This window comes from Rhodococcus sp. Leaf278 (assembly GCF_001426085.1).
In the GTDB taxonomy this organism is placed as follows: Bacteria; Actinomycetota; Actinomycetes; order Mycobacteriales; family Mycobacteriaceae; genus Rhodococcoides.
The window spans coordinates 171,797-389,346 of record NZ_LMRR01000002.1 but is presented as its reverse complement, the minus strand read 5'-3'; the positions used below and the strand labels follow the sequence as shown (position 1 = coordinate 389,346).

General features: G+C 64.5%; 159 protein-coding genes and 2 pseudogenes (1 of these 161 cut by a window edge). 106 read left to right on the top strand and 55 right to left on the bottom strand.

What is annotated here, in order from left to right; genetic code table 11:
* From ASG84_RS04380 to katG, 8 genes and pseudogenes are all read left to right on the top strand, one after another.
* Positions 1–667: pseudogene (locus ASG84_RS04380) on the top strand (biotin/lipoyl-containing protein); the annotation flags it as partial.
* Between the two features lie 7 nt (positions 668–674).
* Positions 675–803, top strand: a complete 129-nt coding sequence (locus tag ASG84_RS28705) for an acetyl-CoA carboxylase biotin carboxyl carrier protein subunit (RefSeq protein ID WP_442970904.1) — start codon at positions 675–677, stop codon at positions 801–803.
* A 10-nt stretch (positions 804–813) separates the two neighbouring features.
* Positions 814–1,278 carry a MarR family winged helix-turn-helix transcriptional regulator gene (locus tag ASG84_RS04375; protein ID WP_057475774.1) on the top strand — a complete coding sequence of 155 codons (465 nt, stop codon included), beginning with the start codon at positions 814–816 and terminating at the stop codon, positions 1,276–1,278.
* Positions 1,279–1,444: 166 nt separating this feature from the next.
* Complete coding sequence (locus ASG84_RS04370; protein ID WP_057475773.1) at positions 1,445–3,598, top strand: MMPL family transporter; 2,154 nt, start codon at positions 1,445–1,447, stop codon at positions 3,596–3,598.
* A 36-nt stretch (positions 3,599–3,634) separates the two neighbouring features.
* Complete coding sequence (locus tag ASG84_RS04365; protein ID WP_057475772.1) at positions 3,635–4,054, top strand: DUF302 domain-containing protein; 420 nt, start codon at positions 3,635–3,637, stop codon at positions 4,052–4,054.
* Between the two features lie 52 nt (positions 4,055–4,106).
* Positions 4,107–4,376, top strand: coding sequence for a metal-sensitive transcriptional regulator (locus ASG84_RS04360; protein WP_057475771.1), 270 nt, complete (start codon positions 4,107–4,109; stop codon positions 4,374–4,376).
* Positions 4,377–4,469: 93 nt separating this feature from the next.
* Entirely contained in the window at positions 4,470–4,949 is a 480-nt protein-coding gene (locus ASG84_RS04355) for a Fur family transcriptional regulator (RefSeq protein WP_057475817.1), read from the top strand.
* Positions 4,950–4,991: 42 nt separating this feature from the next.
* On the top strand, positions 4,992–7,223 hold the full coding sequence (gene katG / locus ASG84_RS04350) for a catalase/peroxidase HPI (RefSeq protein ID WP_082520768.1): 2,232 nt from the start codon (positions 4,992–4,994) through the stop codon (positions 7,221–7,223).
* A gap of 72 nt (positions 7,224–7,295) precedes the next feature.
* Here the strand turns inward: katG and ASG84_RS04345 are convergent, their stop codons facing one another.
* Together ASG84_RS04345 and ASG84_RS04340 are read right to left on the bottom strand one after the other, a co-directional pair.
* Complete coding sequence (locus ASG84_RS04345; RefSeq protein ID WP_082520767.1) at positions 7,296–7,760, bottom strand: (2Fe-2S)-binding protein; 465 nt, start codon at positions 7,758–7,760, stop codon at positions 7,296–7,298.
* 6 nt (positions 7,761–7,766) lie between these two features.
* The gene (locus ASG84_RS04340; RefSeq protein WP_057475769.1) at positions 7,767–9,953 is read right to left on the bottom strand and encodes a molybdopterin cofactor-binding domain-containing protein; all 2,187 of its coding nucleotides are present in this window, start codon (positions 9,951–9,953) and stop codon (positions 7,767–7,769) included.
* A gap of 215 nt (positions 9,954–10,168) precedes the next feature.
* Here ASG84_RS04340 and ASG84_RS28505 point away from each other — a divergent pair, with 215 nt between their 5' ends.
* Together ASG84_RS28505 and glsA are read left to right on the top strand one after the other, a co-directional pair.
* Entirely contained in the window at positions 10,169–10,300 is a 132-nt protein-coding gene (locus ASG84_RS28505) for a hypothetical protein (protein ID WP_268793482.1), read from the top strand.
* 46 nt (positions 10,301–10,346) lie between these two features.
* Positions 10,347–11,552: a glutaminase A gene (gene glsA / locus ASG84_RS04330; RefSeq protein WP_057475767.1), complete on the top strand. Its 1,206-nt coding sequence runs from the start codon at positions 10,347–10,349 to the stop codon at positions 11,550–11,552.
* Between the two features lie 16 nt (positions 11,553–11,568).
* On the opposite strand, the gene ASG84_RS04325 is transcribed toward glsA, so the two are convergent.
* Positions 11,569–12,798, bottom strand: a complete 1,230-nt coding sequence (locus tag ASG84_RS04325) for an NAD(P)/FAD-dependent oxidoreductase (RefSeq protein WP_057475766.1) — start codon at positions 12,796–12,798, stop codon at positions 11,569–11,571.
* The gene (locus tag ASG84_RS04320; RefSeq protein WP_156399376.1) at positions 12,795–13,214 is read right to left on the bottom strand and encodes a hypothetical protein; all 420 of its coding nucleotides are present in this window, start codon (positions 13,212–13,214) and stop codon (positions 12,795–12,797) included. Before ASG84_RS04320 ends, ASG84_RS04325 begins: the two co-directional genes overlap by 4 nt.
* A gap of 246 nt (positions 13,215–13,460) precedes the next feature.
* Between ASG84_RS04320 and ASG84_RS04315 the strand changes: the two genes are divergently transcribed.
* Positions 13,461–14,144, top strand: a complete 684-nt coding sequence (locus tag ASG84_RS04315) for a HemK2/MTQ2 family protein methyltransferase (RefSeq protein WP_057475764.1) — start codon at positions 13,461–13,463, stop codon at positions 14,142–14,144.
* On the top strand, positions 14,131–14,421 hold the full coding sequence (locus ASG84_RS04310; RefSeq protein WP_327213060.1) for a CDGSH iron-sulfur domain-containing protein: 291 nt from the start codon (positions 14,131–14,133) through the stop codon (positions 14,419–14,421). The genes ASG84_RS04315 and ASG84_RS04310 overlap by 14 nt, the downstream gene beginning before the upstream one ends.
* On the opposite strand, the gene ASG84_RS04305 is transcribed toward ASG84_RS04310, so the two are convergent.
* On the bottom strand, positions 14,376–15,383 hold the full coding sequence (locus ASG84_RS04305) for an iron-containing redox enzyme family protein (protein WP_057475763.1): 1,008 nt from the start codon (positions 15,381–15,383) through the stop codon (positions 14,376–14,378). The genes ASG84_RS04310 and ASG84_RS04305 overlap by 46 nt on opposite strands.
* 125 nt (positions 15,384–15,508) lie before the next feature.
* Between ASG84_RS04305 and ASG84_RS04300 the strand changes: the two genes are divergently transcribed.
* Positions 15,509–16,690: a zinc-dependent alcohol dehydrogenase gene (locus ASG84_RS04300; RefSeq protein ID WP_057475762.1), complete on the top strand. Its 1,182-nt coding sequence runs from the start codon at positions 15,509–15,511 to the stop codon at positions 16,688–16,690.
* A 75-nt stretch (positions 16,691–16,765) separates the two neighbouring features.
* On the opposite strand, the gene ASG84_RS04295 is transcribed toward ASG84_RS04300, so the two are convergent.
* Positions 16,766–17,719, bottom strand: a complete 954-nt coding sequence (locus tag ASG84_RS04295) for a hypothetical protein (RefSeq protein WP_057475814.1) — start codon at positions 17,717–17,719, stop codon at positions 16,766–16,768.
* 212 nt (positions 17,720–17,931) lie between these two features.
* Between ASG84_RS04295 and ASG84_RS04290 the strand changes: the two genes are divergently transcribed.
* On the top strand, positions 17,932–18,324 hold the full coding sequence (locus ASG84_RS04290; protein WP_057475761.1) for an OsmC family protein: 393 nt from the start codon (positions 17,932–17,934) through the stop codon (positions 18,322–18,324).
* A gap of 34 nt (positions 18,325–18,358) precedes the next feature.
* Positions 18,359–19,195, top strand: coding sequence for a YihY/virulence factor BrkB family protein (locus ASG84_RS04285; protein WP_162248311.1), 837 nt, complete (start codon positions 18,359–18,361; stop codon positions 19,193–19,195).
* Here the strand turns inward: ASG84_RS04285 and ASG84_RS04280 are convergent.
* The 4 genes from ASG84_RS04280 to ASG84_RS04265 all read right to left on the bottom strand — a co-directional run bounded on the left by ASG84_RS04280 (position 19,143) and on the right by ASG84_RS04265 (position 23,610).
* Complete coding sequence (locus ASG84_RS04280; protein WP_057475759.1) at positions 19,143–19,856, bottom strand: CDP-alcohol phosphatidyltransferase family protein; 714 nt, start codon at positions 19,854–19,856, stop codon at positions 19,143–19,145. The genes ASG84_RS04285 and ASG84_RS04280 overlap by 53 nt on opposite strands.
* A 97-nt stretch (positions 19,857–19,953) precedes the next feature.
* Positions 19,954–20,184 carry a hypothetical protein gene (locus tag ASG84_RS04275; protein ID WP_156399375.1) on the bottom strand — a complete coding sequence of 77 codons (231 nt, stop codon included), beginning with the start codon at positions 20,182–20,184 and terminating at the stop codon, positions 19,954–19,956.
* Between the two features lie 97 nt (positions 20,185–20,281).
* A complete protein-coding gene (locus ASG84_RS28055; protein ID WP_235581524.1) occupies positions 20,282–22,576 on the bottom strand; it encodes a glycosyltransferase in 2,295 nt (764 codons plus the stop codon).
* 23 nt (positions 22,577–22,599) lie between these two features.
* Positions 22,600–23,610 (bottom strand): WcbI family polysaccharide biosynthesis putative acetyltransferase, encoded by a 1,011-nt coding sequence (locus ASG84_RS04265; protein WP_235581523.1) that lies wholly within the window; start codon positions 23,608–23,610, stop codon positions 22,600–22,602.
* A 105-nt stretch (positions 23,611–23,715) separates the two neighbouring features.
* Here ASG84_RS04265 and ASG84_RS04260 point away from each other — a divergent pair, with 105 nt between their 5' ends.
* Genes ASG84_RS04260 through ASG84_RS04240 form a run of 5 tightly spaced genes read left to right on the top strand, consistent with a single transcriptional unit; the run spans position 23,716 to position 28,785 of the window.
* The gene (locus ASG84_RS04260) at positions 23,716–24,795 is read left to right on the top strand and encodes a glycosyltransferase (RefSeq protein WP_057475758.1); all 1,080 of its coding nucleotides are present in this window, start codon (positions 23,716–23,718) and stop codon (positions 24,793–24,795) included.
* On the top strand, positions 24,792–25,901 hold the full coding sequence (locus ASG84_RS04255) for a glycosyltransferase (protein WP_057475757.1): 1,110 nt from the start codon (positions 24,792–24,794) through the stop codon (positions 25,899–25,901). The genes ASG84_RS04260 and ASG84_RS04255 overlap by 4 nt, the downstream gene beginning before the upstream one ends.
* Positions 25,898–26,902 (top strand): glycosyltransferase, encoded by a 1,005-nt coding sequence (locus ASG84_RS04250; RefSeq protein ID WP_057475756.1) that lies wholly within the window; start codon positions 25,898–25,900, stop codon positions 26,900–26,902. The genes ASG84_RS04255 and ASG84_RS04250 overlap by 4 nt, the downstream gene beginning before the upstream one ends.
* Positions 26,899–27,729 (top strand): glycosyltransferase family 2 protein, encoded by an 831-nt coding sequence (locus ASG84_RS04245; protein ID WP_057475755.1) that lies wholly within the window; start codon positions 26,899–26,901, stop codon positions 27,727–27,729. Before ASG84_RS04250 ends, ASG84_RS04245 begins: the two co-directional genes overlap by 4 nt.
* Positions 27,730–27,762: 33 nt before the next feature.
* A complete protein-coding gene (locus ASG84_RS04240) occupies positions 27,763–28,785 on the top strand; it encodes an LLM class flavin-dependent oxidoreductase (protein WP_057475754.1) in 1,023 nt (340 codons plus the stop codon).
* Positions 28,786–28,839: 54 nt separating this feature from the next.
* Here ASG84_RS04240 and ASG84_RS04235 read toward each other — a convergent pair whose 3' ends face one another.
* Positions 28,840–30,027: an esterase/lipase family protein gene (locus ASG84_RS04235; protein WP_057475753.1), complete on the bottom strand. Its 1,188-nt coding sequence runs from the start codon at positions 30,025–30,027 to the stop codon at positions 28,840–28,842.
* A 357-nt stretch (positions 30,028–30,384) separates the two neighbouring features.
* Here ASG84_RS04235 and ASG84_RS04230 point away from each other — a divergent pair, with 357 nt between their 5' ends.
* Positions 30,385–31,641, top strand: a complete 1,257-nt coding sequence (locus ASG84_RS04230) for a PucR family transcriptional regulator (protein WP_057475752.1) — start codon at positions 30,385–30,387, stop codon at positions 31,639–31,641.
* Entirely contained in the window at positions 31,638–32,366 is a 729-nt protein-coding gene (locus ASG84_RS04225) for an EAL domain-containing protein (RefSeq protein ID WP_235581522.1), read from the top strand. The genes ASG84_RS04230 and ASG84_RS04225 overlap by 4 nt, the downstream gene beginning before the upstream one ends.
* Positions 32,367–32,443: 77 nt before the next feature.
* Here the strand turns inward: ASG84_RS04225 and ASG84_RS04220 are convergent, their stop codons facing one another.
* On the bottom strand, positions 32,444–32,641 hold the full coding sequence (locus ASG84_RS04220) for a CsbD family protein (RefSeq protein WP_057475751.1): 198 nt from the start codon (positions 32,639–32,641) through the stop codon (positions 32,444–32,446).
* 117 nt (positions 32,642–32,758) lie between these two features.
* Between ASG84_RS04220 and ASG84_RS04215 the strand changes: the two genes are divergently transcribed.
* Positions 32,759–33,220, top strand: coding sequence for a hypothetical protein (locus tag ASG84_RS04215; protein WP_057475750.1), 462 nt, complete (start codon positions 32,759–32,761; stop codon positions 33,218–33,220).
* Positions 33,221–33,286: 66 nt separating this feature from the next.
* Here the strand turns inward: ASG84_RS04215 and ASG84_RS04210 are convergent, their stop codons facing one another.
* The 4 genes from ASG84_RS04210 to ASG84_RS04200 form a co-directional block, all read right to left on the bottom strand.
* On the bottom strand, positions 33,287–33,835 hold the full coding sequence (locus tag ASG84_RS04210) for a Dps family protein (protein WP_057475809.1): 549 nt from the start codon (positions 33,833–33,835) through the stop codon (positions 33,287–33,289).
* A 77-nt stretch (positions 33,836–33,912) separates the two neighbouring features.
* Positions 33,913–34,983, bottom strand: coding sequence for a TerC family protein (locus ASG84_RS04205; protein ID WP_057475749.1), 1,071 nt, complete (start codon positions 34,981–34,983; stop codon positions 33,913–33,915).
* The gene (locus tag ASG84_RS27880; protein ID WP_200936494.1) at positions 34,980–35,135 is read right to left on the bottom strand and encodes a hypothetical protein; all 156 of its coding nucleotides are present in this window, start codon (positions 35,133–35,135) and stop codon (positions 34,980–34,982) included. Before ASG84_RS27880 ends, ASG84_RS04205 begins: the two co-directional genes overlap by 4 nt.
* A gap of 225 nt (positions 35,136–35,360) precedes the next feature.
* Positions 35,361–36,575, bottom strand: coding sequence for a PucR family transcriptional regulator (locus ASG84_RS04200; RefSeq protein ID WP_057475748.1), 1,215 nt, complete (start codon positions 36,573–36,575; stop codon positions 35,361–35,363).
* Positions 36,576–36,750: 175 nt separating this feature from the next.
* On the opposite strand from ASG84_RS04200, the gene ASG84_RS04195 reads away from it, so the two are divergent.
* Positions 36,751–38,193 (top strand): amino acid permease, encoded by a 1,443-nt coding sequence (locus tag ASG84_RS04195; RefSeq protein ID WP_057475747.1) that lies wholly within the window; start codon positions 36,751–36,753, stop codon positions 38,191–38,193.
* Positions 38,190–39,089, top strand: a complete 900-nt coding sequence (locus ASG84_RS04190; protein ID WP_057475746.1) for a universal stress protein — start codon at positions 38,190–38,192, stop codon at positions 39,087–39,089. The genes ASG84_RS04195 and ASG84_RS04190 overlap by 4 nt, the downstream gene beginning before the upstream one ends.
* Before the next feature lie 4 nt (positions 39,090–39,093).
* On the opposite strand, the gene speB is transcribed toward ASG84_RS04190, so the two are convergent.
* Positions 39,094–40,053: an agmatinase gene (gene speB, locus ASG84_RS04185; protein ID WP_057475745.1), complete on the bottom strand. Its 960-nt coding sequence runs from the start codon at positions 40,051–40,053 to the stop codon at positions 39,094–39,096.
* 115 nt (positions 40,054–40,168) lie between these two features.
* Here speB and ASG84_RS04180 point away from each other — a divergent pair, with 115 nt between their 5' ends.
* Genes ASG84_RS04180 through ASG84_RS04170 form a run of 3 tightly spaced genes read left to right on the top strand, consistent with a single transcriptional unit; the run spans position 40,169 to position 43,289 of the window.
* Entirely contained in the window at positions 40,169–40,789 is a 621-nt protein-coding gene (locus ASG84_RS04180; RefSeq protein ID WP_057475744.1) for a helix-turn-helix domain-containing protein, read from the top strand.
* Positions 40,786–41,607 carry a carbon-nitrogen hydrolase family protein gene (locus ASG84_RS04175; protein ID WP_057475743.1) on the top strand — a complete coding sequence of 274 codons (822 nt, stop codon included), beginning with the start codon at positions 40,786–40,788 and terminating at the stop codon, positions 41,605–41,607. The genes ASG84_RS04180 and ASG84_RS04175 overlap by 4 nt, the downstream gene beginning before the upstream one ends.
* On the top strand, positions 41,604–43,289 hold the full coding sequence (locus ASG84_RS04170; RefSeq protein WP_057475742.1) for a flavin monoamine oxidase family protein: 1,686 nt from the start codon (positions 41,604–41,606) through the stop codon (positions 43,287–43,289). The genes ASG84_RS04175 and ASG84_RS04170 overlap by 4 nt, the downstream gene beginning before the upstream one ends.
* Here the strand turns inward: ASG84_RS04170 and ASG84_RS04165 are convergent.
* Together ASG84_RS04165 and ASG84_RS04160 are read right to left on the bottom strand one after the other, a co-directional pair.
* Entirely contained in the window at positions 43,286–43,996 is a 711-nt protein-coding gene (locus ASG84_RS04165) for a YoaK family protein (RefSeq protein ID WP_057475741.1), read from the bottom strand. The two genes, ASG84_RS04170 and ASG84_RS04165, sit on opposite strands and share 4 nt — an antisense overlap.
* 28 nt (positions 43,997–44,024) lie before the next feature.
* Complete coding sequence (locus ASG84_RS04160; protein ID WP_057475740.1) at positions 44,025–45,509, bottom strand: PucR family transcriptional regulator; 1,485 nt, start codon at positions 45,507–45,509, stop codon at positions 44,025–44,027.
* Between the two features lie 129 nt (positions 45,510–45,638).
* Between ASG84_RS04160 and gabT the strand changes: the two genes are divergently transcribed.
* Positions 45,639–47,003: a 4-aminobutyrate--2-oxoglutarate transaminase gene (gene gabT, locus ASG84_RS04155; protein WP_057475808.1), complete on the top strand. Its 1,365-nt coding sequence runs from the start codon at positions 45,639–45,641 to the stop codon at positions 47,001–47,003.
* A 1-nt stretch (position 47,004) separates the two neighbouring features.
* A complete protein-coding gene (locus ASG84_RS04150) occupies positions 47,005–48,456 on the top strand; it encodes an NAD-dependent succinate-semialdehyde dehydrogenase (protein WP_057475739.1) in 1,452 nt (483 codons plus the stop codon).
* An 89-nt stretch (positions 48,457–48,545) separates the two neighbouring features.
* On the opposite strand, the gene ASG84_RS04145 is transcribed toward ASG84_RS04150, so the two are convergent.
* Both ASG84_RS04145 and ASG84_RS04140 read right to left on the bottom strand, forming a co-directional pair.
* Positions 48,546–49,655 carry a Glu/Leu/Phe/Val family dehydrogenase gene (locus ASG84_RS04145; RefSeq protein ID WP_057475738.1) on the bottom strand — a complete coding sequence of 370 codons (1,110 nt, stop codon included), beginning with the start codon at positions 49,653–49,655 and terminating at the stop codon, positions 48,546–48,548.
* Between the two features lie 166 nt (positions 49,656–49,821).
* Complete coding sequence (locus ASG84_RS04140; RefSeq protein ID WP_032376573.1) at positions 49,822–50,301, bottom strand: Lrp/AsnC family transcriptional regulator; 480 nt, start codon at positions 50,299–50,301, stop codon at positions 49,822–49,824.
* Between the two features lie 134 nt (positions 50,302–50,435).
* Here ASG84_RS04140 and pdhA point away from each other — a divergent pair, with 134 nt between their 5' ends.
* The 4 genes from pdhA to ASG84_RS04120 are packed head-to-tail and all read left to right on the top strand — an operon-like array spanning position 50,436 to position 56,044.
* Complete coding sequence (gene pdhA / locus ASG84_RS04135; protein ID WP_057475737.1) at positions 50,436–51,518, top strand: pyruvate dehydrogenase (acetyl-transferring) E1 component subunit alpha; 1,083 nt, start codon at positions 50,436–50,438, stop codon at positions 51,516–51,518.
* Entirely contained in the window at positions 51,515–52,519 is a 1,005-nt protein-coding gene (locus ASG84_RS04130; RefSeq protein WP_057475736.1) for an alpha-ketoacid dehydrogenase subunit beta, read from the top strand. The genes pdhA and ASG84_RS04130 overlap by 4 nt, the downstream gene beginning before the upstream one ends.
* Positions 52,520–52,563: 44 nt before the next feature.
* On the top strand, positions 52,564–53,844 hold the full coding sequence (locus ASG84_RS04125) for a dihydrolipoamide acetyltransferase family protein (protein WP_057475735.1): 1,281 nt from the start codon (positions 52,564–52,566) through the stop codon (positions 53,842–53,844).
* A gap of 52 nt (positions 53,845–53,896) precedes the next feature.
* Positions 53,897–56,044 carry a thiamine pyrophosphate-dependent enzyme gene (locus tag ASG84_RS04120; RefSeq protein WP_057475734.1) on the top strand — a complete coding sequence of 716 codons (2,148 nt, stop codon included), beginning with the start codon at positions 53,897–53,899 and terminating at the stop codon, positions 56,042–56,044.
* A 1-nt stretch (position 56,045) separates the two neighbouring features.
* On the opposite strand, the gene ASG84_RS04115 is transcribed toward ASG84_RS04120, so the two are convergent.
* Entirely contained in the window at positions 56,046–57,515 is a 1,470-nt protein-coding gene (locus ASG84_RS04115; RefSeq protein WP_057475733.1) for an MDR family MFS transporter, read from the bottom strand.
* A gap of 145 nt (positions 57,516–57,660) precedes the next feature.
* Here ASG84_RS04115 and ASG84_RS04110 point away from each other — a divergent pair, with 145 nt between their 5' ends.
* Complete coding sequence (locus tag ASG84_RS04110; RefSeq protein WP_057475732.1) at positions 57,661–58,278, top strand: TetR/AcrR family transcriptional regulator; 618 nt, start codon at positions 57,661–57,663, stop codon at positions 58,276–58,278.
* Between the two features lie 67 nt (positions 58,279–58,345).
* On the opposite strand, the gene ASG84_RS04105 is transcribed toward ASG84_RS04110, so the two are convergent.
* Both ASG84_RS04105 and ASG84_RS04100 read right to left on the bottom strand, forming a co-directional pair.
* Positions 58,346–59,491, bottom strand: a complete 1,146-nt coding sequence (locus ASG84_RS04105; protein WP_057475731.1) for an NAD(P)/FAD-dependent oxidoreductase — start codon at positions 59,489–59,491, stop codon at positions 58,346–58,348.
* Positions 59,488–59,994, bottom strand: coding sequence for an Lrp/AsnC family transcriptional regulator (locus tag ASG84_RS04100; RefSeq protein WP_057475730.1), 507 nt, complete (start codon positions 59,992–59,994; stop codon positions 59,488–59,490). The genes ASG84_RS04105 and ASG84_RS04100 overlap by 4 nt, the downstream gene beginning before the upstream one ends.
* Before the next feature lie 170 nt (positions 59,995–60,164).
* Between ASG84_RS04100 and ASG84_RS04095 the strand changes: the two genes are divergently transcribed.
* Genes ASG84_RS04095 through ASG84_RS04085 form a run of 3 tightly spaced genes read left to right on the top strand, consistent with a single transcriptional unit; the run spans position 60,165 to position 62,093 of the window.
* On the top strand, positions 60,165–60,737 hold the full coding sequence (locus tag ASG84_RS04095; protein WP_057475729.1) for an antibiotic biosynthesis monooxygenase: 573 nt from the start codon (positions 60,165–60,167) through the stop codon (positions 60,735–60,737).
* Between the two features lie 46 nt (positions 60,738–60,783).
* Positions 60,784–61,551: a tyrosine-protein phosphatase gene (locus ASG84_RS04090; RefSeq protein WP_057475728.1), complete on the top strand. Its 768-nt coding sequence runs from the start codon at positions 60,784–60,786 to the stop codon at positions 61,549–61,551.
* Positions 61,552–61,568: 17 nt separating this feature from the next.
* Complete coding sequence (locus ASG84_RS04085; protein WP_057475727.1) at positions 61,569–62,093, top strand: peroxiredoxin; 525 nt, start codon at positions 61,569–61,571, stop codon at positions 62,091–62,093.
* A 15-nt stretch (positions 62,094–62,108) separates the two neighbouring features.
* On the opposite strand, the gene ASG84_RS28500 is transcribed toward ASG84_RS04085, so the two are convergent.
* Positions 62,109–62,231, bottom strand: coding sequence for a hypothetical protein (locus tag ASG84_RS28500; protein WP_268793478.1), 123 nt, complete (start codon positions 62,229–62,231; stop codon positions 62,109–62,111).
* Between the two features lie 140 nt (positions 62,232–62,371).
* Between ASG84_RS28500 and ASG84_RS04080 the strand changes: the two genes are divergently transcribed.
* Positions 62,372–63,499 carry a class I SAM-dependent methyltransferase gene (locus ASG84_RS04080; RefSeq protein ID WP_057475726.1) on the top strand — a complete coding sequence of 376 codons (1,128 nt, stop codon included), beginning with the start codon at positions 62,372–62,374 and terminating at the stop codon, positions 63,497–63,499.
* A 3-nt stretch (positions 63,500–63,502) separates the two neighbouring features.
* Here ASG84_RS04080 and ASG84_RS04075 read toward each other — a convergent pair whose 3' ends face one another.
* The gene (locus ASG84_RS04075) at positions 63,503–63,928 is read right to left on the bottom strand and encodes a hypothetical protein (protein WP_057475725.1); all 426 of its coding nucleotides are present in this window, start codon (positions 63,926–63,928) and stop codon (positions 63,503–63,505) included.
* A 198-nt stretch (positions 63,929–64,126) separates the two neighbouring features.
* On the opposite strand from ASG84_RS04075, the gene ASG84_RS04070 reads away from it, so the two are divergent.
* Positions 64,127–64,975: a Bax inhibitor-1/YccA family protein gene (locus tag ASG84_RS04070; RefSeq protein ID WP_032404782.1), complete on the top strand. Its 849-nt coding sequence runs from the start codon at positions 64,127–64,129 to the stop codon at positions 64,973–64,975.
* 61 nt (positions 64,976–65,036) lie between these two features.
* On the opposite strand, the gene ASG84_RS04065 is transcribed toward ASG84_RS04070, so the two are convergent.
* Together ASG84_RS04065 and ASG84_RS04060 are read right to left on the bottom strand one after the other, a co-directional pair.
* Entirely contained in the window at positions 65,037–66,257 is a 1,221-nt protein-coding gene (locus ASG84_RS04065) for an acetyl-CoA C-acetyltransferase (protein WP_057475724.1), read from the bottom strand.
* Positions 66,258–66,320: 63 nt separating this feature from the next.
* Positions 66,321–67,334 (bottom strand): SGNH/GDSL hydrolase family protein, encoded by a 1,014-nt coding sequence (locus ASG84_RS04060; protein WP_057475723.1) that lies wholly within the window; start codon positions 67,332–67,334, stop codon positions 66,321–66,323.
* A 95-nt stretch (positions 67,335–67,429) separates the two neighbouring features.
* On the opposite strand from ASG84_RS04060, the gene ASG84_RS04055 reads away from it, so the two are divergent.
* Complete coding sequence (locus ASG84_RS04055) at positions 67,430–68,815, top strand: cystathionine beta-synthase (protein ID WP_057475722.1); 1,386 nt, start codon at positions 67,430–67,432, stop codon at positions 68,813–68,815.
* A gap of 57 nt (positions 68,816–68,872) precedes the next feature.
* Here ASG84_RS04055 and ASG84_RS04050 read toward each other — a convergent pair whose 3' ends face one another.
* Positions 68,873–70,045, bottom strand: coding sequence for an acyl-CoA dehydrogenase family protein (locus ASG84_RS04050; protein ID WP_057475721.1), 1,173 nt, complete (start codon positions 70,043–70,045; stop codon positions 68,873–68,875).
* Between the two features lie 81 nt (positions 70,046–70,126).
* Between ASG84_RS04050 and ASG84_RS04045 the strand changes: the two genes are divergently transcribed.
* The 10 genes and pseudogenes from ASG84_RS04045 to ASG84_RS28700 all read left to right on the top strand — a co-directional run.
* Positions 70,127–71,299, top strand: coding sequence for a cystathionine gamma-synthase (locus ASG84_RS04045; protein ID WP_057475720.1), 1,173 nt, complete (start codon positions 70,127–70,129; stop codon positions 71,297–71,299).
* Positions 71,296–72,072, top strand: coding sequence for a glutamate racemase (locus ASG84_RS04040; protein WP_057475719.1), 777 nt, complete (start codon positions 71,296–71,298; stop codon positions 72,070–72,072). The genes ASG84_RS04045 and ASG84_RS04040 overlap by 4 nt, the downstream gene beginning before the upstream one ends.
* 75 nt (positions 72,073–72,147) lie before the next feature.
* Entirely contained in the window at positions 72,148–73,380 is a 1,233-nt protein-coding gene (locus tag ASG84_RS04035; RefSeq protein WP_057475718.1) for an MFS transporter, read from the top strand.
* 197 nt (positions 73,381–73,577) lie between these two features.
* The gene (mdo, locus tag ASG84_RS04030; protein WP_032376592.1) at positions 73,578–74,849 is read left to right on the top strand and encodes an NDMA-dependent methanol dehydrogenase; all 1,272 of its coding nucleotides are present in this window, start codon (positions 73,578–73,580) and stop codon (positions 74,847–74,849) included.
* An 83-nt stretch (positions 74,850–74,932) separates the two neighbouring features.
* Positions 74,933–75,970, top strand: a complete 1,038-nt coding sequence (locus ASG84_RS04025; protein WP_057475717.1) for a MadB family AAA-type ATPase — start codon at positions 74,933–74,935, stop codon at positions 75,968–75,970.
* Positions 75,967–77,484, top strand: coding sequence for a MadC family VWA domain-containing protein (gene madC / locus ASG84_RS04020; protein WP_057475716.1), 1,518 nt, complete (start codon positions 75,967–75,969; stop codon positions 77,482–77,484). The genes ASG84_RS04025 and madC overlap by 4 nt, the downstream gene beginning before the upstream one ends.
* A 179-nt stretch (positions 77,485–77,663) precedes the next feature.
* Positions 77,664–78,851: an iron-containing alcohol dehydrogenase gene (locus ASG84_RS04015; RefSeq protein ID WP_057475806.1), complete on the top strand. Its 1,188-nt coding sequence runs from the start codon at positions 77,664–77,666 to the stop codon at positions 78,849–78,851.
* Positions 78,848–80,203, top strand: a complete 1,356-nt coding sequence (locus ASG84_RS04010; protein ID WP_057475715.1) for a MadS family sensor histidine kinase — start codon at positions 78,848–78,850, stop codon at positions 80,201–80,203. The genes ASG84_RS04015 and ASG84_RS04010 overlap by 4 nt, the downstream gene beginning before the upstream one ends.
* Positions 80,200–80,880 (top strand): MadR family response regulator transcription factor, encoded by a 681-nt coding sequence (locus tag ASG84_RS04005; RefSeq protein ID WP_057475714.1) that lies wholly within the window; start codon positions 80,200–80,202, stop codon positions 80,878–80,880. Before ASG84_RS04010 ends, ASG84_RS04005 begins: the two co-directional genes overlap by 4 nt.
* Before the next feature lie 735 nt (positions 80,881–81,615).
* Positions 81,616–82,259: pseudogene (locus ASG84_RS28700) on the top strand (DUF222 domain-containing protein); the annotation flags it as partial.
* Positions 82,260–84,207: 1,948 nt separating this feature from the next.
* On the opposite strand, the gene mftM reads toward ASG84_RS28700, so the two are convergent.
* Positions 84,208–85,035 carry a mycofactocin oligosaccharide methyltransferase MftM gene (gene mftM, locus ASG84_RS03990; protein ID WP_057475805.1) on the bottom strand — a complete coding sequence of 276 codons (828 nt, stop codon included), beginning with the start codon at positions 85,033–85,035 and terminating at the stop codon, positions 84,208–84,210.
* Positions 85,036–85,329: 294 nt separating this feature from the next.
* Here mftM and mftA point away from each other — a divergent pair, with 294 nt between their 5' ends.
* From mftA to mftD (ASG84_RS03970), 5 genes are read left to right on the top strand one after another with little or no spacing between them, the layout of a single operon-like run.
* Positions 85,330–85,443 carry a mycofactocin precursor MftA gene (gene mftA, locus ASG84_RS26825; RefSeq protein ID WP_082520764.1) on the top strand — a complete coding sequence of 38 codons (114 nt, stop codon included), beginning with the start codon at positions 85,330–85,332 and terminating at the stop codon, positions 85,441–85,443.
* 2 nt (positions 85,444–85,445) lie between these two features.
* Positions 85,446–85,730 (top strand): mycofactocin biosynthesis chaperone MftB, encoded by a 285-nt coding sequence (gene mftB, locus ASG84_RS03985; protein ID WP_057475711.1) that lies wholly within the window; start codon positions 85,446–85,448, stop codon positions 85,728–85,730.
* Between the two features lie 34 nt (positions 85,731–85,764).
* Positions 85,765–86,997 carry a mycofactocin radical SAM maturase gene (mftC, locus tag ASG84_RS03980; RefSeq protein WP_057475710.1) on the top strand — a complete coding sequence of 411 codons (1,233 nt, stop codon included), beginning with the start codon at positions 85,765–85,767 and terminating at the stop codon, positions 86,995–86,997.
* Positions 86,997–88,178, top strand: coding sequence for a pre-mycofactocin synthase MftD (mftD, locus tag ASG84_RS03975; RefSeq protein WP_057475709.1), 1,182 nt, complete (start codon positions 86,997–86,999; stop codon positions 88,176–88,178). The genes mftC and mftD (ASG84_RS03975) overlap by 1 nt, the downstream gene beginning before the upstream one ends.
* Positions 88,179–88,208: 30 nt before the next feature.
* Positions 88,209–89,399 carry a pre-mycofactocin synthase MftD gene (mftD, locus tag ASG84_RS03970; RefSeq protein ID WP_057475708.1) on the top strand — a complete coding sequence of 397 codons (1,191 nt, stop codon included), beginning with the start codon at positions 88,209–88,211 and terminating at the stop codon, positions 89,397–89,399.
* A 13-nt stretch (positions 89,400–89,412) separates the two neighbouring features.
* Here the strand turns inward: mftD (ASG84_RS03970) and ASG84_RS28050 are convergent, their stop codons facing one another.
* Positions 89,413–89,739: a LuxR C-terminal-related transcriptional regulator gene (locus ASG84_RS28050; RefSeq protein ID WP_156399372.1), complete on the bottom strand. Its 327-nt coding sequence runs from the start codon at positions 89,737–89,739 to the stop codon at positions 89,413–89,415.
* Positions 89,740–89,959: 220 nt separating this feature from the next.
* Here ASG84_RS28050 and ASG84_RS03960 point away from each other — a divergent pair, with 220 nt between their 5' ends.
* Both ASG84_RS03960 and ASG84_RS03955 read left to right on the top strand, forming a co-directional pair.
* Positions 89,960–93,733 carry an AAA family ATPase gene (locus ASG84_RS03960; RefSeq protein WP_057475707.1) on the top strand — a complete coding sequence of 1,258 codons (3,774 nt, stop codon included), beginning with the start codon at positions 89,960–89,962 and terminating at the stop codon, positions 93,731–93,733.
* A gap of 26 nt (positions 93,734–93,759) precedes the next feature.
* Complete coding sequence (locus ASG84_RS03955) at positions 93,760–93,954, top strand: hypothetical protein (RefSeq protein ID WP_057475706.1); 195 nt, start codon at positions 93,760–93,762, stop codon at positions 93,952–93,954.
* 3 nt (positions 93,955–93,957) lie between these two features.
* Here the strand turns inward: ASG84_RS03955 and ASG84_RS03950 are convergent, their stop codons facing one another.
* The 3 genes from ASG84_RS03950 to ASG84_RS03940 all read right to left on the bottom strand — a co-directional run bounded on the left by ASG84_RS03950 (position 93,958) and on the right by ASG84_RS03940 (position 97,082).
* Positions 93,958–94,689, bottom strand: coding sequence for an aspartate/glutamate racemase family protein (locus ASG84_RS03950; protein ID WP_057475705.1), 732 nt, complete (start codon positions 94,687–94,689; stop codon positions 93,958–93,960).
* Positions 94,690–94,699: 10 nt separating this feature from the next.
* Positions 94,700–96,253 carry an NCS1 family nucleobase:cation symporter-1 gene (locus tag ASG84_RS03945; RefSeq protein ID WP_094608118.1) on the bottom strand — a complete coding sequence of 518 codons (1,554 nt, stop codon included), beginning with the start codon at positions 96,251–96,253 and terminating at the stop codon, positions 94,700–94,702.
* A 103-nt stretch (positions 96,254–96,356) separates the two neighbouring features.
* Entirely contained in the window at positions 96,357–97,082 is a 726-nt protein-coding gene (locus ASG84_RS03940) for a GntR family transcriptional regulator (protein WP_057475704.1), read from the bottom strand.
* 71 nt (positions 97,083–97,153) lie between these two features.
* On the opposite strand from ASG84_RS03940, the gene mftE reads away from it, so the two are divergent.
* From mftE to ASG84_RS03880, 12 genes are all read left to right on the top strand, one after another.
* Positions 97,154–97,840: a mycofactocin biosynthesis peptidyl-dipeptidase MftE gene (mftE, locus tag ASG84_RS03935; protein WP_057475703.1), complete on the top strand. Its 687-nt coding sequence runs from the start codon at positions 97,154–97,156 to the stop codon at positions 97,838–97,840.
* Between the two features lie 125 nt (positions 97,841–97,965).
* Complete coding sequence (gene mftF / locus ASG84_RS03930) at positions 97,966–99,363, top strand: mycofactocin biosynthesis glycosyltransferase MftF (RefSeq protein ID WP_057475803.1); 1,398 nt, start codon at positions 97,966–97,968, stop codon at positions 99,361–99,363.
* A 32-nt stretch (positions 99,364–99,395) separates the two neighbouring features.
* Positions 99,396–100,889 carry a mycofactocin dehydrogenase MftG gene (mftG, locus tag ASG84_RS03925; protein ID WP_156399371.1) on the top strand — a complete coding sequence of 498 codons (1,494 nt, stop codon included), beginning with the start codon at positions 99,396–99,398 and terminating at the stop codon, positions 100,887–100,889.
* Positions 100,890–101,185: 296 nt separating this feature from the next.
* A complete protein-coding gene (locus tag ASG84_RS03920; RefSeq protein ID WP_032376613.1) occupies positions 101,186–102,481 on the top strand; it encodes a transcriptional regulator in 1,296 nt (431 codons plus the stop codon).
* Between the two features lie 122 nt (positions 102,482–102,603).
* Positions 102,604–104,127, top strand: a complete 1,524-nt coding sequence (gene exaC / locus ASG84_RS03915; RefSeq protein WP_057475701.1) for an acetaldehyde dehydrogenase ExaC — start codon at positions 102,604–102,606, stop codon at positions 104,125–104,127.
* Entirely contained in the window at positions 104,127–104,666 is a 540-nt protein-coding gene (locus tag ASG84_RS03910) for a DUF779 domain-containing protein (RefSeq protein ID WP_057475700.1), read from the top strand. Before exaC ends, ASG84_RS03910 begins: the two co-directional genes overlap by 1 nt.
* 33 nt (positions 104,667–104,699) lie before the next feature.
* Positions 104,700–105,683, top strand: a complete 984-nt coding sequence (locus tag ASG84_RS03905) for a cation diffusion facilitator family transporter (RefSeq protein WP_057475802.1) — start codon at positions 104,700–104,702, stop codon at positions 105,681–105,683.
* A gap of 119 nt (positions 105,684–105,802) precedes the next feature.
* Complete coding sequence (gene eat / locus ASG84_RS03900; protein ID WP_057475699.1) at positions 105,803–107,257, top strand: ethanolamine permease; 1,455 nt, start codon at positions 105,803–105,805, stop codon at positions 107,255–107,257.
* Entirely contained in the window at positions 107,254–108,666 is a 1,413-nt protein-coding gene (locus ASG84_RS03895) for an ethanolamine ammonia-lyase subunit EutB (protein WP_057475698.1), read from the top strand. The genes eat and ASG84_RS03895 overlap by 4 nt, the downstream gene beginning before the upstream one ends.
* On the top strand, positions 108,663–109,445 hold the full coding sequence (gene eutC / locus ASG84_RS03890; RefSeq protein WP_057475697.1) for an ethanolamine ammonia-lyase subunit EutC: 783 nt from the start codon (positions 108,663–108,665) through the stop codon (positions 109,443–109,445). Before ASG84_RS03895 ends, eutC begins: the two co-directional genes overlap by 4 nt.
* A gap of 55 nt (positions 109,446–109,500) precedes the next feature.
* Entirely contained in the window at positions 109,501–111,117 is a 1,617-nt protein-coding gene (locus ASG84_RS03885; RefSeq protein ID WP_057475696.1) for an AMP-binding protein, read from the top strand.
* A 31-nt stretch (positions 111,118–111,148) separates the two neighbouring features.
* On the top strand, positions 111,149–113,095 hold the full coding sequence (locus ASG84_RS03880; protein ID WP_057475695.1) for an acetoacetate--CoA ligase: 1,947 nt from the start codon (positions 111,149–111,151) through the stop codon (positions 113,093–113,095).
* Here the strand turns inward: ASG84_RS03880 and ASG84_RS03875 are convergent.
* Complete coding sequence (locus ASG84_RS03875; RefSeq protein WP_057475694.1) at positions 113,071–113,505, bottom strand: acyl-CoA thioesterase; 435 nt, start codon at positions 113,503–113,505, stop codon at positions 113,071–113,073. The two genes, ASG84_RS03880 and ASG84_RS03875, sit on opposite strands and share 25 nt — an antisense overlap.
* Positions 113,506–113,557: 52 nt before the next feature.
* Between ASG84_RS03875 and ASG84_RS03870 the strand changes: the two genes are divergently transcribed.
* The 11 genes from ASG84_RS03870 (at position 113,558) to ASG84_RS03820 (ending at position 183,978) form a co-directional block, all read left to right on the top strand.
* Positions 113,558–115,012: an amidohydrolase gene (locus tag ASG84_RS03870; RefSeq protein WP_057475693.1), complete on the top strand. Its 1,455-nt coding sequence runs from the start codon at positions 113,558–113,560 to the stop codon at positions 115,010–115,012.
* A 103-nt stretch (positions 115,013–115,115) separates the two neighbouring features.
* Positions 115,116–115,562 (top strand): hypothetical protein, encoded by a 447-nt coding sequence (locus tag ASG84_RS03865; protein ID WP_057475692.1) that lies wholly within the window; start codon positions 115,116–115,118, stop codon positions 115,560–115,562.
* Positions 115,559–117,049, top strand: a complete 1,491-nt coding sequence (locus ASG84_RS03860; RefSeq protein ID WP_235581521.1) for a sensor histidine kinase — start codon at positions 115,559–115,561, stop codon at positions 117,047–117,049. The genes ASG84_RS03865 and ASG84_RS03860 overlap by 4 nt, the downstream gene beginning before the upstream one ends.
* Before the next feature lie 10 nt (positions 117,050–117,059).
* Positions 117,060–117,719, top strand: a complete 660-nt coding sequence (locus tag ASG84_RS03855; RefSeq protein ID WP_057475691.1) for a response regulator transcription factor — start codon at positions 117,060–117,062, stop codon at positions 117,717–117,719.
* Between the two features lie 175 nt (positions 117,720–117,894).
* The gene (locus tag ASG84_RS03850; protein ID WP_235581520.1) at positions 117,895–119,292 is read left to right on the top strand and encodes an SLC13 family permease; all 1,398 of its coding nucleotides are present in this window, start codon (positions 117,895–117,897) and stop codon (positions 119,290–119,292) included.
* 30 nt (positions 119,293–119,322) lie between these two features.
* The gene (locus tag ASG84_RS03845) at positions 119,323–120,516 is read left to right on the top strand and encodes a glycerate kinase family protein (RefSeq protein ID WP_057475690.1); all 1,194 of its coding nucleotides are present in this window, start codon (positions 119,323–119,325) and stop codon (positions 120,514–120,516) included.
* A gap of 73 nt (positions 120,517–120,589) precedes the next feature.
* Positions 120,590–121,015: a PPOX class F420-dependent oxidoreductase gene (locus ASG84_RS03840; RefSeq protein ID WP_057475689.1), complete on the top strand. Its 426-nt coding sequence runs from the start codon at positions 120,590–120,592 to the stop codon at positions 121,013–121,015.
* A gap of 283 nt (positions 121,016–121,298) precedes the next feature.
* Entirely contained in the window at positions 121,299–142,208 is a 20,910-nt protein-coding gene (locus tag ASG84_RS03835; protein WP_235581519.1) for a non-ribosomal peptide synthase/polyketide synthase, read from the top strand.
* Positions 142,209–142,300: 92 nt separating this feature from the next.
* On the top strand, positions 142,301–164,065 hold the full coding sequence (locus ASG84_RS03830) for a non-ribosomal peptide synthetase (RefSeq protein WP_057475687.1): 21,765 nt from the start codon (positions 142,301–142,303) through the stop codon (positions 164,063–164,065).
* Between the two features lie 235 nt (positions 164,066–164,300).
* Positions 164,301–170,045 (top strand): amino acid adenylation domain-containing protein, encoded by a 5,745-nt coding sequence (locus ASG84_RS03825; protein WP_057475686.1) that lies wholly within the window; start codon positions 164,301–164,303, stop codon positions 170,043–170,045.
* Positions 170,046–170,259: 214 nt separating this feature from the next.
* A complete protein-coding gene (locus ASG84_RS03820) occupies positions 170,260–183,978 on the top strand; it encodes a non-ribosomal peptide synthetase (RefSeq protein ID WP_057475685.1) in 13,719 nt (4,572 codons plus the stop codon).
* 87 nt (positions 183,979–184,065) lie between these two features.
* On the opposite strand, the gene ASG84_RS03815 is transcribed toward ASG84_RS03820, so the two are convergent.
* From ASG84_RS03815 to ASG84_RS03780, 8 genes are all read right to left on the bottom strand, one after another.
* A complete protein-coding gene (locus ASG84_RS03815) occupies positions 184,066–184,989 on the bottom strand; it encodes an esterase/lipase family protein (RefSeq protein ID WP_057475684.1) in 924 nt (307 codons plus the stop codon).
* Positions 184,990–185,160: 171 nt separating this feature from the next.
* Positions 185,161–186,045, bottom strand: a complete 885-nt coding sequence (locus ASG84_RS03810) for a glycosyltransferase (RefSeq protein ID WP_162248310.1) — start codon at positions 186,043–186,045, stop codon at positions 185,161–185,163.
* A gap of 72 nt (positions 186,046–186,117) precedes the next feature.
* Positions 186,118–186,972 carry an ABC transporter permease gene (locus tag ASG84_RS03805; RefSeq protein ID WP_082520762.1) on the bottom strand — a complete coding sequence of 285 codons (855 nt, stop codon included), beginning with the start codon at positions 186,970–186,972 and terminating at the stop codon, positions 186,118–186,120.
* A gap of 10 nt (positions 186,973–186,982) precedes the next feature.
* Entirely contained in the window at positions 186,983–187,840 is an 858-nt protein-coding gene (locus ASG84_RS03800) for an ABC transporter permease (RefSeq protein ID WP_057475682.1), read from the bottom strand.
* Positions 187,840–188,808 (bottom strand): daunorubicin/doxorubicin resistance ABC transporter ATP-binding protein DrrA, encoded by a 969-nt coding sequence (locus ASG84_RS03795; protein ID WP_057475681.1) that lies wholly within the window; start codon positions 188,806–188,808, stop codon positions 187,840–187,842. Before ASG84_RS03795 ends, ASG84_RS03800 begins: the two co-directional genes overlap by 1 nt.
* A gap of 121 nt (positions 188,809–188,929) precedes the next feature.
* On the bottom strand, positions 188,930–189,883 hold the full coding sequence (locus ASG84_RS03790; protein ID WP_057475680.1) for an AurF N-oxygenase family protein: 954 nt from the start codon (positions 189,881–189,883) through the stop codon (positions 188,930–188,932).
* A 32-nt stretch (positions 189,884–189,915) separates the two neighbouring features.
* Positions 189,916–190,821: a prephenate dehydrogenase dimerization domain-containing protein gene (locus ASG84_RS03785; RefSeq protein WP_057475679.1), complete on the bottom strand. Its 906-nt coding sequence runs from the start codon at positions 190,819–190,821 to the stop codon at positions 189,916–189,918.
* A gap of 12 nt (positions 190,822–190,833) precedes the next feature.
* Positions 190,834–191,328: a hotdog fold domain-containing protein gene (locus ASG84_RS03780; RefSeq protein WP_057475678.1), complete on the bottom strand. Its 495-nt coding sequence runs from the start codon at positions 191,326–191,328 to the stop codon at positions 190,834–190,836.
* 490 nt (positions 191,329–191,818) lie between these two features.
* On the opposite strand from ASG84_RS03780, the gene rpsJ reads away from it, so the two are divergent.
* From rpsJ to ASG84_RS03715, 12 genes are all read left to right on the top strand, one after another.
* Positions 191,819–192,124, top strand: coding sequence for a 30S ribosomal protein S10 (gene rpsJ, locus ASG84_RS03770; RefSeq protein WP_003938093.1), 306 nt, complete (start codon positions 191,819–191,821; stop codon positions 192,122–192,124).
* 14 nt (positions 192,125–192,138) lie between these two features.
* Positions 192,139–192,804 (top strand): 50S ribosomal protein L3, encoded by a 666-nt coding sequence (gene rplC / locus ASG84_RS03765; protein ID WP_027496309.1) that lies wholly within the window; start codon positions 192,139–192,141, stop codon positions 192,802–192,804.
* Entirely contained in the window at positions 192,801–193,478 is a 678-nt protein-coding gene (gene rplD, locus ASG84_RS03760; protein WP_032404662.1) for a 50S ribosomal protein L4, read from the top strand. Before rplC ends, rplD begins: the two co-directional genes overlap by 4 nt.
* Entirely contained in the window at positions 193,475–193,780 is a 306-nt protein-coding gene (rplW, locus tag ASG84_RS03755) for a 50S ribosomal protein L23 (RefSeq protein WP_027496310.1), read from the top strand. Before rplD ends, rplW begins: the two co-directional genes overlap by 4 nt.
* A 39-nt stretch (positions 193,781–193,819) precedes the next feature.
* The gene (gene rplB / locus ASG84_RS03750; RefSeq protein WP_008718311.1) at positions 193,820–194,656 is read left to right on the top strand and encodes a 50S ribosomal protein L2; all 837 of its coding nucleotides are present in this window, start codon (positions 193,820–193,822) and stop codon (positions 194,654–194,656) included.
* Positions 194,657–194,669: 13 nt separating this feature from the next.
* Positions 194,670–194,951 (top strand): 30S ribosomal protein S19, encoded by a 282-nt coding sequence (rpsS, locus tag ASG84_RS03745; RefSeq protein WP_008718309.1) that lies wholly within the window; start codon positions 194,670–194,672, stop codon positions 194,949–194,951.
* Entirely contained in the window at positions 194,948–195,370 is a 423-nt protein-coding gene (gene rplV / locus ASG84_RS03740; RefSeq protein ID WP_027496311.1) for a 50S ribosomal protein L22, read from the top strand. The genes rpsS and rplV overlap by 4 nt, the downstream gene beginning before the upstream one ends.
* Positions 195,370–196,179, top strand: a complete 810-nt coding sequence (gene rpsC, locus ASG84_RS03735; protein ID WP_027496312.1) for a 30S ribosomal protein S3 — start codon at positions 195,370–195,372, stop codon at positions 196,177–196,179. The genes rplV and rpsC overlap by 1 nt, the downstream gene beginning before the upstream one ends.
* 3 nt (positions 196,180–196,182) lie before the next feature.
* Entirely contained in the window at positions 196,183–196,599 is a 417-nt protein-coding gene (gene rplP / locus ASG84_RS03730; protein WP_027496313.1) for a 50S ribosomal protein L16, read from the top strand.
* Positions 196,599–196,844: a 50S ribosomal protein L29 gene (rpmC, locus tag ASG84_RS03725; protein ID WP_032376634.1), complete on the top strand. Its 246-nt coding sequence runs from the start codon at positions 196,599–196,601 to the stop codon at positions 196,842–196,844. The genes rplP and rpmC overlap by 1 nt, the downstream gene beginning before the upstream one ends.
* Positions 196,841–197,119, top strand: coding sequence for a 30S ribosomal protein S17 (gene rpsQ, locus ASG84_RS03720; RefSeq protein ID WP_032397542.1), 279 nt, complete (start codon positions 196,841–196,843; stop codon positions 197,117–197,119). The genes rpmC and rpsQ overlap by 4 nt, the downstream gene beginning before the upstream one ends.
* 85 nt (positions 197,120–197,204) lie before the next feature.
* Entirely contained in the window at positions 197,205–198,092 is an 888-nt protein-coding gene (locus tag ASG84_RS03715) for a glycosyltransferase (RefSeq protein ID WP_057475676.1), read from the top strand.
* Positions 198,093–198,099: 7 nt separating this feature from the next.
* Here the strand turns inward: ASG84_RS03715 and ASG84_RS03710 are convergent, their stop codons facing one another.
* Genes ASG84_RS03710 through ASG84_RS03695 form a run of 4 tightly spaced genes read right to left on the bottom strand, consistent with a single transcriptional unit; the run spans position 198,100 to position 204,286 of the window.
* Complete coding sequence (locus ASG84_RS03710) at positions 198,100–199,425, bottom strand: AIM24 family protein (RefSeq protein WP_057475675.1); 1,326 nt, start codon at positions 199,423–199,425, stop codon at positions 198,100–198,102.
* A 33-nt stretch (positions 199,426–199,458) separates the two neighbouring features.
* Positions 199,459–202,581 (bottom strand): ATP-binding protein, encoded by a 3,123-nt coding sequence (locus tag ASG84_RS03705; protein WP_057475798.1) that lies wholly within the window; start codon positions 202,579–202,581, stop codon positions 199,459–199,461.
* Positions 202,582–202,598: 17 nt separating this feature from the next.
* Positions 202,599–203,252, bottom strand: a complete 654-nt coding sequence (locus ASG84_RS03700; RefSeq protein ID WP_057475674.1) for a hypothetical protein — start codon at positions 203,250–203,252, stop codon at positions 202,599–202,601.
* Positions 203,249–204,286: an endonuclease domain-containing protein gene (locus ASG84_RS03695; RefSeq protein WP_057475673.1), complete on the bottom strand. Its 1,038-nt coding sequence runs from the start codon at positions 204,284–204,286 to the stop codon at positions 203,249–203,251. Before ASG84_RS03695 ends, ASG84_RS03700 begins: the two co-directional genes overlap by 4 nt.
* 237 nt (positions 204,287–204,523) lie before the next feature.
* Here ASG84_RS03695 and rplN point away from each other — a divergent pair, with 237 nt between their 5' ends.
* The 4 genes from rplN to ASG84_RS03675 are packed head-to-tail and all read left to right on the top strand — an operon-like array spanning position 204,524 to position 205,974.
* The gene (gene rplN / locus ASG84_RS03690) at positions 204,524–204,892 is read left to right on the top strand and encodes a 50S ribosomal protein L14 (RefSeq protein WP_008718280.1); all 369 of its coding nucleotides are present in this window, start codon (positions 204,524–204,526) and stop codon (positions 204,890–204,892) included.
* Complete coding sequence (rplX, locus tag ASG84_RS03685; RefSeq protein ID WP_008718278.1) at positions 204,893–205,210, top strand: 50S ribosomal protein L24; 318 nt, start codon at positions 204,893–204,895, stop codon at positions 205,208–205,210.
* Between the two features lies 1 nt (position 205,211).
* Complete coding sequence (rplE, locus tag ASG84_RS03680) at positions 205,212–205,784, top strand: 50S ribosomal protein L5 (protein WP_008718275.1); 573 nt, start codon at positions 205,212–205,214, stop codon at positions 205,782–205,784.
* A 4-nt stretch (positions 205,785–205,788) separates the two neighbouring features.
* On the top strand, positions 205,789–205,974 hold the full coding sequence (locus tag ASG84_RS03675) for a type Z 30S ribosomal protein S14 (RefSeq protein WP_008718273.1): 186 nt from the start codon (positions 205,789–205,791) through the stop codon (positions 205,972–205,974).
* A 91-nt stretch (positions 205,975–206,065) separates the two neighbouring features.
* On the opposite strand, the gene ASG84_RS03670 is transcribed toward ASG84_RS03675, so the two are convergent.
* The 8 genes from ASG84_RS03670 to ASG84_RS03635 form a co-directional block, all read right to left on the bottom strand.
* Positions 206,066–206,764, bottom strand: coding sequence for a DUF6885 family protein (locus tag ASG84_RS03670; RefSeq protein WP_057475672.1), 699 nt, complete (start codon positions 206,762–206,764; stop codon positions 206,066–206,068).
* Position 206,765: 1 nt separating this feature from the next.
* Entirely contained in the window at positions 206,766–208,133 is a 1,368-nt protein-coding gene (locus tag ASG84_RS03665) for a glutamine synthetase family protein (RefSeq protein WP_057475671.1), read from the bottom strand.
* A 355-nt stretch (positions 208,134–208,488) separates the two neighbouring features.
* Positions 208,489–208,728, bottom strand: coding sequence for a DUF7683 domain-containing protein (locus ASG84_RS03660; RefSeq protein WP_057475670.1), 240 nt, complete (start codon positions 208,726–208,728; stop codon positions 208,489–208,491).
* 143 nt (positions 208,729–208,871) lie between these two features.
* Positions 208,872–209,117, bottom strand: coding sequence for a DUF7683 domain-containing protein (locus ASG84_RS28695; protein WP_057475669.1), 246 nt, complete (start codon positions 209,115–209,117; stop codon positions 208,872–208,874).
* Between the two features lie 249 nt (positions 209,118–209,366).
* Entirely contained in the window at positions 209,367–209,618 is a 252-nt protein-coding gene (locus ASG84_RS03650; RefSeq protein WP_156399370.1) for a DUF7683 domain-containing protein, read from the bottom strand.
* Between the two features lie 109 nt (positions 209,619–209,727).
* The gene (locus ASG84_RS03645) at positions 209,728–210,930 is read right to left on the bottom strand and encodes a colicin E3/pyocin S6 family cytotoxin (RefSeq protein ID WP_082520776.1); all 1,203 of its coding nucleotides are present in this window, start codon (positions 210,928–210,930) and stop codon (positions 209,728–209,730) included.
* The gene (locus tag ASG84_RS03640; protein ID WP_057475666.1) at positions 210,930–211,217 is read right to left on the bottom strand and encodes a WXG100 family type VII secretion target; all 288 of its coding nucleotides are present in this window, start codon (positions 211,215–211,217) and stop codon (positions 210,930–210,932) included. Before ASG84_RS03640 ends, ASG84_RS03645 begins: the two co-directional genes overlap by 1 nt.
* Complete coding sequence (locus ASG84_RS03635; RefSeq protein WP_156399369.1) at positions 211,217–211,522, bottom strand: WXG100 family type VII secretion target; 306 nt, start codon at positions 211,520–211,522, stop codon at positions 211,217–211,219. The genes ASG84_RS03640 and ASG84_RS03635 overlap by 1 nt, the downstream gene beginning before the upstream one ends.
* A 497-nt stretch (positions 211,523–212,019) precedes the next feature.
* Between ASG84_RS03635 and rpsH the strand changes: the two genes are divergently transcribed.
* The 9 genes from rpsH to map all read left to right on the top strand — a co-directional run.
* Positions 212,020–212,418, top strand: coding sequence for a 30S ribosomal protein S8 (gene rpsH / locus ASG84_RS03630; RefSeq protein WP_008718266.1), 399 nt, complete (start codon positions 212,020–212,022; stop codon positions 212,416–212,418).
* A gap of 14 nt (positions 212,419–212,432) precedes the next feature.
* On the top strand, positions 212,433–212,972 hold the full coding sequence (gene rplF, locus ASG84_RS03625) for a 50S ribosomal protein L6 (RefSeq protein WP_032376650.1): 540 nt from the start codon (positions 212,433–212,435) through the stop codon (positions 212,970–212,972).
* Between the two features lies 1 nt (position 212,973).
* Entirely contained in the window at positions 212,974–213,390 is a 417-nt protein-coding gene (gene rplR / locus ASG84_RS03620) for a 50S ribosomal protein L18 (protein ID WP_032365631.1), read from the top strand.
* A gap of 34 nt (positions 213,391–213,424) precedes the next feature.
* Positions 213,425–214,099 carry a 30S ribosomal protein S5 gene (rpsE, locus tag ASG84_RS03615; protein WP_032365630.1) on the top strand — a complete coding sequence of 225 codons (675 nt, stop codon included), beginning with the start codon at positions 213,425–213,427 and terminating at the stop codon, positions 214,097–214,099.
* Entirely contained in the window at positions 214,099–214,278 is a 180-nt protein-coding gene (gene rpmD, locus ASG84_RS03610; RefSeq protein WP_008718256.1) for a 50S ribosomal protein L30, read from the top strand. Before rpsE ends, rpmD begins: the two co-directional genes overlap by 1 nt.
* 2 nt (positions 214,279–214,280) lie before the next feature.
* Entirely contained in the window at positions 214,281–214,724 is a 444-nt protein-coding gene (rplO, locus tag ASG84_RS03605; protein WP_027496326.1) for a 50S ribosomal protein L15, read from the top strand.
* 313 nt (positions 214,725–215,037) lie between these two features.
* A complete protein-coding gene (secY, locus tag ASG84_RS03600; protein WP_057475664.1) occupies positions 215,038–216,357 on the top strand; it encodes a preprotein translocase subunit SecY in 1,320 nt (439 codons plus the stop codon).
* Positions 216,354–216,908, top strand: coding sequence for an adenylate kinase (locus ASG84_RS03595; protein ID WP_057475663.1), 555 nt, complete (start codon positions 216,354–216,356; stop codon positions 216,906–216,908). The genes secY and ASG84_RS03595 overlap by 4 nt, the downstream gene beginning before the upstream one ends.
* Positions 216,908–217,550, top strand: the 5' portion of a protein-coding gene (gene map, locus ASG84_RS03590) for a type I methionyl aminopeptidase (RefSeq protein WP_057475662.1). The gene runs 155 nt beyond the window's last position; the window shows 643 of its 798 coding nt (coding positions 1–643); it begins with the start codon at positions 216,908–216,910; the stop codon falls past the right edge of the window. The genes ASG84_RS03595 and map overlap by 1 nt, the downstream gene beginning before the upstream one ends.

Genomic DNA, 217,550 nt, shown 5'->3' with positions numbered 1-217,550 from the left:
CGGTCCGGGAGTGCGCGTGGATTCCGGTGTCGAATCCGGCAGTGTGATCGGGGGCCAGTTCGATTCGATGCTCGCCAAGCTCATCGTCACCGGAGCCACTCGCGAGGAGGCCCTCGCCCGCTCGCGTCGGGCGCTGGCGGAATTCGATGTTCAGGGCCTGGCGACGGTGATCCCGTTCCACGCTGCGGTGGTCTCCGATCCGGCATTCATCGGCGACGGCGACTCGTTCGATGTGCACACTCGGTGGATCGAAACCGAATGGGACAACCAGGTTCCCCCGTTCACCGCCGGACAACCGCTCGACGACGAGGAGATGCTGCCGCGCCAATCGGTGGTCGTCGAGGTCGGAGGCCGCCGCGTCGAGGTCTCCCTGCCCGGGGAACTGTCCCTCGGCGGCAACGGAGGCGGCGGCAACGGTGGACCTGCCGGTGCGGTGCGGCGCAAGCCGAAAGCCCGCACCCGTGGCGGTGCCGGAGCAGGGGCGGCGTCCGGTGACGCGGTCACCGCACCGATGCAAGGCACCGTGGTCAAAGTCGCCGTCGACGAAGGACAAACCGTCGAAGCCGGAGACCTCATCGCCGTCCTCGAAGCGATGAAGATGGAAAACCCCGTCACCGCCCACAAAGCCGGCACCGTCACCGGCCTGTCCGTCACCGCAGGCGACGCCNGACCTCATCGCCGTCCTCGAAGCGATGAAGATGGAAAACCCCGTCACCGCCCACAAAGCCGGCACCGTCACCGGCCTGTCCGTCACCGCAGGCGACGCCATCACCCAAGGCACCGTCCTCACCGAAATCAAATAGGGAGTATCCGATGACTGCCCTCGCCGAATCCTTCGACGGTGATACGTCTCCGGCACATTCGACCGAGCTCGAAATCGTGTCGACGGTGCTGCGCATGGCGTCGGCCGCGCGGGTCCGTTTAGCGGAGGCACTGGACGCGCATGGGCTGAGCTGGGCGAGGTACGAGGTTCTGGAACTGGTGTGCAGGCGAGGGCCGACGTCGTACAGCATGCTGTCGCGAGAGTTGGTGCGGCACAGAACAAGCATCACCGCGACCACCGCGACCCTGGTGGCCGCCGGACTGCTGGTGCGAAGCGTCAATCCGCGGAATCGGCAGCAGTACTTGGTCGAGGCCACCGACTCGGGCCACCGTGCCGTGACGCGCGCCGAGCGTGCGCTCGAGCGCGCTCGGTCGCGGATGGCCGTCGATGCAGACTCGGCCCAGACGCTCGAGGTTCTGCGGGGGATAGAGAAGCAGTGGAACGGCCGCCGCTGATCGACGACTGACGTCAGCGGCGCGCCCGCTGCGAATTCGAGTACCCCTGGGGCCGGTACCCCCAGGGGTACTTGCATACCCCCTTGGGTATATGCGATGGTGGTCTCGTTCGATCGTTCGGGGTTTCCACTACTCCGATCGATACCCCCACCCGTATAGGAGCACCATGTCGCTGCGCGATGCCGAACTTCTTCGCCCACCGGATGACAGGCCGGTAGCCGGGCCTGGCGTGCTCGGCCGCGCCGGCGGCTCGATGGTGACTCATCGGCGGTGGGTGTTCGGCGTATGGCTCATCGCGCTCGTGGGCCTGGGTTCTTTTGCGCCCTCGGTGTTCTCGTCGCTGGCCGGAGCGGGATGGCAGGCGAACGGATCCGAATCCGTCCAGGTTCGAGAATTGGCCCAGCAGCACTTCGGCGGTAATTCCTCCGCCGCGGTGCAGGTGGTCGTCCACTCCAACGCGGCACCCGTCACCGATCCCGCCGTTCAGGCAGTGATCGGTGACGTGTCCGATGTGTTCTCGGGAGACACAAGATTCGGTGACGTCGTCCTGCCGCAACCGGGGATGACGATCAGCCCGGACGGACGAACCGGCATCGTCATGGCCGGAGCGAACGGCACGACCGACGAGATGGTCAAGGCCGTCGACGATGTGAAGGAGCGGTTGACCGCGCTCTCGACCGACGGAATCGAGGTGTATCCCACCGGCTCGTCGGCCCTGTGGTCGGACTTCAACAAGGCGAACCACGATGCCATGATTCAGGCCGAATTGTTCTCGTGGCCGGTCACATTGGCGATCATGGTGCTTGCGTTCGGATCACTCGTCGCCGCCGGCTTGCCGCTGCTGCTCACCGTCGCCGGACTCGTCGCGTCCGCTGGTGGTCTCGTTCTGCTCAACGGTGTCACTCCGATCTCGGTGTGGGCCATGAACTTCGCGATGATGTTCGCGCTCGCGCTCGGGATCGATTACGCCCTGTTCATCGTCGCTCGATTCCGCGACGCGTTGCGCACCGCCGACACTCGGGCCGCGGTGGCCGAAACCATGGATACGGCAGGTAAAGCCGTCGTGTTGTCCGGGCTGACGGTGCTGGTGAGTCTGTCCGCCGTGCTGCTCGTTCCCGCGCCCGCGGTACGCACGATGGCTGTCGGCATCATGCTGGCCGTCGCTTTCGTGTTGCTGGCGACCATGACGCTGCTGCCTGCGGCATTGGGGGCGCTCGGACCGAAGGTCAACGCCGCCTCCTTGCCGTATGCCAAGCGGCAGGAGCATCGATCCCCGAAGTTCGCGGCATGGGGCGAATTGTTGCACAAGCATCCGTGGCCGTTCGCGGTCGTCTCCGTGGGAATTCTGATCGCCTTGGCACTTCCGGTACTCGGCTTGAAGGTGGCGATGCCGTCGATCGCGGTGGTGCCGGAGGATGCACCGGTGCGCCAGGGGTACGACCTCGTGCAGGCCCAGTTCGGACCGGGTGCGCCGGGAGCGCTACAGATCATCGTGCCCGACGCGGCAGCAGTCGAGACCGCGACCGTCGCTGCCGCGGTCGACGGGATCTCGATGGTGACGCCGCCGCAGAGTGCCGCAGACGGCTCGGGATATGCACTGCTGCAGGTAATTCCGTCAGTGGATCCGTCCGACGAAGCGATGGGCTCGATTCTCGCGGATCTGCGCGCCACGCTGCCCGATTCGGCACTCGTCGGTGGCGCACCTGCAGAGAACTTGGATCTTCAGCAGGCTTTGAACGACTACCTGCCGATCGTCGTCGGGATCATCCTGGTCCTCGGTTTCGTGCTGCTTCTGGTGGCGCTGCAGGCCCCGCTGATCGCGCTGCTCGGCACTCTGGTGAGCCTGCTGTCCACGGCAGCAGCCTTCGGAGTCGCCAAGTCGATCTTCCAGGACGGCCACGGCGCATCATTGCTCGGTTTCACCCCACAAGGATTCTTGGACGGCTGGGGACCGGTGTTCTTCTTTGCGATGATCTTCGCCATCGCCATGGACTACACGGTGTTCCTGCTGGCCACCGCGAAGGAACACTACGAGCGCTCGGGCGACGCCAAGGTTGCTCAGGTCGACGGATTGGCCCATTCCGGACGAGTGATCTTTGCCGCTGCGGCGGTGATGGTGGCAGTGTTCTTCACATTCGCACTGTCGGATCCGTTGCCTCCGAAAGAGATGGGCATCATCCTCGGCGTTGCGGTACTGCTCGACGCGTTCCTGGTTCGACTCGTGCTGCTTCCGGTCCTGCTACGGCTGACCGGGCACGGCGCGTGGTGGTCGCCGGCATGGCTACGTGCCGCGTTGCCCGCCATCCGCTTTTCTCACTGACGTCTCATCACACACGACAACTTTTCAGGAGTCACCATGAACATCGCATTGTCCACCACGTTGACCGACACCGATTTCGACACTGCGATCGACAGCACGAGAAAGGCGTTGTCGGAGCAAGGATTCGGGGTTCTCACCGAGATCGACATGCAGGCCACCCTGAAGGCGAAACTCGGTGAGGACATGGAGCGCTACATGATCCTCGGTGCCTGCAACCCCGGACTTGCCCATCGCGCTGTCGGAGTGATGAAGCAGATCGGTCTGCTCCTGCCGTGCAACGTGATCGTGCGCGAGGACACGACGGCACCGGGGTCCGTGATCGTCGAGGCGATGAACCCGGCCATCATGGTCGAGGTCACCGGTGAGCCCGAGTTGGGTGCGGTCGCCTCCGAGGCCACCGCGAAACTTCAGGCAGCGATCGCGGCACTGGGCGGTACCGGATCCGATCACGCTTGATGCCCCCGGGGGTACCATCGGGTTCAATACCACAACCACCGAGGGGATCGACATGATCGGCGACGAAGACAGCATCGCATTGGTACTCAACCGACTCAAGCGCGCGCACGGCCAGCTCGCCGGCGTCATCGGAATGATCGAGAACGGTCGGGACTGCAAGGACGTCGTCACCCAACTCGCCGCCGTCTCGCGTGCACTCGACAAGGCCGGATTCAAGATCGTGGCCACCGGTCTACGTGAGTGCATGACGGGAGAAAGCGCAGGCGACAAGGAGCCGATGACCGAGGCGGAACTCGAGAAACTGTTTCTGGCGCTGGCCTGACGGGTTGCTCGGATGGGCTGCGTGAAGAACGGCCGGTAAATTCCAACCGAATACTTGACTTGGTCCAGAAAGCGGGTGGATACTGATCCCGTGATGCCGATCTCGCCGCATGCGGAGCAATTGCGCGCCGCCGATATGCGCGTGACCCGTCCCCGGGTCGCGGTACTGGAGGTTGTCGAAACCAACCCGCACGCAGATACCGACACCATTCTCGGTCTCGTGCGATCCATGCTGCCCGAGGTGTCGCGGCAGACGGTCTACGACGTCCTCAATGCCTTGACGCTGGCGCGCTTGGTTCGGCGGATCGAGCCGGCGGGTTCGCCCGCACGCTACGAATCGCGCGTCGGAGACAACCATCATCACGCCGTGTGTCGTTCGTGCGGCGTCATCGCCGATGTCGATTGCGCCGTCGGCGAGACGCCGTGTCTCACGGCATCGGACTCCGTCGGTTTCACGATCGACGAGGCGGAGGTCATCTACTGGGGCCTCTGCGCACAGTGTTCGGCCGCTCGTGAGCAGCCGGCGGTTCCCGTTCAGTTCCCTCCCCGGTCTCGAACACAGCAGAGTTCGTGACCACCGATCACAGCCCGATCGTCATAACTTGGAAGGAAGCACGTGTCTGAAGACCACGTAACACGCGAAAAAGAGATGAACGAGGATCAGCCGCAGGATGGTGGCGGCGGCAAGTGTCCGGTCATGCACGACTCGATGCCGATGCCCGTCGAAGGCGGTAGCAATCGTGAGTGGTGGCCGAAGTCGCTGAATCTGAAGATCCTCAAGAAGAACCCGGCAGTCGGCGACCCCATGGGGCCGGACTTCGACTACGCAGCCGAGTTCAACTCTCTCGATCTCGCTGAGGTCAAGCGCGACATCGAAGCCCTGATGACGAACTCGCAGCCCTGGTGGCCCGCGGACTTCGGCCACTACGGCCCCTTCTTCATTCGCATGGCGTGGCACGCAGCGGGCACCTACCGCAAGCAGGACGGACGCGGCGGTGCCGGAGCAGGTATGCAGCGCTTCGCGCCGCTGAACAGCTGGCCCGACAATGCCTCGCTCGACAAGGCACGCCGCCTCGTCTGGCCGGTCAAGCAGAAGTACGGACGCAAGCTCTCCTGGGCCGACCTGATCGTGCTCACCGGCAACGTCGCCATCGAGTCGATGGGTCTGCCGACCTACGGCTTCGCCGGCGGACGCGTCGACGCCTGGGAGCCGGACGAGGACGTCTACTGGGGCCCGGAGCAGACCTGGTTGGGCGACGAGCGCTACCACGGTGATCGCACGACCCTCGACAACCCGTTGGCCGCAGTGCAGATGGGCCTGATCTACGTCAACCCCGAAGGCCCGAACGGTAACCCGGATCCCGTGCAGTCCGCACTGGACATCCGCGAGACGTTCGGCCGCATGGCCATGAACGACATCGAGACCGCCGCATTGGCTGTCGGTGGACACACGTTCGGCAAGACACACGGCGCTGCTGATCCCGACGCGCACATCGGGGCAGAGCCCGAAGGCGCTCCCATCGAACAGATGGGTCTCGGCTGGAAGAACAGCTTCCAGAGCGGCGTCGGCGCAGACGCGATCACCAGTGGTCTCGAGGTCATCTGGACCCCGACGCCCACGCAGTGGGACAACAGCTTCCTCGAGACGCTGTACGGATTCGAGTGGGAGCTCTACAAGAGCCCGGGCGGTGCCCACCAGTGGCGCCCGAAGAACGGCGAAGGTGCGGACCTCGTTCCCGACCCCGCCGATCCCTCCAAGCGTCGTCACCCGTCGATGCTCACCTCCGACATCGCGATGCGCGTCGACCCGATCTACGAGCAGATCACCCGGCGGTGGCTCGACCATCCAGAGGAGCTCGCAGAGGAATTCCAGAAGGCCTGGTTCAAGCTCACCCACCGCGACATGGGACCGGTCACGCGTTACCTCGGCCCCGAGGTTCCCGCGGAGCCCCTGCTCTGGCAGGACCCGATCCCGGCCGTCGATCACGAGCTGATCGGTGACGCACAGATCGCCGAACTGAAGCAGGCCATCCTCGGATCCGAATTGACTCAGGATCAGCTGATCTCGGCTGCGTGGGCGGCGGCGTCGTCGTTCCGCGTCAGTGACAAGCGCGGCGGTGCCAACGGTGGCCGTCTGCGTCTGCAGCCGCAGGCCGGCTGGGAGGTCAACGAGCCCGACGAGCTCGCACAGGTCATCCGCGTTCTCGAAGGAATCCAGCAGTCGTTCTCCGGAACTGTGTCCTTCGCCGACCTCGTGGTACTCGGTGGCGTCGCAGCCGTCGAGCAGGCCGCCAAGAACGCCGGCGTCGACATCACGGTCCCGTTCACCCCGGGCCGCATGGATGCCACGCAGGAGAAGACGGACGTCGACTCGTTCTCCGATCTGGAGCCCAAGGTCGACGGTTTCCGTAACTTCCTGGGCAAGGGTCAGAAGCTGCCGGCCGAGTTCAACCTGGTCGATCGGGCAAACCTGCTCTCGCTCAGTGCACCCGAGATGACCGTGCTCGTCGGTGGTCTGCGCGTGCTCGGAGCAAACTTCAAGCAGTCGACCCACGGCGTTCTGACCGACAAGGTCGGCACGCTCACCAACGACTTCTTCGTCAACCTCCTCGACATGGGCACCGAGTGGGTTCCCGCCGCCGAGGAGGGCATCTACGAGGCCAAGGATGCCGCTACCGGTGAGAAGAAGTGGACCGGAACTCGTAACGACCTGGTCTTCGGCTCGAACTCCGAGTTGCGCGCCATCGCAGAGGTGTACGCCTGCGACGACGCCAAGGAAAAGTTCGTCCGCGACTTCGTTGCTGCGTGGGACAAGGTGATGATGCTCGATCGCTTCGAACTGAGCTGAATCGGGTAGTAAACACAACACCCCGCGAACCTGTGGTTCGCGGGGTGTTGTGCTGTGGCAGAAACCGTTCGATCAGCCCTGCGACATCGCTTTCGCGGCTGCCTTGATGGCCCGTCGAATTCGGGGGTAGGTACCACACCGGCAGACGTTTTCGATGGTGTCGATGTCCTCGTCGGTCGGATCGGGGATGCGCTTCAGGAGAGCAACGGCAGCCATGATCTGGCCCGGCTGACAGTAACCGCATTGAGAGACGTCCTCGTCGATCCACGCCTGCTGCACCGGATGGAGAACATCGCCGTCGGCGAGTCCCTCGATGGTCGTGACCTCTTTGTCGACGGCATCGGAGACGGGTGTGACACAGGGGAGTACCTCCTTGCCGTCGAGGTGACTGGTGCAGGCGTGACACACGCCGATGCCGCACCCGTACTTGGGGCCGCGGACGCCGAGCTCGTCTCGCAGGGCCCAGAGCAACGGCATGTCGTCGGGTAGGTCGACCGACACTTCGACCCCGTTGACGACGAACTTCTGTTCAGCCACGGATCCTCATTTCGGGAACGGTTCGAAGTCGACGTCGAACAATATCGGGAAGCTGGTGGGGGTGGTGCCGGTGGCGCGTGCGTACGCGTTGGCCACCGCAGCGGCGGCAGCGGGCACCCCCAGTTCTCCTGCGCCACCGGGGGTCTCGGTGGTGGGAGGCATGATGACCACCCGCACATCCGGTGGTGAATCGCGTTGGCGGGCATAGTGGAATTGCGAGTAACTACCTTCGAGAGGCAGCCCCTGCTCGTAGTGCAGCCCGGCCCTGAGGGTGGTCGAGATGCCGTCCATCAGGCAGCCGATCATTTGAGCCTCGAGGCTGCGAGGGTTGACCACGCGGCCGACGTCCACGACGATGACGGCCTTCCTCACGCGGGGCACCCGCGGGTCCTGTGCGTCGATCTCGACGAGATATCCCGCACTGGAACCGAATTCGGCATGGAACCCGATGCCCTGCGCGCGGCCGGGGCCGAGATCTGCACCCCAGTTGCCCTCTGCGGCGAGCGTGCGCAGGACGTCACGGTGGCGGTCGCTCGCCACCGCACCGATGCGGAGCTCCAATGGATCGGTGTCGAGGGCGTCGGCGATGCGATCCACCATGATCTCGGCTGCGGTACGTACGGTCCCGGAGAACACCGATCGCCAACTGCCGGTGGGCATCTGGACCGGTACCTCGACGAGGGTTCTGATACTGCTCTCGGTGAACGAGTACGGGTCGCGGGTGCTGTGGAACAGCGTCTGGGAGATCAGCGGGGACGGTGCCAGTGCGTCGGTGACGAGGTCACCGAAACCGCCGTCGAAATCGGTGCAGACTGCGGCCACGCGTTGCTCCCACGAGATCACCGAGCCGCGTGCGAGCACTGCGTCGAACTTGGTGTGTACCGCGGGCCTGGCGCGGCCGTGCCGCATGTCGTCCACCCGCGACCACATCAAGCGCACCGGTCTGCCCATTGCGCGGGAGATGACGGCTGCCTCGAGCGGGCCGTCGAGGTAGAGCCTTCGCCCGAACGAGCCCCCGCCGTTCATCACGTGGGTGGTGACCCGATTCAGCGGAAGGCCCAGTGTCAGAGCAATTTTCTGCCCGGCGTAGTTGGGTAGTTGCATCGACGCCCAGACATCTGCACGATCGGATCGCACGTCGGCGACCGCCGAATTGGTTTCCATCGCGGCATGCGAGACGGGAGCGAAGTCGAAGTCGACGTTCAGCTTCGTCTCGCCCGGCAGCTCGGGCCTGCCCACTCCGCCGAAGCCGGTGAACGCCGGAGTACTGCGGCGGAGCCGGTCCTGAATGGACCGGGTGGACTCGTCGTCGATAGTTCCGGCGTTCCACGTGACCACCGCAGCATCCTTCGCGGCGAGTGCGAATCCGAAGGTTCGCGCCATGATGGCGACCCCGGTGGACACGACCGCGACATCGATCACCCCTGGCATCGCTCGCAACCCCGCCTCGTCCACCGAAGCGACGGTTCCGTTGATCGTCGGTGGGCGCCGGACGACGACCGGCATGGCGTCGGGCACGTCGAGATCGAGCGTGTAGGTGAGCCGGCCGGTGACGATCGCGCGAGCATCCTGGCGCGTGGTCGGTGTGCCGACCACGCGCAGGCCTGCCTCCGACTTCGGGTCCATCGCCTCGAAGCGCAGTTCCGGAGCCGCAGCCGCGGCCACCAGCTCGCCGAAGTGTGCGGCCCGTCCGTCCGGTGCACTGACGACGCCGTCGACGATCCTCAGCGTGCCGACGTCGACACCCCATCGATCGGCGCCCGCGCGTAACAGTCGCGCCCGCGCGGTCGCAGCGGTGAACCGAGCGGGCTCCCACAGAGATTGGATGGAGTTGGAGCCGCCTGTGTAGTGGTTGCCGATGAGTTCTTGCCGGCCGCGGGAGAGTGACACGACCGTCTTGTCGAGTGGGATGTCCAGCTCTTCTGCGATCAGCATCGCCACCGAGGTGGTGAGCCCCTGTCCGATCTCGGCACGGGGTAATGCGCAGTGCACGGATCCGTCACCACGCACCTCGAGGATCACCAGATTCGAGTCGGCCGGAAGCGTGGTGAGGACCTGTTCGGGTTCATCGATGCGGGCCGGATCTGCCGAGGCCCTGGCCCGCGTCACGAGCATCAGCGTCGAGCCCGCCACCACTGCGGTGAAGAACGAGCGGCGCGATACGGTGCGCCGTCCGGGTATCGCGTCCGTCACATCGTCCCTTCGGTCGGGCCCGACTCTACCGTCGCACTTCCGACAAACCGCGTACGTCAATGGGCGGCCGTGCGCGAACCCGAGAACACCGTCGGCCAGTTGTCACTGGTCACGACGGGTATCTTGGCGGCCGTTATCGATTCGTTATACTTTGTGGCCCTATCGTGATACTTCGCCTGGATTTTCCGACATGTCCGAACGGCAGCATCGGAGGCATGGAATCAGACAATGCGGCGGTCGGACCCGCACAGGACACACGAGACAAAGCAGCGGGTGGCGAGAGCTTCGGATCCTTCTTGGAAATGTTCCAGAGCGCGTCGACGACGGACTCGGAGCGCGAGCACTGAATCACTTGATGCGGGAATGACTTCCTCGTCGAGTTAGCGTGAAACGATGCAGTCACCGATTACCCGTTACCTCGAATCCGTCCTCGACGATTGCCGTCGACTCGACGGCGGGGCAATCGCGAAGGGGAACGCCGAACTCGAGCGAGCAGACCCCGATACTTTCGCGGTGGCCCTGGCGACCGTCGGCGGATCGGTGTATGCCGCAGGTGATTGCGATACCGAGTTCTCCATCCAGTCCATCTCCAAGGCGCTCGCCTATGCATTGGCTGTCGAAGACAACGGACTCGCACGCATGCTGGAGGCCACCGACGTCGAACCTTCGGGCGATTCGTTCAACGAGATCTCGCTCGAACGCGCCACGGGCAGGCCGCGCAATCCGCTGATCAATGCAGGCGCACTCGCTGTGCACTCCATGATTCGCGGGAGCTCGGCCCAGGAGCGTGCCGAACGCGTCAGGGACTTGCACAGCCGCTGCGCCGGAAGACAGTTGAGCACCAATACGTCCGTCTACGAAGCCGAGATCGAATCGGACGATCGCAACACCGCGATCGCACATCTTCTCAAATCCGTAGGAATTCTCGCAGCCGATCCGGCCGAGGTGGTCGACGGCTACGCCCGTCAATGTTCGGTCGACGTCAACTGCGTGGATTTGGCCACCATTGCGTCGGTAATGGCCAACGGGGGAGTCGATCCCGTGAGCGAAGAACGGTTGATCGACGGCGCAGTCAACCGCCACGTACTGTCTGTGATGTCCACCTGCGGGATGTACGACGGGTCGGGCAGTTGGGTTGCGACAGTGGGGATTCCGGCCAAGAGCGGAGTGGCCGGTGCGATCGTGGGTGTGCTGCCGGGCCAGGTCGGGTTGGCCGTGCTGTCGCCCAAGTTGAACGAACACGGAAACAGTGTGCGGGGCGTCGCGGTGTTCGAGCGTCTCTCTCGGGATCTGGAATTACACATGATGCACGTGGCGCCGAGCGGTACGTCGGCCATTCGTGAGGTAACGGGCGAGGACGCAACGACCGTGCACCTGCAAGGTGACCTACGTTTCGCCGGAGCCGAATCGGTGCTGACCACGCTGGCCGAGGTTATCGGTGCCGATCGCCGTATCACCCTCGATCTGAATCACGTGCGGGCAATGGACGACGTCGCCCGTCGACTGCTCGACGACGCGGCCGCCGGTTTGCGTGAGGACGGCCACGAGGTCGACATCCATGATCCCCATGGCCTGATGGCAGCAGTCGACGTCGATTGATCGCTGGGCGGTGTTGTCAGAGCCGTCCGCGGAGAATCATGTTCCAGTAACTCAGTGGCAGGCCGTAGCGGTCGAACAGCCAGGCCGATCGTCGTGCTTTCAGCGGATCGAGAAACGACGGTAGCGATGGTGTGAGTGACCCGGTCCGGTCGAACTCGGCCGCAACGAGACGGTGGGCGTCCATCGTCACCGGTGCCACGGTGTACCCGTCGTACGAGGACAGTTCTCGTCCGGCTCTGGCGGCCAGCAGATTGTCGATCAGAACGGCGATCTGCTTTCTCAGCCCACCGCCGGAAGAATCGGTGTCGATTGCGGCACCGTCACCGGCGGCCCAGATCTCGCTGTGTCGGCGGTGGCGCAGAGTGTGGGGGTCGATGTCGACGAGACCGTGTTGTCCGTCTGCAGCCAGGTTCGACGCCTCGACCCACGGCTGTCCGCGGAACGGGGGCACCAGGTGCAGCATCCGGTAGTCGATGATCTGCTGGGTGCCGAGGTGATCGGTGACGGTGATCTGACGAGTGTCGGGGGAAAGTGCGGTCACCGCGGTGCGGTGCAGTATCCGTACGTCGAGGTCGCGAAGGTGATCGAGCAACATCGAATCCAGCCGTGGCACATCGAGTAGCACCTCGCGGTCGATCACCAGGGTGATGTCGATGTCTGCGAGTTGCCCGGTCGCTCGCCAGTGGGCGGCGGCCAGGAACAACGGTTTCAGTGTGGTTCCGGTGCAGCCCACCGGTGGCCGCGGCACTGTGAATACTGCCGTCCCGCGCGCGGATGAGTCGCCGACCTCGGGTGACGGGAAGTGGGAGATCAGCTGCCAGGTCTTTTCTGCCAGCCCCAGGTAGTTGCTCGTCACCGCGGCAGAGTCGGCGGCATCGGCAATTCCTGGCAGCGCGTCGTGATCGGGCACCAGACCGGTCCCGATGATCAGGTCCCGATAGCCGTAGCTCCGACCGGATGCGGTCGTGACCACCTTCTCGTAGGGGTCGACCCGGGCTACCGTGTCCTGAATCCAGGTGCTGCTCTTCGGCATCACCGAGCGCTGGGTTCGCTCGGCGTCGCGGAGTCGGGCTTGGCCTCCTCCGACATACGACAACAGTGGCTGGTAGGTGTGCACGGACTGGGGTTCGATGACTCCCACGTCGTCGATACCGAGTCGAAGTGCGCGTGCTGCCGCGCTGATGCCCGCGTTGCCCCCGCCGAGGACGAGAACGTCGTGGTGGCCGTCGACGCCAACCGAGGTCAAGCCGACATCTCTCTGAATGCGAGTGCAGCGTCGGCTGTGGTGTGAAATACGGTGCGGCCGAGTGTGTCCGCGGCCAGCGCTCGGGTCGACTCGACAGCGGCGACCACAGCCAGTCGAGCGCCCCACCGGCTCAGGTGCATCGACGTGGCATCAAGGATTGCTGCCGTGCCCGCCGGCACCACGTCGACTGCGGTCAGATCGAGCACCAACCTGGAGCCTTCGACCGATGCTTCACCGAGTGTCTCGGCCAGCACGCCGAGATCCTGACGACCGAAGTCTCCGGCAACGCGAACGACGGTGGCACCCACGAGTTCGGTGACGGTGATGCCGGCACCGGCAGTCGGTGCCGGAACCACCTGCCGAAGCGACGGCACGACGACGGCAGGAACAGGGTCGATGGACGGTAGAACCGACAAGAGAATCTCCTCGAAGAACGACGCGGCAGTGCTGCCGACGCAGACGGTATGGGCCCGACTCGGGCGAACGGCGGCATTTTCTTCACCGCAAGGTGTCGATGGACTACCCGATTCGTGCGGTTTCAAGCGGCTTGTTTGCGGCCGATGCAATCGGGCATACGATACCCACCTTCGAGTGGAGTCCACGCTCGGCACACAGCCCGAGAGGGCACGTCTTGCGATGACGAACTCCGAGAGGACACCTCGATGACGACGGCCGATTTCGATACGTTCAGATCCACCCGCGCGGTTCACGCAGATCCCGGAGTGTATGAGCCGCAGGACGATTCGTGGCTGCTGTGCGAGATGGCGTCGCGGGCCGGGGTGGTGCAGGGTGCCCGTGTGCTCGATATGTGTACCGGCAGCGGTGCCGTCGCGCTCGCTGCGGCGTCGCTGGGCGCACGTGAAGTGCTGGCGTTCGACATCTCGCCGCTCGCGGTGGCGTGCGCTCGTCGCAACGCAGCTGCCCTCGATGCGAACGTCGATGTCCGCCTCGGGTCGTTCGCGGACGCGTCGGTGCTCGAGCCGTTCGACGTGGTTCTGTGCAATCCGCCCTACGTGCCCTCCGAGTCGGTGCCCGCCGGCGTAGGTCCGCACCGAGCGTGGGACGGCGGCCACGACGGCCGAGTGGTGTTGGATCCGCTGTGCGACGCCGCGTACGACCTGCTCGTTCCCGGCGGCACCCTTCTAGTGGTGCAGTCGGAGTATTCCGACCCTGCACGAACCGAGGCAATGCTGCGTCGTACGGGCCTGACCGTGTCCGTTCCGGCACGTCGATCGATCTCGTTCGGTCCGGTCATGACCGAGAGGGCTGCCTGGCTCGAGCAGGTCGGACTTCTCGAAGCATCTCGCGACATCGAGGATTTGGTGGTCATTCGTGCCGACCGATGACGACGACAGCGCCGTCGAGAACAACGCCGGTCCAACGGCGTCCGCAACGAAGCGCACGACGGTCCGCATCGTCAAGGGCGGGCCCATGGTCATCGACGGCCCCGTCGACATCGTGTTGGACGACGGCACGCGAGTGTGTTCCGACAGGTTCGCGGTGGCGGTGTGCACATGTCGGCGGAGTAGGAACTATCCGTTGTGCGACACCAGTCATCGCGCCAAGAAGCGTCCGGCTCAGTCGAGCGAGGACCGACCGGTGGACCAGCGCGACATGACGTGATCGGCGAGTTCGTTCTCGACGAAGTCCAGTGCGCGCATTCCGAACACCACATCGGCCTCGAGTTCGGGCTCGTCACGGAGCAGATTCCCGACGACATCGTGCCTGAGCACCTGCTCGTGCATCGCATCCGCCTCGACATGCTCTGCGTAGAACGCGATGCAGGCCTGGGGTGCCTTCAACCTTTTCAGACCGAGTACGTATCGCTGTGAGCCCGGCGACGACGTGATCTCGGTGGCGGCAAGATGTCCGACAGTGGCACCACGGAGCCCTCGATGTAGACCGAGGAGCGACATCAGGTTCACCCACGCCAGAGTCTGAGCGGGCACACGGTCGATGTAGCCGAGGTACGACGCATCGAGTTCCGCGGCCACCATCGAGTCGGCCCACAGCTTCTGGTGGACACGGTCACCTTTCCCACCGCCGTATTCGTCGAATTCGACTGCTACATACGACGCTTTGGCCTGACCGGTCAAACGGGGGATGGCCCAGGCATGCGGATCGGCCTCCTTGAGATGGTAGATCGACCGATGCACGAAATACTCGCGCATCTGCTCCCACGATCCCTCGTCGCGCAGATACCACGACGGTCCGGTTCCCGATGTCGCCTCGACGGACAGTGCGTCCATCTCCGCGGCTGCATCGTTCCCGGGTTCGACGTGAGCCCGAACATACTCGAGAAAAGCGGATTCGAGGGATGCGCGCAGGCGCAGGAGATCGGGGTCCCACTCCCATTCGTCGGCAACGCCGACGAAGCCGCGATAGTGCAATTCGTAGCAGATCAACAAGGCGAGTTGTACGTCTCGTGACGTCGAATCGACATCCGTGAGAGTCGGCAAATTCGAGGTCTTGCCCGGCTCACCTGTGGTCAGGCACCGTACGACGGCTTCGGAAATCGGCCCACACGGTACCGGCAGGACTGGAGAGAGTGCGACGGTCGGGCGGGCGTGGAGAAGCTCGGTCATACCTGAGGCTACCCACCGCCGGACAGTACCAATCGCAGTCCTCGCAGGTGTTTGTGAGTCGTCACAACAGGCAATGCGTTCTGCACGACATCGAACTCCGGTGTCGATTCCACCGGAAGGACCTCATGCGCGCAGTCACGTGGCAGGGCAAGAGAAAAGTCAGCGTGGACACCGTTCCAGATCCGCGGATAGAGCAGCCGACGGACGCGATCGTCAAGATCACGACCACCAACATCTGCGGCTCCGATCTGCATCTGTACGAAACTCTCGGAGCCTTCATGGACGAGGGCGACATTTTGGGTCACGAGCCCATGGGCATCGTCGAGGAAGTCGGTTCGGACGCCGGTGATCTGGCCGTCGGAGACCGTGTGGTCATCCCGTTCCAGATCTCGTGTGGGCATTGCTACATGTGCAATTCGAGTCTGTACACCCAGTGCGAGACCACACAGGTTCGCGAACAGGGAATGGGTGCAGCACTGTTCGGCTTTTCCAAGCTCTACGGACAGGTGCCCGGCGGACAGGCCGAGTACCTCCGTGTCCCGCAGGCGCAGTTCACGCACATCAAGGTCCCCGAGGGGCCGCCGGACTCGCGATTCGTGTACTTGTCGGACGTATTGCCTACCGCGTGGCAGTCCGTGGAATACGCAGCGATTCCCCAAGGCGGATCGGTGACCGTGCTCGGTCTCGGGCCCATCGGTGACATGGCCGCTCGCATCGCGCAGCACAAGGGTGCCCGAGTGATCGCGGTCGACCTCGTTCCCGAACGGCTTGCCCGGGCAGCTGCGCGGGGGATCGAAACGGTGAACCTCGCCGAACACAGCGGTGGCGTCGGCGACGTTATTCGGGACATGACCGACGGCAGGGGAACCGACTCCGTCATCGATGCAGTGGGCATGGAAGCTCACGGATCACCGGTCGGCAAGATGGCGCAGCAGATAGTCGGGATGCTCCCGGACGCCGTTGCGGCTCCGATGATGCAGAAAGCCGGTGTGGATCGCCTCGGTGCGCTGTACTCGGCCATCGACATCGTTCGCCGCGGAGGAACCATCTCGATCATCGGCGTGTACGGCGGCATGGCCGATCCGCTACCGCTGATGACCATGTTCGACAAGCAGATTCAGCTTCGCATGGGGCAGGCGAACATCAAGAAGTGGGTCGACGACATCATGCCGTTGCTCGGTGACGACGACCCTCTCGGCGTCGATTCGTTCGCCACACACGAACTACCTCTCGACGAGGCTCCGCACGCGTACGACATCTTCCAGAAGAAGCAGGACGGTGCCATCAAGGTTCTGCTGAAGCCATAGGTCTTCGAATACAGCGATGCGGCCCGGAAACTCACGGGCCGCATCGGTATTCGCAAAAGGGTGAATCGATCTACATCAGTCGACGGAGATGACGTCCTTAGCGATTGCTGCCACGCGCGTCTGTCCTGCGGACACGACACCGTGGCGGTTCTTGTGTGCCTCCTCGTACGTCACGACGGTGCGAACGTCGGTCGGGTCGGTGAGGTCCTTGATCGCGGCGACCGCGTCCGAGACGTTGAGATCGTCGTAATCTGCGATCGGTAGCTCATCGGCATCGAGGGTCCCGCTGGCCGTACGGGCAGTGTGGATCGCGTCGGCGACGGCGTCGACTCCTTCGCTGCGGGTGACGTCCTCGGCAGCTTCGAGTGCTGCATCGCGGCTCGCGGTCAGTGTCTTGACTGCGACGTCACCGGCATGTGCGCCGCGGCCGAGCAGTGCGCTGAGGCGGTCCGGGGTGGCGCGAGCTGCATCCAGCGCGCGGTCGATGCCTCGTGCCGACCACGTTGCCGGCGCGTTGACGATCTTGACCGCGGTACCTGCGGCGGCCTGGAACGGAGTGCGACGCAGTGCCGCGGGTCCGCCCAGTGCGTCTTCTGCGAGGACCGTTTCGATCCACTCGACTGTGGCCGTGTGGGCAGTGGCCAGTCGAGTCGCCAGAGCAACCACGGACGGCTCGTGCGCAGCGGTTGCCAGCGCCTTGATGTACTTGGCGCGGCCGAGCAGCTGCTGCTCGAGGGCGAGATCGCCCAGCAGGGCCTCGTCGAACGGCTGAGCCTGCTCGGCGACGGCCTTGACAGCAGCGAGTGTGCGTCCCAGGAACGGCGATACGAGATCGGGTAGGCCGCCGAGACCGCGGAGGGCCTCTTCGATGGCTGCGGCGCGATCGCGACCGTTCGCGGCGTTCTGTGCAAGTTCTCGACGAACCGCCTCGGTGCGCGCCTGAACGACGCGAGTTTCCGCGATCTGGATTTCCGTGTTCGTCAGCTGCAGCGCGACGCGCAACTGGGCGATCAAAGTGGATGTGCTCATGGTGCTCCCCTTTCGGTTGATGGTCGATATCGTGCGGCCGATGCCTGTGCGTGACAGCGAGATGCCCGGCCCTGTCTGGGTCATTACCCGTGAGTAGGTTCGGTCAAACAGGAGTCGCGGATGTGTGAAGAGCGACACGTGCCGGTGGGACGGACGGGTCGTTCGCGACATGCCCCGGTTTCGATCGCAGATGGAGTGGACATTCTTCGTGGATGAACACCGAGCTATACACCGCAACCGTTTCCGCCAGCGCGACCGGCGTCACGTCCGACGACGGCGTCCTGTCACTCGGTGTGCGAGAGCCCAAACAACTCGGTGGCCCCGGCGAAGCAACCAATCCTGAGCAGCTCATGGCCGCAGCGTTGTCGAGCTGCCTGGTCGAATCGCTGCGCATCGCTCTGGGAACAGTCGGCGGCAGCGTCGACGAACTGGCGGTTACGGGCACAGTGGTTCTCACCGACTCCGACGCATCCGGATACGACGCGAAGTTCGCGCTCTCGGTATCCCTGCCCGGCACGGACGATCCGGAAGCGGTGTTGGCTCAGGCGACATCGATCTGCCCGTTCCTCAAGGCCATCGACGGAGTGGATGTCACCCTCGAATGACGTTGCACCGGCATTCTGTGACACATTTCCAGCCGTGACAACAATTCGTAGGCGAGCGAGTCGAAGCCTGGGTGCCATCAAAGCGGGGTTCGCTCGCGAGGACACCACGCTGATCGCAGGTGGACTCACGTTCTACGCCGTCATCGCTGTCGTTCCGTTGCTGCTACTCACCATTCGCGCGACTGCTCTACTGGTATCGGCGGAGTGGGTCAGGTCCGGGTTCGATGCGGTGGCGGCGCTGCTGCCCGACGCGCTGGATGCGCGCGCCGCAGTGGACGGGCTGGCTACCGCCGGGATCGAGCTGAGCCCGATCGGGGTTCTGATATCGATCTTTCCGGCCACCTTCTACGGAGAGGGGCTGCGCAGAGCGATCGTGCGGTTCTCGCCGACCCGCGAGTCGTTCACCGGATGGCGTGGCCGACTGGCGATGGTCCCGTTCTTCGCGGCCGCCCCGGTCCTGCTGGCCGGCGTGTTGTGTGTTGCGCGGCTACTGGGGGCGACAACTGGCGACGGCGGGATCGGTGCGATGACGTTGCGCGTGTTCCTCGGGTTCAACTGTCTATGGCTGATTCTGTCGGTTCCTCTCGCGTGGACCTACCGAGTGATTGCTCCACGGGCGGTGGGTTGGCGAGCGTTGATCGTCGGATCGCTGGTCACCTCGTCCATCGTCACCGGGTTCGTACACGGCTTCATTCTGTTTCTGGCCATTCCGGTGGATCTCGGCGCGCCGTTCGGCGGTCTCACCGCGATCGGCGGGGGCGTGGCAATCATGCTGTGGATGTTCGTGTTCCACATCTTGGCGCTCGCAGGTTGGCTGGTCACCGCGGAGTTCGATCGGCCCGACGATGCAGCCCGAACATCAACTGAGTGAAGCCGACAACGGCCAGTGTGCACGTCACGGAAATACCGATGGTCGCCGATGAACCGGCACTCGCCGGAGCGGCACCGGCAACGGTGGCAGTGACTGCAGCAGCGATAACTCGGGAAGGGCGCTCCCATACCGTCAGAAATCCGACGTCGGGTATGCCGGCACCGACGGCCCGGGCTCGCGCCATCTCGTGCAGGAGAGTCGTCACCCCGACCGCGACGACCAGAGGCATCGGGGCTCCCAACGCGAAGCCGCTCGCGAGCAACAGCAGATCGCTGCAGCGATCTGCCACCGTATCCAGGAGATAACCCCATTGTGACTGGGATCTGCCGATCATCGCGACGCCGCCGTCGATGCTGTCGAGCAGGCCCGAAAGAGCGATGAGCACTGCCGCGAGCAGAGGTGCCGAGGTGCCGGGCCGAGACAGAGCGACTGCCGCGCCGGCCACGACAACAGCGGTGAAGGTGACGGCATGGGCGGACACGGATGCGCGAACCAGCGGCGCACTCAGTGCGTAGACCACCCGGAGCCACCATTTGACCAACACCGACGACGACGGATCGATGCTGTTGTGCAGCGTCGACCAGGTCGCCAGGTATTCGTCGCGAGTCGCCGGGTGACTCGCGGAATTCCGCTGACCGGACACACTGTGCTGACTGACCATCGACGATCCTTGCTCGGTGTTGCTGGGAACTCGGCCGAGCGCCGAGCAGGACGGTGCGCGTCGAGACTTCGGAACCGAATACCCGTCGCCGACGTTCTCAATCGCTGTCGGAGTTGCTCTCTCGTCTGCGGGCCTTCAACCGAGAGATCTTGACGCCTGCGGCAACGAGCACGATCAGCCATCCCGAGACCAGCACTCCGCCACCGACGAACGCCGCGCGGCGTAACGGGTGGGAATCTGCATAGACGTAACCGACTGTGCCCCATAGCAATGCGACAAAAGCGATGATTGCCATCATGCAGATCATCGAATACAGCGTTCTGTTCATCTTCATCCGACCTTGCTCTTCACTTCGTCCCGACGAGCCTCGACACGTATACGTCCCAGGCCTTCGTTGAATCGTTTGCTCGACACGGTATTGCTCGTCACCAGGCCAGATTCGGCTGCTGCTCGCCGATCGAGAGCCCGAATTCGACACCGGTGCGGTGCATACGGCCGAACATATCGTCGGCGACGTCCTCCGGTGTGCGCCCCAGAGCCGCTGCCCACCGCGCCGCACGTGCATTGGCCCGAGATGTGCTCAATTCGACGACTCCCGTACCCCCGACGTCCACGATCATCCGATCGGCCCCGGTGGCGAGCATTCGGCGCAGGGCGTACTTGCCGAAGAGCACCGGGCCGTGCACCTGCACAACAGCGTGGCTGCGGCCGGTGTCGTTCGGCTGCCCGTGCTTCACCCGCGGATCGACGTCCCCCCACGGCCGTCGCAACTCGGCTGCGTCGGGACCCTGAAGCCATAACTCGCAATCGCTTCCGCGAAGAACGGATCCGACGGTGCGAAGCAGAGACGCCGAGCTGTGCCCCGCGGAATTCACGACCACGACGATCTCGGGCACGGCGTAGATCAGACCGTGGGTACGCGCCGCCGGGTCGGTGATCCGTGACGCCAGCGTCATCGCCTCGAGGTTCTTTCGTTCGCGGTCTCCGCCCGTCCGCTCGGCCCATTCCGGCCCGTCGTGCCAAGCGACCGCGCGCGGAAGGTGTGCCAGGACGGCTCCGGAGTCGTAGGCGCGGTGCGCGAAATCCCAGTCCTCTCCGCCGTATCCGACGATGCTCTCGTCGAACCCGCCGATCTCCGTGAAGAGCTGCCGAGTACAGGACATGACCGCGCTGATGATGTACCGGTACGAGCGTCGATCGGCGTCGAGCAAGTCGCGCGAGCCTGCGTATCCGTCTCGGAGCCACCGCGGTTCCTTCAACTCAGGCGGTCCGGCCGATCGTCCGCCGAGCCACTCCGCCACATCGCTCGAGGTCCAGCCCGCCATATCGGCATGGCGTCGACGTCCGACGGCGAGGGCGTCGGGCAGGGCCGCGAGCAGCCGGGCCGATTCCGCGATGTACCCGGGCTCGGGAACGGTATCCGCGTCGAGAAAAAACAGGATCTCACCGTGGGCGGCCGACGCGCCGAGATTGCGGGCAGCTGCTGCACGAAACCCCAGGTCGGACTGTCGTACGACGGTGACGTCGAGCGTGGAACGAAAGGCATCCACGTCGGGCGCGATGGCGGAACCGTCGTCGGCCACGATCACCTGAATGCGGGAGCCCGGATACGACTGTACGGTCAGCGCGGTCAGAACCAACTCCAACTGGCGTTGTTGCTCGAAGTACGGGATCACCACCGACACCGACGGGTTCCGGTCGACAGGTGGCACCAGGTCCCACCGATTGCCCGGTATCACCCAGCGTCCATCGGGCAGCTCCTGAATTGTCCGCTCGCACCGTTCTCGAAACAGTGCGGAATACAGTGCCGCTGCCTGGTGAAGTGTCGGGTAGGGAACGACGCCGGGTTGTTGCCAGGTCCTGTCGGGATGATCGAGCGCTTCGGTCATGGCCGCAGCGAGGCCGTCGACGGAGTTCTCGTGGATCCACAGTGTGCCTGGAGAATTGGCCTCGATCTCCTCCACGTACCGACCACGGGGGACCAACGGTCGACGGCCTGCCGCGATCCAGGAGTTGATCGAACCGGATGCCGACAGGTGCCGGTGAAAGGCGACGGGTATTGAGATCGATCGAAGAAGTTCGTCGAGGTCGGCGTCGGGAACGAAGCCGGTGGAGTCGAATGATCGGCCGAGTTTTTCGGCAGCACCGGTGAGTTCGTCGATCATGGTCTCGTGGCCCGGCGATGCGGATCCGATCGACAGTAGGTCGACGGCATTGTCGAGAGGTCTCATGGCCTCCAGTACTTCTTCGTGGCCTTTGCCCGGGTACACGAACCCCAGTACACCGACAACGTTGCGCATGGCAGCGCGCTGTCCGGGTCGCGGCGTCGCACTGTGGATAGGGAGCGGAACGACGCGAACATCGATGGGGCGGTTCGCTATGTCGTCGAGCAGTAGTCGTTCGTGCATGCTCGAGACGACGACTGCGGATACACAGCCCATCACCCGCCGATAGCATGTCGTTCGCGCTTCGAAGGCGGTTCCGTCCGATGCCTGAGGGATGTCGTGCAGCGTGACGGTCACCGGGGCTCGGTGCCGCTCCACAATGGAGACGAAGGCATCCGCGGCCTCGGTGGCGGTTCGGCCGAACAGCCGGTCGGTGAAGTGGACGTGTATCGGAATGTCGATGGGCAGATCTTCGAAGTCCGAGATAACCGGACTGGCTGTCGCAAAGGCGAGTTCGCGTGCGCAGCGAATCACTCCATGCTCAGGAGGGCCCACGACGAGATGGTGCACAGCCTGCGTCACGGCACGAGCCCCAGGATGCGAATCAGTTCCGCATGCCGCTCCAGTGCCGCATCGACGAATTCTGGATGAGCTGCGTACCATCGCAGATGGGCGCGGTGCACCGAACTCGGTGAATGCGGCGTGCCGTCCACCGACCACTCGGGCCGTGAATCGCCGTCGAGATCGAGTGCGTCGAGGACTCGTTGCTCGACCGGTGCCCGAACACCACCGAGCAATTCGCGGCCCGGATCCGCGGCGGTGCAGCCGGTTCCGAGCTGGTCGAGTACTCGCTGGGCCAGCGCAGTCAGCACCACATTGGTTGCATGATTGATCGTGTGGGTGGCAGCGCGCCCGGCATCGGCGAACAGGTCGGATGCTGCAATGTCGGTATCTCGGCTCTCGCGTCGACGTAATTCGCCGAGGCTCGCCTCGGCGGCGTGCCGCAGACCGTCGCCGGAGACAGAGCGGTCCCAGTCGTCGTTTTCGCCGAGTCCGCTGTCGGCGGCAAGTATTGTGCGCAGGTCGTGGTACGGAACCAGGCTCGGAACGGCGGCAGGATCGCTCGGATGTCGAACGATGACCTGAAAGGGATGCAGCCCTGCATATCTGAGCACCGGCCATCGCACGACGGTGGCGCCGCGTGGCAAGGTCTCGGTCAGATCGGGTACCCCGAGCGGTAACGAACGATAGCCAGCTCGAACCGGTTGGGTGAGAAGGACCGACGCTCGGCCCACGAGCCGGTCGACGTAGGGCAAGTCCGAGGACTCGAGCTCGTGGACGGGCGGTATCCGCACCGTCCGCAGCGGCATGGCCGGATCGGAATCGAGGAGAATGCGCAGTGCCTCGGCCTGACAATTTCCCCAGACCAGAAGGAGCGGCCGGTCGTCCTGTTCCAGGGCGTGACTGCCCTGTGCTCGTTCGGCCAGTTCGTAGAATTCGCCGTAGTGGCGGGTGCGCCCGTCCATGCTTGCCCCGACGTCGTGTGCTCGTTCGTAGTGGACCATTTCCTCGTCAAGGTAACCCCGCACGACCTGCTGCGCCAACCCCGATTGAACCCGGGCAAAAGTGGGTACAGGACTCGTATCGCGTGTCGGGACCAGGCACGATTGCCCTGCCTGTACCCGAAGGAAGTCATGATTCGTGTTGCCTCGGTTCCGTCCTCGCACGTCTACGTTCAGCATCTGCAGCCAGTGCTCGGCGACGGTACGGCGTCAACCTCGGAGCCCGTCGTGTTGCTGCCTGACCCTCCTCCCGTCCGCGTGGATGTCCCAGGGCAGTGGTGGCCGCCGCGGCTTCTCGACGCTCGGTGGCTCGCCGAGCAGACCGACGTCCAGTTCGACGTTCTGCACGTACATTTCGGGTTCGAGACGTTCGGCCCCGAGGAGCTCGCTCGCACCGTCGAACATCTACGCGCCAACCGGCAGGCGTTCGTTCTGACCGTTCACGATCTGCACAATCCCCACGTCGCCGACAACGCCGATCATCTTCGGCAACTGGACGTTCTGGTTCCAGGAGCCGATGCGGTGATCACCCTGACCGAGGGCGCAGCCGCGTGGATCCACGATCGATGGGGGGTACGCGCGACGGTAGTGGAGCATCCGCACGTGGTGCCGCTCGAGCGAATGAAACGCGCCCGACTCCGGTCGAACTCGTTCGTCATCGGTGTTCACGCCAAGAATCTCCGATCCAACATGGACCCGCTGACGGTGATGGACGCGGTGGTCGAGGCAGCGAGATCGCTGCCGGATGCGACGGTTCGGTTGGACATCGACCAGGATGTCTTCGAGAGCTCGAGCCACTGGTACAGCCCCACTATCGGCGCAAAACTGTTGGATTACAATACGTTTCCCGACGTCGATGTGCGGGTCCATCAGCGGTTCGACGACGGCGAGCTCTGGGACTATCTCACCGAGATCGACGTGTCGTTGTTGCCGTACAGATTCGGCACCCACTCGGGCTGGCTGGAAGCATGCCGCGATCTGGGGACGACCGTGGTCGCGTCGGATTGCGGCTTCTATTCGGATCAGGCCCCGGTGCACAGTTTCCGAATGGGAATCGACTCTTTCGACGCGGTCGGCCTCGTTGCGGCCGTGCAGGCAGCACACGACGATCGAACGCCCGCACTCGATCCCGACTGCCGAGCGAAGCAGAGACGAACGATCGCAGAAACCCATGCAGCAATCTATTCAGCAGTGACAAAGGAGATGCGTTGAACGAGAACCCACTTCGCATCGCGGTGCTGGCGTCATCGAGTTTTCCGGTGGCTCAGCCTTTCGCGGGCGGTCTGGAGGCACACGTCTACAACCTGGTGCGTGCACTCACCGAGCGCGGGCACCGAGTGAGTTTGTTCGCAGCGGACGGCTCGAGCGTCGATCTGGACGCGACGCTGCTGCCGGTCCGAACATTGGATCTGACGCCGATATCGATTGCCGACGTCGCGATCACGCCGACCGCCATTCGCGAGCACCACGCGTATCTCGCGGTCATGATGGAACTGGCCGGGACGTTGTGCGAGTCCTTCGACATCGTGCACAACCACAGTCTGCATTACCTGCCGCTGGCCATGTCTTCGACGTTGTCGGTGCCGATGGTGACGACCCTGCACACACCGCCGTTCGCATGGTTGGAGTCGGCTGTGGCGCTGGCCCCTGCCGGAGCGAATACTTTCGCCGCGGTCAGTGAGTTCGCGGCCTCGCAATGGGCCGATGTCACTACCGGCACCGTCGTCATTCGTAATGGAATCTCGTTGGAGGAGTGGCCCTTCGGCAGCGGTGGTGACTACGTGGTGTGGTCCGGCAGGGTCGTTCCCGAGAAGGGACTGCACCTGGCCATCGCCGCCGCGAGGTTGGCAGGACGCTCACTTCGCATCGCGGGTCCACTGAGTAATCTCGACTATTTTCACGACGTCGTCGAACCGCTGCTCGACGACGACATTCGTTACGTCGGTCACCTCGATCAGCCGGCGTTGGCGGCCTTGGTGGCCGGTGCCGAGGTCGCGCTGGTGTCGCCGGTGTGGTCCGAGCCGTACGGACTCGTGGTGGCGGAGGCTCTGGCCTGCGGCACTCCCGTCGCCGCGTTCGCGCGTGGCGGCATTCCGGAGATCGTCGATGCATCGTCGGGCGTTCTCGTACCGGCCGATGATGTGCAGGGCCTCGCCGCTGCGATCCCACGAGCAGCGGCCCTGAAGAGAAGCGACGTCAGGGCGCGCGCAGAAGCGGTGTGCTCGATGGATCGGATGGTGGACGAGTACGAGGCGCTGTACCGCTCGACGCTCCGTGCAGTCGAGGACTCGGTCGACGATCGGCTCGCGATCGCATGATCGGCTACTACGCGCACCATCACGGGGTCGGTCACGTCACCCGCGCCGACGCCATTGCACGCTCGATGTCGGAACCGATGACCGTCTTGTCCTCGAGAACTCGACCTCCCGCGCACGCGGCGGCGGAATGGATCTCGCTGCCGCTCGATGTGGACGACTCCACAGATTCAGTGGCGCAGGACAGTTCGGCGGGAGGAGTGCTGCATTGGGCACCGCACGACGTGGACGGGCTGACCGAGCGGATGGCGATCATCGCGCAGTGGGTGGCGCGTGAGAAGCCGTCGGCGGTAGTGGTGGACGTGTCGGTGGAAGTGGCGACGTTCCTGCGTCTCATGGGAGTTCGGGTGATCGTGATGGCGATTCCGGGGGAGCGCACGGATCCGATCCACGGTCTGGCCTACCGGGCCGCGACACACATCGTCGCGCCATGGTCACGCGAGGTCTACGACCCGATCTGGCTGTTGCCCTTCGCGGACAAGACGACGTTCTCGGGCTCGATCAGCCGATTCGCCGGACGTGAGCGAACCTCGCCTTCTGCTGTTCCGACGGTGGTGGTGCTGGGTGCGGCAGGCGGTACGTCGCTCACCCGCGATCTGGTGGACTCGTGGTCCGCGGTAGATGCCCGCTTCGAGTTTCGCACCCTTGGCGTCGCCGGCGGCGAATGGATCGACGATGTCTGGCCGGTGCTGTGTTCGGCTGCTCTTGTCGTCACGCACGCCGGTCAGAACGCCGTCGCGGACGTCGCCGCCTCGGGCGCGCCGGCCATCGTCGTCCCACAGGCCCGGCCTTTCGGCGAACAGTCGGCCACCGCCCGGGCCCTGGCCGACGGGTCGATCGCCGAGGTGCTCGATACGTGGCCGTCCGTAGCCCGGTGGCATGGCACGGCGGATCGCGCGCTCGATCTCGGGGGTGCCCGGTGGTCGGCACTGCACACCGACGGTGCGCCCGCGCGAGCCGCCCGGGCCATCGAACAATCCGTAGCTCGACGGAGTCGGCAGTGAACATCGCGGTCGTCACCGTGGTGGCCGGTCGACACGAGCACCTGGGCGCTCAGGTGCGCGGTCTGCGGCGGACCACAGTGGGACCGGTCGACCACATCGTCGTGTCCATGGGCGACGACGCAATTGCCGACGTGCTGACCCGGACCGGTTCCGCCGCCAGGTGTATCGAGATGCCCGCCGACGCGGCGCTGCCGCTCGCACGTGCTCGTAATCTCGGCGCGGCGGCTGCAGTCGAGCGCGGCGCGGAGTTGTTGGTGTTCCTCGACGTCGACTGCATCCCGGGGCCGGACTTGCTGGAGCGATACCGTTGTGCGGCAACAACTCCCGGCAACGAGCGATCCCTGCTGTGCGGTCCGGTGACCTATCTGAAGGAACGCGACGTCGGTACCGAGGGTCCGGCGTTGGCGGCACTGACTGCGCCGCATCCGGCCCGCCCGAATCCGCCGGTCGGAACCGTCGAGCACGGGGACAACTTCGATCTCTTCTGGTCACTGTCCTTCGCCGTCACCACGCAGACCTGGACCGAACTGGGTGGTTTCTGCGAGGACTACACCGGCTACGGCGGCGAGGACACCGATTTTGCTGCCACGGCGGTGGCGTCGGGCATCGGGTTGCGGTGGGTGGGTGGAGCGCATGCGTATCACCAGTGGCATCCGGTCTCCGATCCACCGGTGGAGCATCTCGACGACATCGTTGCCAACGCGCGCCGATTTTTCGATCGGTGGGGTCGGTGGCCGATGGTCGGTTGGCTCGATGCGTTCGCGGCCCGCGGTCTCATCGAGTTCGGCAACTCCGGGATTCGGCGCACCTCCGGTCACGTCGCTTAGGCTGGTCGAACATTCGCACCGAGGAGTAAGCCAGTGCCCCAGCCTTCTCAGCCGCTGCGTTCGCTCGGCTTCCTCACGATCGGGTTGTTCGACGAAGCCGATCCCGCGCGAGGGCACGAATCGACGTTGAGCATCATCGAACTCGGCGAACGGCTTGGCTTCGACAGCGCGTGGCTTCGACACCGACATTTGCAGTACGGAATTTCGTCGCCGGTTGCGGTGATGGCTGCGGCGTCGCAGCGGACCCATCGGATAGCGCTCGGCACGGCGGTCACCCCGCTGGGTTGGGAGAACCCACTGCGCTTGGCCGAGGATCTCGCGACGGTCGATGTGCTCTCGGGTGGACGGATCAATCCCGGCGTCAGTGTCGGTCCACCGATGCAGTTCGAGCGCGTCAAGGACTCGCTGTATCCGGACACCGCGAACGACGAGGATTTCGGGTACGGACGCGTATCGAGGTTGCTCGGTTTCGTTGCCGGTGAGCCGGCGTCGACGTGGGCGGGAACCGAAGGAATCGAATCGTATTCCGATCGTGTGCAACCGCATTCGCCCGGCTTGCGCCATCGCATGTGGTACGGCGGCGCAAGCCTTCGCTCGGCGCAGTGGGCCGGTGAAAACGAGATGAATCTCCTGGTGAGCAGCGTGGTACGTGCCGAGGAGTCGATCGATTTCGATGAGATTCAGCTCTCGCACATCGACAGGTTCCGGCAGTTCCACCCGGCAGGGCCCAATGCGAGGGTGTCGCAGGGACTGGTCGTGATTCCGACCGACAGCGCCAGTGCCACTCAGATCGCCAAGTACGAGGAGTATGCGCGGGGTCGATCGGTACGTACGCACGAGCCGCAGGGCCCGGCGCGCATGACGTTCGCACCCGACCTCGTCGGTACCTCGGATCGGATTGCCGAGCAGTTGTATGCCAACAAGTCGTTCTGCGCGGTGGACGAGGTGGCGTTCGCATTGCCGTTCAGCTTCGACCACGAGGACTACGTGCAGATCCTCACCGACATGGCGCTCGAGCTGGGTCCGGCCCTGGGGTGGAGCCCTGCAGCGCAATGAGGACGACCGACCGTACGGTCGATCGTCCTCATCGACGTAGTGCCGAGCGGGTGACTATCCGCCGGTGATGGGGGAGTTGTACGCACACGGGATCGACTTCGTGGGGAAGCCCTTCGGATCCAGTGCGTTCTTCACGATTCCGATCGCGCGCTGCGAGACCGAGATCGACAGGTGGTCGGACAGGTCGATTCCGCAGCCGTCCTGCAGGGTGACGTTGTTGACCGTGGCGCCGGGGCCTGCGGTGAGGAACGTCGTCTTGTAGGGGGTGACCACCTCGTCGTACTTGGTGCCGATCACGGTGTACTTGATTCCGGGGTCGGTGTCACCGCCCACGGCCAGTGCCTTGACCAGTGGGGAGTCGATGACCTGGTCGGAGGCCGCGGGACCGGCAATTGCACCCACGACGCCGAGCACGTTCAGGCCGATGTTGTTGATGGTGCGACCGAGCGTGCCGATTCCGACCAGCGTGGTGCCGTGGTTCGAGCCGGCGACGCTGACAACGGTGTTCACCTTGTTCTTGGTGGGATCGGCCGGGTTCGCGCCACCTTCGAAGCGGAGGTACTGGCGGGTGACGAGACCACCCTGGGAGTGACCGACGATGTCGACCTGCGCGGAGCCGGTGGCGGTGCGTACAGCGTCGATGTAGGTAGCGATTTCCTTGGCGCTCGAGGCGACGGAGTCGGTGCCGCGCAGCGACTTGAGGTGACCGGCGATGCTGGCGTCCGTGTCACCGTAGTTCAGCGCGAAGACACAGTAGCCTTCCTTCTTCAGCGCAGGTGACATCCGAGCGAAGTTGTTGAATGCGTTCTCCCAGGTGCCGTGCAGCAGGACAACCGGTCGTGGATGCGCTGCAGATGGCTTGCAGTTCCAGTCGTTGGCACCCTGCGGCGCGATGTCCGGGTTGACGACGCTGTACAGGAAGCCGGCGATGAAGTTGGTGAATACCGGGCCGGTTCCCTTCGTCTCGGTCTTCGGATCGTAGGTGCTGGTCGCGGGGAGAGCAGAATCAAGACTCGGGGGAACGATGCCCTGGTCGGAGGCCTTGGGAGACGCCTCGGTCGGTGCGGGCGGGATGACGTCGTCGCCCTGCACGGTGGCGGGCGGAGCGGGAGCGGTAGTGGGCTGCGCATGTGCTGCAACACCGGTACCGAGGGCAAGCGAGCACGCCATTGCCGCGATCATCGCAGCGCGCACCGTGGTGGCTTTCCGCGTTGCGCGGAAAGTGGACCGAGAAGTGGTCATGGAGCCTGACTTTCGACGAGGGTTGATGGACAAGCCGGAACAGTAGGCGCGGATTTCGGTCGAATACGGCCTCCGGCATGGCGTTTGGAATCTGCCCGTAACCACTGCGTCATTTGTGAGATGGCGTCACAAGTGAGTTGGGCCACCTCTATTCAAGATGGGTTGCCGGATATATTGACCAAAACAATCCGTAGGTTTGATTTTTGTTCTACGGTTCGTGTGTTCGCTTCGCCGCTCGGTATACCTGCGCGGGCTCAGTAGAGAGCGACGCACGAGGTCGATGCCGCAGCAGTGGGGTGCCGAGCCGATACGACAGACAAACCTGTTACAGGTTTCGAGTGCGAGGGGTGGAGTCGGGTGACCACGACAGAGAGCGTGCACGTGTCACAGGAGGAATACGTGGGCGGGCGACGTGCATCCGATCGCCTGCGGACGCCGCGGGAGACGGTAGCCCGGATGTTGGATCAGGACATCGGGGAACCGGAAGACACTCCACCGCCCCGGGACTGTGCTCGCGGTGAGCTCGACGACATGACGACCACCTGTTGCGAACTGGCAACGGGGGTCCTGGAATCCGGCCGACTGCCTATAGCTGGTGCCATGGACATCTTTCGTGACGCCGCAACCAGGTGGGCCCGCGACGGTGTCCCGCTCGGTCGGATTCAGCACGCGATAAACGAGGGCTGCGCACTGGGACTGCGCACTGCCCCACGCGTGGCCGACGACAATGCCGATGCTCCGATGGTCGACGGCACCGTGTTGATCATGGAGCTACTCGACGCCGTCACCGAATCCGTCTCCGATGCGTACCTCACAGAATTTCGCACGCTGACGCAGAACGGTCCCCGGCACGACGCGGAACTGCTCGACGCACTGCTGACCGGCGACGGCACGGCTCGCAAGATCGCGGACCGAATGGGCGCACTGCTCGCCGAGGATTATCACGTGGTGGCCCTGCACTTTCCGAACCACGCCGACGAAGGTGCCCGCAGGGGCGACGCCGGCATGATGGCGGCCCGAAAGCTGCGAAGAATCCACGCTGCCCTGGCCACGCTGGACGCGGATTGTGCGCCGATCGCATCCGTCAGCGCTACCGGCGGCACCATTCTGTTGCCCGACATACCCGGCGTCGACGTCGACGAACTGGTCGGGCGTTTCGCAGACGGCGGGCAGATAGCCGTGACCGCAACCACTGCATCGGCAGCGATCGACGACATCGCTGCTACTGCGCCGCATCTGTACGAGCTGCTGAGTCTCGTTCGTCGGCTGCGATACTCGCCGGGAACGTATCGGATCGCGGATCTCGTGTTCGAGTATCAGGTGAGCAGGCCAGGTCTGGGACGCAAGCATCTCGTGACGTTGATCGATCCACTGCGTGATTCGGTCGATCTGTTGCCGACGCTGCAGGCCTTCGTCGAATCGGACTCCAACCGAAAGAAGACGGCTACCTGGCTGACGGTGCACCCCAACACGGTCGACTACCGACTCAAGCGCGTCGAGCAGCTCACCGGACTGGATCCGATGAAGCCGTCGGGACTGCGTCGACTGCACGCGGCACTGATTGCCGACCGCCTCGAGGCCCGGCGCGCTCCGGTCGACGAGCGAATATCGTGACCGTGTCGGACGGCGCGGTACTAGCAGCATCGGCGGCCCTCGACTCGGTCGAGTCGGTGGCCGCGATGTTCCAACCCGTCGTCGAGCTGTCGACCGGGGCGGTCGTCGGCTACGAGGCGCTAGCCAGGTGGCCCTCGCCCAGCCTGGCTGTACCCGAGGCCGTGTTCGCACTGGCCCGCGAGCGCGGCATGGTGGGCCGTGTCGACGTCGCATGCCGGGCGGCTGCGCTGCGGGCGGCTCGCGAGCGCGCGTACTCGCGCAGAGTGCGATTCTTCTTGAACATCGAGCCGGGCTGCTTCGTCGACGAACGTGACGTCGACACCCACCTCGATGCAATCGGCAACGACCTCGATGTGGTTCTCGAAATCACCGAGCGAGATCTCGATCGAAACGTACCGATGCTGATGGCGCTGGTTCGGGGTGCTCGCGCTCGCGGAATGTCGGTGGCGATGGACGACGTCGGTGCCACCCCGGCGACGCTCGGTCTGCTCGCGTCGGTGAGGCCGGACATCGTCAAACTCGACGCGTCGATCGTCCGGTCGCCGTACCGATCACGTACCGCGATGCGGCAGGTGCAAAATTACTTGGCCACGAGCGACGCTACTTTGCTGGCGGAAGGAATCGAGACTCGTCGGCATCTTCGACGTGCCAGGGCATTGGGCGCGACCCTGGGGCAGGGCTGGCTGTTCGGCCGTCCGATGCCGCTCCCGAATCCGCCGATGTGACGCGGACATCGTGCACCGACGACAAAACCCCGCACCTCGAACAGTTCGAGGTGCGGGGTCGAGTGCGATCGTAAGGATCAGTTCTTGAACTTGTCCTTGATGTTGCCTGCAGCGTCGGAGACATCGTCGCCGACCTGCTTGGTCTTGCCCGAGGCCTGATCCTTTGCGCCTTCGGCGGCAAGATCGTCGTTGTCGGTCTTCTGACCGATCTTCTCCTTGGCTTCGCCCACCAGCTCTTCGGCCTTGTGCTTTGCCTTGTCGATGAAATCAGCCATGTGAACTCCTCGAAATAGATTGTCCTACTCGTTCTCGAAGAGCTATACCCACGATCGGACGCGGTAATCCCCGTTCTGGGTGCGGTTGTACGGATGCGATCCGGGTAACCGTCGACCATGAACTCAGACAGCGACGCCCTCCCCGCCCACGAAACGCCGTCTCCGGAGCATCGGCGTCCGAGCGGTGTGAACGACGCAACTGTGGCCGCAGTAGGCAAGTTGTCCGAGGCGCTCGAATGCGTCGAGCGGGCCCGCGGGCACCTCTATTCGTTCCACCAATTGATGGGGCATTCCGATCTCCTTCTCGGAGAAGCGGTCGAGGAACTCGCCGACGCAGACCACGATGCGCTCGCGGAGAGAATCGGCGACGACATGATCGGCAGGAACATCGCGCCGGGCCGCTGGACGTTCCAGCTCGTCGAGGAATTCGACGACGGCTACTGGAGTCCTTTACGCGAACATGAACGGGCGGTGCGAGACGAACTGCTCGACGGTCGCCGTCACGTCTTCGAGGCAGAAATGAAGGAGCAGCGTCGTACGCACGGCCGCCGCGGGCACGAGGCAAGACCGACCGACTGACGACGTCCGGACGAACAACACCGCCCCCGCCGGTATCGGCGGGGGCGGTGTTGTGGTGGAGAGGGTCTAGCCTGCTTGAATTGCTGCGTCGACCTCGGTGGTTGCGCTCGCGGTGGACAGCTGCCCGCCGGAGTTCTCCAGGTGCGCGCGGACGAACCAGTGGAACAGTTCGAGCTGGGCGCTCTGGCCGATGAGCATGTCTTCGGTGATGGGGTCGATGTCGCCGACCTCTTCGATGTTCTTGCGCGTGGTCTCGATGACGCCGGTGTAGACGAGATCGAGAGCGCCGAGGTGCTCGATGGCCGTCGCGCGTCCGATCGAGTAGTCGTCCCAGCTACGTTCGGAGACGATGGTGCCGGGCGTGCCCTTGGCCGATGCGCCGAGGGTTGCGATGCGCTCCGCAACGTCGTCGGCGAAACCGCGAACCGCCTCGACCTGCGGGTCGAGCATCTCGTGCACCGAGATGAAGTTGGGTCCGACGACATTCCAGTGGATGTGCTTGAGCGTCAGATGTAGGTCGTTGTACGCGTTCAGTCGATCTTGCAAGATTTCGGCGACGCGCGCGCCCTTTTCCGAGGTGAGTCCGGGAACGGTGTACGAGTTCTTTTCAGCCATGATCAGTGTTTGCCCCAACGCCCCGGAACACAAACATGCCCCGCCGAACTGATCGGCGGGGCATGTGCGGTGCGGTGCTAGGACTTGTCGAGTCTCGGTGAATCCGTACCCGACGTTGTCGTCGTAGAGCTGCCGGCGGCGGATGTTCCATCCGTCGGATCGACGATCGGACTGTCGGCCGCGACCTTGTCGACGGCGTCTGCGCTGTCGTCTTCGGGCGGGGGATTCTTCAGGCTCAGGATGATCGAGCCTGTCAGGACCACGATGATGACCACCAGGCTGACCAGGGAGGGAATCTCGGGGATCGACGTGCTGATCACCTTGTGTCCGGCCTGCAGCATCAGTTTGACGCCGATGAAGGCCAGGATGATCGCCAAACCCTTGGACAGGTAGTGGAATTTCTCGAGCAACCCTGCGAGCAAGAAGTACAGGGCACGCAGTCCGAGGATGGCGAACGCGTTCGAGGAGTACACGATGAACGGGTCGTCGGTCACGGCCAGAACAGCAGGAACGCTGTCGACTGCGAACACCAGGTCGGCGGCCTCGATCGCCACTACGACGGCGAGCAGCGGCGTGGCCACCCGCTTACCCGCTTCCTTGACGAAGAACTTGGTACCGGCGTACTCGTCCTGAACGGGGACGATCTTCTTGAGCAAGCGGACTGCGATGGAGGTACCGGGGTCGTACGAGTCGTCCTCGTCCTTCATCAGCTTCCATGCGCTGTACAGCAGGATGGCTGCGAATACGAACAGAACGGCAGCGAACTTGCTGACGATGGCCACACCGGCGGCCAGGAAGATGCCACGGAAGACCAGGGCACCGATGACACCGAAGAACAACACGCGGTGCTGATACTCACGGGGAACCTTGAAGTAACCGAAGATCAGCGCGAAAACGAAGAGGTTGTCGACGGACAGACTCTTCTCCAACAACCATGCCGTGGTGTATTCGACGCCGGCCGTCGTGCCGAGCGTGAAGAACACGACGATGCCGAAGATGATGGCCACGCCGACCCACAGGGCACTCCACCATGCGGCCTCCTTGAAGCCGATGATGTGGGCACCGCGGTGCGCCAGCAGGTCGATTGCCAGCAGGATGAGGACGACGGCACCGAAAGCCGCCCACGCCCACCATGGAACGACGTTCATGAACGACCACCCTTACCGGTGAACTTGCTGCCGAGCTGCTTCAACTTCGCCTGATTCTCCGGCTTGGTTGCGTATCTACGTGCCTGATCGACCATCTTCTTGCCCTGTGGGCTGCGAGCGAATGAGGTCAACTTCTGTACCAATGACGACATCTGTCACATGCTCCTTCACGTTCTCGTTCTGCTGATCCGGTGGCGTTCCGGCCGAGCGTTCTGCTCGACGGGAATCGTGGGTCCTTCCGCAGGGCCCCACGCTTGGTGGGTGCGACCGCGACTACTCCAGTGTGACTGTTCAGTTTCAAGCAGGCAGGGTTGTTTTGCGGACATGTTTCGTCGGGTTTGATTGCCGGAACCCGGCAATTTGTTCGACTCAACCCGTCATGACGGCACGCGACCGCCGGGCCAATCGAGCAACCTGGCACCGAGCACGGCTGTATGCAGCGCAAATGCCTCGACGGGGTTGCCCACATCCTGGCCGGTCAAATCATGTATTCGTGACAATCTGTACGTGACCGCTCTCACCGACAAGTGCATGCGCCGCGCGGTGGATGCGGAGTTCGCGCCGGTGTCGAAGTACACCTGCAACGTTTCCAGCAACGGACCCGCACCACCGCGGGCGACCAGAAGCGGCGTCAGCAACGTGTCGACCAGATCGGCGATGGCGGCTCGGTCACTGATGAGAACTCGGTAGACGAGTAGATCTCGGGCGTCGACCACCGGCGTATCGAGCCCGAGCGCGGCGGCGAGTTCGAGAGCGTCGAGCGCCTCCCGGTACGACGCGGCGACGCCCGCTGCTCCTCCGCGTGGGCGACCGACTCCGATCTGCGTCCTTCCGTACTCGCCGTCGCGACGGAGGTCGACGGAGTCGGTCGGGGTCCGTGCAGACGTACCGAGCACACGTCCCGCTCTGGTGAGCACGTACTCGACGGCCTCGCGGTCAGGTGCCGGGAATACCAGAATCAACCGGCCCTGTTTGGTTGCGACGAGCAACTCGGCGTCACCCTTGCTGCCCTGCACGCTGCGCTCGACGAGCCCGATCGCCGAACTCGCGTCGGTGAACGGCTTGCTCGACGTGACCACCGCTACCGCGTGCGGACTCGACAGATCCAGTCCGAACGTCTGGGCGCGTCCGAGTACCCCGGCGACGTCGGATGTTCCGGACAGCAGATCGTCGACGAACTCGCGGCGGGCGAGTACCTCGGCACGAACGAGCGTGCGACGGGCGAGTTGAAAGCCCTCGGCGAGTTCGGCCACTGCGTCGTCGACGGCCCGCAGCATCACCTCGCCTGCCGTCACGACGCCGGCGGGATTGTCGGCGGCTGCCGTCACTGCGGGCAGTTCTCGCCACAACCGCCATGCCGAGGACAGATACAGGTCGAGCAGTGCGCGCAATGCGACTCCGGCACGCGCAGCAGCATCACCCTGTGCCCGGAACGCTCTGAGCTGCTGTCGTCTGAGCGGAACACCCGCGTTCACCGCATCGGTGAGGACGTCGAGAAAGTTGCCGAGGAACACGACGTCGAGGCCGCCGGCGTCCGACGCGGCCAGCCCTGCGACCGTATCGAGCCGTGCCCCGCCATCCTGTGTGGCCATGTGTTCGCCCGTCCTCCATCCGATCGAAGCTCAATCGTAGGCATCGCGGTGGCAGTCCCGAAACGAGTCGCTGCGTGAATCGAGCCTTTCGCGGCGTGTTCGATATGCGACAGGCACCATCCGGGAGCACAATCAGCCGATCCGCACGTTCGCCTCCACGGTGGGAGAGCCGACCATGACTTCGTCGAAGAGACCCGCATCGGGGCTGCGATCACAGTTGCTCCGCAAGAAGCCGATCGTGGACCCCGATCAGCAGGGCAGCGGGGGGCTCGAACGCACCATCGGCACGTTCCAACTGACGATGTTCGGAGTCGGGGCCACCATCGGCACCGGTATTTTCTTCGTGCTCTCGCTCGCCGTCCCGGAAGCCGGTCCGGCGGTGGTGCTCTCGTTCCTGGCGGCCGGTATCGCGGCCGGTCTCGCCGCTATCTGTTACGCCGAAATGGCGTCGGCAGTGCCGGTTTCCGGCTCTACCTACTCGTACGCGTACGTGACGATGGGCGAGGTGGTCGCGATGGGGGTCGCTGCCTGTCTGCTGCTCGAGTACGGGGTGTCGAGTGCCGCCGTAGCGGTGGGGTGGAGCGGGTATCTCAACGAACTGCTCAACAATCTCTTCGGTTTCACCATCCCGCATGCGTTGTCCGCTGCACCGGGTGACGCCGATCCGGGAGTGATGAACCTGCCTGCTGTGGTGCTGATCGTGTTGTGCGCAGTGCTCCTCATTCGCGGTGCCAGTGAATCCGCTGCAGTCAATGCGGTCATGGTCGTCATCAAACTCGGTGTGCTCGCACTGTTCGCGGTCGTCGGATTCTCCGCCTTCGATTCGGGGAACTTCTCCGATTTCATGCCCTTGGGTACTGCCGGTGTCACGGCAGCCGCAGGCACCATCTTCTTCTCGTTCATCGGACTCGACGCGGTGTCCACCGCGGGCGACGAGGTGAAGAATCCGCAGAAGACCATGCCGCGGGCCATCATTGCGGCGCTCATCGTCGTCATCGTCTTCTACCTCGTGGTCGCGGTGTCGGCTCTGGGGACTCAGCCGTGGACCGCCTTCGCCGGTCAGGAGGAAGCGGGCTTGGCCGAGATTCTCCGCAACGTCACCGGGCAGGCCTGGCCGGCAACGATTCTGGCGGCCGGCGCAGTCATCTCGATCTTCTCGGTGACCCTGGTGACGATGTACGGGCAGACACGCATTCTGTTTGCCATGGGCCGAGACGGCATGTTGCCGAAGGCGTTTGCCAAAGTCAGTCCGCGCACGCACACCCCGGTCAACAACACGATCGTGGTCGCAGTGATCATCTCGATACTCGCTGCGTTCATTCCGCTGGACAAGCTGGCCGATCTGGTCTCGATAGGAACGCTCGTCGCGTTCATCGTCGTGGCGATCGGGGTTGTCGTGCTTCGTCGGACGATGCCGGAGCTGGAGCGCCCGTTCAAGGTGCCGGGCTACCCGGTGACGCCGGTGTTGTCGGTTGCTGCATGCGTGTACATCCTCTCGGGTCTGCGGTGGACCACCTGGTTCTGGTTCGGGCTCTGGCTCGCCGTGGTTCTCGCGTTCTACTTCCTGTGGGGTCGACATCATTCGGCGCTTCGATCGGTTGGAAAGGACGCGGAATGAGCGTTCTGATCGCCTTCGCGCCGGGAAAGGGCAGTGTCGGTGCCCTCGACCTCGGTGCCCAACTCGCGCGGTCTTCGGGTACCGATATCGACGTTGCGACGGTGGTGCCCAAGCCGTGGTCCACGCCGTCCATGGCTCGCGTCGATGCCGAGTTCGCGGATTGGGCGGCGGTGACGGCCGCCGAGTCCGAGGCGAAGGCCCGGCACTACCTCGAAGACCGGGCCCCGGACATCACGGCATCGTTCCATCGTCTGGCGCATCGCTCGGTGTCGACCGCGTTGACCGAAGCATCACTGAACCTCTCCGCTTCGGTTCTGGTTCTCGGTTCCTCGGGCGACGGGGCGCTCGGGCAGGTGGTCGTCGGGTCGACCGCAGACAAGTTGCTGCACTCCTCGCCGGTGACGGTGGCGCTCGCTCCGCGCGGATATCGCATGCGTGAACGTGCGACGTTGACACGGATCACCTGTGCGTTCTCCGGTGACAGCGAGGCCTCGCGCGTGGTGGGACCGACCGCGGAACTGGCCAGGGATGCGGGCATTGCACTGCGATTGGCGTCGTTCGTCGTGCGCGGGGCGACGATGTACCCACCCGAGATCGGACTGCGTGCCGAGGACGATGTTGCCGCCGAACTCGCCCGGGGGCTGAGCGAGGCACTCACCGCGGCGGTGGACGACGCTGTTGCGGTGGGACTTCCGGCCGAACAGGTGACAACGGAGCTGGCCTCGGCCGGCAGCTGGCGCGAAGCCCTCGACGAAGTGCACTGGCAGGACGGCGAAGTACTGACCATCGGATCGTCCGGACCGTTGGGGCCCATCGCTCGGGTGTTCCTCGGTTCGCGGGCGACCAAGATCATCCGCCATTCGCCGGTGCCGATCCTGGTGTTGCCCCGGCGATGACGTTCTATCGGTTGAGGGCCAGCACCGAAAGCAGTTCGTACGCAACGTGGGCCGCCGCTATTCCGGTGATCTCGGCGTGGTCGTACGCGGGAGCGACCTCGACGATGTCGGCACCGACCACATTCAGTCCGACGAGTCCACGCAGTGTGTTCAGCAGTTCGCGAGAGGTCATTCCTCCGGCTTCGGGAGTACCGGTGCCCGGAGCGTGTGCCGGGTCGAGTACGTCGATGTCGACCGAGACATACACCGGGCCACCGTCGAGGCGGCGACGCATCCGCTCCACGATGCTCGCCACGCCGTCGACCTCGTAGTCGTCGGAGCGGATCACCTGGAAGCCGAGCACCCGGTCGTCCTCGAGGTCCTGCTCACTGTAGAGAGGGCCGCGAATGCCGATGTGCTGCGAGCGTTCGAGGTCGATGAGCCCTTCCTCGCTGGCTCGCCGGAACGGCGTCCCGTGTGTGTAGGGCGCGCCGAAGTACGTGTCCCACGTGTCGAGGTGAGCATCGAAGTGCAGCACCGCTATCGGCCCGTGATCGCGTGCGAGCGATCGCAGGATCGGCAGAGCGATGGTGTGGTCGCCGCCGAGGGTGAGAACCGACGAGCCGTCCGCGCGCAAGTCCGTCACCGCGTCGTGCACCGTGGTCAGGGCCTCGCTGATGTCGAACGGATTGACCCCGATGTCGCCGAAGTCCGCCACCTGTTGACGGGCGAAGGGTGACACTTTCAGCGCAGGGTTGTAGGGCCGCAACAGTTTGGAGGCCGCTCGGATGTGACCCGGGCCGAAACGCGCTCCCGGGCGGTAACTCACGCCGGAATCGAACGGGACGCCGAGGATGGTCACGTCGGCCCTGGACACCTCGTCGAGACGGGGCAGACGCGCGAAGGTGGTCGGCTCGGCGTAGCGGGGGACCTTGGTGGCGTCGACCGGACCGATCGGTGGGTGCTCGGGATTGCTCAGGTTCATCGAGAATTCCTTTCGAATTTCGAGGGCTCCGGTGACGAAGGTCGACCAGTTCGCCCGGCAAGCGTTACTCTGATACTCGATCTTGTCAACACGAGTTTCCTGAGAGGCGATAACGGTGTCGGTTGCTGCTTCGGTCGAGAACGACGCACCGCGTATCGGCGCGCGGCTCAAGGAGGCACGGCAGAAGAAACGGTTGACCCTGGACGCGCTCGCCGATACGTGCGGGGTGACCAAGGGGTACCTCTCCAAGCTCGAGCGTGATCAGGTGAATGCGTCGGTCGCGTCGTTGGTGCGGGTCTGTGCTGCGCTCGACGTACCGGTCGGCTCGCTGTTCGACGATGCCCCGGCGGGTGACGTCGTTCGAGCACAGTCGTTGCCGCGCATCGTGTTCGGTGGTGAGGCGATGACGGAATATCTGTTGACTCCGGCGGGGGAGCGGCGTGTGCAGGTACTGCTGGGCGATATCGAGGAGGGCGGCGGCAGCGGCGCGGAGGCATACACCCTGCCGTTGGACGTCACCTTCGTGCACGTCTTGTCCGGCCAGGTGCGGGTGACCTTCGAGGCGGACCCCGACGGCACCTTCGGCGGTGACGATGTTCTGCTCGGTGCGGGCGACGCGTTCACCTTCTCGCCCAGGCGACCGCACAGTTTTCGCAGCGAGGGCGGCGGTGGCGCACAGGTGTTGTGGGTTCTGGCCCCGGCGTTACCCGAGACGACACAGGGTCCTTCCTCGTGAGCGTCACCGCAGCGCTGTTCCAGGGTCCGGAGTTCTCCGGCGATGTCGAGAGCAACCTCTCGGCGATCGACGCTGCCGCGGCGAGCGCGTCCGCAGCAGGGGCATCCATTCTGGTCACGCCGGAGATGTCGGCCAGTGGCTACGACATCGGGGATCTCGTGAGCGAGCGCGCCGAACCGTTCGACGGTCCGATCTTCGAGCGCATCGCCGCGATCGCGCGATCGAGAACTGTTGCGATCGTGTACGGGTATCCCGAGAGCAGCGGTGATTCCGTGTTCAATTCGGTGCAGGTGGTGGATTCTTCCGGGCGCTCGATCGCGCGGTACCGCAAGACCCATTTGTTCGGTGATCTCGATCGCACGCATTTCACTCCCGGGCCGGAACTGTTGGTGCAGTTCGACTTCGGAGGTCTGCGCTGCGGCCTGCTCACCTGCTACGACGTCGAATTCCCGGAGACGGTGCGTGCCCACGCCGATGCCGGAACGCACTGGTTGATCGTCCCGACCGGTTTGATGACGCCGTTCGAGATCATCGCAACCCACGTGGTCCCGACGCGGGCGTACGAGAGTCAACTGTTCATCACCTACGTGAACCGCTGCGGATTCGAGGCGAGTCTGACGTACTGCGGACTCACGTGCGCCGTTGCACCGGACGGCACCGACATCGCGCGTGCAGGCGTGCACGAACAGCTGTTGACGGTGGATCTGGATCCGTCCGAACTCCAACGATCACGCGCCGTCAATACCCACCTGGCCGATCGCCGTAGCGACCTCTACCCGACAGGACCCTCGCGGGCCGAGCAGGAGACCGACCGATGACCACACCCGTCACCCCGGACAGTTCGATCGAAGTCGAGAACGATCAGCCGCTCACCATGTTCGGCCCGGATTTCCCGTTCGCGTACGACGACTACCTCGCGCATCCGGCCGGTCTCGGGAGCATTCCGGAGTCGGCCCTCGGTACCCAGGTCGCGGTGATCGGCGGCGGACTCGCGGGGATGGTCGTCGCGCGCGAGTTGCTCGCGCTCGGTCTCGAACCGGTGGTGTACGAGTCGGATCGGATCGGTGGGCGCATGCGCTCGGTACCGTTCGAGGGGCACCCCGGTGTGGTGGCCGAGATGGGTGCGATGCGGTTTCCGCCGTCGTCGACCACGCTGTTCCACTATCTCGACGCCGTCGGGCTCGAGACGACACCGTTTCCGAACCCGCTGGCCGAGGTGACTCCCAGTACGGTGATCGACCTCAAGGGGGAGAGCCATTATGCCCGCAAGCTCGACGACCTTCCGCCGATGTTCGCCGAGGTTGCCGACGCGTGGAACCGGACGCTCGAGGACCATGCCGAACTGATTCCGCTCCAGCGTGCCATTCGCAAGCGGGACGTCGCCGAGATCAAGCGAATATGGAACGAGCTGATCGTGAAGTTCGACGATCAGACCTTCTACGGCTTCCTCGCTGCGTCCGAGCACTTTTCGTCGTTCCGGATGCGAGAGTTGTTCGGGCAGGTGGGTTTCGGAACGGGTGGTTGGGACACCGATTATCCCAACTCGATTCTCGAGATCCTTCGCGTCGTCATCACGGCAGCGGACGATCACCATCGCGGAATCGTCGGCGGTTCACAGCAACTGCCGATGCGGTTGTGGACCGACTCGCCCACGAACATGGCGCACTGGCCCGCGGGTACGTCGGTGTCCTCCCTGAACGGCGGCACCACGATGTCGCGGGTCACCGAGATCAGGCGCACCGACGGCGGCACCACGATCCACGACGACCGCGGCAACATCCGAACCTATGCCGCTGCCGTTGTGACTGCGCAGAGCTGGATGTTGCTCAGCAACATCAGATGTGACGACGATCTGTTCCCCATCGATCACTGGACCGCCATCGAACGCACCCACTACATGGGGTCGACCAAAGTGTTCGCACTCGTCGATCGGCCGTTCTGGAAGGACAAGGATCCGGTCACCGGGCGAGACCTGGTCAGCATGACGCTGACCGACCGAATGAGCCGCGGCACCTACCTGCTCGAACAAGGCGAGGGCAAGCCCGGGCTGATCTGCCTGTCCTACACCTGGTCCGACGATTCGCTCAAGCTCCTCGCCCTCGACCCGACCGAGCGGATGAACATCATGCTGCGCTCGCTCGAGGAGATCTATCCCGGCGTCGATTTCCGCAGCCACATCATCTCGACGCCGGTGACGCTGTCCTGGGAAACCGAACGCGATTTCATGGGGGCCTTCAAGGCGAACTTGCCGGGTCACTACCGCTATCAGGAGAGACTGTTCACCCACTTCGTGCAGGACGAGCTCGACCCCCGACACCGAGGGATATTCCTGGCCGGCGACGACATCTCGTGGACCGCGGGCTGGGCGGAAGGTGCAATTCATACGGCCCTGAACGCGGTGTGGGGCGTCGTGCATCATCTGGGCGGTTCTTCGGCCGAGGGTAATCCGGGACCGGGCGACGTATTCGAGGCCATTGCGCCACTTCGATTGGGCGACTAGCCCTTCGGCGGCAGCGACCGCGGTGCTCGCTCGTCGAACACGAACAGTGCCAACGCGATCGTCAACATCAGGGCTACGACCCAGATCGCTCGTAGCCCGAACAGTTCTACCGCAGCTGCGCCCACCATCGCCCCGCCGAGAAACCCGGAGATCACCGCGCCGAACCGTCGTGCCCGCGTGCCGGCCTCGCGATCGTGGTCGACGACCCGATGGAATGCCGCCATCGCCATGCTGCGGAGGTTTCCGGTAGTCATCGTGGTGTTGAACGGCGAATCCACCAACACACGGAAGGTGGTCACCTGCACGCCCGCCACGTGCGCGAGGATGACCGCGACCACGGCGTCGGGCACGGTGGCCTGGAGAAAGCCGACGATCAGGACCACCAGGATCTCGAACACCAGCACCGCGCGCACCGGCCGTCGCACGATCTTTGCCACCGCGGGTAAGGCGATGAACTCCGCGGTCGCAACGCCGAGTACGAATGCCGTCAACGGGGGTAGGAACGCCAGCGCTTCGACCCACCGACCGCCGGCGACGTCGACGCCGAGAAGGACCACGTTTCCGGTCTGCGCACCTGCGAACACACCGCCGCGAGTGACGTAGGTGTAGGCGTCGAGAAACCCCCCGACTGCGGCCAGGAGTACCCCGAGTCGAACCGACTTCGCGGTAGCGACAGCGATGTGGGGTTCAGGACGAGGCGTGGTCATCGACAGATCCTGACACGATTGCCGACGGTCACGCCGTCGTGGCAAGCAGTGAGAGCAACAACTCCGCGCGCACCCGCGCGGATGTCAGATCCACCGCGAGTAGTTCCTCGCAGCGCGTGATGCGGTTACGGAGCGTGTGCCGGTGAACGGACAATTGCGCGGCCGCGGTCTCCCAGTGCCCGTTGGCCTCGAGGAAGGCCCGAAGTGACGCCACCAGATCGGCGGTGTGGACGCGGTCGTACTCGGCCAGCACGGCGATGGTCACCGCGGCCATGGCACGCAACGACTCCTGCACCGGTTCGGAGGCCAACAACATCGATCCGGTGAATTCGACGACGCGATCGTGGGATCCGGCAGCCGCGCAGGCGAGCGAGGCTTGTCGGAGCGCTGCGGGGGACTCGGTGATGTGCAGGCGGGCGCTGAGGCCGGCGCACGTCGATCGGGGTAACGAATCCAGTAGGCGCGCAACGAATGTGATGTCGTCGGAGCCGCGGAGCAGAAGCGCGCAGCCGGTGTCGGTGGTTCGGGCGAAGGTGGGCCGCCCCCGGAGCCGACACTCGGCATCGATCGCGTCGACGATGCGTTCGGATGGTCCGCGAACCACTGCCACCCTGATGAGAGAGTCCTCGTCGGCGGCATCGGTGAGGTAGCTGGGAACGTCCGTGGTCAGGTGTCCGTCGAGGAGCAGTCCGAGCGCCAGGGTGTTGAGCCTGGACTGTTCGGCGCGCAGGCGCGCCGGCTTCTCGAGTTCGAGCGTCACCAGTGACACGGCATGCCCGAGCAGGATTTGCTCGACGCCGGTCATCGGTCCAGTGGTGCGGATGGCCAGGAAAGTCGAAGCGCTGCCGGTGATCGGGACAGAATGCAGACTCACCGTTCGACCCGGTTCGCTCACCGAGACCGTGGCGGGCGACGCCGACGGACGGATGCTGCGAGCGATGTCACGAGCCTGGTCGACGAGGTTCGACGCGTCTGTCGGATGAAACGATTCGGTGCGCCGGCCGATCAATGCCACCGATGTCGATGTCGCAACGGCGAGTTCCCGGACGATCGCGTCGACGCCGCCGTGCAGAGCTGCCCGGGTGATGCGGTTCTGCACCGACGCAGCGCGAACGACCTGCTCGTACTCCTGCTCGGAGATTCGCTTCATGACCGCCCGTATGACGGCAGCGAACGGAGTGTCGTACGGAACTTCCACGACCGGCAGGCCCACGTCGTCTGCGGCGTCGAGAATATGTTGGGGAATAGTGCTGTGGGACAGACCGGTTCCGAATCCGAGGCACGCGACACCCGCGGTCGACAGGGTGCGAACGTAGGTGTCGAGCGCGGGACCGTCGGAGTCGAAGCCCAGCCCGGTCGTCAGAATCAGCTCGCCACCCGATAGCCAGGGGCTGGGGTCGATCAGTTCGGTTGCTTGCGCGAAGGTGATGGACTCAGAACTGCGCTCGGGCCCGCCGCGATGACTCAGTCGAAGGTGTCGCTGCCTCAGCAGCCAGGACATCTGCACGCTCACATCTCGCACTGTAATCCCAGGGTCGACGAAACGGAGTGTGATCCGCCTATGAGATGGACGAAATGGCAGCCGACCGGGCGATCGAACAGCCGCATACTTGCTGGACCAGCCCAGATGAAAGGTGCGACCATGGCCTCGATCGAGTACCGACTTCCGCAAGAGCGCAACATTGTCACCGCGTTCCCCGGACCCAAGTCGTCGGCATTGGCGGAGCGCCGCAAGGCCGTCGTCGGTGCAGGCGTTGCGTCGACGCTGCCGGTTTATGTGGCGGACGCGGACGGCGGCGTCGTCGTCGATGTGGACGGAAACTCGCTGATCGATCTCGGTGCCGGAATCGCCGTGACGACCGTCGGTGCCTCGAACCCGGCTGTCGTTGCCGCCGTGCAGGATCAGGTCGCGCACTTCACTCACACCTGCTTCATGATCGCGCCGTACGAGGGCTACATCGCCGTTGCCGAGAAGTTGGCCGAGCTCACCCCCGGAGATCACGACAAGCGCACGGTCCTGTTCAACAGCGGTGCCGAGGCAGTCGAGAATGCGGTCAAGATCGCCCGGCACGCCACCGGACGCACAGCGGTCGCCGTGTTCGACCACGCCTACCACGGCCGCACCAACCTGACGATGGCACTGACCTCGAAGTCGATGCCGTACAAGAGCGGTTTCGGGCCGTTCGCTCCCGAGGTCTATCGGGCCCCGATGTCCTACCCCTTCCGGGAAGGACTCAACGCCGACGGTTCTACGGTCACCGGCGCGCAGGCTGCCGCACGAGCGATCTCGGTCATCGAGAAGCAGGTGGGCGCAGCCAATCTCGCGGCCATCCTCATCGAGCCGATTCAGGGTGAGGGCGGCTTCGTCGTACCGGCCGAGGGTTTCCTGCCTGCACTGGTGAACTGGGCGCGCGAGAACGACGTCGTCTTCATCGCCGACGAGGTGCAATCCGGATTCACCCGAACCGGTGCCTGGTTCGCCAGTGAGCACGAGGGCGTCGTGCCGGACCTGATCACCATGGCGAAGGGCATCGCGGGCGGAATGCCGCTGGCTGCGGTCACGGGCCGCGCCGACCTGATCGACGCCGTGCACCCCGGCGGACTCGGCGGGACGTACGGCGGCAATCCTGTCGCGTGCGCTGCCGCACTGGCGTCCATCGAGCAGATGGAGACGCTCGACCTCAATGCCCGCGCCCGCGAGATCGAACGCATCGTGCTCGACCGACTGCATGCGTTGACTCCGGACGTCTCCATCATCGGTGACATTCGCGGACGCGGCGCCATGCTGGCCGTCGAGCTGGTTGTGCCCGGTGGACGCGAGCCCAACCCCGAGGCCACCAAAGCCGTTGCGGCTGCGGCACTCGAGGCCGGGGTGATCGTGTTGACGTGCGGTACCTACGGCAACGTCATCCGCTTGCTGCCGCCCCTGGTGATGTCCGACGAGCTGTTGGACGACGCGCTCACCGTCCTCGAAGGTGCGCTTCGCTCTGTGGCACAGGGGAACTGACATGTCGGCTCAGGATTTGATCGCCTCGCTGCCCACCGATCTCTGGCTCGGCGGAGCCCAGTCTCCGTCGGCGTCGGGTGCCCGATTCTCGGTACTGAACCCGGCGACCGGCGAGGAGTTGACCACCGTCGCCGACGCCACGGCGGCCGACGGGATCACCGCGCTCGATCTGGCGGCTGCGGCACAGGGAGCGTGGGCGGCAACTCCGGCCCGGGAGCGGGCGGAGATTCTGCGGCGTGCCTTCGACCTGCTGCAGGCGCGCGCCGCCGATTTCGCTTTGTTGATGACCCTCGAAATGGGGAAGTCGTTGGCGGAGAGCCGCGGTGAAGTGAACTACGGCGGCGAATTCCTACGCTGGTTCAGCGAGGAAGCCGTTCGGATCGGCGGACGGTACACCCCTGCGCCGGCAGGCAACGGCCGAATTCTGGTGACCAAGATGCCCGTCGGCCCGGTGCTGGCCATCACCCCGTGGAACTTTCCGTTGGCCATGGGAACGCGCAAGATCGGGCCCGCCCTGGCTGCCGGATGCACCGTCATCGTCAAGCCGGCCGAGGACACTCCGCTCACGATGCTCCTTCTCGGGCAGGTGTTCGCCGATGCGGGGTTGCCCAGCGGGGTGCTCTCGATACTTCCGGCCTCCGACGCTGCGGCGGTCACCGGACCGCTGATGGACGACCCGAGACTGAGGAAGGTCACGTTCACCGGATCGACCGGAGTCGGAAAGCTGTTGGTACGCAGCGCAGCCGACCGTTTGCTGCGGACGTCGATGGAGCTCGGTGGCAATGCCCCCTTCATCGTGTTCGACGACGCGGATATCGACGCGGCCGTGGACGGGGCAATGCTCGCGAAGATGCGCAACGGCGGCGAGGCCTGCACGGCAGCCAACCGCCTGTATGTCGCGAACTCGGTGCGGGAGGAATTCACCACGAAATTGACGGCGCGAATCGAGGCCTTGACGGTCGGTGCGGGTGACCGAGAGGGCACCGACATCGGGCCGCTCATCAACGACAAACAGCGTAGAACGGTCGCAGCCTTGGTCGACGATGCCGTCGCGAAGGGTGCTCGGGTGCGCACGGGCGGCACGGTGCCGGACGGACCTGGATTCTTCTACACGCCGACGGTTCTCGACAGTATCCCGGCGGATGCGAATCTGTTGCAGGACGAGATCTTCGGACCCGTCGCGGCCGTGATCGGATTCGACACCGAGGACGAGGCGGTGGGGGCCGCCAACGACACCCGTTACGGGTTGGTGGCGTACTTCTACACCGAGAACCTCGACCGCGCCCTCCGGGTGTCGGAGGCTCTGGACACCGGCATGGTCGGGGTCAATCGCGGTGCGATCTCGGACGCGGCTGCCCCGTTCGGTGGCGTCAAGGAATCGGGCTTCGGGCGCGAAGGCGGGTCGGAGGGCATCGAGGAATACCTCGAGACCAAGTACATCGCGCTGCAGTAGCCGGTGCACGTAGCGCTCCACTCTGCGACCGTCCGTGCGGAAAACCCCGATCGACGGCCCAGAGTGGAGCGACACGTGCCGGCCCGCTCTCAGCCCTGCGCGGCGGCGATCCGGTCTTCGGCCAGACGATCGGCTGCGGCTCCCAGCAGAATGCCCTCGGCACGCGCGATGGCGAAGATGCCGGAGACGGTGTCGCGGATCTTCCCGATCGTGGCCATCACCTGGGCCGAATCCTTGCCGCGCAGTTCGCCTTCCACCTGGATCAGGCCGCCGGCGTTGGCGACGTAGTCCGGTACCCACACGATTCCGCGCGCCGCCAGCATCGCTTCGACGTCGGGTGTGAGCAGCTGGTTGTTGGCCGCGCCGCAGACGATGGACGCCGTCAATCGGGCTACCGAGGAGGCGTCGAGGGTGGCGCCCATGGCGCACGGTGCGTAGACGTCGACATCCGCACCGATGATGTCGGAACCGATGGTGACCCCGGGGAAATCCAGGGCGATGCGATCGAGGGCGGGTGGGTAGGAGTCACTGACGATCACCTCGGCATCGGCGTCACGAAGCAGGGCCACGAGGTTGTACCCCACCTTGCCTGCCCCCTCGACGCCGACGCGCTTGCCGGTCAGATCGTCGGAGCCCCAGACCGATTCGGCTGCCGCCCGGAGTGACAGGAAGACTCCGAGTGCGGTCTGCGGACCGCTGTCTCCGGTGCCGCCCGCGGTGGTGTTCTTGCCGACGACGTGCGCCGTCTCTTCGGCGATGATGTCGAGATCGTTGCTGTTGGTGCCCACATCGCCTGCGGTGACGTAGGTTCCGCCGAGGGACTCGACGAATCGACCGTATGCGTTCAACAGCGTCGGGGTCTTGATGGCGTTGGGATCACCGAGGATCACGGCTTTTCCGCCGCCGAGATCGACGCCCGCGACGGCTGCCTTGTACGTCATTCCGCGGGAGAGCCGCAGTACATCGGTCAGCGCATCCTGCTCGGATGCGTAGGGGTAGAAGCGCGTTCCACCGAGCGCCGGTCCCAGGGTCGTGGAATGCACCGCGATGATCGCGCGCAGCCCGGTGTCGCGATCCTGGCAGAACACGACACGCTCGTGCGCGGAGTCGCGCGGCATGTCGGAACGATCGAAGACACCTGACTGCAGGTGGTCGGGCGGGGTGGTCACGGCGGCGGGGCGGTCGGCAACGACGGACACAGGCGTCTCTTTCGGTGGTGAGGCGGCGGTACCGGAAATGGGTGGTATCCGGGATCATGTCCGTCGTAGGCTGCCGTGAACGTGCACGCTGGTCAACCGCCGTTGCCGAGATCATGCATCTTGCACGGTGGCGAGCGAATCGGTCTGGCAGAGCTGGTCTGCCTGCTCAGCGTCGGCCGTCTTCGGCGAGCTGTTCGAGCAACGGCTTGGTGCGGTATTGGATCAATTCCGACATGGCGATGGACATGTTGGTGCGCTCGACTCCGGGTATCTCGAGAATCAAGCCGGCTATGCGATACAGGTCGTCGGCGTCGACGGCGGCGATGCGGATGTGCATATCTGCAGCTCCGGACAGTCCGAACACCTCGAGTACCTCGGGGATGGTGCGGAGATTCTCGGTGACCGCGGCCAGCATGTGCTGATTGACCCGTGCGGTGACGAACGCCTGCAGGGGTCGCCCCAGCGACTTCGGTGGGATGCGGTGATCGATCGGGGTGAGTGAGCCCTTGTCGTCCCATCGACCGAGACGCGCCTGGACGGTGTTGCGCGACAAGCCCAGTGTCGTGGCGAGTTCGACCCCGGTGGCGCGAGGCTTCGAGCAGAGGGCGAGGAGAAGCTTGGCGTCGGTCTTGTCCAAATCGGTCATTGCGCACTTCCTGTAGCTCCGTCGACTCGCAATATTGTGCACGCTGCTCAGTCTCGAAGTCATCACTTGTGCACTCTGGATGTCGGTGGTGTCCTTGTGAAGGACATCACATCAGGACGGAGAGTGCCAGGACCATGAACACCAACTCGCTGGTTCAGCTGATCAAAGAATCGGGAACAGTGGTGCGGAACGAGACCTACTCGCCTCTCGTCGCCGATATCGACACGGCCGCGATGATGGAGATGTACCGCGATCTCGTCGTCGTCCGGCGCATCGATGCCGAGGCCACCGCGCTGCAGCGGCAGGGCGAACTGGGTCTGTGGGCGCCGTTGCTCGGTCAGGAAGCGGCGCAGGTGGGATCCGCTCGTGCGCTCGACTCCGAGGACTTCGTGTTCGCGAGCTACCGCGAGCACGGCGTCGCCTACTGCCGCGGAGTGGACCCCACCCAGATGCTCCGGTTCTGGCGCGGATCGACGCTGTCCGGCTGGGACCCGTACGAATACCGCATGACCACGCCGGCGATCATCGTCGGATCTCAGGGCTTGCACGCAACCGGATACGCCATCGGCATGCAACTCGAAGGAGCCGAAGGCGCGGCCATCACCTACTTCGGTGACGGTGCAACCAGCCAGGGCGACATCTCCGAGGCACTCGGTTTCGCCGCCAGTTTCCATGCGCCGGTGGTGTTCTTCTGTCAGAACAACCAGTGGGCGATCTCCGAACCGGTGACGGTACAGACCAAGACGACGATCGCCGCCCGCGGCGAGGGATACGGAATCCCGTCGGTACGTGTCGACGGCAACGACGTTCTCGCCGTCCTGGCCGTGACCAGAGCCGCCCTCGCTCGAGCCCGAGAGGGCAGCGGCCCGACGCTCATCGAGGCCGTCACCTACCGAATGGGCCCGCACACCACGTCCGACGATCCGACGCGATACCGCTCCGGTGCCACCGACGACGAATGGCGCGCCAAGGATCCGATCGACCGAATCGAGAAGCTGCTCAAGCGAATCGGCGTGTTCGACGACGCGTTCGCCGCGTCGGTGAAGCGCACCGCCGACGACGTCGCTGCGGAACTTCGCCGTGGGTGCCTCGAGACCGTCGAGCCGGAAGCGATGTCGGTGTTCGACAACGTCTACGCCGATCCACACCCCCTCCTTGACGATGAGCGGGCCCAATTCGCCTCGTACCAAGCCGGATTCGAAGGAGCTACGTCATGACCACCCTGGAACGGCCCACCAGTCTTCCGTTGGGCAAGGCCATCAATGCAGGTCTGCGACGAGCGATGGAGAACGACCCGAAAGTCCTGCTGATGGGTGAGGACATCGGCAAGCTCGGCGGCGTCTTCCGCGTCACCGACGGACTGCAGAAGGACTTCGGACCCGGTCGAGTACTCGACATGCCGCTGGCGGAATCGGGAATCGTCGGCACCGCAGTCGGACTCGCGATGCGGGGATTTCGGCCGGTGTGCGAGATCCAGTTCGACGGCTTCATCTACCCGGCCTTCGACCAGATCGTCTCGCAGGTCGCCAAACTGCACTACCGAACGAGTGGCAACGTCAAGATTCCGATGACGATTCGCGTGCCCTACGGCGGCGGAATCGGTGCGGTCGAACATCACTCGGAGTCTCCCGAGGGCTACTTCGCGCAGACCGCGGGCCTTCGCGTCGTCACCTGCAGCAATTCCGCGGATGGTTACTCGATGATCCAGCAGGCCATTGCCAGCGACGACCCCGTGTTGTTCTTCGAGCCGAAGCGGCGATACTGGGAGAAGAGCGCGATCGACCTGGACTCCACCGACCTCGACGCGTCGTACCCGCTGCACCAGGCCCGGGTGGTCACCGAGGGCACGGACGTAACCCTCATCGCTTACGGCCCGCTTGTCGCCACCGCCCGCAAGGCCGCCGAAGTTGCTGCCCACGAGGGAATCTCCATCGAGGTCGTCGATCTGCGCTCGCTCTCCCCGATCGACTTCGAAACCATCGAAGCCTCGGTGCGCAAGACCGGACGTCTGGTCGTCACACACGAGGCACCGGTCTTCATGGGTATCGGCTCCGAGATCGCCGCACGGATCTCCGAACGCTGCTTCTACAACCTGGAGGCACCGGTACTGCGCGTCGGCGGCTTCGGGACCCCGTACCCCGCGTCGAAGCTCGAGAAGTTCTATCTGCCCGACGTCGACCGGATTCTCGACGCGGTCGACCGCTGCCGCTCCCACTGACCTTCCGCTCGCTGCCGCCGACAGACACCGAACAGGATTCGACGATGCCCACCATCCAGAGTTTTCCGTTGCCCGACCTCGGGGAGGGCCTCACCGAGGCCGACCTGTTGACCTGGCTCGTCGCCGTCGGTGACACGATCGAGTTGAACCAGAACATCGCCGAGGTCGAAACGGCCAAAGCCGCCGTCGAACTTCCCTCACCGTTCGCGGGGGTGGTTGTCGCGCTGCATGTCTCGGAGGGCGACACCGTCGAGGTCGGGGTACCGATCATCGACATCCGAGTCGGCGGCGACAGTGAAGATGACACAGCTGTACCAGGTGTGGAGGAAGCAAGCCCGGCCGAAGACAGTGACGAACGCGTCCCGGTTCTCGTCGGCTACGGCGTGGCGAAGGAAGGCTCGAGTCGACGCGGAGGCCGGGGAACACCACCGGTCACTGCGTCACCGAACGGGCAGAACGGAAAGCCGCTCGCCGCACCGCCGGTCCGAAAGATGGCCAAGGACAACGCCGTCGACCTTGCCGAGGTACCCGCGACCGGAGCTCGCGGCGACGTCACCCGCGAGGACGTCGAGTCGTACCTGCAGGGCGAACCCACAGCCGCCGAGCAGGTCCCTCAGAGGCGCGGCCGCGAAGAGCGCACCCCGATCAAGGGCGTGCGCAAGCACACGGCGGATGCGATGGTGCGCAGTGCGTTCACGGCCCCGCACGTCACCGAGTTCGTCACGGTGGACGTCACCGAGACTCTGGAACTGCTGGATTCGCTGCGAGCGTCCGACCACTTCACGGATGTGCGCCTGACACCGCTGGCGCTGGTGTCCAAGGCAGTTCTCGTTGCCCTGAAATCGAATCCGTCCCTCAACTCGTCCTGGGACGAGGCGGCTCAGGAGATCGTCACCAAGCACTACGTCAACCTGGGCATCGCCGCGGCGACTCCACGCGGCCTGATGGTGCCGAACATCAAGGACGCACACGAGCTCTCGTTGGTGGACATCGCGCGTGCACTGGCAGATCTGACGCGTACCGCGAAGGAAGGTAAGAGCAGTCCGGCCGACCTCGCCGACGGCACGATCACGATCACCAACGTCGGCGTGTTCGGAGTCGACGCCGGGACGCCCATTCTCAATCCCGGCGAAGCGGCCATCCTGTGCTTCGGTTCGATTCGCCGAATGCCGTGGGAACATGAGGGTGCCATCGCTCTGCGTTCGGTGACGACGCTGTCCCTGTCGTTCGATCACCGTCTCGTCGACGGTCAGCAGGGATCGCAGTTCCTTGCGCTCGTCGGTCGGTTGCTCAGTAGTCCGATGGATATGATCGCCCTGAGCTGATGCAGGCAGCTCGGCTCGCTGGAGACAGCTCGACAGAGACAAGGGTGCGAGAGTGGCCGAGGCGATCGACGAGTACTTCCTGAAGCAGGTTCGGTCCGCCCGGTCCGGTGGGTCCGTCGTCGCCGACCCGGATCGTCTGCTCCGGTACTTCGATGCGCAGCTCGCCAGCCGGCATCTCGACTTCGCGGCCCGGTGGTTGCAATCCGAGGGCTTCGGTTACTACACCATCGGATCGTCCGGCCACGAAGCCAACGCAGCCGTCGGGGCAGCAACCGAGGTCACCGACCCGGCGTTACTGCACTACCGCTCCGGTGGCTTCTATGCCGCACGTGCACAACAGTACTCGGATTCGACCCCCATTCGGGACGTGCTGGCGAGTCTGGTCGCCTCGACTCGCGACCCCATGTCCGGCGGTCGCCACAAGGTGTTCGGACATCCGGCTCTGGGCATCGTCCCGCAGACGTCGACGATCGGGTCCCAGGTGCCGCGCGCGGTCGGCCTGGCGTTCGCGCTCGGTCGGGCGAAGGCGCTGCGTCACCGAACTCCATGGCCCGAGAACGCCGTTGTGGTGTGCAGCTTCGGTGACGCTTCGGCCAACCATTCGACGACGGTGGGTGCGCTCAATTCGGCTGCCTACTGTGCGCATCAGTCCGTTCCGATGCCGATCCTGTTCGTCTGCGAGGACAACGGGATCGGCATCAGTACCCGATCGCCGCGGGGATGGATCGCTCAGTCGCTCAGCCGATTTGCGTCCATCGAGTACGTGCGGGCCGACGGCGACGATCCGGTAGCACTGATGCGCACCGTCGACGACGCGGTTGCAACGGTACGGGCGAGGCGGCGTCCGGTAGTCCTCCACCTCGAGACGGTGCGGCTGATGGGACACGCCGGCTCGGATGCCGAACTCGCCTACCGCTCGAGTGCGGACATCATCGGTGACTACGAGCGAGATCCGTTGCTGGCCAGTGCTCGTGCGTTGGTCGACGCCGGGATCCTGACCGTCGCCGACGTCGAGGGCCGCTACCAGACGATGCGCGAGACCGTGATGAGCGAGGCCGAGGCGACGGCCGACTCCCTGCGCTCCGGCGAATCGACGCGACTGTCGACCGCAGAGGCCGTGATGGCTCCGCTCACCGATCGGCGACCGACTGCTGTAACCGCCACCGAACAGAGCCTTCGACCTGCAGTGGTCGGGGACCGTCTGACACTCGCCGCCATGATCAATAGGACCCTCACCGACATCATGACGGCGCGACCGGACGTGCTCGTGTTCGGCGAGGACGTGGCCGTCAAAGGTGGCGTCTACGGCGTCACGAAGGGTTTGCGCAAGAAGTTCGGCGCAGCACGAGTTTTCGACACGCTACTCGACGAGCAGACGGTGCTCGGCACCGCCCTGGGTGCTGCGCTCGCCGGCTTCGTCCCGATACCGGAGATACAGTATTTGGCGTACCTGCACAATGCCGAGGACCAATTGCGCGGTGAGGCCGCGTCGCTCAAGTTCTTCTCGGATGCGCAGTTCACCAACGGGATGGTCGTGCGTGTCGCCGGTCTGGCGTATCAACGCGGTTTCGGTGGGCACTTCCACAACGACAACGCGGTCGCCGTTCTACGCGACATTCCGGGCATCGTGGTTGCGGTTCCGAGTTCGGCGGCCGAGGCCGCCGGTCTTCTGAGAACCTGTGTGGCACTGGCCGTTGAGGAGGGGCGAGTGTGCGTATTTCTGGAGCCCATTGCGCTCTATCACCGCACTGATCTGCTCGACGGCGACGGCGCACTGCGCTGCATCGACGAAGCATCGGTTAATTTCGGCACCGCCGCAAGCCATCTCGACGGAGATGATCTGGCCATCGTCACGTTCGGCAACGGAGTGGTGATGAGCCGATGCGCGGCGTCGACGTTGCGCGAACGCGGGATTGCGGTGACGGTCGTGGACCTACGTTGGATAGTTCCCCTTCCGGCCGAGGATTTGTTGCACCGGCTTGCACGTTTCGATCGAGTGCTGATCGCCGACGAGACCCGGCACGACGGGGGAGTGGGGGAGGGCGTCGTGACCGCTCTCGTAGAGGGTGGCTATGACGGTGCCATCACCCGAGTGTCGAGCGCGAATTCGTTCGTCCCTCTCGGCGGTGCGGCCGATCTCGTCCTCCTGTCGGAGGACGAGATCGTCGCTGCGGCCGTGCGGATGATGGACGTCGGTTGACCTAGTGAACCGATTGTGCGGGGATGGGCGCATCGCTGTCGCTGCGTGCCGGTGCCCGGATGAAGAACGACGCGGCGACTGCCACCAGTGATACTGCCCCGCCGTAGAGGAAGGCAGTGTGGATACCGGCCTCCGAGCCACTCGCAGTGGTTGCGCCGTCGGCGATTTCGGCTGCCGCCGTGTTGGACATCACGGTGACGAACAGTGCGGTACCGGCAGCACCGGCCAGCTGCTGAACCGTGCTGAAGATGGCACTGCCGTGCGAGTACAGCTGGGTGGGTAGCGATCCCAGCGACGAGGTCATGAGCGGCGTCATGATGAGAGCCAGGCCCGCCGAGAGCAACATGTGGATACCGATCACGAGCGGCAATGCAGTCTGCGCGTCCAGCACGGTCATCGACCACAGTGCGCCGCTCACCACCATTGCACCGGGAATGACCAAGGGACGCGGCCCGATTCGATCGAAGATGCGCCCGACGAACGGTGCGAGCAGCCCCATGAGCAGTCCGCCGGGGAGCAGCATCAGTCCGGTGTCGAGAGTGTCGAGTCCGCGGACGTTCTGCAGATACATCGGTAGCAGGATCAGTGCTCCGAACAAGGCCATCATCGAAATCGCGATCATGCCGAGCCCGATACTGAAGGTGGGAGTGCGGAACGGACGCATATCCAGCAACGCGCCACCCCGCTCCTGACGCGAGACCTGCCGGAGAACGAACACCACCAATGCGACGATGCCGACGATCAGCGGCAGCCATACCGGCACCACGGACTCCTCGGCCGAGTGGCCGAGGCTGCTCAAGCCGTAGACGATGCCGCCGAAAGCCAACGCGGACAATACGACCGAGGCTGGATCGAACGACGGCCGACTTGTCTCGGTCACGTTCTTCACCAGAGTGGTTCCGATGGCGAACGCGATGAGTGCGATCGGAAGTACGAGCCAGAACATCCAACGCCAGTCCAGCGAATCGAGGATGACTCCCGAGATCGTCGGACCGATCGCGGGTGCCACAGCGATGACGATGGAGATCACACCCATCATCGCGCCGCGCTTGTGCGCTGGAACCACAGTGAGGACGGTGGTCATCAACAGCGGCAACATGATCGCCGTGCCGCTGGCCTGGGTGATGCGTCCGAGCAGGAGCATCTCGAAGCCCGGCGCTGAAGCAGCGAGCAGAGTGCCGACGGTGAACAGCGTCATGGCCGCTACGAACACCTGACGCAGAGTGAAGCGCTGGAACAGGAAGCCGGTGACGGGGATGACGACCGCCATCGTCAGCAGAAATCCGGTGGTGAGCCACTGCGCCGTCGTCGCTGAGATGTTCAGGTCGACCATCAGGGTGGGCAGCGCCACGCTCATGATCGTTTCGTTGAGGATCATGACGAACGCCGCGATGACAAGGATGCCGATCAGTAACTTGCTGCCCGGAGCGAGTTGCGCGTCGGGTTTCCGGTCGATGTCAGATGTGGTCATGTGGCGAGAACTTTCGGGTTATGGGTGCTAATTGTGGAGCTGACTCTTACCAAGACAGCTTGAACCATTCTGACAGTGACTGTCAACTTGAAAATCACTGGTATGTTGACAGCGGAATGGGCGAGTGACCGATGAACGGAGGACGATGAGCGATCGAGTACCGGATCTGCGAGAGCGACGTCGTCGCGAAACCCTTCTCGAGATCACCCGTGCCGCGCTCGATCTGTTCGAGACACAGGGCTGCGCTGCGACGACAGTCGACCAGATCGCACGCCGGGCCGGTGTATCGCCGAGCACGTTCTTTCGTAGTTTTGCGTCCAAGGAGGAATCCGTTCTCGGCCTCGCTCCCGAGTTCGAGCTCGACTTCGACGCCTGGCTGGCGTCGACGGCACCGGAAGGCGTCACCCTCACCGCGATCGAAGCACTGTACGAGCGATCCGTCGAACGATTTTCCGCTGCACCCTACGAGGCGAGGGATCGTCTCCTGCGTACCCGGCGGTTGATCGGTCGCGACGACCATCTGCGGGCCGCCGCATTCGCGGCCGACGCCATGACTCTGTGCCGCGTCACCGATTCTGTGGCCGCCAAGATCGGTGGCCACGAATCACGTTCTTACGCAAGGCTGCTGGTCGAGGGGTCCGGGATGGCCATGCGAATCGCGTTCGACGACTGGGCCGAGCGCGTCGACGGCGGGCAGGACGCCGACCTGGTGGACATCTACCGAACCACGGTGAACGATCTGCGACGTGTCGTCTCCGGCTGAGCCGCTGGTCGTGCGTGGAACTTCGTAGTACCGGTCGAGTTTTCGTGCACGTGGCCCGCAGCGCCTCTCACCGGAAGCGCTGCGGATCCAGGTCGGCTGCCCGTAGTCCGCGCTCGGTCACATCGACCGGCAGAGGTTCTCGACGAAGCAGTGCAGCCCCCACTCGGGCCAGTGCCGCGCACGTCTGAATTCCGTACCCACCCTGACCGGCGCACCAGAAGAAACCCTCGATGTTCGGATCGAATCCGACGACCGGCGTTCGGTCGGGCACGAAGCTGCGCAAGCCGGCCCAGGACGACCGCACGTGCCGGGCGGTCAACGTGGTCGCCTCGGCAATGTCGTCGAACGCCCGGGCGATCTCCAACTCGTCCGGGCGGGCATCGCTCGGCTCGGTGGGCGTCTCGTCCGCAGGCGAGCACAACAGTTGTGCGCCTTCAGGTTTGATGTAGAACTTCTCGTCGATGTCGCTCAAGGTCGCCAGGTGCGCGGTATCGAGACCGTCCGGTGCAGCCACCATGAACACCGAACGACGCATCGGCACGAGTCCGATGGGCTCGGCACCCGCCATCGCTCCGAGGACATCCGCCCATGCGCCCGCGGCGTCGACGACGAGTGGAGCAGTGTGGACAGACCCGTCGGTGGTGTGCGCGTGCCACAGGCCGTCGATGCGCCTCAGCGACCTCACCTCGGTCCCGGTGTGGACACGCCCACCTCGATCGCGGAGTCCCCGCACGTAGCCCTGATGCAGTGCATGCACGTCGACTTCCATCGAATGCGGCTCGTACAGAGCGCAATCGATCAGTTCGGGGCGCAGCGGCGGAAAGAACGTGCGCGCGTCAGTAGGTGAGACCAGTTGTGCGTCGGGTGTCAATCGGCTGACGTCGGCGTACATCGCCTCGATTGCGTCGCCTCGTCCGGTGGACGCGAACTGCAGCAGGGGGCGCGGGGCGAGCAGTTCGGATCGAAAGTGCTCCGGCGGATTCTCCAGGAAGTCACGGCTGGCCGTCGTGAGAGCGCGAATCGTGTTGTTGCCGTAGGTTTCCAGAAACAGAGCAGCCGAGCGTCCGGTGGTATGGAAGGCCAGAGTGTCCTCGCGCTCGAGCAGGGTGACTCGGTGATCGATCGCGAGTTCGTATCCGAGCGAGACACCCCCGATTCCGCCGCCGACAACCAGTACATCGGTGGTAGGCGTGTCGTGAGCAGACGTGCTCATCGAGTTCTCCCGTTCTTCGGCTGGTTGATTTTCGGCTCGGAGGTCCATTGAGCGCCGGGGCCGACCGCCTCGTCGAAGATCAGCCAGGTTCGGGTCGACAGTATCCCGTCCAGTCCCTGCAACTTGTCGAGCACCAAATGTCGGAGCGCCGATGTGTCGGGAGCGCGGACCAGAACGAGCGCATCGAAATCACCACCCATCAAGCTGACGTGCTCGACGAACGGATAGGTACTCAGGTCGTCGGCCACGGCACGCCACGAATCCTGCCGAATGGACAGAGCCACATAGGCGGATGCGCCGACTCCGGCCTTCTCGTAGTCGATGCGTGCGGTGAACCCCTCGATGACGCCCTCGTCGAGGAGGCGGTCGACGCGCACGTAGGCGTGGGCACGGGAGATGTGGGTTGCCTCGGCCAAGGCGCGCATGGACATTCGGCCGTCGCGGCTCAGTTCGGTGACGATGCGTCGATCCACGTCGTCGAGCTCGTACTCGGTCTCTGCCATCCGTCCACTCCAGGTCGTCCATGGGGGGTCTTCATGGACAGAATGCCACAGGAGGCATGTATATGAGCCATACATCTACATTTGTGTCTCTGATTTGAAAGCTGGTCCACTGACCCGCACTCTGTGTAGAACAGACAAGCCGAGACGAACACGTGCAGAAGGGGTACCGCATGACCACGACGGACACGCTCGATCACGTCACCACCTCGGTCGCGCGGTGCGTTCGCGAGGGATACGAAGCAGATTTCGTCGAATGGACCGATCGCGGTATCGATCTCGTCCGCACTTTCCCCGGCTTCCTCGGTGGTGGCTGGCTGCGCAGTTCCGGCGGATCCAACGACTACCACGTGGTGTACCGGTTCGAGACCCACGACCACCTCGACGCGTGGCTGCACTCGGACTCTCGACGCAGTTGGCTCAGCAGCGGTCGCCCTATCGCCGACGACGTTGCAACACATCGGCTTTCCGGCGTGGAGGGATGGTTCGAGCCGCAGTCCAATCTGACCGACGCAGTTCGAGTGATCGGTGGTCCGCCGCCCCGCTGGAAGCAGGCGATCTCGATCGGTGTGGCGTTCTATGCCGTCAGCTTGTTGGTCAACATCGTCCTGACTCCGCATTTGACGGGGTTGAACGTGGCCCTGCGAACGGCGGTCGTGGTGATGATGTGCACACCGTTGATGGTGTACGTGGTGATGCCGTTCGTCACCTCCCGGCTGCGGAAGTGGCTGGTTCCCCGCGCTTGAGCCCAGCTACGTTTGTTCGCAGCCTCCGTTCTATACAGTCGAGATCATGCCCGACGCCCGTGTGCACAACCAGTTCGCGCTCGACGGGGCCTGGAACTTTCGAGACCTCGGCGGTGTCCGTACCGTCGACGGCTCGAAGATCCGGCCCGGAAAGTTCTATCGCGCATCGGAATTGAGTGCTCTCACCGAGAGTGGACAACGAGCCGTCCTCGATCTGGGCATACGCACCGTGTTCGACCTTCGCGGTAATTCCGAGATCGTACGAAGTGGTGTCGACAGAGTTCCGGACGGCGTGCAGTCGATCTCGATGCCGTTCCGCGACGACACCGGTGACCGCGCTCCGCACGAGGCCCCTATCCACGACGAACAGAGTCAGGTCGACTACCTGCACCGCTCGTACGCAACGTATCCGGTGTTGCCCGGGGCAGCGCACGCGATCAAGCATGTGGTCGAGGCTGTTGCCGCCGGACGGGGCGGGGTTCTGGTGCACTGCGCCGCAGGTAAGGATCGGGCCGGGTGGACGGTCGCGACTGTGCTGCGGGCCGTCGGAGTGAGCGAGGACGAGATCCTTGCTGATTACCTCGCCAGCAATGCTGCAGTGGAGCCGTTGCTCGCCCATGTGCGGCGGACGTGGGCGGGTATCGATGACGCCGACGTGCCCGGGACGGCGTTGCTGGGAGTCCGAGCGTCCTACCTGGAGCGCGGAATGCAGGCTGTGACGTCCCGTCACGGGTCTTTCGAGGGGTATCTGAGTCACCTGGGTATCGACGAACACCTGCGAGGACGACTTGTCGCCGAATTGGTACAGGACTGAGCGGTACCCTCTCCGTCATGCGAATCGGACAGACGGCACCGGATTTCGAGCTTCCGGATCATTCGGGTGAACACCGTGCTCTCTCCGAGCTGACGGCATCGGGCCCGGTGGTGCTGTTCTTCTATCCGGCGGCCAACAGTCCGATCTGCACCGCCGAGGCCTGCCATTTCCGGGATCTCGGAACAGAATTCAGCAGATTCGGTGCGCAGCGAGTCGGGATCAGCACCGACACCCGCGACAAGAATCAGCATTTCGCACTGCAGAGATCGTTCGACTTTCCTTTGCTGTCCGATTCCGACGGCGGGGTTGCCGAACAGTTCGGAGTGCGGCGAGGTGGGTGGTTCACCCGGCGGCGTCGGCTTCGTGAGCTCGAACGCGGGCGGGCTCATGCGGCCGACCGTGGGTATCTGCGGCAGTTGCTGTCCGTGAAGCGGACGACATTCGTGATCGATCGGCACCGTGTGGTGCGGATGGTCGTGCAAAGCGAACGTGGTCACGTGCATGCGACCAAGGCCCTGGAATACCTGCGTTATCTGTCGTGACTGCGAAGGGCGTCGCTACTCGTTGGTGCCGCTGAACAGGGCGGTGTAGACGGCAGGCTTGGACGATTCGGCGTGCGCGTCGGTCGAGGCATCGTCGGGATGGCTGAAGAGTGCCTCGTTCTTGTCCTTGTGTTCCATTCCCCGAGCATGCCCCTAGTCGAGCTCAATAGCCACTCGCCGCGCGGACAGGGCCGGTCGTGCGCGTTTTGCGTACCTCCAGCTACGCAAAACGCGCACAAGGAATCAGGGCGCGCCTACGCCGGTGGGATACTCCTCGGGTGCCCGATGAAACACTGTTCGACGCCTTGCGCCGTGAGCCCGACGCCGAGGCACCCAACCTCCATGCCGTCGACGCTGCGGACCGCCTTGTACTCGACACCGTCGACGAGCGTCCGGGAGTCGACAGAACGGCACCGATCGCGGTGATCGGCGATCGTTACGGTGCACTCACCTTGGGTGCCTTGGCGCTTGGCTTCACGGATGTGCGGGTCCATCAGGACGCCGTCACCGGCGTTCGGGCGCTCGAACTGAACGCTGCGCGGGTTGCGATGACCGGCTCGTACACCCAGCACGAACTCGGTGCCGAACTACTCGACGGAGTCGGCACGGTGCTGATGCAACTGCCGCGAGGACTGGCCGAGCTCACCGAGATCGCCGAGCACATCGCGGCGCACGCCACCGCGAACGTGGTGGTGTTGGCAGGTGGGCGAGACAAACACATGACCCCCGCCATGAACGACGTGCTGCGACGGTCCTTCACGACCGTCACGGCCGGCCGCGGACGGCAGAAAGCGCGAGTGCTCACCGCGACCGGGGCGGTGGCGTCGGGCATGACTTACCCGGTGAGCAAACGTCTCGCGGATATCGACATGACGGTCGTGGCTCATGGCGCTGTGTTTGCGGGGGCAGGCCTGGACATCGGTACCCGGTTTCTGCTCGAGTTCGTCCCGAAGATGTTGCCGCGAGCTCGCACTGCCGTCGACTTGGGTTGCGGCACTGGAATTCTCGCAGCAGAGCTGGCTCGGACGAGGCCCGATCTCGAGGTGATCGCCACCGACCGTTCGGCGGCAGCGATCGCGTCGGCAGCGGCAACGGCGGAGGCGAACGGGACGCAGGTGGCGGTGATCGCGGACGATGCGATGTCCACCTTCGAACCTGATTCGGTCGATCTGGTGGTGTGCAATCCGCCGTTTCACGAGGGTGCCGCGGTGCACACGGGCGGAGCGAGCAAGCTCTTCGCAGCAGCCGGGCGGGTACTCCGGCCGGGCGGGCAGATGTGGACGGTGTTCAACACCCACCTGAACTATCGGCGTGAACTGGCCGATGCGGTGGGGCCGACCGATCTGATGGGACGCAACGGAAAATTCACCGTTGCCCGCTCGGTACGTCCGAGCGAGCAACGGTAGCGATCAGGTGACCGGGCCGCCGTCTTCGGGGGTTCCGTCGATCTGGCCGCGGTTGCGTCCACGATCCTCGACGAGAGTGCCTTCGACGATCTCGGCCTGACGCTGGCCTTCCGCATAGTCGATGTCGGGATCCTCGTCGGATTCCTCGATCACGTGATCGACCAGTTCCTCGGTCAACTCGTCGTCGGGGGTCTCGGTGATGGGGCGGTCGAGCTCCTCTTCGACCGCGATGTCGGGTTCTTCCTCGCTGAGCTTGAGGTCCAGGCTCTCGCCCTCGGCGGCCTCGCGAGCGGTGGTGCCGAAGCTGTTGGCCTCACTCCAGTGATCGGGGGGATCGACCACGGTGTCGCCGTCGTCGTTGCGCACCTCGTCGGAGTCGACGCTTTCACTGGGGTCCAAGGTCTGGTCGGGTCCGTCTTCGATTGCCATTTCCTCATAGTGCCCGTTTCGATTCGGTGTCACACACGCGGTCGTCGCCGCGTGTCGAGGGTGTAGCCGGTAGAGTCCGTTTTGTCCGTCGTAGAAGTTCCCCGCTCGGGAACTTTTGTCCGGATGTCAGACGTTCTACTGATGACCGACGGGGAGATCCCCGGATGGGGATCAGAACTTACGAAGGGAAGAGACACGGTGCGCACCTCCAGCAACCCGGTGTTCCGCAACCTGCCCAAGCAGCAGGGCGGCGGCTACGCCACATTCGGATCTGCGACGGCTGGAGCCTCGCAGGCCGCGACCTTCGGCCAGCATCCCGGAACGCAGGCCGATCCGTACACCACGCAGCCCGCACAGCGGGCCATGACGATCGACGACGTCGTCACCAAGACCGGCATCACCCTCGGTGTGCTGAGCGTGACGGCGATCATCTCGTACCTCCTCGTCTCCAACAACACCGACTTGGCCATCCCGTTCGTGATCGGCGGCGGCTTGATCGGCTTCGGCCTGGTCATGTTCGCGACCTTCGGTCGCAAGATGGACAACAAGGCAATCGTCCTCGCCTACGCCGCCGCCGAAGGCGTGTTCCTCGGCGCACTGTCACTGATGTTCACCGGTGTCGAGTTCGGTGGGGTCGGTGGATCTGCCCTCATCGGTCAGGCCGTCCTCGGAACCTTCGGCGTGTTCTTCGGCATGCTGATCGTCTACAAGACCGGCGCGATTCGTGTCACCCCGCGCCTGACCCGCATGGTCGTCGGCGCACTCATCGGTGTCGTCGTCCTCATGCTCGGCAACCTCGTTGCCAGCTTCTTCATGGAAGACGGCTTCGGACTTCGGTCGGGCGGACCGCTGGCCATCATCTTCAGCCTCGTCTGCATCGGCATCGCGGCGTTCAGCTTCCTGTTGGACTTCGACCAGGCCGATCAGCTGATCCGTGCGCAGGCACCGGAGAAGGCAGCCTGGGGCGTCGCCCTGGGTCTGACCATCACCCTGGTCTGGCTGTACGTCGAGATCCTGCGTCTGCTGAGCTACTTCCAGAACGACTAGTACCTACGCGAAAAGCCCCGCCACTCCTTCGAGGAGGGCGGGGCTTTTTCGTTGCCAGGGGTCAGCTCAGGCGTTCCAGCACCATGGCCATGCCCATGCCGCCGCCGACGCACATGGTCTCGACGCCGAACGTCTTGTCCTGTGTGGTCAGGTTGTTCAGCAGCGTGGTGGTGATGCGGGCACCGGTCATACCGAACGGGTGGCCGATGGCGATGGCACCGCCGGAGACGTTGAGCTTGTCCTCCTCGATGCCGAGGTCGCGTGCCGAGCCGAGGACCTGAACAGCAAAGGCCTCGTTGATCTCGAACAGGTCGATGTCGGAGATCGACATGCCCGCGATCTTCAGCGCCTTGCGGGTGGCCTCGATGGGTCCGAGACCCATGATCTCGGGGGACGTGCCGGTGACTCCGGTGGAGACGATGCGAGCCAACGGCGTCAGGCCCAGTTCCTTGGCCTTGGTGTCGCTCATGATGACGAGCGCTGCGGCACCGTCGTTGAGCGGGCAGGCGTTGCCCGCGGTGATGGTGCCGTTGGGGCGGAAGACCGGCTTGAGCTGGCTGATCTTCTCGTAGGTGGTGCCGGCGCGAGGGCCGTCGTCGGTGTTGACGACGGTGCCGTCGGGCAGGGTCACCGGGGTGATCTCCCGCTCGAAGAAGCCGGCGTTGATGGCCTCTTCGGCGCGGTTCTGGCTGCGCACGCCCCAGTGGTCCTGATCCTCACGGGTGATGCCGGTGAGCAGCGCGACGTTCTCGGCGGTCTGTCCCATCGCGATGTATGCGTCGGGGAGTTCGCCGTTCTCACGGGGATCGGTCCAGCTGTCCGCGCCCTCTTCCTGTGCCTTCTTGGTACGCGCTTCGGCGTCGACGAAGATCGGATTGTGGCTCTCGGGCAGCGAGTCGGAGCTGCCGTGGATGAAGCTGGACACACTCTCGACACCGGCGGAGATGAACACGTCACCCTCGCCTGCCTTGATCGCGTGCAGGGCCATCCGGGTGGTCTGCAGCGAAGACGAGCAGTAACGCGTGATCGTCGTACCGGGCAGTGAGTCGTAGCCGAGCTGAACCGCGACGATGCGGGCAAGGTTGTTGCCCTGCATGCCACCGGGCAGACCGCAGCCCAGGAGCAGGTCGTCGATGTCCTTCGGGTCGAGCGAGGGCACCTTGGCCAGCGCAGCGGCGACCATCTGTGCGGTGAGGTCGTCGGGACGAATGTCCTTGAGCGACCCCTTCATCGCCCTGCCGATCGGTGAGCGCGCGGTGGCGACGATGACTGCCTCTGGCATGTGATCTCCTTCTGATCGAATCTGCTCTGCTACCGCCGAGTAGGCGATGCCTCCTGACCGAACCTACAACCCCGACGAATCGACGTTGGCACGACGTACGAGATCCTCCGACGCAGTGACTATCTCGGCATCGAGCTCGGCGGTTCTTCTCCGCAGGAATCGGTCGAGTGCGGCCGTGGCGCGGGGGATGGCCTTACGTGACTCGGCGGCGGCCGAGACCGTCGGAAGCTCGGGCAGAGGACCGCCGTGCCACACGCCCAACGCGGACGCGAGTACCGGCAGAATCTGCTGGGCGGCGAGTTCGTAGCCCGCGGCCGAGGGGTGAAAGCGGTCCGCCGAGAACATCGTGTCGGGGGCGGCGAGAAATTCCGGCGCGAGCAGGTCTGCCAGCGCGACGGGATGGCCACCGGCACCGAGCGTCCTGGCCGTCTGGGCGTGTGCCAGGCGGCGACCCCAATTGCGGACGACGGTGCGCAGCGGCTGAGGAATGGCCGTCACGACACCGAGATCGGGGCACGTGCCCACTGCGACCACACAGCCCTTGGCCGTCAACCGCTCGACCGCGTCGCCCAGTCTGGCCGCCGATGCGGGAACGGAGAATTTCTTGGTCACGTCGTTCGCGCCGATGAAGATCACTGCGGCATCGGGCGGTGGCCCGGCGACGAACATCGCGTCGACCTGACCTTCGAGCCCCTTGGAGGTGGCACCCGCAATCGCCTTGGTACTCAATCGGATTCGCTGTCCCGTTTCGTCGGCCAAACCGCGTGCCAGCAGAACGCCGGGAACCTCGTCGGCGACGGTGCAGCCGACGCCCGCGGCCGTGGAGTCGCCGAAGATCATCAGATGAATATCTGCTGAACTTCCCAGTCGCCACCGTTCGGGGGCCGCGCAACCAGCGGTGTAGACCCCGTCGGCCTCGGGCGGCTTGGCTATGTTGCGGCCGATGACGCCGCGTGCCGCAGCGGCCTGCCCCATGAGATGTCGATAGGCCGCCCAGGACGCAGTCCCTGCTCCGGAGCCCGCAAGTACCGTCGCGGCGCTCGCTTTCGCAGCGGTGCGCCATCCGCTCGCCGTCACAGATCGATCCCTCTCGTCGTGCCCTCACACCATCGTATGCGGGTGTCCGTAGCGGTGGCCGAGAGTCGAATAGCTCCATCTGGGAAGATGGTGCAATGCGCATCGCACAGCACATCACCGAACTCATCGGCAACACCCCGTTGGTGAAGTTGTCCTCCGTCATCGGCGACGGGGCAGGCACGGTCGCGGCCAAGATCGAATACCTCAACCCGGGTGGTTCGTCCAAGGACCGCATCGCCGTGAAGATGATCGACGCGGCCGAAGCGTCCGGCGAATTGAAGCCCGGCGGCACCATCGTCGAGCCCACGTCCGGAAACACCGGCGTCGGTCTCGCGCTCGTCGCACAGCAGCGCGGCTACAAGTGTGTGTTCGTGTGCCCCGACAAGGTCGGTGAGGACAAGCGCAACGTGCTGCGCGCCTACGGAGCAGAGGTCGTCGTCTGCCCGACGGCTGTCGCGCCCGAGGACCCCAACAGCTACTACAGCGTCTCCGATCGACTCGTTCGCGAGATCGACGGAGCGTGGAAGCCCAACCAGTACGCCAACCCGGCCGGCCCGGCCAGCCATTACGAGACCACCGGTCCCGAGATCTGGGCCGACACCGACGGCAAGATCACGCACTTCGTCGCAGGCGTCGGCACCGGCGGCACCATCTCCGGCACCGGCAAGTACCTCAAGGAGGTCTCCGGCGGCAAGGTCAAGGTCATTGGCGTCGACCCCGAGGGCTCGGTCTACTCCGGCGGAACCGGGCGTCCGTACCTCGTCGAAGGTGTCGGCGAGGACTTCTGGCCGACGGCCTACGACCCGTCCATCCCGGACGAGATCATCGCCGTCTCCGACAACGACTCCTTCGACATGACCCGTCGCCTCGCCCGCGAGGAAGGCCTGCTGGTCGGCGGCTCGTGCGGTATGGCCGCCGTTGCCGCAATCCAGGTTGCCGAGCGCGAAGGTCCCGACGCCTTGGTCGTCGTGTTGCTTCCCGACGGTGGCCGCGGCTACCTGGCGAAGATCTTCAACGACTCGTGGATGTCGTCGTACGGATTCCTGCGTTCGCGGTTGGACGGCAAGACCCACGAGACGTCGGTCGGCGAAGTGTTGCGCGGAAAGTCCGGTGCCCTGCCGGATCTGGTGCACACCCACCCGTCCGAGACCGTGCGTGACGCCATCGAGATCCTGCGCGAGTACGGCGTTTCCCAGATGCCGGTCGTCGGAGCCGAGCCACCCGTCATGGCAGGCGAGGTTGCCGGCAGCGTCACCGAGCGGGATCTGCTCAGCGCCGTCTTCGAGGGTCGCGCCGCGCTGGCCGATCCGGTCGCCAAGCACATGAGTGAGCCGTTCCCCCTGATCGGTGCCGGGGAAACCGTCTCCGACGCCACCAAGGCACTCGGTGAGTCCGATGCGCTGATGGTGGTCGAAGAAGGCAAGCCCGTCGGCGTCATCACTCGCCACGATCTGCTCGGGTTTCTCAGCAAGGGTGCCTGACCGTCGTGCGCGTTTTGCGTACCCAGAAGAATGCAAAACGCGCACGACAATGATGCCTTAGCGGAATGCGTCGATTCCGGTCAATGCCTTTCCGACGATCAATTGGTGGACCTCGGACGTGCCCTCGTACGTCAGCACGGATTCGAGGTTGTTGGCGTGTCGCAGCGCCGGGTATTCGAGGGTGATTCCGTTGGCTGCCAATATCGTTCGGCATTCGCGGGCAATGTCGATGGCTTCGCGGACGTTGTTCAGCTTGCCGATGCTCACCTGCTCGGGCTTCAACTCGCCCGCATCCTTCAACCGGCCGAGGTGGATTGCGAGCAACTCGCCCTTACCCAGTTCCAGCGCCATGTTCGCTATCTTCGCCTGCGTCAGCTGATAACCGGCCAACGGCTTGTCGAAGATGTTTCGGGTCTGCGAGTACTCGACTGCGGCTTCCAGGCAGTCGCGAGCGGCACCCATCGCGCCGAAAATGATGCCGAAGCGTGCCTCGTTGAGGCAGCTCAACGGCCCGCTCAGGCCGCGGGCCTCGGGCAGCATCGCGTCGGCAGGGAGTCGGGTGTCGTCGAACACCAACTCGCCCGTGACCGAGGCACGCAGCGAGAGCTTCTTCTTGACCGTGTTGGCGGTGAATCCCGGCGTGTCGGTCGGTACGACGAAACCCCGGACCTTGTCGTCGGTCTGGGCCCATACGACGGCGACGTCGGCGACCGGTCCGTTGGTGATCCACATCTTGCTGCCGTTGAGGATCCAGTCGTCACCGTCGCGCTTGGCACGAGTGAGCATGCCGCCGGGGTTGGACCCGTAGTCGGCCTCGGTGAGTCCGAAGCAGCCGATCAGCGACCCCTCGGCCATTCCCGGGAGCCATTGCTGCTTCTGCTCTTCGGAGCCGTACTTCCAGATGGCGAACATCGCCAACGAGCCCTGCACCGACACCAGTGAGCGGATGCCGGAGTCGATGGCTTCGAGTTCGAGGCAGGCCAGGCCGTATGCCGTCGCGGATGTTCCGGCGCAACCGTAGCCCTCGAGGTGCATGCCGAGCAGGCCGAGCGAGCCCAGTTCCTTGGCCAGTTCACGAGCCGGCACCGTGCCCTCTTCGAACCAGTCGGCGATGTGCGGACGGATGCGCTCGTTGCCGAACTTGCGCACGGTGTCCCGGATCTGGCGTTCCTCGTCGTCGAGGAGTGAATCGATCGCGAACAGTTCGTCGACGCTCTGGGAGTTGGCCACGGTGCCTCTTTCCGCTGGGGGTTGTCTTCGCAGGTTACCCACGCCCCCGCCGGGCGCAGCAGGCCGATTAGTGTGGAGGCCATGAGTGAGCAGCGCAGCAAGGCAGACAACACCTCCTGGCAGGGCTTTTCCACCAAGGCGGTCCACGCCGGCTACGAGCCGGATCCGCTGACCGGTGCAGTGAACGTGCCGATCTATGCCAGCTCCACCTTCGCGCAGGACGGCGTCGGCGGCATGCGCAGCGGATTCGAGTACGCACGCACCGGCAACCCGACGCGTCGGCCGCTCGAAGCCAACCTCGCGGCCATCGAATCCGGCACTTACGGCCGCGCATTTTCCTCGGGCATGGCGGCGACGGACTGCCTGCTGCGTTCGGCGCTGCGTCCCGGTGACCATCTCGTCATCCCCAACGATGCCTACGGCGGCACGTATCGCTTGATCGACAAGGTCTTCACCCAGTGGGGCATCGAGTACTCGGTGGCCGCGGTGTCGGACGTCGACGAGGTTCGCGCGGCGATGCGTCCGAACACGAAGCTCGTCTGGGTCGAGACGCCCACCAACCCGTTGCTCAACGTCGGAGACATCGAGGCCCTCGCGGGTGTTGCCCACGAGGGTGGGGCCAAGATCGTCGTCGACAACACGTTCGCCTCGCCCTATCTGCAGCAGCCCCTGTCGCTCGGTGCGGATGTGGTGCTGCATTCGACCACCAAATACATCGGCGGACACTCCGATGTCGTCGGCGGCGCGTTGGTGACCGACAGTGAAGAGCTCGATACGGCATTCGCGTTCCTGCAGAACGGCGCGGGCGGAGTTCCGGGACCGTTCGACGCGTTCCTGACCCTGCGCGGCATCAAGACCCTCGCCCTCCGGATGGAACGGCACAGCGACAACGCCGAAAAGATCGTCGAATTCCTCGACGGGCACCCGGCTGTCTCGCAGGTCATCTACCCCGGACTCGAATCGCACCCGTCTCACGCGGTCGCTGCCAAGCAGATGCGACGCTTCGGCGGGATGGTCTCGGTTCGTCTGGCCGGCGGCAAGCAGGCTGCACTCGACTTCTGCGCGAAGACCGAGATCTTCACCCTCGCCGAGTCGCTCGGTGGCGTGGAATCGTTGATCGAACACCCCGGAGCAATGACTCACGCATCGACTGCCGGTTCGCTGCTCGAGGTGCCCGACGACCTGGTGCGGCTGTCGGTCGGCATCGAGGACGGTGCCGATCTGGTCGGTGACGTCGAGCAAGCGCTGGCATGATCGTCGCACTGATCGACTCGGGGCTGGGAATGCTCCCGACGGCCGCGCGGCTGCGCAGCCTGCGTCCCGAGCTCGATCTGGTGCTCATGATGGACCCCGACAACGCCCCGTGGGGCCCGAAGCCGGACAGCTGGGTCATCGATCGGGTGGTCGGTACGGCCCAGCACTCTGTCGACCTCGGTGCCGAGGTGGTGGTGCTGCCGTGCAATACCGCCAGCGTGACGGCACTGAACCACGTTCGCGCCGCGCTGGGCGATTCCGTGCCGGTGGTGGGGACCGTGCCGGCGATCAAACCCGCTGCGGCGGTAACGGATCGGATTGCGATCTGGGCGACGGCAGCAACGACCGCGAGCGCGTATCAAGCGCGTTTGATCGAGGAGTTCGCCTCGCACCGACGGGTCACGACCGTGGCGTGCCACGGTCTGGCGGACTCGATCGATCGCGGTGACGCGCGTGGGATCGGTGCCGCCATCACCGCCGCCGTGGCAGCCACCCCCGACGACGTCCAATCGGTCGTGCTGGGTTGCACGCACTATCCGCTGGTACTCGACGAGATCGCGGGGCAGTTGCCCTCCGAGGTGACGATGTTCGACAGCGCCGAGGCCGTGGCCAACCAGACCGTCCGACGGGTCGACGAGGTCGGTTCGGCGACTTCCGGAACCGGTCGCGTATCGGTGTGGCTCAGTGGGGTAGAGGGTGAGTTGCCCGACAGTGCTCTGCGTTATCGCGAAGGACAGCTGCTGATCGACGGCGCAGCAGTACACGGATTCTGAGTCCTCGGGAATGCCACTCTCTCCTACGCGTTGTCCTTCACTGAAGTAACGATCACTGCGGTGGAGGGACAACACATGGTCGACGTGGACGTGCGGGGTAGTGCCGGAAAGGCTGCGGCGAGGATGCCGCATCGGTACGCCTTCTGGGTTGTCGGCGTTGCCTTCATCGTGCTGATGGCGTCCTCCGCGGCACCGTCCCCGTTGTATCCGGTCTACCAGCAGTCCTGGAGATTCAGCGCGATCACGCTCACGGTCATCTTCGCCGTGTATGCCCTGGCTCTGCTGCTCACGTTGCTCGTCGTCGGCAGCCTGTCGGATCACATCGGGCGCAAGCCGATTCTGGTCGCGTCGCTGCTGTTGCTGGTCGTCAGCCTGGTGCTCTTCATCGTCGCCGACAGTGTGCCGCTCCTCATCGCGGCACGCGTCGTGCAAGGAATCGCAGCAGGCGCGGCGACGGGCGCGATGAGTGCGGCCATCATCGATCTGCAACCCAACGTAGCTACCGGTCCGTTGCTCAACAGCGTTGCCCCGTCGTTCGGCCTGGCGTCCGGGGCGCTCGGTGCCGGGTTGCTGGTGCAGTTGGCACCGGCACCGGAAATCCTCGTGTTCGCCCTGTTGATCGGCGCGGCGCTCGTCCTTGCGGTGGCGCTGTTGTTCGTACCGGAGACGTCTGCGATGCGTGGCTTCGATTCCCGTCGCCACCTCGCGTCGACGCTGCTGCCGCGAGCGTCGATTCCGAAGTCCGTCCGGGCACCGTTTCTCCTTATCGCTCCCGCTCTGTTCGCGACCTGGTCGCTCGGCGGGTTCCATCTCTCGCTCGGTCCGTCGATCATCGGCACCGTCTTCGGCATCGACAACCACATCGTGGGCGGGTTGGAGATCTTCGCGCTGTTCGGTTCCGGTTCGATTGCAGCTGCTGTGGTGCGCAACGGGTTTCCTCGCTCGGTGATGATGATCGGGGCGACGGTGCTGGCGGTCGGCGTCGCACTCACTCTGGTGTCGGTGCAGATCGGCTCGATCGTGTTGTACTTCGTCGGGGCGGTGATTGCTGGATCGGGCTGGGGAGCAACCTTTCTCGGTGCAATGCGCACACTGGGTGCCCTCGTTCCCGCCGCACAGCGCGGCGGAGTCTTCGCCACGACCTTCGTCATCAGCTATCTCGCGTTCAGTGTGCCCGCGGTGGTCGCCGGACTGGCAGTCCACCGCTTGGGACTCAGCACGACGGTGGAGGTGTACGGGGCGTTCGTCATCGCGCTCGCGATGATCTCCGTTCTCGGATTCTCGGTGGCTCGGCGTCGAGATCGCTAGTGCAGCAATCTCGGTCGAGCGACCCCTACCGAGGATGAGCGAGCAGGCCTGCCCGATCGGGTAGTTCGCCGGGATCGTTGGCAGGGTTCGAGGTGCTGGGTGTTCCCATCGCGCCGTCGGGGGGACAGTGTGGTCTTCAGTGAGACGCCGATCACAGAGACAGGCGTCTTCGACCCACACTCACCGAGGAGACACCGATGGTTATCGAGCTCAATCAGATCTGGGAATTTCCCATCAAGGAGTTTCACCCGCTACCGCGCGCCAAGCTGGGAGTCGGTGCCCACGACATGATCGGTGTCGAGGCCAAGGAACTCGGGTTCAAGCGATCACTGCTCGTCACGACCGGTCTGCGCGGATCGGGCATCATCGAGGAACTGATCGGCAAGATCGAGTATCAGGGCGTCGAGGTGGTTCTCTACGACAAGGTCGAGTCGAACCCCAAGGACTACAACGTCATGGATGGTGCGGCGCTCTACCAGAAGGAGAAGTGCGACAGCGTCATCTCCGTCGGTGGTGGCTCGAGCCACGACGCAGCCAAGGGTATCCGCGTCGTCGTCGCGCACGACGGTCGCAACATCAACGAGTTCGAGGGCTTCTCCAAGTCGACGAACAAGCAGAACCCACCCCATATCGCCGTATCCACAACAGCCGGAACAGGTTCGGAGACGTCCTGGGCCTACGTCATCACCGACACCTCGGACATGGAAAAGCCGCACAAGTGGCTCGCCTTCGACGAGGCGTCCACCCCCACTCTGGCACTGGACGATCCGCTGCTCTACTACACCTGCCCCCAGCAATGGACCGCGTTCTGTGGCTTCGACGTTCTTGCTCACGGGGCCGAGCCGTACGTCTCGCGTCTGGATTTTGCGCCGTCGCTGGGTAACGCGATCTACTCGATCGGCCTGGTGTCCAAGCACCTTCGCGAGGCCGTGTACGACCCGGGCAATCTGAAGGCTCGCGAGGGCATGATGAATGCTCAGTACATCGCCACGCAGGCTTTCAACTCCGGCGGACTCGGCGTCATTCACTCGATCTCGCACGCGATCAGTGCGTTCTACGACAGTGCTCACGGCCTCAACAACGCCATCGCTCTGCCGCGCGTGTGGGAGTACAACCTGCCCTCACGCTACGAGCGCTATGCGGAGATCGCCGTGGCCATGGGCGTCGACACCAAGAACATGACCACCGTTCAGGCCGCCGACGCTGCCGTCGAAGCCGCCATCCGCCTCGCCAAGGACGTCGGCATTCCCGACAACTTCGGATCGATTCGCTCGGCGACCTACGACAAGAACCGGATGAACACCGGCAAGTACGCCGGAAAGGGCGACGTGATCAAGGGCGACGAGAAGTCGGTTCTGAAGATCTCCGAGCACATCCAGGAAGACTGGTGCACCCCGGGCAACCCGCGTGAGGTCACCGTCGAGTCAATGATTCCCGTCGTCTCACACGCGATCAACGAGTCGTACTAACCGCGACCCATGTGAACGGAACTTCGTAGCAGGGTACGAAGTTCCGTTCACATGCGGCGCAGCCGCTCTTCGAAGGGAAACATATGACCTCGCTGTCGACAGTGCGCAACGACGACACAGACACCGTTCGGTTCACCGACGCGGCCGATCTGCAGCGCGCGCTCGGGGAGCAGGACTACATCGCCGACGACGACCTTGCCACCGTGGTGCATCTGGCGACGGCGCTCGATCGCCCGCTTCTGCTCGAAGGCCCTGCGGGCGTGGGCAAGACGGAGCTGGCGAAATCTCTTGCCGCCGCCAGTGGTCGCAAGCTCGTGCGCCTGCAGTGTTACGAGGGTCTCGACGACAACCGCGCCCTGTACGAGTGGGACTACGCCAAGCAGCTGCTGCACGTGCAGATGCTGCGCGAACACATCGGTGCGCTCACCCAGCACGTCACCGATATCGACGACGCCTCGAAGATGCTCGCTGCCAAAGACTTCGGTCTGTATTCCGAACCGTTCCTGTCGGTGCGGCCCCTGCTCGAGTCGGTGCTGTCCGAGGAGCCGGTGGTTCTGCTCGTCGACGAGGTCGATCGCACCGAGGAGTCCATGGAGGCCCTGCTGCTCGAAGTGCTCGCCGAGAAGCAGGTGACCATTCCCGAGGTCGGCACGTTCACCGCACGCAGCGATCCGTGGGTGATATTGACCTCCAACGACACTCGAGAACTGTCGTCGGCTTTGAAGCGGCGCTGCCTGCATTTCCACCTCGACTACCCGACGGCTGCCCGCGAACGAGAGATCGTGACCGCTCGCGCTCCCGAGGTGCCCGCGCAGATCATTGCGGAGATCGTCGAAATGGCAACCGAATTGCGTGAGTTGCCGCTTCGCAAGAGCCCATCGATCTCGGAAGTGATCGACGCGGCTCGTATCGCATCGGTACTCGGACACACAGACGAGACGCGCAAATACTTGCTCGCCGCCTTGGTCAAATACTCGTCGGACATGAAAATAGCGATGGCTGGGCCGGCAGTGGAGACGTCCTCGGCAGCAACATCGCTGGGCGCGACAGTCAACACGACCGCGACGGCATTTCGTGGGCACGGTGGACGTGACAAGGGCGGCATCGGGATTCGGCGATGACTGCAGGCGAGCCGTTCACGCCGTCGACACTGCTCGACGTATTGGCGGCGGTGTTCGGGCGAATCCTGCGGCGCTACGGCGTTGCCGCGTCGCCGGCCGAGGTCATCGAAGTGCGACGCGTCCTCGGTCTACTCGGGGCCCGTGACCTGACGGTTCTGCGCGCGGCTCTACGCGCGACGTGTGCGAAGTACGACCACGAACAGCACGGTTTCGAGCTCGCGTTCGAGTCGATGTTCATGATCGCATCCGAAGATGTTGTGGACGAGAGTCGTTCGATGCTCGGTGCCCAGGTTGCGGGCGGACTGCCGACCGACTTGGACGTGGGCGCAGATCAGGAGGCGGCGAAATACGCCGAGTACAACGAGCGTGCCGTCGAGATCGGAGATCTGCTCGACGCTCCCGAGGCAGACAAGGGCTTCAACCCGCACAAGGACGACGACGACATCAGTCTCTCAGCCGAGGATCACGACCTGTCGATCGACACCGACGGTGACATGGGCCGACGGGGCGTCACCTATACCGTCGACCTCGAGCGTTCCGGTTCGACGGCGGCGGGGGAGTTGGCGTCGAGCACCAGTGGAGCGGTTGCGGGACAGCTGAACTGGGAAGACCCGGCCGGAATCCTGGCGTGGTTCGACGCGTACGACCCGAGCAGCGTCTACGGTGACGGCGGTGATTCCGGCGAGCTGAGTGCCGCAATGCTGGATCGAATCACCGATGCCGTCGAGGCATTCGTGGCGGCGCTGGGCGATGTGACCGGGACGATGTCGTCGCCGATGCCCGTCGACGGCACGGTGCAGGCGATCGGCCGCCATGCCGAGATCGAGCGCGCGAGCCACGAAGTGTTGCGGCATATGCGAGGTACTCCGCGGCCGCGGCCACGCGTGCATTCCCGTGGCCCGCTCGACATGCGACGTACCGTCCGGTCGAGTCTGGGTACCGACGGGATTCCCTTCCGTCTGGTGACGAAAACGCCGGTACCAGACAAGGTACGACTGCTCGTTCTGGCTGATGTCTCGCTCTCGGTTCGGCCCATCACCGCATTCACGCTGAGACTCGCGCAGGCCATGCATTCGCGCGCGCATCGGTGCACGGTGATGGGCTTCGTGGATGCGCCCGTGGACGTCACGACCATCTTGCTCGGTAGTACGGGCGACGGCGCACTGGCTGCCGTACTCGCGGACGCGCGACTGGACCTCGAAGCCAGCAGCGATTACGGCAAGACCTTCACCGACCTCCTGGATTCGCACGGGGATGTGCTGAACAAGCGCACTGCCGTGATCATCGTGGGGGACGGTCGATGCAACGGCCGGCCGGCCGGACTCGACGCGTTGGAGAAGATTCGTTCGAAGGTGCACCGCATCGCCTGGATCACTCCCGAGGCCCGGCGTTACTGGGCGCAGGCTGCATGCTCGATGGCGGACTACGAGCAGATCTGCGACCGGGTGGTGGTCGCGCGGGATGGCGAACAGTTGACGGCGCAGGCGGCTGAACTGGGGCATGCGCTGTCCTGACCTCATCGCGCCACTTACCTACCCAATCGGGTAGGTCGGAACCTGGCCCGGCGCTGGTGGGATCGAACCTTCTGCGATCGTAAGGTTGTAACCTGAATCACAGGTCCGGATTGTGTGGACCGAAGACAGTGAGGGTGTGAACGGTGGACCAGGCAGCTACGGCAAATGTCGGTAAGGCGCTGCACGACCTCGATGCGCAGCGCAGCAGAACCGAGACGCCACGAGTTCTCAAGTTCCACGCACCCGAAATCGTGTTCGGTCCGGATTCGCTGGGTGAGGTCGCGCACGCGACGCGCCGGCTCGGTGGGGTACGGCCGATGCTCGTCACGGACTCGGGGTTGATCGAGAGTGGCTGGGCCGGGCAGCTGGTCGACCTTCTCGTTGCAGAGGGACTGGAGCCCCAGATCTGGAGTGCGTTGACCCCCAATCCCAAAGATATCGAGATAGAGGCCGGGCACGAGTACTACTCCGATTTCGGCTGCGATGTGCTGGTGGCCATCGGCGGGGGATCGGTCATGGACGCGGCCAAGGGGATCGCCGTTCTCGCCGGCAACGGCGGCAAAATCCTCGATTACGAGGGCGTCGATCAGGCCACCCGGCCCATCCCACCGCTGGTGATGGTGCCGACGACATCCGGTACCGGAGCAGACGTCTCGCAGTTCTGCATCGTCACCGATACCGCGCGCTCGACCAAGATCACCATCCTCGGCCGGGCGCTCGTTCCGGACATCACCGTGATCGATCCGATGTTGCTGACCACGATGCCCGAATGGCTCAACGCTGCAACCGGTTTGGATGCGCTGACGCATGGGATCGAGGCATTCGTCTCGCTGGGTCACAACCAGCTCACAGACCATCATGCTCTTCGAGCGATCACCATGGTGATGTCACAGTTGGCTCGGACCATCGACGAGCCCACCGACATGACGGCGCGCGGGTCGATGGCGCAGGCAAGCCTGGAAGCAGGCCTGGCATTCACGAACGCGATACTCGGTGCCACTCATGCCATGAGTCATCAGGTGGGAGGGTTGCTCGACCTCCCGCACGGGGTGATCAACGGGGTGCTGCTGCCACACGTCATTCGCTTCAACGCTGCAGAGGATCCGCTGCCGTACGTGGCCATTGCCACGAGCCTCGGACTGCCCGAGGGGAGGGCCAGGCCGGAGGAGGCCGCTATGGCCGTGGCCGACCGCGTCGACCGCCTCGCGCGTCAGGTCGGTGTTCCTGCGGGTCTGGCAGAGATCGGTGTGAGCGAATCCGATCTGGATGTGTTGGCAACCAATGCATTACGTGATGCGTGCATGTCCACGAATCCGCGTTCGGCCACACACCGCGAGATGGTCGACCTGTTCAGGATCGCGCTGTGAGTTCCGGACCCGACCTGTCTCTGTTGACGGGACTCCGATCGGGCAAGAACACCTTCTACCCGCAGTATCGCGGCGCCGCAGAACGTTTGGAACGAGTGGTCTACGCCCTGGAACTCATCTCACGAGCGCTGGTGCGCACGGTCGACGGTCCGGAAACGCTGGTGTGCGCCGTGGCCGAGGCGGCTCGCGCTCATCTGAGTGCCCGCTGGGTGGTCTTCGCTCTCGCCGATGGTGCCTTGCCGGACGCGGGGCCTCGTCGGCTGGTACTCGGTCCCGACGCCACACCGTTTCTGGTGGACAACGTCGAGGGGCCACCGTTGCCCGACGACGTCGTCGACTGCCTCGAGTCGATTCGGACGTCCACCTGCGGCGACGGGCTGACTCCGGTGATCTCCGCTCATCATGCATTCGTACCGATCGCGTTCGACGGCCGCGTTGTCGGTGCGTTCGCGGCGTGGACGGGAGAGCAACGGGTACTCGACGCCACCGACGCCGCGGTATTGAGCATTCTTGCCAGCCAAACTGCGGTGGCACTGCAGAATTCGGCTCTGTTCCAGAGCCGACGGCAATTGCTCGAACGCACCGAGAGTGCCTATGCCGAGGCAAACCGAACAGCGGCAGATCTCGCGGCCCGAAATGCCGAACTGTTGCTGACACAACGACAACTGGGTGCCGCGCATCGCCATCAGGTGCTCGACGACGAACGTCACCGCATCGCTCGTGAACTGCACGACAGCGTGACCCAGGCCGTGTTGTCCGCGGGAATGCAGATCGAAGTGTGTCGCAGCGAGATCTCGGCCGAAGAACGTAGCGACAGGTTGGATCTGGCCAAGGATTTGACGCGTCGAGCGGTGGATCAGCTGCGGTCGGCGATCTACTCGCTCAATCACCCGCAGGACGCCGACCGCACGTCGCTTCCCGAAATGCTCGAACAGCTTTCCGTGGTCCACATGCCCGACGAGCTACAGGTGTCGCTGCGGGTCGAGGGAACTCCCGTCGAGCTGAGCAGCGAGCGTGAGCACGCACTGCTTCGCATAGCCGGAGAAGCACTGTTCAACACCGCGGTCCATGCACACGCGTCGCGGGCAATACTGCGACTGACCTATTCGCCCGATCAGGTGCAGCTGTCCATTGCGGACGACGGTGACGGCGATCCGGCCCACTTGCGCATGATGCTGCACCTGGCCGAATCCACCGATGTCGACGGCCGGCACCGCGGACTGGCGAACATGGCGGCTCGTACCCGCGAACACGGCGGGGTCCTCGAGATCCGCCGAGCCCGAACCGGTGGAGTGCGAGTTGCAGTGCGCATTCCGTTCCAGAACCAATCCGAGAAGGGCGAAACACAGTGAGCGTTCCGACGGTTCGCGCAGGCGCAGGGCAGGTTTCGGCACCCACGGTCCGCATCGTGCTGGTCGACGATCACGCAATTCTTCGGGACGGGCTTCGCTCGGTACTCGAACGCGAGTCGGATCTGACGATCGTGGGGGAGGCGTCCACCCGGGAGGAGGGTTTGGCCGTCGTTGCGCGGGTCGAGCCCGATATCGTGCTGATGGATCTGAAGCTCTCGGCCAGTTCGGACTACGAGGGCCTCGCTTTGTGTGCGCAGCTGGCCAAGGCGCACAATGGAATCGGTCTGTTGGTGTTGACGACGTTCCTCGACGACCGGCTCGTGGTGGAGGCCGTGCACGCAGGTGCACGAGGATATGTGGTCAAGGACGTCGACACCACCGAGTTGGTTCGTGCGATCCGGGCCGTCTCGCGCGGGGAGAGCGCCTTCGATTCGCGCAGCGCATCGGCTGTCGTCCGTTCTCTGAACGGCACACCGAGCAGCATCGAGCGCCTCACCGAGCGCGAGCTCGAAGTGCTCCGCCTGCTGGCAACGGGTCTGTCCAACAACATGATCGGAACCAGACTCTTCATCTCGGCGACAACCGTCAAGTTTCACGTCAGCAACATCATGCGCAAACTCGCAGTGTCTCGGCGTGCCGAGGCGGTGTACGCGGCGAGTAAGCAGGGGTTGATCTGACGTTGCGGACCTGTCGAGATCATCGTGACTCGACAAGCTTGGTAGTGGCTGCACGAGGAGACCGCTCGATGCCCGGCGGGCTGTACTCAGCCCGCCGATGTCGTGAACATCGGTCGCAGCGAAGCGCGCGCCTCCGACATCATCTCTTCGGAGCGATTCGACAGCGAGCTCGGCTGCACGATCCAGAGGCCCGAACGATAGTGGTCTCGGTCGCCTTTCGGGTGACCACGGATCCTGACGCTATGCGGCTCGTTCTACAGGTATCGACTACAGGCCAGCCTGCTCGAGGCGGCCCTCGATTCGGTCTTCAGCTGTTCGAGTGACACGGCAGGAAGTCCGATCTCGGCTGATCGGTCCTGGTCGGACTCGTCAATTCGGCCTGGTGAGCCTGGACTTCCGTTCCTGTCGGTGGTCCGGGTTACTGTTCATCTTGTTCGAACATGCGTTCTTGTTTTGGGTCACCGGGGGGTGAATGGGGATGGCTGTACCGATCGTGTCGTTGGTGGCGTTGACCGCCGCTGCGCAGGCAGAAAACCAGCATGCGTTCCGCAAGATTGCCGCCTGCTACGACGTTCATCGGACCTGGATNTCGTGTCGTTGGTGGCGTTGACCGCCGCTGCGCAGGCAGAAAACCAGCATGCGTTCCGCAAGATTGCCGCCTGCTACGACGTTCATCGGACCTGGATCACCCACGACATCAAGTTCAAGCATTACAGCCGGTACGGGCGCACCGAGATGGCGGCCGCGTTGGGGTGCTCGGCGACGGTCGCCGAATCGTACATTTCCGTCGGAGTCGCGCTGCACACGCGACTGCCCCTGGTGAAGAAGGCATTCGAGGCCGGGGAGATCGACCTTCCGCGAGTGCGGACGGTGTGCCGGATCCTCGACAATCTCTCCGACGAGATCGTGCGCATGGTCGAGGACGAGATCGTCGAAGCCGCCCGCCGCACTCCGCCCGGTCCACTCGAGACGGAGATCTGGGACATCCTGCTACGCGTCGCTCCCGAGGAAGCGGCAGCACTACGGGAGTTCGCGAAACGATTCAGGCACATCTCCTACAACCCGGCCGGTGAGTTGGCGCGGATACGCGCGGAGTTGACTGCCCCCGAGGCTGCTGCGGCGTGGCAGCTGCTCGAGGAGATGGCCGACACCCTCTGCCCGAAGGACCCCCGCGGTAAACAGGACCGGTTGTGTGATGCGTTCATGGCGAGGATGCACGGTGAACCCCGCCTGGCATGCCTGTGCCAACGCGAGGACTGCCCGAAAAAAGATGCAGAGCTGCCCGATCGCCGGGTGCCGTTGACGATGATCACCGTCGACATCGCCACCCTCATCGGACTACTCGCCAACCCGGCATACCTGGCCGGTCACGGTTCGATNCGAGCGATTGCCCGGAGCCGTCGAGCATCGTCACCGTGGCCACCGCAGTGTCCGACGCCCCCGCGGTAAACAGGACCGGTTGTGTGATGCGTTCATGGCGAGGATGCACGGTGAACCCCGCCTGGCATGCCTGTGCCAACGCGAGGACTGCCCGAAAGCCGATGCGGCGTTGCCGGATCGTCGGGTGCCGTTGACGATGGTCACCGTCGACATCGCCACCCTCATCGGGTTACTCGCGAACCCTGCGTATCTCGCCGGGCATGGCTCGATCGATCCGGATCTGGCGCGGGAGTTGGCGCGTAACAGTCAGTGGCAGGTCCTGCTCACCGAGGCGGTCACTCTCGCGGAGAAGCTCGGTCTGGCGGTGCAGAACCCGGAGACCGGGGAATGGGAACAGCGATCGGGCAGCGAGACAGATGGGGCTGCAACGGGATCCGACGCCGAAACGGTGACTGACACCGACACAGATGTAGACGCAGATGCAGATGCAGATGCCGATGCCGATGCCGACGCAGATGTAGACGCAGACTCGGATGCAAGTGCAGATCCGGACTCTGATGCTGATGCAGGGGAAACGGGGTCGGCTACGGATTCGGGGGCGAAGGCTGATCCCCCGACCTCACCGACTTCGGCCAGTACTCCTGCATCTGAGCGTGCGCCGGACAGCACCCCTTCAGCGGAGACGCCGGGAGATGCGGTCGACGAAACAAACGGGACCGGTGGGTCCGAGGGGATCGAAAAGAATGGCGTAACCGGCGAGACTGCCGGGTCCGATGAGGACGACGAGTCCACACCCGTACCTGCGACCGATCCGTCGGCAATTCCCGAAACTGATGCCGCCGAGCCTGTCCGGAAGAACGCAGCGACACGTGCAGGGGCACCAGTGCCCGACCGGCAAGCGGACGCACCGTCGGCCACCGACCCCGTGGCAGCTGCTCCCTCGGAAACCGCGCCAGCTTCAGGGTTGTCTCCGGAACAGGCATCGCCGGTACCTGACTTCGCATCGAGCTGTGCGCAATCACGTTCGTCTGCAACACCATCCGGCCCCGCAGCCTCCGGCCCGAGACCAGCCGAAGGCCCGGCACCACAAACAGGCCCGGCACCACCAACAGGCCAGGCACCACCAACAGGCCCGGCACCAGCAACAGACCCGGCACCCGCAGCCGCAGCCGCCAGCGACGACCGGCACCAGCGTCGACTGGGATCACTGGCCTCCGCTGCAGCGCTGTTCTGTACCCACACACCCGTCGGCAAGGGCACACGGCACAGCTCTGCCCTCGACCTGCCCACCGCGAGTCGGCGCAACAACCCGGTCAGCCACACCACAGGCCACACGCCCGGAGCCCGCACACCCTCAGGTATTTACCTCGGCAACGCCTCCCTCGCTTCCGCTCTCGAAGCAGCGATCGCCGCCGACCCCACCCTCGGAAAGTCCGTCGCACGGGATCCACTGACCGACCGGGCCCTGATCTACCGACCAGATGCCCTCACCACCGCCGCCGTCCGACTCCGCGACCGCCACTGCCGATTCCCCGGCTGCCAAAGACCAGCAGACCGCTGCCAACTCGACCACATCACCCCGTTCGATCACGCCAACCCCCTCGGCGGCGGCTGGACGACGGTCAACAACCTCCAATGCCTCTGCGAGTTCCACCACACCGTCAAATCCGCCGGCTACTGGAGCGCGGTCATGCTTCCCGGCGGCGCGATCCTCTGGCGATCCACCTCCAAGACCACCCGAATCACACTGCCCGCCAACGGCACAGCCGTAGCCATCCTCGACAACGACCTGAGACCACACATCCCCACCAAACCCAGACGATCCGGCATCATCGCCTACCCCCACCCACCGGACAACCACGACCAGGAATCAGAACCAACGATCGAGGATGCCGATGAGCCGCCGTTCTAGGTGCGTCGGTGAGATACCCGGGGCGCGAACCCTGTTCAGGTCAACTGTGGTGCAGCGGCTTTGTCGACCACGAGCCATCCACCGTGATGCTCCGACGTCTGGAATCTCGCGTCTGTCGACCGACCGAGCTCGATCAGCGCCGCCCTGTCGAACGTGCGAACGTGCCCGTGGCAGGTGGTGGTCTCGGTTTCGTAGGGCACGGCTACGACCACGCGTATGCGGGCGATCCGGAGTGCTTCGGCCATGATTCGTGAGCCCGTCTCGGCATCGACGTGTTCCAGCAGATGCAATGCCGTCACTGTATCGACGCTACTGTCCGCAACAGGAACGTCGGCGGCGTCGCACACAATGGTGTCGAGCGTGACTCCGAGACGCGGAGCGACGGTGGCGAGCAGACGCATCGTGCCGGCGGACAGATCGGTGGCTGTCACCGAGTGGCCTTTCATGGCCAGCCTCAGTGGGAAGAAGCCGAAGCACGAACCCAAGTCGAGCACCGAACCGACGATCGAAGTCTCTGCGCGCTCATGGACCGAAGCAAAATCGGCTGTGCCGGAGTTCAGCTCGCGCAGTGAATTTCGATAGTACGTAGTCCACGCGTCGACCGGATCGGAGATGGTGGAGCGGACGACTCCGACCAGCACCAGCTCGAATTCGCGCTGCGAAAGTCCTACATGCCGGGCCTGTGCGGTGATCATCGGAATCAAGCGCTCTCCGATCTCGGCCGACGTCAGGCCATGACAGACCTGAACTGTCGTCCCCGTCCGGACAGCGTCCAACTCGAGACCGTGGAGGTGTCGGACCACCACGTTCTCGTGAGCCCACACCCCGTCGGGGCTCGGTGCCAGTGCGTCCACTTCGGTCATCGGAGTCATTTCTGTTCGTCGTAGGTCGGCCGCTCGGTAGGGCTGTCCCATCGGTGAGGTCGAGCGTTTCATACCCATCGGGTGATGTCGCGGGTGTCATGCAGGTCGGCCCGCCCGGGCACAGTCGTCCCCGCGCGCCGGACGGGCCGGTACCTACCCGATCGGACGGTTGATCGCGACGGTCGACCAGTTCCGACCGTCATGCCGGTTCAGGGGCGATGTGGGCCGTTAGCGTGGTGATCCGAGACACAACCAATTGGATTGTGACCGAGCAAATTTCGCAGGAGGTTTCCGATGTCGAAGAAGAACGAGAACGCTGTGGTCGATACGGCTGTCGTCGAATCCGATCTGGTCGAAGAGTCGTTGGTCGAGGAAGTGTCGATCGACGGCATGTGCGGCGTGTACTGATCATGACTGCTGCAGTGCAGGATGCACTCGATCTGGATGTGCGGTGGGTGTTGCATCCGCAGGTGGCGTTGCGTCCGGAGTCGTTCGGGGCGCTGCTGTACCACTTCGGAACTCGCAAGCTCTCCTTCCTGAAGAATCGCACGATCGTGGCGATCATCCAATCGTTCCCCGATCATCCCGATATGCGTTCGGCGATCGCCGCCGCGGGGATCACCGACTCCAGTTCTGCTCCGTACGTGAAAGCACTCGCGACTCTGGCCCACTCGAAGATGATCACTCGACCGTAAGCCTTGACCCATTCGTAGAAGAGGACTTCCGCCCATGACCTCCACCCTCGAAAGACCAGCTCCGGTAGGAAAACTGGTCGATCAATTCGAACTCGGACTCGACGCACCGATCTGTCTGACGTGGGAGCTGACCTACGCCTGCAATCTGTCGTGCGTGCATTGCCTGTCGTCGTCGGGTCGTCGTGATCCGCGTGAGCTCTCCACAGAGCAGTGCAAGTCGATCATCGACGAGTTGCAGAAGATGCAGGTGTTCTACGTCAATATCGGTGGTGGTGAGCCGACGGTCCGCAGCGATTTCTGGGAGCTGGTCGATTACGCGACGGCGCATCAGGTGGGCGTGAAGTTCTCCACCAACGGGGTCAAGATCGACAAGAAGGTGGCGGCGCGTCTGGCGGCGTCGGACTACGTCGATGTGCAGATCTCCATCGATGGTGCGACGGCGGAGGTCAACGACGCGGTCCGCGGTCCGGGTTCGTTCGACATGGCCTGCCGCGCTCTGGAAAATCTGAAAGAGGCCGGGTTCCGGGACGCGAAGATCTCCGTCGTCGTCACCCGCCACAATGTGAGTCAGCTCGACGACTTCAAAGCCCTCGCCGACAAATATGCTGCGACACTGCGGATCACGCGTCTGCGGCCGTCGGGACGCGGCGCGGATGTCTGGGACGATCTGCACCCGACGGCCGGTCAGCAGCGCGAGCTCTACAACTGGCTCGTCGCGAACGGTGAGGGAGTGTTGACGGGGGATTCGTTCTTCCACCTCTCGGCGTTCGGTGACGCTCTGCCGGGTCTGAACCTGTGTGGTGCGGGGCGGGTGGTGTGTCTGATCGATCCGATCGGTGATGTGTACGCGTGCCCGTTCGCGATCCACGAGAACTTCCTTGCCGGCAACATCGTCCGCGATGCGAAAGACGGCATGGGCGGTTTCCAATCGGTGTGGCAGACCTCGGAGTTGTTCCAGGAGTTGCGCTCACCGCAAACTTCGGGTGCGTGCACCAAATGCGCCCATTTCGACTCGTGCCGCGGTGGATGTATGGCAGCGAAGTTCTTCACCGGTCTGCCGATGGATGGTCCGGACCCCGAATGCGTGATCGGTAACGGTGAGATGGCGTTGGCGGCGGCGGGCGAGATCCCGAAGTCCAGTGTCGATCATTCGCGGACCGGGCAGCGTAAGACCCCTCGTAAGTCGGTGCCGTTGACGTTGATGATGCGTCCGCCGGCGAAGATCTGCGACGAGAACCCGCTCGCGGGAATGGAACAGGAAAGCTGATGGCGAAGAGTGCGTGGTTCGAGACCGTTGCCGAAGCGCAGCGGCGTGCAAAGAAACGTCTGCCGAAGTCGGTGTATGCCGCGCTGGTGGCCGGCTCCGAACGCGGGTTGACGATCGATGACAACATGGCGGCGTTCGGCGAGCTCGGCTTCGCTCCGCACGTGGCGGGGTTGTCGGACAAGCGAGATCTGTCGACGACGGTGATGGGACAGGCGCTGTCGTTCCCGGTGATGATCTCCCCGACAGGTGTTCAGGCGGTGCACCCCGACGGTGAAGTGGCCGTCGCGAGAGCTGCTGCAGCGCGGGGTATTCCGATCGGACTGTCGTCGTTCGCCAGCAAATCCGTCGAGGAGGTCGCCGCGGCCAACCCACAGACGTTCTTCCAGATGTACTGGGTGGGCTCGCGTGAGATTCTGTTGCAGCGGATGGAGCGGGCCCGCGCGGCGGGGGCGGTCGGGTTGATCATGACCCTGGACTGGTCGTTCTCCAACGGCCGCGACTGGGGCTCTCCGTCGATCCCGGAGAAGATGGACCTCAAAGCCATGGTGCAATTCGCTCCGGAGGGCATCATGCGTCCGAAGTGGTTGTGGGAGTTCGCCAAGACCGGGAAGATCCCGGATTTGACGACCCCGAATCTGACCCCGCCGACGGGTGGGCCGGCCCCGACGTTCTTCGGGGCGTACGGGGAGTGGATGGGGACTCCGTTGCCGACGTGGGAGGACGTGGCGTGGCTGCGTGAGCAGTGGGGTGGGCCGTTCATGCTCAAGGGTGTCATGCGGGTCGACGATGCCAAGAAGGCTGTCGATGCGGGTGTGACTGCGATTTCGGTGTCCAATCATGGTGGTAACAATCTCGATGGCACGCCGGCTCCGATCCGGGCGTTGCCGGCGATCGCGGAGGCGGTGGGTGATCAGATCGAGATCACCCTCGACGGCGGTATCCGGCGCGGCAGTGATGTGGTGAAAGCGCTCGCTTTGGGTGCGCGTGCGGTGTTGATCGGGCGGGCGTATCTGTGGGGTCTGTCCGCCGGTGGGCAGGCGGGTGTGGAGAACGTGCTCGACATCCTGCGCGGCGGAGTCGATTCGGCGGTTCTCGGGCTCGGACACACCTCGGTGCACGACCTGTCGCCGTCGGATGTGGTGATGCCGGCCGGATTCGACCGCAGGCTCGGCGTCGAGTAGACAACACTCGGAATCGAGCTGAGGTCACCAGTGCCCTATACGTCGGGGTGGTTCGAGACTGTCGCCGAGGCGCAGCGCCGAGCGATCAAACGACTCCCGAGGTCGGTGTACTCGGCGCTGGTGGCGGGTTCGGAACGTGGTCTGACTGCGTCGGACAATACCGCTGCCTTCGCCGAGCTCGGTTTCGCTCCGCGGGTGGCAGGACTGTTCGGCACGCGCGATCTGTCGACGACACTGATGGGGCAACCGCTGTCGTTTCCGGTGATGATCTCCCCGACGGGTGTGCAGGCGGTACATCCGGACGGTGAGGTCGCCGTCGCCAGAGCTGCAGCCGCGCGTGGTGTTTCGATGGGTTTGTCGTTGTTCGCGAGCAAGCCCATCGAGGAGGTCGTCGCGGCGAACCCGCAGACGTTCTTTCAGGTCCACTGGGTGGGTTCGCGGGAGTTGTTGGGGCACATGCTCGATCGTGCACGTGCCGCGGGTGCGGTCGGGTTGATCGTGACGATGGACTGGTCGTTCTCGGAGGGCCGCGACTGGGGGAGTCCGGTGATACCCGAACGCCTCGACGCCAGGGCGATGCTCCGGCTGGCACCGGAAGTACTCGCCCGTCCGCGGTGGCTCGCGCAGTGGGCGCGGTCGGGGACGTTTCCGGATCTGACGGCACCCAATCTGGCCGGGCCCGAAAGACCGGCACCGACGTTCTTCGCTGCGTACCGCGACTGGAAGTCCACGCCGTTGCCGACGTGGGAGGACATCGCGTGGTTGCGTGGGCAGTGGGACGGTCCGTTCATGCTCAAGGGCATCGGCCGGGTCGACGACGCGCTGCGGGCCGTGGACGCGGGTGTCACGGCGATCTCGGTGTCCAATCACGGTGGGAACAATCTCGACGGTTCACCGGCGTCGATTCGCGTATTGCCGGCAATCGCAGAGGCGGTGGGCAATCAGGTCGAGATCACTCTCGATGGTGGCATCAGGCGGGGAAGTGACGTGGCGAAGGCACTCTCGCTCGGTGCGCGCGCAGTGCTGATCGGACGCGCATACCTGTGGGGTCTGGCGGCGACCGGTCAGGCCGGGGTGGAGAACGTCCTCGACATTCTGCGCGGCGGCCTGGACTCCGCGGTCCTCGGTCTCGGACATGCATCGGTGCACACTCTCGGACCCGCCGATGTCGTCGTACCGCCAGGGTTCGCACGCTCGACTCAGCCCGCCCGGCGCACTTGATACGAACCGACAGTCACCATTCGGACAGGTGAGTGTGACCGTCCTGGAGCGCCCGTGCGAACAGGGCGGCCTTCGTCGGAGCGCTGCGTCCGACCGCCGCATATTTTTGCCGGATACGAGTGATGTGCGTGTTGATCGTGCCGACCGAGATGTACACGGTCCGAGCTGCGACCGTCTTGGAGTCCGAGGCAAACCAGGCAAGCATGACCTCGATCTCGCGAGCGCTCAGCGCAGGTTTGCGGCGAAGAGGGGCGAGTCGCGTCGAGTGCGTGACGAGTGCCGGTTGTCCCGGCGTCCGGAACGAGTGATGCGCCGCCGACGTCAGCATCTGTTCGAGCATGAAATTCCCCCTCGACTATCGACCGATCTTGTACCGCAGCGTCCATCGTCGAAGAAGATCGGCGACCGATCCAGCGCAGCGCGGAAGTCCATACAGGGTCAATACGACCGACGTCGCATTCCGCGCAACCGTCATTCAACTGAAGTAAATTATTGTTTCAGCTGGTCAGCCGAGCATCTGCGCGCGGCCGCAGGCTATTTTCCGGCTCTATAGTGCGCTCATGACCACCGATCGCCCGGATCCCTCGTCGATCTCGGACCGCACCGAATTCGCGGCGGCATTGCGTGCGATCCGGACCGAGGCGGGTGCAACAGTCCGGGAAATCGTCGAGCGTTCCGGTGGTCTGCACGGCACCATCAGCGGCTGGTTCTCCGGTCACCATGTTCCGACCAAAGCGAGCGCCGAGATGTTCTCGGCTGTCCTCGTCGCATGCGGAGTCGAGGACGAGGACGAGCGCGCCTTGTGGTGGGACGCGGTGTCCAGGGTGCGGTCGATCTCGGGGAGGCGGACTGTCGATCCGGTGAAGGGCGCCGCTCCATACAAGGGCCTGGAAGCGTTCGAGTCCGCCGACGCAGAGTGGTTTTTCGGGCGAGACAATCTGATCGAGCGACTACGGAAGCGCGTCCGTGATGCCCTCGACTCCGGCGGAGGCATTGTCTTCGTCGTCGGTGCTTCGGGCTCGGGTAAGTCCTCGCTCCTGCGTGCTGGACTGGCATCGAGGTTTCCGGCTGCGGAAGTCCGCTCCGGCATCAGTGACGTCCGGGCATTCCCTGAGCGAGTGGAATCGTTCGCGCCGGGTTCTGTCCTCGTTCTGGATCAAGCCGAGGAGTTGTGGACACTCGCGTCAGCGGATGAGCGCGAGAGCTTTCTCCTGGCGGCATCGGTTCTGCCACAGTCCGATTCGGTCCTCGTGATCGGCCTGCGGGCCGACTTCTATCAGAACGCAGTGTCGGAGGAAGCGCTGCTTGCGGGACTTTCGGACAGCCCGGTTGTCGTCGGACGTCTCGACGAAATGCAGCTGCGGGACGTCATCGTGGCACCAGCCGCGAAGGCGGGAGTGACCGTCGACGATGCCCTCGTGCAGGTGTTGCTCGGCGAATTGGGTCCGCGTGGATCGCAATTCGCTCACGATTCCGGTGCCTTGCCGTTGCTCTCGCATGCGCTGCTGACGACGTGGCAGGTGTCGAAAGGTAAGACACTGACAGTCGCGGACTATCTTGCGACCGGCGGGATCGGAGGTGCGGTGGGCCAGAGCGCCGAGGAAGTGTTCTCGGCTCTCACCGACGAACAGCAACGCGAAGCACGACGCATCTTCATGCGCCTGGTCAATCTCGACGACGACGTGGTGACTCGTCGTCGCGTCGATCGTGTCGGGCTGTTCTACGGAGACGAGAACACAGACGTCGTCAGCGACGTCGATGTCGTGGTCGAGCGGTTCGCCGCGCGCAGACTGCTGACCGTCGAAGAAGAGACGGTCCAGGTGACCCACGAGGCGTTGCTCGCGGCGTGGCCGCGGCTCGGTGAGTGGCTCGACAACGATCGTCAGTGGCTCGTCGAACACCGTCGACTCACCCAGGCGGCAGAACTGTGGAAGAACAACGATCGGGACGACGGTTCGCTGTTGTCTGCGTCGAGACTGGCGCTCGTGCAGGAATCCATCGGTCCGGTACGCCGGCGAGATCTCAATTCCGTGGAGAGGCACTATCTCGAAGCGAGCGCCGACCGGGTCGAGCACCAGACCCGAAGCGATCGTCGTCGTCGACGCACCCTCGAGACGCTTGTCGCAGCACTCGCGCTTCTGACCATACTGGCCATGACACTGGCGGTCACCGCGTTCGTTGCCCGATCGGATGCGAACAGCCGACGGGTCGATGCCGAACTCGCCGAGGCCGAGGCTGTCTCTCGTCAGATCGCTGGTGTCGCAGTTCGATTGAGGGACCGAGATCCAGGTCTGGCGGCGTATTTCGCGTTGGCGTCGTACGAGGTGGACCGAACGTCGGAGGCGCGATCGGCATTGCTCGATTCCTCCGCGATCCACACACCGGTGCGGTTACTCGGTGTGGAGGGCGGGGCGGTGACTGCGGTCGACCCTCGCGGAAGCATCGTGGCAACAGCGGGTTCCGACGGGCGCGTGCGGATGTGGTCCCTCGCGGACGGACACGCGCAGCTCGGCGAGATCGTCTCCAGGGACGTGTCCGCGCTGACGTTCGATCCGCGGGGTGGCGTTCTCGCCGTGGGTGGGTTCTACGGCGTCGAACTGTGGGACGTGTCGGATCCGACGGCACCGATACTGTTGTCGCGCAACGATGTCGACGAGGTACGAAGCCTGTCCTACTCTGCTGATGGCCGCTTGCTCATCGTCGGTACCGGGGCCGAGTCGTTGCCTCTGCTCGACGTCGCCGACCCCGCCCGGCCGACCGCAGCGGCCGAGGTGGCTCAACCCGGTTCGCCGACAGCGACCGAATTCAGTCCCGATGGTCGGTACCTGGTGACGGTCGGCCCCGGGCGCGCGATGCGATTGTGGGACGCGAGCAGGCTGACCGCGTCTCCAGCAGCCGCCACCGTTCCGCTGGTGGACATCCCCTCGGACGGATCGACCTACACCGCGCAACAGCTTGCTTTCTCTCCCGACGGCACCACGCTGATCGCGGGTACTACCGGTCGCGAGGTTCTGCGGTGGGCTGTCGGCAACGGCCGCCTGTCGCCACTGCCTGCATTGACGGGGTTCACCAGCTATGTCAACGATGTGGCGTTCAGTGGTGACGGGACTCTGATCGCTGCGGCGAGTTCGGACAATTCCTCGAAAGTGTGGGACTCGGAGTCGGGTGCAGCGCAGCTGACGCTGCCGGGTCCTTCCGAGGTGAGTTCGCTCGTGTTCACGCCGGATGGCTCGTCGATCGTCACTGCCAGTGGCGATGGCATCACCCGTATCTGGCCGCTCCCCGGACCGGCTCTCGCCGATGCCGGCGACACGATCTATCAGAACCCCATCGGTGCGACGGGCACGCGGCTGCTCGTCGGTGCTGGCACCCGAGCCTCCGCCACGCTGGTCTGGGACGTCTCGGACGTGGACAATCCGGTGGCGTCGAAGCCGTTGGTCATCGGTGACGGCATGGCCCAAACGGGTGCGGTGGCGCTCTCCGCCGACGGCAACCGCGCTGCGGTCGGTACGACGACCGGTGGCTTTCAGCTCTGGGACACAACCGATCTCGCCGACCCGGTGGCGCTCGGTACCGTTCGAACGGCGACCACCAGCTTGACTGCTGTATTGGTCTTCGACCGCACCGGATCCTTGCTGGTCGCGTCCGGCCAGAACGGGAACGACGTGTCGTTGTGGTCGCTGGCCGACCCCGCAAACCCGCGAGCGTTGTCGACCCTGGAGGCGGGTAACTACCCCGCGGGAATGGCGCTGTCGCCCGACGGTTCGGTACTCGCCATCGCCAGTGTGGGGGGCGTGGTCGAACTGTGGGATGTCGGCGACCCGACCGATCCGCGCCGGACGGCCGTGCTCGGCGGTTTCGGGAGTGGCGTCCAGGCCGTGGCCATCTCACCGGATGGGCGAACTCTTGCCGCGGGCAGTGCGGATCGCTCGATTCGATTGTGGGACATGGGAAACTCGGGCGAGCCGCAGCACCTTGCTCGTATCGTCGGGCCGTCCAGCCCGATCTCCTCGCTGGCATTCGATCGGTCCGGTGTGCGGCTGGCCGCCGGTGACGGGGGATCGACGCTGTGGTTGTGGAACGTGGCGGACCGCACCGCACCCGAGCAGTACGCCGCCCTCTCCGCGTACGGTGAGCGAGTCAACGATGCTGTCTTCGCCTCGGACGGCCAGGTGGTGTTCGGCGGTGGTACGGCCCGTGACGTTCGCATCTGGCGCACCGAGCCGGAGGAGGTGCGTAGTCGCCTGTGCGGATCCGGAGCATCGGTGGTCACGGAGGCCGAATGGGCCCAGTATCTGCCTGGCGTTCCCTACCGAGAGTTGTGTGGCAGCTGACCGACCGGTGATGGTGTACTTGCGCAATGACCGACAAGTTTCCTAGACGCGCCGGCGTATCTGCTCTCGTCGCGATCGTGGCGTCCTGTGTCGTGATCTACGTCGGCTTGCTCGACGACTCGATGTCCACCACCGTGCAGGTTGTGCTGCTGCTCGTCGGCGTACTGGTTGCCGGCGCAGCGATCGGTTACACCGTCGCCACGCTCGGTCGGTCCAGGTAACGCTCAGGGCCTACTGAATCCCTCGAGCATTCCCGTGTAGAGCTTGGGCGGCGGGGTGGCGAATTCGCCGCGCTTTCCAGTGCGCAGTCCGAGGTTCACCAGGGACTGTACGAACAACGTTCCCGCGGCCACACCGTCGACGACGGGTACACCGATCTCGGCCGAGATGTGTTGGCAGAGATCGGCCATGCCTGCGCAACCGAGGACCACGGCATCGCTGCCGTCCGTCTCGACGGCGACGCGACACGCCTCGGTGACGATCTTGCGGGCATCGGGGTCGGTCTCGAGATCGAGGACCGGCATGTCGCACGCATGGATACCGAGGCAGTGGCGGCCGAAGCCGTAATGGTTCGCCAGATCCTGCGCTCGCCCGACGGTGCGCCCGAGTGTCGTGACGACGCTGAACCCACGGCCCAGGAAACTCGCGGCATGCATCGCAGCCTCGGCGATACCGATGACCGGACCGGACGCCAGTTCTCGGGCCGCGTCGATACCCGGATCGCCGAAACAAGCGACGACGTAACCATCGACCCCCGCAGCTTCGCCACTGGCGATCTCGGCGAGAATGCCGGGGACACTGAGGGCTTCGTCGACATGACTTTCGATGGATACCGGCCCCATCGAGGGACTGACCGCATCGATGACGGTGCCCGGGCCGACTACGGCCCGGGCACAGTCGCCGATCGTTGCGGTCATCGAACCGGTGGTGTTCGGATTGATGACCTTGATGAGCACGTACGAAATCCTATGCCTTGGCTGGAACGTCGAAGTTGGTGACAGCGAGCTTGGTCTTCGTCGCCAGATAGAAGTACATGACGAAGCCGATGCCGCAGCCGATGAACCAACTGTACTTCGAGGCCGTCGACATACCGGCGATCTCCATGCCGTCGATCGCTCCGTTGAAGAGCACGGTGAACATCGCTACGAGCGCGCCGACGACGGTGGAGTACACCGCTGCCGGGTTGTAGCCCTTCGAGTACCAGTACAACCCGGTCGGCGACATCGAGAACAGTTCGTCGACAACGACTTTCTGCTTGCGAACCAGGTAGTAGTCGGCGATCAGGATGCCGAACAACGGCCCGATGAATGCGCCCAGAGTTTCCAACGTCAGGTGAATGACCTCGGGATTGTTGTACAGATTCCACGGGGTGATGAGCACCGAGCCGATGGCGGCGATCATGCCGCCGGCACGCCAGCTGATCTTCTGGGGGCTGACGTTGGAGAAGTCGAATGCCGGCGAGATGAAGTTGGCGACGATGTTGATGCCTATGGTGGCGATCGTGAAGGTCAGGGCACCGAGGACGATCGCGAACGTGCTGTCGATTCGGGCAACGGTCTCGACCGGGTCGGTGATCAGCTCACCGAACACCGGCAGCGTCAGGGACGCGGTGACGACGACAAGAATCGAGAACACCAGGAAGTTCACCGGCAGGCCGAGGAAGTTGCCCTTCTTCACTGCGGCATAGGACTTTCCGTAGCGCGAGAAGTCGCCGAAGTTGAGCATCGGACCGGAGAAGTACGAGACCACGAGCGCGATGGCGCCGAGCATCACCGGGATCGAGCTCAGACCCGTGTGTTCGACCTCGCCGAGGTTGAGATCGATCGCGCCCCAGCCGGCTTTCCAGATCAGGTAGCCGCACAGCATGAACATCACGACGTAGACCGCGGGGCCGCAGAAGTCGATGAACTTACGAATGGACTCCATACCGCGCCAGAACACCGCGGCCTGGACGACCCAGAGGAACAGGAAGCTCGCCCAGCCGAGCAGGGACAGTCCGACGAAACCGTAGTCTGCGGTCACAGCGTACGGAGCCAGCGACGGGAACAACTTGATCAGCACGATGTCGAGTGCGGCCGAGGCCAGGAACGTCTGAATGCCGTACCAGGCCACCGCGATCAGACCGCGGATGATGGCCGGAATGTTGGCACCGAGGACCCCGAAAACACTGCGGCAGATGACCGGATACGGGACGCCTGACACCTGGCTCGGTTTGGCGACGAGATTGCAGAAGAAGTAGACGATCGTGATGCCGACGAGGAGTGCGATCAGCACCTGCCAGCTGGCCAACCCGAGCGCGAACAGGCTGCCTGCGGTCACGTACCCACCGACCGAGTGCACGTCCGACATCCAGAAGGCGAACAGGTTGTAGGAGGTCCAGGTCTGCTTCTTCAGCGGAGCCAGGTCCTCGTTGGTCAGTCGCGGGTCGTAACTGTCCTTGATCAGACCACCACCGACGGGGTGCCCCGCGGCTTCCACAAGATCTCCCGTTTGGGCGGGACCGTGCGCTGTATCTGTCATCGATGCTCCTGACGGCATGGCATATGAGGTGAGCGAATGAAGAAAAGTTAGCGGCGAAGTGTTGCGTGCTCGTGACGAAACCGATATATCTTCGGCGGAATCTTTACCGTGTCTGGTCAGGCGGTGGATCGGCGAACAATCCGTGGTCGTTCGACAATGTCGAAATGACCGAATTGAGACGCGTGTGATGGTGCTGCGCTGCGCGCATCAAGCCCGCCGAATCGCCGGCAAGAAAGGCCGTGAGCATATCTGCGTGATCGCTGTGCAGTGATGCTCTGTCCGATCCGGCCACATGGACCATCGGCTGGATGGGTTCGGTTATGTTCCAGGCGGATTCGAGCATGTGAAGCAACCGATGCATACGGCACGGGCGGGTCAGGGACAGGTGGAATTCGCGCGAGAGCCGGTGGTATTCACGCGAGTCGTCCTGGGTGAGGGAAGCCTCGAGTAGGCGATTGACCTCGATGAGATGGGCGCGGTCGTCCTCGGTGGCGAGATCGACCGCCACCGGAAGCGCCGCAGTCTCCAGAACCTCTCGGACGATGTACATTTCGCGGAGCTCGGCCGCGGTCAACTGAGCCACCGTGTAACCGAGGTTCGGTCGATGATCGACCAATCCCTCACCGATGAGGGTTTTGAGGGATTCGCGCACCGGGATTCTGCTCACCCCGAAAAGTTCCGCCACTTCGTTGAGCGGAATCGGGGTATTCGGTGGCGCATCGCCGGCCAGAATTACTCGGCGCAGCTCCCGAAGAATTGTCGGTTGTGGACCACCCGGCGTCGTTATCGACAATTGCGAGAGAAATATCGACCGGCGACGAGGTGGCACTCAGCGAACGTTAGCGGCGCAGTGTTTCGACGGCGTGACGTTCTCGTTCCATACCGATAGCATCGGCACCCATGGCCACGGACCCCCTCGGTACGCAGTACTGGCCGGACGTCGTTGGGTCCAGGACCCTCGTCGTGCCGGTCGGCTCGATCGAGCAACACGGACCGCACCTGCCGCTCGATACCGACACCCGTATCGCCACCGCCGTTGCGCACACCATCGACAACGCGCTCGTGGGTCCCGCGATCGCGTACGGGTCGAGCGGCGAGCACGAAGGCTTTCCCGGAACCGTGTCGATCGGCGCTGCAGCACTCGAGACCGTATTGGTGGAATACGGGCGCTCCGCGTGCCGGTGGGCGGAGCGGGTGGTGTTCGTCAACGGGCACGGCGGCAACGGGCCCGCACTGCGATCTGCAGTGCTGCTGCTGCGCTACGAGGGGCGTGACGTCGTCTGGTTTCCGTGCGCCGTGCCCGGAGCAGATGCTCACGCTGGGCGCTCCGAAACGTCGATGCTGCTGCACCTTTCGCCCGAGGTAGTGGACATGAGCAAGGCGGAGGTGGGCAATACGACCGACATCGCCGCCCTACTTCCTGCGCTGCGCGCCGACGGCGTCGCATCGATCGCTGCGAACGGTGTCCTCGGCGACCCCTCCGGAGCCGACCCGGAAGAGGGGCGTCGAGCGTTCGAGCTGCTTCGTACCCGCGCCGGCGATGCCGTGCGGAAATGGAGTCCCTCCGAGCACGGAGTGATCGCGTGACCGACCTGGGCGGAACGCCTGTTCAGAGACCCGCGAGCGATTCCGAAGAAACGGGCAGCAGGTATGTTCCGTCCGATTTCACGGGTGGCCGACACACCGGAGGCTTGTCCGCTTACGATCTCCTGATGGGTGAAGGTCGGTTGCCTGATGGCTTCGGGGTGAGAGTCGATCCACGCGTACGCACATTCTCCGAGGGACGCGTCCTGATCGGTGGTTCGCCGACCCGGATGCTGACCCTCGCACCGACGGCGGCAGCGATGATCGGCGACGGTTTCATCGAAGTGACCGACTCGCAGTCCGCACTCGTCGCACGCAAACTTCTGGACTCGGGAGTCGGCAACCCGCGCCCGATGTCGATCCCGTCGCCGTCCGACGTCACCGTCGTGGTGCCGCTCAAGAACAACGAGGCCGGGCTCGAGCGTCTGATCACGGCGTTGCACGGGCTGCACGTCATCATCGTCGACGACGGGTCCGACACCCCGGTCGCGGTACCGCGGATGGCGTCCGCCGTGGGCAGCGTGACGGTGCTCCGGCACGAGCGCTCGCGTGGACCGGCGGCTGCGAGAAACACGGGATTGCGTTGCGCTACAACGGATTTTGTTGCATTTCTGGATTCGGACGTCGTACCGCGCAAGGGCTGGCTCGAGGTCATGCTCGGCCATTTCTCGGACCCGGCTGTTGCGTTGGTGGCACCCCGCATCGTCGCGCTCGAGCCCGAGGGCAGCGCGCTGGCCCGATACGAGCACGCACGGTCGTCGCTCGATCTCGGTCGCAGAGAAGCGGCAGTGCGGGCCGGGAGTTCGGTGTCCTACGTCCCCAGCGCCGCGATGTTGCTGCGCCGGTCCGTGGCGATGGACTGCGAGGGATTCGACGAGTCGATGCACGTGGCCGAGGACGTGGACCTGTGCTGGCGGTTGCAGGAGGCGGGGTGGCGGTTGCGCTACGAGCCCGTCGCCCACGTTGCACACGAGCACCGCGTCACCTTCGTCGAATGGTTCACTCGCAAGTTGTTCTACGGGACCGGTGCCACACCGTTGTCCGCTCGTCATCCGGGAATGGTGCCGCCGATCGCGATGTCGCCGTGGACGCTCATCGCCTGCCTGCTCGCTGCGAGCCTGACGCGGATCGGACTCGTCGGCGCAGCTGCGACACTCGGTGTGACGGTCGTTCGACTTCGCAAGATGTTCGTCGGCTTGGACCAGCCCACTCGTATCGCGGCGATTCTTGCCGCGGAAGGTTTCGTGGCGGGGTTGTGGCAACTCGCGTCGGCGTTGTGCCGACATTATTGGCCTATCACTCTTCTCGCCGTAGTGCTGTCCAGTCGAATTCGAAAGATTGCGCTCGGATTGGCTGTGGCAGAAGCATTCTCGGATTGGAGTAAGCACCGCGAGCTCGGCGGTCTCGATCCGGTGCGCTATGCCTTCTACAAACGAGCCGACGATATTGCCTACGGTGCGGGGTTGTGGAAAGGCGCTCTGTCCGCGCGAAGCATCGACGCGCTCAAGCCACGCTTGGACGGTTGACCGGTGCCAGCCCGGCCCGATCCGTGGATGGTGTGAACCGGATCGAATACGCAGACGTCATCGTCGTCGGCGGTGGCTCCTGCGGCTGTGTCGTCGCCTCTCGGTTGAGTGAGGATCCCGATCGGTCGGTGCTGTTGCTCGAAGCCGGACCCGCCTTCTCTTCTGTCGCCGAAGTCCCGGCCGACCTGACCGACGCATCGATGCTTCCCATCGGACCCGGCAGTCGATGGGTAGGAACGTATTCGGCCGAACTGACGCCCGGCGTCGGCCGAACGATTGCTCGAGGCCGGGTGCTGGGCGGCTCGGGCGCAGTGAACGGTGGTTACTTCGTTCGTGCCACGCCCACGGACTTCGACACCTGGCCGCAGTCGCTGTGGTCTTTCGAGCAGGTGCTGCCGTTCTACCTCGGCTCCGAAACAGATCTCGATGCCGGGATGCAGAGGCGGTGGCACGGATCTCGCGGACCCATGCCGGTCGCGCGCACCCCGGTACACGCTCGACATCCGATCACGACGGCATTCGTCGATTCTGCAGTGAATGCAGGATTTTCGATGCAACAGGACCTGAACTCTCCCGGAGCGTCCGCCGGGGGAGTCGGTGCTGTGCCGTTGAACATCCGCAACGGCACCCGCGTAAGTGCAGCTCTCGCATATCTTTTGCCGATCCTGGATCGGCAGAACCTACGCGTGCAGGGAAATTCGACGGTGACGTCGTTGATGTTCCACGGCAGCAGGGTGATCGGCGTCGAGATGGTCGTCGACGGCGTGCGCAGTATCGTGAGGTCCGACAAAGTGATTCTGTCTGCCGGTTCTGTGCACACCCCGGCACTGTTGCTTCGATCAGGTATCGGTCCAGCTGATGATCTTGTTGCGCTGGGGATTTCGGTCGTGGTCGACAGCCCTGGTGTGGGTCGAGGTTTCAGTGACCATCCCGAGGTTGCTGTTCCTGTCGTCGAAAGGAACGAAGTTCCGTCGAAATCGTCTGCACTGGAGGCAGTTCTACATGCCGGCGCTGTGGAGATCAGGCCGTACACCAGAAAGTTCGACCGGCTGATCTCCGGTCTCGAGCCCGGGCCCCACGTAGTCGGCGTCGGCCTCATGCGATCGACGAGTCGCGGGAGCATTGCGCTGCGCAGTACGGACCCGTTCGAGGCTCCGGACGTGCGGTACCACTATCTCGAATCGGAGGTCGACCGGCGCGCTATGCGCGAGGGCGTCGAACTTGCGCGCGATCTGCTGGCGTCGCCCATCATGTCGGAGACCGTGGATGTGCCCACGATCGAGAATCCCCTCACGGCGCTCGGCACATCACTGCACCTGTCCGGTAGCGCCAGGATGGGGCCCGAGTCGGATCCGAGTTCGGTACTCGACGATCACTGCCGGGTGCGCGGTGTCGACGGACTCTTCGTCGTCGATACCTCGGCATTCCCGGTGGTGCCCAGCCGTGGGCCACACGCGACGGCCATCATGTTCGCTGAGCGCGCCGCCGATTTGATTGCAGACCACGATCGGCGCGGGGGAGCGTAGCGTTCGTGGTCTGGGGACCGTTCAGGTTCCCCAATAGATGGGTTACTGCCATGTCGGACAAATCGCCTCGCAACACGATGACCAAGAAAACAGGCAAATCTCTCAAGGACAAGCGCGCAGACAAGCGGGCGAAGTCCAGCGGTGACACCAGCAACGACATCATCACCTCGGCCGTCAAGAAGAAGTAGCCACTCGCGGTCGACGTGACCGGGCCCACCGCTCGCGTCGACCACGGCTGTATCCTTGCTTGTGAGCTGGGTTACAGCAATGTGGACAGGTCACGGAGGAAGCGTCGAATGGCAAGCCGATCGGACAGTGGCGGCAACCCCTGGGTCGCAGTGCGCCCGGGCGAGGACGTCGCCGTTCTGGCGCGCCAAATGTCCAGTGCCCATCAGTCTTTCGTCGACGACATCCGTACGCACGGTTCGACGGTTCGGTCCGTCGTGCTCGATTCGTGGATGCGCAGTCGCACCAAGGGCGTCGATCCCGACGGTGGAAACGACACTCCGATTCTGACCGGGCCGGATCTCGAGCGCTACCGAAACGGTCATCCGATGGCCATCATCCGCCCGGTCATTCGCAAGCTACTGGTCGAGGACGCCTCCGATACGGGATTGCTCGTGGCGATTTCGGATGCGGAGGGACGCCTGCTGTGGGTGGAGGGTGATTCTGCGGCGAAGGATCGGGCGCTCACGATGGACTTCGCCGAAGGCGTCGACTGGAGCGAGGAGAGCAAGGGCACCAATGCTCCCGGTACCGCGCTTGCGGTCGACCACAGTGTGCAGATCTTCGCGTCGGAGCATTTTTCTCGGTCGGTGCACGAGTGGAGCTGCTCGGCGGCACCGGTGCACCACCCCACCAGCGGTCACATTCTGGGAGCCATCGACATCACCGGTGGTCCGCGGGTGGCGGTGCCCGAGGTGCTCTCGCTGGTGCGTGCCACCGTCGCCGCGGCCGAATCCGAGTTGCGTCTGCACCTGATGAACTCGCCGAAATCGTTGGGCGACACGGCTCCTCGTCTCGAAGTTCTCGGATCCGGTCGGCCGGGGGTGGTTCGCGGATCCGGCCGGGTGCCGCTCTCCCAGCGACATGCCGAGATCTTGCTGCTGTTGGGTGAGCATCCTGAAGGGCTCAGCTCGGACCACCTCGCGGTGCTCCTCGACGAGCAGGAACTCGACTCCGTCACCATCCGCGCCGAGATGTCGAGACTGCGCAAGACCTTCGGCACCGCAGGTCTGGCATCGCGGCCCTACCGTCTGGTCGGCGAATTGACCTCCGATGTCGGCGACATTCGGCGCGCCCTCGACCGCGGCGACGTCGACGCTGCTCTACGGATCTACTCCGGTCCGGTGCTCCCGGGGTCGTCCGCGCCCGGTATCGAGAGCATCCGGGAGGAACTGCGGTCTCGTATGCAGGCCGCGTTGCTCCGGCTCGGAGACCCGGTGCTGCTCGCGCAGTGGACCTCGTCCATCCACGGGCGCACGGACGTCATCGCTTGGGAGGCCTACCGGGCCACTCTGAGCAGGGATTCCGCGCTCTACGGTCAGGTGAGCGCGCGCATCGACCTACTCGATCGCGAACTCGGAATCTGACGCACCCGTCGCGCCCCGCCGGTGCGAAATATCGGCAACGTACTTGCAACGTCGCACGGCCTAGTGTCCTGAATCACACACCGCATCAACTGTGAAGCACGTGTCGATCAGGAGGATTATCAATGTCCGTCTACGCCCGTCCAGGTACCGCCGATTCCGTCATGTCGTTCCAGTCGCGCTACGACAACTGGATCGGCGGCGAGTGGGTACCGCCGGTCAAGGGCCAGTACTTCGAGAACCCGACTCCCGTCACCGGTGAGAACTTCTGCGAGGTCGCCCGCTCCACGTCCGAAGACATCGAACTCGCACTCGACGCGGCACACGCCGCAGCACCAGCGTGGGGCAAGACGTCCGCCGCCGAGCGCGCAGTGATCCTCAACAAGATCGCCGACCGCATCGCCGAGAACCTCGAGTCCATCGCGCTGGCAGAATCCTGGGACAACGGCAAGCCGATCCGCGAAACCCTCAACGCCGATATTCCGTTGGCCATCGATCACTTCCGGTACTTCGCCGGCTGCATTCGCGCGCAGGAGGGCTCGCTGTCCGAAATCGACAGCGACACAGTGGCTTACCACTTCCACGAGCCGCTCGGAGTCGTCGGGCAGATCATTCCGTGGAACTTCCCGATCCTCATGGCGGTCTGGAAGCTCGCCCCGGCGCTCGCGGCCGGTAATGCCGTGGTGCTCAAGCCCGCAGAGCAGACTCCCGCATCGATCCTGCACCTGATCTCGATCATCGGCGATCTGCTGCCCGCCGGTGTGCTGAACATCGTCAACGGATTCGGCGTCGAGGCAGGCAAGCCCCTGGCATCGAGCCCGCGTATTTCCAAGATCGCGTTCACCGGCGAGACCACCACCGGCCGCCTGATCATGCAGTACGCATCGCAGAACCTGATTCCGGTGACTCTCGAGCTCGGCGGCAAGAGCCCCAACGTCTTCTTCTCCGACGTGCTGCAGGCCAACGACGACTACCAGGACAAGGCCCTCGAGGGCTTCACGATGTTCGCCCTCAACCAGGGTGAAGTCTGCACCTGCCCGTCGCGCTCGTTGATCCAGGCGGACATCTTCGACGAGTTCCTCGCCCTCGCTGCCATCCGTACCAAGGCTGTACGACAGGGAGATCCGCTGGACACCGAGACCATGATCGGTGCTCAGGCTTCCAACGACCAGCTCGAGAAGATCCTCTCGTACATCGAGATCGGCAAAAGTGAGGGCGCACAGGTCGTGACCGGCGGCGAGCGCGCACAGCTCGGCGGCGACCTCAACGGCGGCTACTACATGCAGCCCACCATCTTCACCGGCAAGAACAACATGCGCATCTTCCAGGAAGAGATCTTCGGGCCGGTCGTGTCGGTCACGTCGTTCACCGATTACGACAACGCCATCGAGATCGCCAACGACACCCTGTACGGGCTCGGCGCAGGCGTCTGGTCTCGCGACGGCGGTATCGCCTACCGCGCCGGCCGCGACATTCAGGCCGGTCGCGTGTGGACCAACACCTATCACCAGTACCCGGCGCACGCCGCGTTCGGTGGCTACAAGCAGTCCGGTATCGGTCGCGAGAACCACAAGATGATGCTCGATCACTACCAGCAGACCAAGAACCTGTTGGTGAGCTACGCGCAGAAGGCACAGGGATTCTTCTGATGAATGCCCCTCGGCCGCCTGCGCGGCTGAAGACAACCGTCGAGGCGATGGACCTGCTCCGTCGCCTCGGCGGTATCCACGGGGAACTGATGATGCATCAGTCCGGTGGCTGCTGCGACGGCTCGTCGCCGATGTGTTATCCCGCAGGCGAATTCATCGTGGGTGACCGCGACGTGCTGCTGGGGTACATCGACCTTCGGCTCGGCGTCGGTGAGGTCCCACAGGAGCTGCCGACCGGGAGCGACGGTGTGCCGGTGTGGATCTCGGGATCACAATTCCAAGCGTGGAAGCACACGCAGCTCGTGCTCGACGTGGTTCCCGGCCGCGGCGGTGGATTCTCGCTCGAATCACCCGAGGGGGTCCGTTTCCTCAGCCGGGGGCGGGCGTACACCGCCGAGGAGAACGACATCCTTGCCGAGCATCCACCACTGGTCGGCGTCGACTGGGAAGAAGGTCGACGACCCGAGGTTCCCGATGATCCGCTCGTGGTCGCCGAGGCCGTCGACGCCTGTCCCGTGCCCGGGATGCTCCAGGGCTGAGTGCGGCTGCGCGCAGCGCATACAGTGCGAACGATGAAAAGCTCATCGAAATCAGACGCGGCCGAGGGCGGCGAAAGCCTGCGCACAGTGGTGATTGCGTTCGTCGCCAACCTCGGCGTCGCGATCGCCAAGACGTTCGCGGCCGTCTTCACCGGATCGGCGTCGATGGTCGCCGAAGCTGCGCACTCGTGGGCGGATACCGGTAACGAGATCTTTCTGCTCGTGGCCAATCGTCGGGGTTCACGCGGGCCGGACGACCGACGTCCGCTCGGCTACGGACGCGAGACGTATTTCTGGTCGACTCTCGCGGCCATCGGGCTCTTCGTCGCCGGTGCCGCAGTATCGGTGTGGCACGGCATCACCTCGTTGCTCGCCGGCGAATCGAGCAGTGAGAACTACCTCGTCGCCTATGTGGTCCTCGCGGTTGCATTTCTGCTCGAGGGAATCTCGTTCCTGCAGTCGGTTCGGCAGATTCGCGGTGAAGCAGCCGAGTACGACAAGGACTTCCTCGACTACGCACTCGAGACCTCGGACCCGACTCTGCGAGCGGTGTTCGCGGAGGACAGTGCCGCGTTGATCGGCATCGTGATCGCCGGTGTAGGAATCGGCTTGCACCAACTGACCGGATCCGCGGCGTTCGACGCGATCGGGTCGATTCTGGTGGGCGTGTTGCTCGGCATCGTGGCCTTCGTCCTGATCGATCGAAACCGCCGATTCCTCACCGGGGAACCAGGTTCGAGAGCATTATGGAACGCGGTGGTGCAGCGCATCGAGCAACTGCCCGAGGTGGCATCGGTCCGATTCGTGCGCATCGAGTTCGTCGGTCCCAAACAGATCTACGTGGTGGCGAGTGTCGATCTCGTCGGTGATTTCGCAGAATCACGCATTGCGCACACGCTCCGGCGGCTGGAGCGTGAGCTGGAAACCAACAGAGCCGTAGTGGACGCAGTACTGACAGTCGCCGAACCGGACGAGGGAGACATCGGTGACGTCAATGCGGTTGCACAGCAGCCGTAATTCGCCCGTCATTCATCGATGACACCCCGATCACATCATCGACCTACTGTGAACCGGTTCGCGCGCCCCGCACCCGATGGAGCGTCCCCTCGCGAGTGACCTGGTACGAGAGGCTTGCAATGTCCGTGAAAGATCCACAGTCGCCTCATCCGAAGGCCAGTTCCCACGACAGCACTCAGGCTCATGTCGAGGGCGGTGACTACCTGGCCAAACGCACCCTGAAGAAGGGGACAGCGGGCTGGGTACTGCTGGCCGGCCTGGGAGTCAGCTACGTCATCTCCGGCGACTACTCGGGGTGGAACCTCGGTCTCGCCGAGGGCGGTTTCGGTGGCCTTCTGATCGCGGCGATCATCATCGCGGGTATGTACCTCGCCATGGTCCTCGGCATGGCAGAGATGTCGTCTGCCCTGCCCGCGGCAGGCGGCGGTTACACCTTCGCCCGCCGGGCCATGGGACCGTGGGGCGGATTCGCCACCGGTACAGCGATTCTCATCGAGTACGCGATCGCGCCTGCCGCAATCGCGACGTTCATCGGTGCCTACGTCGAATCGCTCGGACTGTTCGGGATCACCGACGGGTGGTGGGTCTACCTGGTGGTCTATGCGGTGTTCATCGGAATCCACCTCTCCGGCGCGGGCGAAGCCCTCAAGATCATGTTCGTCATCACCGGCATCGCCTTGGTCGGACTCGTCGTGTTCGCCATCGCAGCCATCGGTCAGTTCGACGCGAGCAACCTGACCGACATCGCGCCCACCGACGCTGCCGGGGCCTCGGGATTCCTGCCGTTCGGCTATCTCGGCATCTGGGCGGCCGTGCCGTTCGCCATCTGGTTCTTCCTCGCCATCGAGGGCGTGCCGCTGGCCGCGGAAGAGGCCAAGGATCCGACCAAGAACGTCCCGCGCGGCATCATCGCCGCCATGGGTGTTCTGCTCGTCACCGGTGCTGTCGTCCTGTTTCTGGTGACCGGAGCAGGCGGGGCCGACGCCGTCAAGGAATCGGGAAACCCGTTGGTGGAAGCCCTCGGTGACGGAACGGCGAGCAAGATCGTCAACTACATCGGCCTGGCCGGATTGGTCGCGTCCTTCTTCTCGATCATGTACGCGTACTCGCGCCAGCTCTTTGCGCTCTCGCGCGCGGGATACCTGCCGAAGACACTGTCCATCACCAACTCTCGCAAGGCCCCGACTCTCGCACTGATCGTGCCCGGCGTCATCGGCTTCCTGCTCTCCCTGACCGGTCAGGGAGGAATGTTGCTCAACATGGCCGTCTTCGGTGCGGCACTGAGCTACGTTCTGATGATGGTCAGCCACATCGTGCTTCGCCGCAACGAGCCGAACATGGAACGGCCGTACCGAACCCCCGGGGGTGTCGTGACCACCGGATTCGCGTTGATCATCGCGGCTCTCGCCGTTGTCGCCACCTTCGTCGTCGATTCCACTGCGGCACTGTGGTGTCTGGCCGTGTTCGTGGCGTTCATGGCGTACTTCGGCATCTACAGCAGGCATCACCTCGTCGCGAATTCGCCGGACGAGGAGTTCGCCGCACTGGCCGAGGCCGAGGCCGAACTGGAATGACGATCTACACCCAACAGGTCTCGGGTACCACCTACACGTTCGACGGTCTGGTGGACCTGATGGCCAAGGCGACCCCGCTGCGGTCGGGTGACGAGTTGGCCGGTTGCGCAGCCGAATCGGATGCCGAGCGCGCCGCGGCGCAGTGGGCTCTGTCGGAGGTGTCACTCGATGTCTTCCTGCACGATCTGCTCGTTCCGTACGAGAGCGACGAGGTCACTCGGCTCATCATCGATTCGCACGACCGCATCGCATTCGGGGCCGTCTCGCACCTGACCGTAGGAGGTCTACGGGATTGGCTGCTGCAGGTGACCGCAGGGCCCGACGCGGCAGCGACACTGCGATCGGTCGCGGCAGGATTGACGCCCGAGATGGTCGCTGCCGTCAGCAAGATAATGCGAAACCAGGATCTGATCGCAGTGTCTCGGGCGGTGCAGGTGACGTCGGCGTTCCGGACGACGATCGGGCTACCCGGAACCCTCACCACGCGTTTGCAACCCAATCACCCGACGGACGATCCGCGTGGAATTGCGGCGGCCACGCTCGACGGTTTGCTGCTCGGATCGGGCGATGCGGTCATCGGGATCAATCCCGCAACCGACTCGCCTCAGGCCACAGCCGACCTGCTGCATCTGCTCGACGAGATTCGACAGCGCTTCGAGATTCCCACGCAATCGTGCGTGCTCTCGCACGTGACGACGACGATGGAACTGATCGACAAGGGAGTTCCCGTCGACCTGGTGTTCCAGTCCATCGCAGGCACCGAAGGAGCCAATTCGAGCTTCGGCGTGAACATTCCGCTTCTTCGGCAGGCCAACGAGGCCGGCCGATCGTTGCACCGCGGAACCGTCGGGAACAACGTCATGTATCTCGAAACCGGTCAGGGCTCCGCGTTGTCGGCGGGCGCGCACATCGGCACCGGTGACCGACCGGTCGATCAGCAGACCCTCGAGACACGCGCGTACGCGGTGGCCCGCGATCTGGAGCCGCTGCTGATCAACACCGTTGTCGGATTCATCGGGCCGGAGTACTTGTACGACGGCAAGCAGATCATCAGGGCCGGACTCGAAGATCACTTCTGCGGCAAGCTGCTGGGACTGCCGATGGGCGTCGACGTCTGCTACACCAACCACGCCGAGGCCGATCAGGACGACATGGACACGTTGCTCACGCTGCTGGGTGCGGCCGGAGTTGCATTCGTCATCGCGGTGCCGGGAGCCGACGACGTCATGCTCGGCTACCAGTCGTTGAGCTTTCACGATGTGCTCTACGTCCGACAGGTCCTCGGCCTGCGGCCTGCACCGGAGTTCGAGTCGTGGCTCTCGCGTTTGGGCATGGTGGACGCCGACGGTCGAGTCCTGGACATCGATGCTGCGGGTTCACCGTTGCGGGCCTTGATGAGTGCGCGATGAGCACGCCTGCGGAACGACCAGATTCAGAAGTGGAGTTCTGGGGCGAGTTGCGGGCCATGACGCAGGCCCGAATCGGGCTCGGGCGTATCGGTGATTCGTTGCCGACCACCCGGGTATTGGAGTTTCGCTCGGCGCACGCTGCCGCCAGGGATGCGGTGCACATGCCGCTCGACGTCGAAGAATTCGTGAGCCGGGTGGAGCAGGTCGGTCTCGGTGGGCCGGCCGTGGTGACGTCGTTGGCGACCAGTCGTGCGGAGTACCTACGACGACCCGACCTCGGTCGGCAACCGAAGGATCTGTCGGCGGTGGTGAACTCCGAGGACGAGATCGGAATCGTGTTGAGCGACGGGTTGTCCCCACGCGCGCTGGCCGATCACGGAGTGCCGATGCTCGAGGCGTTGAAAGCCGAACTGGCCGATCGATATTCGATTGCGCCTCCGGTCATTGCGACCGAGGCGCGGGTGGCGCTGGGTGATCACATCGCCGCGGCGATGGGTGTGCGGACGGTACTGGTTCTGATCGGGGAGCGTCCGGGCCTGTCGGTTGCGGACAGTCTCGGCATCTACCTGACGCATCTGCCGAAGCCTGGCTGCACCGACGCCGACCGCAACTGCATCTCCAATATTCATCCGCCCGAGGGGCAGGGCTACGCGCAGTCTGCGCGAATAGTAGCGGGCCTTCTGGCTGGGGCAAGGAAGCTCGGACGGTCCGGAGTGGCGCTCAAGGACACCTCTCGAGCGGATGTGCTCGAGGCGACGGAGGCACTCACGCTGGAATGACATCCCCCCTATTCGGGGGTGGCTGCGCGTGACGGCGGTCACTACCGTGGGGTGCATGGACAGTTATTCTTCCGGTGCGTCGGACATTGCGGTTCTCGACGAGACCATCGGCGCGAATCTGGATCGAACCGCGGCGACGTTCTCCGAGCGTGACGCGTTGATCGACGTACCCTCCGGACGACGTTGGACCTACTCGGAGTTCGTCGCCGACGTCGATCTGTTGGCGGCTGGACTACTGGTGGCCGGCGTCGCGGTCGGTGATCGAGTGGGAATATGGGCACCCAACTGTCCCGAATGGGTTCTGGCGCAGTATGCGACAGCGAAGATCGGGGCGGTGCTGGTCAACATCAACCCGGCGTATCGGTCACACGAGCTGCAATTCGTCCTGAAACAGGCCGCTGTCTCGGTGTTGTTGTCGGCCAGCGAGTTCAAGGGCTCGGACTACGCCGCGATGATCGAGAACGCGCGACCCGAGGTGCCGTCGCTGCGAGAGGTTCTGTTCATCGGGAGCATCCAGTGGGAAGCTATGACCGATCGTGGGCACCGTGCCTTGGCGAAGACTCCCAGGATGATCTCCGACGTGTCCGAGCAGCTTCGGGCCGATGACGCGATCAACATTCAATACACGTCGGGGACAACGGGTTTCCCGAAGGGTGCGACGCTGAGTCACCGGAACATCCTCAACAACGGATTCTTCGTCGGCGAGCTCTGCCACTACACCGCCGAGGACCGGGTGTGTATCCCGGTGCCGTTCTATCACTGCTTCGGCATGGTGATGGGCAATCTGGCGTCTACCTCGCACGGCTCGGCGATGGTCATTCCCGGACCCTCCTTCGATCCGGTCGCGACACTGACCGCCGTGGAATCGGAGAAATGCACGTCGCTCTACGGCGTCCCGACGATGTTCATCGCCGAGCTGGCATTGGAGAACTTCGACGCCTTCGATCTGAGCAGTCTGCGGACCGGAATCATGGCCGGATCACCGTGCCCCACCGAGGTGATGAAGCAGGTGATCGAGCGCATGGGGATGACGGAGGTGTCGATCTGCTACGGCATGACCGAGACGTCCCCGGTGTCGCTGCAGACTCGAAGCGACGACTCCATCGAACAGCGAGTGTCCACCGTGGGTCGGGTGGGTCCGCATCTCGAAGTGAAGATCGTCGACCCGATGGACGGCAGCACCTTGCCACGTGGTCAGGCGGGCGAACTGTGCACGCGCGGCTACTCGGTGATGCTGGGCTACTGGGAGCAGCCGGAGAAGACCGCCGAAGCCATCGACACCGAGGGGTGGATGCACACCGGCGACATCGGGGTGATGGACGAGGACGGCTACGTGGCCATCACCGGACGGATCAAGGACATGGTGATTCGCGGCGGTGAGAACATCTATCCCCGCGAAGTCGAGGAGTTTCTCTACACCCATCCCGACATCCTCGACGCCCAGGTGATCGGTGTTCCCGACCAGAAGTACGGCGAGGAGCTCATGGTGTGGATCAGGATGAGAGACGATGCCCCGCCGCTCGATTCGGATGCGGTGCGGGCGTTCTGCGATGGTCGGCTCGCGCACTACAAGATTCCGCGGTACGTGCACGTCGTCGACGAGTTCCCGATGACGGTCACCGGCAAGGTGCGCAAGGTGGAAATGCGTGAGCGGTCGCTCGGATTGATCTGACGGCGATCGCTCGGCTGACATACTCGCAGGCATGGACAGTGCGCTGTGGACGCCGACGGATTCCGATCTCGCCGAGGCTCGGGTGACCGAGTTCGCGCGGTTCGTCGAGCAACGTCACGATGTGCTCCTACCGGACTACTCGGCTCTGTGGCGATGGTCGACGACCGAGCTGGAACTGTTCTGGCGAGCAGTGTGGGATTTCTTCGAGATCGGCTCGGCCGACGAGCCGAGCGTCGTACTCGGTGAACGCGGAATGCCGGGCGCGCAGTGGTTTTCGGGAACCGAGCTGAACTACGTGGACCAGGTCATCAGGCACGCTCGACCCGGTCGCGCCGCGATCGTTCATGCCCGCGAGGACGGTTCTGTGCAGACCGTGACATGGGCGGAGACGATCGAGCAGGCGGGCGCGCTCGCGGGGACACTCGCAGACAAGGGAGTTCGGCGCGGCGATCGCGTCGTCGGGTACCTACCGAACATCCCGGAGGCAGTGATCGCCTTCTTGGCGACTGCGAGCCTGGGTGCGGTGTGGTCCGCCTGCGGGCAGGACTACTCGGCCTCGGCAGCTCTCGATCGTCTGGGACAACTCGAACCATCGGCACTGATCACCGCCGCCGGGTACACCTACGGAGGAAAGTTCCGAGACAAGGCCGCCGATGTCGATGTTCTCGTCGAAGGCCTTCCGACACTGCGGGTAGTGGTGACGATCGGCGAACCGTCGGGAACGGCGCAGAGTTGGTCCGACGCCACCGCCGAGAGCCGGAAACTGGTACCGGTGGCCGTCCCGTTCGATCACCCACTGTGGGTCGTGTTCTCGTCCGGTACCACAGGTCTACCCAAGGGAATCGTGCACGGTCATGGTGGTGTGGTGCTCGAGCACCTCAAATCTGTTGCCCTGCAATCAGATCTCGGACCCGAGGATGTCTTCTTCTGGTACACCAGCCCGAGCTGGATGATGTGGAACTTCCAGATCGCGGGCCTGCTGACCGGTGCCACCATCGTGTGCGCCGACGGAAATCCGTCGTTCCCTTCGCCGGATGCGCTGTGGGACATCGCGGCCAGGCTGGGTGTGACCTACCTCGGTACCAGCCCCGGCTACGTGCTCTCGCGCATCAAGGCCGACACGCATCCCGGCACGGATCACGACCTGTCGGCTCTGCGAGCGGTCGGGATCACCGGGTCCGCGATGCCTGCGTCCTCGTCGATCTGGTTGTCGGAGAACATCGGTGCGCAGATACCCGTCTTCTCCATCTCGGGTGGTACCGACGTCGTATCGGCATTCGCCGGGGGAGTGCGAACCGCCCCGGTATGGGCCGGAGAGCTGTCCGTGCCGTTCCTGGGTGTTGCGCTCGACGCCTTCGACGAGGCCGGCAACTCGGTGCGCGGGACGGTGGGCGAATTGGTCGTCACCGAGCCCATGCCGTCGATGCCGCTGTACTTCTGGAACGACGCCGACGGAACTCGCTATCGCGATGCCTATTTCGATACCTACCCAGGGATCTGGCGTCACGGTGATTGGATCACCATCACCGATCACGGCAGTGTTCTCGTGCACGGTCGGTCCGATTCGACCCTGAACCGCAACGGCATACGAATGGGAAGCGCCGACATCTACCAGGCTGTGGAGTCACTGGATGAGATCACCGAGGCGCTCGTTCTCGGCATCGAGCTGACGGACGGTGGTTACTGGATGCCCTTGTTCGTGGTCGTTCCGGACGGTCTCACCGATGAACTGCGCGGCCGCATCGAATCGGTCATCAGAACGCAGGCGTCGCCGCGGCACGTTCCCGACGACGTCATCGCGGTGCAGGCAATCCCGCATACGCGTACCGGGAAGAAGCTCGAGGTGCCACTCAAGCGACTCTTCCAAGGAGCTACGGCGACAAGCACTCTCGAATCCAGCGCGGTCGACGATCCGGCTGCCCTGGCGTGGTTCGTCGACCGGGCGGCCGAATATCAGCGAGTCCAGCGGGCGAGATAGGCCTTTTCTTCCGGCGCGATGCGGCGCAAGGTCTCGGCACCGACGTCGACCATCGCCATCCGGGTGGTCGCCACCACAGCCGGTGGCGAATCCGGTGCTGCGCCTGCGGCCCGCCCCTCGTATCCGATGGTGAAGTCGACGGCGCGCACCTTCTCGAACCAGAGTGTGACGTCGAGTGGGCCGTCCGAGTGCCGAAGCGGTTTCTTGTATGCGATGGTCACATTCGCGATCAACGCACTCTTGATCAAGCTCTCGTTCGCCTCGCCCTCACTGAGCAGCCATTCGATACGCGCCTCTTCGAGCAAGGTGACCATGCGGGCGTGATTGATGTGCGCAAATGCGTCCATGTCCGACCAGCGCACGGTGACGGTCGCGTGATATCCGACGGGTCCGGTCGGCTCTGTTTTCATTGCTAGAGGATGGCATGCGCGCCGACGATGGCGACGCTCTAGAGTCCCAGGGGTGATTATCGCCAACGTCGCACTGGATGGTTCCGGCGTGCTCTTCGACATCGAACTCGTCGGCTCGGTCATCGCGTCGATCGTCCCCGCCCGCAGTGCACGTAGTGCCGGTGTCGAGGTGCTCGACGGGGGAGGTGGCGTTGCCCTGCCCGGGTTCGTGGACAGCCACGTACACCTGACTCAATGGGCGGCGGCGCGTCGGCGTATCGACGTCGGGCCGGCCATGTCGGCGGCCGATGCCGTCGCACTGGTGTATCCCTATGCGCGGACAGCAGGCGATTCGGTGTTGCGCGCCAACGGCTTCCGGGACGCACAGTGGCCCGAGGAGCCGCACAAGGATCTGCTAGAGAATGCACTGCCTGGTGCCCGGGTGGCCATGACGAGCATGGACCTGCACACGCTGTGGCTGAGCCCGGCATTGCTCGCAGATCTGGGAATCGATCACCCCACCGGGGTGCTCCGCGATGTCGACGGCCTCGAAGCGGTCATGGCACTCGAGGAACAGGAAGACCCGGCGGAACTCGATCGGGCCGTACTCGACGCCACCGCAGCGCTGGCGGTCCGCGGAGTCACCGGCGTCGTCGATTTCGAGTTCGCGGACAACAGGACCGTCTGGGATCGACGCCTGTCGGCCGGTTCTCCCGCGGTACGCGTCGATACGACGGTATGGCCGCAGTGGCTCGACGAGGCAATCGAACGCGGCGAGCGAACCGGTGACGTCTCGGCGCTCTCGGAGTTGATCAGGCGCGGACCGCTCAAGGTGATGCTCGACGGTTCACTCAACACCAGAACGGCCTGCTGCCACGACCGTTACCCGGGCGTCGACGGCGACGACGCCTACGGTCTGTTGCTCGAGACCCAGGACAGTCTCTTCGAGCTCGTGTCGCGGGCGTCGCGCAATGGCATCGTGCCGGCGATCCATGCAATCGGCGACCGCGCCAACAGCATCGCACTCGACGCGTTCGAGCGGGCCGGCTGCGGGGGACGAATCGAGCATGCGCAGCAGATCCTTCCAGAGGACATCGGACGTTTCGCCGAACTGGGTGTCGCGGCCTCGGTGCAGCCGCAGCACGCCATGTCCGATCGCGAGATCGCGGAGAATCTGTGGTCCGGCCGGCGCTCGGTGGCGTACGGCTACGGAACGCTCCATCGCAGCGGTGCGAGGCTGCTCTTCGGCTCCGACGCCCCGGTCAGTCCGCCCGAGCCGTTGGCCGGGGTCGCTGCGGCGGTATTTCGAACCGACGACGACCGACCGGCGTGGTTTCCCGAGGAGGCTGTGCCCCTGGACGTCGCGCTGCAGGCCGCCTGCGGTGGTCGTGGGGCCCTCGGAGTGGGAGACGCGGCAGACATCGTCGTACTCGTCGAGCATCCTGAGCACCGGACGGTTCGCGATCTCGTGGACACGGAGATCAGGGCCACGATCTGTGCAGGCGCGCTGACCCACGCAGCGGTCTAGTCACCAGGATCCGGCGGCTTGCGAGTTCGGCCTCGGGGCGAAGATGAAAATCTACTCATGTTGCCTTCATCGTCGTCTCACACATCGAAGCGAATGTGGTGATGTGAAGTTCGCACCCAAGATCGCAGTCCTGGCGGCCGTGGTGATCGTGCCGGTAGGCGTAGCGCTCGCGAGTACCGTGCTCGCCGACACCCCACAGCCGCCGAGCTTCGAGCCGCGAGTCACAGTCGGGGTCGCGGCGTCGAGCGCTGCACCGTCGACTACCGCAGCCTCGCCGACTACCGGAGCCTCGCCGACTACCGGAGCCTCGCTGACTACCGGAGCCTCGCCGACTACCGGAGCCCCACCGGCCACCGCGGGCCCTTCTGTCGACACGGGTTCTGCAGGAGGGACGGCCCCTGCTGCAGCGGACCCTCCGGCTGTACCGCAGTCCATCGTCGTGCCGGCCCCGCCGCCCGTGGAAGTTCTGCCGGACGGGGATGATGATGACGACGTCGGCAACCAGGACGATTTGGGCGGCGACGACGATGCGGAAGATGACGACGGGTGAACTCGACCGAAAAAATGATCGACGGCAGTGACGCCCGCACCGAGGTGCTCGCGCCGAAGGTGCCGGAGCCCGAGCCTGCGCTTCGTCGCCCCCGGGTAGGAACGCGTATTCCTGCGCGAGTGCGGATCCTGGGCTGGCTGTTGTTCGTGATGGCACTGGCCATGCTGGCCGTGGGCGTTGCAGTGCGAACAATTCTTCTCGCCGACGTCGAGCGAGATACTGCAGTAGCGCTCGAGCAGGAGATCGGCGAGTTCAGTGAGTTCGCTGCGACCGGCCGCGACCCGGACGATGGGTTGCCGTTCACCAACGTCGCCGATCTGCTCCAGTTGCACCTGCAGCGTCAATACCCGGACGATGACGAGATCCTGTTCGGCTACACCGATCGACTCCTGCGTCAGGAACGCAGCGGTCCGGGCGATCTGGTCAGCGATACGGCCGTCGTATCTGCCATTGTCGACTCACCCGACAGCGTGGGCTCCACACAGACTTCGGAAGGAGAAGTCGCCTGGGCCAAGCAGGTGGCAGAACCTTCGGGCGGGGGCCAGGCCGGGACGTTCGCGATCGGAATCCTCGTCGACCGCGAGCGCGCAGACGTATCCAACACCGTTCGCGTGGTTGTCGGGGTATCACTGATGGCACTGGTGTTCACCGGCGGTATCGCTTGGGTGGTGGCCGGGCAGATTCTCGCGCCCGTACGCCTCGTTCGCCGGACCGCAGCCCAGATCACCACGGACGATCTGTCCAGGCGGATCGAGGTGGAGGGCCGCGACGATGTCGCCGAACTCGCCGACACGTTCAACGACATGCTCGATCGGCTGGAGTCCGCGTTCGCCGCGCAACGACAATTCGTGGACGACGCGAGCCATGAGCTACGGACGCCGATCACGATCGTTCGTGGACATCTCGAACTGATGGGTGATGATCCACGCGAGCGTGAAGAAACGGTTCGGCTCGTCACCGACGAACTGGACCGAATGAACCGGATCGTGGAGGACTTGTTGATTCTTGCCAAAGCCGAGCGGCCGGATTTCGTTCACAGACAACCTGTGGACCTCGAGATCCTCACGCGCGACATCGACGCGAAGGTGCGGGCGCTCGCCGACCGCGACTGGATACTGGGGCACGTGGGCAGGGGCTCGGTGCGGGTCGATCCGCAGCGAGTCACGCAGGCAGTGCTTCAGCTGGCGCAGAATGCGGTATCGCACACCAGGCCCGGCGACAGGATCACCGTGGGCTCGGAGCTCGTCGAAGACCGAGTTCGATTGTGGGTGAACGATACCGGTCCCGGTGTGTCCAGCGCGGATGCGACAGCCATCTTCGAACGGTTTGCCCGCGGAAGTAATGGCTCGAGCCGATCGGACAGTGGGGGTGCAGGTCTGGGACTGAGCATCGTGCGAGCAATCGCCGATGGGCATCGCGGTGCCGCGACGCTCGACAGTCGACCCGGCGCGGGTGCGACATTCGGACTGGACCTGCCGGCCCGATGAGAGACGAACGATGAGCCGAATATTGATCGCCGAGGACAACGAGCGCATCTCGTCCTTCATCGAGAAGGGATTGCGGGCCAACGGTTTCACCACGACCACTGTTGCCGACGGTATCACCGCGATCGACTATGCGACGACCGGAGATTTCGACCTCGTCGTGCTGGATCTGGGCCTGCCCGGCAAAGACGGGTTCGAGGTGATCGCAGCTTTGCGCGGTGCCGGTGTCGGTGTTCCCGTGATCATCCTGACTGCCCGTGACTCGGTGCACGACACCGTGACCGGACTCGAAGGCGGAGCGGACGACTACATGACCAAGCCGTTCCGGTTCGAGGAGCTCCTTGCACGTATTCGATTGCGTCTGCGCGGCGGTGACCGAGAGCCCTCGGTCTCCGTTCTGGAATCCGGCTCTCTGGCTGTGGATCTGCTCACCAGGCGTGCGGTGGTGAACGGTGTGGTGGTGTCGCTGACCGCGCGCGAGTTCGTTCTGCTCGAGATGTTTCTCCGTCACCCACGGCAGGTGCTCGCGCGCGAGCAGATCCTCAGTCACGTATGGGGGTACGATTTCGACCCCGGTTCGAATGTCGTCGATGTGTACGTTCGTATGTTGCGCAAGAAGATCGGTTCCGACCGAATCGAGACGGTGCGCGGGATGGGGTATCGACTGGCCTGAGCCGAGCAGCTCATGAAAGAACGCTCATGGACTGTTCATCGCCGTTTCATCGGTCGGTCCGAGACTGGTCGATATGAACACGGTCAGCTTCAGGACGCAACCACCTCCCCTTCCACAGCCGATGCGGGCGTGGCGATTTCGCGATCTGATGACCCGTCGGGTGATTCAAATCATCATGAGTTCGGTTGCGCTGCTTGCGCTTCTGGCTGTGCTCTCCGGAGCGGCAGAAGGGTTGCCCAGCGCGGGACGGACGACGCTCGTCGTGTTCACCGCAGCTGTTGCACTCTGGGTGTTCACCAAGATCGACGACACCTACGTCGCTCTCGGTGCCGCACTGGCTCTGGTGCTGACCGGTGTGGTGAGTACGGACGCACTGTTCGATACCCTCGGCGAGGAGACCATCTGGCTTCTCATCGCGGCATTCATCATCGCCGCTGGAGTTCGCGAGTCCGGTTTGGCAACGCGCGCAGCAGTGTTCATCGTCAGCGGTGCGGGGACTGTGCGTCAGCTCGCTCATCTGGTGACGGCCGCACTCATCGTGACAGCATTCGCAATTCCGGCGACCTCGGGCCGTGCTGCTCTTGCGCTGCCGGTGTTCTTGGCGTTGGCGCAGGCGCTTGCCGAGCGCAGGCGAGTGGTGCGGGCGTTGGCAATTCTGTTTCCTACCGTAATTTTGCTGTCCGCTGTGGCGACCCTCATCGGTGCAGGCGCGCACCTGATCACCAGCCAGGTACTGGAGAGTGCGACGGGCACCGGTATCAGCTTCACCGCGTGGTTGCTGCTCGGTGTACCGCTGGCCGTGGTCAGCAGCCATAGCGCAGCGGAACTCGTGCTCGTGCTGTTCACCGATCGTGAGGATCGCCGAATCCCACTGACGGTGAACGTATCCGACATGGCGTCGCGGCTTCCGACGCCGGTGACCGGACCGCTGACCATCGCGGAGAACCGGGCCGCGACGCTGCTGGCCGTGGTCATCGTACTGTGGTGCTCGGAACCGCTGCACGGCGTGCACCCGGCCATCATCGCCCTGCTCGGTGCGTTGATCTCCACCTCTCCGCGTTTCGGTACCACCGACTTCGGAAAGGCTCTCTCGACCGTGCCGTGGTCGCTGCTGCTGTTCATGGCGGCGACACTGGCCCTCGGGACCGCGCTGACGACGTCCGGCGCGGCAGGGTGGCTCTCGGACGGGTTGTTCGCGGTGGTACCGATCGGATCGGCACCGGCCTGGGTGTTCATTGCGGTGGTGATCGTGGTGTCCGTGGCGTCCCATCTGCTCATTCAATCTCGCTCGGCGCGTTCGTCCGTCCTCGTTCCGCTCGTCGTGACCACAGCTTTGGCGCTCGGCGTCGATCCAGTGGCCGCGGCCTTCGCCTCGACGGCTGCAGCGGGCTTCTGTCATACCATGCCGTCCTCGGCGAAGCCGGTGGCAATATTCGCCAAAATTCAAGGTGTGCCGACATATTCACCGAAGGACCTACTGCGGCTGTCCGCATTTCTCGCGCCGTTGACCGCGGTGACAGTGCTGTTCTTCGCCGTGGCCGTGTGGCCTCTGCTCGGCACCCCCATCTCCTGATCTCCCACACTCGACAAGGAACCGATCACCATGCCCTCTTCTACTCCTCTCCGCTTCGTCGTCGCCCCGTCCGGGTTCAAGGAATCTCTCGGTGCCGACGAGGTCGCATCGGCCATCGCTGCGGGTATTCGCCGGGTGGTGCCCGGCGCCATCGTCAGCTCGGTTCCCCTGGTGGACGGGGGTGAAGGGTCCGCCCGTGCACTTGCCGGTGCCACGCTGGGGAAGGTGATCGATGCCGTCGTGACCGGACCGGTAGGCGCGCCGGTCGCTTCCCATTTCGCTTTACTGGGAACCGACGGGCCGGTCACCGCGGTCGTGGAAATGGCGGCGGCTGCCGGCCTGTCGCTGGTTCCGCGAGACATGCGAGACCCGACGGTCACCACGAGTCGGGGAGTCGGTGAGCTCATCCGCGCTGCCCTCGACTACGGTGCCGAGCGAATACTGTTGGGATGCGGCGATTCCGGTACTTCGGACGGCGGCGCGGGACTGCTCCAGGCGCTCGGTGTGAGACTGCTCGATGCGGACGGCCTCGAGTTGGGCGATGGCGGAGGACAGTTGGTCCGTCTCGATCACATCGATGTGTCCGGCCTCGATCCACGTCTGGCTCCGGGAAGCGGGGTGGAGATCAGGGTTGCGTGCAATCCGCACAACATCCTGTGTGGACCCGGGGGAGTGGCCCGAATCTTCGCGCCGCAAAAGGGAGCTACACCAGAGCAAGTGGAGGTGCTGTCGGCAGCAATGGACCGCTGGGCCGAGGTGTTGGAGCGTGATGTCTCGACACGGCCTGGAGGCCTGAACCTGCGCACCGGGCCCGGGACGGGGGCGTCGGGCGGGATGGGTGCCGGCGTGGCGGCGGTCCTGCGAGCGGAGCTCCTACCGCGCTTCGAGGTGATGCTCGATCATGTCGACCTCGACAGCCTCATATCGACGGCAGATCTGGTGTTGACCGCCGAGGGGTCCATCGACAAGCAGACGCCGAAGGGAAAGATCCCCACGGAGGTCGCCCGCCGAGCAAAGCTCCACGGCAAACCTGTGGTCGCGCTCGCGGGCACCATCGGTCTCGACGCCCGGGCCAACTACGACTCGGGTATCGACGCCTTTGCCGGCATTCTGCCTTCGCCGGTCGAATTGGTCGAAGCGCTCGAACGAGGTGCCGAGTTTCTGACCGATGCCACGGAGCGGGCGATGAGATTGATTTTGATCGGAGCGACCCTGGGCCGCTGAGTCGGGTCGGGCAGACCTGCCGAAGTACGCGAGATCGCAGATCCTGTCGGCCCAGCCGCGTAGCGTATCTGCGATGACGTCGATCACCGATCCGCGTGTGCGTGAGTTCCTCTCCGCGGGAACCCGCACCGGCAAGCTCGGGTACCTGGCCTCCGACGGCAGGCCGCTGGTGGCACCCATCTGGTTCCTCGTCGAGGGCGACGAGATCGTGTTCAACACGGGTGCGGACACGGCCAAGGGCAAGTCCATCCGCCGAGACCCCCGTGTGGTCCTGACCGTCGATCTCGAGCAGCCACCGTACGGTTTCGTCCAGGTGCAGGGAATTGCATCGGTCGACGAGGACCCGGCGGAGCTGGTTCGCACCGCAACCGAGATCGCAGCCCGGTACATGGGCCGCGAGCGTGCCGAGGAGTTCGGCACCAGGAACGGTGTTCCGGGCGAATTGATCGTTCGGGTGACCCCGAACAAGGTCATCGCCGCTTTCGACATGACGGCATGACGACCGACGATCTCTCCGCACTGGGCACTGTAGATTGACCGGGTGCCGAATCGAGTCGGAGTGTGTCGGGTGAACCCGAAACGGGTACCGGCATGTAACGGTCTTGTACATACGTACGGATATGTACTGAAAGGTAACTTCGAGTTGTCACCGGTGAGAAAATAGAGAACGAAGTAAGCAACTTGCTCGACGTGTTCGGTGCCCACCGATCGCTGCTGGTTCAGCAGTCGGTGGGGGCGCGTGTGATTGTGGGAAAGAGAGGCTTCGATTGGACCCGCTAGGTGTGGAAGATGCTGGACACGACGACGGAGTCGGTAGTCCTGAGCATTCGTCGTTCCCCCTGTCACCGGCCCAATTGGGAATGTGGTTCGCGCAGCATGTGGACCCGGCGGTACCCGCGAACATCGCCCAGTACATCGAACTGCACGGTGACCTCGATGTGGAGCTTCTTCGCCGGGCCTCGTCCCAGGCTGCGCTGGAGCTGCAGTCCGGATTCGTGCGCCTCCTCGAAATCGATGCCGAGCCTCGGCAGATCGTCGACCCCACGCTCGACGACTCCCTGAACTGCTTGGACCTGCGCGGTGAAGCCGATCCGCGCGCTGCCGCTCTGAAGTGGATGCACGACGACTACAGCGCGCCCATCGACGTCCTTCGGGACCGGTTGATCGCCGCTACCGTGCTGCGTCTGGACGACGATGTGTGGTTCTGGTACGAGCGCGTGCACCACGTGGTCCTCGACGGTTTCGGTGCCGTCACCTTCATGAATCGCGCTGCTGAGCTCTACACGGCAGCAGTCGAGGGCATCGAGCCGACCAAGAATCTGGCGTCGGACCTGACCAAGGTCTACGACATCGACGTGGCCTACCGAGACTCGAGCCGCTTCGAGGCGGACCGCGAGTACTGGGCGTCGCGCATCGACGGCATCGACGGAGTCACCACCCTCGCCGGTCACACGGCCCCGCCCGCGGCGAAGAGTCAGATCGACACCACGGCTCTGTCCGCGGAGACCATGGAACAGCTCGAGGCCCTGCGCACCCGGACCGACACGACGATGGCCACCATCGTCATCGGTGCATTCGCTGCCTACCTCGCCCAGATGACCGGTCGCGAGGACGTCGTGCTCTCGCTGCCGGTGACCGCGCGCACCACCGCGGTGCTTCGCCGTTCCGGCGGAATGGTCTCCAACGTCGTGCCTCTGCGGCTCGACGTCGCAGGCGACACCACCGTCGAAACGCTTCTTGCGCGCGTCAACGCCGAGGTCTCCGGAGCCCTACGGCACCAGCGGTATCGGCACGAGGACATTCGCCGTGACGCGGGCGGTGCCAGCGGTCAGGCATCGTTCTTCGGCCCATGGGTCAACATCATGCTGTTCTTCGGCGAGGTACGCCTCGGCTCGATGGTCGGCGGTATCAACATCCTCTCCACCGGCCTGATCGAGGACTTCGGGCTCAACCTCTACACGAGCGTCGCCGGTTCTTCGACCCACATCGACTTCGAGTCCAACCCCAACTTGTACGGGCCGGAGCAGTCCGGGCGAAATCATGAACGGTTCGTCGACTTCATCGGCCGGTTCGTGGCCTCGGCTCCCCACGATCGGGTGTGGGATCTCGCGCTCACCGACGGTGACGAGCGTGAGCTGGTCGTCGAGAAGTGGAACGCAACCGAGCACGAGACGAGTCCGCGTACGCTGCTGTCCGCCTTCGAGGCAGCCGCGGCGGCGCACCCGGACTCGACTGCGTTGGTGTACGAGGGGGAGAAGCTCACCTACGGTGAGCTCGCCGGTCGAGTCAACGGCCTCGCTCGTCAGCTGATCGACATGGGCGTCGGCCCCGAGACCCTCGTAGGCCTGTCGATCCGTCGTTCGTTCGACCTCGTAGTCGGCATGTACGCCATCGTGGCGGCCGGCGGTGCCTGGGTCCCGATCGATCCCGATCATCCCGCCGATCGCACGGCGTACATCCTCGATTCCGCTCGGCCACGGTGTGTGCTGATCTCCTCCCGCGACGATGTGACGTTGCCGAAGGGAACCGAAACGGTTGCAGTGGATCTCGTCGACCACTCATCGGTGTCCTCGGACCCGATCCGAGATGCCGAACGCACTGCACCACTGTCTCTTTCGAACACCGCGTACGTCATCTACACCTCGGGTTCGACCGGTCGCCCGAAGGGTGTCGCCGTCGAGCATCGGGCGATCCACAACCAGATGGAGTGGATGCTCGCGGAGTATCCGATGGACGCGTCCGACGTCTATCTGCAGAAGACGGCCACCACCTTCGACGTCTCGCTGTGGGGGTTCTTCCTTCCGCTGCGGGTCGGCGCGACGATGGTGCTCGCGACACCCGACGGGCATCGCGACTCGGTGTACGTAGCCAACAAGATCGCCGAACACCGGGTCACCGTGACCGATTTCGTGCCGTCCATGTTGACGGTGTTCGTAGCCAATGCGCCGGCGCACACCTGCAGTTCACTGCGGCACGTGTTCGTGATCGGTGAGGCGCTGCCGGTCGAGACCGCTGCGTCGTTCCGGGCGATCTCCACTGCTGGACTGCACAATCTCTACGGACCCACCGAGGCTGCCGTCTCGGTGACGTACTACCCCAGCGGCCCGCAGGACAGCCGAACAGTTCCGATCGGTGTGCCCGAATGGAACACCAAGGCGTTCGTGCTCGACAGCCGCTTGCGCCCCACACCGATCGGTGAGTCGGGTGAGCTCTACCTCGCCGGAGTTCAGCTCGCACGCGGATACGTGGGCCGACCCGATCTGAGCTCGGATCGCTTCGTGGCCAACCCGTTCGGCGTCGGCGGCGACCGGATGTACCGCACCGGCGACCTCGTGCGTTGGCGCAGCGACGGAGTGCTGGATTACATCGGACGGACCGATTTCCAGGTCAAGTTCCGCGGCCAGCGCATCGAGCTCGGCGAGATCGAGACGGTTCTGCTCTCCCACGAATCCATCTCGCAGGCAGTGACCCTCGTGGTGCAGACGGTCACCGGCGACCAGTTGGTGGCGTACGTCGTCGCGGCTCCGGGACGATCGATCGAATCCGCAGCGGCAATCGAATTCGCCGGACACGCGCTGCCGTCGTACATGGTGCCGGCCGCGGTGGTCGTTCTCGATGCACTACCGCTGAACACCAGCGGCAAGCTGGATCGAAAAGCGTTGCCGGAACCCGTGTTCAGCAGCGCGAAGAAATATCGGGCACCGAAGAGCCGCGCGGACTACGTGGTAGCGGGCATCTACGAGGATCTGCTCGGGGCCTCCAAGGTCGGCTTGGACGAGGATTTCTTCGAGCTCGGCGGCAACTCGCTGATCGCTACCCAGTTGGTGACCCGTGTGGGCAGTGCGCTGGGAGTGCGGCTCGGCGTTCGAGAGCTGTTCGAGGCACCCACTGTCGGAGCGCTCGCGGCCAGGGCGGAATCGGCCGCCCGGCTCGGAGCGGACGTACCGGTGTTGGAGGCCAAGGAACGGCCCGAGCGCATCCCGCTTTCGCCTGCGCAGCAACGGATGTGGTTCCTCAACCGTTTCGACCCCACCACCGCGGTATACAACCTGCCCTTTTCCGTCAGTCTGACCGGACCCCTCGACGTGGTCGCCCTGTCGGCTGCATTCGCCGACGTCGTCGATCGACACGAGACACTGCGGACCGTGTACCCCGAGGTGGACGGTTCACCCGAGCAGGTCGTGCTGGAGGCGGCTCGAACCCCGGCGACCATTCAGCCGGTGCGCATCGAAAGGCGTGATCTGGGCGGTCACTTGCACGAATTGGTCGGAAAGGGATTCGACGTCACGGTCGACACACCCTTCCGAATCGCGCTCTTCGAGATCTCACCGACCGAACACGAACTCGCCATGGTGCTGCACCACATCGCCGCTGATGGCGCGTCGTTCGGTCCGCTCGCACGGGACGTGCTCGTGGCCTACGCGAGCCGGATCAACGGGCGCGCACCGGAATGGACGCCGCTCGAGGTCCAGTACGCGGACTATGCGTTGTGGCAACGGGCTGTGCTCGGTCCCGAGACCGATCCGCTGTCGATGGCATCCCGCGAAATCGCTTACTGGAGCGCGACTCTCGAGGATCTGCCGGACCAGCTGTCCCTGCCGTCGAGCAGGCCCCGCCCCGCCGTGTCCTCGAACGCGGGCAGCAAGCTGCGCGTCGACGTTCCGGCGAACCTGCACGCCTCGCTGACGCAGCTGGCGCGCGCGAACAACGCCTCGCTGTTCATGGTGATGCAGGCGGCGTACGCGCTGTTACTCGCCCGACTGAGCGGTACCACCGACATTGCCATCGGAGCGCCGGTGGCGGGTCGCGGTGAGCCCGCGCTCGACGATCTGGTCGGCATGTTCGTCAACACCCTGGTACTGCGCTCCGATGTCGATCCAGGGTTGACGTTCGAGGAACTCCTGGAACGAGTCCGCGACACCGACTTGTCTGCATTCGCCCATGCGGATGTTCCGTTCGAGCGACTCGTCGAGGTCCTCAACCCGGTCCGCTCGACGTCCAGGCATCCGTTGTTCCAGGTTGCGATCTCGTTGGAATCGGCGATGTCGCGGGAGCTCACGGTCGGCGGACTCCGCGCGGTGGCTGCCGAATTCGACGTCCCCATCGCCAAATTCGACGTACAGCTGTGGCTGACCGAGCATCTGGACGACGGTGTGCCGGCGGGCATCGACGCGGTGTTCGAGTACGCGACGGATCTGTTCGACGCAGAACTCGTGGACAGTTTCGCCCGTCGGTTCCTCGACATTCTGGGTGCCGTCACCGATGACCCGACGGTTCCGGTCGGTGACGTCGACATCGTCGATGCCGCGGAGTACGAGCGCGTGGCATCGCAGTGGAACGTGTCGGGAGTCGACGTCTCCCGAGAGGTGACGCTGGTCGACCTTCTGGACGCAGCGGCGTCCGCGAACCCGAACGGAGTCGCAGTTCGCTTCGATGGCACGTCGATGACGTACGCCGAGTTCGATGCACGTACCAATCGTCTTGCGCGAGTGCTGATTTCCAGCGGAGTCGGTCCCGAGAGCCTGGTCGCGGTCGCTCTGCCCAGGTCGGCAGAGCTCATCGTCGCTCTCGTTGCGGTGGTCAAAGCCGGTGGCGGGTACCTACCGGTGGACCCGAGCTACCCGCTCGACCGCGTCGAGTACATGCTCGACGATGCACGACCCACGTCGATTCTGTTCTCCGGTGCGAACCGGGTAGAGCTGCCTTCGGACGTCGAATCTCGTATCGGTACAGAGCTGCTCGATCTCGACACGATCGACCTCTCGGCGGAATCGAATGCGCGTGTCACCGACGAGGATCGGGTGCGTCCGCTGCGGCCCGACAACGTCGCCTACGTCATCTACACCTCGGGCTCGACCGGTCGCCCCAAAGGCGTGATGGTGCCGCATCGCAACGTGGTTCGGCTGCTCGCCAACACCGATTCGGTCTACGGCTTCGGTGCCGACGACGTGTGGACGATGTTCCACTCCTATGCATTCGACTTCTCGGTGTGGGAGTTGTGGGGCCCGTTGCTCTACGGCGGCACGCTGGTGGTCGTGGACTACTTCACCTCGCGATCGCCGGAGGCATTCCACCGGTTGCTCGTCGACGAGCGAGTGACCGTGCTCAACCAGACGCCTTCGGCGTTCTATCAGCTCTCCGAGGCCGATCGCGTCGCGGCAACGGACGGCGGCGAGCTGTCGCTTCGGTACGTGATCTTCGGCGGTGAAGCACTCGAACAGCGCCGGCTCAGCGGGTGGTTCGAGCGGCACGGGGACACCGCGCCGCGCTTGATCAACATGTACGGCATCACCGAGACCACTGTCCACGTGTCCTACCGACAGCTCGGTTCTGCGTCCCTCGGGAACAGTGCGTCGGTGGTCGGCAAGCCGATCGCGGGTCTGCGCGTGTTCGTGCTCGACACCCGACTACATCCGGTCCCGGTGGGTGTTCCCGGCGAAATGTACGTCGGTGGTGGACAACTCGCTCGCGGCTACCTGGGTCGCCGAGACCTGACGTCGACTCGTTTCGTGGCGAACCCGTTCGCCTCGGGGTCCGAGGACGGCTCGCTCCTGTACCGAACGGGTGACCTGGCGCAATGGAATGCCGGGGGTGAGCTCGAATACCTCGGACGCTCGGACGATCAGGTCAAGGTGCGCGGATTCCGCATCGAGCTCGGCGAGGTCGAGGCTGCGGTGACGGCCCAGCCGACGGTCACTCAGGCTGCCGTCGTCGTCCGTGAGGATTCGCCGGGTGCGGCGCGTCTTGTCGCATACGTGGTCTCCGCTGCGGTCGAGGGTCGACCGATCGTGGACATCGAGGACCTCAGGTCCGGTATCGCGACAGCCCTTCCGGAATACATGGTGCCGTCGGCATTCGTTGTGCTGGACGCGATTCCGCTGACGGTCAACGGTAAGCTCGATCGCCGGGCACTGCCGGCTCCGGTGTTCGAGGTGCGCGAGTTCCGCGCTCCCACGACACCGATCGAGGAGATCGTCGCCGACGTGTTCGCAGACGTTCTCGGCGTGGAACGCGTGGGTCTCGACGACGACTTCTTCGAACTCGGCGGTAATTCGCTGATTGCCACGCAGGTGGTCTCGCGCCTGGGAGTCGCTCTCGATGCGACCGTACCGGTGCGCATGCTGTTCGAGGCCTCGACGGTTGCCCTGCTTGCCGTGCGCGTCGAGCAGGCCGCAGGGGAAGGTGGACGCACCGCGCTCGTCGCGACAGTGCGCCCGGAGCGTATTCCGCTGTCGCTGGCGCAGCAGCGAATGTGGTTCCTCAACCGGTTCGACGCCGATTCCACCGCATACAACATTCCGTTCGCATTGAAGTTGACCGGCGAACTCGATGTCGCGGCGCTCCAGGTTGCGATCATGGACGTGATCGACCGGCACGAGTCGCTGCGCACGGTGTATCCCGATACCGCCCACGGCCCGCAGCAGTCCATTCTCGACGCCGCTCAGACGGTGCCGAACCTGATGCCGATTCCGACGTCCGCGGCCGATATCCAGCGGCAGGTTTTCACGTTGGCGTCGACGACGTTCGACGTGACCGTCAATGTCCCGATTCAGGCCCGACTCTTCGAGATCGGCCCTCGCGAACACGTCATTGCCATGGTGGTGCACCATATTTCGGCCGACGGATGGTCGATGGGTCCGCTGGCGCGCGACATCATGATCGCGTATGCCTCACGAACTGCCTGGGAGAACCCGGCATGGATGCCGTTGGAGGTCCAGTACGCCGACTACAGCCTGTGGCAGCGCTCGGTCCTCGGGTCGGAGGACGATCCGCAATCGCTCATCTCCGGCCAGGTCGACTACTGGGCTCGGATGCTGGCAGGGTTGCCGGATCAGCTCGATCTGCCGACCGATCGGCCTCGCCCGAATCGTCAGTCCTACCAGGGTTCGTCGATCAGGTTCGAGGTGCCGGCCGAGGTCCATCGTGGCCTCTCTGCGCTGGCCCACACGCACAACGCGTCACTGTTCATGGTCGTCCACGCGGCACTGGCAGTCCTGCTCGCACGACTCTCGGGCACCGAGGACATTGCGATCGGTACCCCGGTCGCCGGTCGCGGCGACGCAGCCCTGGACGACGTGGTCGGCATGTTCGTCAACACCCTGGTACTGCGTACCGACATCGAAGCGGGTCGCACGTTCTCGGAGCAGATCGGGCGCGCGAGGGAAGTGGCGCTCGGCGCGTTCGGGCACGCCGATCTTCCGTTCGAGCGGCTGGTCGAGGTGCTGAATCCGTCTCGTTCGCAAGCACGGCATCCGCTCTTCCAGGTGATGCTCTCGTTCGAGAACCTCACCCGTACGCACGTGGACCTCCCAGGTCTGTCGGTGGACAGCGTCGCGCTCGACGCCGAGGTGGCGAAGTTCGATCTCCAGTTGACCGTCACCGAGTCCATCGGAGTAGACGGACGCGGACAGGGCATGGCCGCCGAGTTGACGTACGCGACCGACCTGTTCGATGCCGAGACGGTACGCGGCTTCTCCGATCGTTTCGTGCGGATGCTGACCGCTGTGGTGGCCGATCCTTCGGTGTCGGTGGGCGACATCGATCTTCTCGACGACGGTGAGCGCGAGAGAGTCGTGACCGCGTGGAACCACACCGCACACGATGTGCCCGAGCACGTGACGCTCGTCGACCTGTTCGACCGTCAGGTCGTCGCGACTCCCGACGCGCAGGCACTGGTGTTCGAGGGTGAGCAGTTGACGTACGCGGAGTTCGCTGCGCGTGCGAATCGTCTTGCGCGGCATCTGGTGTCGTTGGGTGTGGGCCCCGACTCGCTCGTCGGGCTCGCTGTCGGTCGTAGCCTCGATCTGTTCGTCGGTATGTATGCGATCGTCAAGGCGGGGGCGGGCTACGTCCCGATCGACCCCAAGCAGCCGGCCGACCGCAACGAGTACATCGTGGCCACGGCTGCGCCGGTACGGGTGTTGTCCACGTCGCGAGATCATGTCGAATTCGCAGGCGTCGAGACGATCGACATCGATACGCTCGACGTGTCGACGCTGTCCTCGGCTCCGCTGACCGATGCCGATCGAATCTCTCCGCTACGACCCACGAACACGGCATATGTGATCTTCACGTCGGGATCGACAGGCCGCCCCAAGGGTGTCGGGGTCTCACACGATGCGATCGTCAATCGACTGTTGTGGATGCAGGACGAGTACCCACTGACCGCCGAGGACGTGGTGCTGCAGAAGACACCGTCGACCTTCGATGTGTCGGTGTGGGAGTTCTTCTGGGCGTTGCAGAACGGTGCTTCGGTGGCCATCGCGATTCCCGACGGCCACCGTGATGCGCTGTATCTACTGGATGTCATTGCACGCGAGCATGTTTCAGTGGTGCACTTCGTGCCGTCGATGATGTCGGTGTTCGTCCCCGAAGTGGAGCGCCGCCGCGCGTCGGGTGCGTCGTTGCGCTTGGTCTTCGCCTCCGGCGAAGCCCTGCCTCCCACTACGGCCCTCGCGCTGCGCCGTGCGGTGAAGGGCGTAGGGCTGCACAACCTGTACGGACCCACCGAGGCTGCCGTCGATGTCACGTACCACGCAGTGACGGACGAAGACTCGGATGTCATGCCGATCGGTGCTCCGGTGTGGAACAGCGCGGTCTATGTGCTGGATTCACGGTTGAACCCCACTCCTGTCGGTGTTGCGGGTGAGCTGTACCTCGCGGGTGCACAGTTGGCTCGGGGCTACGTCGGGCGACCGGACCTGACCGCGGATCGGTTCGTGGCGCATCCGTTCGCGACGGCCGGCGCGCGCCTCTATCGCACCGGCGACGTCGTGCGCTGGAACCGGCACGGCGAACTGGAATACGTCGGACGCTCCGACTTCCAGGTCAAGCTTCGCGGCCTGCGCATCGAACTCGGCGAGATCGAGTCGGCGCTGCTGGCGCAACGTTCGATCTCTCAGGCGGTCGTCGTCGTGCGTCGCGAGCAACTGGTCGGGTACGTCGTGCCGTCCGGTGCCTCGGTGGACACCGGAGCCGTCCTGGCGTCGCTGCGGGCTCGGCTCGCGGAATACATGGTGCCGTCGACCCTGATCGTGCTCGCGGAGTTCCCACTGGGCGCGAGCGGAAAGCTCGATCGAAAGAGCCTGCCCGATCCCGCCTTCGAGGTGACCGAGTACCGGGAGCCCACGAACGACATCGAACGTGTCGTCGCCGACGTTTTCGCTCAGGTGCTCGGTATCGAGCGGGTCGGTCTCGACGACGACTTCTTCGATCTCGGCGGTAACTCGCTCATCGCAACACAGTTGGTGTCTCGGCTGGGTGTCGCACTGGATACTCGCATCGCGGTGCGAGAGCTCTTCGACACGTCGACCGTGACCGACCTTGCTGCTCGGTTGGGCACGCTGGTCGCTACCGGTAGTCGCCCGCCACTGGTTTCGCAGGAGCGTCCGGAACACATACCGCTCTCGTTGGCCCAGCAGCGCATGTGGTTCCTGAACAAGTTCGACGTGGAATCGGCCGCCAACAACATCCCGATCGCCGTACGTCTGTCCGGTCTGCTCGACCGCCGCGCGATGCAGATCGCCGTGTCCGATGTCGTTGCTCGGCACGAGTCTCTGCGCACGGTGTTCCCCGAGACCGATGGCACCGCTCATCAGGTCATCGTCGACGCGCAGTCGGCCACCCCCGACCTGACGCCTGTCGACATAGCCGCACACGACGTGGCGGACGCGATGCGTGAATTGGCCACCACCGGCTTCGACCTGTCCAAGGATCTCCCGTTCCGGACGAGGCTGTTCGAGGTCAGTCCTACCGAGCACCTGTTGGTATTCGTCGTCCACCACATCGCGGCCGACGGATTCTCGTTGGGCCCGCTGACTCGTGACGTGATGAATGCGTATGCAGCGCGGTCGATGAGCCAGGAGCCGTACTGGTCTCCGCTGCCCGTCGATTACGCCGATTACAGCCTCTGGCAGCGCGAGGTGCTCGGGTCCGAGAACGATCCCACCTCCATCGTCTCGCAGCAGATCCACTACTGGACAACGGCACTGGCCGGTCTACCCGACCAGTTGGACGTGCCTTCGGATCGACCGCGACCCGCCGTCGCCTCGAACAATGGTGCGCTGGTGCGATTCTCCATCGACGAGGATCTGCATCGCGGCCTGATCGACGCCGCGAGAGCCGAGAACGCCTCGCTGTTCATGGTGGTCCACACCTCGCTGGCCGTGCTGCTGTCGCGATTGTCCGGTGAAGCCGACATCGCGATCGGAACTCCGGTCGCCGGTCGCGGCGAGGCCGCACTCGACGACCTGATCGGTATGTTCGTCAACACTCTCGTCCTTCGAACCGAGATCGATACCGCCCGCCGGTTCGACCAGGTGCTCGCCGATGCTCGCGAGACCGATCTGTCGGCGCTGGCACATGTCGACGTTCCGTTCGAGCGGCTCGTCGAGATCCTGAATCCTGCCCGTTCAACGGCGCGTCACCCCCTCGTGCAGGTGGTTCTCGCGTTCCAGAACCTGGGTCAGAAAGATCTGGAACTGCCGGGATTGTCGGTGTCCACCGTCGACTTCGAAACCGTGGTCTCGCTGTTCGATCTCCAATTCACGTTCGTGGAAAAGATCGGTCCGGCCGGTGCCCCTCAGGGCATGGTCGTCGACGTCACCTACGCGACCGATCTGTTCGACGAGGACACCGTCCTCGTCCTGTGCGAGCGACTCGTCACCGTTCTGGGTTCGGTAGCGGAGAACCCCACGGCCGTGGTCGGCGAGATCGAGCTTCTCGACGACAGCGAACGCACTCGAGTTCTCCGTGAGTGGAACGACACCGAACACCCCGTCGACCGCTCGCAGACCTTGGTGTCGTTGCTCGAGGCCCAAGTCGAGAAGACGCCGGGCGCAACGGCTCTGGTGTTCGAGGGTGAGTCACTGACGTACGCGGAGTTCTCGAGTCGCGTCAACCGACTCGCTCGCGTGCTGATCGCTCGCGGAGTCGGGCCGGAGACATCGGTTGCCGTCGCCGCTCGCCGGTCGATAGAGCTGCTGGTCGCCATTCATGCCATCGTGACGGCCGGCGGTGCCTACGTCCCCATCGATCCGGATCAGCCTGCCGAACGTACCGGCCACATTCTCGATACTGCGGCACCCGTGTGCATTCTGACGACCGGCCGCGACGGGTTCACCTTCGACGCGAGTGTTCCCGCCCTGGACATCGCCGAGAATTCCGCCGAGAACCTCGACGTGTCGGACGCTCCGATCCTCGACGCGGATCGACGCGCCCCACTGCTGCCGTCGAATGCGGCTTACGTCATCTTCACCTCGGGCTCCACCGGAGTCCCCAAGGGCGTTGCCGTGGCACACATGTCCATCGTCAACCGCCTGTCGTGGATGCGAGAGCACTTCCCTCTGACCGCCGACGACGTGATGCTGCAGAAGACTCCGGTGACATTCGACGTGTCCGTACCGGAGCTGTTCTTCCCGCTGCAGATCGGTGCGACGTTGGTGATCGCGAAACCGGACGGTCACCGCGACCCGACGTATCTTGTCGACCTCATCGTCGAACGATCCATCACCGCTGCTCATTTCGTGCCTGCACTGCTCGAGGTGTTCGTCGGCGAGGACGGTGTTTCGCGCGCCGAGTCGCTGCGGATGGTGTTCGCGTCCGGTGAGGCCCTCTCCGCAGGGGTGGGCGCTCGGCTCCGGGCCGTCTTGCCGAACACGACGCTGCACAATCTGTACGGTCCGACCGAGGCTGCGGTCGAGGTGACGTCATACGACGTGACCGAGGCCGACCTCGACGTGGTGCCGATCGGTGCCCCGGTGTGGAACACCCGGACGTACGTGTTGGATCCACGCTTGCGGCCGGTGGCACCCGGAGTTGCAGGCGAGCTCTATCTCGCGGGCGTGCAGTTGGCGCGCGGATATCTGGACCGTGCCGACCTGACCGCCGACCGATTCGTCGCCGACCCGTACGGCGAGCGCGGCGAGAGAATGTATCGCACCGGCGACCTGGTGCGTTGGCGTGACGAGAACCGTTCTGGTGCAGCCGGATCGGGTGGGGTGATCGAATACCTCGGCCGCACCGACTTCCAGGTCAAGCTCCGTGGACTTCGTATCGAACTCGGCGAGATCGAAACTGTGTTGCGGCGCCATCCCGGTGTCGGATCGGCTGTGGTGCTCGTTCATTCGAGCGAGGTCACCGGCGACCAGCTCGTCGCTTATGTCGTACCCACTCCGGGGTCGACCCTGGACCCGGCCGAGCTGACCGCGACAGCCGCACGTTCGCTCATCTCGTACATGGTCCCGGCGGCATTCGTCGTACTCGATTCACTGCCTCTCACACCGAGCGGCAAGCTCGATCGTCGATCACTACCGGATCCCGAGATCGTTCAACGCGAGTTCCGAGCACCGAGCACCGCCACGGAAATCGTCGTGTCCGATGTGTTCCGCGAGATTCTGGGCGTCGACAGTGTGGGTGCGGACGACGAGTTCTTCGCACTCGGTGGAAATTCGCTGGTGGCGACGAGAGTGGCGTCGCGTATCGGCGTCGCACTCGACACCACCGTGTCGGTTCGCGCAATTTTCGAGGCCGCCACGGTGTCTGCGCTCGCAACCCGGCTGGACGAGCAGTCCGGTTCGCGGGGACGAAAGTCGTTGGTGCGCAGCCAATTGCCAGATACGGTCCCGCTGTCGCTCGCACAACGCCGCATGTGGTTCCTGAACCAGTTCGACGTCGACGCCGCAACGAACAACCTCCCGGTCGCTATCGAGCTGACCGGAACGCTCGACGTCGATGCCTTGGCTGCTGCCGTCGCCGACGTCGTCGAGCGGCACGAGTCGTTGCGCACGGTCTATCCGGAGGTCGACGGAACTGCGTCGCAGGTCATCGTCGACGCCGCGCAGGTCGTTCCGGAACTTCGCGCCCGTCCGGTCACCGAGGCCGAGATCGTCGGTGAACTCACCGATCTGTTCATGGGCGGATTCGACGTCGCCACGGCACCGCCGCTGCGGGCAGCGCTGCTGCGGATCGAACAGGACCGTCATGTCCTGGCGTTCGTGACCCACCACATCGCTGCCGACGGCTACTCGATGGGACCGTTGACTCGTGATCTGATGATCGCCTACGGGGCCAGGTCTTCCGGCGTGGCACCGAACTGGGAACCGCTGCCGGTTCGCTACGTGGACTACACCCTGTGGCAGCTCGCGGAGCTCGGTTCCGAGGACAATTCGCAGTCGCCGATCTCGACGCAGATTCGGCACTGGTCGCGCACGCTGTCCGGACTACCCGACGAAATCACGTTCCCCGGCGATCGGCCTCGCCCGGACACCTCGTCGTATCGCGGTGGAAACGTCGTCCTGACTGTCGGTGCTGCAACCCGTACGAGCCTGGTGGATCTGGCCCGCGACCATCGGTCGTCTCTGTTCATGGTGCTGCACACCGCACTCGCCGTACTGCTCGCGCGACTGTCGGGTGAACGGGACATCGCGATCGGTACACCGGTCGCAGGCCGCGGCGACGAGGCACTGGACGATGTGATCGGCATGTTCGTCAACACCCTGGTGTTGCGCACGGACGTTGCCTTGGATTCGTCGTTCGTCGCTGCTCTGGAACATGTCCGGGATACGGATCTGTCGGCCTTCGGCCACGCGGACGTTCCGTTCGAGCGTCTCGTCGAGGCTCTCGATCCGGCTCGTTCGGCCGCGCGACACCCGTTGATCCAGGTGATGCTGACGGTGCAGAACATGGAGCAGACCGAACTCGAGCTGCCCGGACTGCACGTGCGCGGACTCGACCTCGACATCGTCACGGCCAAGTTCGATCTGCAGTTCACGTTCACCGACAATGCCGACGGCAGCACGCGACTCGACGTCACCTATGCTCGCGACCTCTACGACGAGGACACCGCCCACAGCTTCGGTACCCGGTTGCTGCGCATTCTCGACACGGTCGCCGAGAACTACGGCGCTTCGGTGGGAACCATCGAGTTGATGGACACCGCCGAGCGCGACCACGTTCTGGCGCTTGCCCGTACGGCACCCGCAGTCGCGGATACGCCGGATACGCTGGTGGACCTGTTCGCCGCTCGCGCCTCCGAGGCACCCGAGTCGGTGGCCGTGGTGTTCGGCGATCGCAGCTCGACCTACCGGCAGATCGACGAGGCATCCAATGCACTGGCCCGCCGTCTGTCGGCGGTCGGAGTGGGGCCGGAAAGCCTTGTCGCCGTGGTGCTTCCGCGGTCCACCGACCTCGTCGTCGGTTTGCTCGCGGTGCTCAAAGCAGGTGGCGGCTACGTCCCGATCGATCCGTCCTACCCGCTCGATCGCATCGAGTTCGTGCTGACCGACTCGCGTCCTACCGCCCTGTTGACCTGGTCCGGGGTCGAGGTGGATCTACCGACGACATTGCCGCGCGTGGAGATCGACTCGTCCGACGAGGCGGTCGACACTGCGCCGTTGGAACCGACCGAACTGCGTTCACCGCGCTCCGACGCACACGTCGCCTACGTGATCTACACGTCGGGGTCCACCGGTAAGCCCAAGGGCGTGGTGATTCCGCATCGCAATGTCGTTCGCCTGCTTGCGAACACGCAGAGCGAGTTCGACTTCGGTCCCGAGGACGTGTGGACGCTGTTCCATTCCTTCGCTTTCGATTTCTCGGTCTGGGAGCTGTGGGGGCCGCTCACCACCGGCGGCACCGTGGTCGTCGTGGACTACTACACCTCACGGTCGCCGGAGGCTCTGCGGGACTTGTTGGTTTCCGAGCGTGTCACCGTGCTCAACCAGACACCGTCGGCCTTCTACCAGTTGGACGAGGCCGATCGAACTGCGGCCACGACAGCCGATTACGCGCTGCGGTTCGTGATCTTCGGCGGCGAGGCACTCGAGCTGCGCAGGCTGTCCGGCTGGTTCGCCCGGCACGAAGACAGCAGTCCGCGACTGGTCAACATGTACGGAATCACCGAGACCACGGTGCACGTGTCGCACCGCGAGCTCGATGTGACCTCGGCCGCGTCCGCCTCGGGATCTCTGGTGGGACGGGCGATTTCAGGACTCGCGGTCTACGTACTCGACTCCCGGCTCGGGCTTCTGCCGGTCGGAGTTCCCGGCGAGATGTACGTCTCGGGCGGCCAGGTCGCGCGCGGATATCTCGGACGAGCAGGATTGAGCGCCACCCGTTTCGTGGCCGATCCGTTCGCTGCGGACGGATCGGTGCTGTACCGCACCGGCGATGTCGCACGGTGGTCCGCTTCGGGTGAACTGGAGTTCGTCGGGCGAGCCGACGATCAAGTCAAGATCCGCGGATTCCGGATCGAGCTGGGCGAGGTCGAATCCGCTGTCGCCGCCGCGGCGACCGTGGGCCAGGCAGCCGTGATCGCTCGCGAGGACGCTCCGGGCTCTGCGCGACTGGTTGCATACGTGGTGCCCGCTGCGGGTTCTGTCGTGGACGTCGACACCGTGCGTTCGTCGGTCGCCGAGAACCTCCCCGACTACATGGTGCCGTCCGCGTTCGTCGTACTCGACACCATTCCGTTGACGGTCAATGGAAAGCTCGACCGGCGCGCGCTTCCCGCGCCCGCAGCTCAGCTTCGGCAGTTCCGTTCGACGTCCACTCCGATCGAGCAGATTGTCGCCGGTGTCTTCGCCGCTGTGCTGGGAGTGGATCGCGTCGGACTCGACGACGACTTCTTCGAGCTGGGTGGAAACTCGCTCGTCGCAACCCAGGTGGTCTCTCGGATCGGTGCCGCCCTCGGCCGAAACGTGCCGGTGCGGACGCTGTTCGAGGCATCGACGGTCGAGTCGCTGGCGAACCGTGTCGAACGAAGCTCCGGGCCCGAGCGACCAGCGCTGGTGGCGCGGCCGCGACCGGACTTCGTCCCGCTGTCGCTGGCGCAGCAGCGCATGTGGTTCCTCAACCGGTTCGACAACTCGTCGACGGCCTACAACATCCCGTTCGCGATGCGGTTGAGCGGCAACCTCGACGTCGACGCGCTCGAGCAGTCCGTCCTCGACGTCATCGAACGACACGAGACCTTGCGTTCGGTGTACCCGGACTCGCCGGACGGACCACATCAGGTGATCGTGCCGATGTCCGAGGTGCGCACAGCACTGACCGTCGTGGACACCGATGCCGAATCCGTCGCCACTCGCGTCGGTGAACTGTTGGCCACGACGTTCGACGTCACCGCGTCGATCCCGTTGAAAGCGGAGCTCTTTCGGGTGTCCGACACCGAGTTCGTACTCGGAATGGTCATCCACCACATCAGTGCCGACGGGTTGTCCACCGTTCCCCTCTCGACCGACGTGATGACGGCGTACGCCGCGCGCTCCCGCCGGTCCGATCCGCAGTGGTCTCCGTTGGCCGTCCAGTACGCCGACTACGCGCTGTGGCAGCGGGAGGTACTCGGCGACGACAGCGATGCCGACTCGATCGCAGCGCAACAGATTCGGTACTGGACGGACGCGTTGGCCGACCTTCCCGAGCAACTGGATCTGCCGTTGGATCACCCACGGCCTGCCGAGCAGACCTTCCGCGGCAGCCGCATAGATTTCCACATCGATGCCGAGATTCGGGACGCCTTGGTTGCGCTCGCACGTACCCACAACGCAACGGTGTTCATGGCCGTGCATGCAGCATTCGCGACACTGCTGGCCCGCATCTCCGGATCGCAGGACATCGTGGTCGGCACCCCGATCGCCGGCCGCGGCGAAGCGGAGATCGAGAACCTCGTCGGCATGTTCGTCAACACGCTGGTCTTGCGTCTCGACGCGCGCGCCGATGCCAGCTTCGAAGATCTTCTGACAGCGGCTCGCGAGACCGACCTGCAGGCGTTCGCGCACGCGGACATTCCGTTCGAGCGTCTGGTCGAGGTGGTGAATCCGACACGTTCGACGGCTCGGCATCCGCTGTTCCAGGTGGGCTTCTCCTTCCAGAACTTCGTGCGCCGCAGCTTCGAGTTGGACGGTCTCGACATCTCGGCACTCGACACCGACTCGACGACGTCTCAGTTCGATCTGCACCTGATCGTCACCGATGCGCCCGGATCGAGCGACCCACAAAGCAGTGAGCCCGGCGGATTCGGGGCGATGTTGACCTACGCCACAGATCTGTTCGACGAGCGAACTGCCCGGACTTTGGTCGATCGGTTCCAGCAACTGTTGGCCGCGATAGTCGCATCGCCTTCGACCGCCATCGGCGATCTGGATCTCTTGCTCGGCGAAGAGCGCGAGACCATCGTCGCTCGCTGGAACGACACGCATCGCAGCATCGCCGAGAGCACGCTGACCGACCTCTTCGCTGCATCGGCCGCGCGAGATCGCAGCGCCGTGGTTCTGATCCACGACACCGGAACACTCACTTACGGTGAATTCTCCGATCGCGTTGCACGGCTGGCGCGGCATCTGATCTCTGTGGGGGTCGGACCCGAAGTACGTGTGGGCCTTGCGATTCGGCGCTCCGTCGATCTCCTCGTCGGCATGTACGCGATCTCGGCCGCGGGCGGTGCCTATGTTCCGCTCGACCCGGATCAGCCTTTCGAACGCAACTCGTTCGTCCTCGAGACGGCCGAACCCTTGTGTGTGCTCGTCGCCGCGAGCGGTGCGGACGAGGACGGGATCGCCTCGATCGCGACGGCCGTCGACATCACGCAACTGGACCTGTCCGGCTATTCCGCCGAGCCGGTGACTCCGCACGAGCGGTCGTCGTTACTGCGCCCGGAGAACACCGCGTACATCATCTTCACCTCGGGCTCGACCGGGCGACCCAAGGGCGTCGCAGTGAGCCACGGTGCCATCGTCAACCAACTCGAGTGGATGCGGGAGGAGTACGGCCTCGGCAGCGAGGACGCGTCGCTGCTGAAGACGGCGGCAACGTTCGACCTCTCGGTGTGGGAGTTCTGGTCTCAGCCGACGTCGGGCGGACGAGTCGTCATCGCGGCTACCGACGCGCATCGCGATCCGGATTACCTCCTGGCGGCAATCCGCGAGCACGAGGTGACGACGCTGCATCTGGTGCCCTCGACGTTGACGATGCTGACCACTGTCGCCGGCGGTTCCCTCGGACCCTCCTTGCGTCGTGTGCTGGCCATCGGCGAAGCACTTCCGGCTGCTCTGGCGCAGGACTTCCGGCGTCGGAACACCGCCGAGCTGTACAACCTCTACGGGCCGACCGAGGCCGCTGTATCGGTGACGGCTCACCCGGTGACCGATGCCGACACGGTTGTCGTCCCCATCGGTGTGCCGGAAGCGAACACTGCTGTCCACGTTCTCGATTCGCGTCTGCACCCGGTTCCGGCGGGAATCACGGGCGAGCTGTACCTCGCGGGTGATCAGCTCGCACGCGGATACTTCGGCCGCGAGGATCTCACTGCGGAACGGTTCGTTGCGAACCCGTTCTCGGCGGACGGCGAGCGGATGTACCGCACCGGAGACCTGGTGCGGTGGCGTCGGGCGGACGGCGATTCCGAGGGTGCCGAACGGGCACGACTCGAGTACGTCGACCGAGTCGACTTCCAGGTCAAGATCCGGGGATTCCGGATCGAGCTCGGCGAGATCGAAGCCGCAGTGCGCACACTGCCGCAGATCGCCGAAACCGCCGTCGTGGTCCACCGGGACTCGGTGGTCGGTCAGCAGTTGGTCGCGTACCTGGTAGGTGTCGACGGATCGGCTCCCGATACGGCGGCAGCCGAGAAGGATCTCGCGCGCGTCCTGCCGTCGTACATGATCCCGGCCGCGTTCGTCGTGCTCGAAAGGCTTCCGCTCAACGCCAACGGCAAGCTCGATCGCGCGGCACTTCCGAACCCGGAGTTCGCGACAGCCGAGTTCCGGGCACCGGTGGGGCCCGTCGAGGAGATCGTCGCGCAGACCGTCGTCGATCTGCTCGGCCTCGACCGCGCCGGACGAGACGACGATTTCTTCGCGCTCGGCGGCAACTCGTTGATCGCAACGCAGTTGGTCTCTCGTCTCGGACAGGCGCTCGATGCGCAGGTTCCGGTGCGCGCAGTGTTCACCGCATCGACGGTCGAGGGCCTCGCAGCACACATCGCGCCCCTCGTCGGCGGGGGAGCGCGTCGGGAGCTGACCTCGGTCGCGCGGCCCGAGGTCCTGCCGCTCTCGGTGGCACAGGACCGAATGTGGACGATCAACCGAGTCGATCCGGAGTCCGCCGCGTACAACATCCCGGTGGCGGTCCGACTGACCGGCGAACTCGATGTAGCTGCTCTCGCGGCTGCGTTCGACGACGTGGTGGCCCGACACGAGATTCTGCGGACCCGGTATCCGGAGGGCGCGGACGGTCCGATGCAACTCATCGGATCGGTCGCCGACGTCGGGGTCGACCTGACCCCGGAGAAGGTCGACCGAGACGCGATGCCTGCCCGCCTGATGGAAGTCCTGGGGACAGGTTTCGACGTCACGACCGAAGTGCCGGTACGTGCAGCTCTGCTCGAGGTCGGTGCGGACGAACACATACTGGCCGTTGTCGCGCACCATATTTCCGCCGACGGTTTCTCCATGGGCCCGCTCATCCGTGACGTGATGGTGGCCTACACGGCACGCGTCGACGGAGGCATGCCCACGTGGGAGCCGCTCGACGTCCAGTACGCCGACTTCGCGATGTGGCAGCGCGAGGTACTCGGCAGCGAGGCCGACCCGGACAGCGCGCTCGCCCGACAGCTGTCCTACTGGACCGAACGACTGGCCGGAGCTCCGGAAGTGCTGGAACTACCGACCGATTCACCGCGTCCGGCTCGGCCGTCGATGCACGGCGCTGCCTATCGGTTCACCATCGGTCGGGATGTCGCCGGTCGCATCGAGGAGATCGCGCGGGAGCACGCGGCCACCACGTTCATGGTGGTCCACAGCGCGTTCGCCGTCCTGCTCTCGCGGCTGAGCAACTCCACCGACATCAGCATCGGCACGCCGAGCGCGGGCCGCGGTGAGCAGAAACTGGACGACCTGGTCGGCATGTTCGTCAACACTCTGGTTCTGCGTACCCGCGTGCAGCGCGCCGATTCGTTCCTGGATCTGTTGCAGCAGGCCAAGGAGACCGATCTCGCCGCGTTCGGCAACGCGGACGTGCCGTTCGAGCGTCTCGTCGATGCGCTCGGTCGGGCCAGGTCCACTGCATACACGCCGTTGTTCCAGGTGATGCTGACGTTCCAGAACCACACCACCGGAACGTTCGAGCTGCCAGGACTGCGCATCGAGGCGCTCGACGCCGGCGACGACCAGGCGAAGTTCGACCTGCAGTTGACCGCGGTCGAGTCGTTCGACGAGGCGGGATCACTCGCTGCGATCGAGGCGACGTTCACCTATGCGACGGAGCTGTTCACCGAGACAAGTGTGGCGATCTTCGCCGAGCGCTTCGGAAAGATCCTCGAGGCGGTCACGGCCGATCCGATGGTGGCCGTGGGCTCCATCGACGTTCTCACCGACGACGAGAAGGCCGAGTTCGCACCCAAGGCCACTCCGAAGACGATCGACGACCTGCCCGAGTTGGTGGCGCAGGCCGCGGCCGTGGCACCGGACGAGATTGCGTTCGAGCACGAGTCGACACGGGTGACGTTCGCCGCCATGAACGACAAGGTGACGCAGACGTCGGCGACGATGGGCGGTGCCATGAAGCCGCAGGCACTCATGACGGTGACATTGTCCGCTCTGGTGCCCGGCATACTTCCGGCCCTCGGTGCACAAGGGCTCACCACGGCTCTGGCATCGTTGATCGAACGTGCGGAGTCGGTGATCGCGTCATCGTGAGCGGTGCCGATCCCGGCAGTACGTATCCCCGCCGACCGGGCGGGGCCAACGAGAACGACACGGCACGGTTTTCGATCAGGAGGAATGGATAGATGGCGTCAGGCGGCCTCGGCGGTGGCTCTTCGACTATCGAGGACCTGCCTCGGCTGGTTCGGAGCGTCGGTGCGCTCGAACCGGATCGGGTGGCGCTGACGCACCTCGGTGTGGAGCTGACCTACGTCGGTCTGGATGCGGAGATCACCGCCCTCGATACGGCGATGGGCGGCGCCCTCGGACCCGACGCTCTGGTGCCCGTGGTGCTGTCCACCGCTGTCCCCGGTCTGATCGAGGCAACCGAGGGTGGCCTCGACGCCGTCGTCGCGGGTCTCATCGGCGACGCGGTGTCGGTGTTGGGACACGACACGGCAGCCGCTTCGTCCACAGCGGCCGGGCCCCAGAGCTCTGCCGAGGCCGACACACTCTATCGGCGTTTCGTCGAGCAGGTCGAGCAGACCCCGGACGCACCTGCCCTGACGTTCGACGGCGAGACGCTGACGTACTCGCAGTTCGCCGATTCGGTGAACCGGTTGGCCCGCCACCTGATCGAGCGCGGTGTCGGCCCGGACGCCCGAGTCGGCCTGTCGATTCGACGGTCGATGGACCTGTTGATCGGCATGTACGCGATCACCGCGGCCGGCGGCGCGTACGTTCCACTCGACCCGGATCATCCGTCCGATCGGTTGGGGTACGTCCTCGATATCGCCGAGCCGGTGGTGGTGGTCACGACCTCCACCGATCACCCCGACGTGCCGGCGTCCACCGAGACCGTGTCGGTGGATACGGTCGATCTGTCCGGGTACTCCGCCGGTCCGGTGACCGACGAAGACCGCCGCGCCCCCTTGTCGTCCAGCGATCTCGCGTACGTCATCTTCACCTCCGGTTCGACCGGTCGGCCCAAGGGCGTTGCAGTGGGGCACAGCGCGATCGTGGCCAACATCGCGTGGCGACAGCGCGAATACGTCATGACTGCCGCCGACGTCGTGCTGCAGAAGACGCCGTTCACCTTCGACGTGTCGGTGTGGGAGTTCTTCTGGCCGTTGCAGATCGGTGCCCGACTGGTGATCGCGGAGCCCGACGGCCATCGAGATCCCGCGTACTTGGCCCGGATCATCGGCGAGCAGAGCGTCACGATTACCCACTTCGTGCCGTCTATGCTCTCGGTGTACGTCGCCGAACCCGCTGCAGCACAGGTGACGTCGCTGACGACCGTGTTCGCATCGGGTGAAGCACTGCCGGCACGCACCGTCAACGCCTTCCACCGGATCTCTGCCGCGTCGCTGCACAACCTCTACGGCCCCACCGAGGCCGCGGTCGACGTCACGTACTACCGCACGCAGGATGTCGAGGACGGTGCTGTCCCGATCGGTGCCGCGGTGGCCGACACCGAGCTCTACGTGCTCGACGAGTCGCTGCACCGGGTGCCGAGAGGCGTCGAGGGCGAGCTGTATCTCGCCGGTGTGCAGCTCGCGCGGGGCTACCTGCGCCGAGGCGACCTCACCGCGGATCGTTTCGTCGCCGACCCCTTCGGCGGGCCGGGCGATCGGATGTACCGCACCGGAGACCTGGTGCGCAGGCGCTCCGACGGGCTGATCGACTACATCGGCCGCACCGACTTCCAGGTGAAGCTGCGCGGACTCCGCATCGAACTCGGCGAGATCGAATCGGCTCTGCTCGCCGAGCCGAACGTGAGTCAGGCTGCGGTGCTGGTGCATTCCGACGAGGCCCACGCGGAGCTGGGTGAGCATCTGGTCGGTTACGTCGTGTCGTCCGACCCCGAGATCGATCACAGTGATCTGGCAGCCGCGGTACGGCGTCGTACACCGGACTACATGGTGCCGTCGTTGTTCGTCGTGCTCGAAAAGTTCCCGCTCAATTCGAGTGGCAAGCTCGACCGTAAGGCGTTGCCGGCTCCCGACTTCGGGTCGCTCGTCCGTGAATATCGAGCTCCGGACACCGAGACCGAGTCCGCGCTCGTCGAGATCTTCCAGAACGTCCTCGGTATGGACCGCGTCGGCATCGACGACGACTTCTTCGCGGTCGGGGGAAACTCTCTCAACGCCACCCGAGTCGTCGCGCGCGTCAACGCCGAACGCGGTGTGTCCGTGGACGTTCGCGCGTTCTTCGATGCTCCCACCGTGGCCGAGCTCGCCGCTGTCGTCGATGCGGCGGAGACATCGAGTGCGGCACCCCGTGCGGCCCTCACCGCGCAGCCGCGGCCGGAGCGCGTTCCGTTGTCGTTGGCTCAGCAGCGGATGTGGTTCCTGAACCGGTTCGAGCCCGAATCGGCCGTCAACAACATCCCGGTCGCCATCTCGCTGTCCGGCGATCTCGATCTCGATGCGCTGCGCGCGGCAGTCTCGGACGTGTTGGGCAGGCACGAGTCCCTGCGGACGATCTATCCGGATCACGCCGGAGTGGGGTACCAGCAGGTGCTCGAACCCGACTCCGCCACAGTGGACGTGGAGTTCTCGGGCGTCGAGGAGGCCCGGCTGCCGGAGACGTTGCTCGAGTTCGCTCTTCGGCCGTTCGACGTCTCGACCGGCTTGCCCGTGCGCGCAGCCGTACTGGCGCTGTCTTCGACCGAACACATCCTGGCCCTCGTGGTCCATCACATCGCGGCCGACGGTTTCTCGATGGCACCGTTGACGCGAGACGTGGTGACCGCGTACGTGGCCCGCAGTTCCGGACAGGAGCCGGCGTGGACGCCGTTGCCGGTCCAGTACGCCGACTACACGCTCTGGCAGCGGTCGGTACTCGGAAACGAGAACGATCCGACCTCGTTGATCGCCGCACAGGAGGCCTACTGGCGCTCCCAATTGGCCGGCGCGCCCGAACAGCTCGACCTACCGACGGATCGACCGAGGCCGGCGGTGGCGACCACCCACGGTGGTACACATCTGTTCGAGATCGATGCGGACCTCGTCGCGGCGGTCGAACAACTCGGGCGCACCCACGGGGCCACGACCTTCATGGTGGTCCACTCGGCGCTGGCCGTTCTGCTGGCGACGTTGTCCGGTACCGACGACGTCACGATCGGAACACCGGTCGCCGGTCGCGGAGACGCCGTCCTCGACGACGTCGTCGGCATGTTCGTCAACACGCTCGTGCTGCGCACCACGATCGACCCCGCAGCCGGTTTCGCGGATCTGCTCGGCCGAGTCCGCGAGACCGATCTCGCCGCGTTCTCGCACGCCGAGGTTCCGTTCGAGCGACTGGTCGAGGTTCTCGCGCCCACTCGCTCGACAGCTCGTCATCCGCTGTTCCAGGTCATGCTGACGTTCCAGAACCTGGACGCCACGTCCGTGGAGATCCCCGGTCTTCGGGTGAGCGCGCTCGATTACGAGGCGAATCTCGCGAAGTTCGATCTGCAAGTGACCCTGTGGAACTCGGTGGCCGAGGGCACCGATCCGGCCGGATTGACCGTAGCGCTGACGTACTCGGCCGATCTGTTCGACGCGTCGACGATGGCCGCCTTCGGCGAGCGGTTCCTGCGGGTCCTCGAATCGGTGACCCGTGTGCCTGCCGCACCCATCGCCGAGATCGATGTGCTCGATGCCGAGGAACGGTTCCAGGTGCTTCGAGCATGGAACGCGACCGGTCACGACATGTCGTCCGACCGAACACTGGTCGAGATGTTCCGAGCCCAAGTCGAGGCCACGCCCGATGCGCAGGCGCTGGTGTTCGAGGGCGAACGGTTGACCTATGTCGAGTTCGCCGCCCGGGTCAATCGTGTTGCACGAGAACTCGTCTCGCGTGGTGTCGGTCCGGACACGTTGGTCGCTCTCGCGATGGACCGCAGCATCGAGCTGTTCGTGGGCATGTACGCGGTCGTCACGGCGGGTGGGGCCTACGTGCCCGTCGATCCGAGCCAGCCGCGCGAGCGCAACGACTACATCGCCGAAACGGCGAATCCGGTTCTGGTGTTGTCCTCCACCCGTGATCACCTCGAACTCGACGGATTCGACACTGTCGACATCGACGCGCTGGACGTCTCGACACATTCGGCCGAACCCCTCGACGACGCCGATCGCCGGGGAGCGTTGCGCCCGCACAACCTCGCGTACGTCATCTTCACGTCCGGATCCACCGGCCGCCCCAAGGGCGTCGGCGTCTCGCACGAATCGATCGTCAACCGATTGTCGTGGATGCAGCACGAGTATCCACTGACCGCCTCCGACGTGGTGCTGCAGAAGACGCCCGCGACGTTCGACGTCTCGGTCTGGGAGTTCTTCTGGGCTCTGCAGAACGGTGCCTCGGTGGCCGTCGCTGTACCGGACGGCCATCGCGACCCCGCATATATCCTCGATGTCATTGCGCGCGAACACGTTTCGGTGGTTCACTTCGTTCCATCGATGATGTCGGTGTTCGTTCCCGAGGTCGCTGCGCGCGCCGAGTCCGCAGCAACCCTGCGGCTGGTGTTCGCCTCCGGTGAGGCGTTGGCACCGACGACTGCGCAGGCGCTGCGCGGGGCGCTGACGGCCATCGAGATCCACAACCTCTACGGCCCGACCGAAGCCGCGGTGGACGTGACGTACCACCGAGTCACCGACGACGACACCGCCGTCGTACCGATCGGTGCGCCGGTCTGGAACACGGCCGTGTACGTACTGGACTCCGCTCTGCGACCGGTGCCGGTCGGAGTGCACGGAGAGCTCTACCTCGCCGGAACGCAGCTTGCTCGGGGCTACGTCGGGCGAGCGGATCTGACGGCGGATCGCTTCCTGCCCAACCCGTTCGCCGAAGACGGAGCCCGGATGTATCGCACGGGCGACGTGGTGCGTTGGCTGCCGGGCGGTGAACTCGACTACGTCGGGCGTTCGGACTTCCAGGTCAAGCTCCGCGGTCTGCGGATCGAACTGGGTGAGATCGAAGCGGCCCTGCTCGAGCAGCCGTCGGTGAGCCAGGCAGTGACCGTGGTCCGGGCCGATCGGTTGGTGGCCTACGTGGTGGGCACCGGGAGCGTGGACACGCAGTCTCTGCGTGATGCGTTGAGCGAGCGCCTCGCCTCGTACATGGTGCCCGCCGTGATCGTCGTTCTCGACGCTCTGCCCCTCGGCGCAAGCGGCAAGCTGGACCGCAAGGCCCTGCCGGATCCCGAGATCGAGGAAGTCGAGTATCGCGCACCGTCGAATCCCGTCGAGGAGATCGTCGCTCGGGTGTTCGCGGACGTTCTCGGAGTCGACCGCATCGGCGTCGACGACGATTTCTTCGCTCTGGGTGGCAACTCTCTCGTCGCCACCCAGGTGGTCTCGCGGTTGGGTAGCGAACTGGATGCGACGGTCCCGGTTCGTGCACTGTTCGAGGCCAGTACGGTTGCGGCACTGGCGGTTCGGGTGGAGAGTCACCTGGGTGGTGGGGCCGCGGCACCGTTGGTTCCGCAGAATCGGCCGGAGACGGTTCCGCTGTCGATGGCGCAGCAGCGGATGTGGTTCCTGAACCGATTCGATCCCGAGTCGGCCGTGAACAACATTCCGGTAGCCATCCGGCTGCGTGGTTCGTTGGACGTCGCCGCACTGCGCGCTGCGGTGTCGGACGTCCTCGAGCGCCACGAATCCCTGCGCACGGTGTACCCGAGTGTGGACGGCTCGGGACACCAACTCGTGCTTCCCACTCGGACCGTCGTCCCGAATCTCGAGCCGGTCGCGGCAACGTCCGATTCGATCGTGGCCGACGTGACCGCCTTCGTGGCCGCAGGCTTCGACGTCACTGCTGCAGTTCCGTTGCGAGTGAGACTGTTCGAGGTCTCCGAGCAGGAACATGTCCTGGTGTTCGTGGTGCATCACATCAGCGCCGACGGTTGGTCCATGGGTCCGCTGACCCGCGATGTGATGACCGCCTACCTCGCACGAGTGGCGGGCGAGTCGCCATCCTGGCAGCCACTGGCGGTGCAGTACATCGACTTCACGCTGTGGCAGCGTTCGGTACTCGGTAGCGAGGCGGATTCGGCGAGCCTGATCTCCCGGCAGGCAACTTTCTGGCGCGAGACGCTGGCGGAGATGCCGGCTGAGCTCGCTCTTCCGCACGATCGGCCACGTCCGGCCGAGTCCTCGGGGGCCGGCGGCCGAGTCGAATTCGAGATCGCCCCCGACGTCCATGCCGGTCTCACTGCACTGGCGAGGGAGAGCGGCACCACGCCGTTCATGGTGCTGCATACCGCCCTTGCGGTATTCCTTGCGCGCATGTCGAATTCGACGGACATCGCCGTCGGCACGGCGATCGCCGGACGCGGAGATGCCGCACTCGACGACGTGATCGGCATGTTCGTCAACACCCTGGTCCTGCGGACCGCGGTGCACCCGGACAAGGGATTCGACGGCATGCTCGCCGATGTCCGCGAGGTAGATCTCGCGGCCTTTGCACACGCCGATATCCCGTTCGAGCGTCTTGTCGATCTTCTCGACCCCGAACGCTCCGCTTCGCGACACCCCCTGTTCCAAGTGGCGATCGCCTTCGAGAACCTTCCGCCGAGTACCTTCGCTCTGCCCGGGTTGGAGGTCTCGGCCGTCGATCTCGACGTCGAGACGGCCAAGTTCGATCTGTCGCTGACGTTGCGTGAGTCCGACGGCGGCGGTATGTCCGCGGCGTGGCTCTACTCGCGAGATCTGTTCGACGAGGCGACCATCGTGGGCTTCGCCGACCGCTTCCGACGTCTTCTCGACGGTGTGGTGGCGGATCCGAGTACTCCGGTGGGCGACCTGGGGATTCTCTACGACGACGAATACGACCGCTTGACCCACGTGCATGGCGACGAGGTGTTGGCGGGTGGCACTCTCGCCGAGATCTTCGCTGCCGGAGCCGCTCTCGATCCGCAGGCGATCGCCATCCGCTACCGCGATCGCTCCATCACGTACGCCGAACTCGACTCCACGTCGTCTCAGCTCGCCCGTCTGCTGATCTCCAGGGGCGTGGGGCCGGAGACCGTCGTCGCGCTCGGGTTCCAGCGCTCCTACGAGATGGTGCTCGGGGTGTGGGCAGTGGCGAAGGCCGGAGGTGCCCACCTCCCGGTCGACCCGACATACCCGAGCGATCGCATTGCCCACATGGTCGGTGATTCCGGGGCGGTACTCGGCCTGACCGCGGCGGCACACCTGGCTTCGGTGCAGGGATCCGGCAGCGGGCCGGAATGGATCCGTCTCGACGACGACGAGTTGGTAGCAGCGGTGCGCGCTCACTCCGCCGATCCGATCACCGATGCGGATCGGTTGCAGCCGTCGGTGTTCCAGAATCCGGCGTACGTCATCTACACCTCGGGCTCGACCGGTAAGCCCAAGGGCGTCGTGGTGACGCACGCCGGGCTCGGTGGCGTGCTCGACGCCGCGGGCGATCTTTACCACCTGACACCGTCGGCGCGATTCCTGCATATCTGCTCGCCGAACTTCGATCCGTCCGTCCTGGAATGGATGGCGGCGTTCTCGGTAGGTGCAACTCTGGTGATCGTGCCTGCCGAGATCCTGGGCGGTACCGAGTTGTCGGAGCTGCTGAAAGCCGAGCGGGTCAGCCATTCGATCATCACTCCCGCGGTGCTCGGCACGATGGATCCCGCGGGTCTCGACGCGCTCGAAGTGCTCTCGGTCGGCGGCGACGTCACCACGCCGGAACTGCTCGCGCGATGGGCCCCCGGCCGCAAGTACTTCAACGGCTACGGACCGACCGAGACGACCATCATCTCGAGCTTCGCAGACCTGACTCCCGGCGAACCGATCACCGTCGGGCGGCCCATTCACGGTATGTCGGCTCTGATTCTCGACGATCGATTGCGTCCGGTGCCGTCCGGAGTGGCGGGGGAGCTCTATCTGGCCGGCGGCGCTCTCGCGCGCGGTTATCTCGGTCGGCCCATGCTGTCCTCCGAGCGCTTCGTAGCCAACCCCTACGGCGTCGGCGGCGGCCGGATGTATCGCACCGGAGACGTGGTGCGTTGGACCGAGGATCTTCAGCTGCAGTTCGTGGGCCGCACCGATTTCCAGGTGAAGGTGCGTGGGTTCCGTATCGAACTCGGCGAGATCGACTCGGCACTGACCGCGTACCCGAGTGTCGAGTTCGCCGTGACACTCGGACACCGGTTGCCCTCGGGCGTCACCACGCTCATCTCGTACGTACTCCCGGTCCGCGACGCATCGGTCGACGTGGGCGACCTGACGACGTTCGTCGGAAAAGCGCTGCCCAATTACATGATTCCGGCATCGATCACGGTGCTCGACGCGGTGCCGCTGACGTCGGTCGGCAAACTCGATCGGGCAGCGCTTCCCGCTCCGGCGTTCGAGGCAGGCGAGTTCGTCGCGCCGACCACCGCGGTGGAGCAGAGCGTGGCGACCGTGTTCGCGGAGGTGCTGGGAGTCGATCGGGTGGGAGCCCAGGACGACTTCTTCGAGCTCGGTGGCAACTCGCTCATCGCGACGCAGGTGGTCTCGCGTCTCGGTGCGATTCTGGACACCACCGTGCCCGTACGCATGTTGTTCGAGGTGTCCACCGTCGCAGCGCTGGCGGATCGCCTCGAGTCCGGCGTCGGTTCGGGCTCGCGTGCGCCGCTCGTGGCCGGACCTCGGCCCGAGCGTCCACCACTGTCGCTGGCACAGCAACGCTACTGGTTCCTCAACCAGTTCGACACTTCGTCGGCCGTGGACAACATTCCGTTCGCAGTACGTCTGACCGGTGCGCTCGACACGGCGGCATTGGCTGCCGCCGTGGGCGATGTGGTGGAACGCCACGAATCGCTGCGCTCGCTCTACCCGGACTCCGAACACGGACCGTTCCAACGGGTACTTCCGGCTGACGAGGCCACCCCGGACCTGTCGGTACGGACAGTCGCAGCGGCCGACCTGCCGGAGACTGTGAGCCGCTTCTTCCTGCGCGGCTTCGACGTGACCCGCGAGGTTCCGGTGGACGCGATGCTGGTGCGAATCGACGGGGAGGACGCCGAGCACGTCCTTGCGTTCGTCGTCCATCACGTCTCGGCCGACGGTGCGTCGATGGGACCGTTGGCAACGGATGTGATGACCGCATACACCGCGAGAGCGGCAGGCTCGGCTCCGGATTGGGAACCCCTGCCGGTGCAGTACGCGGATTTCGCGCTGTGGCAGCGCACCGTTCTCGGCTCCGACGACGACAAGAATTCTGTTGCGTCGCAACAGGTTCGGTACTGGAGGGAAGCACTGGCCGATCTGCCCGATCAGCTCGTACTGCCCACCGACCGACCTCGCCCCCCGACCCAGAGCTTCCGGGGCGAAACGGTGCGCTTCACCGTCGACGCCGCGGTTCACGCCGCGGTCGCAGACCTCGCACGCGCACGTCAGGCCAGTGTCTTCATGGTTGTCCACTCGGCCTTTGCCGCGTTCCTGGCGCGTGTGGCAGGAACCGACGACGTCGCCATCGGGACGCCCATCGCCGGCCGCGGCGAGAGCGCGCTCGATCCCATGATCGGCATGTTCGTCAACACGTTGGTGTTCCGGTCCACGGTGCACCCGTCCATGACCTTCGAGGACTTGCTGGCGCAGGCGCGCGAGCGCGACCTGTCGGCATTCGCCCACGCGGACATACCGTTCGAGCGTCTGGTCGAGGTACTCAACCCGGTGCGCTCCACCGCGCGAAACCCGCTGTTCCAGATCGGCCTGTCGTTCCAGAATCTGGCCGATCTCAGCTTCGAGTTGCCGGGGCTGACCGTCCGCGGCGTCGACGCCGAGTCGACCCTCGCCAAGACCGACCTCCAACTGACGGTGTCCGATCGCTACGCCGCCGACGGCACGCCCATGGACATGGACGCCGAATTCACCTTCGCCACCGACCTGTTCGACAGGTCGACGGTCGAGGCCTTCGCCCGTAGATTCGTCGCGGTGCTGGCCGCGGTGGCTGCGGACCCGAGTGCAGTCGTCGGAGATCTGGACCTGCTCGACGAGACAGAGCGAACGACGATCCTGGACACGTGGAACGACACCGATCACGATGTCGATCTGTCGCAGACTCTGGTGTCGCTGTTCGACGCTCAGGTCGACGCCCGTCCCGACGCTCCGGCGGTCAGGTACGCGGGCCGGACACTGACCTACCGCGAGTTCGACAGTCGGATCAACCGTCTGGCGCGGCGGTTGATCGCCGCTGGAGTGGCCCCGCAGGTGACGGTGGCACTCGCGCTCGGGCGTTCGGTCGAGCTGCTCGTCGCGATGTACGCGGTGAGCAAGGCCGGCGGAATCTATGTGCCACTCGATCCGGATCAGCCGGCTGCCCGCATCGCCGACATCGTCGACGACGCATCGCCACTGTTGATCCTGAGCTCGACCCGTGACGGGTTCTCGGCTCCCGAGGACAATGGTCGGTCCGTGCCCGTCGTCCTGATCGACGCGGACTCGGACGAGTACGCAGACATCTCGGATGCGCCGATCACGGACGACGAACGGCATGCGCCGCTGCGTGCCGCGAACACGGCATACGTGATCTTCACGTCCGGCTCGACCGGTCGACCCAAGGGTGTCGCCGTCAGTCATCGCGCCATTGTCAACCAGTTGCTCTGGGCGCGTGCGGAATACGGCATCGGCGTCGACGACACGGTGTTGCTCAAGACCGCGGCGACGTTCGATCTGTCGGTATGGGAATTCTGGACGGCGTCGATCGGCGGCGGCTGCACCGTGGTCGCCGAGGCCGGTGGACACCGCGATCCGAGCTACCTACTGGACCTGATGACCGAGGCGAACGTGACGACGCTGCACACGGTGCCGTCGATGCTCGACGCGTTGATCGCGGCTGCCGGCGGCACGCTGCCGTCCGGGCTGCGTCGAATCCTGGCCATCGGCGAAACACTGCCGCCTACCACCGCTCAGCGTGCGCTCCGCGCTACGCGGGCACGCCTGGACAATTTGTACGGTCCCACCGAGGCAGCGGTGTCGGTGACCGCGCACCGGGTGCACGATTCCGGGACGGGGCCGGTTCCCATCGGTGCTCCCGAGTGGAACACCCGTGTCTACGTACTGGATTCACGTCTGTCGCCGGTTCCGGTCGGTGTCACGGGAGAGCTCTATCTTGCGGGCAGTCAGCTGGCCGACGGCTATGTCGGGCGGCCCGATCTCACCGCGGAGCGGTTCGTGGCCGATCCGTTCTCGCCGGGCGGACGGCTCTATCGCACAGGCGATCTCGCAGCATGGCGCGGCGACGGTGTACTGGAGTACGTGGGTCGTTCGGACTTCCAGGTCAAGATCCGCGGCTTCCGCATCGAGCTCGGTGACATCGACGCCGCGCTCCGCTCGATCGAATTGGTACGCGATGCGGCCGTGGTCGCCTCGCACGACGAGCGCCTCGGGGATCGACTGGTCGCCTACGTGGTGCCCGCCGACGGCGTATCGGTCGATCCCGAAACCGTGCGCGCGTCGATGGCGTCGTCGGTGCCGTCCTACATGGTGCCGTCCGCCTTCGTGATCCTCGACGTCCTGCCACTCAACGCCAACGGCAAGCTGGACCGAAAGGCCCTGCCGGAACCGGTGTTCGAGGCCGCAGAGTTCCGGGCGCCAACCGATCTCGTCGAGGTGACGGTCGCCGGTGTGTTCGCGGACATCCTCGGTGTCGAGCGCGTTGGTCTGGACGACGATTTCTTCGCGCTCGGCGGAAACTCGCTGATCGCCACCCAGGTGGTCTCGCGTCTGGGCTCGGCTCTCGACACCGTTGTTCCGGTGCGGTCGATCTTCGAGTCGCCGACGGTGCTGGGACTCGCCCGCGCCATCGAATCCACCGTCGGTGCCGGTGCGCGCCGTGCTCTGGTGCAGCGCAGGCGGCCCGAGCAGATCCCACTGTCGCTGGCACAGCAGCGGATGTGGTTCCTGAGCCAGTTCGATCCCACCTCGGCGGTGAACAACATCCCGGTGGCGATCCGACTGTCCGGCGATCTGGACGTGCCTGCACTGGTGCGAGCGGTGACGGATGTGGTCTCGCGGCACGAGATTCTGCGCACCGTGTACCCCGAGGTCGACGGGCGAGGCAGTCAGGTCGTCCTCGGCCTCGCCGAGGGCGCACCGTCCGTCGACGTCATCGACACGGCAGCCGCCGATGTGCCCGAGACCTTGCGGCGGTTCGTCTCCGAGGGCTTCGACGTCACCAGCGCCGTTCCGGTGCGGGTGGCGATCCTGCGCATCGACGAGCGTGAGCACGTCCTGGCATTCGTGGCCCACCACATCGCCGCCGACGGATTCTCCATGGGACCGTTGACCCGCGACATCATGGTCGCCTACACCGCACGTGCAGCGGGCGACGATCCGCAATGGGCACCGTTGCCCGTCCAGTACGCCGATTTCACCCTGTGGCAGCGCGAGTTGCTCGGCACCGAGGGCGATCCGGAATCGCCCATGGCTCAGCAGCTCGGCTACTGGCGTTCGGTACTGCGCGGCGCGCCTGCACAACTCGATCTGGCGACCGATCGACCGCGACCGGCGGTGGCGACGAACGGAGGTGCGGCATACAACTTCTCGCTCGACGCCGAACTGCACAAGAGCATCGCCCGGGCGTCTCGGGAGAACAACGCGACGGTGTTCATGACCGCGCACACCGCTCTCGCGGTGCTGTTAGCTTCGCTGGCAGGAACCGACGACTTGGTGATCGGTACGCCGGTGGCCGGACGCGGAGACTCCAACCTCGACGACCTCGTGGGTATGTTCGTCAATACCCTCGCATTGCGCACGTCCGTCGAGCCGGGCACGACGTTGCGCGATCAGCTCGCTCTGGTGCGAGAGGTGGACCTCGGGGCGTTCTCGCATTCCGACATACCGTTCGAGCGACTCGTCGACGCGATCGCGCCGGAACGGTCGCAGGCAAGGCATCCCATCTTCCAGGTGATGCTCACGTTCCAGAACCTCGGCGAACAGTCGTTCGCGCTACCCGGTCTCGACATCGACGGTGTCGATCTGTCGAGTGCGATCGCGAAGTTCGATCTGCAGGTGACACTGTGGGAGAAGTTCGACTCCGCAGGCGCGCCCGATGGCGTCGACGTCCAATTCGACTACGCCACAGATCTGTTCGACGAATCGTCGATGGCAGTCTTTGCGCGCAGACTCGTCCGGGTTCTGGAGTCGATGACGGCCGAGATCGACCGGCCCGTCGGCGACGTCGATCTCCTCGAGCCCGCGGAGCGCACTGCCGTCCTCGAGCAGTGGAACGCGACCGAGCACGAGGTCGACGATCGGCACACATTGGTCTCCCTGTTCACCGAGCAGGTAGCAGCAGCACCGAACAACGTTGCCCTCGGCTTCGGCGACGAGCAGATCGACTACGCGGAGTTCTCCGGACGGGTGAATTCGCTTGCCCGAGTGCTCATCGGGGAGGGGGTAGGACCCGAGACCGTGGTCGCGATCGCGATGCGCCGTTCGCCGGACATGCTCGTCGGCATCTACGCGGTCCTCGCTGCAGGCGGTGCCTACGTGCCGGTCGACCCGGACCAGCCGTCCGATCGGATCGAGTACATCCTCGAGACCGCAGCACCGGTCGCGGTGCTGACCACCACTCGCGACGGGGGCGTCGCCGGCTCGTCCGTTCCGCAGATCCTGCTGGACACCGTGGACACCGATGCGTACGCGACCCGACCGGTCGAGGATTCGGAGCGACTGGCACCGCTGAGGCCGTCGGACACCGCCTACGTCATCTTCACCTCGGGCTCGACGGGCAAGCCCAAGGGTGTCGCCGTCACACACGCCGCCATCGTCAACCGACTGCTGTGGATGCAGCACGAGTACGAGCTCACCGTCGACGATGTGGTGCTGCAGAAGACCCCTGTGACGTTCGATGTCTCGGTGTGGGAGTTGTTCTGGCCGTTGCAGATCGGTGCGCAGCTCTACATCGCCCAGCCGGACGGTCATCGCGACCCCGCGTATCTGGTGGAGACGATCGAACGCCGCGGTGTCACCACCGCACACTTCGTTCCCTCGTTGCTCGCCGTGTTCGCTGCCACCGACGGGATCGAGCGATGCAGCGCTCTGCGGATGCTGTTCGCATCGGGTGAGGCGCTACCGGTCTCGGTAGCCGCAGGCATCCGCCGGGCACTGCCCGCTGTGGAACTGCACAACCTGTACGGGCCGACCGAGGCCGCCGTGGACGTGACGTTCCATCGGGTCACCGACGCAGACACCGTGTCGGTGCCGATCGGCATGCCGGTATGGAACACCCGGGTCACCGTGCTCGATGCTCGTCTGCACCCGGTGCCGATCGGCGTGCCGGGCGAGCTGTACCTGGCCGGAACCCAGCTGGCGCGAGGCTATCTGGGACGACCCGACCTGACAGCAGACCGATTCGTCGCCGATCCGCACGGGCCGGCCGGGAGCCGGATGTACCGCACCGGTGACCTCGTACGCTGGAACACCGGGCGAGAGCTGGAGTACTTGGGGCGCACCGACTTCCAGGTCAAGCTCCGCGGGCTTCGCATCGAGCTCGGTGAGATCGAGTCGGCGCTCATCGCCGACCCGACCGTCGATCAGGCCGTTGTGCTCGTGCGGCAGACGCCGTCGGCGGGCGAAATTCTGGTGGGCTACGTCGTACCCGCCTCCGGCGCGGCCGTCGATCCGGCGGCGCTGACGGCGGTCGCGGCACGGACGGTGCCCGAATACATGGTTCCGGCGTCGGTGGTGGTTCTCGAATCACTTCCGCTCGGACCGAACGGCAAGCTGGATCGACGTGGACTACCGGATCCCGAGTTCGGTAGCGACGCCGAGTTCCGCACTGCGAGCACCGATACCGAGCGCATCATCGCCGATGTGTTCGCCGACGTCCTGGGACTCGAGACGGTGGGCGTCGACGACTCCTTCTTCGCGCTCGGTGGCGACAGCATCGTGTCCATTCAGTTGGTCTCGCGCGCCAAGGCGAGAGGAATCCAGTTCGGCCCACGAGATGTGTTCGAGCGCAAGACCGTTGCCGGGCTGGCCGAGGTGGCCGTCGTCGTCGGCGAGGGTGCGGACACGGTCGTCCTCGACGAACTCGACGGCGGTGGAGTCGGATGGCTGCCGCTGCCACCGTTCGGTGCGGCACTGCTCCAGCGCGGCGGTGGGTACCGTCGCTTCCATCAGGCGCTCACACTCGGGCTCCCGGCAGGCATCGACCGCAACGGTGTCGTGGCCACGCTCACTGCTGTCGTCGATCATCACGACATTCTTCGGTCCACCCTCGTGCACGACGATCGTGGCTGGGGCCTCGAGGTCGGCGAGCCCGGTTCGGTGGACGTCGACGAGCTGCTGACGACGTCGTCGGCGGACGGTGGAGCCGCCGCGGTGGATGCGGCGGTCGGATCGCTCGATCCGGAGAACGGGCGCATGCTCGCGTTCGTGTGGGTCGACAGCGCGCCGAACACACTGACAGTCGTCGCGCATCACCTCGTCGTCGACGGCGTGTCGTGGCGAATCCTGGTGCCGGACTTCGTGTCCGCGTGGGCGCAGATCGCCGGCGGCACCACCCCGGTTTTGCCGGATGTCGGTACGTCGATGCGGCGATGGACACACGCACTCGTGGAGGAAGCCGCGCGCCGGACGCACGAGTTGCCGGAGTGGCGCAGCATCGCCCGGACCCCGGACCCGGTCCTGGGAGAGCGGGACTTCGAGCCGGCCGTCGACGTCGTGGATACCCTCGAGCGAGTCGAGATGTCCCTGTCGTCGGATACCACGCGTACGTTGCTGACCACGGTTCCCGAGATCTACCACGGCGGAGTCGCGGACGGACTGCTCGCCGCACTCACGCTGGCAGTCACCGCGCTGCGCAAAGAACAGGGAATCGATGCCCCGGCGACACTGCTTCAGCTCGAAGGGCACGGCCGCGAGGAGGCCGTGGTCCCAGGAGCCGATCTCGGCCGGACCGTCGGCTGGTTCACCAGCCTCTTCCCGGTTCGGCTCGACCTGACCGGAATCGACGTCGACGACGCCCTCGGCGGCGGCTCTGCCCTCGGCGACGCCGTGAAGGCCGTCAAGGAGCAGATGCTGGCGTTGCCCGACCGGGGAATGGGATGGGGGCTACTGCGCTACCTCGATCGAACGAGCGAGACGGAGCTGGCGCCGCTGTCCACCGGGCAGATCAGCTTCAACTATCTCGGTCGGGTCGGCACCGGAGATGTGCCGGAGGACATGAAGTCTCTCGGCTGGTTGCCTGCCGAGGACGCCACCGGTCTGTCTGCAGCCGGTGACCCGGACATGGCCGCGAACAAGACGATCGATATCAACGCCATCGTGGTCGACACCGAGGACGGAAGCGCCCTGAGTGCGTCGCTGGCATTCCCGCGGGGCGCGATCTCCGAGGCGACCGTGGCGCGTCTGGCGCAACTGTGGTCGGGGCTGCTCGACTCGCTCGCGGCCCACGCACGTACCTCTGGTGCCGGTGGCCTCACTCCGTCGGACCTTCCGTTGGTGCGCGTGAGTCAGGCCGACATTCTCGGCTTCGAGCAGCGCTATCCGGCACTGACCGATGTGTGGCCGCTGGCACCATTGCAGCAGGGCTTGCTGTTCCATGCCCTGTTCGCCGACACCTCGCTGGACGTCTACACGATGCAGGTCGTGCTCGACCTGGCAGGCGAGGTCGATCAGGAGCGTCTGTGTGATGCCGCGCAGGCCCTGCTGGATCGGTACGAGAACCTCCGCGCCGTGTTCGCGGTGACCGCAGACGGCGACAGCGTGCAGATTGTTCAGCAAGGTGTGCGGTTGCCTTGGCGCACTGTCGATCTCAGCGATGTCGACGAGAACGCGCGCGGCGCCGCGGTCGCGGCTGCACTGGACGAGGATCAGCGGGAGCATTTCGACATCACCACCGCCCCGTTGTTGCGGTTCCTGCTGATTCGCCTCGGGCCCACGACGTACCGACTGGCGATGACCAACCATCACGTGCTGCTGGACGGCTGGTCGCTGCCGCTGGTGATGAAGGAGCTGCTCTACCTCTACGCCGTCCGCAGCGACACGTCGTCGATGCCGCGGCCGCGCTCGTATCGCTCGTTCCTGCAGTGGCTCGGTCAGCGCGACCCGGAGACCTCCCGGCAGGCGTGGGCCCGATCACTCGACGGCGTCGACGAGCCGACACTGCTGACTCCACCGACCCTGGGCCGCGAGATCTCCAGCCGATCGGCGGAGACCGAGGTACGGATCGACTCGGAGGCCACCGCAGCGTTGATCGCGCTCGGTGGACGCCTCGGCGTCACCGTGAACACGTTGGTACAGGCCGCGTACGGAATGCTGTTGGCTCAGATGACGGGCCGCGACGACGTGGTCTTCGGGGCCACGGTCTCGGGTCGGCCCGCGGACCTGCCCGGAGTCGAGTCGATGATCGGATTGTTCATCAACACCATTCCGGTACGGGTTCGCCTCGATGCACACGACACCGTGGAGCAGTACCTCACGCGGCTCCAAGGTGAGCAGGCCGATCTGCTCGATCACCACCACGTGGGATTGGCGGACATCCAGCGGGATGCTGGGCTGGGCAACCTGTTCGACACGCTGACGGTGTTCGAGTCGTACCCGGTGAACGAGGCCGAGTTGGCGCAGCAGGCCGCATCGATCGACGGCATGACCGTCGAGGGTGTCGGCTCCAACGACAACACCCACTACCCGCTGACCCTGCTGGTGGTGGCGAACGAGGAAGTGACGCTGACGGCGAAATACATCAGCGACCTGTTCGACACCCGTGCGGTCGAGTCGATCCTGGCGCGCGTCGTCTCGCTTCTCGCTACGTTCGCGGCGGACCCCACGCGCCGGGTTGTCGACATCGACCTGCTCGACACCGCGGAGCGCACACGGATACTCGACGAGTGGAACGACACTGCCCGCGAGATCGATTCCGCGGCAACGCTCGTGTCGATGTTCGAGGGTCGGGTGGTGCAGTCTCCGGACCGGATCGCGGTCTCCTTCGAGGACGATCGAGTGACGTACGCGGAATTCGCGGGTCGAGTGAACGCGCTTGCGCGACTGCTGATCCGCGAGGGCGTCGGCCCGGAAACGATGGTCGCCATCGCCATGCGGAGATCGGTGGACATGCTCGTCGGTGTCTACGCGGTGCTGACCGCGGGCGGGGCGTACGTCCCGATCGATCCAGACCAGCCGGCGGAGCGCGTCGAGTACATCCTGGCGACGGCCGATCCCGTTGCGATTCTGACGACGGCGGCGGATTCGTCTGCCGTGGAATCGGTCTCGTCCGCCGCACCGCGAATCGTGGTCGATTCCGTCGATCTCACCGGATTCGCCACCGATGCGGTTCGCGCCGACGAGCGCCGCGCCGCGCTGCTCCCCGACGACGTCGCGTACGTCATCTTCACCTCGGGCTCCACGGGCAAGCCCAAGGGTGTAGCCGTGACGCACGCCGCCATCGTCAACCGGCTCGTGTGGATGCAGGACGAGTACGGTCTGACCGTCGACGATGTGGTGCTGCAGAAGACTCCGGTGACGTTCGACGTGTCTGTGTGGGAGTTGTTCTGGCCGTTGCACATCGGTGCCGAATTGGCGATAGCGAAACCGGACGGGCATCGCGACCCGGCCTATCTGGTCGAGATTGTCACCGAGCGGTCGGTCACCGTCGCACACTTCGTGCCGTCGATGCTGGCCGTGTTCGCGGCAGCGGACGGAGTCTCGCACTGTTCGAGCCTGCGCATGTTGTTCGCGTCGGGTGAGGCGCTGCCGGTATCGGTCGCCTCGGCAATCGCTACGGCACTGCCGAACACAGAACTGCACAACCTGTACGGGCCCACCGAGGCTGCGGTGGACGTGACCTACCACCGCGTCGCCGCCGCCGACGTCGCCGGCGTGCCGATCGGTGTGCCGGTGGCCAACACCCGAGTGACCGTGTTCGACGCGCGGCTGCGACCGGTGCCGGTCGGCGTCGCGGGTGAGCTCTACCTCGCGGGAGTCCAACTGGCCCGCGGCTACCTCGGGCGAGTGGATCTGACCGCAGACCGGTTCGTTGCCGATCCGTACGGTGCACCGGGTACTCGGATGTACCGGACCGGCGACCTGGTCCGGTGGAACGTCGACGGCGAGCTCGACTACATCGGCCGCACCGACTTCCAGGTGAAACTGCGCGGCCTGCGCATCGAGCTCGGTGAGATCGAGGCGGCGTTGACCGCACACCCCGACGTCGACCGATCGACCGTCCTGGTGACGTCGACGGCGTCGGGCGAAATTCTGGTCGGCTACGTCGTTCCTCGTGCTGGTGCGTCGGTGGACGTGAGCGAGCTGACCTCGTTCGCAGGCAGCCGACTTCCCGGCTACATGGTGCCGACCCAGATCATGGTGCTCGCCGAGTTCCCCCTGAACGCCAGCGGCAAGCTCGATCGAAAAGCGTTGCCGGAGCCGGTGTTCGAGGCGCGTGAGTTCCGTGCACCGGTGACCGTGACCGAGATCGCCATCGCCGACGTCTTCGCCGACGTGCTCGGTGTCGATCAGGTGGGATCGGACGACGACTTCTTCGCGCTCGGCGGAAATTCGCTCGCGGCCACCCGTGCAGCAGCGCGCATCACCGCTGCTCTGGGCAAGCAGGTGGGTGTGCGCGAGCTGTTCGAGAACTCGACAGTCGCGGCGCTCGCAGCGCGCACGGACCTCCAGGGAACGGTGCATCGCGTGCCGCTTCGACCCAGGACGGGCGACGAGCGGGTACCGCTCTCGCTCGCGCAGCAGCGAATGTGGGTACTGAATCGACTCGACCCCGGGTCGGGCGCGTACAACATGCCGCTCGCTCTGCGGCTCACCGGTGACCTGGACGTGGCCGCACTTCAGGCGGCCGCGACGTGGGCGATCGAGCGGCACGAGACGCTGCGAACTCGCTATCCCGAGGATGCCGACGGCACTGCGTTCCAGGAGGTCCTCGACGCCCGTGCCACCACTCTCGACCTCGATCCGATCGACGCCACGGGCGAAGCCGACATCGCCGATCGGGTGCGTCGACTGGTGTACGACGGATTCGATGTCACCGCTGCGCCTCCGGTACGTGGGGCACTGTTCCGACTCGTCGGAACGGAGGACGGCGAACTCCAGTACGTGTTCGTCATCGTGATGCACCACATCAGCGGCGACGGAGCGTCGATGGCACCGTTGGCTCGTGACGTGATGACCGCGTATCTCGCCGCGACAGCCGGCACGGTTCCGACGGTGGCACCGCTGTCGATCCAGTACGCCGACTACACGCTGTGGCAGCGTGAAGTGCTGGGTTCGACGAACGATCCGGGTTCCGCAGCGAATCGGCAGGTCGACTTCTGGCGCACCGAGCTGAGCGGTATCACCCCGGTCATCGCCCTGCCGTGGGACAGGCCGAGACCGGCAGAGCCCTCGCTACACGGTGGAAGTGTCCGCGCACATCTCGACGCGCAGACCCACGAGGCGTTCCTCGATATCGCACGATCGAACAACGCGACTCTGTTCATGGTGTTGCACAGCGTCCTCGCGGTAGTGCTGGCGAGAACCAGCGGTGCACGGGATTTCGCCATCGGAACTCCGATTGCCGGTAGGGGAGACGAACAACTCGACGACATCGTCGGAATGTTCGTCAACACGCTGGCGCTTCGTACCAGCGTCGATCCGGACGCGACGTTCGAGGATCTCGTGCGCAGTATTCGAGAAAACGACCTGAGGGCATTCGGGAACGCAGACGTGCCGTTCGAGCACGTCGTCGACGTCATCGGGCAGGACCGAACCCCCGGAATCAGCCCGCTGTTCCAGACCGTGTTGTCGGTCGAACCATTGGGTGAGGCTCGCTTCGAACTGCCTGCCCTGACCGTCGAGCCCGTCGAGGGATTCGAGCCGACCGCCAAGTTCGATCTTCAGGTGACGGTGCAAACTCGGCCCGCGGTCGATGCTGACGGCGAACCGGACCTGGCTGTCGAGTTCGCCTACGCCGCAGACCTGTTCGACGAATCGACCGTATCGGCGATGGTAGATCGCTTCGTCAGGATCGCCGACGCCGTGGCGGCGGATCCGGGACTCGAAATCGGTGCGATCGACGATCTCGGCGACGACGAGCGGGCAGCGTTGACTGCATCCCCGACTCCGAACGCGGTGGGCGCGGTGGCCGGTCGAACTTTGCCTCAGTTGCTCGCTGCGACCGTGGAGGCGGATCCGGAGGCCCCTGCGTTGTCTTCTGCAGGCGAGGAGACCACCTACCTCGAGCTCGACCGACGTTCGTCACGCCTGGCCCGTGAACTGATCGACCGCAACGTCGGGCCCGACGTGACTGTTGCCGTCGCCGTCGACGACGCAGTCGAATCCGTCGTGGCCCGTTGGGCGGTGGTCAAGGCGGGTGGTGCTCTGGCCCTGGTGAACGACGTCGACGGTGCCGTCGGAGTGGGCGCGAACGTCGTCGTCATCGACACCGGTGCGGCGCAGCACTGGGATCGAGTCTCCACGGTCGTCGATCTCGGTGACGCGGCGATGTCGAGGTCGGTGACCGACCGATCGCCTCGTCCGATCACGTACACCGACCGTATCGCCGTGCTCTCCGCAGACAGCCCGGCTCTGGTGGTGGACGTGTCGACCGGCGCTACGGTGAGCCACGGTGCCCTTGCTGCCGCGGCCGTTCGGGCGGTCGAAGAGTACGGGATCGACTACGAGTCGCGGCTCGGCGTGCCCACCGCGATCACCTCTCCGTCGGCCTGGTTCGCCGCTGTGCTGGCTGCCTCGGTCGGTGCTGTGTTGGTGATCGATCGGGCCGAGTCGCCCGAAGATTCGGCCGATCTCGTCGTCGCCGAGTGGATGACGCACGTGTTCGTGACTGCGGTGGAAGCCACGGCGGTCGCGGAATTGGAGTCGGACGATCTCGAGGACCTGGTGGCTCTGGTGATCGTCGACGGCGATGCGGACGAGGCCGAACGACCGGTCGGTGTGTCGATACACGGCGCGCCACAGTTCGGCTGAACCCGTTCGGGTCGATAGACTTCGGCCCTGAACAACAACCGTCCGTAGAGACGGAGAGCGTTCTCGACACGCGTCACCGAGGCGGTTGTGTCGGAGCGCCGCCGATGAGGAGTGTTCAGTGAGTTCGGATTGGTCGGGGACCAGTACGTCGGGTAAGGCAAAGCGACCGAATGGTCGTGTCAAGCGTCCGAAACCGGGCCGTAGCCGACCCGCGCGGGTTCCTACCCTGCCGGCATTGCTCTCGGCAGCGGTCGAGAAGAATCCGACGGGTACCGCGCTCGTTTTCGGTGAAACGTCGGTTACTTACGAAGAACTGGACGCGCTGTCGTCGAAGCTGGCTCGGCTGTTGATCTCTCACGGCGTCGGACCGGACCACTTGGTGGCGATCGCGCTCGACCGGTCCATCGAGTCGGTGGCCTCGGTATGGGCGATAGCGAAGTCCGGCGGGGCCTTCTTGCCGATCGATCTGCGTTATCCGCCCGGGCGGATCGAGCACATGGTTACCGACTCCGGTGTTCGGTGGGGACTGACGACGTCCGACCGAGTGGCCGAGTTGCCCGACGGAGTGTTGTGGATTGCGGTGGACGGGACCGACGAGAAGAGGCAACTCGAGCAATTGTCCGCGGAGCCGATCGCGCCGCAGGATCGTCTGGCTCAGCCGGTTCCCGCGAATCTGGCGTATGTGATCTACACGTCCGGGTCGACCGGAAGGCCGAAAGGGGTCGCGGTCACGCACGCCGGACTCGCCCCACTCGCCGCCACCGTCGCCGACACGTTCGAGACGTCCGGTGACTTTCGCACAATGCATTTCGCCTCACCCAGTTTCGACGCCTCCGTGTTGGAATTGCTGATCACCATCGTGAACGGGTCGATGATGGTGATCGTTCCGTCCAGCGTCTACGGCGGCACGGAATTGGCCGAGATCATGGCGAAGCATCGGGTCACTCATGCGATCATCACGCCTGCCGCGCTGACGACCATGGATTCCGGAGACCTTCCCGAACTTCGCGCGCTCGCCGTCGGTGGGGAGACCTTCACCGCGGAGCTGATGGGACGGTGGGCACGCGGTCGACAGTTCCACAATGCCTACGGTCCCACCGAAACGACCGTTATCTGCAGCTTGTCTGCCCCGCTCGTCTCCGGCGGAGCGGTCGACATCGGCTCGCCCACACAGAGCATGGCCAGTCACGTGCTCGACGATCGACTCCGGCCGGTTCCAGTGGGAGTGGTGGGGGAGTTGTACATGAGTGGGGCGGGACTGGCCCGGGGCTATCTCGAGCGCACGGGGCTCACCGCGCAACGGTTCGTGGCCAATCCCTTTGCGGCAGAGGGAGATGCGGCGCACTCACGGATGTACCGAACCGGCGACCTGGTTCGGTGGCGACAGGGCGAGAGCGGACTCGCAGTGGAGTACGTCGGACGCAACGACGCCCAGATTCAGCTTCGCGGCTTTCGAATCGAACTCGGGGAGATCGACGCAGTCCTCGCGGCCGTGGATGGCGTCGATTTCGCCGTGACCGTCGGGTACCGACGCGATTCCGGTGCAACCGAACTGGTCGGCTACGTCCTGCCGAACACGGGAGTGGATCTCGACGTCGATGAGGTTCTGGACGCGGCCAAAAGGTACTTGCCTGCGCACATGGTGCCGACGACGCTGACGATACTCGAGTCGATTCCTCTGACGCCGGCGGGCAAGCTCGATCGAAGTGCGCTACCGGAACCGGTGTTCGCCGTGCGCGAGTTCAGCGCTCCGACGACTCCGACCGAGATCGCCGTGGCCGATGTCTTCGCCGACCTGCTCGGTGTGGACGAGGTGGGGTCCAACGACGAGTTCTTCTCACTGGGTGGCAACTCGCTCCTCGCGACGCAGGCCGCTGCGCGCATCGGCGCAGCCCTCGGGCGTCGAGTACGACCGCGGGCGCTGTTCGACAACGCAACCGTCGAGGCATTGGCCGCGTCGATCGATACGGCCGAGGCCGACGCGCTGACCGTACTGGACTCGTCCAGGCCGCGTCCGCATCATGTTCCGCTTTCTCCGGCGCAGCAGCGAATGTGGTTTCTCAACCGGTTCGACACCGCATCGGCAATGAACAACGTGCCGGTGGCTCTGGCTCTGACCGGCGCTCTCGACGTCGATGCGATGCGTGCGGCGATAGACGATGTGATCGCTCGGCACGAGTCGCTGCGCACCGTGTATCCCGAGCTGGACGGAACGGGCTTCCAGCAGATTCTCGACATGTCCGGTGTCGACGTCGACTTGGAGGTCGTTCCGGCGTCACGGGAGTCTGCACCCGAGGCGGTGGGTGAGTTCCTGTCGAGGGGATTCGACGTGACGACGGAGATTCCGTTTCGAGTGCGACTTTTCGAAATCACCGACCTGGAGAGTTCCGAGCCGGAATTCGTGTTGGCCTTCGTCGCTCATCACATCTCCGCCGACGGGTTGTCCATGGGCCCGCTCTCACGAGACGTCATGACTGCCTACATCGCTCGTGCAGCGGGAGATGCACCGAACTGGCCTCCTCTGGCCGTTCAGTACGCCGACTACACACTGTGGCAGCACGAGATGCTCGGTTCGGAGGACGATCCGAATTCGTTGGTGTCCAGGCAAATCGCTTTCTGGAAAACTGCATTGGCAGGAACCCAGGAGCAACTGCAGTTGCCGTGGGATCGACCACGTCCTCGGGTGGCGTCCGGTCGAGGTGGACTGACACAGTTCGCTGTCGAGCCCGAAACGTACGAGCGCGTGGTCGAACTCGCGCACAGGCATGACGCGACTCCGTTCATGGTGGTGCACGCGGCTCTGGCGGTTCTGCTTGCGAGACTGTCCGGTTCGCCCGACGTTGCCATCGGTGCACCGGTCGGTGGCCGCGGCGATGCCGGTCTCGACGATCTGGTCGGAATGTTCGTCAACACGGTGATCCTGCGTACGCGGATCGACGGATATCGATCGATCGAGCAGCTTCTCGACCAGGTGCGGGCCTCCGACATGGATGCCTTCGAGAACGCAGACGTGCCGTTCGAGCGTCTGGTCGAGGTGCTCGATCCGGAGCGATCGCAGGGTCGGCACCCCTTGGTTCAGGTCGCGCTGTTCTTCCAGAACTTCTCCGAGGGGACGTTCGAGCTTCCCGGGTCGACGGTCTCGCGGTTCGGGTCCGCGGCGTTCTCGGCCAAGTTCGACCTGCAGGTAACGGTCATGGAGTCGGCGGGTGGACTCGCCGGCGAACTGCTCTACGCGACCGACTTGTTCGACGAGGACACTGTCGTCGCCTTCGGGGAACGGCTGGTTGCGCTGCTCGACTCTGTCACCGAGAACCCACACGTGGCGTCCGGTGACGTCGATATCGTATCGGAGCCCGAGCGGGACCGGGTTCTGTTGCAGTGGAACGATACTCGGAATTCGAGTGTGCCGCGAGAAGAACTACTGCTCGACGGATTCGATCGACAGGTCGCCGCGACGCCGGATGCCGTAGCCGTTGTCTTCCAAGACGAGGTACTCACCTACGCCCAGTTCTCGGCTCGCGTGGATGCCGTCGCGCAGCGGTTGCATCAGGACGGCTCCGGTCCCGGCGCTCTCATCGGGTTGGCCATGAGGCGGTCCATCGAACTGGTCGTCGGGATGTACGCGGTGTTGCGCACCGGTGCTGCCTATGTTCCCCTCGACCCCGATCAACCGTCCGAGAGAAACGATCACATTCTTTCCACGGCAGACCCGATGGTCGTACTGTCCACCAGCAGAGACGCATTCGCGACGGCCAGTGATGTGTCAGTCCTGTTCATCGACGGGGTGGAGCGCATCGATGCTGTGCCCACGTTCGGTCGTCCCCACTCGGCCGATCTGGCGTACGTACTGTTCACGTCGGGTTCGACGGGCACGCCCAAAGGCGTCGCCGTCGAGCATCGGGCCATCGTCAACCAGATGGTCTGGATGGCCGAGGAGTACGGACTCGACGAATCGGACGTGTATCTGCAGAAGACGGCGACGACGTTCGATGTGTCACTGTGGGGCTTCTTTCTTCCTCTACGGACCGGCGGTCAGTTGATCATCGCTCCGCCGGGCGCGCAGCGCGAGGTCGATGTGATCGGCGGCCTGATCTCCCGCCACCGAGTGACCGTGACCGATTTCGTACCGTCGATGTTGACAGTCTTCGCGGAATCCGTTGCTGCAGAATCGATAGCTACGCTGCGGCAGATATTCGTCATCGGAGAGGCTCTGCCCGCTCGGACAGTGGCGGCCTGCCGCGGCGTGTCGAACGCACGAGTGCACAATCTCTACGGTCCCACCGAGGCTGCGGTGTCGGTGACCTATCGTGATGTCTCCGATGACACACTCGACATCGGTTCCGCGTCCGGTGACGGTTCGGTGTCGATCGGCGTTCCCGAGTGGAATACTGTTGTGCGAGTTTTGGATTCGCGATTGAAGCCGGTGCCTGCCGGTGTGCCCGGTGAGCTGTATCTGGCGGGTGTGCAGTTGGCCCGCGGTTACGTCGCGCGACCGGACCTGACGTCCGAACGGTTCGTGGCCGATCCGTTCGGCAGCGCCGGAGACCGCATGTACCGAACCGGCGACCTGGTGCGATGGTCGATGCGCGGCGACGGCCGGATCGAGTACATCGGCCGAACCGACTTCCAGGTGAAGTTCCGTGGTCAGCGAATCGAGTTGGGGGAGATCGAAACCGCGCTGACAGGTTTGCCGGGAATAGGTCAGGCAGTGGTGGTGGTGTCCGATTCGGCCGCCGGTGACCTTCTGGCTGCATACCTCGTACCGGTAGCCGATGCTGTTCTCGATACCGAGGATATTCGGACGAGGCTCGACTCGCTGGTGCCGTCGTACATGGTGCCGTCGGCTTTCGTTGTTCTGCAATCACTTCCGCTGAATCCGGCGGGTAAGCTCGATCGCCGAGCGTTGCCGGATCCGGTGTTCGAGGCACGCGAGTTCCGTGCTCCTGCCACTGAAGTGGAAGAGGCGGTAGCGTCGGTGTTCGCCGACGTGCTCGGCGTCGAGCGGGTAGGTGCGGACGACGATTTCTTTTCCCTGGGTGGGAACTCGTTGTTGGCGATGAAGCTCGTGTCCCGATTGGGCCGCTCCCTAGGGGATGTGACGGTGCCGGTGTCGTGGCTGTTCTCCGACTCCTCGGTTACGGCCTTGGCGTCGCGGATCGATGCGACGCGTCGTTCCGATACTTCCATCGCCGAAGAGACCGGACTGGACACCGTCGTCGAACTGCGTGGGGGAAGCGGCACGCCACTGTTCTGTGTACATCCGATCGTGGGACTGTCCTGGGCGTTCGGCGGATTGGCCCCGTACGTCGACAGCACCCGGCCCCTCTACGGTCTGCAATCTCCGGTGCTTGCCGGCGACCCGATGCCCGCCTCGATCGACGAGTGGGCATCGATCTTCGTCGATCGCATCCGCGAGATTCAGCCCAGCGGGCCCTACCACCTGCTGGGGTGGTCGATGGGCGGCGTCATCGCTCATGCGGTCGCCGTGCAGTTGCAAGGGCTCGGCGAGACGGTGTCGACGCTGGCGATGATGGATTCGTTCGTGCTGTCCAGAACCACGCACCTCGTGGAAGGGACAGTGACTGCGGGGGAGGTGCTCGGCGGGTTGGGTATCGACTCCGAACACGACTCGGACGTGGCAGAACTGTCTGTCGATTCCGCCATGGCGTTACTCCGCACGATGCCTGCTCCGTTCGACAACTTGTCCAGAGAGCGGGTGCACTGCATCGTCGACGGAATCGAACGGTCGGCCGCGATGTTGCAGGCCCATGAGCCCGAGCGGTTCGACGGTGAGCTGCTCTATTTCGCGTCCGTCGTCGACGACCCGACAGGTGTTGCCGGTGCATCGACGTGGACAGAGTTCGCCGACGGGAAGCCGACCGTGACTCCAGTTCATTCGACGCACTGGCAGATGGCGTCGGCATCGGCGCTCGCCGAGATCGGACCAGTCCTCGACGACTGGATATCTCGCCGACCGTGAGCGGCACTGCTCGGAGTCGAATCGCCGGGCAGTTCACACATGAACGCCGGGCAGCTCACACGTGAACGCAACGTCAGTTCGCGGGTAACGAATCCAGCGAAGTACCCGATATCTGGAGTGATGCGTACCGTCGGACGTCATCGGTGCGCCGGGGTTCGATCGGGTGAGTGGCGGACGGCCGACTGCCGTTCGAAAGTGAGGAGCACGACAGTTCATGGGTACCGAGACGTCGGGCACAGCAGGAGCGACGGGCGGCGGTAACCCGGTGGAGAACGGTTCGCGGGAGCGGGGCCGGGAAGCACGAACCCGGGAGCGGCCTGCGCGACGTGAGCGCCCCGCGCGCCGTAGACGCGCGCGCACTCCACTCCTGCCTCAGCTACTGGCCTCGGCCGTCGAACTCGGACCCGACTCGGATGCCCTCGTGTTCGATGGTCGAACGTGGACCTACGCCGAGCTGGATGCTCGATCGGCTGCGCTGGCCCGGGTACTGATCGAGCGCGGCGTCGGTCCCGAGGATTTTGTGGCGCTGTCGATCCCGCGCTCCGATCTGTCCGTCATGGCTTTGTGGGCAGTGGCCAAGACCGGCGCGGCATTCGTGCCGATCGATCCGACCTACCCGGCCGACCGGGTACGGCACATGGTGTCCGACTCCGGCGTGCTGCTGGGGTTGTCCGTCGGCGCGGTGAACGAGGATCTGCCCGCGGAGGTCGAATGGCTGGTCATCGACGACAGTGACATGACTCGGCGTCTCGATGAACTGTCCGGCGAGCCCGTCACCTCGGAGGATCGGGTACGGGCCCTCGAGACGACGCACCCGGCATACATGATCTACACCTCCGGATCGACCGGTCTGCCGAAGGGCGTCGTCGTCACCCACGCCGGACTGAGCAACTTCTGCGAAGAGCAGATCGATCGCTACTCGCTCACCGAGCAGTCGCGAGTGCTGCACTTCGCGTCACCGAGCTTCGACGCGTCCGTCCTCGAACTCCTGATGAGCATCGGGCGGGGCTCGACGATGGTCGTCGCCTCTCCGAAGGTTCTCGGCGGAGACGATCTGGCTGCGCTCATCCGCGCGCAGAACGTGAGCCACGCATTCATCACCCCAGCGGCGCTGGCGTCGGTGAATCCGGCCGACACCGATACCCTGCACACCGTCGTTGTCGGCGGCGAGGCCTGCCCGCCCGAGCTGGCAAATCGATGGGCACCGGGCCGGCGTTTCTTCAACGGGTACGGGCCCACCGAGACCACGATCATGACCAATATCGGCGGACCGATCGCCGAGAACGAGCGGGTGACGATCGGCGGGCCCATCCGCGGCGTCAGCGCGTATGTGCTCGACGCATCCTTGAAACCGGTTCCCGACGGGGTGGCGGGCGAGCTGTACCTGGCCGGACCTGGACTTGCCCGCGGCTATCACCAGCGACGTGGACTGACCTCGGACCGCTTCCTTGCCTGTCCGTTCGGCGAGGACGGTGCGCGGATGTACCGCACCGGAGACGTCGTGCGCTGGCGGGTGGTCGAGGGCGAGCGCGTGGTCGAATACATCGGCCGCAACGACTTTCAGGTCAAGATTCGTGGCTTCCGCGTCGAGCTCGGTGAGATCGACGCCGTTCTGACCGCCGAGGAGAGCGTCGAGTTCGCCGTGACCGTCGGCCGCGAGACGCCGTCCAAATCCACTGCCCTCGTCTCGTACGTACTGCCGAAGTCGACGTCGGAATTCGATGAGCGCACACTTCTTGCGGTTGCGGCACAACATCTTCCGCGACACATGGTTCCGGCCATGATCATCGCACTCGACTCGATCCCGTTGACGCCCGTCGGCAAACTGGATCGGGCCGCGTTGCCCGCGCCGGTCTTCGCCGCCGCAGAATTCCGTTCCCCGTCGACGCCCCTCGAAATCACCGTCGCGCAGATCTTCGGCGAGTTGCTCGGAATCGACCGAGTCGGTGCCGACGACGACTTCTTCGAGCTCGGTGGAAACTCCCTGATCGCAACGCAACTGGCCGCACGTCTCGGCGCTGCGACCGGAACCCGAGTACCGGCACGCACCGTCTTCGAGTTTTCGACGGTGCAAACCCTCGCCGCCCGAGTGGAGAGTGCCTCGTCCGAGAGCGACAACGCCACGATACGACCGCAGCCGGTGCTGGCGAAAAGGGAGCGGCCCGACCGGATCCCGCTGTCGTTGGCTCAGCGGCGGATGTGGTTCCTCAACCGCTTCGACACCGCGTCGGGAGCGAACAACATCCCGGCCGCGATCGAACTGCGCGGAATGCTCGACGTCCCGGCACTGTCCGCCGCGATCGGAGATGTCGTCGATCGTCACGAATCTCTGCGCACGTACTACCCCGAGGTCGACGGGACCGGCTACCAGATGGTGCGGGACGCAGTCGAGAGCGGAGTCGCGCTCGAGATCGAATCGATCGAGGCCGATGCGGTCGCGCGTCGTGTCCAGGAGCTGGCTTTGGCGGGGTTCGATGTGACCCAGCAGGTCCCGGTCCGGTTGCACCTGTTGCATCTGGGCACCGACCATTACGTCTTCGTGCTCGTGGCTCACCACATCACCGCCGATGGCTCGTCCGTTGCGCCGATGGTGCGAGACATCATGACGGCCTACGCCGCTCGCAGCGCGGGGAATGCACCCGGCTGGGAACCACTGGCAGTGCAGTATGCCGACTACACGCTGTGGCAGCACGAGGTGCTCGGATCCGATGACGATCCCGAGTCCGTTGCGCATCAGCAGATTTCGTTCTGGAAGGACAACCTGGAGGGGTTGCCGGATCAGCTCGACCTGCCGACCGACCGCAGCCGCCCACTCGACCCGTCCGGAGTCGGTCGGGTACTCGGATTCGACATCGACGCGGCGTCGACCGCAGCGATCGGACGTCTGGCCCGCGAGCACGGGGCCACGCCCTTCATGGTCGTGCACACCGCCTTCGCGGTGCTGCTCGCCCGCCTGTCCGATTCCACTGACGTCGTCGTCGGATCGCCGATTGCCGGTCGAGGTGAGCAGGCGCTCGACGACGTGATCGGAATGTTCGTCAACACCCTCGTTCTGCGTACCGCAGTCGATGCGTCCCGCACATTCTCGGACCTGCTCGACCAGGTTCGCGAAGCCGATCTACAGGCGTTCGCGCACGCCGAACTCCCGTTCGAGCGTTTGGTGGAGGTGCTCGACCCCATCCGCTCCGGCGACCGGCACCCGCTGTTCCAGGTCGCTCTGTTCTTCCAGAACCAGGCGACAGGCACACTCGAACTGCCGGAGCTGACGGTCTCCCCGCTGGACTTCGGTGAGGTGGTCGCGAAGTTCGACCTGCAACTGGTCCTGGAGGACCGCGCCGCCGGTACCGAGGAGCACGCTCTCGCAGGCACGTTCACCTATGCGGTAGATCTGTTCGACGAAGCGACGGTACGTGCGATCGCCGACCGCTTCGTCCGACTGCTCGCTCGACTCGTCGATGCGCCGACACGTCCGGTGGGCGATGTCGATCTGCTCGACGCCGCCGAGTGGGCACTGTCCACCGAACACGCTGCCGTCGATGCAGTAGCGGTGCCGGACCGGTCGATCCTGGACGCCTACGTACAGCAGGTATCCGCGACTCCCGATTCGCCTGCGGTGACGTTCGAGGACGTCACCCTGACCTACAGGGAGTTCGACCACCGGGTCAACGCGCTTGCGCGGCACCTGATCTCGCACGGTGTCGGCCCCGAGGTGCTCGTCGCCGTGTCCATCAGGCGCTCGATCGACCTGCTGGTGGCGATCTACGCCGTGGTTCGAGCAGGCGGTGCCTACGTGCCGATCGATCCTGATCTCCCGAGCGAACGCAGAGCCCACATCCTCGGCACGGCTGAGCCGTTGTGTCTGCTCACCAGCGCCGCAAACATCGAACCCGACGAGACCCGTCAGCACGAAACCGTGCCGGAGTCGATTGCGATCGACACCCTCGATTCGGCGCTCGACGGTTCTCCTCTGCGCGCCAACGAGTTACGCCCCCTGCACACGGCCAGTCCCGCCTATGTCATCTTCACCTCCGGCTCGACCGGAAACCCCAAGGGCGTCGCGGTGTCCCATCGCGCGGTCGAGAACCAGCTGGCGTGGATGACGGCACAGTACGACGTGGCGGACACCGACGTCTACTTTCAGAAGACCGCAACCACCTTCGACGTGTCGGTGTGGGGCTTCTTCCTGCCGCTCCGTACCGGGGGTCGTATCGTTCTCGCGACGCCGGACGGCCATCGCGACCCCGAGTACATCTCGGCGTCGATTGCCCGGCACGGGGTGACACTCACGGACTTCGTACCGTCGATGCTCACCGTGTTCGCTGCGCACGCACGCGCCGCTGAATGCGCCACGCTGCGTGACATCTTCGTCATCGGTGAAGCGTTGCCGCCTGAGACCGTCATCGATCTCGGTCGCGTCAGCTCTGCACGCGTCCACAATCTCTACGGGCCCACCGAGGCCGCGGTATCGGTGACTCATCATCGCGCAGAGCCGGATTCGCGCGGCTCGGTTCCCATCGGTGTGGCCGAGTGGAACGTCGGCGCGCTGGTACTCGACCGACGACTGCACCCTGTGCTGGCAGGTGTGCAGGGCGAGCTGTATCTGGTCGGTGATCAACTCGCCCGAGGCTACGTTGCCCGCCCGGATCTGACATCCGACCGATTCGTCGCCGACGTGAGCGGTTCCGGCACTCGGATGTATCGCACCGGCGACCTGGTTCGACGTCGACCCAACGGCGTGCTCGACTACATCGGGCGCAGCGATTTCCAGGTGAAGTTCCGCGGCCAGCGCATCGAACTCGGCGACATCGAATCCGCGCTGCTCACCTCTACCGATGTCAACCAGGCCGTCGTGCTGGTGGTGCCGACGGCCACCGGTGATCAGCTCGTGGCCTACGTGGTGCCCACTGTCGGTGCCGCACCGGATCGTGCATCTGTGACCGAGTTCGCCAAGAACTTGTTGCCTGCGTACATGATTCCGAGTGCCGTCGTCGTGCTCGGCGAACTGCCGTTGAACTCGAGCGGCAAGTTGGACCGTCGCGCACTACCGTCCCCATCGATCGATACCCGGCAGTACCGCGCACCGTCGACACCCGTGGAAGAGATCGTCGCGGCATCGTTCGGCGATGTTCTGGGTGTCGACCGCGTCGGACTCGACGACGATTTCTTCGATCTGGGCGGGAACTCCCTCATCGCCACCCGTCTCGTCGCACGAGTGGGCGTCGCCGCCGGATGGCGTGTTCCGGTTCGAGCGCTGTTCGAGGCCTCCACTGTCGCCGCTTTTGCTGCGGCGGTCTCGGCGTTGTCGTCCGAGCGTGCCGTTCCGAAGCTCGAGCCTGTCGAGCGTCCGGCGGAGATCCCGCTGTCGTACGCACAGCAGCGGATGTGGTTCCTCAACCAGTTCGACACCACTTCGGCCGCCGACAATCTGCCGCTGGCGATCTCGCTGACCGGTGACCTGGATGTGGCCGCGCTCCAGGGAGCGGTATCCGACATCGTGCATCGACACGAGTCGTTGCGGACGCTGTATCCCGAAACCGATGGTCGGGCAAGGCAATCGGTGGTGACCGACGGCATCGAGGTGCCCGATCTCACGCCCATTGCCGTCGAGTCGAACGAACTCGTCGCGGTTCTGGCCGACGCCATGAGCATGCCGTTCGACGTGACGATCCAGGTACCGCTGAGAGCATGGCTCTACCGACTCGGCGCGCGCGAGCACGTACTGGCCGTGGTGGTGCACCACATCAGCGGTGACGCATTCTCGATGGGACCGCTCGCGCGGGATCTTGCGGTGGCGTATTCGGCTCGCACGGCGGGAGCCGCCCCGAGCTGGTCGGATCTGGCCGTGCAGTACGCGGACTACACCCTGTGGCAGCGTCGGGTGCTGGGCGAGGAGACCGACCCGGAGTCGGTGCTCTCGAAGCAGTTGAACTTCTGGACTCGGACGCTGGCCGGAATTCCCGACCGAGTGGATCTACCCACGGACCGACCTCGTCCACCGGTGATCAGCAACAGGGGAGCGGCGGCTCGTTTCGAGATCGACGCGTCCCTGCACGCCTCACTCGGCCGGGTCGCCCGCGAGAGTGGTTCGACGTTGTTCATGGTGGTTCACGCAGCGCTCGCCGTGTTGTTGGCACGATTGGCGGCCACCGACGACGTCGTGATCGGTACGCCGATCGCGGGCCGCGGGGACGCTGCCCTCGACGATCTCGTCGGGATGTTCGTCAACACGCTCGTGCTGCGGACCGACGTGCAGCCGAGCAGCCAGTTCGCAACCGTTCTGAACACCGTGCGGCACGCGGACCTGGAGGCCTTCGCGCATGCCGATGTGCCGTTCGAGCGTCTGGTGGAACAGCTGAACCCCGAACGTTCGCAAGCCCGGCACCCCCTGTTCCAGATTGCGCTCTCGTTCCAGAACCCGGCTACGAGTTCTCTGACGCTGCCCGATCTGACGATCGCCGGTGTCGACATCGAGGACACGAGCGCAAAGTTCGATATGCAGTTCACGCTGTCCGAACAGGCCCGGCCCGACGGCACCGCCGACGGTATGGCAGGCGTGATCACCTACGCCACAGACTTGTTCGATGCCGAGACCGTCGACGAGATCTCGGCGCGACTCGTACGGGTGCTGGCTGCCGTTGCGGCCGATGCCGAGACGGTGGTGGGCGATATCGAGTTGTCGGCACCCAGCGAGGTGCAGGATCTGCTGCGCGGACCGGTGGGAACCGTCGCCCCACGAACCCTCGCGGATTTGATGGCCGATGCCGTCGCGTCGAACCCGGACGGAACTGCACTGGCGCAGGGCAGCGATCAGGTGACCTACCGTGAGCTCGACGAGACGTCCACCGCTATCGCGGAGATTCTGCGGGGTCGCGGTGTCGGACCGGGCACCACGGTGGCTGTCGCCACCCGCCGCAGCATCTCGTCGGTGACCGCGGTGTGGGCCGTGACGGCCTCCGGCGCAGCCTTCGTGCCCGTCGATCCCGACTACCCGGACGATCGAGTTCGCTTCATGCTCGGTGACTCCGGCGTACGGATGGGGCTCACGACGTCAGATGTCGTCGACTCACTGCCGACCGAGGTGGACTGGATCGTCGTCGACGCACTCGCGCAGTCGAACGCCCCAGTGGTGCAGCCTGATTCGATCCGCCGTGCGCAGACCGACGACGCCGCATACGTCATCTACACTTCCGGCTCCACCGGAAAGCCCAAGGGCGTGGTGGTCACGCATCGCGGGCTGGCCAACTTCGCGGCCGAGCAGAGTGAGCGCTACGGGCTGACCGAGCAATCCCGCGCGCTGCACTTCGCGTCGCCCAGTTTCGACGCGTCGGTTCTCGAACTGCTTCTCGCGGTTGCCTCCGCGGCCACGCTGGTGATCGCGCCACCGCGCACGTACGGCGGCGGCGAGCTCGAGGCGCTGATCACGCGGGAGTCGGTAACGCACACGTTCCTGACTCCGACGGTTCTGGCCTCGATCGATCCCGACACGGTGACCGGTCTCGAGGTCGTGATCGCCGGCGGTGAGCAGTGCTCGCCGGAGCTGGTGCAGCGCTGGTCCACTCACGTTCGGTTCTTCAACGGCTACGGCCCGACCGAGACCACCATCATGACCAACATCAGCGACGCTCTGAGCCCCGGCGACCTGTTGTCGATCGGCGGGCCCATCCGGGGCATGGCGTCGTACGTCCTGGATTCGCGTCTGCGTCCGGTACCGCTCGGCGTCACCGGCGAGCTCTATCTCGCCGGTGTTCAGCTCTCTCGGGGATATCTCCGGCGGCACGGGCTGACGGCCGAGCGTTTCGTTGCGAATCCGTTCGGCGACGCCGGAGACCGGATGTATCGCACAGGTGACGTCGTACGCTGGCGCAAGAGCAACGGCAGCAACGTGATCGAGTACGTGGGTCGCTCGGACTTCCAGGTCAAGATCCGCGGATTCCGCATCGAGCTCGGTGAGATCGACTCCGTCGTCGCGACCTACCCGGGCGTCGATTTCGTGGCCACCCTCGGGCGGACGCTTGCCTCCGGCGGCACCGCGCTCGTGTCCTACGTGCGCTTGCAGCCGGGAGCTCACATCGACGCCGCGGACGTTCGTGAGCACGTCGGGAAGTCGCTTCCTGCACACATGGTGCCCTCGGCCGTCGTCGTGGTGGACGAAGTGCCGCTGACCCCGGTGGGCAAGCTCGACCGAAACGCATTGCCGGAGCCGGTGTTCGAGACCGCTGCAGGTCGGGAACCGTCCACCGACACCGAACGCGCACTGAGCGAGGTGTTCGCGGAAGTACTCGGTGTCGACACCGTGGGCGTGGACGACTCGTTCTTCGCCCTCGGCGGTGACAGCATCGTGTCCATCCAGCTGGTCTCGCGCGCCCGGGCCCGCGGCCTGAACTTCGGACCTCGGGACGTGTTCGAGCTCAGAACCGTTGCCGCACTGGCCGAGATCGTGGAATCCGGAGCCGCCGAGGTGCTCGAGGAACTGCCCGGCGGGGGAGTGGGGACGATTCCGCTGACCCCGGCCGTCGGCTTCATGGTCGAGCGCGCCGGTGGCTTCGATCGGTTCACCCAGAACCTCGCTCTCGAGCTTCCAGCCGGCATCACCGAGAACCAGATCGTCGCCACCCTCACCGCCGTGATCGATCGCCACGACATGTTGCGAGCGGTGCTGCAACGCGACGTGGAGGGTGCGTGGGTGCTGCACACGCGCGAGCAGGGCAGTGTCGATGTCGCAGCGGCCGTCACTCGCACGGCCTTCGATCCGGGCCTCGGTGACGAGGATCGTCTCAACCTCGCTGCGTCGGCACTCGAGGGTGCGCTGAGTCGTCTGGACCCGGCGGCCGGACGAGTCGTCGAGTTCGCCTGGCTCGATCCGGCATCACCGTCGGGAGAACGAACCGACGAGACGGGCAGGCTCATCGTCGCTGCTCACCACCTCGTCGTCGACGGCGTGTCCTGGCGCATCATCGTTCCCGATCTGATTTCGGCCTGGCTGCAGGTGTCTGCCGGGTCGGTACCGGCACTCGATGCGGTCGGCACGTCGTTCCGGCGCTGGGCGCACGCACTGGTCGACAACGCTGGGTCCGACCTCCGTCGAGCCGAATTGCCCTACTGGACTTCGGTTCTGGATCGGATCGAGGTGCCCGTCGGTACGCGCCCCTTCGACCCAACGGTGGACTTGGCGTCGACTGTGCGCAAGGTCCACATCGAGGTGGACGAGGCCACGACCGAGGCCCTGACGACGGCGATCCCCACTGCCTTCAACGCCGGTGTCGACGATGTTCTCCTCGCCGCACTCTCGCTCGCGGTGGCCCGCTGGCGTGACGAGCGGGGTACACGGTCTTCGTCGGTTCTGATCAGACTCGAGGGTCACGGGCGCGAGGAGTCGCTGGCCCCAGGGGCAGATCTGTCCCGTACGGTCGGCTGGTTCACCGGCATCTACCCCGTCCGACTCGAACTCGAGACAATCGACGTGGGCGACGCCTTCTCCGGTGGCGTCGCTGCGGGTGCCGTCGTGAAGTCGGTCAAGGAGCAGCTGCGATCGATTCCGGACAAGGGTCTGGGCTACGGATTGCTGCGGTACATGGGCGACCCGGCGTTTGCACCGCCCTCGGCGGCGCACGCGCAGATCAGCTTCAACTACCTGGGCCGCGTGTCGGCGGCCGACATACCCGAGGGCATGGAGAAGGTCGGGTGGATTCCGGCCGGCGATCTCGGTGACCTGACCGGGATGCCCGATGTGGACGCCCCCGCCATGGCTCCGATCGACATCAACGCCGTCGTGGTCGGTGGACGCCTCACTGCAGACTTCGGCTTCCCGACGACCCTGTTGGCGGAGTCGGACGTTCACGCCTTGGCCGAGCACTGGCGAGATGCGCTGACGTCCATCGTCGAGCACGGACGACACGACGGTGCCGGCGGTCTGACCCCGTCGGATCTCCCGCTCGTGCAGCTCACTCAGCGCGACATCGAGCAGGTAGAGGCACAGCTGCCGTCGGTGCGCGACATCTGGCCGCTGTCGCCGCTGCAGAACGGACTGCTGTTCCACGCGTCGATCTCCGAGGCCGCGACCGACGTGTACACCACACAGATCCAGCTGCACCTCGGCGGCGACGTCGACTCGGAGAGGCTGCACGTCGCGGCGGATCGGATTCTCGAACGGTATTCCAACCTGCGCACCGCATACCTGCGCGACGAGACCGGCAATGCTGTGCAGGTCGTCGTCGACTCGGTTGGCGTGCCGTGGCGCACCGTCGATCTCACTGTTGCCGAACACGATTCGACGACGGCGGACCAGCTGCTGAGTGCTGAACAAGCGCTCGGATTCGACATGACCGCGCCGCCGTTGATCAGGTTCCTGTTGATCCGCACGGCTGCCGATCGGTGGACGCTCGGCGTGACCAGCCACCACATTCTGCTCGACGGCTGGTCGATGCCCATCTTGATGAAGGATCTGCTGGTCCTGTACGCAACCCGCGGTGAGACGTCCGTTCTGCCGAGGGTGCGTCCGTACCGGAATTTCCTTGCGTGGCTGTCCACGCGTGACATCGACGACTCGCTGGACGCGTGGCGACGGGCGTTCGCAGGACTGGACGATCCGACGCTGATCTCGCAGCGTGGCTCGGCAGACGCCGACTCCCCTGAGATCGCCGAAAAGAAGTTCGTCCTCAGCGGTGTGGACGCCGCTCGGTTGTCGGACCGCGCGTCGGAACTGGGCGTCACGATGAACACTCTGGTTCAGGTGGCGTGGGGAGTTCTGCTCTCGCGCTTGCTGACTCGCGACGATGTCGTGTTCGGAACCACGGTGTCCGGTCGTCCAGCGGAGCTCGACGGCATCGAATCGATGGTCGGTCTGTTCATCAACACCGTTCCGGTCAGATTCACCCAGGACGCGAACGCGAGCATCGAGGATCTGGTGCACCGCACGCAGAGGGCGCAGGCGGAACTTCTCGATCATCATTACGTAGGTCTGACCGACATTCAGCAGACGGTCGGCTCGGCAGCGGTGTTCGACACCCTGGTGGTGTTCGAGTCGTACCCGATCGACAAGTCCGGGTTGTCCGCGGCGAGCTCGATCGACGGGATGAGCGTCCTCGGTGTCGACACCAAGGATGCAACTCACTACCCGTTGACCATGGTGGTCGTAGCCGACGCCGAGATCACCTTCACCCTGAAGTACCGGGCCGATCTGGTCGACGTGGACGCCGCGGAATCGATGACGACGAGATTTGCTCGCGTACTCGACTCGCTCGCCGACGCATCGAGGGGAGCCGACACAGCCGGTTCCATCGACATTCTCGATGGTGCCGAGCGGGCGCAGGTGCTCGAGGTCTGGAACGGTGTGACGGAAACCGTTGCAGCCGAGCTCGATTCCGAGGCGTCGGACGAGTCGCTGATCTCCCTGTTCGAGAAGCAGGTATCGGCCGCACCCGACGCTGTCGCCGTGGTCTTCGGTGACGAACGCGTGACCTACCGCGAGCTCGACGTACGTGCCGACACTCTGGTCGGCACGCTCGTCGACGCCGGTGCGGGGCGGGAAACCCTGGTTGCTATAGCGCTTCCCCGCGGTATCGAGCTGATCGTCGGCTTGCTGGCCGTACTGAAGTCCGGTGCCGGCTACCTCCCCGTCGACACGTCACTGCCGCTCGACCGGGCGCGCTTCATGATCGAGGATGCACGTCCGACATGTGTACTGACGGACCGTGACGGCGCGACGTCGTACGCCGAATTCGGTGTGCCCGTCATCGCGTGGGAGGGTGCGGGTGTGACCGAGCAGCCTTCGGTGACCCGACCCGATGCGACACGCAGTGGTGCGGATCTCGCGTACGTCATCTACACCTCCGGGTCCACCGGTACTCCCAAAGGTGTTGCGGTGCCGAACGAGAACGTCGTACGGCTGTTCCGCAACACCGATCGGACGTTCGATTTCGGACCCGGTGACGTCTGGACCATGTTCCATTCGTTCGCGTTCGACTTCTCCGTGTGGGAGATATGGGGACCGTTGTTGCACGGCGGCACTCTCGTGGTGGTGGATCATGCAACGTCCCGTTCGCCTCGAGAGTTCGTCGAGCTCGTGGCGCGCGAGGGCGTGACGATGCTCAGCCAGACGCCGTCGGCGTTCTACCAGTTCGTCGACGCCGAGCGGGGCGCGTCGTCGTCTCCGACGGCGTTGCGACACATCGTTTTCGGCGGTGAGGCCCTCGATCCGAGCAAGCTCACCGGATGGTTCGATGCGCACAGCGTCGATGCGCCGCTGCTGAGCAACATGTACGGGATCACCGAGACCACGGTGCACGTGACACATCACGAGGTCCGTGATGTCGACGAGAACGTCCGACACCCGATCGGGACTGCGATCGACGGCCTCGGAACGTACGTCCTCGATCAGGGTCTGCGTCCAGTGCCGGTCGGAGTGGTGGGCGAGGTCTACGTCTTCGGAGTGCAGCTCGCGCGCGGGTACCTCGGACGTGCAGGACTGACGGTGGGACGATTCGTCGCGAATCCGTTCCAGGGTGTCGGCGCGCGTATGTACCGCACCGGCGACCTGGCGCAGTGGACGCCGCAGGGCACCCTCGACTACGTCGGCCGGGCGGACTCGCAGGTGCAGCTAAGGGGCTTCAGGATCGAGCTCGGCGAGGTCGAAGCGGCTCTTCTGTCCGCACCCGGTGTGGCGCAGGCTGTTGCCATCGTCCGTGAAGACGATCACCTCGGATCCCGTCTGATCGGATACGTCGTGCCCGACGACCAGTCCGTGGATCTCGATCACGTTCGCGGGCACGTGGCGCAGAGCCTGGCCTCGTACATGGTCCCCGAGGCCCTGATGGCCCTCGAGTCGTTGCCGTTGACGGTCAACGGCAAGCTCGATCGTCGCGCACTACCGGACCCGCAGGTGCGCCGGATCGAGTTTCGCGCTCCGGCCACGGATCTCGAAGCGGACGTGGCTGCTTCGGTCGCCGACGTGCTGGGGCTCGACAACGTCGGGCTCGACGACAGATTCTTCGAGCTGGGCGGTAATTCACTGCTCGCTGCGAAGCTCGCGGCTCGAATCCGATCGCGGTGCGGGTCGGCGGTGCCGGTGCAGTGGGTCCTGACCGAGCCCACCGTCGAGCTGCTCGCGCGTCGGATCGACGAGGAGGTAGGTTCGGCAACTGGCGGCGCTACGGCAGATCCGCTGGCGGCGATACTTCCCATTCGAACCGGCGGCGACCGTCCGGCGTTGTTCTGTATCCACCCGATGATCGGCCTGGCCTGGAACTATGCCGCGTTGGCCGAGACCACCGCTCCGGGCCGCCCCATCTACGGCGTGCAGCTTCCGCAGCTGCGCGGCGCATCGGAATCGCCGCGCACCATGGTGGAGCAGGCCGAGCTGTACGCACGGGAGATGGTTCGTGTGCAGCCGACCGGACCCATCCACCTCCTGGGGTGGTCGTTCGGTGGCGTTCTTGCTCACGCAACAGCTGGTGCACTGCGAGCTGCCGGCCGCGAAGTCGGCGTCGTGGCGATGCTCGACAGTCTCCCCACCGTCGACGAGGCGGTGTTCACCGAGGAGTTCGCGGACAACTTGCGCGCGCTCGGGATCGGTGGGGCGGGGGAACTCACTGATCTGAGCAGCGAGGCCACTCGCCGGCAGGTCGTCGATCTCGTGCTGGCGGAGCTGGACATCTTCGATGAGCTGCAGGTGTCGAACCTGTACGAGGACGCTCTCGCGAGCGCGACGAAGATCAACGGCTATTCGCCGGTGGCACTCGAGGGGGATCTGTTGTTCTTCTCCGCAGCTCGTGATCACCCTTCTGCCGGTGATGCTGCGCTGCTGTGGTCGCCGTACGTGGGCGGCTCTATCGAGAACGTCGACGTCGAGAGCACTCACGCAAACATGACCTCAGCGGAGTCGCTGGTTGTGGTCGGGCGGGCACTCGACGCCGCGATGGAGGCCGCCGAGGGGTGAACGGTCGGTCAGGCCGAGGCCATGGTGAGCGGTCCCGGAGTCGTCCAGCGCGGCGGACCGTGGGGTCCGAGAGACCGGACCGTCACGTCAGCAGGGTGCGGAGTGAGCCTTCGCGTATTCGGGGTCTAGCGCGGAGAGCACCATGTAGTTCGGGGCCGGATCCGTCACAAGACCGAGATGGCCGGTGGTAGCACCTGGACACACGTCCTGCACCCAGAGGTTGTGAACCGACTCCGTGTCACCGGTACGTAGAAAGGTGAGTTCGGGGGGTGTCGAGATCTGGTCGTCGCGAGTAGCGATGACCGTGTAGTCGACGCCGGGAAGGGCGTCGCCGCCGGCATTGAGGTTGACCAGAACCGGGGACCCCACCAATTGCTGTGCTCCGGCCATGTTCCACGTCAGCGGAGTGATGGCGTCCCCGGGGAGTCCGAGTGATGTGACCAGCTTCGCCAGTTCCTGAAGGCCACCGAACGTTGTCCCATGGTTGGTCGCACCCAACGTGACAAGGCTGTGGACTTTGTTACGGGAGGGGTCGGCGGGGTCCGTGCCGCCGTCGAACTTCATGTACTGCCGAGCTACGATTCCGCCCTGTGAATGCCCGACAACATCCACCTGCGAGGCACCTGTTGCAGCCAAAACCTCGTCGATGAAGCCGCCGACCTCACGCGCCGACTCGGGGATGTCACCAGAGCCCCATACGACCTTGCCGGGCTCGAACAGCAGGCCGACCGCACCGTAGTTGGGTGCGAACACGCAGTAGCCCTGTTCGATGAGCTGGGGGGCCAGAACGGTCCACGTCGTGGAGTCCATCTTCGTTCCGTGGATCAGCACGACGGGTCGAGGATGCTCGGGGCTGGGAACACAGCCGAAGTCGTTGGTACCCTCCACGGTCGGGATCGCCACAGGGGTAGCGGCTGGGTCGGCAGATGCGACGGAGGTTCCGGAGAGAATCACGGCGGACGTTGCTGCGAGTACGCATAGAGCACGCGCAACGCGGGTGGTAATCGCCATGGCCTCTTTCCGGTTCAGCTCACCGCGTCGGACGACGTCGGAGATAGCATGTGGGTGACATAACCGTAACATTCATAGTGCGAGCAACCTTTTGGACAATTGCAGAACTACTGGTCGACGAGTTGTGCGTTCAGGCAAGTGTGATGATGCTCACTCTTGCGGACGGCTGGCTCACCAACCGATCGCTCGATACTCGATTCCGGCGCGTAATTCACCGACTCGGATGTAGAGGGCGCGTAACCAGTGTCCCCGGGACAGCTTGGTGATCGACGTCGGCAGTAAAGGGTTACGCACTATCAACACGCCCCAGCGCAGCAGCACGAGACGAATGCTCAGTGGGGGGCACCCATGGCGACGGTACTCACCGACGAGCTTGGTAGTGCCGTATCCGGCACGGTACGACTGACGCAGTAGCGGTCCGAGGCGGTCGCGTAGACGGTACGAGACCTTGGGCTCGTGATCGAAGCTGAAACTGTGACCGGCCAATTGGGCGCGCCAACTGAATTCGACGTCTTGGCTGGCCGCGAATTCGTTGTTCATGCCGCCCAGAGAGTGATACACCTCGGCTCGGCACGCCATGCTGGCTCCGATCGCGAACGGGCGAAACGAATTTCCACCCTGGTGCTCCGGAGCGAGGCTCGGCGTCCAGGACAATGCACGCTCGCCGTTCAGAGATGACGTCTCGACTGCAGTTCCGACGAGATCGAAGTGCGTCGCCATCCGGGTGAGCGTGCTCAGCCAATCTCGATGCACCACGTCATCGGCGTCACAAAAGGCGAGCAGCTCACCCGTAGCCGCGTCCGCACCGCGGTTGCGGGCATGCGCAGCTCCTTTTGCCTCCGACGCGTCGACGTACACAGTGGAGAACCGGGCGGGGAGAGGGCACGTCTCGAGGTATTGCCGAAGCTCGCCACTCCCGGAGTTGTCCGCAAGGACAACCTGGAAGTCGCCCTCGAAATCCTGATCGGCCAGAGCCCTCAGTTGAGCTGCCAGCATCTCGTCGAAGGCACCGACGGGAATGATCACCGATACAGAAGGCATGTCTGAAATGGGCATGACCATTTACGGTACGCACAAACGTGGCTCGATTGAAAGGCTTCGGTGGGAGGTCTATCTTCTCGGGGCCTGTCAGCCCGTCGCAGATGCTTTCTTGTAACCGCGGATCGCCGGGATCAGAAACACAGCTGCCATCCCGAGCGACCACGCAAGGGTTTGCAAGACCGGCGTCAGAACCGGACCGCCCATTGCCAGGTTCCGCATTGCGCTGACCGCGACCGACATCGGCTGAGCGGCGACGACGGGTTGAAGCCACGGCGGGTAGGCCAGCACTGGAACGAAGCCGGCGTTGAAGAACATCAGCAAGGTGGCGAAAATCGAGACGACTTCGACCAGGGGTGCGTCTCCGGCGACCGTTGCCAGGAATGTCACCATTACCGCAAACCCGATACCGAAGACCACCGGAATCAAGATCAACAAAATGCCGGCCGGAATTCCCTGCGTGAATCTGAACCCCAGCGCCACACCGGCACTGGTGATGACGATGGTGGTGACCAGTACCCGAACTCCTTCGGCGATCATCCGGCCCAGCAGGCCGGCGGCGCGGTGCGTGGGTGTCGTCCAGAACCGGGACAACAAGCCCGATTTCCGTTCGCCCTTGAGGCCGACAGCGCTGACGATCGATCCGAACATGGCTCCGACGAGAGCAATCATCGGCACCTGGCCGTAGACCGCCGGAGATCCGGTGGCGGCGGAAATCGAGTTGCCGAGCACCACACGGAACATGACCAGCATCAATGCGGGGTAGAGCAACGCCTGAATCATTGTCGACGGGTCGCGCATCCACCGCATCAGAAGTCGCTTGGCTTGAATCAGGCTGTGCGTCCAAAGCGCACGGATCGACCCTTCTCGGAGGGCCATATTGGGCTCGGGAAAGGTCAACTTCGAAACGCGCGCGGTGTTCACCGACGCTTCTGACATCGTCATCTCGGCCTCGTCACTCTGGCCTGGAGCTCGCCCAGATGGCAAGCGGTACGAAGAACAGGATCAGACCGGCTATCCACGCCAGCGACGGCCACAGCACCTGAAAGCTGACTCCACCTTCGGCCATATCCCGCATCGCGAAGGAGAACTGCGAAATCGGCTGGTTGCGCACGAACGGTCGGATGAACTCTGGAAAACCACTTTCCGGAACGAATCCGCACGAGGCCATACCGAGAATGAGCTGGGGGAGGGTCAACACCTGGCTGGTCGCCTCCGGGCTCTTCGACAGCGTTCCGATTGCATCGGCACCGATCGACAGCGTGGTGCTGATCAGCATGGCGAGAGCGCAGAACAACAGTGCCTGACCGAATCCTGCAGTGAAGCGAAAACCGATGACGTAACCGAAGCCGAGTGCCGATACGAGGGACACCAACGAGCGGACGACACCGCTCGAGATTCGTGCCACGAGGGGGACGCCGCGCACGACCGGCATCGTTTTCAAACGAGAGTTGAGGCCACTCATCGCCTCCGCCGAGGCTCTCTGGGCCGCGGAGATGGCGGTGAAAGCCATGGCCTGCAGCACGATGATAGGCATCAGGAACTGGGCGTAGTTGATGCCCTGCAGGCCCATCACGAACTTCAACGGTAGATAGAAGCCGACGGTGAAGATCAGGGGAGCGATAACTGCAATCAGCAGCTCGCCCTTGGTGAGCATCGTCCACAGAGCACGGCCGGTCAGCGCCTGCCACTGAACGAAGCCGGACGGCCGCGTTCGTGACCTCCGCTTCGGCTGCTGTGTGGTGGAGCCGGCACCGGTCCGCTCGACGAACCTCGCGTGTGTCTTGGGCACGCCCCGCGTCGTGGCCGTCATCAGCTCGAGCTCGCTTGTGAGTGCCCGGTGAGGGTGAGGAACACGTCGTCCAGCGAGGGGCGTCGCAGGGCGATGTCAGCCAAGACAATTCCCTCCGCGTCGACTCGGCGCAGGATCTCGGACAGCGTCGCTGCGCCGTCGGGTGCCGGTACCGAGATTCGATCGGAGGTAGCGGTGATCTCGGCGTGAACGGCAGCAGGAACCATGTCGCCCAGTGCGCGCGCGGCCGCCCGGAGTTGCCCGGGATCGAGCGGCACCACTTCGCAGTAGCTGCCGCCGGTCATGGCCTTGAGCTGATCGGACGTGCCCTCCGCGATGACGGTGCCCCGGTCGATGACGATGATGTTGTCGCTGAGGACGTCCGCTTCTTCGAGGTACTGCGTCGTCAACAGCACGGTGATGCCCTGTGCCTTGAGCGCCTCGACCAGCGACCACACGCCCTGCCGGCTGCGCGGGTCGAGTCCGGTCGTCGGCTCGTCCAGGAACACGACCTCCGGCCGCACTACCAGTCCGCACGCGATGTCGATGCGGCGACGCATGCCGCCGGAATACCCACGAACTGGCCGCTTGCCGGTATCGGAAAGATCGAACTCGTCGAGCAGAGCTTTGGCGCGCGCCTTGGCGGCCTTCTTGTCCAGACCCATCAGGCGGCCGAACAACTCGATGTTCTCGCGGCCCGACAGGGTGTCGTCGAGTGCCGCGTACTGTCCGGTCATCATGATCGAGCGTCGGACCGCAGGGGCGTCGGCCACTACGTCGTGGCCGGCGACGAAGGCTCGGCCGGTGTCGGGTGCGATCAGCGTGGAGAGAACTTTCACAGTTGTGGTCTTGCCGGCACCGTTGGGTCCCAGGATTCCCAGGACGGTCCCGCGCTCGGCAGAAAAGCTGATGCCGCGCAGCGCATGCACATCACCGAAGGACTTGTGAACGTCCTCCACGTGTACGGCTGCGTGTTGAGCTGACGACATCGAATCTCCGAGCTGTCGGGGTGAATGGTGGGACAGGACCCCGGGGAGTCGAGGGCCACTACTTGATACCGGAATTCCCCGAGAATGTTACCTGCGGGTCGACGCCGGGTGACCTCCGCAGTCAGCCCCAATCGATATCGATACTGTCTTCGACGTCGAGCTTCCGGCACAGAGACCTGAGCCCGCTGTAGTCCTGAACCAACGCACGGCGACTCGTGTCCTGCTCGACGTCGGCCAGCATCTCTTCGGCACCGCGGATACCCTCGAGCTCGAGAATGCGTCGCCAGGTAGAGAAATCGCTGCTCGAGAACGCATCCATCCCGTCGACCAGACCGTCGAGGAACTTCTGTCGATCGTTGGCTCCGAGGCGATCGAAGACGATCGCGGCCATGTCGTCCGCGATCGACGCATGGCAGTACTCGTCGCGATTGTGCAGTTTCACGGTCGCCCGATTGATGGGCTGGATGACGTCGTCGTCCTCGATCAGGTCCAAGTAGGACGTGATGGAGATCTCCGCAACCGTCATGAACGCCAACGAGCTGATCGCAGCGGACCACGAGTCGTCGCTGGTTGCCTGCGCACTACGTTGCCGACGCACCGTCGAGCTGAAAGGCAGGGAACGCTCCGACAGAGCCCACCCTCGCCCGCGCCGTGTCGCCGCGCTCGCATTCAGGTGCATCAGTGTGTGGTACTGCTCGTCGACCATCGCCTGGGTCACCGCGACCGCGAGCGTGTCGCCCATTCCGGTCTCGAAGACATCCTGCGCCAGCAGGGCAAAACCCGGGTGCACGACGTGCTGCTCTACATCCATCACGTTCTTGTTGAATGCGATCCAACCCCAGGCACGCAGGCGATCCTTCTGCTCCGGGGTCGCACCGGTGAAGGTGTCGTGCTCGCCGAACGGAATGAGGGCGTCCGGGAAATCCTGCTTGGACGTGTCGAAGAGGTCGTCGAGCTCGGGTTCGGGCTTCTTCACCGTTGCGCGCTGCGCCCAGTTCTTCGCCAACCGTGAGACGACGGCACTCTCGACGACATCGGCGGAGTCGAACTCCGGCAACGACGGCTGTTCCAGCATTGCGTGCCTCGCCTCCGAGCTGTTACCAGTGATCATCGGTTACCACTGCTACCTCGAACGATACCGAACATCTCGGCACACACAGCTCGATAGTGATCGCCGCTTCCCCCCAGCGCGGACTCTGCCGCGGTCAACAGTTGCGCGAACCGGTCCTCGGAACCTGAATCGACCGTCTCGTTCAGAGTCTGCGTAGCGCGTTGCAACGCCGCTCTGGCCTCGGCGGCGTGCGGATTGCCTGCTTGTACGTCCCAGTACACCTCGGGCTCGCCGCCCGTGATTCGAGCGAGCACCGCCAGCATCGTTGCGTGTGGGGGAGGTGCAACAGCATCGATGTCCCCGAACGGCAGGTCGAGCTCGGCCAGTGCCAACCCGAACGCCAGCACACTCGCATGCGTCAGAGCCTGCGTCGCGGCGGCGAGGCGATCGTGACGTGCGGCGTCGAGAAAAACGACTCGGCCACCCCATCGCGCGACCCTGTCGAGAAAAGCGTCTGCGGATGGGCCTGTGCGATGCACGACGGCGGCGACCGGACGTCCGGACATTCCCAGCGACGGCGCGAACATGGGATTGATCCCCACAGTGGTGCCGCGTCGATCGATCTCGTCCAGGTGGTGGGCGAAGCCGGACTTGACCGACAAGGTTTCCACCAGCAGTACGTCCGGGCGCAGAGCTGACAGGTCGGCCGCCAACGCCACCGATTCCGGTACCGCCAGAATCACCGTGGCGGCTGTCGCGAGCACCGAAGCGAGCCGTTCGTCCGGATCGATGATGTTTCCGACCATGACAGGAGAGGTGGCGCCGTGCGAGGCTTGAACGTCCACGCTCGTCACGGGAACGCCGTCGCCGCGCAGCAGGTCGACCAAGAGGTAGCCGACAGCTCCCGCCCCGCCGACCACCACTACTGAGTTCTCGTGCTCCGACCCCGTCACCGTATCCATCGGTCGAGTATGTCAACGGGATGCAGCGGACACCCAGATCGTGATGTCGGCGTGCACCACCTCGATGCCCGCGGTGTCACGGATCGACACCGGCACGACGATGTCGAGACCGTCGGTGACCGATCCGAAATCAGGAATCCCGTCGAGTTCGGCGACGGCGCGCAGCGACGTGGTCGCCTTCGTCAGATACTGAACGTTCATCGACTTGGGAATCCAGCGGTGCGAGGTCGGCACCGTCGCCTCGGCGAGCATGCCCATCGCAACCTCGGCGAGGTTGCAGGCGGCGATGGCGTGGAATGTGCCAAGGTGGTTGCGAATTCCGAACCACTTGGGAGCCGTCACCTCGCAGCGACCCGGTTCGAGGGCCACCACCCGCGGCAGCACGGAAGCGAAGTAGGGGACCCGGAGGCACATGCCGACGGAGAACACGGCGGACCCGATAGTGTTGCTGGGGAGCTTCGACCAGGCGCGATAGGTAGCGCCCGTGGTGTTCTCGACTGTGGCCATGTCCCTACCTTACTGCTCGGTAAGGTGGCGGGACGACGATCTATGGACCCCGAGTTGATCTGTCGCCCGGACTGCGGCATACTGGTCGGGTTGCCTGGACACGGGACGCGCTTGCGTGCGGCCTGAACCAGGTGAGTCGGCTGTGAAGCCGGCTGAGCAAGACATGAGACCAGCGCTCCACGTGAGCGCGTCCGGAACACCAGCTCGATCGGTACGGGTTTCGTTCGATACGGATGGTTGAAGCGAAAGTTTCAGCGCAGACGAATGAGCGGAATCACGACACGCCCGACCGCGTGGACCGGAGAACCATGACAGATGAAGAGCGGCAACGGATGCAGGCCACGCCTGGGTCGTCAGCGTTTTTCACTGTCGTGTGTGCACGAAGGCAGTTCGGGTCGGTGGGTTCCACCGGCTCGGGGACTGTGCAGACGAGGTGGAGCAGGCCGAACGGCCCGTTCTACGACCAAGCGGCAAGAAAAGGACACTAAGCGTGGCGGGACAAAAGATCCGCATCAGGCTCAAGGCCTACGACCATGAGGCGATCGACGCGTCAGCGCGCAAGATCGTCGAAACGGTCACCCGTACGGGTGCCCGCGTCGTCGGACCGGTGCCGTTGCCGACAGAGAAGAACGTGTACTGCGTCATCCGTTCGCCGCACAAGTACAAGGACTCGCGCGAACACTTCGAGATGCGTACTCACAAGCGGCTCATTGACATCCTCGACCCGACACCGAAGACGGTCGACGCGCTCATGCGCATCGACCTGCCGGCCAGTGTCGACGTCAACATCCAGTGAGCGCGGAGACAACGATGACTGATAACAAGAATCGGCCTGCGACAGGAATTCTGGGCACCAAGCTCGGAATGACCCAGGTCTTCGACGAGAACAACCGCGTCGTTCCGGTGACCGTGATCAAGGCGGGCCCCAACGTGGTCACCCAGATCCGCACCCAGGAGCGTGACGGCTACAGCGCCGTCCAGGTCGCATTCGGTGCGATCGACCCGCGCAAGGTGAACAAGCCCACCACCGGCCAGTTCGAGAAGGCAGGTGTCACGCCGCGTCGCCACATCGTGGAGATCCGCGTTGCCGACGCCTCGCAGTTCGAGGTCGGCCAGGAGCTCACCGCTGCAGTGTTCGAGGACGGCGCATACGTCGACGTCACCGGCACCAGCAAGGGCAAGGGCTTCGCCGGAACCATGAAGCGTCACGGCTTCAAGGGTCAGGGCGCGAGCCACGGCGCACAGGCCGTGCACCGTCGCCCCGGATCCATCGGTGGCTGCGCAACGCCGGGCCGCGTATTCAAGGGAATGCGTATGTCCGGACGTATGGGTGGCGACCGCGTAACCACGCAGAACCTCTCGGTCCACAAGGTGGACAGCGAAAACGGTCTGCTGCTGATCAAGGGAGCGATCCCGGGCCGTCGCGGCAACGTCGTGATCGTCAAGTCTGCATTGAAGGGTGGTGCACGGGCATGACCAGCCTCGACAAGAAGACCGAAACCAACTTGACGCTGGACGTCAAAGAGGTCGGTGGCAAGACCAACGGAACCGTCGATCTGCCGTCGGCGATCTTCGACGCACCCGCGAACATCGCACTGCTTCACCAGGTCGTCATTGCGCAGCTCGCAGCGGCACGCCAGGGAACGCACTCCACGAAGACTCGTGGCGAGGTTCGCGGCGGTGGCAAGAAGCCGTACCGCCAGAAGGGAACCGGCCGCGCCCGTCAGGGCTCGACCCGCGCTCCCCAGTTCGTCGGTGGTGGCACGGTCCACGGACCGCAGCCGCGCGACTACAGCCAGCGGACTCCCAAGAAGATGAAGGCAGCCGCTCTGCGCGGTGCCCTGTCGGATCGGGCCCGCAGCGAGCGGATCCACGTGATCACCGAATTGGTTGCCGGACAGATTCCATCCACCAAGGGTGCGAAGACGTTCCTCGCCGAGCTCTCGGACCGCAAGAAGGTCCTGCTCGTCGTCGGACGCGAAGACACCGCGGCGTGGAAGAGCGTCCAGAACCTGGACGGCGTGCACCCCATCGCACCCGACCAGCTCAACACGTACGACGTGCTCAACGCCGATGACGTCATCTTCAGCGTGGAAGCGCTGAACACCTTCATCGCTGGGCCTGCAAAGAACGAGGAGGCAAGCAAGTGACCACGATCGCCGATCCCCGCGACATCTTGCTGGCACCGGTCATCTCCGAGAAGTCCTACGGACTGATCGAAGAAGGCACGTACACGTTCCTGGTGCACCCGGACTCGAACAAGACGCAGATCAAGATTGCCGTCGAGAAGATCTTCGACGTCACCGTGACCAGCGTCAACACGATGAACCGTCAGGGCAAGCGAAAGCGGACCCGGTTCGGTTACGGCAAGCGCAAGGACACCAAGCGCGCGCTCGTAACGCTCTCCGCTGACAGCAAGCCCATCGAGATCTTCGGAGGTCCGGTCGCGTAAGCGACTGGGACTCTTCGGATATAGAGGACGAGAAGACTCATGGCAATCCGTAAATACAAGCCGACAACCCCGGGCCGTCGTGGCTCCAGCGTGTCCGATTTCGCTGAGATCACGCGTTCGACCCCCGAAAAGTCGCTGATCCGCCCGCTGCACGGTCGCGGTGGACGTAACGCACACGGTCGTATCACCACCCGGCACAAGGGTGGCGGTCACAAGCGTGCGTACCGTCTCATCGATTTCCGTCGCAACGACAAGGACGGCGTGCCGGCCAAGGTCGCTCACATCGAGTACGACCCCAACCGCACCGCGAACATCGCACTGCTGCACTTTGCAGACGGCGAGAAGCGCTACATCGTCGCACCCAAGGGCATCGCCCAGGGCTCGCCGATCGAGCAGGGTGCCAATGCCGACATCAAGCCCGGCAACAACCTGCCCCTGCGCAACATCCCGACGGGTACGACCATTCACGCGGTCGAGCTCCGTCCGGGTGGTGGCGCGAAGATGGCCCGCTCCGCCGGAGCGAGCATCCAGCTCCTCGGTAAGGAAGGCCCCTACGCCACGCTGCGTATGCCGTCCGGTGAAATCCGACGCGTCGACGTGCGCTGCCGCGCAACCGTCGGCGAGGTCGGTAACGCCGAGCAGTCGAACATCAACTGGGGCAAGGCCGGCCGCATGCGCTGGAAGGGCAAGCGCCCGACCGTTCGTGGTGTCGTGATGAACCCGGTCGACCACCCGCACGGTGGCGGCGAGGGCAAGACCTCCGGTGGACGCCACCCGGTCAGCCCCTGGGGACAGCCGGAAGGCCGTACCCGCAAGAACAAGGCGAGCGACAAGCTCATTGTCCGTCGTCGTCGTACCGGCAAGAACAAGCGCTAGGAGGGAGTTCAGAATGCCACGCAGCCTGAAGAAAGGCCCGTTCGTAGACGATCACCTCCTCGCGAAGGTTGACGTCCAGAACGACAAGGGAACCAAGCAGGTCATCAAGACCTGGTCCCGTCGATCGACAATCCTGCCCGACTTCATCGGTCACACTTTCGCCGTCCACGACGGTCGCAAGCACGTACCGGTGTTCGTGTCCGACTCCATGGTCGGCCACAAGCTCGGGGAGTTCGCACCGACCCGCACGTTCAAGGGTCACATCAAGGACGACCGGAAGGCGAAGAGGCGATGACCAACTTCACCCCCACCGCCAATCCGACTGCCAAGGCCGTAGCGAAGCACGTTCGCGTCACGCCGATGAAGGCACGTCGCGTCGTGGATCTGGTTCGTGGGCGCTCCGTCGAGGACGCGCTCAACATCCTCAAGTTCGCGCCGCAGGCAGCGAGCGAGCCGGTCGCCAAGGTGATCGCGTCCGCAGCCGCCAACGCCGAGAACAACCTGGATCTCGATCCCAGCACGCTGATCGTCGCCACTGCATTCGTCGATGAGGGCACGACCCTCAAGCGATTCCAGCCGCGCGCTCAGGGCCGGGCATTCCGGATCCGTAAGCGCACCAGCCACATCACGGTGATCGTCGAAAGCCTGCCCAAGACCGGCGGAACGTCTCGTAACCGTCGTAAGGGCCAGGCGTCCAAGGAAGGGGCTCAGTAGTGGGTCAGAAAATCAACCCGCACGGCTTCCGCTTGGGTATCACCACTGACTGGAAGTCGCGTTGGTACGCAGACAAGCAGTACTCGGAGTACGTCAAGGAAGACGTCGAGATCCGCAAGCTCCTCGCCACCGGCATGGAGCGCGCGGGTATCGCCAAGGTCGAGATCGAGCGCACTCGTGACCGTGTTCGCGTGGACATCCACACGGCACGTCCGGGCATCGTCATCGGTCGTCGTGGTGCCGAGGCCGACCGCATCCGCGGAGCTCTCGAGAAGCTGACCGGCAAGCAGGTCCAGCTCAACATCCTCGAGGTCAAGAACGCCGAGTCCGAGGCTCAGCTCGTGGCTCAGGGTGTTGCCGAGCAGCTCAGCAACCGCGTCGCATTCCGTCGCGCAATGCGTAAGGCCATCCAGTCGGCCATGCGTCAGCCGAACGTCAAGGGCATTCGTGTTCAGTGCTCCGGTCGTCTCGGTGGCGCAGAAATGTCGCGCTCGGAGTTCTACCGCGAGGGACGCGTTCCCCTGCACACGCTCCGTGCCGACATCGACTACGGGCTGTACGAGGCCAAGACCACCTTCGGCCGCATCGGCGTGAAGGTCTGGATCTACAAGGGCGACATCGTCGGCGGACGGCGTGAACTCGCTGCCGCTGCGGCTCCGGCCGCCGGTGCAGACCGTCCCCGTCGTGAGCGTCCCACTCGTCCGCGTCGCAGCGGTGCCTCGGGCACCACGGCGACCAGCACCGAGGCCGGCCGCGCGGCATCCGCAACCGAGGCTCCGGCCTCGACCGAGCCCACTCAGGAGGGCTGACGCATGTTGATCCCCCGCCGGGTCAAGCACCGCAAGCAGCACCACCCGAAGCGTTCGGGTGCCGCCAAGGGCGGAACTCAGGTGACATTCGGTGACTACGGCATCCAGGCTCTCGAGCCCGCCTACATCACCAACCGTCAGATCGAGTCCGCTCGTATCGCGATCACTCGCCACATCAAGCGTGGCGGCAAGGTCTGGATCAACATCTTCCCGGACCGCCCGCTCACCAAGAAGCCTGCCGAGACCCGCATGGGTTCCGGTAAGGGTTCGCCCGAGTGGTGGATCGCGAACGTCAAGCCGGGCCGGGTGCTCTTCGAGCTGTCGTACCCCGACGAGACCATCGCGCGTGAGGCACTGACTCGCGCCATCCACAAGCTGCCCATCAAGGCACGCATCATCACCAGGGAGGAGCAGTTCTGATGGCTACCGGAACCCCAGCCGCAGAGCTCCGCGAGCTCACCGGTGAAGAGCTGGTCACCAAGCTGCGTGAGTCGAAGGAAGAGCTGTTCAACCTTCGTTTCCAGATGGCTACCGGCCAGTTGGACAACAACCGTCGACTGCGCGTGGTGCGCCACGAGATCGCGCGTATCTACACGGTGCTCCGCGAACGTGAGCTCGGCTTGGCCTCTGGTCCTTCCGAGGACACAGCAGGTGACGCAGCATGAGCGAGGAAAAGACTGTGACTGAAGAGCGCAACAACCGCAAGGTTCGGATCGGCTACGTCGTATCCGACAAGATGGAAAAGACGATCGTGGTCGAGCTCGAGGACAGGGTCAAGCACCCCCTGTACAGCAAGATCATCCGTCGTACCACCAAGGTCAAGGCACATGACGAGAAGGGTGACGCCGGCGTAGGCGATCGCGTTCAGCTCATGGAGACCCGCCCGCTGTCCGCCACGAAGCACTGGCGACTGGTCGAGGTTCTCGAAAAGGCCAAGTAAGCACCGAGTGCTGGAGGAGCCCATTCCCGGGTCAACCGGGGATGGGCTCTTTCGTGTTCTGACCCCGAGGTAGGAAGAGCGTTCGATGGACGAGAACCGACGCGAGGGCGTGACTGTCGTCATCCCCGTCCGCAATGCGGTCGCGACCCTGGGAGCCCAACTGGACGCCCTGGCGGTACAGGTTGGCGTCACCGACTTCGAGGTGATCGTCAGCGACAACGGCTCGACCGATGGGCTGCGGGAGTTTCTCGACGCGCGCCCGAACGACTCCGGTCTGCAAGTCCGGTACGTCGATGCGTCCGGTTCTGTGGGAGTCTCCCATGCTCGCAATATTGGAGCATCAGTTGCCCGAACAGATTTGCTGGCGTTCTGCGACGCCGATGACGTCGTCCGCCCCCGGTGGTTGAGCGAATTGGTCGCCGTCGCCTCGACGACAGATCTGGTGAGTGGCTCGCTGGACACGTCGAAGGTCAATCCTCCTGCGGTCTATCGTCGCCGTCCGATGACGCCCTCCGACGCGGGGTTCCACACCGACTTTCTGCCGTATGCCCCCGGCTGCAATTTCGCGGTGTGGGCCGATGTCTTTTTTGCCGTGGACGGTTTCGACGAAACTTTGACCGATGCGGGCGAAGACCTGGACTTCTCCTGGCGTGTACAACTGGCCGGGTTCCGGCTCGCACACGCATTGGCTGCCACCGTGGACTACCGCCTCAGGCCCACGATGCGCCAGTTCTTCTCACAGGCACGCAGATATGCGGTCGGTGATGTTCAGCTGTACCTGGCCTACCGCGAATACGGGTTCGTCGGTCTGTCCGTCAGCGTGTTTTCGAAGCACGTGTTGCGGCTGTTGGTAACCAATCCTCTTGTGCCGCAATGGTTGTCCCGGGCGCCGCGTGAACGATGGATTGCAGCAGTGGCTGTGGCCGCCGGTCACGTGCAGGGGTCGATCCGGTATCGAACGCTTTTCCTGTGAGCGCGAATCACCTGCCGAGCAGGCCACCGAGCGCCCCGCCGACACCGGCCTGCTCTCCGCTGCCTGCTCCGCCGATCACCCCGCCGGGTGGCTGTTCGGATGGCTGCACGACGACAAATCCCTGACCTGAGAACTCGAGGGTGAATCGCTCACCGGTCGAACGGCCGATCAGTGTTCCGAGTCCGAACGAATCGTTCTTCTTCACCCGTGTCTGCAAGGACGACGACCAGGCAACCGCAGCCTGTGGGTCTGCGAATGTGGGCTGATCGACGTTCAGCACCACCGGCACACCGTCGGTCGTGATGGCGATCCGCCCACGTCCGGTGAATACACAATTGAAGAAGCCCGCGTTGCCACCTGCCGCCGCGCCCTGGACTCGTTTGATGTCGTAATTCAGCGAGGACTCGAAGGCGAGGACGTTGGCACCGTTGATGGTCAATCCATCCGTTCCGTCCAGGTCGATCAGGTGGACGTCCTGCGCAGCGTTGGCGAGGAAGAGATCCCCCTGGCCCGATACCTTCATCAACGGCACGCCCTCTCCGGACAAGGCCTGCTTCAAGGCGCGCCCTATACCCCCGGAGCCCTTTGCCTCGAACTGCAGATTGCCCTGGTAGGCAACCATCGAACCTGCTCGGGCCATGATGTCGCCGTTCATGCCGACCCGGCACATCTTGCTGCCCTGCTTCTGAATACCGGATCCGGGAACCTCGGCGTGTACGGGCTGGAACAGTTCGCTTCTCATGGCCAGAACTCCTTGGTGGGCAGGTGAATCGACGGGCAAGTCGGCGTTGTGAGAGGGGCTTGTCGTCGATGCCTCGGGTAGCGGTTGCTCGTCGTCTTCGATGGTGATCCCGAAAGCGGTGGCCAGTCCGGCCAACCCGTCCGCGTACCCCTGGCCGACAGCGCGGATCTTCCACTGCTCGGCGCGCCGGTAGAACTCGAGGCACACCAGAGCGCTTTCGTCCCCGAGAGCATCGGCTGCGAACCCTACGACCGCTGTACCCGACGCGTCGGAGACCGTCACCGACGTGGGACCTGCCGCGGCAAATGTTGCCGGACCGCTCCCGTCGAGCGAGGCTGCGATGGCGACGGTCTCGACGTCGAGAGGAACCGCCGACGGATCCAACCGGACGAGATGGCCGGATGGCGTCCGTTGATACTCCACACCCGCGCCGGCCGGCTGGTTGTAGAACACCAGATCTGCGTCCGACCGCACTCGACCGTCCAACCCGAGCAGCAGGGCCGATACATCCACGGAGGTCGAGGCGGCGAGCGTCACCGTCAGGGGACCGGACGGTGCGGGGCAGTTCTCCCCGCGAGCGAGGTTTTTCATCGGATCCAGTGTGCCAGTGTCGGACGCTTGCTGTCAGGAACGCGCCAGTTCGATGACTTCTTCCTCGGTCGGTGGGCTCTTGGGGTGGTACGACAGGCACAGGGGAGTGGCCGTGCGCCGGAACTCGGCACCTTCCACGGCCGCGTAGAACTGACCGGCGGGCAGCCGCCCGACGTCGGGAACAGAACCGCCCTTGACTCGCGCCATCTCCTTGGCCGCATCGACTTGCGACGGACTGTTCAGCAGACCGTAGAACTGAGTCGACGCATTGCCCGCAATGCGGTTGTGCAGGCCCTTCGGAGCCTGGGTCGCAAACACCAGGCCGAGTCCGTACTTGCGTGCCTGCGAAGCCAGAGCGAGGGTGCTGTGTGTCGCCGCAGTCGTCCTGTCCGACGGCGCGAAGTTCTGTGCCTCGTCCATGACGAACAGTCCGCCCAGCGGCCGGTCCCCCGCCGGATTCTTCTTTATCCAGGCGAACAAGCCCATCTGCAACTGGTTGACGAAGCTCTGCTTCTGTTCGTCGGTGGTCAAACCAGCAAGGTTGATCACCGACACCCTGGCCTTCTTGCCCTCGACAGGCGTCAGCAGAACTGCCGGATCGACCGGTGTCCCTGCCCCGGCGAACATCGGATCGTTCGCGGCGGCGGCTTTGAGATTCTCGGCCAGCCCGGCAGCGATGCGTACGGCGTCGCGCATTTCGCTGCCGTCCTCGGGGAATTCCTCGAGCAAGTCGATGAAGTCGGTGAGATTGCCACCGTGCGGCCGTCGACCGAACAGATCCAGTGCCGACTTCAGCACGGCCCGACCGTGTTTGGCCTTCTGTGACGTACCGAGAACGCCGGCGGCCGGCTCGAGCGAGGCCAGTGCGGACTCGACGGAGGCCTCGAACTCGTCGGCGTCGCCGAGGACGCTGACGAAATCGGGAAGCGGTTGGAAACTGAGCGGGCGACCGGCAGACTTCCGTGGCGTCCAGACCACGACATCGGTGTCGCGCAGATACGCCGTCGCCTTGGCTTCGTCCCCCGGCGGCCAGGTTCGCTCGTCCTCCGGCCATGCGGTGCCGAGCCGAGCCAGGTCGTTGTTGACGTCGAGTACGATCGCCGAAACGCCCTGCAGCGCACACTCTTCCACCAGTCGGCGGATAAGCACCGTCTTGCCGGAGCCGGAGCCCGCGAAGATAGCTGTGTGCTTGCGCAACGCTTCGAGGGGCACAGCGACGTCGGCCCCGGTGCTCAATTCGGCACCCACCACGATGGACGGCCGACGCGACGCGGTCGGTGCCGAAGCCGTGATCGGTGCCTCCGGTTCGATGAGCGCCGTGTCGTCGTCGACGACACTCACGGCAGGCAACACCGCCCCGAACAATTCGACGTCGTGTGCCGGCTTGCGCGCGAGCAGCCAGGAGGTGAGTGCGGGGGAGTTCTCGCTCAACAGGGTCGACAACGCCGCCAAAGCCCGCCGGTCCTCGTCGCCGAGGGGTACAACGACGCCACCGGCACGACGCAGCGCCGCGATTGTCTGCTCGGTCTTCGCGCCGTTGGGCCACGGGTCGTTCCTGATCAGAATCAACCGCCGCTTGGGCATGTCGACGCGAAGTCCTGCCGTGGTCACTGCGCGCTCCACTCGGGCCAGTGCGGCCCGAGCGTTGCCGGACGTCACCGCACGGAAGCACCAATGCTCCTCGTCGTCCGTGTCGGTATCGACGGTGTGGCGTAGCCGAGCGTGTAGGGCAGGTTTGCCGCTCGGGGGCGGGTCCTGCGCCAGACTGTCGTCGGACGACTGATGTTCGTGAATCCAGGCGGTCAGACCCGCGGACAGCAGAGCGGGAACGATCGAGTCCTCACTGTCGGGTCGCAGGGGGACGGTCACATCGACCTGTTTGCGAAGTTCTTCGTAGCGATCGTCGAGCAAAGCGAGTTCGTCGACCCGTGCTTTCGGGAGGTCCGGCGCGTCCGCGGGCCCGGACTTATCCGTGAAACTCTCCAATTCCGATGCGACGCCGGTGTCGAGGCAGTGCCGGATGTGGCGGTCGACGGCGATGAGCAGCTGACGCGGAGTGAAGTCCGGGGCTTGCTCGAACGCGTCCGGGGCCACCGGCCACGTCGGGTGCGGCGGAGTGAAGCCGGCTTCGAGGAAGCAGGCTGCCAGGCGCCGGCCGAGCAGCAGGCGACCGACGTCCGACGATGGAATCGGCTTGAGCGACTGAGTGACTCGGAAACGGTCACGCATGGGAGCGACTCCGCGGGCGGCGATCAGTTCCCACGCACTCGACAGGGCCGACAGCACCGAGGCGGTGCGGGGGAGTGTCTCGCGCAGAGACATCAGCCCGTGCGCCAGCTGTTCGACTACCTTGTCCTCCTGCGCGTCGGCGAACTCCTGATCGGATCCGGTGCGCGACTGGGCGACGAGAGTGTCGATCTGGTCGATCGCGAGAATGGTCGGGCCGGTGATCGCGAGCAGTCGCGAAATGTTCTCGGCGATGCCCTGATGGCCGAGCTCGGCACGGCGAATTCCCCATCCCGAGAACTCCTCGGGATCGACGTCGTCGATGGACTGCAGGTATGCATCGCCCAGGTCCTGAACTGCGGAGTCCGGGGCAATGGACAGCACCAGCGCGCGCAGTGTGTGCTGCGACGTCCGGCGATGGCGGGGGTGCACCTTGTACACCGCGGTGACAAAGGCATCGAGTGTCTCGGCATCGATCATGTTCTCGCCCATGATCTTTGCGCGCTGGTCCTCGGACATGTCGCCGATCTCGCACAGGCGTCGGAGCAGCAAATCGAGCTGACTGTCGGATCCTCGTCCGGACGGGCGCATCAGGTCGTCGAGCATCCCCATCAGCGTCGAGCGCCAGAATCCGGCGGCATCGAGGAGCCGGATCAGGAAGAAGTACCCGCCTTTGAGCTGTACTTCCTCACGCACCTGACCCAGTAGGTGCGTCTTGCCCGAGCCCGCAGGCCCGCGTACGACGACACCGAGAGGGCTGGCGTCGTCGGACGCGTCTGCGTCGTCGTACGCATTCATCACTTCGAGGAACACCCGCTCGTGCATCCCCGGCACGTGCACGTTCGACTGCGAACGCCACACGTCGTCGGGTGTCGGTGCCCAGCTCAGCCGCACCGATTCGAGAGCTCGGATCTGCTCGTTGTCCGTCATCGTCGACTCAACGCCCATCATGCTTCGATCGAGAGAAGGTGGTTCTGCTGATTACCGACGACGACGGCGGCAGCACGTTCCTCGTCCGTCAGTGTCTTCTGATTCTCTTCGGGGATCAGCGAGACGTCCGGCGCCCGACGCAGACGGGTGAGAGCGTCGTCGAGATCGGTTCTCGGTATGTCGTGCAACTCGTTTCGCAGTCGCGAGAGTCGAACTGTGCTGCCGGGTTCGCGTGCGAGCCGCGCGTAAGCACCGCGAATACTGGCCTCGAGGTCGACGGTCTCGTCGGACTTCTCGGGTGCCGGTTCGGTCGCAGGCTCGTCACCGCGGGGCGAGAACACATCCGCCGGACGGCTGTCGGTCCGATCGAGCCATCGACGCAAGCCGGCCAGCACGGTGAACATCGCCTTACCGGCTCCGGTCGATCGAGCCGGGGGTTCCCCGCCGATGAGTTCGCCGCACGTGCGCCATCCCTTGTCGGTCAGTTCGAGCGTCATCGGGCGAACCGAGGTGTTCACCTCGATCAGACCGGCGTTCTTCAACTTGTCGCGAGAAGGCTTCGCCAATTCGGGACCCATCGTTTTGAGTTCGGAATTCTTGACCGGACTCGCTTCGGCCATCAGGACCAGTAGCACTGCTGCTTCGGTCCCGTTCAGTTCTTCGGTACTCATCGAGGATCCCCCTTCGATCGTCTTCTCGATACTGCCTCGCGGATGGTAGCGACAGCGCGGTGCGGGTCGTCCATCACCTGAGCGTTGGTGAACCGCAACACGATGTAACCGTGGGTCTGCAGTTGGTTGTCGCGCACGCGGTCCTCGGCGAAACGCTCGGGTGCTCGGTGTTCGTTGCCGTCGATCTCGACGACGACTCTCTCGGTGCGCCACAGTACGTCGACTGTGAAAGGTCGGCTCAGTTCGCCGAGCCGGATCGAGCGATTGTGCTCCCGCCCGGTGGCCCACTCGTGCACGTCCAGCGCGCGATAGAGGCGTTTTTCCGGATCGCTGGCCGGGTGCGGGTATCCGGCGATCGGTGGATAGCTGAGTGGGCGGAAGCGATCGAGGACGGTGCTGACGCCGGTGGGCACTGCGGGTGCACGAACCGACACCGACGGGAACCGATCCATGCCCGACGCTCCGTCCCCGATAACCCATACCGCCATCCCGGCGTGCGTACACAGCCACTCGGCCGCAGTGGCGGCGACATCGGCATCGACTCCCGTGGGTACGACCAACACGAGCGCGGCGGAACTGCGCCCTTGCGCAACCGCAAGCAATCGCGCCGAACCTGCTGCCCTGGTTTCGACTGTGAACGCTGCACGACGCGGCAAGCGCCCGTCGACGGCGGCGTCGGCGAGAGCTCCGACGTAGGGCCCGAAGTGCACGGTATCGGCGGCCAGCCGCACAGCTGCCGTGCGCGCGGCGCGCCGATCCAATGTGGACGTGCCCGACTGGTGGTCGAATTCCGGAAGCCAGAGTTCAGCCGAGTCCGCTGCCGCGTTCTCCAGTTGGTCGACCACGGCATCCACGAGGTCGACAGTCCGTTTCGCGGACGCAGGCTCGAGTGCGAAGAAAACGATTGCAGGCGCAGCGGTGGGCAGCGGGTTCACCGAATCGGCGAGTTCGCGTTCGGTGGCACCACGTACCCGAACGACTCGATCCACGGGTAGGCCGGACCACCAACCCGCGGTAACGTCGTCCGACGTCATCGCCCCGCCTCGACGATCCGAAGATGCTCCATCTCCGAAACCGTACCGAGAGTTCCGAGTCTGCAGACGACTGCTGTGACCGGGCGAGCACGATTTGGATCCGGGTGGCACGTTCCCCTACACTTGACCGGTTGCCTGCGGCAGCGGTGTGTCTTCGTGCGCCCGTGCCCGGCAGCCGACCGCGCGTGTCGGGACGGAAATCCGGCACGTACGTACATCCAGGTCAAGGAGAAGTGAGTGATTCAGCAGGAGTCGCGAGTACGCGTCGCTGATAACACGGGCGCAAAGGAAATCCTTTGCATCCGCGTTCTCGGTGGCTCGTCACGTCGCTACGCCGGAATCGGCGACATCATCGTAGCTACGGTGAAAGACGCCATCCCCGGTGGAAACATCAAGAAGGGTGAGGTCGTCAAGGCCGTCATCGTCCGCACCGTCAAGGAGCGTCGCCGTCCGGATGGCTCGTACATCCGTTTCGACGAGAACGCTGCTGTGCTGATCAAGCCGGACAACGATCCCCGTGGAACCCGTATCTTCGGCCCGGTCGGCCGTGAGCTGCGCGAGAAGAAGTTCATGAAGATCGTTTCGCTCGCCCCGGAGGTGCTGTAAATGAAGGTGCACAAGGGCGACACCGTTCTCGTGATCGCAGGCAAGGACAAGGGTGCCAAGGGCAAGGTCATTCAGGCCTACCCCGCTGACTCCAAGGTTCTGGTCGAGGGCGTGAACCGCATCAAGAAGCACACCGCGGTCTCCGCCAACCAGCGCGGCGCATCCTCGGGTGGCATCGTCACTCAGGAAGCCCCGATCCACGTATCGAACGTCGCAGTGGTCGACTCGGACGGAAACCCCACTCGCGTGGGCTACCGGACCGATGAGGAATCCGGCAAGCGCGTTCGTGTTTCCCGCAAGAACGGGAAGGACATCTGAGATGACTACCACCGAAAACATCGCCGGCGAACAGCCCCGCCTCAAGGCGCGCTACCGCGCCGAGATCAAAGACGCCCTGAACACCGAATTTGCATACGAGAACGTCATGCAGATCCCCGGCATCGTCAAGGTCGTCGTCAACATGGGTGTCGGCGACGCCGCCCGTGACGCCAAGCTGATCAACGGTGCAGTTGCCGACCTCGCTGCCATCACCGGCCAGAAGCCGGAGATCCGCAAGGCTCGCAAGTCCATCGCACAGTTCAAGCTGCGCGAAGGAATGCCCATCGGCGCACGCGTCACCCTCCGTGGCGACCGCATGTGGGAGTTCCTCGACCGTCTGGTCTCCATTGCCCTTCCCCGAATCAGGGACTTCCGCGGCCTCTCGGGCACGCAGTTCGACGGCAACGGAAACTACACGTTCGGCCTCAACGAGCAGTCGATGTTCCACGAGATCGACGTGGACAAGATCGATCGTCCGCGCGGTATGGACATCACCGTAGTAACCACCGCAACCAACAACGAAGAAGGCCGCGCGCTGCTCAAGCACCTCGGCTTCCCGTTCAAGGAGAACTGAGTCCATGGCGAAGAAGGCATTGGTCAACAAGGCCAACAAGAAGCCGAAGTTCGCGGTGCGTGCATACACTCGCTGCAACCGCTGCGGCCGTCCCCATTCCGTGTTCCGCAAGTTCGGCCTCTGCCGTATCTGCGTGCGCGAAATGGCACACGCCGGAGAGCTTCCCGGAGTTCGCAAGAGCTCCTGGTGATCTGAGGCCCTCGGGCTTCACCACACCACGCTGATGGGCGTGGGTTCCGAATGGAACCCACGCCCATTTTGCGTTGCTCAGGTCCTGACGGTCACGCCGACCACACGTCGTGTCGTAGCCCCAGAGAGCGGACCAGACTTACCGCTGCATGATGGTCCTGGCGGTCGACGATCAGCAGCAGGCCACGGTCGGACATCGCCGATGCGAAAACGTCGGTGGAGACGGTTCGACATCCGGGTGACATATCCGGGTCTCCGAGTTCCCGATAGGTGTCGGCAATCGCCACTACGTCCTCGACCGGATCGAATCCCCAGACTGTAACGAAATGTCCCACGTTCCAATCGAATTCGGTCAGCCCTCTGGTATGCACATTCGCCACCAGGCCGAAGCGGAACGGCCTGTCGCCGAGGCGGTCAAGAAGGGCGCGCAGTCCGTCGGTAGCGGGTCCCATGACCGGAACCACGGCGACGCGATGATCGGTTGCAGTCTCGATGCCTTCCGCGAGACCTGCCGCAGTGGTCCCGGCCGAATCGATCGATGCGGCCCTCGGCAGTACATCCCACCCACCGGTGAGTCGAGGGGTTCCGGGAGGGCGGCCCGAGTCGATCTCGCCCGGCCAGATCGCAGACCTCGATGCGACCGCGAGTGTTGTCACGTCCGGTGCGTCGTAGCCCATGACGGCCGTCAGTGCCACCGAAGCCGAGAACGGCCCGCAGAGTTGATCCGGTTGCGGCAGAACATGATCGAGAGTCGAAACAATGGCGCTTGCCCCGGCAAACCGTCGCAGCATCTCAGTAGATCCAGCGCAACGATTCGAGCAGTTCGTCCTCGGTATGGCTCTCCGCCCACGTGGCATCGGCGTCCCGGCAGGCAACGAATGCGCCCAGAAGTTCCTCGCCCAACACGTCTCGGACCAGAGCTGACGACAGTAGATTCTCGCGCTGCTGCGCGTGGGTCGTTGCGAGAGGCGAGATCCCCGCGGCCTCGCGACGAGCATCGTCCCAACCTCCCACGTCCTCCTGCACCGGTGACGGCAACTGCGCCGAATCCGCCACTCCCGACAGGCCGGCCGCGATCGTGACGGCCAGCGCCAGATAGGGATTGGCGGACGCGTCGCATGCCTTCAACTCGACGTTCGTGTGTTCCGGGCCGAGAAGGGGAGTGGCCGGTACGAGTCGCACTGCAGCCTCACGGTTTTCGACGCCCCAGAACCCGAAGGCACCTGCCCAGTAGCCCGGTCGACGACGCAGCAGCGACCCCGAACTCGGTGCCGTGATGGCAGTGAGTCCCGGGAGTTCTCGAACGAGGCCTGCGATGTACGCCCGCCCGGTGTCGGACAGTCCGTACTCTCCATCGCCCGTCAAGGCGTTGTGTCCGCCCCGAACCAGGGAAGTGTGCAGGTGCCACCCGTTACCCGCACTGCTCGACGAGGGCAGGGGAGCAAAGCTTGCCCTCAGCCCCTGGGCTCGTGCTGCTGCATGGATGGTCTGCCGCGCGAGAACTTGCGCATCGGCTGCAGCAAGTGGATCGAGTGGACTCAGTGCGATCTCCAGCTGGGAGCCGCCGTACTCGGCATGAATCTGACCGATGTCGAGGCCGTTCGCAGACAACGCCTCGAGCAATAGGACGACGAATTCGTCGACATCGCGGAGTGCGTTCGCGGAGTACGCAGGTCCGCGATGTGCGGATAGTCCGTCCGATTCTCGGGTCAGGGCGAACTCGATCTCGAATCCGGCCCGGACCTCGAAACCGGCATCGGACGCCTTCTGCACCTGCCGCTCGAGAACAGCGCGTTGGTCGTAGGGCCAGGGAGAGCCGTCCGCCGAGACCTGTCGTCCGTGTACCCAGGCAAGCCCCGGTTGGCCGGCGAGCGCGACCACGCTCGCCAAGGTGTCGACCACCGGAATCAACCGAACATCGCCGGACGGAGTCGACAGTCCATCGTGGGCGAATGTGATCCCGTCGTGCGAATCGAACACCGCGAAGACTGCGGTAACTCCTACTCCACGCCGTGCGGCGGCGGTCAGTTCTGCGGTGGGTACGGTGCGCGATCGGACAATGCCGTTGTTGTCGACCCAGCCGATGGTCACCCCCGCGATGTTGCGGTCGCGGAGAGTGTGGGTGAGGTGGTCGATGTCGACTGCCTTCGAGTCCGTCATGGTCCGACGTTAGCGAAGAAGTAGGAGTTCGGGTGTCCAACTGGGTCTGCGGATTGCGAAATGGCTGGGCTGCGCGTGTGCCGCGCCGAACTGACCGGTTGCCCGCGCTTCATCGTCTCTGCGGTGGAGTCCAGAGCGGCGTCGACGCGGCGTGAGTCTCACGGACGACATTGGAACAGGGTTGGAACGTGCCCGAGGCTTGTATCTGAACCTCCGGGCCGTGTCAGGGCGCGTTGTGATGTTAGGTGCCGAGCGACAGTTTCTCGTTGTCGACAGTCATGTTCTCGAGCACGTGAATTTCGGGCCTGGTTTCAGTCGTGTTACAGCTGGCCTCCAGGTGTCAGACTGCCCTTCCTCAGTCGGTGAACAGGCCGATGAAGTACTCGTTATCGGAGCTGATCCTGAAATCGCCCTCGATGTACTTCGCGAACTTCGGCACGTCGGCCAATGCGACTGGATATGGTCCCATTTCTAAGGGAAGGCCACCTTCATCGACGTCGATCAGCTCTCTGATCCCGTCCCCTGTAATAGCGACCAGGCGATAGCTGTTTGCGATCGAATCGGTTCGTCTATCATAAGATTCCAAATACCACATACCGTCTCTCTAATTCCGAATCGATCTGGTCGGCCTCGGTCCCTCCTCGAACCGCATGTCTTCCGGCCGTGGAGTGTCACATTTATTTCGGTTCAGCGCGAAATGAAGCTTCGTACGAATGTCCTGGTACTCCCTACGATGGGCTATTCAGCAAGGAATGAGACCCAATACTCACAATCGGGGTCCGCCTTGATGGGAGTCCGGGCGTATTGCGCGAACTCGCGAACGAGATCGAGCGGAACATCATTGGAGCGAACTGCAACCGGCAAGTCGAAGTGATTGTCGTCGATACCTAATATTCTCTTCACTATGTCGACAGTCATATCGTTAAGCAGATGGATCTCGGTCCGCTCGTCGGTCGCGTTAGTGAACGCTTCTAGGTACCACATACCGAAATCTCGCTTTCAATTTGACCCGTACCGAATTGGATTTGTTAGCTGTAAATCTCTACAGCGTTTTGAAGAACGCATGCTCTTTCAGATGTTGAGCCGAAGCATAACCGGGCTTGCACTCCTTTTCTTACTGTACGACTTTGCCGTGCGGAAGGTGATGTAATTTAACGCTTACTGGTTATTTCGGTCGTCGATTTTCGGCTTGGGCGAAGCCTGCATCCTCATTGGGGTCGAGGCAAATCAGATTTATTCGGGTTCGGCGAGGAAGGATACTTCGTACGAATGTCCATCCTTTGCATCTAACGGACGTTGCATGTATCTAGCAAAGGCGGGTACCTTCTCGGCCGGCACATCGTTTTGACCGACCGCAACGGGCAGGTCGAAGTCGCTGTCATCGATCTGCAGGGTATTTTTGACAATTTCGACGGTCATGTCGCGTAGTAGATGCATCTCTGTCTGCACTTCGGTTGCATCATCGAATTCTTGTAAATACCACATATTGCCTCCTAGAGGTATTGATTCTGTTGTGCTAGTTCTTATTTTGGTGTTATTGTTGCCTAGCTTTTCGCGGATGTTCAGGGTTTTGGGATGTTGGGCGGCCAGTTGCTTACCGTCCCGGCTTGCGACTGGGGTCTGGAGGCTTGGTTTGCACCCCGGTATTGGGATCGTATTCCCCCAAGTGTTTACCGTTCTTGCTGTATTTCTCCACTGCGCCGTGCTGATAGTCCCATTCGTAGACATTTCCTTTGTCGTCGGTCCAGCGCTTCCGTCCGTTCATGGGCTTGGTGTACTTTGCGCCGGGAAAGCCCGGCAAACCCGCTTTGGGTGGAGGGTTGTAGTGCCAATTGGTTCCGCCGGTGTTTGCGTTGAAGGTCGTCGGACTTGCTTGTAGGAGCGGTTGCACGTCCAATGCAATTCCAATGGCCGCCGCCCCGGTTGCCACAGTGACACCGACGGCAATTGCCGACGCCGCTTCCACTCCGGTGAGGACGGCGATGACACTTCCGGCGATGACGCTGCCCGTCGCGCCAGTAACCGCGACCGTTCCCACGCCGAGTGTGAAGAAGCCGGCAACTGCAGCGGCGATCGTGCCGGCAACGATGGCCGTCCCCACGATATCGATGACGCTCTGGTGAGCCTCCTGAATGGTGGTGGCCCACTCGCCGCAAGCGCTCGCGAGTATGTCGAATTGGTCGGCGGTGTTCTGCGCAGCGATGTAGACGCCGTCCATCTGGGCGAGGACCTGCGGCATTTCGTCGGAGGAAAGGTCCTCGACGTCGGTCCATGCGGAGTTCGTGGCGTCGCTCGCTCGGCGTAGCCCCTCGGCGGCGGTGCACCACGCGCTTCCGAGACCCCGGAGCTTGTCCGGATCGCCGTTGGGCCACATGTGGCCCTGTAGCCATCGCGTGATCAGGCCCCACCCCATGGGAGCGTCGGTGTCGCCGCCGTAGGAACCGTTGAAGCGCGGTGTATCCGTATGAGGAAGTTGTGGGGGAGCGGGTAGCGGTGGGGGCGGCGGAACGGTGTTCGCATTCTCCGCGTTGGCGTGGTTCACGCCGGTTGCCGCCAGCAGATCATGAAGTTTGCCGAACGCATTCGTGATGTCGGTTGCTGCGGAAACTGCGTCGAATGCTGCGGAATCGTAACTGTCGGCCCAAGACTTTCCGGCGTTGTCGGTGCCTGCGCAGCCCCAGTTGCGGTCGAGTTCCGCGGCGAGGTCCGCTATCGCGCCGCTCGATATGGTCTTGGCGCTGCCGTACCGGGAAGCCGCATCGGCAAGGATGTCCGGGTCGACGCTGATCGGGGCCATCAGGGCCACATTCGCTTGTTGTGGTCCACGGCTGCGCGGTAGCGATCATGGGCGCCTCGTGCCAGCGTGCCGAGTTGGGCGAGCGCGGTTCGCATATCGTTCAGTTCCTGCCGGAGTAGCTCGTGCTTCGAGCGGTGCGCCTCGGCCGCTTCGCCCTCCCATTCGATGCCGAGATCCTTGACCTCGCGCTCGACATCGGCGATAGCGGATTCGATCGTGGCTCCAACTACATGCGCGCGATCGACAAGAGCGAGAATCCGCTCGACGTCGGCGACATAGCGTGCCATCACCGGTCCAACCGCAGGCCGGAATCCATCTCGTGCGCGTCGATCTTCTTGTCCGCTGCGGCGTAGTCGATTGCAACGCGATCGAGCAGCGCAGCGTCCTCGCTCAGCGCGCCACACATCTTCCGAGCCGAATCGACCCATTCCGCCCACAGAACTGCGTGGGAATCGGCCGCGTTGCCCGTCCAGGAGGACTCCATCAACTCGTCGGCGTCACGGCGGATGAGGTCGATGTCGTCCCACAGCGCATCGGCGAGACCGGACATTCGGGCTGCGGCTCGACGTGTGCGGTCCGGATCGGCTCTCACAGCGTCTTCTGGGACGGACCCGGCCACGGCCGGACGCCGACCGTTTCGAAAAGACCTTTCGAATGCATCGAACCCCCCGGAGCGATGGAATGATGTCGGAAGGCTACTGCATCGAACCTACGAACTCGTCCGTGCCTGCGCGGGGTGCTCCTCGAGCACTACCACGATCGATTTTGAGAATGGCACCCGGTTCCCTACACTAGAGCGGTTGCCCGGGCTTCGTCGTGCCTGCACGCGAGTCCTTGCAATACAACAAACGCAACCTCGAGCACTCCGTACGTCAGCATTGAACATGCGGAAGCTCGTAACACCTGGCAGTGCAGCGATGCATTGCTTGGAGCGCAACCCCTGACCGGCAACAGTCGGTCAGGACATGTTCACTTCGCTGTAGGCCCACGATGTGACGAGCCAGGCCCGGCGGGTTCCCCGGAACCCACAGGCACCAGCCCGCGCGTGCTGCATGGGAACCGCTGCGAGAAAGGTGCACAGGTCACACCATGACGATGACCGATCCAATTGCAGACTTCTTGACTCGTCTGCGCAACGCCAATTCGGCGTACCACGACGAGGTGAAGCTTCCCCACTCGAAGCTCAAGGCGAACATCGCCGAGATCCTCAAGCGCGAGGGCTACATCTCCGATTACCGCACGGAAGACGCCGAGGTGGGCAAGACCCTCATCGTCGATCTGAAGTACGGCCCGAGCCGTGAGCGCAGCCTCGCCGGCGTGCGACGCGTCTCCAAGCCCGGTCTCCGGGTGTACGCAAAATCCACCAATCTGCCCAAGGTTCTCGGCGGCCTGGGCGTGGCGATCATCTCCACGTCCACTGGTCTGCTCACGGAGCGTCAGGCTGCCAAGCAGGGTGTGGGCGGAGAAGTCCTCGCCTACGTCTGGTAGGGGAGGCCACCACCATGTCACGTATTGGAAAATTGCCGGTCCCAGTCCCCGCTGGCGTCGATATCACCATCGACGGCCAGGACGTTGCGGTCAAGGGCCCCAAGGGTGCCCTGAGCCTGACAGTCGCCGAGCCCATCAAGATCGCACGCGCCGACGACGGCACCATCGCCGTCACCCGGCCGGACGACGAGCGTAAGAGCCGCTCGCTGCATGGTCTCTCGCGCACACTCGTTGCGAACCTCATCACCGGTGTCACCAACGGTTACACCACCAAGATGGAGATTCACGGCGTCGGTTACCGCGTCGTACTCAAGGGCAAGGACCTCGAGTTCGCACTCGGTTACAGCCATCCCGTGCTGATCGAAGCACCCGAGGGCATCACGTTCACGGTCGAGTCGCCCACGCGATTCACCGTTGTCGGCATCGACAAGCAGAAGGTCGGTCAGATCTCTGCCAACATTCGTCGTTTGCGGCGTCCGGACCCGTACAAGGGCAAGGGCATCCGCTACGAGGGTGAAGTGATCCGCCGCAAGGTCGGAAAGACGGGTAAGTGATATGAGCCAGCAAACAGCAGACAAGGCGAACGTCGTCAAGCGCACACCGCGCGGCACCGACGTTTCGACGAAGCGTCGCCTGTCGAAGGCACGTCGTCACTTCCGCCTTCGCAAGAAGATCTCCGGAACGCCCGAGCGTCCGCGCTTGGTCGTCAACCGGTCCTCGCGTCACATCCACGTGCAGTTGATCGACGACCTCGCCGGCCACACGCTGGCCAGCGCGTCGAGCATCGAAGCCGATGTGCGCGCACTCGAGGGCGACAAGAAGGCCGTCAGCGCGAAGGTCGGCGAGCTCATCGCCAGCCGTGCGAAGGCAGCCGGCGTCGAGGCAGTCGTGTTCGACCGCGGCGGCAACAACTACAGCGGCCGCATCGCGGCACTCGCAGACGCTGCCCGCGAAGGCGGGTTGACGTTCTGATGATGACAATGACTGACAACGGAAGGACAGCCTGATGCCGGGACGTCAACGGCGTGACGGCGGAAGCGGCCCCGCCGGACAGAACAGTGGCCCCAACGCAGGTGGCGACAACAACCAGCGCGGCGACAACCGCGGTGGTGGCGGTCGTGACCGTCGTGACAACGGCCGTGGCGGCAACGCTGCGGACAAGTCGAACTTCATCGAGAAGGTCGTCACGATCAACCGCGTCTCCAAGGTGGTCAAGGGTGGTCGACGCTTCAGCTTCACCGCCCTCGTCATCGTCGGTGACGGCAACGGACTGGTCGGCGTCGGCTACGGCAAGGCCAAGGAAGTTCCCGCGGCCATCCAGAAGGGTGTCGAGGAGGCTCGTAAGAGCTTCTTCCGCGTCCCGATGATCGCCGGCACCATCACGCACCCCATCCAGGGCGAAGCCGCTGCCGGCGTCGTCATGTTGCGGCCGGCCAGCGCCGGTACCGGCGTCATCGCCGGTGGCGCTGTGCGCGCAGTGCTGGAGTGCGCCGGTGTCCACGACGTGCTGTCGAAGTCGCTCGGTAGCGACAACGCCATCAACGTCGTGCACGCGACCGTCGCAGCCCTCAAGGGTCTGCAGCGTCCCGAGGAAGTTGCGGCTCGCCGCGGCCTGACCCTCGAAGAGGTTGCACCCGCCGGAATGCTGCGCGCACGCGCACAGGCAGGAGCGGTGAAGTAATGGCTCAGCTGAAGGTCACTCAGATCAAGAGCACCATCGGCCAGAAGGCGAACCAGCGTGACAGCCTGCGTACTCTCGGGCTCAAGGGCATCCGCCAGACGGTCGTCCGCGAGGACAACCCGCAGAACCGCGGACTGGTCAACACGGTGCGCCACCTCGTAACTGTTGAGGAGGTCTAACCATGACCATCAAACTGCACCACCTGCGCCCCGCAGCCGGATCCAAGTCGACGAAGATTCGCGTCGGCCGTGGTGAAGGTGGCAAGCGCGGCAAGACCGCAGGTCGCGGTACCAAGGGAACCGGCGCACGCAAGAACGTGCCGGCACGCTTCGAGGGTGGCCAGATGCCCCTCCACATGCGGCTCCCGAAGCTCAAGGGCTTCACCAACCGCAACCGTGTCGTGTTCCAGGTCGTGAACCTGCGCGACATCGAGCGTCTGTTCCCCGAGGGTGGCCAGATCGGTATCCCCGAGCTGATCGCCAAGGGAGCTGTTCGCAAGAACGAGCTCGTCAAGGTTCTCGGAGACGGAAACCTCACCGTGAAGGTCGATATCTCGGCCAACAAGTTCACGGGCTCTGCCAAGGAAAAGATCGCCGCTGCCGGCGGTTCTGCAACCGAGGTATGAGCATTGCTTCGATGTGCTGAGTAGCAGCGCTTCGAGCATCAGTTCGTGACGATGGCCGCAGCCACAGCTCTTGCAGCTGAGCTGCGGCCATCGTTGCCTACACAGAATGTCGTGTCCATCGACCGATCGGCCGGGTCCAACACTGACCGTCGGGCGGTTCGATGCGCACTGTTAGAGTTCTAGAGTTCAGAGAAGTTCGTATCGATGCGGTCGACGTACGTCGTTCGCAGTCCATGCTCGTGAGGCTCACGGGAGCGCAAGTTGCTCCCGGTGAAGCACTTGCAGCGTCAACGCAGTCGTGCCAGGAGGATCTTTGCTTTCCGCCTTCGTGTCGGCCCTCAGGACTCCTGACCTGAGACGGAAGATCCTCTTCACGCTCGGTCTGGTGGCCCTGTATCGCTTCGGTGCAACGCTGCCGTCGCCGGGTGTCGACTACGCCAATGTCCGAGCATGCATCGACCAGGTCTCCGGTGGAGACTCGGCGGGCATCTACTCGTTGATCAACCTGTTCTCCGGTGGAGCGCTCCTTCAGCTCTCGGTGTTCGCGATCGGCATCATGCCGTACATCACCGCCAGCATCATCGTGCAGCTGCTCACCGTCGTCATCCCCAAGTTCGAGGAACTCCGCAAGGAGGGACAGTCGGGCCAGGCGAAGATGACGCAGTACACGCGTTACCTGTCGATCGCGCTGGCCATCCTGCAGGCGACCGGGCTGGTGGCCCTCGCTTCGCGCGGCCAGCTGCTCCAGGGATGCCAGCAGGACATCATCGCCGACCAGTCCATTTTCGGGCTCGTCATCATCGTGCTCGTCATGACTGCAGGTGCAGCCGTCGTGATGTGGTTCGGCGAGGTCATCACCGAGCGCGGTGTCGGCAACGGTATGTCGCTGCTGATCTTCGCCGGAATTGCCTCGCGCATCCCCTCCGAGGGCAACTCGATCCTCGAGAGCCGCGGTGGACTGGTGTTCGGGTTCGTCTGCTTCGCAGCGTTCCTCATCATCGCCGGCGTGATTTTCGTCGAGCAGGGTCAGCGTCGTATTCCGGTCCAGTACGCCAAGCGCATGGTCGGTCGAAAGATGTACGGCGGCTCGTCGACCTATCTTCCGCTCAAGGTCAACCAGGCCGGCGTCATCCCGGTGATTTTCGCGTCTTCGTTGCTCTACCTACCCAATCTGATCGCGCAGCTCACATCTGCGAGCACCGCAACGGATCCCAGCTGGTGGCAGCGCATCATCAACGAGTACCTGGTGAACCCTGCCAACCCCGTCTACATCGCGATCTTCTTCGGGCTCATCGTCTTCTTCACGTACTTCTACGTGGCGATCACGTTCAATCCGGAAGAGCGCGCCGACGAAATGAAGAAGTTCGGCGGATTCATTCCTGGCATTCGTCCCGGCAAGCCGACCGCCGATTATCTGAACTACGTCCTCAGTCGCATCACGTTGCCCGGATCCATATACCTGGGCACCATTGCCGTGCTTCCGAATCTCTTCCTCGACATCGGTTCGGGCGGAGGCCAGAACCTCCCGTTCGGTGGAACTGCCGTACTGATCATGGTCAGCGTCGGCCTGGACACCGTGAAGCAGATCGAAAGCCAGCTGATGCAGCGTAACTACGAAGGGTTCCTCAAGTGAGACTTGTTCTGCTCGGTCCCCCCGGTGCCGGCAAAGGCACTCAAGCCGTTCTCCTCTCCGAGAAGCTGGGCGTGCCGCACATCTCGACCGGAGATCTGTTCCGCGCGAACATCGGCGAGAAGACACCGCTCGGCCTCGAAGCCAAGAAGTACCTCGACGCCGGCGATCTGGTTCCGAGTGAGTTGACTGTCGACATGGTCCGTAGTCGTCTCGCCGAGCCCGATGCCGTCAACGGCTTTCTTCTCGACGGATTCCCACGCTCGGTCGGTCAGGCCGAGGCTCTTGTGGAGATCCTGTCCGATCTGAACGCGAAGCTCGACGCCGTACTGTCGTTCGTCGTCGACGAGGACATCGTCGTCGAGCGGATGCTTGCGCGCGGTCGCGAGGACGACAAAGAAGACGTCATCCGCAATCGACTCAAGGTGTACCGAGACGAGACCGCACCGCTGCTGGACTACTACGCCGACGAGCTCGTCACGGTCGATGCAATCGGCGAGGTGGACGAGGTCAACGCACGTGCGCTGAAGTCCATCGAGGACCACGGCAAGTAATGGCGTTCGGCCGTAAACGCAAAGTCGTCCCGTTTCGTAGCGCTGGTGAGCTCGACGCAATGGCGGCCGCCGGTGCGGTCGTCGGTGCGGCGCTGGTTGCCGTCAGAAATGCGGCGGTTCCCGGCGTCTCCACACTCGAGCTGGATCGAGTGGCCGAAGCAGTGATTCGAGACGCCGGGGCAGTACCGTCGTTTCTGGGGTACCACGGCTTCACCGGCAGCATCTGCTCCTCGGTGAACGATCGTGTGGTGCACGGCATTCCGTCCGCAGACGAAGTCTTGGCTGCAGGCGATCTGGTGTCGATCGATTGTGGTGCAGTGCTCGACGGGTGGCACGGAGACTCGGCGTGGACGTTCGGCGTCGGAGACATCATCGAGGCCGATGCAATGCTGAGTGAGGCGACGAGACTGTCGATGGAAGCCGGTATCGCAGCAATGCTTCCCGGGAACCGACTGACCGATGTCTCGCATGCCATCGAGTCCGGAACACACGCGGCGGAGAAAGCGCACGGCCGCAAGTACGGCATTGTGGACGGCTACGGCGGTCACGGAATCGGCCGCGAGATGCACATGGATCCGTTCCTGGCGAACGAGGGTGCTCCGGGCAAGGGCCCCGAGCTGGTCGTTGGATCGACGCTCGCGA

Bases quoted from the DNA above. Each gene is read 5' to 3' on its own strand.
- rplD (WP_032404662.1), top strand. From the start codon at position 192,801: ATGACCAGCCTCGACAAGAAGACCGAAACCAACTTGACGCTGGACGTC.
- ASG84_RS03840 (WP_057475689.1), top strand. From the start codon at position 120,590: ATGACGTCGATCACCGATCCGCGTGTGCGTGAGTTCCTCTCCGCGGGA.
- ASG84_RS04280 (WP_057475759.1), bottom strand. From the start codon at position 19,856: ATGGTCAGTCAGCACAGTGTGTCCGGTCAGCGGAATTCCGCGAGTCAC.
- ASG84_RS04220 (WP_057475751.1), bottom strand. From the start codon at position 32,641: ATGGCTGATTTCATCGACAAGGCAAAGCACAAGGCCGAAGAGCTGGTG.
- exaC (WP_057475701.1), top strand. From the start codon at position 102,604: ATGTCCGTCTACGCCCGTCCAGGTACCGCCGATTCCGTCATGTCGTTC.
- ASG84_RS03880 (WP_057475695.1), top strand. From the start codon at position 111,149: ATGGACAGTGCGCTGTGGACGCCGACGGATTCCGATCTCGCCGAGGCT.
- ASG84_RS04375 (WP_057475774.1), top strand. From the start codon at position 814: ATGACTGCCCTCGCCGAATCCTTCGACGGTGATACGTCTCCGGCACAT.
- ASG84_RS03710 (WP_057475675.1), bottom strand. From the start codon at position 199,425: ATGAAAAACCTCGCTCGCGGGGAGAACTGCCCCGCACCGTCCGGTCCC.
- ASG84_RS03855 (WP_057475691.1), top strand. From the start codon at position 117,060: ATGAGCCGAATATTGATCGCCGAGGACAACGAGCGCATCTCGTCCTTC.
- ASG84_RS04105 (WP_057475731.1), bottom strand. From the start codon at position 59,491: ATGAGCACGTCTGCTCACGACACGCCTACCACCGATGTACTGGTTGTC.
- ASG84_RS04275 (WP_156399375.1), bottom strand. From the start codon at position 20,184: ATGAACAGAACGCTGTATTCGATGATCTGCATGATGGCAATCATCGCT.
- ASG84_RS03780 (WP_057475678.1), bottom strand. From the start codon at position 191,328: ATGGCCACAGTCGAGAACACCACGGGCGCTACCTATCGCGCCTGGTCG.
- ASG84_RS04100 (WP_057475730.1), bottom strand. From the start codon at position 59,994: ATGGCAGAGACCGAGTACGAGCTCGACGACGTGGATCGACGCATCGTC.
- ASG84_RS03815 (WP_057475684.1), bottom strand. From the start codon at position 184,989: ATGGCGATTACCACCCGCGTTGCGCGTGCTCTATGCGTACTCGCAGCA.
- rplV (WP_027496311.1), top strand. From the start codon at position 194,948: ATGACCAACTTCACCCCCACCGCCAATCCGACTGCCAAGGCCGTAGCG.
- ASG84_RS03960 (WP_057475707.1), top strand. From the start codon at position 89,960: ATGACCACCGATCGCCCGGATCCCTCGTCGATCTCGGACCGCACCGAA.
- rplR (WP_032365631.1), top strand. From the start codon at position 212,974: ATGAGCCAGCAAACAGCAGACAAGGCGAACGTCGTCAAGCGCACACCG.
- rplP (WP_027496313.1), top strand. From the start codon at position 196,183: ATGTTGATCCCCCGCCGGGTCAAGCACCGCAAGCAGCACCACCCGAAG.
- ASG84_RS03660 (WP_057475670.1), bottom strand. From the start codon at position 208,728: ATGTGGTATTTGGAATCTTATGATAGACGAACCGATTCGATCGCAAAC.
- ASG84_RS04205 (WP_057475749.1), bottom strand. From the start codon at position 34,983: ATGAACGTCGTTCCATGGTGGGCGTGGGCGGCTTTCGGTGCCGTCGTC.
- ASG84_RS04295 (WP_057475814.1), bottom strand. From the start codon at position 17,719: ATGAGCACATCCACTTTGATCGCCCAGTTGCGCGTCGCGCTGCAGCTG.
- ASG84_RS04090 (WP_057475728.1), top strand. From the start codon at position 60,784: ATGCCCGACGCCCGTGTGCACAACCAGTTCGCGCTCGACGGGGCCTGG.
- rpsH (WP_008718266.1), top strand. From the start codon at position 212,020: ATGACGATGACCGATCCAATTGCAGACTTCTTGACTCGTCTGCGCAAC.
- ASG84_RS28500 (WP_268793478.1), bottom strand. From the start codon at position 62,231: ATGGAACACAAGGACAAGAACGAGGCACTCTTCAGCCATCCCGACGAT.
- ASG84_RS03640 (WP_057475666.1), bottom strand. From the start codon at position 211,217: ATGGCACGCTATGTCGCCGACGTCGAGCGGATTCTCGCTCTTGTCGAT.
- rpmD (WP_008718256.1), top strand. From the start codon at position 214,099: ATGGCTCAGCTGAAGGTCACTCAGATCAAGAGCACCATCGGCCAGAAG.
- ASG84_RS04130 (WP_057475736.1), top strand. From the start codon at position 51,515: ATGACCACCCTGGAACGGCCCACCAGTCTTCCGTTGGGCAAGGCCATC.
- ASG84_RS03955 (WP_057475706.1), top strand. From the start codon at position 93,760: ATGACCGACAAGTTTCCTAGACGCGCCGGCGTATCTGCTCTCGTCGCG.
- ASG84_RS03885 (WP_057475696.1), top strand. From the start codon at position 109,501: ATGGACAGTTATTCTTCCGGTGCGTCGGACATTGCGGTTCTCGACGAG.
- ASG84_RS03650 (WP_156399370.1), bottom strand. From the start codon at position 209,618: ATGTGGTATTTACAAGAATTCGATGATGCAACCGAAGTGCAGACAGAG.
- ASG84_RS04115 (WP_057475733.1), bottom strand. From the start codon at position 57,515: ATGACCACATCTGACATCGACCGGAAACCCGACGCGCAACTCGCTCCG.
- rplF (WP_032376650.1), top strand. From the start codon at position 212,433: ATGTCACGTATTGGAAAATTGCCGGTCCCAGTCCCCGCTGGCGTCGAT.
- ASG84_RS03845 (WP_057475690.1), top strand. From the start codon at position 119,323: ATGCCCTCTTCTACTCCTCTCCGCTTCGTCGTCGCCCCGTCCGGGTTC.
- ASG84_RS04110 (WP_057475732.1), top strand. From the start codon at position 57,661: ATGAGCGATCGAGTACCGGATCTGCGAGAGCGACGTCGTCGCGAAACC.
- ASG84_RS04065 (WP_057475724.1), bottom strand. From the start codon at position 66,257: ATGCCAGAGGCAGTCATCGTCGCCACCGCGCGCTCACCGATCGGCAGG.
- eutC (WP_057475697.1), top strand. From the start codon at position 108,663: ATGAGCACGCCTGCGGAACGACCAGATTCAGAAGTGGAGTTCTGGGGC.
- rplX (WP_008718278.1), top strand. From the start codon at position 204,893: ATGAAGGTGCACAAGGGCGACACCGTTCTCGTGATCGCAGGCAAGGAC.
- ASG84_RS04150 (WP_057475739.1), top strand. From the start codon at position 47,005: ATGTCGGCTCAGGATTTGATCGCCTCGCTGCCCACCGATCTCTGGCTC.
- ASG84_RS03830 (WP_057475687.1), top strand. From the start codon at position 142,301: ATGGCGTCAGGCGGCCTCGGCGGTGGCTCTTCGACTATCGAGGACCTG.
- ASG84_RS04300 (WP_057475762.1), top strand. From the start codon at position 15,509: ATGCGCGCAGTCACGTGGCAGGGCAAGAGAAAAGTCAGCGTGGACACC.
- ASG84_RS04140 (WP_032376573.1), bottom strand. From the start codon at position 50,301: ATGACCGATTTGGACAAGACCGACGCCAAGCTTCTCCTCGCCCTCTGC.
- ASG84_RS03665 (WP_057475671.1), bottom strand. From the start codon at position 208,133: ATGACGGACTCGAAGGCAGTCGACATCGACCACCTCACCCACACTCTC.
- ASG84_RS03805 (WP_082520762.1), bottom strand. From the start codon at position 186,972: ATGACGATGTCAGAAGCGTCGGTGAACACCGCGCGCGTTTCGAAGTTG.
- ASG84_RS04250 (WP_057475756.1), top strand. From the start codon at position 25,898: ATGATCGGCTACTACGCGCACCATCACGGGGTCGGTCACGTCACCCGC.
- ASG84_RS04355 (WP_057475817.1), top strand. From the start codon at position 4,470: ATGCCGATCTCGCCGCATGCGGAGCAATTGCGCGCCGCCGATATGCGC.
- ASG84_RS04085 (WP_057475727.1), top strand. From the start codon at position 61,569: ATGCGAATCGGACAGACGGCACCGGATTTCGAGCTTCCGGATCATTCG.
- ASG84_RS04190 (WP_057475746.1), top strand. From the start codon at position 38,190: ATGAGCGTTCTGATCGCCTTCGCGCCGGGAAAGGGCAGTGTCGGTGCC.
- mftC (WP_057475710.1), top strand. From the start codon at position 85,765: ATGACCTCCACCCTCGAAAGACCAGCTCCGGTAGGAAAACTGGTCGAT.
- rplE (WP_008718275.1), top strand. From the start codon at position 205,212: ATGACTACCACCGAAAACATCGCCGGCGAACAGCCCCGCCTCAAGGCG.
- mftE (WP_057475703.1), top strand. From the start codon at position 97,154: ATGGCCACGGACCCCCTCGGTACGCAGTACTGGCCGGACGTCGTTGGG.
- rpmC (WP_032376634.1), top strand. From the start codon at position 196,599: ATGGCTACCGGAACCCCAGCCGCAGAGCTCCGCGAGCTCACCGGTGAA.
- ASG84_RS03705 (WP_057475798.1), bottom strand. From the start codon at position 202,581: ATGACGGACAACGAGCAGATCCGAGCTCTCGAATCGGTGCGGCTGAGC.
- ASG84_RS04210 (WP_057475809.1), bottom strand. From the start codon at position 33,835: ATGGCTGAAAAGAACTCGTACACCGTTCCCGGACTCACCTCGGAAAAG.
- ASG84_RS03800 (WP_057475682.1), bottom strand. From the start codon at position 187,840: ATGACGGCCACGACGCGGGGCGTGCCCAAGACACACGCGAGGTTCGTC.
- rplC (WP_027496309.1), top strand. From the start codon at position 192,139: ATGACTGATAACAAGAATCGGCCTGCGACAGGAATTCTGGGCACCAAG.
- ASG84_RS04045 (WP_057475720.1), top strand. From the start codon at position 70,127: ATGAGTGAGCAGCGCAGCAAGGCAGACAACACCTCCTGGCAGGGCTTT.
- ASG84_RS28505 (WP_268793482.1), top strand. From the start codon at position 10,169: ATGGAATCAGACAATGCGGCGGTCGGACCCGCACAGGACACACGAGAC.
- glsA (WP_057475767.1), top strand. From the start codon at position 10,347: ATGCAGTCACCGATTACCCGTTACCTCGAATCCGTCCTCGACGATTGC.
- mftA (WP_082520764.1), top strand. From the start codon at position 85,330: ATGTCGAAGAAGAACGAGAACGCTGTGGTCGATACGGCTGTCGTCGAA.
- mftB (WP_057475711.1), top strand. From the start codon at position 85,446: ATGACTGCTGCAGTGCAGGATGCACTCGATCTGGATGTGCGGTGGGTG.
- rplO (WP_027496326.1), top strand. From the start codon at position 214,281: ATGACCATCAAACTGCACCACCTGCGCCCCGCAGCCGGATCCAAGTCG.
- eat (WP_057475699.1), top strand. From the start codon at position 105,803: ATGTCCGTGAAAGATCCACAGTCGCCTCATCCGAAGGCCAGTTCCCAC.
- ASG84_RS04165 (WP_057475741.1), bottom strand. From the start codon at position 43,996: ATGACCACGCCTCGTCCTGAACCCCACATCGCTGTCGCTACCGCGAAG.
- ASG84_RS04040 (WP_057475719.1), top strand. From the start codon at position 71,296: ATGATCGTCGCACTGATCGACTCGGGGCTGGGAATGCTCCCGACGGCC.
- ASG84_RS04195 (WP_057475747.1), top strand. From the start codon at position 36,751: ATGACTTCGTCGAAGAGACCCGCATCGGGGCTGCGATCACAGTTGCTC.
- speB (WP_057475745.1), bottom strand. From the start codon at position 40,053: ATGAACCTGAGCAATCCCGAGCACCCACCGATCGGTCCGGTCGACGCC.
- ASG84_RS03920 (WP_032376613.1), top strand. From the start codon at position 101,186: ATGGCAAGCCGATCGGACAGTGGCGGCAACCCCTGGGTCGCAGTGCGC.
- ASG84_RS04305 (WP_057475763.1), bottom strand. From the start codon at position 15,383: ATGACCGAGCTTCTCCACGCCCGCCCGACCGTCGCACTCTCTCCAGTC.
- mftD (WP_057475709.1), top strand. From the start codon at position 86,997: ATGGCGAAGAGTGCGTGGTTCGAGACCGTTGCCGAAGCGCAGCGGCGT.
- ASG84_RS04360 (WP_057475771.1), top strand. From the start codon at position 4,107: ATGATCGGCGACGAAGACAGCATCGCATTGGTACTCAACCGACTCAAG.
- ASG84_RS03810 (WP_162248310.1), bottom strand. From the start codon at position 186,045: ATGCCCATTTCAGACATGCCTTCTGTATCGGTGATCATTCCCGTCGGT.
- pdhA (WP_057475737.1), top strand. From the start codon at position 50,436: ATGAACACCAACTCGCTGGTTCAGCTGATCAAAGAATCGGGAACAGTG.
- ASG84_RS04035 (WP_057475718.1), top strand. From the start codon at position 72,148: ATGGTCGACGTGGACGTGCGGGGTAGTGCCGGAAAGGCTGCGGCGAGG.
- rplB (WP_008718311.1), top strand. From the start codon at position 193,820: ATGGCAATCCGTAAATACAAGCCGACAACCCCGGGCCGTCGTGGCTCC.
- ASG84_RS03875 (WP_057475694.1), bottom strand. From the start codon at position 113,505: ATGAAAACAGAGCCGACCGGACCCGTCGGATATCACGCGACCGTCACC.
- ASG84_RS03785 (WP_057475679.1), bottom strand. From the start codon at position 190,821: ATGGATACGGTGACGGGGTCGGAGCACGAGAACTCAGTAGTGGTGGTC.
- ASG84_RS04025 (WP_057475717.1), top strand. From the start codon at position 74,933: ATGACCTCGCTGTCGACAGTGCGCAACGACGACACAGACACCGTTCGG.
- ASG84_RS04215 (WP_057475750.1), top strand. From the start codon at position 32,759: ATGAACTCAGACAGCGACGCCCTCCCCGCCCACGAAACGCCGTCTCCG.
- ASG84_RS04365 (WP_057475772.1), top strand. From the start codon at position 3,635: ATGAACATCGCATTGTCCACCACGTTGACCGACACCGATTTCGACACT.
- ASG84_RS28695 (WP_057475669.1), bottom strand. From the start codon at position 209,117: ATGTGGTACCTAGAAGCGTTCACTAACGCGACCGACGAGCGGACCGAG.
- ASG84_RS03670 (WP_057475672.1), bottom strand. From the start codon at position 206,764: ATGCTGCGACGGTTTGCCGGGGCAAGCGCCATTGTTTCGACTCTCGAT.
- ASG84_RS03790 (WP_057475680.1), bottom strand. From the start codon at position 189,883: ATGCTGGAACAGCCGTCGTTGCCGGAGTTCGACTCCGCCGATGTCGTC.
- ASG84_RS28050 (WP_156399372.1), bottom strand. From the start codon at position 89,739: ATGCTCGAACAGATGCTGACGTCGGCGGCGCATCACTCGTTCCGGACG.
- ASG84_RS03675 (WP_008718273.1), top strand. From the start codon at position 205,789: ATGGCGAAGAAGGCATTGGTCAACAAGGCCAACAAGAAGCCGAAGTTC.
- ASG84_RS03820 (WP_057475685.1), top strand. From the start codon at position 170,260: ATGGGTACCGAGACGTCGGGCACAGCAGGAGCGACGGGCGGCGGTAAC.
- ASG84_RS04290 (WP_057475761.1), top strand. From the start codon at position 17,932: ATGAACACCGAGCTATACACCGCAACCGTTTCCGCCAGCGCGACCGGC.
- ASG84_RS03715 (WP_057475676.1), top strand. From the start codon at position 197,205: ATGGACGAGAACCGACGCGAGGGCGTGACTGTCGTCATCCCCGTCCGC.
- ASG84_RS03850 (WP_235581520.1), top strand. From the start codon at position 117,895: ATGAGTTCGGTTGCGCTGCTTGCGCTTCTGGCTGTGCTCTCCGGAGCG.
- rpsQ (WP_032397542.1), top strand. From the start codon at position 196,841: ATGAGCGAGGAAAAGACTGTGACTGAAGAGCGCAACAACCGCAAGGTT.
- ASG84_RS04235 (WP_057475753.1), bottom strand. From the start codon at position 30,027: ATGACCACTTCTCGGTCCACTTTCCGCGCAACGCGGAAAGCCACCACG.
- madC (WP_057475716.1), top strand. From the start codon at position 75,967: ATGACTGCAGGCGAGCCGTTCACGCCGTCGACACTGCTCGACGTATTG.
- ASG84_RS04055 (WP_057475722.1), top strand. From the start codon at position 67,430: ATGCGCATCGCACAGCACATCACCGAACTCATCGGCAACACCCCGTTG.
- mftF (WP_057475803.1), top strand. From the start codon at position 97,966: ATGGGTGAAGGTCGGTTGCCTGATGGCTTCGGGGTGAGAGTCGATCCA.
- ASG84_RS04095 (WP_057475729.1), top strand. From the start codon at position 60,165: ATGACCACGACGGACACGCTCGATCACGTCACCACCTCGGTCGCGCGG.
- ASG84_RS04315 (WP_057475764.1), top strand. From the start codon at position 13,461: ATGACGACGGCCGATTTCGATACGTTCAGATCCACCCGCGCGGTTCAC.
- ASG84_RS03910 (WP_057475700.1), top strand. From the start codon at position 104,127: ATGAATGCCCCTCGGCCGCCTGCGCGGCTGAAGACAACCGTCGAGGCG.
- mftM (WP_057475805.1), bottom strand. From the start codon at position 85,035: ATGACCGAAGTGGACGCACTGGCACCGAGCCCCGACGGGGTGTGGGCT.
- ASG84_RS27880 (WP_200936494.1), bottom strand. From the start codon at position 35,135: ATGTCGTCATTGGTACAGAAGTTGACCTCATTCGCTCGCAGCCCACAG.
- ASG84_RS03695 (WP_057475673.1), bottom strand. From the start codon at position 204,286: ATGACGTCGGACGACGTTACCGCGGGTTGGTGGTCCGGCCTACCCGTG.
- ASG84_RS03945 (WP_094608118.1), bottom strand. From the start codon at position 96,253: ATGACAGATACAGCGCACGGTCCCGCCCAAACGGGAGATCTTGTGGAA.
- ASG84_RS03905 (WP_057475802.1), top strand. From the start codon at position 104,700: ATGAAAAGCTCATCGAAATCAGACGCGGCCGAGGGCGGCGAAAGCCTG.
- mdo (WP_032376592.1), top strand. From the start codon at position 73,578: ATGGTTATCGAGCTCAATCAGATCTGGGAATTTCCCATCAAGGAGTTT.
- ASG84_RS03895 (WP_057475698.1), top strand. From the start codon at position 107,254: ATGACGATCTACACCCAACAGGTCTCGGGTACCACCTACACGTTCGAC.
- rpsS (WP_008718309.1), top strand. From the start codon at position 194,670: ATGCCACGCAGCCTGAAGAAAGGCCCGTTCGTAGACGATCACCTCCTC.
- ASG84_RS03795 (WP_057475681.1), bottom strand. From the start codon at position 188,808: ATGTCGTCAGCTCAACACGCAGCCGTACACGTGGAGGACGTTCACAAG.
- ASG84_RS04125 (WP_057475735.1), top strand. From the start codon at position 52,564: ATGCCCACCATCCAGAGTTTTCCGTTGCCCGACCTCGGGGAGGGCCTC.
- ASG84_RS04260 (WP_057475758.1), top strand. From the start codon at position 23,716: ATGATTCGTGTTGCCTCGGTTCCGTCCTCGCACGTCTACGTTCAGCAT.
- ASG84_RS04170 (WP_057475742.1), top strand. From the start codon at position 41,604: ATGACCACACCCGTCACCCCGGACAGTTCGATCGAAGTCGAGAACGAT.
- ASG84_RS04370 (WP_057475773.1), top strand. From the start codon at position 1,445: ATGTCGCTGCGCGATGCCGAACTTCTTCGCCCACCGGATGACAGGCCG.
- ASG84_RS03645 (WP_082520776.1), bottom strand. From the start codon at position 210,930: ATGGCCCCGATCAGCGTCGACCCGGACATCCTTGCCGATGCGGCTTCC.
- gabT (WP_057475808.1), top strand. From the start codon at position 45,639: ATGGCCTCGATCGAGTACCGACTTCCGCAAGAGCGCAACATTGTCACC.
- rpsE (WP_032365630.1), top strand. From the start codon at position 213,425: ATGCCGGGACGTCAACGGCGTGACGGCGGAAGCGGCCCCGCCGGACAG.
- ASG84_RS04075 (WP_057475725.1), bottom strand. From the start codon at position 63,928: ATGGCAATCGAAGACGGACCCGACCAGACCTTGGACCCCAGTGAAAGC.
- ASG84_RS03700 (WP_057475674.1), bottom strand. From the start codon at position 203,252: ATGAGTACCGAAGAACTGAACGGGACCGAAGCAGCAGTGCTACTGGTC.
- ASG84_RS04200 (WP_057475748.1), bottom strand. From the start codon at position 36,575: ATGGCCACACAGGATGGCGGGGCACGGCTCGATACGGTCGCAGGGCTG.